Below are 230,686 nucleotides of genomic sequence, written 5' to 3'. Positions count from 1 at the left end.
GAGCGACGTTGGCGGCCGCAGACGACGGAGGCGGACCGGGAGCAGGGCTACGCCCAGTGGAAGAAGGCGGTCGCGCGCACGCTGGACTGGGTGGACGTGTCGTGACCACCGCGTCAGCCCACAGCCACTGCACATCTGTCGCCGCCGCCCATCCGCGGCAGCGGTCCGCGAGCTCGTCCTGGAGGTCTCGATGAACACCACCACATCCCCACTCGGCCCAGCGGCCCGTGTCGAGGCACTGCGTCGGCTGGCCACTGAGGAGCTCGACGTGCTGGTCGTCGGCGCCGGCGTCACCGGCGCCGGCTGCGCGCTGGACGCGGTCACCCGCGGTCTGAAGGTTGGGCTCGTCGATGCCCGGGACTTCGCCGCCGGCACCTCCAGCCGCTCGAGCAAGCTCTTCCACGGCGGCCTCCGCTATCTCGAGCAGCTCAACTTCTCGCTGGTCTTCGAGGCGTTGAAGGAGCGTTCGCTGGCTCTGAACAAGCTCTGCCCGCACCTGGCCCGGCCGGTGCCGTTCATCTACCCGCTGCAGCGTCGCTTCATCGATCGCGGCTACGCCGGCCTCGGCATCGGCGTGTACGACGTGATGGGTGCGGGTCGTGGCGTTCCGCACCACTTGCGCCACCTCAGCCGGAAGCAGACGCTGGAGATGTTCCCGTCGGCCAAGCGGGAGGCCCTCACCGGTGGGATCCGGTTCTACGAGGGGCAGGTGGACGATGCGCGGCACACCATGATGCTGGGTCGGACGGCCGCCCACTACGGCGCGATCTGCGCCATGAGCACCCGCGTGGTCGGCTTCATCCGGGAGAACGACCATGTCGCCGGCGTCCGGGTGAAAGACCTGGAGGGCGGCGGCGAGTTCGAGATCCGGGCACGTCAGACCATCAACGCCGCCGGCGTCTGGATCGATGAGATCCAGGAGATGCTCGGCGGCCGAGGTCAGTTCCGCGTCCGCGCCTCCAAGGGCGTGCATCTGGTGGTGCCCCGCAACCGGATCAACTCGAGCTGTGGGTTGATCACCCGCACCGAGAAGAGCCTGCTGTTCATCATCCCGTGGGGCAGCCACTGGATCATCGGCACCACCGACACCGACTGGGAGCTGGACCTCGCGCACCCGGCGGCCAGCCAGGCGGACATCGACTATCTGCTCGAGCACGCGAACACCCTGCTGGCGGACCCGCTGACCCGAGACGATGTGGTCGGTGTGTACGCCGGTCTGCGGCCGCTGCTTTCCGGCGAGTCCGACTCGACCAGCAAGCTGTCCCGCGAACACGCCGTGGCCAGCCCGGTCAGCGGGCTGACCATGATCGCGGGCGGCAAGTACACGACATACCGGATCATGGCCAAGGACGCCGTCGACAGCGCGGTCCACGGCCTGGAGCAGCGGGTCCCGGACTCCTGCACCGAGGACATCCCGCTGCTAGGGGCCGACGGCTATCGCGGGATGTGGAATTCGCGCGAACGGATCGCCGAGCAGAGCGGACTGCGGGTCTCGTGGATCGAGCATCTGTTGGGCCGCTACGGCTCGCTGCTGCCGGAGCTGCTCGCCATGATCGAGGCCGACCCGGAGCTGGGACAGCCGCTGTCAGGCGCTGGCGAGTACCTGAAGGCCGAGGTGGTCTATGCGGCCTCGCACGAGGGTGCCCTGCACCTGGATGACATCCTGGCCCGCCGGACCCGGATCTCGATCGAGACCTGGGACCGCGGCATCGCTGCAGCGACGGAGGTGGCAGAGCTGGTCGCACCGGTCCTCGGCTGGGGACCCGCCGACATCGAACGTGAGGTCGAGCACTACCACAAGCGGGTCGACGCCGAACGGGAGTCGCAGAGCCAGCCGGACGATCTCTCTGCCGACTCGGCCCGGTTGGGTGCCCCCGACGTACGCATGGGTGGAAGCACGAGCTAGTCCCACCTCGGCGAGACGGGCCTGGCTCGGCCCATGATCGCCGACAACCAGTAATCTGAACTCCAGATTGCAGCTTTCCGAACGCACGCAGCCCGGCAGGTGACGATTGAGCAGGCTCCGGCCGGGCCAGCCCGACAATCTGGAGTGGGAACTATGCCGGTCAACCCTCATGTACGCGCCGCCCGGGACTTCCTGGTCAAGCACCGGGAGGACTACGAGACGGCCGTCAAGGGTTTCAGCTGGCCGGAGCTTCCGCTGTACAACTTCGCCACCGACTGGTTCGACGGGCTGGCCGAGGAACGGCCGGACGACACGGCGCTTTGGGTGATCGACAGCGAGAGGCAGACGAGGCTCAGCTTTGCTGACCTGGCATCCCGCTCGGTCGCTGCCGCGCACTGGCTGTCCAGTTGCGGCCTGCGTCGCGGCGACCGGCTCCTGCTGGTGCTCGGCAACGTCGTCCCGTTGTGGGAGATCATGCTGGCCGCCATTCGGCTCGGCGTGGTCGTGATCCCGGCGACTCCGCAGTTGTCGGCTGCCGACCTGGCGGACCGGGTGGATCGCGGCGGCGTGGCGATGGTGATCGCCGACGCGACCGACGTGGCCAAGTTCGCCCTGATCAGATCTGGCAGCATCCGGGCCGCCGTCGGCGAACCGACCGACGCCGACCTGTCCGCCGGCTGGCTCAGCTATGCCGACTCCGCCGGCCATCTGGGCCGCGACCCGCACTTTCCTGGCGCCAGCAAGGCGCGTGACCCGCTGCTGCTGTACTTCACCTCCGGTACGACGGCACAGCCCAAGCTGGTCGAGCACACCCAGGTGTCGTACCCGATCGGCCACCTGTCAACGATGTACTGGATGGGTCTGAGACCCGGCGACGTCCACCTGAACATCTCGTCGCCCGGCTGGGCCAAACATGCCTGGAGCAACTTCTTCTCTCCCTGGCTGGCGGGGGCCACGGTGCTGGTCTACAACTACGACCGGTTCGACCCGGCAGAGTTGCTGCAGGTGCTGGAACGGGCCGGCGTGACCACGTTCTGTGCACCGCCGACGGTGTGGCGGATGCTCGTCCAGACGGACCTGACCCAGGTCCCGGCCTCGCTGCGAGAGGTTCTGTCGGCCGGCGAACCGCTCAATCCTGAGGTCATCGCCCGGGTGGAGCAGGCCTGGGGTCTGACCATCCGGGACGGGTACGGCCAGACCGAGACCAGTGCCCAGGTCGGCAATCCGCCGGGCGCGCCGATCAAGCCCGGTTCGATGGGCCGCCCGCTGCCCGGCTTCCAGGTGGTGCTTCTGGACCCGGCCACCGGTGCCGAGTCGGAAACCGAGGGCGAGCTGTGCCTGCGGCTCGAACCTCGTCCGCTGCCACTGATGACCGGCTACAAGGAGCGGGCCGAGCAGTTCGACGACGAGAAGAATGGGGCCGCCTTCGCCGGCGATGTCTACCACACCGGCGATGTGGTCTCCCGGGACGCCGAGGGCTATCTCACCTACGTCGGACGCGCCGACGACGTCTTCAAGGCCAGCGACTACCGGATCAGCCCGTTCGAGCTGGAATCGGTGCTGATCGAACATGCCGCAGTGGCTGAGGCGGCCGTCGTACCGGCACCCGACGCGCTGCGCCTGGCCGTACCCAAGGCCTACATCGTGCTGGCGTCCGGCTTCAGTCCCGACTCCGAGACGGCCCGCTCGATCCTGGCCTATGTCCGCGAGCAACTGGCCCCGTACAAGAGGATCAGACGGATCGAGTTCGCGGAGCTGCCCAAGACCGTCAGCGGAAAGATCCGGCGGGTGGAGCTGCGCGCCGGGGAGATGTCACGGGAGCATCGGTCGAGCGCCGAGTTCTGGGACTCCGACTTCGAGTTCTGACCACCGCGACTTCGCGCCGAGGCCGGGAACGGCACCGGCCAACACACCCTGACCACCTGGCTCGAGTTGAAGGGCCGACCAGCGACAATACTGAGGCACGCGACACCCATCGAATGGCAGGACATGGCACGCAAAGCATCGACCACACCGCCTGAGGACGACTTCACCGAGCGGATTGTCGACATCGATGTCTCCTCCGAGATGCAGACGAGCTTCCTGGAGTACGCCTACTCGGTGATCTATGCCCGCGCGCTGCCGGATGCCCGCGACGGGCTGAAACCGGTGCAGCGCCGGATCCTCTACTCGATGAACGAGATGGGCGTGCGGCCGGACCGAGGTCACGTGAAGTGCGCCCGGGTGGTCGGGCAGGTGATGGGTGTCCTGCACCCGCACGGCGACACCGCCATCTATGACGCGCTGGTCCGGACCGCGCAACCCTGGTCGATGCGGCTGCCGCTGATTGACGGCCACGGCAACTTCGGCTCGCCCGATGACGGGCCTGCGGCCATGCGCTACACCGAGTGCCGGATGGCACCCTCGGCGTTGGCGATGACCGACGGGCTGGACGAGGACACCGTCGACTTCAAGCCCAACTATGACGGCCGCGACACCGAGCCGACCGTGCTGCCGGCGGCCTTCCCCAACCTGCTGGTCAACGGAGCCAGTGGCATCGCGGTCGGGATGGCGACCAACTGCCCGCCGCACAACCTGGTGGAGGTGGTGCAGGCGCTCCGGCATCTGCTCAAACACCCCGATGCCGACGTCGAGGCGCTGATGCGGTTCATTCCCGGCCCGGACCTGCCGACCGGCGGCAAGATCATCGGACTGGACGGCATCAAGGATGCTTACGCCACCGGCCGCGGTTCGTTCAAGATCAGGGCCACCGCCCGGGTGGAGCAGGTCACCCCGAGGCGCAAGGGCATCGTCATCACCGAGCTGCCCTACAACATCGGCCCGGAGAAGGTGATCGAGCAGATCAAGTCTCTGGTGGGCAGCAAGAAGCTGCAGGGCATCGCCGACATCAAGGACCTCGCCGACCTGACCAACGGCACCCGGCTGGTGATCGAGGTCAAGAACGGTTTCAACGCCGACGTCCTGCTCGAGCAGCTGTACAAGTCGACCAAGCTCGAGGACTCCTACTCGATCAACGCCGTTGCGCTGGTGGAGGGGCAGCCGCGCACGCTGTCGCTGCGCGAGATGCTCACGGTCTACCTGGAGCACCGGCTTGAGGTCACCCTGCGCCGGACGGAGTTCGCCCGACGGAAGGCCCTCGAACGGCTGCATCTGGTGGAGGGGCTGCTGATCGCCATCGTCGACATCGACGATGTGATCGCCATCATCCGTTCCTCCGATGATGCGGCTGCGGCCCGGGCCCGGCTGATCGAGGCGTTCGACCTGACCGAGACCCAGGCTTCCTACATCCTGGACATGCAGCTGCGCCGGCTGACGAAGTTCTCCAAGATCGAGCTCGACGCCGAGCGGGAGTCCCTGCTGACCAAGATCACCGAGCTGACCGAGATCATCGACAACGAGGACCAGTTGCGGACTCTGGTCGGCAACGACCTGGCCGAGATGGCCAAGAAGCACGGCACACCACGGCGGACCATCCTGCTGGCCGCCAGTGGGGTGGCCGCGACAGCTGCCACGGCGCCGCTGGAGGTCGCCGACGACCCCTGCTGGGTGCTGCTCTCCTCTGCCGGTCTGCTGGCTCGCACCGACCATGCCGATCCCCTGCCGGGCGAGGGCCCCCGCGCCAACCACGACGTTGTCACGTCGATGATCCGGGCGACCGCCCGTGGCGATTTCGGCGTCGTCACCTCGTCGGGCAGGCTGGTCCGCTGCCACGCGCTGGACCTGCCCACCGTGCCCGGCACCGCGAATGCGCCCAACCTGCAAGGCGGCGCCCAGGTCTCCGAGCTCGTGGGTCTGGCTGCGGACGAGCGGGTGCTCTGTCTGACAACGCTCGACCCGGACTCGTTGGGGCTGGCCGTCGGGACGGCCCGCGGGGTGGTCAAGCGCGTCAACCCCGAGGCGCTGAGCCGCGAGTCCTGGGACGTCCTGCGGTTGGAACCCGGCGACCAGCTCGTCGGGGCGGCGGAGCTCACCTCGACCGACGTCGACCTCGTCTTCATCACCAGCGACGCGCAGCTGCTGCACTTCCCGGTCAGCGACGTCCGGCCGCAGGGCCGCTCCGGCGGCGGGGTCGCCGGAATCAAGCTCTCGCCGAACGCACGCGTCGTCTTCTTCGGCACCGCCCCCAGAGCCGATGCGATCGTGGTCACGGTCGCCGGCAGCTCGGCAGCCCTGCCGGGCACCGATGCCGGGACCATCAAGGTGACACCCTTCAGCGAGTACCCGGCGAAGGGCCGTGCGACCGCCGGCATGCGCTGTCACCGCTTTCTGAAGGGCGAGGACGTCCTGCTGCTCGGCTGGGCCGGGGCCGCCCCCGCCCGTGCTGCCGCCGCCAGCGGCGCACCGATCGACCTGCCGGAGGCCACCGGACGACGGGACGGGTCCGGAGCGCCGAACGGGCAGCCGATCGCCGCTGTCGCCTCGTCGCTGGCTCAGAAGGCAGACACCTGACAGTTGTCGATCGCTGGGGCCCTACAGTGTGGGTCGTGGATGAATCTTTCGAAGACCTGCTGCAGGCCAACCGCCGCTTCGCCGACACCTTCGCGCTGAGCGGATTCGACGGGCTGGCTCACGCCGGCGTGGCGATGGTCACCTGCATGGACTCCCGGATCGAGCCGCTCGGCATGATCGGGCTCAAGGTCGGCGACGCCAAGATCATGCGCACCCCCGGTGGACGGGTGACCGAGGACGCCCTGGTCGGGTGCATCCTCGGCGTACACCTGCTGAAGGTGGAGCGGATCCTGATCGTCCCGCACACCCGATGTGCAATGGCTGCCGGCACCGACGCCGAGATCGCCGAGGCCGTTCGCAACGCCACCGGTGCGGAGATCGGCGACCTGCGGCTCGGCGCCTCCCCCGACCAGGACACGAACCTCCTCGCCGACGTCTCCCTGCTCCGCAACCATCCCCTCATCGGGGACCGAGCCACCGTCGGCGGCTTCAAGTACGACGTCGACACCGGCCTGCTGACCCGCCTCATCTGACTCTGCTCTGAGCCCGTCGCGCACGCGTTCTGACTGAACATTTGTGCGTTAGCGGGCCGATCACGCGGGCTGAGCCTGTCGAAGGCCCACCGACCACTGCGTGAGGGTGCGGCAAGGCCCTTCGACAAGCTCAGGGCACGGGGGCAAGCTCAGGGCACGGGGAAGCTCAGGGCACGGGGAAGCTCAGGGCACGGGGACAGTCTCAGGGCACGGGGACGGCCTTAGGCGTCGATAGTCGCGGCGTCCAGCTGGTAGGCACCGTCGACGATGAAGCCCTTGCGGGGGCCGACATCGTTGCCCATCAGAAGGTCGAAGGTCTGCTCGGCGGCCTCGGCGTCGTCGACGGTGATCCGGCGCAAGGTGCGATGGCGTGGACTCATAGTCGTCTCGGACAGCTGGTCGGCGTCCATCTCACCCAGCCCCTTGTAGCGCTGGGGCTCCTTGAAGTTCTGGCCACGCTTGGTCAGCTCCGCCACCTTGCGCTGGTATTCGGCATCGGAATACGTGTACAGGTATTTCTCCATGCCACGCTTGGGGTTGATCAGCTCGAAACGATGCAGCGGCGGCACTGCCGTGTAGACACGGCCGGCCTCCACCAGCGGCCGCATATAGCGGAAGAACAACGTCGCCAGCAGGCACCGGATGTGTGCTCCGTCGGAGTCGGCATCCGCCATGAAGATGATCTTGCCGTAACGTGCCGCGTCCAGGTCGAAGGTGCGCCCGGTGCCCGCACCGACGACCTGGATGATCGAGGCGCACTCGGTGTTCTTCAACATGTCCCCGACCGACGCCTTCTGGACGTTGAGGATCTTGCCGCGGATGGGCAACAGCGCCTGGAACTCCGAGCTGCGGGCCCGCATCGCGGTACCGAGCGCGGAGTCACCCTCGACGATGAAGAGCTCGCACCGATCGACGTCGGTTGACCTGCAGTCCTTGAGCTTGGCCGGCAGGGTCGAGGACTCGAGGGCGTTCTTGCGCCGCTGCGCCTCCTTGTGCGCCCTGGCGGCCACCCGGGTCCGCGACGCGGACACGACCTTCTCCATCACCATCCGAGCCTGGGCCTTGGCCTCACGCTTGGTCGACGTCAGAAAGCTGGTCAGCTCGGCCTCCACGATCTTGCCCACCAGCCGGGACACCGCCGGCGTGCCGAGCACCTCCTTGGTCTGTCCCTCGAACTGTGGTTCGGCCAGCCGCACGGTGACCACCGAGGTCATCCCCTCCAGGATGTCCTCTTTGATGATCTCCTCCCCCGACTTCAACAGCCGGGTGCCCTCCAGAGCCTTGCTGAAGGCCCGCGTCAGGGCACGTTCGAAGCCGGCGACATGCGTGCCGCCCTTGGGGGTGGCGATGATATTCACGTAGCTCTTGGTACGGGACTCGTAGCCGCTGCCCCAGCGGACCGCGATATCCACCTCGAGCTCGCGATCGACATCGGCGGGCTCCATATGTCCCGCGTCGTCCAGCATCGGCACCGTCTCGGTGAACGAATCCCTACCCTGAAGCCGGATGACATCGGTCAGCGGGGCGTCGGTGGCCAGATACTCGCAGTACTCGGTGATGCCGCCATCGTGCTTGAACGTCTCCTGGGTCGTCTCCGGCCCGCGCGCGTCGGTGACGCTGAGAGCCAGGCCTGGGACCAGGAAGCTGGTCTGTCGAGCGCGCGCCTCCAGGTCGGTCAGCGACAGCTGGGCGTCCTTCAGGAAGATCTGCCGGTCGGGCCAGTAGGTGATCCGGGTGCCGGTCACCCCCTTCTTGGCCCGACGCAGCTTCTGCAGGCTGGCGCCCGGGGTGAACTTCGCGATCGGGCCAGGCCCGTCGAACGTTCCCGGGACGCCTCGCCGGAACGACATGCCCCAGGTGGCGGAGTTGCGGTCCACCTCGACGTCGAGGCGGCTGGACAGGGCGTTCACCACCGAGGCCCCCACCCCGTGCAGACCGCCGGTCGCGTTGTAGGAGCCGGCGCCGAACTTGCCACCGGCGTGCAGCTTGGTGAAGACGACCTCGACACCGGACAGCCCGGTACGCGGTTCGACGTCCACCGGAATGCCCCGCCCACGATCATGCACCGTGATGGACCCGTCGGCGGCGAGAATGACCTCGATCGCATCCCCGTACCCGCCGAGGGCCTCGTCCACGGCGTTGTCGATGATCTCCCACAGACAGTGCATCAACCCCCGGGTGTCGGTCGAGCCGATGTACATGGCGGGGCGCTTGCGGACCGCCTCGAGCCCTTCCAGGACCAGCAGATGTCTTGCTTCGTACTCGCGGCCTTCGGCAACGGGCTGATTCATGGGCACCAGCCGAGGATACTTGTCGGCACCCACAGATCGCTGGACCGACCCACGGCAGCCGGCACCCGGGGAGCAAGCGCACAACGCCGTTGCGATGCGCTGACGGGTTCTGCAGTCGGGACCGGGTACGCTCACAAGACGTGACCTGATATGAAGGTCACACGTTTCGTGACCAGACTGATGCGTGACAGGTCCATTCGTTACACGACAGACACGGATCCGAGACGCAGATCGGGAACAATGAGAGCCAGATTGGATGTTGACTAGTAGGAACGGCTGTATCACTGCATCCGTCCCACAACTCACAAGAAGTACGAATGAATGGTTCGGACTCCGAGGAAAGAGAGGCCTATCGTGAGCACCACAGTCATCGAAGGAGCTGCTTTGAATGCGGCCGATCGTTGCGACCGTTGCGGCGCGCAGGCCTATGTTCGGGTGACTCTCGCCGCCGGTGGCGAGCTGTTGTTCTGCGCCCACCACGGCAAGCTGCACGCCGACAAGCTCAAGCAGGTCGCGTTGCAGATCCACGACGAGACGGAGCGCCTCGGCTGAGCCTCGGCGACCACCGCAGACCTGACGAAGCCCTCACCGGGAGACCGGTGAGGGCTTCGTCGTCCTCCGACGTGCTCTGAGACCTTGGAAGGGCACCTCCGCCCTTCACGTGCCCTGAGCCTGCCGAACGGCACCTCCGCCCTTCACGTGCCCTGAGCCTGCCGAACGGCACCTCCGCCCTTCACGTGCCCTGAGCCTGTCGAAGGGCACTTCCGCCCTTCACGTGCCCTGAGCCTGTCGAAGGGCACTTCAGGCAGCCCTTCGACAGGCTCAGGGCGCGTACCAGCCCATACATGTGGCGCTCGCCCTTCGACAGGCTCAGGGCGCGTACCAGCCCATACATGTGGCGCTCGCCCTTCGACAGGCTCAGGGCGCGTACCAGCCCATACACGTGGCGCTCGCCCTTCGACAGGCTCAGGGCACGGGGTGCTCGGCACAGTTGGGGGCGATGGAACTCAGTCCAGGTAGTCGCGGAGGACCTGGCTGCGGGACGGGTGGCGCAGCTTGCTCATCGTCTTGGACTCGATCTGACGGATCCGCTCACGGGTCACGCCATAGACCTTGCCGATCTCGTCCAGCGTCTTCGGCTGGCCATCGGTCAGACCGAAGCGCATCGAGACGACGCCGGCCTCACGCTCGCTGAGGGTGTCCAGCACGTCGTGCAGCTGTTCCTGCAGCAGGGTGAAGCTGACCGCGTCGGCCGGAACGACCGCCTCGGAGTCCTCGATCAGGTCGCCGAACTCGGAGTCGCCGTCCTCACCGAGAGGCGTGTGCAGGGAGATCGGCTCGCGGCCGTACTTCTGGACCTCGACGACCTTCTCCGGGGTCATGTCGAGCTCTTTCGCCAGCTCCTCCGGCGTCGGCTCCCGACCGAGGTCCTGCAGCATCTGCCGCTGCACCCGGGCCAGCTTGTTGATGACCTCGACCATGTGTACGGGAATCCGGATGGTGCGCGCCTGGTCGGCCATCGCCCGCGTGATCGCCTGGCGGATCCACCAGGTGGCATAGGTGGAGAACTTGTAGCCCTTGGTGTAGTCGAACTTCTCGACCGCGCGGATCAGACCGAGGTTGCCCTCCTGGATCAGGTCCAGGAACAGCATGCCGCGGCCGGTGTAGCGCTTGGCCAGGCTGACCACCAGTCGCAGGTTGGCCTCCAGCAGGTGGTTCTTGGCCCGCCGGCCGTCCTCCGCGATCCAGTCGAAGTCCTCGGCCTGGCTCGGCTTGATCTTGAACTTCTCGTCGTTGATCTTCTCGTCAGCGAACAGGCCGGCCTCGATCCGCTTCGCGAGCTCGACCTCCTGCTCGGCGTTCAGCAGCGCGACCTTGCCGATCTGCTTGAGGTAGTCCTTGACCGGATCGGCCGTGGCACCGGCGGCCATCACCTGCTGCTCGGGCTCGTCGGCGTCGTCGGCGTCGGACAGGCTGAAGCCCTCGTCCTCCACCAGCTCCTTCTCCAGGGTGGCTTCCTTGGCGGGCTCGAAGGCGGCCTCGTCCACGTCATCCAGGGTGCGCTTCTTGCCGCCGACGGTGAGGACGACCTCCTCGCCCTCGACCTCAACCAGCACGTCGGCTGTGACGGTGACTTCCTCGGTGCCGGAGGCAGCCTTCTTCGCCGCGGCCTTCTTGGCGGGCGCCTTCTTGGCCGCGGGTTCCTTCTTCGCGGCGGGCGCCTTCTTGGCCGGAGCCTTGGCCGCCTTGGCCCCGGTCCTGGTGGCCGCTGGCTCCGAGGGCGACTCGACAGCCTTCAACGGAGCCTTCTTGGCCGCCGCCTTCTTCGCAGGGGCCTTGTCAGCCGGCGCATGCACCTGACTGGCCTTACTCGTCGCTGCCGCAACAACAGAAAGCGTGGGATCATGGGCGTTTGAGCGGGGCGTCACAAAGAACCTCTCGGCATACCGGATATCGATCAGGGCAGGCAACACCACTTGGAAGTCAATAGGTGTTCCAGTTGTATTCTGACACGGCTTCCCAAATCTGCCGAACGCGGGCGCGCCGAGCGGACGGGAGTCTTTCGGATGCTGGGCCGTGGCCAGCCGTTCGGGACCGGCGTGGGAGCCGGGCAGGTGCTACTTCGGTTCGGCCTTGACGGCAAGCACCGGACACTGGGCGTCCAGGAGCACGCGCTGGGCGTTGCTGCCCAGCAGGAGCTTTCCCACCGGGGAACGACGGCGGAGCCCGATGACGATGAACTCGGCCCCGGAGGTGTCTGCGGCGTTGATGAGCTCCTCCGCGGGGTCCAGGGCGTCGGGCGCCTCACGCACCTCGTACGGCAGGCCCGACTTCTCCAGCTCGAGCTTCAAGGCCGCAACCTCGTCAGTCGGCGAGGTATGCACCACGATCAAACTCGAACGACGCAGGCCCGCCTCGACGATGGCCCGCTCGAGAGCGGCTCGCCCTTCGGCCTTCGATGAGTAGCCCACTACGATCGTCGAACGGCTCTCAGGACTCGCCTCAGCCATTACTCCACCTCCCAGGTGTGTACCGGTTCGTTGCTGTGCATCAGGTCCAGGTAGCTGCCGAGCATGCCACGCAGTGCCTCCCAACGGGAGTCCCCGGCCTGTTCCCGTCTGGCTACCTCCGCAGTTTGCCATGTCGCACCGTTCGCCGCACGCAGGCAGCGCCGCTCGATGATGCCGAGCAGCCGGTCGCTCTCCCCACCGGACACCCCCCACTTGGCCAACCCGGCGGCGGCCATCGGGATCAGCTTCCGGACCACCAGCTCGGTGGCCTTCACCTCCCCCACCTTGGGCCAGTAGACCTCCGAGTGGATGCCGTGCCGCACACCGATGGCGAAGTTGTCCGCGGCCGCGGCGAACGACATCTGTGACCAGATGGGGCGATCCTCGCTGGCCAGCTCCCGTACCAGACCGGCGAAGAAGGCCGCGTTCGCCATCGTGTCGACCACGGTGGGACCGGCCGGCAGCACCCGGTTCTCGACCCGCAGATGGGGAGAGCCATCGCTGATGTCGTACACCGGCCGGTTCCAGCGGTAGACAGTGCCGTTGTGCAGCCGCAGCTCGTCGAGTCGCGGAACGCCGCCGGCGTCGAGCACCGCGACCGGGTCCTCGTCGCTGCTGACCGGCAGCAGCGACGGGAAATACAGCGAGTTCTCCTCGAACAGGTCGAAGATCGACGTGATCCAGCGCTCGCCGAACCACACCCGTGGCCGCACGCCCTGGGCCTTCAGCTCATCACTGCGGGTGTCGGTGCTCTGCTCGAACAGCGGGATGCGTGACTCCGCCACCAACTCCTTGCCGAACAGGTACGGCGAGTTTGCGCAGATCGCGACCTGGATCCCGGCGATCGCCTGGGCCGCGTTCCAGTAACCGGCGAACTCCTCGGGGCTGACCTGCAGATGGACCTGGGTCGAGGTGCAGGCCGCCTCGGGCATGATCGTGTCGGAGATCATCTGCAGCCGTTCGACGCCGTCGATGATGATCTCGAGGTCCTCGCCTCTCGCTGCGAAGATCTGCTGATCGAGCAACGAGTAACGCGGGTTTTCCGAGACGCTGTCGAGGGTGACGTGCTCGGGACGCAGCGTCGGCAGGATGCCGACCATCGCGAGCTGGGCGCCGACCTTCTGGGCCCGGGTGCTCGCCTGGTTCAGGGCGTCGCGGACGGACTGCTCGAACGACGTGAGGCCGCCGTCACCGAGCCGTCGGGCGGGAACGTTGATCTCGATATTGAAGCGGCCCAGCTCGGTCTGGAACTGCGGGTCCGCGATCGCCTCCAGCACCTCGGCGTTGCGCATGGCCGGTTCGCACCGATCGTCGACCAGGTTGAGCTCGATCTCCAGTCCCGCCATCGGGCGCTCGAAGTCGAACCGCGACTCGGTGAGCATCCGTGCCAGTACGTCAAGTCCTTTGCGGACCTTCGCCCGGTGCCGTTTGCGATCCTCGCGCGTGAACTGTGTCGCGTCGACCTCTGCACCCATAGCGCCTATCCTCACGTATGGGAGGGGTCCGTGCGAGCCCTCCCAACCAATTGTCCCCCGCGTCCCACACCCGCCAGCTGCGTGGCATTCGAGCTCGGACCACGAATCCCCGTCCTGCATAGGAGTGCTCATGCCCCTCCCCGGCACCCCGGAAGCGGACGTCACCCTGGATCCGGACTCCGACAGCTTCTACCGGCCGCTGGGCGGGATGCGGTTTCAGCCGACGCTGCACAGCCAGGGTGCCTGGCAGCCGAACGAGCAGCACATGGGACCGGTGTCAGGCCTCATCGTGCACGCGGTCGAGGAGCATGTTCGCCAGCTCCATGTCGATGGAGATGATCTTCAGCTCTGCCGGCTCAGCTACGACATCCTGGGGCTGATCCCGGCGGGCCCGAGCGAGATCACCGTCGAAGTGATCAGACCCGGCCGGACGATCGAGCTACTCAATGCGACCATGATCGCCGGCGGTCGCCCGGTGGTGCTGGCCAGGGCCTGGCGGCTGTCGCGGCAGGACACCACGGAGGTCACGGGCGGTCTGCCTGAACCAATGCCCGCACCCGACACCTGGCCACTGTGGCGTGGCAGCGATGTCTGGCGTGGCGGCTACATCGCCGCGATCGAAATCCGGATCGAGCCTGGCGGTGCGCCGGGCCGGGTGCGGGCCTGGCTGCGAACGGACAAGACGCTGGTCGAGCAGGTCACCTCGAGCGACCTGGCTCGTTTCGTCGGCCTGGTGGACACGGCCAACGGCATCGCCACTCGGGTGCCGCCGGCCGAGTGGATGTTCCCCAACACCGATCTGAGCGTGCATCTCTACCGCACACCGGTCGGCGGTTGGGTGGGACTGGACACCACAGTGACGTTCGGCCGCACCGGTCTCGGGCTGACCTCCTCCACCCTCTACGACGAATCGGGTCCGGTGGGTCGGGCTGAACAGGTGCTCACGGTGCGCCGACTTCATTGATCGATCGCGGGCTGATGTATCGGGGGCTGGCGTATCAGGGGGCGTGGCTGGGGGCTCCTCCCAGTGACAGCCGGGCCGCGCCCGGCGCAGCTTCGTGTGAGGGGCACCGATGGGTCGTCGCAGTCCGATGGTCACGCTCGCCCTGGTCGCGCTGGCCTTCGCCGTCATGTTCCTGGTCAACCTGACCGCAGCCACGGTGCCTTACGCACCGCCCGGTGGACCCGCCTCGCCGGCCGCCTCGAGCTGGCGGCCCTCCGCACCACCACCAACGTCGGGCACCAGCCGGTCAACCGTGCGGGAGCCTCTTCGCCCCGTGAAGCCTCCGGATGTCCTCCGATGACCGGGACCGGTGGAACGCCTCCGCGCCGGGCTGCGGCAGTGAGCGAAGCAGACCATCGAGCTGCGGCGCCGGTCGGCCCCGTCGTGCTGGCGTTCGCGGCCGGGTCCGCGGTGTCGGTTGCGATGGGCGCCTACGCCGGCCTGCACCATCCCACCGGGACGGCGGTCAACCTGGCCGGGTTCTCCAGCCCGTTGGCCGTCAAGAGCTGGTTGGCGAGCATCTCCCTGCTGTTCGCCCTGATCCAGGTTCTGACCGCTCTCGCCATGTACGGCCGGCTGCCGCTCCGCGGACGCTGGGTCGCATTCGTCCATCGGTGGTCCGGCCGGATCGCGGTGCTGGTCGCCGTACCGGTGGCGGTGCACTGCCTCTATGCACTGGGGTTCCAGGGCTATCAGCCGCGCATCCTGCTGCACTCGCTGTTCGGCTGCTTCTTCTTCGGCGCCTTCGTCTGCAAGATGCTGGTGCTGACCCGGTCGAAGTCTCCCGGCTGGGTGGTCCCAGTGGTCGGCGGCGCCCTGGCAGCCGGGCTCACGATGGTGTGGTTGACATCGGCGCTCTGGTTCTTCAGCACCTTCGGGGTGATCCGATGAGTCGCACAGTTGCATTGGGGCCCCTCCCGACCTCCCCAGCCCCACTGCCCAGCCCCAGCCCGTTCCACCGATCTCGTCTCTCGCGCCGGTCGTTCCTGGCCGGCGTCGGAGTCTCCCTCGTCGCGACCGGTCCGCTGAGCGGCTGCACCCTCTACGGCCAGCCCCAGCAGCCGTCGCCCCAAGGGCCGCCAACTCAGCCCAGGCCTTCCGCAGGTGCGCTGGCCCTCGCATCGGCGATCCCGATCGGCGGCGGCGAGGTCTTCGACGGTCCGCAGGTGGTCGTCACTCAACCCACCCAGGGCAGCTTCAAGGCCTTCACCGCCGTCTGCACGCATCAGGGCTGTCTGGTCGGCAGCGTGACCGACACCATCAACTGCCCCTGCCACGGCAGTCGGTTCAGCATTGCTGACGGTTCGGTCGTCGCCGGACCGGCGTTGGCTCCGCTGGCTGCCCGGAAGATCACGGTCGCACACGGGCAGATCGTGCTGGGTTGACCCGGCTGCGGCCAATGCGGAGTCGGCGCACCGACCCAGGCTCACTAGGCTCTGACCATGTCTGCCGATGCGCGTACCACCAGCACGCCCGCCCCTCCGGTTGCCGAGCCGCGGCCCCAGATCCGCAGCCACCACGGTGACGACTTCGTCGACGACTTCGAGTGGCTGCGTGACAAGGAGAACCCGGAGGTGATCGCCTACCTCGAGGCCGAGAACGCCTACACCGAGAGCCGCACCGGACACCTCACCGGGCTGACCGACCAGATCTTCGGCGAGATCAAGGCGCGCACCAAGGAGACCGACCTCACTGTGCCGCTGTACGTCAGCCACGGCGCCAGCGACGACACCGCCAACCGGCGCGGCTACTGGTATTACACCCGGACCGTGGCCGGCGCCGAGTACGCCATCCACTGCCGAGTGGTGGCCGCCGATGCGAAGACCCCGCCCGACGTGGAGGGTGCCATCGCCGGCGAGGAGGTGCTGCTGGACGGCAACATCGAGGCCGAGGGACTCGACTTCTTCTCACTCGGGGCCTTCTCGGTCTCCCCCGATGGGCACCTGCTCGCCTACGCCACCGATACCACCGGTGCGGAGCGGTTCACCCTCAAGGTCAAGGACCTCAGAACGGGGGCGCTGCTGCCCGACCAGATCGAGGACATCGCCTACGGCGTGGCCTGGGCACGGAACAGCCACCTGTTCTACACCCGGGCCGACGACGCGTGGCGCCCGTACGTGGTGCTGCGTCACCGCCTCGGCACCGAGGTGAGCACCGACGTGGCGGTGGCGACTGAGCCCGACGAACGGTTCTGGATCGGGGTCAGCTCCAGTCGGGACGAGAACTGGATCGTGATCGGGGCCGGCAGCAAGCTGACCTCCGACTTCTCGCTGCTCAGCGTCGACGATCCCGAGGGCCGGCCGCGACTGGTCGCTCCGCGGCGACAGGGCGTCGAGTACGACGTCGAGCCCGCCGGCGACCGGCTGCTGATCGTGCACAACGACGGCGCCGAGGACTTCTGTCTCGCCGAGGCGCCCCTGGACGCCACCAGTCACGAGCAGTGGCGAACGGTGCTCCCGCATCAGCAGGGCGTCCGGATCAACTCGGTCGCGGCCTACGCCAGCCATGTCGTCGTCTCGCTGCGCCGGGCCGGTCTCAGCGGTCTGCACGTGATCCCTCGGGGCGCGGACGGCAGCCTCGGTGCCGGCTCCGACATCGCGTTCGACGAGCCGATCTACACCGTCGACTCCTCGGGCGGCCCCGAGTACGAGACGGACACCATCCGGTTGGACTTCGGCTCCCTGGTGACCCCGGCCTCGGTCTACGACTATGACCTCAACACACGCACGATGACGCTGCTGAAGCGCACACCTGTGCTCGACGATCCCATCTTCGGTCCCTACGTCCCGGCCAACTACGTCGAGCGCCGGGAGTGGGCCACCGCAGCCGACGGCACTCGGATCCCCCTCTCGGTGGTGCACCGTGTCGACGTTCCCCGAGACGGCAGCGCACCGGCGCTGATCTACGGCTACGGCTCGTACGAGATCCCGATCGACCCGAGCTTCGCCGTCTCGCGGCTGTCGCTGCTGGACCGCGGGTTCGTCTTCGCGATCGCCCACGTGCGCGGCGGCGGCGAGATGGGCCGCAGCTGGTACGAGAACGGCAAGATGCTCACCAAGAGGAACACGTTCACCGACTTCGTCGCCTGCGCCGAGCACCTGATCAGCAGCGGCTACACCTCCGCGGACCGGCTGGCCGCCCGCGGCGGCAGCGCCGGTGGTCTGCTGATGGGAGCCGTCGCCAACCTGGCGCCGGCCACGTTCCGGGCCATTCATGCACAGGTCCCGTTCGTCGACGCTCTGACCACCATCCTGGACCCGGACCTGCCGCTCACGGTGATCGAGTGGGAGGAGTGGGGAGATCCGCTGCACGACCCTGAGGTGTATCGGTATATGAAGTCCTACACCCCGTACGAGAACGTGCGGCCGGTGATGTATCCCGCCATCCTGGCCACCACCAGCCTGAACGACACCCGCGTGTTCTATGTCGAACCGGCCAAATGGGTGGCGCAGCTGCGCCGGACCGCTCTGAACGGGGCGGACCGGCCGATTCTGCTGAAGACCGAGATGGTGGCCGGGCACGGCGGCGTCAGCGGCCGGTACAAGAGTTGGCGCGAGACGGCCTTCGAGTACGCTTGGATCATCGACCAGGTCACCAGCGGATAAAACCCCAGGGACCATTTCAGGGTTTCTTCAGGGTGATCGAGGAATCCTTCATGCCCTCTCACGCGTTGTCATTGTTGAAGGCAACGAAAGGGGCCATGGTGGTATCAAGCACCGCAACTCGTACCCGAGTATCCGAAGGAATTGACGGCAAGGATGCAGTCGGTCTCTACCTCGACGGCATCGCGAAGACCCCTCTGCTGACGGCCGAGGAAGAGGTTCAGCTTGCCAAGGCCATCGAGATCGGGCTGTACGCCGAGCACATACTCTCTGGTGACGTCACCGCTGCCGAACGCGGCAAGCGTGCCAAGCGCCCCACCAAGGCTGAGCTCGAGTTCCTGGTCGACGAGGGCCGGCGGGCTCAGCAACGGTTCATCACCGCCAACCTGCGGCTGGTCGTCTCTGTGGCACGCAAGTACGGACGCTCGCAGATGCCCCTGCTCGACCTTGTCCAGGAGGGGAACACCGGGCTGATCCGGGCCGTGGAGAAGTTCGACTACACCAAGGGCTTCAAGTTCTCCACCTACGGCACCTGGTGGGTGCGGCAGTCGATCAGCCGTGGCATCGCCCAGCAGGGCCGGATCGTCCGGCTGCCCGTCCACGTGGCCGAGCAGGTCAACCAGGTGGGTGCGGTCCGCCGGACCCTGGAACGCCGTTTCGGTCGCGATCCCGAGCTGTTCGAGATCGCCGACGAGATGGGTCTGGAGACCGAGCGCGTGCTCGACCTGATCCGCTACGGCCGAGACCACGTGTCGCTGGACGCACCGGTCGAGGAGGGTGGCGACACCGCGCTCGGCGACCTGATCGCACGCGAGCCCATGCCGGGCCCGGATGAGGTCTACCTGGATGCCGAGGAGCACGCCCGGCTGGAGGCACTGCTCGACCAGCTCGACGAACGGTCGGCCGACGTCGTCCGACGCCGGTACGGCCTGCTCGACGGTCGGCAGGCCAAGCTCGCCGACATCGGCGCCCTCTGGGGCATCACCGCCGAGCGGGTCCGCCAGATCGAACGGCACGCCATCGCCAAGCTGCGTGGAAAGAGCGTCCTCGCGGCCTAGCCCTGACAGGCTCCCCCCTGGAGAAACACTGATCCGCCCCTCGTCAACCCGAGGGGCGGATCAGTGCTTTCGGGCGAGCTCGAGTTCAGCCCTTTACCGCTCCCGACGTCATCCCGGCGACGATCTGCCGGTTGAAGAACAGGAACATGATCAGCGGCGGAATGGTGATCAGCAGGATGTTCATGAACAGCAGGTTCCACTGGGTGCTGTACTGGCTCTGGAAGTTGTACAGGGTGAGCTGCACGGTGGCGTTCTCGTCGCCGGGCAGGAAGTACAGCGGGTTGGTGAAGTCGTTGAACACGCTGACCGAGGTGACCACGATGATCGTCACGGTCACCGGTCGGAGCAGCGGCAGCACGACCCGGAAGAACAGCGGGAGGCCCGAGCAGCCGTCGATGATGGCAGCCTCATCCAGTTCTTTGGGGATGGTGGAGATGAAGGCCCGGTACAGCAGGATGCAGAACGACATCCCGAACGCCACCTCCACCAGGATCAGCCCCGGCAGCGTCTTGAACAGGTGCATGCCTTGGAGGACCCAGATCGTCGGCACGACGGCCGGCGGGATGATCAGACCGGACAGCACCAGCAGGTTGATGAACCCGGTGAATCTGGTGATCCGACGTTGCAGCACGAAGCCGACCATGGCCGAGAGGACCACCATGATGGCGACGCTGGCCACCGTCAGGATGGTGCTGTTGATGAAGGCGGTGATCAGCATGTAGTCGCGCTTCTCGATCACCTCGGTCAGGTTGTCGATCAGGTGCAGCTCGGTCGGCCAGGAGAACTCCATCTTCGCGGCCTCGCGGCGGTCCTTGAGCGCCGTCACGAGGATGAACGCGAACGGGATGATGAAGACCACCACTGAGATGAAGATGGCGAGGCTGGTCAGCCCGATCTTCTTGAACGTTCTCATCGATCGACCTCATTCCGATTCAGGAACCAGTTCAGCGGGACGGCGATCAGTGCGACTACGGCGAAGAGCACCACGTTGCCTGCGGTCGACAGGCCGTAGAAGCCGGCCTGGTACTGCTTGTAGATGACTGAGGCGATGACGTCCGACGTGAAGCCTGGGCCGCCGCGGGTCATCGCCCAGATCAGCTCGAACGACCGCAGACCACCGATCAGCGACAGGATGATGACGGTCACCGTGGCCGGGCGGGCCAGTGGCAGCGTGATGTTCCAGAAGTTCTGCAGGGAGCTGGCGCCGTCCACCTTCGCCGCCTCGTAGTACTCCTGCGGGATGGAGACGATGCCGGCCATGTAGATGACCGTGGCCAGTCCGACCCCCTTCCAGACGTCCACTCCCGCGATGGACAGCAGCACCAGCTTCGGGTCGGTCAACCAGTACGGCCCGTCGATGCCGAACAGGCCCAGCGTGGTGTTGATCAGACCCTTGGTCGGGTGCATCAGGACGCTGAAGGTGATGCCGACGCCGATGGTGGACACCAGCACCGGGAAGAAGATCACCGACCTCAGATACCCGCGTCCCACGATGGTGGAGGTGAGCAGCACGCCCAGCAACATGCCGATCACCACCTTGGCGCCGGAGGTCACCACCGCGAAGATCAGCGTGTTGGTCAGGCCCTTGACCAGGAACGGCTCCCGGAAGAAGGTCTTGAAGTTCTGCAGCCCGATGAAGTCCCAGTCGAAGATCGTCCAGCGCGTCAGGCTGAAGAAGAACGAGGCGAACGTCGGGACGATGAAGAGGACGAGATAGATGGCCGCTGCCGGCAGGTAGAACCAGGACGAGTAGGGGCTCTTGATCCGTCTGGGGCCCTGTTGCGTCACCTGGCCCTTGTTCTTGCTGGTCGAGGTGGCCGTGGTTGTGGCCATGATGCCTCCCTGGAAGAGCGGAGACCGGCCCTGCCGGCTGGCAGGACCGGTCTCCGAAATGCTGTGGACGGGTAGGGGCTGACTTACCAGCCTTCGAGGCCCAGTTGCTCCGCCTGCTTACGAACGTCCTCGTCGTAGAGCTTGGCGCCCTCTTCTGCCGAACGGATGCCTGAACCCACCTCAACGGTGATCTCGGACAGGGCCGGGCCCTTGATCGGCGAGACGAACTCCAGCGCCGGTGACGTCGCGCCCTCGGTCTGGAAGTACTTCTGGATGTCGGTGACGATCGGCGGCACGTCCGACGGCAGCTCGCAGCCCTTGACCACGTACGGGCCGGTGAGGCCGCCGGCCTTCGACATGGCGGCGCAGCCGTCCGGGCTGGCCACGAAGCCGAGGAACTCCTTGGCCTCCTTGGGATGCTTGCTCGCCTTCGGGATGTAGAGCGCACCCGGGAACCAGACGGTCATGCCGTTACTGGCCGCGTCCTCACCCGGCATGGCGAAGAAGCCGACATCATTGACGTTGTCGGTGTAGGTCGTCTGCAACAGCGCCACCGCCGAGCTCAGCATCGGATAGTGCGCGCCCTCGCCGGTGGCCACCATCCGCACACCGTCGTCATAGGTCGCAGAACCGAAGTCCTTGTTCCAGTACCCGGCCTTGAAGAGCTCCTCCTGCACCTGGAAGCCGCGCAGAGCCGCCGGGGTGGTGGCGTACTTGGCCTGATTCTTGGTGTACTTCTCGGCGAAGTCCGGAACGGCCTTCTGCACGTTGTAGTAGTCGGCGAGCACGAACAGCTGGGCCGTCCAGGAGTCCTTGTAGGTCTGGATCACCGGGGTCTTGCCGGCGTCCTTGATCTTCTTGTTGTTGGCCATGAACTCGTCCCACGACTTGGGCACGCTCAGGCCGAGCTCCTTGTAGATGGGGATGTTGTAGAGCACACCCCCACCGACGGTGGTGCCCCACGGCACGCCGTACTTGTCCTGCCCGGCAGTGACCACCGGATAGAACTTGGAGTCGACGTTGTCCATGTACGACTCGTCGGTGAGCGGGAGCAGGTTCTGCTTCGGGTTGATCGCCTGGAACAGGGATCCGGAGTTGTAGAGGAAGACGTCGGCCATGTCGCCGGTCGACAGTCGGGTCTTGACGATGTTGTCACCCTCGGTGCCACCCGGCCGGCTGTCGATCTTGATCTTCACATTGGGGTTCTTCTTGGCGTAGGCGTCGACCAGCGCCTCTGCCTGTGCCAGTGTCGCCTCGTCATTGCCCACCAGGAAGGACAGCTCGACGGTGTCCCCGCCGCCACCGGCTCCCCCGCCGCCGGAGCTGCAGCCCGTCAGCGCGAGGGAGAGCACCGACGCAGCGGCGATCGCCGCGGTCAGTGTTCGCTTGAGAGTTCGAGTTAGCACCATTACCTCCACATTGAGATGAATGACTGTCCGCGGACTAAGTGAAACGGTTCAATCGTGGGTTAACTTAAACATGCCCCCCTGACTCTGTCAACGATTCGGCGTAACGAATCCGCACCAAGCGGAGGAATGCGCTTTCTCATCGCGCGCTAGGAATACTCCGGCGGCAGCGTGCCGTTCAGCCAGGCCAGCTCGTTGTCCTGGACGAAGGTGGACAGGGACTCGGCCGGCACCCAGGGCCACTCGGTGAACGATTCCATCAGCCGCATCAGCTCGCGGCCGGAGGCCTCGGTCGGTTGAGCCAGCACCAGACGGGCGGCAGCCTCGTACCCGGCCGGCTTGTCGTTCAGTTCGGCGACCTGTGCCGCCAGGTATTTCGGACCGCGGAAGAGCACCCTGTTGTACGCGAGCAGTGCCCTGCCGGCGGCACCAACCAGGTGGACCGCGGCATGGTGACGCAGATAGTCGTTCTGGTCGTCCTTGGCCCCCTGCGGCAGGAAGTATCCGCCGTACAGCCGGAGCTGGGAGAGGAACGAGGCCATTCTGGGCGCCCACACCTCCGACGGGACGGTGCGGATCCGCGCAAGTCGTTCCTCGAGGTCGTCGACCCGGCTCCAGACGACCCGGGCTCCGATGAAGGAGGCCCGCACCGGGTCATCCCCTCGCTCCGCGGCCTGCGTCAGGTAGGGCAGGGTGACCAGCTTGATGTCGAAGTAGCCACCGTCGTAGTCCGCTCCTTCGGTCTCGACATAGCTCAGCCGTCGGTTCCGGCCCGCCGCAGCGAACTCCTCCTCGGTCACCAGCAGGTACAGGTCGACGTCGGAGTCGGGACGCTCCGTGCCGCGGGCCACCGAACCGCCGATCACCACAGCCAGGTTGCTCTCCACCGAGCGGGCACGCTCGACATAGGTCTCCACCGCGCGCTCGTGATGCTGCATGACGACCCCCTACTGCTGTTTCAGCGGTCTGATCAGGCCCTCCTGGGCGACGTTGGCCACCAGCGTCCCGTCCTGGAAGAGCCGACCGGTGGAAAGACCCAGACCCGATGACGCGGACGGCGACACCTGGTCATACAAGAGCCACCGGTCGGCCCGGAAGGGTCGGTGGAACCACATCGCATGGTCGATCGAGGCCGCCTGGACGTTCAGCCCGATCATCACGCCATGCGGCACAGTGCTCGCCGACAGCAGAGTCAGGTCACTTGCGTACGCCAGCACCGCCTGGTGCAGCGGCAGGGAGTCCGGCAGGTCGCCGTCGGCGCGCACCCAGACCCTGGCCTGGGCCGGGCGCACCCCGTCCTCGAGCGATCCGCCGGGCCGGGAGTCACCCACATACCGCACGTCCAGGGCACCCCATTCGTGGTCCCAGAAGTCGGCGGACCGACCGGACAGCCGCGCCATGACCTCGCTGAGCCGCGGGCACTCCGCCGGCCCCGGCACGTCGGGGGGCACCGGGTCAGCGTGCTCGAACCCCTGCTCCTGCCGGTGGAAGGACGCTGACAGATAGAAGATCACCTGACCGCCCTGACGGGCGACAACCCGGCGGGAGGAGAACGACCCGCCGTCCCGGACCGCCTCGACGTCGTACACCATCGGGGTATCAGTGCGTCCCGGCAGCAGAAAATAGCCGTGCAGTGAGTGCGCGTAGCGATCGGCAGGGGCGGTGCGTACGGCGGCGGTGAGGGCCTGCGCCAGCACCTGACCCCCGAACGCGCGCTGCAGCTTGGTGTCGGGCTGACGGCCGCGAAACAGCCCGACCTCGATCTCCTCCAGCTCGAGCAGGTCGGTCAGTTCCTCAATGGACTGGGGCACGCTGCTGACCTTACTGCCAGACCTGCCCTGAGCCTGTCGAAGGGCACCGCAAACCACGCGCCCTGAGCCTGTCGAAGGGCAATTTCCGCATCTGCCCTTCGACAAGCTCAGGGCACGTTTGCCGGCTCAGGGCACGTATGCCAGCTCAGGGCACGTATGCCAGCTCAGGGCACGTATGCCAGCTCAGGGTTCGCCTTGCAGACGCAGGGCGGGGGGCTACTGATCTGGATCGGACTTGTCGTCGCGCTCGGCCAGAAAGCGCTCGAACTCGGCCGCGATCTCGTCAGCGCTGGGCACCCGTTCCGCCCCATCGGCCTGCAGAGCGTCGTACTGCTGCTCCAGCGACCGGACCAGCTCCTGCACCTCCGCGGAGCCGGACACCTCCTCCGCGATGTCTGCCAGGTTCGTGGCCGACGCCTTCTCGAGCGGTTCGAGCGGGACCTTCAGACCGGTCGCCTGACTCAATGTCCGGGTCAACGCCAAGGTCGCCTCCGGGAAGGCGGCCGACGACAGATAGTGCGGTACGTGCGCGGCCAGCCCCATCGCCTTGCGGTCGAGCTGACCGAGCCGGAACTCCAGCAGCCCGGTGAAACTTGCCGGCACCTCGACGCGGTCGATCCAACTGCGGTAGCCCTGCACCAGCTCCGGGTCCGTGGCATGCGCAGTCAAGGTGATCGGTCGGGTGTGCGGAACCGCCATCGGTATTCCATGCACACTGACTACCAACCGGACACCCAGCTGCTCGATGAGGCCGATCACGGCCGCGGCGAGCCGCTCCCACTGCACGTCTGGCTCCGGCCCGGACAGCAACAGAAAGACCTCGCCCTGCTCGTCCACCATCCGGTACAGACGCAGGTGGATGTCGGCGTACGACTTCCACTGGTTGGTGTCGAAGACCATCGCCGGCCGCCGGCTGCGATAGTCGTGCAGCTGATCATGGTCGAAAACGGCCAGCACCTCGTGGTCGAGATGCTCGAGCAGATGCGCCGACAGCAGCCGACCGGCCTGGCCGGCGTCGACGAAGCCATCGAGCTGATGGACCAGCACGGGCCGGTGCTCGGCCAACGAGGCCGCCACCTCCTCGTCCAGCGAATAGAGCAGTCGCGGATCCATCATGGCTCCAATCTACCTGCGGGGCCCGAGACCGCTGCGCGCCTGGCTGATGGCGGACTGCAGCCGTTTCGCCGACACCGGGAACCTCGTTCCCAGGCTCTGAGCGAACAGGCTCACCCGCAGCTCCTCCAGCATCCAGCCGATCGCCGCCACGTCGGCGGGCAGCGGACCCGGCGGGATCTCCCCACAGAGCTCGGCATAGGCGTCCTCGGCCGCGCTGATGGTGGCCAGGCCCGCGGCGTCACGCGCCGGCGCAACCTTCAGAGTGGCGATCCGCAGCTCGATCGCCCGGAGGTAGCGCACCAGGTCGGTCAGTTGAGCCTGCCTGGTTGCGGCCAGGAAGCCGGTGAAGACCAGGTTGTCGAGCTGCAGCGTCATGTCACCAACAGCCGCTTCGCTGATCCGCTGTACGGCAGGCAGCTCCAACCGGATCGCCCGGTCGCGCCGCAGGATCTCGGCGGCGGTGTTGACGATGTCGCGCATCAGGTCGGCGTTGTCGCCTCTGACCTGGTCGCAGAGCCGGCTGAACGCTGTCTCGGTGCGGACCTGCTGATCACCCGGCCGCTGCTCCCCCACCGTCCGTCGGACCAGCTCGCCGACCGAAGCCAACCGCGCGTCGGCGAGCAGCGCGGGGACCGACGGGTACGGGCTATGACCCAGCGCCAACTTGTCGGCGTTGCCAAGATGCCCGACGACCCACTTGGTGGGGTCCGGCGTGTTCAGCAGCACCAGCCGACGCAGGCCGGAACGGTGGCTGGCGGCCTGCCGCTCGGGGTTGTCGCTGACCACCAGCCCGACAGTCGTGCCCTCGTCCACGAGCGCCGGGTAGCCGACCACGCGGTGACCGCCACGCTGCAGCTCCACCTCCGCCGGGATCTCACCGAAGATCCAGCTGGTCGCTCCACTGCGTCGAAGCTCGGCACCGGCGCTGTTCAGCGTGGCCGCAAGCTTGGGCTCCAGCATCCGGCGTAGAGCCGCCAGGTCCTTGCCCTCGGCCTGTACCCCGGAGGCGTCGGTGATGACGAAGGTGATCCTGACATGATCAGGAAGCCGCTCCAGATCCCAGTCGCCCTCGGAGATCACCTCGCCGGTGAGCGCACGCAGCGCGCGGCTCAGCGCGCCAGCGAAGGCTTCCTCCGGCACCCGCTGCTGGCCGCGCAACCACTCGACCGCCCGGGCGGCGAAGTCGGGGGCCGGCACCAGCATCCGACGGACGCTCTTCGGCAGCGACCTGATCATCTCCGTGGCGAGCTCCACCCGCAGACCGGGCACCTGCCAACTGAACGTGGCTCCGTTGATCTGGTTGAGCAACGAGAGCGGGACCTCCACGCTGACCCCGTCTCGCGGCGAGCCGGGGTCGAAGCTGTAGCTGATCTTGAACGACAGATCACCGAGGTCCCAGTGGTCGGGGAAGGCCGAGCTGTCCAGCTCGGACCGGCCCGTCACAAGATCGTCAAGGCTCATCGTCAGCAGGTCAGGGTGCTCGGCCCGGCTCGTCTTCCACCAGCGGTCGAAGTGGGCCGCAGACACGACGTCGGCCGGGATCCGTTGGTCGTAGAACTCGAAGATGGCCTGGTCGTCGACGACGATGTCGCGGCGCCGGGTGCGTTCCTCCAGGTCGGCCGCCTCGGCACGCAACCGCTCGTTGTCGGCGAAGAACCGGTGCCTGGTCCGCCACTGCCCTTCGACCAGGGCTGCCCTGATGAAGATCTCCCTGGACAGCACCGGGTCCACCCTGCCGTACGAGACGCGCCGACGGCTGATCACGGGTACGCCGTAGAGACTCACCGTCTCGTAGGCCATCACCGAGCCACTCTTGGACGACCAGTGCGGCTCGGAGTAGTTGCGCTTCAGCAGGTGACCGCCGACCTCCTCGACCCAGGCTGCGTCGATGCCGGCCACGGTCCGCGCCCACAGCCGGGTGGTCTCCACCAGCTCAGCCGCCATCACCAGCGGCGGCTGGGTCTTGGCGACGCTGGATCCCGGGTTGATGGCGAACCGCGCCCCGCGCGCGCCGAGGTACTCCCGAGGTCCCGGGCGGCCACGCCGGGCCCCGGGCGTGCCGGGTTTGGGCTCGTCGCGCAGGTCGGCGAGGCCGACGTGGGACAGCAGGCCGGTCAGGATGGCGGTGTGAATCCGATCCGCCGGTGCGGGTTCGTGGTTGCGCTCCAGCTTGAGCTCGCGGGTGATGTCTCGGAGCTGGGCATGCAGGTCCTGCCACTCCCGTACCCGCAGGAAATGCAGGAACTCGTCTCGGCACATCCGTCGGAACGCGTTGCCCGAAAGGGACTTCTGCGATGTCTTGAGGTGGTCCCAGAGTCGAAGCAGCGCCATGAAGTCACTGCCGTCAGTCGCCTGAGTCGTCTGCGCCTTGGCGCCGTCGCGCTGCTGTCGACGTGGCCCGTTGCTCTTCGTCGTCTCCTCGGCCTTCTGTTCGGGCCCCTCGAGGGCGGCCCAGAACCGACGATGCAGCGCATCAGCCTGCTCGCGCTTCTCCGCCGGCCGTTCCCGTGGGTCCTGGATGGAGAGTCCGGAGACGATGATCAACATCTCGCGGAGGCAGCCCAGCCGCTCGCCGGCCAAGATCATCCGCCCCATTCGGGGGTCGAGCGGGATGGCCGCGAGTCGTCGACCGATCCCGGTGAGCTCTGGGCCGCCGTTGCGGTTGACCTGTCGCCCTCGACCACGTGATCGCTGCTGACCCTGGTTCGTCGCCAACGCACCGAGCTCGTCCAGCAGCCGGAGCCCGTCGGTGATCTGGGCGGAGTCCGGCGCCTCGACGAACGGGAAGGCAGCGATGTCGCCCAGGTCTGCAGCGGCCATCTGCAAGATCACCGACGCAAGGTTGGTGCGCAGGATCTCCGGCTCGGTGAACTCGGGTCTGCCCGCGAAGTCGTCCTCGCTGTAGAGCCGGATGCACACGCCGGGGGCCACCCGGCCGCAGCGACCGGCACGCTGGTTGGCCGATGCCTGTGACACCGGTTCGATCGGGAGACGCTGCACCTTCGTCCGGGCCGAGTACCGCGAGATCCGGGCGGTGCCGGCGTCGATGACGTACCGGATGCCAGGAACGGTCAGTGAGGTCTCGGCGACGTTGGTGGCCAGCACGACCCGGCGGCCGGTGTGCGCACTGAAGACCCGGTGCTGCTCGGCCGAGGACAGTCGGGCATACAGCGGCAGCACCTCGGTGAACCGGAGCTTCAGGGCCTCGACGGCCTCGGCGGTGTCCCGGATCTCGCGCTCGCCTGAGAGGAACACCAGGATGTCGCCCGTACCCAGGGCCGAGAGCTCCTTGACCGCATCACAGATGCCCTCGATCTGGTCCCGGTTCGGGTCGGTCGCGGTGCCGCTGTCCTGACCATCGTCATAGATGGGGCGGTAACGCAGCTCGACCGGGTAGGTGCGCCCGGACACCTCGATGATCGGGGCGCCGTCGAAGTGCTCGGAGAAGCGCGCCGTGTCGATCGTGGCCGAGGTGACGATCACCTTGAGGTCGCGCCTGCGCGCCAGCAGCTGCTTGAGGTAGCCGAGCAGGAAGTCGATGTTGAGGCTGCGCTCGTGGGCCTCGTCGATGATGATCGTGTCGTAGTGGCGCAGGTCGCGGTCGTGACCGATCTCGGCCAACAGAACGCCGTCGGTCATCACCTTCAGCTTGGTCGCGGCCGACGCCTTGCGGGTGAACCGGACCTGGTAACCGACCAGGTCGCCGAGTGGCGTCCGGAGCTCCTCGGCGATCCGCTCCGCGACGCTGCGAGCCGCGATCCGGCGCGGCTGCGTGTGAGCGATGGTCCTGCGGCCGAGCTGGAGGCAGATCTTCGGCAGTTGGGTGGTCTTGCCCGACCCGGTCTCGCCGGCTACGACGACCACCTGGTGGTGCTGGATGGCCTCGGCGATCCTGTCGCGCCACGCAGTGATCGGCAGATCCTCGTCGAAGGTGATCTGCGGCTCGAGGGTCGGTATGGACATCGCCGACCATCGTAGTGCGGTCCGCCCAGCGCCCCCGTCCGCGTACTCCGTGCCGGCCGAAGAACGCGTGTCGAAGAGCGGCCACGCGCACCCCACACCGACCCACAGCGCCAAGACTCATCAGACGGCGACAGTTCGCGCCCCGGAGCCGCTCCCCAGCCGCAGAACTCATCAGGCCGCGACGCTTCGCGCCTCAGAGGCCGCGACGCAATGACCAGACTCCTCCCTGACCGACTCCTTTGAGAGCACGCCATCGACAGTGAGGGCGGTGGACCGCTGTGGGGTGTCAGCCATGCAAGAAATCGACCGGTGATCGGTCCCAGCCCACGAACGCTCAGCCCTATCGCGCTGCAGCATCCACCGTGAGTGGTCGATTCCTTGCATGGCCCGCCGCGGACACGCCCGCAACCGTGGCCTACGGGCAGAGGCACGGGAACGAGGCTTGAAGGGCGGGTCAGAGGGGCAGCGGTACGGACCAGTTGAAGGTGGTGCCGTCGTTGTCGGGGCGACGGGTCACCTCGGCATGGCCCCCGGCCGCCTGAGCGCGGGACTCGGTGTTGCGCAGGCCGCCGCCGGGGGTCACGGCGTCAGGGATCCCGACTCCGTCGTCCTCGACCCGGATCCGCAGGGTCTTGGAGGCGGTGTCGACCCCGACGAGCACAGTGACCTCCCGGGCCTTCGCGTGCCGGGCGACGTTGGACAGCGACTCACGGACGACGGCCAGTACGTCGTCGTAGAGGTAGGTCGGGATGACACTGTCGATCGGACCCGCAAGCGTCACCCTGGGCTCGAACCCGAGCGCTGGCGAGACGTCGGCGATCACCGCCAGTACGTCGCTGCGCAGGCTGCCTGACTCGGTCCCCACCTCGTGGTGCAGGGAGAAGATGGTCGCTCGGATGTCGGCGATCGTGGCATCGAGATCGCCGACATAGCGGCTGACCCGATGGGCCACCTTCTGGTCCGGCAGTCGCCGGACGACGCTCTGCAGGCCCAGTCCGACGGCGAAGATCCGTTGGATCACGTGATCATGCAGGTCACGCGCGATCCGGTCCCGGTCGGAATAGACCGCCAGGCGGCGCCGATTCTGCTCGGTTTGCGCATGGGCCATCCCCAGCGACAGCTGATTCGCGAAGGCGCCGATGGCCAGCAGCTCACCTGGGGTCCAGTCAAGCGGACGGGCCCGGCTCAACACGAGCAGGCCCAGCCGGCTCTCCGCCGCCCGCAGCGGCACGACGAGAGTCGCGTAGGCGCGGTCGTCGCCGCCGAACGGGTCGCGGTCGGTGACCGACACCAGAGCGTCTCCGATTTCACCCAGCAGGTCCTCGAAGTCGCTGAGCGGCCGGCCGAGCAGCTGTTCGGCCCGCGGACCGGCGGCCCCGTCGACCACCAGGTCCCGCAGCTCGACATGGCCGCCCACCAGGACCGGCTCATCCTCGTCGGTGCTGACCGGCAGCGCGACCAGTACGTCATCGCAGCCACCCGCTTCGAGGGCCGCAGCCGCGATCACCTGCGGGGACCGCGACAGGTCGCTGGACACCCGAGTGGTGGTCTCGGCCGCGGCGGTCAGCCACCGGGCCCGGCGCTGTGCGTCGTCGAAGAGCCTGGCATTCTCGATCGCCACACCTGCCGCAGCGGCCAACCCGATCACCGTGCGCTCGTCCTGCTCGGTGAACTCCGGTGCACTGCGCTTCTGGGACAGGTACAGGTTGCCGAACACCGCTCCCCTGACCCGGACCGGGACGCCGAGGAAGGAGTGCATCGGAGGATGGTGCGGCGGAAAGCCGACAGAGGCCGGATGGTCGGTGATCTCCGGCAGCCGCAGCGGGCGAGGGTCCTTGATCAACACCCCGAGAACGCCGTGGCCGCCCGGCAGGCGGCCGATCTTCCGGTGCTCCTCGGCCGTGATTCCGGTGTAGTGGAACTCGGCCAGCGGCCGCTCGGGCTGAGCCGACACGTTCGGCTCCAGAACGCCCAACGCTGCATATCTGGCCTGCGTGAGCTCGCAGGCCGACTTCACGATCCGGTCGAGGACGTCGGCCAGCTCCAGGTTGCTCGCCATGGCGACCACGGCGTCGAGCAGGGCCTGTTGCTGAGCCTCGATGCCGACGGACTCGCGGTCCGCCGACCTGGGCTCCAGAGCACCGTTCTGCGCGTCTGCCATGGGCCTATCTTGCCTGCACGCGCTGCATCTTTCTCCGTCGCCGCCAACTTTTCGCCGCCCCGGGCGTGTAAGGACCACCCGACCGAGCATCAGCTCGACCGGGTGGCCCCGGATCGCCGGTTCAGCCCCGGTCGCTGGCCCCGACCTCCTCCCGACGGCGACGTCGAGAGGAACTCGGCCCCCTTCGAACCAAGGAGACGGGGCACGATGCACCGGCGAGCACACCCCGGGCGACGCTGCCCAGAGCAAGTCCGGGAACGCCTCCGGCGCCGCGTACCCCGACGTAGAGCAGGTCGAGGTGCTCAGACTCCGACAACAGCGCCCTGATCGGGTGCTCCCGCTTGAACACCCGCTCGACGTGCACTCCCGGGTAGTCCTGCTGCCATCCGGCCAGGCTCTCGGCGACCGCGAGCTCGGCGTCCAGAGCCCACCGGCTCACCGCTTCGGCGTACTCGCTGTCGTCGCTCAAGAACGGTGCGTGCGGCTCCCAGGCGTGGATCACTCGCAATGTCGCCCCGCGAGCATCGGCCTCCTCGAAGGCCCACTCGAGGGCGGGTTCGGACCGGGCCGAGCCATCGATGCCGACCCCGATGGTCAGCAGGTCGAGGGGTGCCCAGCCGGGCGGCACCACGATCACCGGGCAGTGCGCCCGAGCGCCGACCGACACGCAGGTCGAGCCGGCGAACAGCCGTTCGAAGCCACTCAGGTCTCGGCGGCCAAGGACCACCAGGCTCGCCTCCTGCGACATCGAGCACAGCACGGCTCCCACGTTGCCCATGGCCACTTCGCCGCGGACGCGATCCGACGGGAAGCCGGTGGCCCGGACCCGTCTGACCGCGGCATCCACGGCTTCCTCGCCGGCCCGCTTCAGCACATCGGCGCCATACATCATCGCCGGTGCGCCCAGCAGCGGGCTGAGATCGATCACATGCGCGACTACCAGCTCGGCCTTGCGTATGCCGGCCTCGCGGACTGCGTAGTCCACAGCCCGAAGGCCGTCGTCGCCGCCGTCCACTCCCACCACGATGGTGGCTGGGTGCCTTCCTGTCGTTGACATTTCAGTCTCCGCTCAGATCGCTCGCGCTAGTGTCGGTTGGGTTTCTGCACTCAGCGCAGGACCGGGTGCTTGTCCACGATGTCGAGCTGGGACCAGATCCTGCCCAGACCCCAGGTGTCACCGGCGAAGGTGGCAGCCAGCACGGCCAGGGTGATCAGACCAGTCAGGTGATCATCGAGGAACGGGTTGGTGACCGGGGGCAGCGCGACGCTCCACATCATGAGGTACAGCAGGCCGCCGGCGACGGCGGTGATCCGCAGACCGATGCCGAGGATCAGGCTGACACCGATGGCAAGCAGGGCCAGCATGAACAGCGGGGTTACCCAGAAGTCACCAGCAAGGGAGTTGTAGAAGCCCTTGAACGGACCCGCGGGCGAGTTGGCCAGGAAACCGTACGTGGGGTCTCCACCTCGAATCCAGGCCTTGGCCGCCGGCGTGGCGAAACCGAAGCCGAACAGCTTGTCCACAAATGCCCACAGGAACATGAAGCCGAAGGCGAGCCGCAGCACGGCGAGCGCCTTGCGCGCGAAGGAGGACAAACCTGCCTGTGAATCAGTTGTCCTGGTAGTGGTAGTTGGAGCATGACGCTCAACGGTGGACATGAAGAACTCCTTATGGATGGATGTCGACCTCTGCCGACATCTCGATTCTTTCGGAGTTCTCAGGCCATGCTCAGAGTCTTCGGTCGCGACTGCGCGGGACCAAGGTCCCCACGCCAGCAAGCAAGAACAGGCCTGCAACCGGGCATCACCAGGCTAATGAGTTGATCATGCTCGGAGCAGCTTCGAGGCGAGCACCGCCGCCTGGGTACGCCGTTCCAGTCCCAACTTCGACAACAGCGACGAGACGTAGTTCTTGACGGTCTTCTCCGCGATGAACAACCGTTCGCCGATCTGTCGGTTGGTCATTCCCTCGGCGATCAAGGTCAGAATCTCCCGCTCGCGCTCGGTCAGCTGGCGAAGCTCGTCGGGTCCGTCGTCGACGCCATCACGCAGCCGAGCCAGCACCCGCTGGGTGGCGGCCGGGTCGAGCAGCGACTGGCCGGCAGCGACGGTGCGGACGGCATTGAGCAGGTCGTTTCCGCGGACCTGCTTCAGAACGTAGCCCGCCGCACCGGCCATGATCGCGGAGAACAGGGCGTCCTCGTCGTCATAGGAAGTGAGGATCAACGCGTTGATGCTCGGGTCGGCCGACCGGACCGTGCGGCAGACGTCGATTCCGCTGCCGTCGGGCAGCCGCGCGTCGAGCACCGCCACGTCCGGTCGCAGTGCGGGGATGATCCGGGCTGCTTCCGCAGCCGAGCCGCTCTCGCCGACCACGACCAGGTCTTCCTCGGCCTCGAAGAGGTCCCGCAACCCGCGCCGGACGACCTCATGATCGTCGAGCAGGAACAGCCGGATCGGTCCGGTCGGGTCAGTCATGGCGCTCTCGTTTCGTCGTCGGTGCGGTGCCCCTCAGGTCGAATGTGCGGCCACGACCCGTCCGGTCACCTTGCGTGGTGTGATCGTGATGACCAGATTACGGCTACCGGCCGCCCATGGCTCGGGTCCACTCCCCGAACGCAGTTCGATCAGCTCGTCCGGACGGGTGACCGCCCTGGCCTTGCCACGCACGAGCACGCTCCAGCCAGAGCGCTCCACCGGGTCGAACTCATCGATCTCGAAGGCTACCTCCCGGGGGTCCTTCAGATCGGCCAACGGGCCGTAGGCCGAGGTACGGAACACGATGTGCTCCTTGTGCACGGCGTAGTTGACCGGGAGCAGCTCGGGCCCGTCCACGGTGTTCCAACAGACCCGGCCGATAATCCCTGCCCGCAACCGGTCCCAGCAGGCCTCCACCGCCATCTCGTCGAGCCGGCCGTGCCGCTCCACCATCTCTGTGCCTCCTACTCCTCCGGATGCTGCCCGTTGCGTTGGCTGACCCAGTCGCGGATCTCGGGCAGGTCTTCCAGGTTCTCCACCACATAGTCGTTGTGCTCGGCGATCTTGCTTCGGCACCAGGCCAGCAGCTCGGTCGCCCCAGCCGGTGTCCGGGTCGAGTTGTTGAGGGCATCCATCACCAGATGGAAACGCGACGCCTGGTTGCGGACGGTCATGTCGAACGGGGTGGTGGTGGTGCCCTGCTCGATGAACCCTCGAACGTGGAAGCGGTCGGCGTCGGGACGGCCGTGGACGAGCTGGTGGATAGCGCCAGGGAACCCGTGGAAGGAGAAGATGACGTGCGCCCGGTCGGTGAAAAGCTCCCTGAAATAGGTCTCCGACATCCCGTGCGGATGGTCCTTGGGCCGCGGCAGCGTCATCAGGTCGACGACGTTGACGACCCGTACCCGGAAGTCGGGCAGTCGCTCGTTGAGGATCTGAGCGGCCGCGACCGTCTCCATCGTGACCACGTCGCCGGCGCAGGCCAGCACGATATCCGGGTCACGGTCGGGGTTCTCGTTCCCGGCCCATGGCCAGACGCCGGCACCGCGCGCGCAGTGGGCGATGGCTGAGTCGATGTCCAGCCACTGCGGCTGCGGCTGCTTGTCGATCACGATCAGGTTGACATAGGACTTCGACCGCAGGCAGTGGTCACCCACCGACAGCAGGCAGTTGGCGTCCGGTGGCAGATAGATCCTTACCACCTCACCCCGGTGGGTCAGCATGGTCTGGATCAGCCCCGGCCCCTGATGGGAGAAACCGTTGTGGTCGTTGCGCCAGCAGGTCGAGGTGAGCAGGACGTTGAGGCTCGGGATCTTCGCTCGCCAGGATAGCCGTCCGGCCTCCTCCAGCCATTTGCCGTGCTGCACTGTCTGCGAGGCACTCACCATCGCGAACGCCTCGTAGGTTGCGAACAGGCCGTGCCGGCCGGTCAGGGTGTAGCCCTCCAGCCAGCCGTGACAGTTGTGCTCCGACAGCACCTCCATCACGCGACCATCGGCGGAGATCTGGACGTCATCTGGACCGACGCGTTCCATGAAGGCCCGGTCGGACACCTCGAAAACGGCACCGAGCCGGTTGCTGTTGGTCTCGTCCGGACAGAACAACCGGAAGTTGTCACCCATGCGGCGGTAGACCTCGGCCAGCAGCTCCCCCCAGCGCCGAGTCGACTCGGCCAACTCGGCTCCTGGCCGGTCCACTTCCATGGCGAACTCCCGGAAGTCCGGCAGCGCGAGACTGTGCGTCAGCAGGCCACCGTTGGCGTGCGGGGAGGCACTCATCCGCAGGTCCCCCTCAGGGTGGGCCGCGGCGATGCTCTCCACCGGCCGGCCGTGGGTGTCGAACAGCTCCTCCGGTCGGTAGGAACGCAGCCACTCCTCCAGTAGCTGCAGATGCTCCGGGTTCTCCCGGACTCCGGAGAGCGGCACCTGGTGCGAACGGAAGGTACCGGTCACCTTGACCCCGTCGACGGTGGCCGGGCCGGTCCACCCCTTGGGGCTGCGCAGCACGATCATGGGCCAGTGCGGACGCTCCCCGGACCAGTGATTGGAGCGGGCGGACTGCTGGATGGCGTTGATGTCGGCGAACGCGTCGGCCAGCGCAGCAGCGAAGCGGTGGTGCATGCCCGGAAGATCGTCGCCGGTGACCTCGATCACCCGGTAACCGTGCCCGGTCAACAGCGAACGGACCTCGTCGGGATCCTTACGACCGAGCACGGTCGGACCGCCGATCTTGGCGTCGTTGAGGTGCAGGATCGGCAGCACTGCTCCGTCCCGAGCCGGGTTGATGAAGGAGATTCCCTTCCAGGAACCCTCCAGCGGGCCGGTCTCGGCCTCGCCGTCGCCGACCACAGCGATGGACAACAGATCAGGGTTGTCCATCACCGACCCGAAGGCGTGCACCAGGACGTAGCCCAGCTCACCGCCCTCGTGAATGGAGCCGGGCGTGGTCACGGATACGTGGCTGGGGATGCCTCCAGGGGCGGAGAACTGCCGGAACAGCCGGTGGATGCCCGCTTCGTCCTGAGACACGTCGGGATAGATCTCGCTGTACGTGCCCTCAAGCCAGCCCGCCGCGACCAACGCCGGCCCGCCGTGCCCGGGGCCGGTGAGGTAGATGGTCTGCTGGCCGGTGAGCGTGATGAGCCTCGAGACGTGGGCGTAGATGAAGGACAGGCCCGGACTGGTGCCCCAGTGGCCCAACAACCGGGGCTTGATGTCGTCGCGGGTCAGCGGCCGCTTGAGCAGGGCGTTGTCCTTGAGGTAGATCTGACCGATCGTCAGGTAGTTGCACGCTCGCCACCAGGCGTCGAGCGTCGCCACCTCCTCATCGGTGGGACTGCCGAGCCCGCTCAGGATCTGTTCCAACTGGCCGCTGGTCGTTGACGCAGGGGTCACACTCACTCCTCCGGAAGGGGTCCTGGAGGGCCAGTCTTGCCTCTACCGGCACGGAACGGAAGAGGCCTAGGTCCCGACCAACAGGCCGCTCTCAGGCCACCGGGCCGTCGTCGTCGAAGGTGGTGCGACCGTGCAGCTTGGCCGCCAGTTCATCGTCGATGCCGTCGGCGACGTCGGACATGATCCGCACCGCCTGCTGCAGGTGAGCCGGGACGAACGGTCGGGCGGGCACCGACAACGTGACGAACACCCGGTCGCGGATCAGCTGGAACTTCACCCACCGCGCGTCGACGTTGAGGTCGTTGAGCACCTCGGTCGCGCGCGAACGGCCCTCCACGTCATGCACCACAGTGGCGAAGATGATGATCTCCCGGGCATCGGAGGCGGTGCGCAGGAACAGCATGGTGGAGCCGACCCGGATCGCCACATCACCCTCGGTGTCCCTGATCGGCCGGTGTCCGAACATCTCGGACAGCTCCTCGTCGACCAGGGAATTCAGGTGCTCCTGGCTGCCGGGCACGGTTGCCAGTGCATCGCAGGCCGCCAGGTCGGACGCGTCGGTCAACGGGTCGGGCTTCGGCTGCAGAATCTCCGCCAACTGGTCCGGGGCCAGGAAGACCGGGTGCTGCACGCCGTAGACGTCACGCAGAGCAGCCACGGCTAGCTCACTGATGCGGTCGGAGTCCTCCTGGGCATGCTCGACCCAGAAGTTGGCGCTCGGCCGGGCGCCCTCGCTGGTCGGTGGGCACCAGCCGAGCTGTTCCATGCTCTGCAACTGCGCGGGGGTGAGCTGGAAGCTCTCGCCGAGCGCCGCGTTGCTGGCAGCCTCACTCCGGATCAGGTCCCGCTCGGGCGAGCTGAAGGTCACGAACGGGCCGGCATCGTTGCTCTCGGACTCGGTGCCGATCACGAGATCACCCGAGTCGTCGATCACCGAGATCACCTCGCTCAACCGACGCTGGAACTCGTTCCAGGCTTCGGCGGTGCTCCGGTCGATGTCGAAGTCTTCGTAGTCGGCCATCGGCCTCCTCTCCCTGATCGTCCGACGAACTGGTCCTCCGACGAACCTAGCGCACCGGCAGGGACCGGACGGAGGGCCTTCAGAGGCCCTGCGGGCGCCCCAGTGCGGCCACCACCCGCGAGGGCGCCGGTCGTCCGAGCTGGTCGGCCATCCAGACGCTGGTCCGCAGTAGGAGGTCCAGGTCGACGCCGGTGGCGATCCCCAACCCGTGCAGCATCCAGACCAGATCCTCGGTGGCCAGGTTGCCGGTCGCCGACTTGGCGTACGGGCAGCCGCCCAGACCACCGGCAGAGGAGTCGAACTCGGTCACCCCTGCCTGCAGCCCGGCGAGAACGTTGGCCAGCGCCTGACCGTAGGTGTCATGGAAGTGCAGGGCCACCCGGTCCAGCCCAACGCCCTGGTCACGCACCGCGTGGAGAACCGCGTGGACGTGTCCCGGGGTGGCGACCCCGATCGTGTCTCCGAGACTGACGGTCCGACAGCCCAGCTCGACCAGCCGGGCGGCCACGCCGGCCGGCACCGCAGCGTCCACCCGGCCCTCCCAGGGGTCACCGAAGCACATCGAGACATAGCCCCGGACACCGAGGCCGGCAGCCCCGGCCTGCTGCACGACCCCGGCAGCCGTCCGTACCGCCTCGTCGAGGGTGCTGGCCAGGTTGGCCCTGGCGAACGCCTCGGTAGCGCTGACAAACACTGCGATCTCCTCGGCGCCGGCGGCGACGGCTCGCTCCAGCCCGCGCAGGTTGGGGACGAGCACCGGATAGCGGACGCCCGGGTGTCGCTCCAGGCCTGTGAGCACGTCCGCCGCGTCTGCCAGCTGGGGCACCCAGCTAGGTGAGACGAAGCTGGTCGCCTCGATGGCCCGCAGCCCGGCGCGCTCCAACCGCTGGATGAACTCGATCTTGGTCGCGGTGGCGACGACGGCACTCTCCGCCTGCAGCCCATCGCGGGCGCCGACCTCGTAGACGCTCACCCGATCCGGCAGGCCGTCGAGGCCGTGAGGATCGGGGAACGTCGCCATGCCCCTGACTGTAGTCCCCACCCGTTGCGGATACGGCCGTCTTCGTGGCCGGCACCAGGTGGTCCGCTAGGGTCGGATGCCGTGACCTTGATCGCCCCGTCCGCCGGCCAGCTGGCCTGGCAACAGCTCGAGCTCGGCTTCTTCTGCCACTTCGGCCTCAACACCTTCCATGGCCTGGAGTGGAGCGACGGCACCCTGCCCGCATCATCGTTCGACCCAGTGGAGCTGGACGCCCGGCAGTGGGTACGCACCGCACGCGAGGCGGGAGCGCGCTATTTCATCCTGACGGCCAAGCATCACGACGGCTTCTGCCTGTGGCCGACCGCCACCACCGACTACTCGGTCGCCTCGTCGCCCTGGCGAGACGGCCAAGGCGACGTCGTGCGCGAGGTCGCCGAGGCCTGTGCCGCCGAGCAGCTCCCGCTGGGCCTCTACCTGTCGCCCTGGGACCGCAACGCGGAGTGCTACCCGGACGCCGAGGCGTACGACCGGTTCTATCTGGCCCAGCTGCGCGAGCTCTGCAGCAACTACGGACCACTCGTCGAGCTGTGGTTCGACGGCGCCGGGTCCCAGGGCCGCGAGTACGACTGGTCGGCGATCTCGGCGCTCATCGACGAGCTGCAACCACAGGCAATGGTGTTCAACATGGGTCGGCCCACGATCCGCTGGGTGGGCAACGAGGATGGACTCGCGGCTGACCCGGTCCGCTACGTGGTCGACCGGACGGACTTCAGCCAGTACACCGTCGAGACCGTGAGCCTGGATACCGCCCTCTACCTGCCGCCCGAGTGTGACGTATCACTGCGACGCGGTTGGTTCTGGGCCGAGCACGACGAGCCCAAGGAGCTGGACCACCTGCTGTCGATCTACTACCACTCGGTCGGGATGGGCGCCAACCTGCTGCTCAATGCTCCCCCGGACAACCGCGGCCTGATCCCCAACGAGGACGTGGCGCGGCTGCACGAGTGGCGGGCTGAGCTGGACCGACGCTTCTCCGACCCGATGGAGGCCACCGTCACGCCGGACGGCGATGCCTGGCTGGTCGACTTCGGCAGACCGGTCAGGCTGGACCATCTCGAGCTCGCGGAGGACCACTCCGGCGGCCAGCGGGTGAGTGGCCATCGGGTGTTGACCGACCGGACCACCCTGTGCTCGGGAATGACCATCGGACACCGCAGGCTGCACGTCTTCGCCCCGCTGGAGACCCAGTTCCTCCGGGTCGAGCTCGACGGTGATCAGCCACTGCTCAGTTCCGTCCGTGGCTACCTCACCGGAGTCTCTGAGATCGGCGAGGCGGCCTACCTCGCGCCGACGGAGGCGCCGGACCCGACCAGCTGAACGTCTCTGCAGACTTCTCCTGGACGTCTGCTCCGAGGGGGCGGCTGAGGTGTGACCTCCGCTGGGATCGCTCCGGAGCGTCAGGCCAGCAACGCTGCAATGACGACCAACACCGGGACAGACAGGATCGTCGAGACGAAGACGGCGTCGCGGGCCAGGATGATGCCCGTCTGGTAGCGGTTGGCGTGTACGAACACGTTCTGGGCTGTCGGCAGCGCGGCGATCACGGTGACGGCCAGGACGCCGGCCGGGTCCAGCCCCAGCGCGTACCTGGCAAGCAGGAATGCGGCCAACGGCTGGATCACCAGCTTGAGGAGGACGATGTAGCCGACCTGGATCTTCGGCTCACCGCGGCCGGGCCGCGGGCCGAGGCGGAGCGAGATCCCGTAGGCGATCAGCATCGCCGGGATCGCCATCCCGCCGACCAGCGCGAGCGGGTCGTGCACGGCGGGCGGCAGCTGAACGTGGAAGATCGACAGCAGCAGGCCGAGCACCGATCCCAGCATGAGCGGGTTTCTCAGCGGTCTGCTGAGGATCCGGGCCCAGGACTGATGTTCGCGGGCGATGGTGATGTCCAGCACGGTGAGGCCGAGCGGCTGAAGCAGGATCAGCTGGGTCAGCAGCATCGGCGCGATCAGTGAGGCGTCACCCAGCACGTACCCGGCGATCGGCAGCCCCAGGTTGCCGGCGTTGACGTACGCCGAGGAGAACGTCCCGATGACGGTGTCGGGGGCGTTGCGCTTGAACACGAGCCGAGCGACGAGGATGTAGAGACCCGCGGCCACGACGACACTGCCGATGGAGGCGACCAGGTTGGCCGAGAAGATGGCCGAGACGTCGGTCCGGCTCAGCACCGTGATCATCAGCGCCGGGCTGGCCACGAAGAAGGCGAGCCGGGAGAGCACCAGTTGGCTGTTGGTGTCGAGGATCTTCAGGTGGGCCAGCAGCATGCCGACCACAATGATCGAGCCGATGGTGACGAAGCCCGTCAGGACTCCATCCACGATCGGCTCCGCTCTTTTCGCCTCTGTCGGCTTCGTCTGTCCCGGCTCAACCCGGTCGGCCTGACCCTGGTCTTGGGGCTGCGGGAATAGGTTTTCACGGCTGGTCCCCGGCGCGAACGCCGGCCCGCATAGTGGGCTCGGAACGGGTGGCGGCCCCTAGGCTGGCAGCATGACCGCCCCGCCGGTGATCCCGCAGCCAACCGCGATTCCCCGCCCGCGGCAGCGACACTCGGCGCTGTTCTTCATAAGCACCGTCGTGCTCGGCCTGGGCGCCTTGGCTGTGGCCACGTTGATCGTCTGGTCCGGTGGCCCGATCGCGGCGGCGATCGCCTATCTGCTGGCTGCTGTGCCGCTGCCGCTGCTGATCCTGCTCTGCCTGTGGTTGGACCGCTACCAGCCCGAGCCCGTGCGGTATCTGATGGCGGCGATCGCCTGGGGGGCGGTGGCGGCCGTGGGCATCGGGCTGGGCCTCAGTCTCGCTGCCTCTGCCTTGACCGGGGGCAATGACACGCTCAACAGCGTCTTCTGGGCACCGGTGACGGAGGAGTTCGGCAAGGGCGTGTTCCTGATCGTGGTCATGGTGATGCGTCGGGACCAGCTGCACGGCGTGCTCGACGGAATCGTCTACGGCGGCCTGGTCGGGGTCGGTTTCACCTTCACCGAGGATGCGCTCTACTACCTCAACAGCCTGTCCGAGGGCGGCATCGGCGCCACGACCGCCCTGTTCATCGTCCGCGGCGTCGCCGGCGCGTTCGGACACTCCTTGTATGCGGCTGTGTTCGGCATCGGCCTCGGCATCGCGATCGGCACCCGCTCCCGCGTGCTCCGGGTGGTGGCGCCCATCCTCGGTTACGTCGGTGCCGTGCTGTTGCACGCCACCTGGAACGGTAGCGCCACCTTCGGCGGGTTCCGTGGGTTTGTGACCGCCTACCTGGTGGCCATCCTGCCGGCTCTGGTCGCCCTGCTGACGATCGGCGCCTGGGTCCGCCGGCGCGAGGGCCAGGTGCTGCGGACGGCGTTGACCGACTGCGCCCGGCGGGGCTGGGTGCACCCGGGTGAGGTCGCCTGGGTCGCGCTGCTGCCTCAGCGGGCGGCAGCACGGAAGTACGCCGCAGCCCGCGGTGGGCGGCAGGCATCCCGGCTGTTGCGCGACTACCAGCAGACCCTCACCGAGATGGCGTTTCTGCACCACCGGGTGATGCAAGGGCGGGCACCCAAGAACGCCGATGCGCAGATGGCAGCCATCCTGAATCGGGCGGCCGCCTACCGTCCCTTCCTGATCCTGCCGCCGCCGATGACGATGCCACCCTCACTCGAGCGCCCCCACCACGTCGCCTGATCGACGTGACCTGAGCCAGTCGAAGGACCCACGCCCCCTGAACGTGTCCGGAGCCAGTCGAAGGACCCACGCGGCGTGAACGCGTCCTGAGCCTGTCGAAGGACCCCACGCCCCCTGAACGCGTCCTGAGCCTGTCGAAGGACCCACTCGCCTGAGCTCGTCGAAGGGGCCGAACGGTCAACTGGGCAGCAGCTCGATGATGTCGGAGACGGGGCGCCGCGGCGTGGGCGGCAGCGGTTCGCCGGCCGGCGCCCAGCCGAACCGGAACACGATCTCGGGCGACAAGGTGCCACCGAGGACCTGGTCCTGCAGGATCTTGCGGGTGGCGCCGATCTCCAGCGGCTGGCTGAGCGGGCAGCCGGCCAGGCCGAGCTGGGTGGCCTGGAGCAGCACGGCGCTCATCGCCTCGCCTGCGCGCAGCTGGGACAGCGGATCGTCCGAGGTGCTGCCCAGCACCATCAGCGTGGCGTCCTCCGGGCGCTCCTCGATCGTCGTCTCGATGTCCCCCACGCCGAACGCCCGCGACGACTCCACCGGAGCTGGCATGGTCCGGAGCAGGTTGGCCCGCGGAATCCCGTCGTCCCCTTCGCGACCGGTCCAGCTCTCCAGTTCGGAGCGGTACCCAGGCACCTGGTCCTGGGCTGTCGCCGCCTGGTGGATCGCTGCCACTAGTACTCCCCTCGCCCAGGCGTCGGTGATCACGCGCAACAGCCCGCCCTGCTCGGAGGCCCGCTCGGTCAGCTGGCGCTGGAACGCCTCCGGAATCGGCCAGTGGCTGAAGGGCCGACGGTCACTGCGCCGGTCGGGGATGGCTGTAGCCAGCTCCCGTTGGGCGTCCAACGCGGTGCTGGTGTCCAGCTCGACTGTGGCCAGATGCTTGGGATCGTTGGGGTCCGGCAGCCGGTGCACGGTGGTGTGTACCCCGGCAACCGCAAGGGCGATCCGCAGATGGTGCAGCGCAGCGCCGCAGCTCAACAGGAGATCGCGCTGGTCGGTGTCGGTCGACGGCAGCCACCGCCTGTGGTCGGCGTACAACTCCACCTGCCTCGGCCCGAGCCGAAACAGCCACGGCTGGCTGTTGTGGAGGGAGGGTGCACGACCGGCAAGCTCGATGGCCTGCTGGAGTGTGCCGAGTCTGGATTCCTCCGTGATCATGTCTGACCCCACTGTCCTGTCCTGTAGCGAACCGTGGCGCAACGTCTCGGTGGCGTGGCGTCCGCGAGTGCCTCTCATCGATCGTCGCCGTGGTGTACTCAACTGCACAACGGTCAGTGGTCCCGTACGCCAGGGACCTTAGGCACTTCTGTCCGGGAATTCTGCTGGGCTTCCTCGGCCGCCGTCTCCAGCCGTCGACGATACGTTGCCCACTCGTCGGCCGTCTGGTCGGGAAGGCTGCCGTCGTTGTTCCCGGCCGCACCGTCCAGCAGCTCACGGATGATGTCGGCGTGACCCGCGTGCCGGGCCGTCTCGACGCACATGTGGACCAGAATCTGATGCAGCGTCACGTGCTGCCGCTCCCCCGCCCACCAGGGCACGAGCCCACGCGCGTCAAGGTCCAGAGCCTCGATGGTGGCATCGGCGTGCACCGCCGCGATGTGGTGCAGCTCGACGATCTCGGCACGACTCTCGTCCGCCGTGGCCCACATATCCGCGTTGACCTCCGCGCCTTCATCGAACCACGGCAGGCGATGGCTGGATGGCCGACCGAAGACCTCCCCGAAATAGCCGAGCTCGACGCTTGCCGTGTGCTTCACCAGTCCGAGCAGGTTGGTGCCGGTCGGCGTCATGGGCCAGCGCACCTCCCGTTCGCCCAACCCGTCGAGCTTCGCCAGCAGCGAGGCGCGTTCGCGGCGAAGGTAACGATGCAGCGTCTGTTTCATCTGAGTGGCTCCCTTCCGGACGGCCTCTTCCGAGTCACTCAGTGACCCTAACCGGAGGCACTGACACCCGGTTGAGCAGCGAGAACGGAAGGGGACCTTGGTCCCTCGTCAGCGGGGACAACTCCTCTGACGTCGCCCGAGCGGCTGTGGGCAGGGTGAGGACAGGTGAAGGGAGCTCGACATGAGAATCGTTGCGGGCGCACGCGCTCGGAGACCACAGTGACCATCACAGCGACGACCAGGTTCGTCCGTGACTTCAGCAGCCTGAGCAGGAGCGAGGTAGGCGTCGCCGGCGGCAAGGGCGCCAACCTGGGTGAGCTGACCCGTGCCGGCCTGCCGGTACCACCAGGGTTTGTGCTGACCGCCGGGGCCTACCTGGAGTCGATGGACGCCGCGGGCGCACGCGACCAGCTGAAGCAACTGCTCCGCGACGCACTGCGCGACGCCGGCGACACGGCCCGCCTGGGCGAGGTGTGTGCGTCGATGCAAGCGCTCGTCCGCCAAGCGGGGATTGACGCGCTGGTCCGGGAGGAGCTGGTCAGTGCCTATCTGGAGCTCGGCGACCAGGTGACCGTGGCCGTACGGTCGTCGGCCACGTCGGAGGATGCGGCGGACACCTCGTTTGCCGGCATGAATGCGACCTACACCAACATCACCGGCGAGCAGGCCCTCGTGGACTCGGTGCTGAGCTGCTGGGTCTCGCTGTTTAGCCCCCGCGTCATCGCCTACCGCGCCAGCAGCGGGATGGACGAGGAACCGGCGATGGCTGTCGTGGTGCAGCAGATGGTGAACTCCGATTGCTCGGGAGTGGCGTTCACCGCGGATCCCACCACCGGCGACACCGGTCATCTGGTGCTGGAGGCTGCCATCGGCCTGGGCGAGGTGGTGGTCAGCGGCGCGGTGGAACCGGACACCTACGTCCTGGCGAAGAAGGGCCCCCGTCTGATCCAGCTGCGAGTGGGACACCAGACGCACAAGATCATCCGAGGACCCGACGGCAGGGACCTGCGGGTGGATCTCGACGACGTCGACGCCGACCGTCGAGTGCTGACCGACGACCAGGCGATCGAGCTCGCCCGGCTGGCCCTGCGCACCGAGGAGTACTACGGGTCGCCGCAGGACCTCGAGTGGGCGGTCGCCGACGGGAAGACGTGGCTGGTGCAGTCACGTCCCATTACAACCTTGTCCCGCCGCGCCGACGCGTCGGGGGCGCCGGTGCTGGTGCAGGGTTTGGCGGCCTCACCCGGGACCGGTTCAGGCTCGGTCCGGGTGCTGCTGTCGCCGACAGAGGGTGCGCAGCTGTTGGAGGGCGAGATCCTGGTCGCGCCGATGACCAACCCAGACTGGGTGCCGGCGATCCGCCGCGCAGCTGCGCTGGTCACCGACGGTGGTGGCATGACCTGTCATGCGGCGATCGTCGCCCGAGAGCTCGGCGTGCCGTGCGTCGTCGGCGCCCGGGACGCGACCAAGAGACTGCACCTCGGTCAGCAGGTGACGGTCGACGGCACCTCCGGCCGGGTGCTGGCCGGAACCCCTGCAATCCACCACGAGGTCTCGGTCAGCGAGCCGGCATCGTCGACCACGGTGCAGACCGCACAGCTGGGCACCCGGCTGTACGTCAACCTCGCCATGCCGGAGACGGCCGAACGGGTGGCTGCGATGCCCGTCGACGGCGTCGGGCTGCTGCGGGCTGAGTTCATGATCACCGAGGCGCTCCACGGGGAGCACCCGAACCATCTGCTGGCAGCCGGCGGCCGGGAGGCGTTCGTGACGACGATGCAGCAGGCGTTGCTGACCGTGACCAGGGCCTTCGCGCCCCGACCGGTGGTCTACCGGGCGACCGACTTCCGCACCAACGAGTTCCGCAACCTGACCGGGGGTGCCGAGCACGAGCCGGTTGAGGCGAACCCGATGATCGGCTACCGCGGCTGCTTCCGCTACATCCACGAGCCGGAGCTGTTCGCCGCCGAGCTGGAGACGCTCGCCCGGGTACGAGAGGAGTCCCCCAACCTGCATCTGATGATCCCGTTCGTCCGTACCCGATGGGAGCTCGAGGCCTGTCTCGAGGCCATCGATGCCAGCCCGCTGGGCCATCAGCGCGGGCTGCATCGCTGGGTGATGGCCGAGGTCCCCTCGGTGATGTACTGGTTGCCGCAGTACATCACCCTCGGAGTGGACGGTGTGTCGATCGGCAGCAACGATCTGACCCAGCTGATGCTCGGAGTCGACCGCGACTCCGAGGTCTGCTCGGAGCTCTTCGACGAGGCCGACGAGGCTGTGCTGGACGCGATCAGCCGGATCATCACCGCCGCCCGGCGAGGTGGCATCACCTCGTCGCTGTGCGGGCAGGCGCCCTCGAACCGGCCGGAGTTCGCCGAGCATCTCGTCCGGCTCGGGATCACCTCGATCTCGGTCAACTCCGACGCAGTCCCAGCCGCCCGGGCCAGCATCGCCGCTGCCGAACAGCGGATCCTGCTCGAAAGCGCCCGACACGACGCGCCCTGAGCCTGTCCACGCGCCCTGAGCCTGCCCACGTGCCCTGAGCCTGTCCACGTGCCCTGAGCCTGTCCACGTGCCCTGAGCCTGTCGAAGGGCGCGCCAACGCAACCCCAGGAAGCTCTTCGACAGGCTCAGAGCGCCTAGCCGTGTACGTGCCCTGAGCCTGTCGAAGGGCGCCGAAGCAACCCCAGGAAGCTCCTCGACAAGCTCAGAGCGCATCAACAGCTCTTCGACATGCTCAGAGCCTTCACTCAGTGCAGGGTGATCTCCACCGCACCGAAGGGTGGCACCTCAAGATCAACGACGCCGGGGGCAAGATCACGATCAAGATCGTTGTGGTCACCGAGCACATCGACGGTCGAGGCCACTCGAGCACCGGCCGCACCGATCCGGAGCACCAGCCGGTCGGCCGGAGTGGCGTTGATCACCGTCACCTGGCCAGTTCCGAGCGGCGTCAGATCCACCACCAGATGGGCGTAGACGCCGACCACGTGCTGGTCGCCCAGGCTGCTGCGCACCAGCGGGTACCCCAGCTCCGCTGCCTCCACCGACAGCGTCCCCTCCAGCAGTACCGGTCGCAGCCGTCGCCAGAGTGCCAGCCCGGCGGCCAAGGCGGTCGACTGGTCGGTGGAGAGGTGCTCGAGCCTCATCGAGATCTGTGGAACGGCGAACCACCCGCCGTACAGCTGCTGGGCCACTGCAGCCGGTCCACCGGCTGGACTCCACATCATGGGATCGGCGTGGATGACCTGACCGGTCGCGAGCAGTCGCGCATCCAGCGTGGAGCGGCGGTTCACCACGGCGTCAGCCGGGCAGTCGCCGGCGCGCAGGATGTTGCCGTACGAGGCAATCGCGGGGCTCACGTAGGGCTGCCGGAACTCGATCATGGTCTCGGCATGGCCGGCTTGGGCGAGGCGATCGCGGATCTGGCCGAGCATGGTCTGCATCGCCACCCCGACATCCTGCATGTCGCCCTCGGCCGGCTGGCCCTGATAGACCATCGCCTGCTCGAGAAAGTCGATCTTGAGACCATCGATGCCGTAGTCCTCGACCAGCCGCAGGCAGGTCGAGGCGAGATGCTCCCGCACCTCCGGGAATCGGGGGTCGAGCACCCGGCAGCGGGAGGCGAAGTCAGCGCTCGGTGCGAACCGGGACCAGGCGGCGAAGGCCGTACTCCGCTCGCCCAGCAGGACCGGGGCGATCCAGACGACCACCTTGAGCCCGAGCTCGTGCAGCCGTTCAACGTGGCCGGCGAAGTCGGCGAACTTGGCCGGGTCGGGCAGCCAGTCGCCGCAGCCCGCGTACCCACGGCCGTGTGCCTCCAGCTGCCAGCCGTCGTCGATGAAGACAGACCCGTAGCCGAGCTGCGCTGCCAGCGTCGCCTCGGCTTCGACCAGGTCGGCGTTGATGTCCTGGGTGAAGGTGTACCAGGTGGAGTAGACCGGCTCCTTGGCGGTGGCCGGTGACGGCAGTGCCGCGACCGGACGCACCGATTCCATCCAGGCGGCGAGGCGCCGCAGCGTTTCGGTGAGGGATCCCGCCGAGGTCAGCAACAGCCGTAGCGGCCGATCGTCGCGGGTGGTGACCTCGAGAGCAAAGTTCTTCCGCTCCTCCGAGACGCCGTAGGCGACATCGACCTCAGCCACCAGCTCGTCCGCCGCCCAGCCGAGCAGCGCCCTGCCCGCAGCGTCGTAGAGGCAGCCCGCCGGCACATCGTTCACCAGGCTGGTCGTCGCCTTCCCCGACCAGTCGGCCGCTAACGTGCGCGACGCGCCCTGACCGGCGTGCCAGTAGCCGACCGCACGGTCGAGGACCAGCTCCATCCGCACGACGACTCCGTTCGTCGCCGGGGTGACCAGGAGCTCGACTACTCCGTCCGCCGCCCTGACCTCGACGTCGCCCGCACTGGTCGCGACAGACACGGCGCGTGCCACGTCTTCGGGAAGGTGGACCGCCTCGAGCGCAGAGAACTCCATCACGAGGCGGAACAGTAGCAGCCCTCTCGAACCGGCTATCGGCTGTCGGCACGAAGGCGACCGTGACTCCGCTTGGGGGCATCCCGTTCACGATCTCGATGTACTGATCGCGGTCGATCACGCCCTCGGTTGGCGCCGCCGCTCGGGAGTCAGAAGATGCGGTCGAGTTCGACTCCAGCCTTGTCCAGAGCATCCTCGTGCTTGCCTGCCCGGCGCCACTGTCAGCGAGCTAGACGACCTTGGCCGCCCACCTCTTCGACCTGTATTTCGTAGACGTGAGCGTTGGGGAGTCCGGGCGCGATCTGGTGGTCGAGGTCGGTCTTGGCAGTCGCGAGTCGGATGTGCGTTGGCAGGAGGACCCTGCCGGCGGGTCCTTCGGAGAGCACGGCCCGACAGATACTGAGAATGCTGCGGCGCATATGCTCACCGCGCAGAGCAGTGGCGCAATGCGGGTTTGTGGCACGCCAGGAGATCCACTGGTCCAGCCCGGTGAGTGCTTGCACGCCTGCAGTGCGGGTGGGGCGCCACCTGGCGTGCACGCCCGGTAGCGGGTCAGAGCCGTACGGCAGTGACCACGTTGGTGGGTCAGAGCCGTACGGTAGTGACCAGGTTGTTGCCGTAGATGGCTTCCTCACGGTCCGTCTCGGTGAATCCGACCTTCGCCAGCACCCGGCGAGAAGCGGTGTTCCAGTCCCAGACGGAGGCCCACAGCCGCTTGTAGCCGGACGATCTCGCCCAGTCCAGCACAGCCCACGATGCCTCGGTCGCGTATCCCTGTCCCCAGAACCGACGGAGGAACTCGAACGCCAGTTCCGGTTCTTGCTCGCCATGTCGACCGTCGACCAGGCCGCAATAGCCGATGGCGTCGCCACCGGCCTTCCGCTCGACCGCCAGCAACCCGACTGACGATGGCTTGTTGGCGCGGATCGCCTCCTCGAAATCCGCGACCGTGGGGTGTCCGTCCGCGTCGATGCGGCGGTGCGGCGGCACCCGTGGATCTCGTTCGCTCCACATCTCACGCTGGATGGCGGCCTCGCCTACCCGCCATGGCCTGAGCAGCAGGCGATCCGTTTCAAGCACGACCTCCCGGCCCCGAGCCGCTCCACCTGCCATGGCAACAACGTTCTCACGAGCGAACGCACGCACAGGCCGCGGTCCGGGCGCACACACGTGGTGATCGGTCGTCGCGGAGAGGAGCGGGGTCAGGAGACCGGCGGCGACCAGATGACGCGCCCGTCCGCCGCACGCGTGCAAAGAGGGGCCGGAACCAGAGTTCCAGCCCCTCTTGCTCTGCCGTCACCGCCCGGCCGACGTGGCAATCAGCCGGCAGAGCGTCGCGTCTTCATGGCAATCAGTCTCACTATGGTGGCGAAACTGTCGCTACGAAGTTGCACCTGTCATCAGCTGCAGCCGCTGGTCGAGCCGCAGCCCTCGCACACGTAGCAGCTACCGCTCGGGCGCATCTTGGTCCCGCAGATGAAGCACAGCGGGGCGTCGACGCTGGTGCCGGAGATGGCCTCCATCAGCTCGGCTGTGGTGTGCGCCGTGATCGGGGCCGCGCGCACCGCCGCACTCTTCTCGGGCCGCAGCTCGGAGTCGGTGTCGACCGTGTCACCGGCATCGGAGCGGAGCGCCTGGGCCTCGCTCACCTCGTCGTCACTGTCATCCGGCAGATACGACCCGGTCTCGACCTGGCGGGCCCGCTCGGTGGCGGTGTAGATGCCCAGTTCGGAGCGCTCATCGAAGGACAGGTAGTCCAACGCCAGCCGACGGAAGATGTAGTCCATGATCGACTGCGCCATCCGCACGTCCGGGTCGTCGGTGAGACCGGCCGGCTCGAACTTCAGGTTGGTGAACTTCTGCACGAAGGTCTCCAGCGGCACGCCGTACTGCAGGCCGATCGACACGGCGATCGAGAACGCATCCATCACACCGGCCAGGGTCGAGCCCTGCTTGCCGAGCTTGAGGAAGACCTCGCCCAGACCGTCGTCAGGATAGGAGCCGGAGGTCATGTATCCCTCTGCCCCACCCACTGAGAACGAGGTGGTCCGGCTCGGCCGAGTCTTCGGCAGCCGCTTGCGGATGGGGCGGTACTCGATCTGCTTCGGCGTCTCCTCGACCACCTTGCCCCCCTTCCCGTCGCCGGCCTTGCCGTCGCTGAGCGGTTGACCGACCTTGCAGTTGTCCCGGTAGACCGCCAGCGCCTTCAGGCCCAGCTTCCACCCCTGCAGATAGACGTCGGCGATCTCCTCCACCGTAGCCGTCTCGGGCAGGTTGACCGTCTTCGAGATCGCACCCGACAGGAACGGCTGGGCCGCTGCCATCATCCGCACGTGGCCCATCGGCTTGATCGCCCGCTGCCCCATCGCGGTGTCGAACACCTCGTAGTGCTCCGGCTTCAGACCGGGCGCGTCGATGACGTGGCCCTTCTCGGCGATGTACTCGATGATCGCCTCGGCGGTCTCGTTCGCATAGCCGAGCTTGCGCAGCGCCCGCGGGATGGTCTGGTTGACGATCTGCATCGAGCCGCCACCAACCAGCTTCTTGAACTTCACCAGCGAGAAGTCCGGCTCGATGCCGGTGGTGTCGCAGTCCATCATGAAGCCGATGGTCCCGGTCGGGGCCAGCACCGACGCCTGGGCGTTGCGGTAGCCGTTGGTCTCCCCCAGCTTGACGACCTGGTCCCAGGCCTGGGTGGCCAGCTTGTGCACCGTCGCATCCAGCGACCCGACGGTCCGCAGCGAGTCGTTGGCCGCCTGGTGCTTGCGCATGACCCGCTTGTGCGCATCAGCGTTGCGGGCGTAGCCCTCGTACGGACCGACCACGGCGGCCAGCTCGGCGGAGCGCCGGTAGGACGTGCCGGTCATCAGCGAGGTGATGGCGGCCGCCAGGGCGCGGCCCCCGTCGGAGTCGTAGCCATGCCCGGTCGCCATCAGCAGCGCACCCAGGTTGGCGTACCCGATGCCCAGCTGGCGGTAGTCGCGGGTGGTCTGGCCGATCGACTCGGTCGGGAAGTCGGCGAAGCAGATCGAGATGTCCATCGCCGTGATGATCAACTCGACGGCCTTGGCGAACAGCTCGGCGTCGAAGGTGTCGTCGTCTCGGAGGAACTTGAGCAGGTTGAGGCTGGCCAGGTTGCAGGACGAGTTGTCCAGGCTCATGTACTCCGAGCACGGGTTGGACGCGGTGATCCGGCCGGTCTCGGGGTTGGTGTGCCAGTCGTTGATCGTGTCGTCGTACTGGATGCCCGGGTCGGCACACTCCCAGGCGGCCTTGGCCATCTTCTGGAAAAGGGTCCGAGCGTCGACGGTCTCGATCACCGAGTTGTCGGTGCGGGCCCGCAGCCCGAACTCGGTGCCGTTCTCGACCGCCCGCATGAACTCGTCGGTCACCCGGACGGAGTTGTTGGCGTTCTGGTACTGCACCGAGGTGATGTCGCGGCCGCCCAGGTCCATGTCGAAGCCGGCATCGCGGAGCGCGCGAATCTTGTCCTCCTCGCGCGCCTTGGTCTCGATGAACTCCTCGATGTCGGGGTGGTCCACATCGAGCACGACCATCTTGGCCGCACGCCGGGTGGCACCGCCGGACTTGATCGTGCCCGCACTGGCATCGGCACCGCGCATGAACGAGACCGGGCCGGAGGCAGTTCCGCCCGAGCTCAGCAGCTCCTTGGAGGAGCGGATGCGCGACAGGTTCAAGCCGGCCCCCGAGCCGCCCTTGAAGATGAAGCCTTCCTCCTTGTACCAGTTCAGGATCGAGTCCATCGAGTCGTCGACCGAGAGGATGAAGCAGGCGCTGACCTGCTGAGGCGACTGGGTGCCGACGTTGAACCAGACCGGAGAGTTGAAGCTGAAGTACTGGTGCAGCAGCATCCAGGTCAGCTCGTGCTCGAAGACCTCGGCATCCTTCTCGGTGGCGAAGTACCCGAAGTCCTCGCCCGCCTTGGCGTACGTCTTCACCACCCGGTCGATCAGCTGACGCAGACCCTGCTCCCGCGCCGGAGTGCCCAGCGCCCCCCGGAAGTACTTGGTCGTGACGATGGTGGAGGCGTTCACGCTCCAGAAGTCCGGGAACTCGACGTTCTTCTGCTCGAAGACCGCCTCGCCTGTCTTCCAGTTCGTCTGGACGACGTCGCGACGCTCCCAGGTCACCTGGTCGTAGGGGTGCGCCCCCTCAGTGGTGAAGACGCGCTCGATCGTGAGACCGGCGGACTTGCCGCGGGCGGTCTTCTTCTGATCTGAGCGCCCGTTCGCCTGACGGGTTGTTTCGGTCATGGTCTGCCTCTCGTGATCCACTCGGGGGGTGGTGTGGTGCCAGTCGTCTGATGGGTCGTGCTGGCTGGTGATCGTTCGTGGAGATGTCTCAATGAAGTTGTGGGGGTGGAGCCGGGGCAGAGTCCACGCGAGCCTTCCCCAGCTACGCGAACCCTGCCCCGGGGCTAGGGGGTGCCTCGGCCCGAACTGAGCTTGTGCGGACCGTTCTTGTTCACTTTGCCGTTGCCCACCTCGTGCGGGATCAGCGGCTCGAGTCCGAGCGGAGCCTGCTCCATCCGCAGCAGCGCGATCTCCGCTTCGAAGTCGTCGACCGAGGCGTACTGGCGGTAGACGCTGGCGAATCGCAGGTAGGCCACCTGGTCGAGTTCGCGCAGCGGTCCGAGAATGGCCACCCCGACCTCGTCCGCCGGCACCTCGGGCTGGCCGGAGGCCCGCAACGAGTCCTCGACCAGCTGGCCCAGCTTGGCCAGCTGGTCCTCGTCGACCGGTCGGCCCTTGCACGCCTTCCGAACGCCGCTGACAACCTTCTCCCGATTGAACGGCTCAACGACTCCGCTGCGCTTCACCACCACGAGCTGCATCTGCTCAATCGTGGTGAACCGGCGCTCGCACTTGGTGCACTGACGGCGACGGCGAATGCTGCTGCCGTCCTCGGCGGCGCGGGAGTCCAGCACCCTGGAGTCGGTGTGACGGCAGTAAGGGCAGTGCACGGTCCTTCTCCTTTCCTCGTGCGCGGGGCGCCGATGTGGCCCGGACGACGGCTTCCGCCGCCTGCCTGGGGATAAGTCTGTGGGCTAGTGTGTGGACATCCTGTGGACACTGACCACAACTTGTGGACGAATCACAGGTGTGTAACTACTAGATATAGATACCGTACGTCTTCAGACCATTGTCCGCAAGGGGGCTGACAAAAACGGGGTGTCGTCATACGTCCGGGCTCCCGCCACCGGCAGCAGCCGGCTGCTGGGCCTCGGGTAGAGCTGGCGGCGGTCGGTGCCGGAGGCGTTTAGGCGGTCCTCTCCATCTGGTTCGGGTCCCGTGGGTCGTGCCTTCGCGAAAGCTCACCACAACGCCAGAATTGGACGGCCATTCGGCCTTCCAGCGGCGCAGAAGTCGTCAGGGGTGGACTTTTGTGGGCGTACCGGCGGCTGGGGCTGTGAAAAGTCGTCACGTGACGAGTTCTGTGCTCGGACCGCGAGGGGCTGGAGCTGCGATAAGTCGTCACGCGACGAGTTCTGTGCTCGGACCATAGTGGCTGGGAGCTGCGACAAGTGGTCGCGTGACGACTTGTCGTCTCGTACGAGGGGACAGGCGGCTCAGACGAGGGATCGGAGTCTCGTACGAGGAACGGTCGGTGTGAAAAGTCGCGTTCTGATGACTTCTGGAGGTGGAGAAGGCCCCGAAGCTCCCCAGAAGTCGCGTTCTGACGAGTTCTGCACGAGATTGGACCCGAAACCCCGAGAAAACTCGCGTTCTGATGAGTTTTGGCACAAGGAGAGGGCGACCGGGCCCGGCAGATCGGGCCGCCACCCTGACCCCTGCCGGCGCAGTCACCCTAGACCAGGTTGCGGGCGAGGGTGTAGACGACGGCCACCGCCAGTCCGATCAACGACCAGCGGGTGGGATGGACGCGCTTCAGCCTGGCGCCAAGCGCGGCCGGCGGCCGGACCTTCGGCCCACCCAGCACCTCGACCGTCCACAGCACTCCGAGAACCCCGAGCAGCACGAGCGCGACCAGCGCGAGCGGGTTGTACCGGAAGGCCGAGACCAGGTCGAGCTCAAGCAGGGACCTGCCCATTCGGGTGCCGCCGCACAGCGGGCAGTTCCAGCCGGTCAGGCTTCGAAAGGGACACGGCACTCCGACCCCCGTCGTGGCGTACAGCGCACTCATGGCCAACCCGTAACCGAACAGCCCACCAAGCGCCTTCAGCCCGCTGACCGGGTTGAAGTCCTTCGCGACGTAGCCGTTCATGGTGGCGGCGTTCGTGGTGGGACTGTTCGTGATCGGCACTCCCCCATTCTCCATCAGTTAGGGCCACGGCCGACCCCGCTCCCCTAGACTCGTCTCGCCCGCCCGCTCCACCACCCACCGAAAGAGCCTTCAGATGAGTGATCAGAACCCCTCTGGCTGGCCGAGCCCTGCTGGCCCAGCCAGCAGCGGGTCCGCCTCCGACCACGGAACGCAGGGCCAGCCCCAGCCGAACTACCAGCAAGGGACCGGCTACGGGACGTCCAACTCAGACCCGGCGGCCCAGCAGGGCTACGGGCAACAGGGCTACGGGCAACACGGATACGCGCAGCAACAGGGCTACGGGCAAGAGGGCTACGGGAACCAGCAGGGCTACGGGAGCCAGCCCTCGTACGATCAGCGGCAGTACGGCCAGTACCCGCAGCAGGCGTACCCGCCGCAGCAGGCGTACCCCTACGGTCAGGTCGCCGCGCTGCGGTCGGACTACGCCTCGTGGGGCAAGCGCGTCGGGGCCTTCCTGATCGACGGCATTCCCAGCTACATCGCCTACATCCCCTTCACGATCGGCTATGTGCTGATGATGTCCGCGACCTTCCAGACCTCCTCCCAGCCGAACGTCGCACCCAACCTCAGCGGAGCGCTCGTCTTCATGGGCGTCGGCATGCTGCTGACGCTGGCAGCACTGGGCTGGCAGATCTACAACCGCTGGATCGTCGGTGGCCGCACCGGTCAGTCGCTCGGCAAGCGGATGCTCAAGATCAAGTTGATCAGCGAGGACACCCTGCAGCCGGTCGGCGCCGGCAATGCGTTCCTGCGCGACCTGTGCCACATCCTGGACGGCTTGGCCTATGTCGGCTACCTCTGGCCGTTGTGGGACGAGAAGCGGCAGACGTTTGCCGACAAGATCGTCAAGACGATCGTGATTGATGCCCCGCCACTCCCCGGTTCGGCCGGGCAGCCGGGACACGCCTGAGCCGATGAGCACGATTGCCGTCACTGGGGTGACCGGGCAGGTCGGCGGGGCGGTGGCCCGCCAGCTGTCGGCTGCGGGAGTGGGGCTGCGGCTGATCGGTCGTGCCCCGGAGCGCCTGCCGCACCTGCCAGGTGCTGAGCCCGGCCCGCCGGCGCACTACGGCGACCAGAGCTCGATGGAGGCCGCCCTGACCGGTTGCGCCACGGTGTTCATGGTGAGTGCCCGGGAGGATGCCGACCGGCAGACCCTGCACCGCAACGTGGTCGAGGCCGCGGTACGGGCCCGGGTGGAGCGGATCGTCTATCTCTCCTTCCAGGGAGCGGCCGCGAACTGCACGTTCACCTTCGGTCGCGACCACTGGTACACCGAGCAACTGATCCGCGGCTCCGGACTGGGCTACACGTTTCTGCGGGACAGCTTCTATCTGGCGATGCTGCCCGCGCTGGCCGGGGCGGACGGCGTGATCAGGGGGCCGGCTGGCACCGGCCGGGTCGCCGCCGTCGCCCACCGCGACGTCGCGGACGTGGCAGTGACCGTGCTGACCGGACGTGGTCACGACGGGCAGTCCTACGACGTCACCGGGCCTGAGGCCATCACCCTGGCCGACGCGGCGCAAACCATCAGCCGGGTCAGCGGCCTGACGGTCCGGTACGAGGAGGAGACCCTCGAGGAGGCCTACGCATCTCGGGCCCAGTTCGGCGCTCCGAGGTTCGAGGTGGACGGCTGGGTCACGTCCTACCTCGCCATCGCCCACGGTGAAGTGTCTGCCGTCTCGGACTGGGTCCCCCGACTGACCGGGCATCCGGCTCAGGGGCTGGAGGACTTCCTGCGGGACAACCCGCAGAGCTACGCCCATCTGCACAACTGACACTGGTCACCCAGCGGCTCAGTCCTGGACCGCCTTGGCGATGGTCACGTTGTTGGTGACCCACTCGGCCGTCTCGGCGGCGGCAGGTCGACCGTTGGCGCGTTCGGCCATCGACCACAACACGTTGACCACCACCCGCACGATCACCCAGGCGCGGGCGCGGTCCTCATCCAGGCCGGCGGCATCCACGATGGTGTGGAACCGCTCCCGGATGGCCCACCGGACGTTTCCCGAGGCGGCGATCTCGTCCCACCGGTTCCACAGCAGCGGTGCCACCTCGACGTGCGGGTCCCCGGACAGCGGCTTCGGGTCGATCACCAGCCAGCCCCCGCCCGGCCGGGCGGACTCCAGCACGTTGAAGTAGTGCAGGTCGGTATGCACGATCAGCCCGTCGGTGTCCGGGTCGGCAGCGAAGTCGGTGGCCAACGAGATGGCCTGCTCGACGTAGCGGTGCGGCACCGGGGCGTCGTGTCCGAGCGAGCCCAGCTCGACGGACCACCTCCGGGCAAGCGACGAGAGGGTGCGCAACTGCGGCACCGCCGGTCGGTGCAGCAGCGGGTAGAGCGCCGCCACCGTCTCGCAGGCCTCAATGGCGGGAACTGTGGTGAGGTCGCGCAGCTGAGCGCGTTCCAGCAGCAGCACGGAGCGGCGGGGGTCGGCACGCAGCAGCCTGACCGCTCCTCGACCACCCCACTCCCGCAGGGCGAGATGCTCGTGCTCAGCCTCCTCGTGCGGCCATCCGACCTTGACCACCGCTGGTTCCCGCGCCCCGGTCAGCACCGGCAACACCACAGCCGCCGAACCGTGTCCCAACTCACCGACTGCCGTCAGGCCCCAGTCGTCGACGACATCGCGGATCAACCGCGGGAGCTGGTCCAACCACTGCCGCCACTCCGGGCTGTTGTCGGCGTTCTTGGCGAAGGCCGCCGGGATCTCGAAGTCACTCATCGCCCACCAGCATGGCAGACCGGGCAACCCACCAGCTGGGTCAGCTCTTGATCCCGGTCAGGGTCACCCCTTCGACGAAGTAGCGCTGCAGCAGGAAGAACAGCAGGATGATCGGCAGGATGACGACCGTGGATGCCGCCATCAGATAGCCCCACTGCGCGGTGTAGTTGCTCTGGAAGGACGCCAGTCCCAGTGCGAGGGTGAACTTGTCCTGGTCACCCAGATAGAGCAGCGGGCCGAGGAAGTCGTTCCAGACTCCGATGAAGGTGAAGATCACCACCACCACCAGGACGGGCTTGGACAGCGGCATGATGATCATCCAGAACACCCGCCACGGCGTCGCACCGTCGATGTAGGCCGCCTCGTCCAGCTCGAACGGGATGGTCAGGAAGAACTGGCGCATCAGGAAGATGTTGAACACCCCGCCGCCGGCTCCGGCGAACCAGGCTGGCACGGTCAGCGGGAGAAATGTGTTCAGGGCCTCCATCTCGCTCCACATGACGAACGTGGGGATGAGCGTCACCGCGTACGGGAGCATCACGCTCGTCAACAGCAGGGCGAACACGACATTTCTCCCCCGCCAGCGCAGGCGCGCGAAGCTGAAGGCGCTGATGGCACAGGTGAGCACGGTGCCGGAGACCACGAAGAACTCGATGATCATGGTGTTGAGGAGATAGAGCCCGAACGGCTGTGCGGTCAGCGACTCGGTGAAGTTGTTCCAGGCGAACGGCTTGGGCCACCATTCAGGCGGGGCGACGAAGATCTGGTTGTCCGTCATCAACGCACTGCGCACCAACCAGACGAACGGCACCAGCATCACCGCAGCGCCCAAAGTGAGCACCAGTGCAAGGGCGCCCCGGCCGACGAGCCCGGCGCCCCGGCGGCCTGGTCGCCGACGCAGCCCGCCGGTCGGGGCCACCCTGCCACCGCGTCGCTGCGTGTCGGAACGCTCGTCGACTGTTGTCGTCACGGTCGAGTTCATCGGGCCCCACCCATCTCGTAGTACACCCAGCGCCGGGCGTTGCGGAACAGCAGCACAGTGATCACCAGGACGATCACAAACAGCACCCAGGCGAGGGCTGCTGCGTACCCCATCGCGCCCTCCGTGAAGGCGGTCCGGTAGAGGTAGTAGATGTAGAACAGGGTCGCATTGTTGGGCCCGCCCTGAGTCATCACGTACGCCTGGTTGAACACCTGGAAGGTGCCGATGACACCGGTGACGAGGTTGTAGAAGATCGTCGGCGTCATGAACGGCAGCGTGACGTGGCGGAACCGTGCCCAGGCACCCCCACCGTCGATGGAGGCCGCCTCGAGCAGGTTGCGCGGGATGCCCTGCAAACCTGCGAGGAAGATCACCATCGCGTTCCCGAAGCCCCAGGTGCTCATCATGATCAACGACGGGATGGCCGCCTTCTCGCTGTAGATCCACTGGGAGGTGGGCAGACCCGCCTGCCGCAGCAGCGAGTTGAGCAGGCCGAAGTCGGGGTTGTAGATCCAGATCCATAACACCGCACTGGCAATGGCCGGCACCAGTGTCGGCAGGTAGTACACCGTCCGCCAGAACGAGAGCCCCTTGATCTTCTGGTTCAGCAGCAACGCGGCGACGAACCCCACCAACAGCACCAGCGGCACCGAGCCGATGGTGTAGTAGGTGGTCACTGTGAGCGACTTCCAGAACAGCTCGTCGTGGCCGAGCCGGACGTAGTTGTCCATCCCGGTGAAGTTCGGCTTCGACCCGATCGACCAGTCGGTGAGGCTGAAGACCGCCGAGGCGATCATCGGCCCGATGGTGAAGATCAGGAACCCGAGCATCGCCGGCAGGGCGAAGATCCAGCCCCAGCGACGCTCCAGCCGGACCTGACCCGCGGCGCGGACCCGGCCCGGCCGTGCCGACGCGCGCGGCTGGGTCACAGCTGCTGGGCCGGGTAGCGGCCCTTGAGCAGTCCGTTGAGCTTCTTGGCCAGCGGCTTGAGCACCTCCGCCGCAGGCTTCTTGCCCTGATCGATCTGCTGGATCGCCGGCGCCATCACCTTGTTGATCGCATCCATGTTCTTCATGCCCTGGCTGAACAGCGGCAGGGAGTTGTTCAGCGTGTAGTCGACCGCTGCGGTGCGGTACTCGGCCGGGTGCACGTCGTTCTTGGTCCAGGAGTCGATCGCCGCCTGGTCGGTGTAGGACTTCTTGTCCAGCGGCATCCACAGGCCACTGGCAAACAGGTCCACCTTGTCGACGTCGTTGTGGTACATGTACAGCTCCATGGCTTCATCAGGGTGCTTGCTGCCTGAGAACATCACCGTGGCGCCACCGAGCGACGTGGTGATCGGCTTGCCATACTTCGGCAGCACCCCGAGCGAGAAGTCCAGGTTGCTCTCCCCCAGGTCCAGCAGCGTCCACTGCCCGTCGACCGCCATGGCGATCCGCTTCGTCTGCAGCTGCACCGTCGTCGACGGCGCGTTGTTGCCGAGCTGCACCGAGGTCGGCGCAACATGGTGCTTGTAGGACAGGTCCGCCACGTTCTGGAACACCTCGATCGCCTCGGGGGTGTCCAGCAGACAGGTGGTTCCCTTGTCATCGAAGAAACTGACTCCGCGACTCTCCAGCATCGCCTGCATCTGCCCGTTGCTCATCCCGAACGAGCACCCGAACTGCCTGATCTTCTTCGGGTCGAACCCGTTCTCGTCCGGTCGCTTGCCGTTCTGGTCCAGAGTCAGCTTGTAGGCGTTGGCGACAAAGTCGTCCCAGCTCCAGGCCTTGGCCGCCTCGGCCGGCGGGACAGCCACACCCGCGTCGGAGAAGGTCTGCTTGTTGTACCAGAGCACGTAGATCTCGTTGGCGGTCTGGGTGCCGAGCAGCTTGTCCTCCCCGTACCAGAAGTACGTGCCCGGCAGCCGCTCCGCGAGGGCGGGATACTTGTCCAGGTAGTCGTAGAAGTTGACCAGCTTGCCGCTCTCGGCCAGCCGGAACGCCGTCGAGTCTCCCATGTAGGCCACATCCGGGGCGCGGTTGCTGGCCACCAGGGTGTTCAGCTTGGTCTCGTAGTCACTGGGAGTGAAGAGTGGCTTGACCTTGACGCCCGGATGATCGGACTCGAAGTCGGACAGCATCTTGTTGACCGCCTTCTGTTCGAAGGTCGAGCCCCAGTACATGAACTGCAGCTGCTTGGTCCCGCCGCCCCCTCCTCCGGTGGCGCTGTCACCGCCGCACGAGGCCAGCCCCGGTACGGCGGCACCCAGGGCAGAGAGAGCGCCGAGTCGCAGCACGTCACGACGACTGGGTTTCCAGAGAGGATGGGACATGGCTGTTCTCCTTTGAACGAAGGGGGTTGGGCGTCAGGCTGAGGTGGCAGGCAGCCAGACCCGCATTGCGCCGATCTCACGGTTGGCCCATGCGTAGTACGGGATGGCGACCAGTTCGACGTCCCTGCCAGTGAGGTCGCCGGGTTGGGCCGGGTACGGCCAACCCTTCATCTTGGGCGCTGACGGAGCCTTGCCCGCAGCGGTGATGACGGTGACCCCGTCGAGAAGGTCTGCGCGATGCTCGCTGTGCGAGTCTGCGGTGCTGACGAGCTGAGCCAGGTCGAGGTCGACCCCGTCCGGCTGGTCGACCTGTTCGACGGCGTAGACCAGCGGGCCGCGCTCGAGAGCCATGCAGCCGCGGATGGCGTCGATCCGCGGGTCGGCGAACGTGTGCCGGACGGCGAGCGGCAGGTCGAGCTCGACGCGGTCGCCGACCGACCAGACTCGTTCGACCACCGCGTACTCGCCTGCGGTCACCGGTTCGGCATCGCCGTCGACGCTCAGGGTCGCGCCATCGGCCCAGCCGGGGACCCGGAGACTGAGTGCGGTCGGCTGCGGGCTAGCCGCAGTGACAGTGATCGCGACCCTGCCTTGCCAGGGGTACTCGGTGGCCACCTCGACCGACAGCGCCGGGGAGGTCAGCTGTGCCGGCGCGAACTGGTGGATCTGCAGCCCGCCCGCATCGGAGCTGGCGAGGTAGCCGTCCAGGCTCGCCAACGTGCGCATCAGGTTGGGCGGGCAGCAGGCGCAGGAGAACCAGCCTCGACGGCCGTGCGCAGGTGACCGGTCGCCGTCGGGGTGCGCCTCACCGCGCACCTGCAAGGGGTTGACGTAGAAGTACTGGGTCCCGCTGAGCGAGACACCGGACAGAAAACCGTTGAACAGCATTCGTTCGATGGCGTCGGCATAATGCGCTTCTCCGGTGGCCAGCAGCATCCGCCAGGCCCATTGGATGCCGCCGATGGCGGCGCAGGTCTCCGCATAGCCGCGGTCCGACGGGAGCTCGTACGGGTCACCGAACGCCTCACCCTCCCACCGGGCTCCCAGCCCCCCGGTGAGAAAGGTCTTGGTGGACCACATGTGGTCGAACTGTCCGGCCAGCGCCTCCAACAGTGACTGGTCACCCGTCTCGATGGCCAGATCGGCAGCACCGGCGGCAAGGTAGACCGCACGGACCGCGTGCCCCTCAACGCTGCTGGCCTCCCGCACGGGCACCCGATCGGAGAAGTACGTCGGTTCCTTGCCGTAGGACTCCATCAGCCCGTGGCCGCGGGCGTCCACAAAGTAGCGCGCCAGCTCGAGGTAGTCGGCGTTACCGGTCTCGCGATAGAGCTCGACCAGACCCATCTCGATCACCGGATGCCCGTCGACGTCATGCCGCTTGTCCTCGCCGAACGTGCTGACCAGGTGGTCCGCGAGCCGTGTCGCCACTCCCAGCAACTCCCGGTCGCCTGTGCAGCGCACCTGGGCCACCGCCGCCTGCATCAGGTGACCGGCGCAGTAGTGCTCGTGACTCCAGGGCAGGTCGAAGTAGCGGCCACGGTCGGCGTGCCGGAGGGTCACCACCGTGTCGAGGTAGCCGTCCTCGCACTGGGCCGCCGCCACCAGAGCCGTCACCTCACGCTGCATCTGCAGCAGGGCCGGATCCGGGTTGCGGCCGTACTCCCACGCCACCGCCTCCAGCCACTTGTAGACGTCCGAGTCGGCGAAGATGGGCCCGATCGGCTCGCCCTCGCCCTGCCCGGCAGCGATGCGGAAGTTCTGCAGGTTGCCCGCGTCCTCAAGCCGCTCGCGCCCGGACAGGATCGCCTTCGCCGCGTTGGCCTCCTGCCGCGGCGCCCAGAAGCCGCCGGTGATCCGGGCGGTGTCCAGGCCCAGCGGACGCCAGGTGGTCACGGCCTGAGGCCCGGGACGGGCGGGTGCCTGCCCGGAGCTGAGGGTTTCGTTCGGGTTGGCGGCAGCGGTCGACATGGGTGATCTCCCTGGGGATGGCCTGCGGAAAAATAGGAACACGTTTTCTGTGTAGAACCTAGGACCGCACCAGATCGCTGTCAAGCCCCAGAACCCTTGAATGGTGCGGATCCTCAGCCGTCGCGGCTGACCGATCGTGGTTCGTCACAGAGCAGGTAGGATCGGTCCGGAAAGGTGTTTCACTGACGAGGCAGGTGCAGATGGAGATCCAGTCGAGCGCTCGGGTTCCCGCCGGGGTCGTGCGGATCACCGATGTCGCCGCCCTGGCCGGGGTGTCCCCCGGCACCGCATCCAAAGCGCTGAATAACACCGGTCAGTTGCGCGACGCGACCCGCCAGCGGGTATTACAGGCGGCAGAGCAGCTCGGCTTTACTCCGGACAGCCGGGGCCGCGCCCTGTCCTCTGGTCGCAGCTACACCGTCGGCCTGGTCACGACCGACAGCTCGGGCCGGTTCTCGATCCCGATCATGCAGGGCGCTGAGGATGCGCTCAGTGCCGGCGAGATGGCCCTGCTGCTGTGCGACACCCGAGACGACCCACTACGCGAGCAGCACTACATCCGCACCCTGCTCGCCCGCCGGGTGGACGGCATCATCCTGACCGGTCGGAGGACCGAGGCGCGACCGCCGATCAGGGTGCCGGTCCCCACCGTCTATGCCTTCAACCCCTCCACAGACCCCGCTGACGCTTCTGTGGTGGTCGACGATGCCGGCGGGGCGCGCCAGCTCGCCGATCATCTGCTGTCGCTCGGCCGCGAACGGGTGGCGCATGTGACCGGACCCGAGCGGCATCGGAGTGCGGTGGAACGCGCCACCGCTGCGGTCGCGGTGTTGGGTGACCGGTTGGTGGGTCCGCCGCTGTATGGAGAATGGACCGAACGCTGGGGACGGCACGCCGTGGACGTCCTGCTGCGCAGGCACGCGGACGTCGATGCGATCACCTGCGGCAGTGACCAGATCGCCCGCGGGGTGTGCGACCGCCTGCGCGAGCTCGGCCGGGCCGTCCCCACCGACTTGGCAGTAACGGGCTTCGATAACTGGGAGGTCATGGCTCTGGCCAGCCGCCCACCGCTCACCACCATGGATCTGGAGCTGGAGGCTCTGGGGCGTCGAGCGGCCCAGTTGCTGCTCGATGCCATCGCCGGCAACCCTCGCCACGGCCTGCTCGAGCTCCCGCCCAGACTGGTCACCCGCGAGTCGACGCTCGGAGACTGAGCCATCCGGTCGGAGCCAGAGGTCAGCGGTGAAGCCGGCTCAAAGCTCGCCGGATCCCATCGGCGCGACCTGATGGGAGACAGTGGTGGGACGGAAGTTCTCCCCGGTGACCCGCAGCGCGGTGGCACTCACCACCACCAGGGCAGCCATGACCACCATCAGGCCGACCACCAGCACGACGGCGATGCCGCGTTCAGTCAGTCGCACACCCGGCCCGGGTGCGGCGCAGGCGCGCGGGACGGCTCGCCCGAGCGGGTTCAGCTGGGGGGCTGCGACGTTCGTGCGCGGCCTGGCAGACGGCGCCGTGCCGCGGCCGGTCCCTCGCGACGGACGGCCGGGGCGGACCGCTGGGTGCTGGGGCCTGGGCTGCTGGGGCCGGGCGTGCTGGGGCTGGGCGTGCTGGGCCTGGGCATGTGGGCTCTGGCTGGGCACCGAGGCGCGCCGGGTCGCGTCGTCACGGCCTGGCACGGTGACCGGGTGGCTCGCGAGTGCCGGGATCGTCATTGCGCTCATGGTTACTCCTCGGGAAGTGATCGAACGGCTGTTCGAAAAACTGTCTGGCACCTGTCTAACGCATCGGACCGACAATTCCAACGCTATTCGTACACGCGTTCGATGTGTGTCGTCCGATATCGCCAGTCAAGCCGAGGGTGGTGACACTTTTGCAGCGTCGCGGCGGGCAAAGACACGCATCGAACAGGTGTTTGATTTTGTCAGTGCCAGTCTCTAGTTTTGCCTCATGGCAGAACATGACGAGCCCAGCACCGGGCGCCCCACCCCAGCGAAGAAGCGCGGTCGCCCCAGCGCCAAGGATGTCGCCGCCCAGCTCGGCGAGATCGGCAGCAATGTCAGCGCGCTGCCTGATGGCCCCACCGATGCCGATGGCCTGACTCCCCGTCAGCGTCGGATCCTGGAGGTCATTCGGGACGCGGTCGACCAGCGCGGCTATCCGCCGAGCATCCGGGAGATGGGGCAGGCGGTGGGGCTGGCGAGCTCCTCAAGTGTCGCCCACCAGCTGAAGATGTTGGAGAGCAAAGGATTCCTCCGCCGCGACCCCAACCGGCCGCGCGCTCTTGAGGTGCTGCTCCCCGGCGAGTCCGGAACCCGTCCGGCTGCCGGCGTCGAGAGCGGACCCGACCAGACGGGTATCGGCGACGCCTATCCCGAGCCGGTGCACGTCCCGGTGCTCGGCCGGATCGCCGCCGGTGGGCCGATCCTGGCCGAAGAGCGGATCGAGGACGTGTTTGCGCTCCCCCGCCAGCTCGTCGGCGAGGGCACCATGTTCCTGCTCCAGGTGAGCGGTGACTCGATGATTGACGCGGCGATCTGCGACGGTGACTGGGTGGTCGTCCGGCAGCAGCAGACGGCCGACAACGGTGACATCGTGGCCGCCCTGCTGGACACCGAAGCCACCGTCAAGACCTTCAAACGAACGGACGGGCAGGTCTGGCTGATGCCCCACAACCCTGCGTATGACCCGATCGACGGCAACCATGCTTCCATTCTGGGCAAGGTGGTTGCGGTCCTTCGCCGGATCTGATCATGGACCAGGCTCAGCGGCGGGGTGGCATTGAGCAGCAGTCAAGCGGCAAGCTACGTTGATCATCTTCGCTCCATGATCATCGTCACAGAGTGCTTGGCTCGGAGATGATCATCTCGTTGGTGAATCGGGCGACGGCGCGCAGCTTGTTGGCTACGTCGAGAGCCGCCACCTTGTATGCCTCGGACAGTGTCGGGTAGTTCAACACGGTGTCCACCAGGTAGTCGACCGTGCCGCCACACCCCATGATCGCCTGACCGATGTGCACCAGCTCTGTCGCGTTGGTGCCGAAAACGTGCACGCCGAGGATGCTGCGGTTCTCGGAATGCACGATCAGCTTCAACATCCCGTACGAGTCACCAATGATCTGCCCCCGAGCCAGCTCTCGATAGCGCGAGATCCCCACCTCGAAAGGCACCGACTCACCCGTCAGCTCAGCCTCGGTCTTGCCGCAGTAGGAGATCTCAGGAATCGTGTAGATCCCGATCGGCTGCAGTCCGTGCAGTTCGTTGGCGGGCTCCCCGAAGGCGTGCGAGGCCGCTAGCCGGCCCTGGTCCATCGACGTAGCCGCCAGCGCCGGAAAGCCGATCACGTCGCCGACCGCGTAGATGTGCTCCATCGCCGTCCGATAGTTGCTGTCCACCACCAGTCGGCCGCGCGCGTCGGCAGTCAGCCCGGCGAGGTCGAGGTTGAGCTGCGCAGTGTTGCCCTGACGGCCGGCCGAGTACATCACCACTTCGGCGGCGATCTTCTTGCCCGACCCGAGGGTGGTGATGGTCCCTCGCCCAGAGCTCTCGACCGAGGCGACCTCCTCGCCGAAACGAAAGCTCATGGCGTGGTCGCGCAGGTGGAACTTCAGCGACTCGACAATCTCAGGGTCACAGAAGTCCAGCATCTGCGGCCGTTTCTCGACGAGGGTTACCCTGGTTCCGAGAGCGGCGAAGATGGAGGCGTACTCCACCCCGATCACACCGGCGCCGACCACCACCATCGAGTCCGGCACCTTGTCCAGCGCGAGGATCTGGTCCGAGTCAAGAATGCGTACGCCGTCGAACTTGATGTGTTTGGGCCGAGCCGGCGTCGTGCCGGTGGCGATGACCACCTTCTCCGCGGTCAAGGTGCGGTGCTCGAACGTGCTGTCCGACTCGACCGCAAGCGTGTGCGGGTCCAGGAAGGAGGCCATCCCGGGCAGCAGCTCGATGTGGTTGCGAATCAGCTGAGCGCGGATCACCTCGGTCTCCCGTCCGACGACATGCTGCAGCCTGCTCAGCAGGTCCGAGATGGTGATCTCGTCCTTCACCCGATAGCTGGCGCCGTAGATGTCGCGCAACTGCATGCCGGTGAGATAGAGCACGGCCTCACGCAGCGTCTTGGACGGGATCGTTCCGGTGTTGACACAGACCCCACCCACCATGCGCTGGCTGTCGATGACACAGACCTTGTGCCCGAGCTTGGCGGCCATGATGGCCGCCTTCTGACCGCCCGGTCCTGATCCGATCACGGCTAGGTCGAAGTCGTAACTGTGCTCCATAGCCGCAAGAGTGCCAGACAGCCCTTCACGCCGCTAGGGACCGGCGTGACGGTTGAGCTACGTGGCCGCCGGCTCGGACAGCCGCCGGAGAGCTCCGACGGCGACCTCGCGGTCGATCGTCTCCCACATGTCCGGCATCGAAGCCTTCAAGAAGGAGCCGTACCGGGCGGTCACCAGCCGCGGATCCAGCACCGCAACCACCCCACGGTCGCTGACCCTTCGGATCAGCCGTCCCGAGCCCTGGGCGAGCAGCAAGGCAGCGTGGGTTGCCGCTACGGCCATGAAACCGTTGCCACCCGCCTCAGCGACTGCGCGCTGCCTGGCCAGCATCAGCGGCTCATCCGGACGAGGAAAGGGGATCCGGTCAATGATGACGAGCTGGCAGGTCGCTCCGGGAACGTCCACGCCCTGCCACAACGAGAGCGTGCCGAACAGGCTTGCCTGCTCGTCAGCGATGAAGCGCCGAGTCAGTTCCGACAGTTGAGCATCACCCTGGCAAAGGATGGTCATCTTGGGTAACTGTCGCCGTACGTGGATCGCCGCCGCCTCCGCCGCCCGCCGTGAAGAGAACAACCCGAGGGTCCGACCCCCCGCTGCCCAGACCAGCTCGGCGATCTCAGTCATGGCGACATCGGAAAGACCGTCTCGGCCGGGCGGCGGCATCGTCCGGGCGACATAGAGGATCCCCTGGCGGCGGTAGTCGAACGGCGATCCGACATCGAGCCCGCGCCACGGGATGCGTTGGTCGTCGGAGCTCTCGTGCCCGTCTTCGACCGGGCTGGTGTCGTCGCGCTCGGCCGCCCTCAGTCCGACCGAGGCGGCCACGGTGTTGAAGTCGCCCCCCAGCTGGAGTGTGGCAGAGGTCAGGACGGTGGTCCGTTCGGCGAAGACCCGGTCGCGCATCAGCCCGGCCACCGAGAGCGGAGCCACCTTGGCCTCCCGCCCGAAACGTTCCCGCTCGACCACCCAGGTGACGTCGTGCGGTTTCAGTGCCGCCATCCGCTCGGCGACGTCGAAGATCTCCTTCACCGCTGCAGCTGCCTGGCGCCGTTCGGGATCCTCGCCCTGGCCCTCTTTGCCCATCTCGCTGACGGCCTGCCTGGTCGCGTTCCGCATCGACTCGAACGCCTGGACCACGGCGGAGTCAGCGTCCTCGATCCGCTCCAGCGGCGCCTGGTCGAGGGCCCCGCGGAGTGCCTCGGCCGACTCGAGCAGCTCGAGCGCAGTCTCGTCGTCGAGGTGGGCCATGGCTCGCCGCCCTACCCGTTCGACCAGTTGTGGACTGAGCTCCGCCGAGGCCGCGCCGGTGATCCGGGAGACCAGCTCGTGTGCCTCGTCGATGATCACCATCGTGTGCTCCGGCAGCGCCGTACCGCCGTGCAGGGCGTCGATGGCCAGCAGGGCATGGTTCGTCACCACCAGGTCGGCGGCGCGGGCCTTTTCCCGCGACTTCTCGACGAAGCAGCTGTCGCCGTACGGGCAACGCTGGACTCCGAGGCACTCGCGGACCGGGATTGACACCTGCTGCCAGCCCCGCTCGGTGTGCGACGGCGCGTCGTCACGGTCGGCCATTCCTCCGGAGGCGTCCTGCTGCTCTGCCCACTGGCGCAGGGCCAGCACCTCCGCGCCGAGCGCGGACTCCGCTGACTGCGGCGCGCTGCGGATGGTCTCGACCAGCTCGTCAGCCCCGATCAGCGTTGCCTGGTCTTCGCCGACTCCGTCATGGACCCGCAGTTGGCAGGCGTAGTTGGTGCGACCCTTGAGGATGGCGTGGCTGGGCCGGCGGCCGGTCACCTTCTGTACGGCGTCCAGGGCCGCCGGGATGTCGTTGGTCGCGAGCTGGCTCTGCAGGGCCAGTGTCGCGGTGGCGATCACAATCCGGTCGCGCGGGCGGCGGGTCAGGTGCACCAATGCCGGGGCCAGGTAGCCCAGTGACTTCCCGGTGCCGGTGCCCGCCTGGACCAGCAGGTGCCGGCCGGTCTCGAACGACTCTGCGATGGCATCGGCCATCTGGATCTGACCGGGGCGCTCGGCGCCGCCGATCTCCTCGACCGCCGCAGCCAGCACCTCTCGGTGGCCCGGCTTATGCTCCGCCTTGGCACCCGCGGGCGCTGTTGCGGTCGGTTGCGGGCTCACCGAACAACGATAGCGCCGGGGCTACCAGAGACCCAGCCGACACGTTGGGGTTGTGGATCCCCGGTGGCGGCCCCATTGTGATCCGCCTGAACTCGGAGCCAGTGGAAGAGCATCCCACCATCCACCACGCGCTCTGAGCCTGTCGAAGAGCAACCAGTGCCCTTCGACAGGCTCAGGCGCGTGGGCCCTTCGACAGGCTCAGGGCGCGTGGGCAGGCTCAGGGCGCGAGGGCCCTTCGACAAGCTCAGGGCGCGTGGGCAGGCTCAGGGCGCGTAGGCAGGCTCAGGGCGCGCAGTCAGGCTGTGGCAGGGGCGGGCTCGGGGACGAGGAAGCGGGCGAGCTCACCGGCAAGGTCGGGATGCACCCGGGCGACGATCAGTGAGCCGTCGGCGGTGTGCTCCAGGGTCAGGAACTCACCACTCTGATGGATGCGGTTGACCAGGTCACCACGCTCATACGGGATGAGCGCCTTGATCTCGACCTCCGGCTTGGGCAGTCGGGACTCGACGGTGGAGCGCAACGACGAGATGCCCTGGCCGGTCCGGGCTGAGACGATGGCCGCGTCCGGATACTGCGTCCGCAGCATCGTCAGTGCCTCCGGGCTGGCGGCGTCGGCCTTGTTGATCACGATCAGCTCAGGCACTCCCGCTGCCCCGATGTCGGACAGCACTGCCCGCACGGCCGTGATCTGCCCGTTAGGGTCGGGATCTGAGCCATCCACGACATGGACGAGCAGGTCCGCCTGCGCGGACTCCTCCAGGGTCGACGCGAACGCCTCGACCAGGTCGTGCGGCAGGTGCCGGACGAAGCCGACCGTGTCAGTCAGGGTGAAGACGCGGCCATCGGTGGTCTGGCTGCGCCTGGTGGTCGGGTCCAGGGTCGCGAACAGCGCATCCTCCACCAGCACCCCAGCGCCAGTCAGCCGGTTCAGCAGGCTGGACTTGCCCGCGTTGGTGTAGCCCACGATGGCCACCGACGGGATCCGGTGCCGACGACGTTCGGCCCGCTTGGTCTCCCGGGTGCCGTCCATCTCGCGTAGTGCGCTCCGCAGCTTGGCGATCCGACTGTTGATCCGACGACGGTCCGTCTCGAGCTTGGTCTCACCGGGACCTCGTCCGCCGATGCCGCCTCCTGCTGCGCCGACCCGACCGCCGGCCTGGCGAGACAGGTTCCCACCCCAACCGCGCAGTCGCTGCTTGAGATACTGCAGCTGCGCCAGCTCCACCTGCGCCTTGCCCTCCGCGCTCTTGGCGTGTTGGGCGAAGATGTCCAGGATGAGGGCGGTGCGGTCGATCACCTTGACCTTGATCCGGTCCTCGAGGTTACGGAGCTGGGCCGGAGCGAGCTCACCGTCACAGATCACCGTGTCGGCGCCGGTCGCAAGGACGACCTCGCGAAGCTCCTCCACCTTGCCGCTGCCGATGTAGGTGGCCGGGTCCGGCCGGCTACGCCGCTGGATCAGGCCCTCCAGGACCTGCGAACCCGCGGTCTCGGCGAGCAGCTTGAGCTCGACCATGGCGTTCTCTGCGTCCTCCTCGGTGCCGCTGGTCCACACGCTGACCAGCACGACACGCTCCAGCAGGAGCCGGCGGTATTCCACCTCGGAGATATCAGACAGCTCGGTCGACATCCCGGCGACGCGGCGCAGCGAGATCCGGTCGGCCAGATCCTGCTGGTCGCCGTTATCGAGGGCGCGGTAGTCGGTGTCGTCGCTGGGCTTGAAGTCCTCGACCACGAGCTCGTCGGCGTCGTGGTCGGCATCCTGAGGGGCAAGGTCTCTTTGCGGCAATGTCATCTTGTGACCAAGAATCTCACGAGCGACCAAACAGGTCGAGTCTTTTTGCCTTCCGATACCCGGTCGTTCGCCAGACGGGTCCAGCGCGGGCGTCAGAACAGGCTGTAACCGCCGTCGACGACCATCACCTCACCGGTCATGAACGACGACGCCTGCGACGCCAGGAAGACGACACTCGGTCCCAGCTCGACGGGCAACCCGAACCGCTGCATCGGCGCGTCCTCGATCCAGTACCGCCGGAACTCTGGCGCGTCAACGGGGCTCATCTCGGTCTTGATGTACCCGGGCGCCAGAGCGTTCACCCGTACGCCCGCGGGCGCCCACTCGGCGGCCAACGACCGGGTCAGGTGGTGTACGGCCGCCTTGGACGCGTTGTAGGCCGGCTGCCACTGCGGCCGGTTGACGATGTTGGCTGACATCGACCCTATGTTGACGATCGACCCATGCCCCTGCGCCACCATCACCCGGCCAAACGACTGGGCGCAGTTCCAGACCCCGTTGACGTTGACGTCCATCACCGTCCGCCACTCATCCTCGGTCACCTCGAGCGCGGGGCGGTGAATGCACGCGCCCGCGTTGTTCACCAGTACGTCCACCCGCCCGAGCTGTGCAATGGCGGCGTCAACCGCCGCCTGCACCTCCCGGGCATCGGTGACGTCCGCGGTGACGACGGCCGTGCGCACTCCGAGCGGCTCGAGCTCGGCCAGCACCGCGGCACAGTTGGCGACGTCTCGGACCAGCAGAACGACATCACTGCCTGCCTCGGCCAGGGCCACCACCAGCGCGCGGCCGATGCCTCGGTTGGCGCCGGTCACCACTGACACCCTGCCGGCCAGCGAGAACGTGTCCAGAACACCCATCACAGCTCCTCGGGAAGAATCAGCTCGCCGTTCGCAATGATCACCGCGGGCCCGGTCAGAAAGGCCTGGCCCTCGGTCAGCTCGACCTCGACCGTACCGCCGGGGACATCGACGCGGTAGCTCACCGGAAGCGGCTCGGCCGCGGCCGCCGCGGCCGCAGCGGCCGCGGCGACGGTTCCGGTGCCGCAGGACCGGGTCTCCCCCACGCCGCGTTCGTAGACGCGCATGGCCACATGCCGCTCGCCGACCCGCCGGACGAACTCGAGGTTGACTCCGTTGGGGAAAGCCTCCGGCGGAGACCAGGTCGGCGCCGTGAACAGCTGCAGCGCCTGAAGGTCATCGACGAAGCTGACCGCGTGCGGGTTGCCGACACTCACGGTCCGGGCGCGGTGTTTCACCCCACCCACGGTCACGGTGACCTCGCCGCCCAGCGTGACCGGACCCATCGCCACCCGGATGCTGGTGTCTGGGTATACGGTCGCCTCCCTCAGGCCAGCCCGGGTGGCGACCTGGACCACCGGCCCAGTGGCCAGATCCTGCTCGAGCAGAAACCGGACGAACACGCGGATGCCGTTGCCGCACATCTCGGCGACCGAGCCGTCGGCGTTGCGGTAGTCCATGAACCAGAGGTCCGGGTTGCCCTCCCACTCGGGGATGTGTGCGGCCCGGACAGCGCGCAACAGGCCATCGGCCCCGATGCCGGAGTGCCGGTGGCAGATGAACCTGACCTCGGCCTCGCCCGGGTTGAGCATGGACTCCCGGTCCTGCAAGAGGACGAAGTCGTTCTGGGTGCCGTGCCCCTTGGAGAAGGTCCATCTGCGCATGGCTTCAGTGTTCCATTCCGGCCTGTGCCGGCAGCTCGGGCCCGTTCTCGCCCACCACCCGCCAGACCTGGTCGAGAAGGTCGGGGGCGAGTCCCGACACCCACCGGATCCTTGGGTCGCGCCGGAACCAGCCGCCCTGCTTGCGCGAGAACCGCCTGGTCCCCGCAACCGTACGCATCCGTGCCTCGTCCTCGGTTGTGGAGCCGGACAGGAAGTCCAGGATCTGCCGGTAGCCCAGCGCGCGGGAGGCGGTGACCCCCGACCGCAGCCCCCGGCGCTCGAGCTCGATCACCTCGGTCACGAAACCTTCCCCCCACATCCGGTCGACCCGGTCACTGATGCGCTGGTCGACCAGGTCACGCTCGATATCGAGACCGATCTGGAGCACGTCCGGCAACTGGTAGCGGTAGCCCGGCAGGCCGACACTGAACGCCCTGCCCGTGAGGGCGATCACCTCGAGCGCCCGGACGATCCGTCGGCCGTTGCCGGGCAGGATCGCCGCTGCTGCGGCCGGGTCCTGCTGCTGCAGCCGGGCGTGCAGCCTGTGCGGCCCGTCGGCGGCCAGGTCCGCCTCGAGGGCGGCCCGGACGGCCGGGTCGGTACCGGGAAACTCGAAGGCGTCGACGATGGCCCGGACGTAGAGAGCCGACCCGCCGACCACGATCGGCCGCACGCCCCGCCGCCGACAGTCCGCGATGGCGGCACGGGCGAGGGCCTGGAACTCGGCCACGGTCGCCGTCTGGGTGATGTCGAGGATGTCGATCAGGTGATGAGGCACTCCGTCGCGTTCGGCGGCGGTGGGCTTGGCGGTGCCGATGTCCATCCCGCGGTAGACCAGCATCGAGTCGGCATTGACGATCTCCGCCTCGATCTGCTCCTGACCGAGTCGGCGCGCCAGAGCTACGGCGAGAGAGGACTTCCCTGCCGCGGTGGGCCCCACCAAGACGATCGTCACCGGACCATTCTGCCGGACTCACCCTCACGCTCCGAAAGGTCCGGCCTGATAGAAAGACACCAATGATCCGCACCTCCCGACAGGAAGGCATGTGATGGGAATCTTCGACAAGGCCAAGGATGCGTTCGAGGCGCACAAGGACAAGATCGACCCGGATCTGGTCGATAGCGGCATCGACAAGGCGGGGGACCTGGTCGACGACCGGACCGGGGACAAGTACGTGAGCCAGGTGGACAAGGCCCAGGGCTTCGCCCAGGACCGGGCGGACGGTCTGCTCGGTGCGGACCACCCGGAGCCGGGCGGCCCGCCCACGGGCGGCCACTGAGCGCGTCGGCCCGGTCGGCGGGCGCGAGCACCGCTGTCGTCAGCGCCGACAGCCGGCACAGGACAGCTAGTTGGCTCGCCGCCCGCTGCCGGCGGTGGCGGGTGCCGTCGAATCGGTGCGCTCGGTCTCATGCTCGCGCTGCACGTAGTCCTCGACCACCTCGGGCTTGTCGCCGGCGCGGGTGACCACGGTGGCGAGCGCACTCATTGTGGCGACGTGCTCGACCTGTTCCTTGATGAACCATTGCATGAACTGGTCGGAGGCGAAGTCGTTCTCCTCCCGCGCGATCCGGGTGAGCTCGTTGATCTGGGCGGTGACCCGCCGCTCCTGCTCGAGTGCCAGTCGGACCGGCGCGGCGGGATCCTCGAAACCGCAGTCCGGTGCGTCCACCCCGGGAATGGTGACCGGTGCGTCCTGGTCGATCAGGTAGCGCACCATCATCATGGCGTGGTCACGCTCCCCGAGTGCCTGCCGGTAGAAGAAGCCGGCCGTCCGCGGCATGGTGGCCGCATCGTAGAAGGCGGCGCAGGCCAGGTACTGCTGATGGGCAGCGAACTCATGGCCGATCTGCATGTTGAGTTGTTCGACGAACCGCTCTGCGGGCATCGGGTGGCTCCTTCTGCTCTTCCTGGTGGGCGTCTGGTCGAGGCTCCGAAGGGTGTCCATCCTCGCATTCACGACTCCCGCTGGCCAGGAACCCCCTCTGACCCTGCTCAGCCGGTCGAGCAGCCCATGGCCGGGGCCAACGGTGCGGGAACGCCGAGCTGCGGCATCCCCAGGCCAACAGGGGCCGGTGCGGCGGCGCGCTCCTGCCGGGCCTGCCACGCGTCTCCGCCCGGGGTCCGCCGGAGCCCGCTGATGCCGGAGTCGGCATTGAGGTGATGGGGTGCGGCATAGCTGATCACCGTCTCGGCGATGTCCCCGGGCCGCGGTCGGAGCTGCTCCTCTGCCGGGACGGCGACATGGACCAGGCGGTTGTCGCGAGCGCGACCCGACATCCGGGCGGTGGCGGCGTCCTTGCGGCCCTCCCCGGCGGCGAACAGCACCTCGACCCGTTCGCCCACCAGCTTGCTGTTCTCCTGCCAGGCGATGTCGTTGACGGCGGCGACCAACCGCTCGTACCGCTCCTGCACCACCTTCTTGGGGATCTGGTCGGGCATGGTAGCGGCCGGGGTGCCGGGGCGGATCGAGTACTGGAAGGTGAACGCTGCTGCGAACCTCGCCTGTTCGACGACCTCCAACGTGTGTTGGAAGTCCTGCTCCGTCTCGCCGGGAAAGCCCACGATGATGTCGGTCGTGATAGCGGCCGCCGGCATCGCCGCTCGAACCGTGTCGATGATCTTGAGGTAGCGGTCCCGGCGATAGGACCGGCGCATCGCCCGTAGGACGGTGTCGGAGCCCGACTGCAGCGGCATGTGCAGCTGCGGCATCACGTTCGGTGTCTCGGCCATCGCCTGGATCACGTCATCGGTGAAGTCCTTGGGATGCGGTGAGGTGAACCGGACCCGCTCAAGCCCCTCGACCTGGCCGCATGCTCGCAGCAGCCGGGCGAAGGCGCCCCGGTCGCCGAACTCGACACCGTAGGCGTTGACGTTCTGGCCCAGCAGGGTGATCTCCTGCACGCCTTCGGACACCAGGGCTTCGATCTCGGCCAGAATGTCACCGGGCCTGCGGTCCGTCTCCTTGCCCCGCAGTGCCGGCACGATGCAGAAGGTGCAGGTGTTGTTGCAGCCGACACTGATGGAGACCCAGGCCGAGTAGGCCGAGTCACGCCGGGTCGGCAGCGTCGACGGGAAACGCTCCAGAGACTCCGCGATCTCCACCTGCGCCTCGGCCTCGATCCGGGCGCGCTCCAGCAGCACCGGGAGCGCCCCGATGTTGTGGGTGCCGAAGACGACGTCGACCCAGGGTGCCTTCTTGACGATCAGATCCTGGTCCTTCTGCGCCAGGCAGCCACCGACGGCGATCTGCATCCCGGGCCGAGCCTGCTTGGTGGGCAGCAGATGGCCGAGGCTGCCGTACAGCTTGTTGTCGGCGTTCTCGCGGACCGCGCAGGTGTTGAACACGACCACATCCGCCGCCCCGTCGGCGCCTGCGTGACGATAGCCCGCCTCCTCCAGCAGACCGGCCAGGCGCTCGGAGTCGTGAACGTTCATCTGGCAGCCGTGGGTGCGGATCTGGTAGGTGCGGGTTTCGGACGTGCGCTCAGACATGATGGCGCCCAGCCTAATCCGAAATGCCCCCCTGACCCGAATGAGCGCGCTGCCACTACAGTCACAGCCATGACCACACCCACCGGCGAGCAGTACGAGATCCGCAGCGGCAACAAGGTCGCGGTCGTCACCGAGGTTGGCGCGACGCTCCGCAGCTTCACCGTGGATGGCCATGAGGTGGTCCGCGGATTCTCCGAGAACGAGATGGTTCACATGGGTCGCGGCCAGCAGCTGCTGCCCTGGCCGAACCGGATTCGGGACGGGGTCTACACCTTCGCCGGCGAACAGCACCAGCTCGCGCTGTCCGAGCCCGAACGCCACAACGCCATCCACGGTCTGGTCCGCTGGGTGCCGTGGACCCTGGTCTCGAGAAGCGAGAGCTCGGTGACGCAGCAGGTCCGGGTCTACCCGCAGCAGGGCTGGCCGGGGATCGTTGAGGCGACCATCACCCACTCGGTCGATGAGGCCGGCCTTCGGGTCGACGTCCAGGCCAGCAACCTCGGGACGGAGCCGACACCTTTCGGCTACGCAGCGCATCCGTATCTCACTGCCGGAGAGAGCACGGTCGACGAGCTCGCCGTCCGGCTGCCGGCCGACCGCTACCTGGAGGTGGATGAGCGGCTGCTCCCGATCGCCATCCATCCGGTGGACGGGACCGTCTTCGACCTCCGGGCCGGCGACCCGCTCGGTCAGCTGAACCTCGACACCGCGTTCACCGGCCTGCAGGCCGACGACGGCCGGTGGCGGGTGACCCTGTCCCTGGGTCAGCGGACCACCACCTTGTGGGCCGACGAGGCGTACACCTGGTTGCAGGTGTTCACCGGTGGTGACTCCCGGCAGATGTCCGTCGCGGTGGAGCCGATGACCTGCGGACCGGATGCGTTCAACGAGGGCCCGACCGCAGACGGGGTCATCGTGCTCGCGCCAGGGCAGTCGTTCGCCGCCAGCTGGGGCATCCAGGGCTGACGCCGTTCGGGCCAAGACGTAACCGAATCTCAACCCGAATTTCCCACTGTCCCCGCATGGTCTCTACTAGGGTCACTTCATGACGGAAACCCCTGGTCCGCCCCCTGGTGGCATGTCCGAGAACGCAGACAGCGCCACAGCGACCACCGGTGCGATACGCAACCACGTCGGTGAGCCGCTGGTGGTGCTCACGGACGTCGAGAAGTTCTTCGGTGAGCTGCATGTGCTGCAGAACATCAATCTCACCATCGGCAAGGGCGAGGTCGTTGTCGTCATCGGACCGTCCGGTTCGGGCAAGTCGACGCTGTGCCGCTCGATCAACCGGCTGGAGACCATCCAGTCCGGGACCATCAGCATCGACGGGGTGCCGCTGCCCTCTGAGGGCAACGGACTGGCCAAGCTGCGCGCCGATGTCGGCATGGTCTTCCAGTCGTTCAACCTGTTCGCCCACAAGACGATCCTGGACAATGTCACGCTCGGTCCGATCAAGGTCCGCAAGCTGTCCAATGCTGAGGCACGCAAGCGTGGGATGGAGCTGCTCACTCGGGTCGGCGTGCAGGACCAGGCGGAGAAATACCCCGCCCAGCTGTCCGGCGGCCAGCAGCAGCGCGTCGCCATCGCTCGTGCGCTGGCCATGAACCCCAAGGTGATCCTCTTCGACGAGCCGACCTCGGCGTTGGACCCGGAGATGGTCAACGAGGTGCTGGACGTGATGGTCGACCTCGCCCGGCAGGGCATGACCATGGTCGTGGTGACCCACGAGATGGGGTTCGCCCGCAAGGCCGCTAACCGGGTGGTCTTCATGGCCGACGGTCAGATCGTTGAGGAAGCCGATCCCGACACCTTCTTCACCGCGCCGAAGAGTGCGCGGGCCAAAGATTTCCTGAGCAAGATCCTGACCCACTAGCTCAGGTGCGCCCCCGGCGCAGGCAGTACACACAAGGGCGTGTGGTCGGCCCACTCAAGACGAACTCGTTCCTGACTCTCCGGAGGATGACATGAAGAAGATCACAAAGATCGGCGCCATCGCCGCCAGTGCGGCGTTGGCACTCACCCTGGCCGCCTGCGGTGGCGGCGGCAGTGGCGGCGGAGGTGGCGGTGGCGGCGGCGGCGGCGGCGACTCGATCACCATCGGGATCAAGTTCGACCAGCCGGGCCTCGGCCAGCAGGAGGGCAACAAGTTCACCGGCTTCGATGTCGAGGTGGCCAAGTATGTGGCCAAGCAGCTCGGTTACGCCGAGGACAAGATCACCTTCAAGGAGTCTCCCTCGGCCCAGCGTGAGACGCTCATCTCGAGCGGACAGGTGAAGCTGATCTTCGCGACCTACTCGATCACCGACGACCGCAAGCAGAAGGTGTCCTTCGCCGGACCATACTTCATCGCCGGCCAGGACCTCCTGGTGCGGGCGGACAACACCGACATCACCGGACCCGACACGCTGAACGGCAAGAAGCTCTGCTCCGTCACCGGGTCCACCTCGGCGAAGAAGATCAAGGACAACTACGCCTCCGGGGTGCAGCTGCAGGAGTACGACACGTACTCCAAGTGTGTGGAGGCGCTCAACTCCGGTGCCATCGACGCTGTGACCACCGACAACGTGATCCTGGCCGGCTTCGCCGCCCAGTCGCAGTACCAGGGCAAGCTCAAGCTCGTCGGCAAGCCGTTCTCTGAGGAGCGTTACGGGGTCGGCCTGAAGAAGGGCGACACGGAGCTCTGCGGCAAGGTGAACACCGCACTCGAGAAGATGGTGTCGGACGGTTCCTGGCAGAAGGCCCTCGACGACACCGTCGGGCCCTCGGGCTTCAAGCCAGACAGCACCAAGAACCCGCCGAAGCCGGACACCTGTTCCTGATTCCCATCTCGAGGGTGCGCTCCGAACCCGGTTCGGGTCGCACCCTCGAGCAGGGAGCGATCCTCGGATGGAGACGATGTGACCTGCCATGATTGAGCTGCTCCAGAAGTACGACGTCCTCGCGGCATTCTGGATGACCATCAAGCTGACCTTCTTCTCCGCCATCGGGGCACTGATCATCGGTACCGTCGTCGCGGTGTTGCGGGTCTCACCGGTCAACGTCTTCCGTGCCTTCGGCACCGCCTTCGTCACCGTCGTCCGCAACACGCCGCTCACCCTGATCGTGTTCTTCTGCGCGTTCGGTCTCTACAACACCCTCGGGATGCGGCTCGCATCGAGCGACTCCCCGACGTCGATCGTCGACAACAACTTCCGGTTCGGCGTCATCGCCCTGGCCGTCTACCACGCGTCGTTCGTCGCGGAAGCGCTGCGCAGCGGCATCAACACCGTTCCGCAGGGGCAGGCTGAGGCGGCGCGCGCGATCGGCCTGGGCTTCGGCCCCACCCTGACCCAGGTGGTGCTGCCCCAGGCCTTCCGAGGCGCGATCGCGCCACTCGGGAACGTCATGATCGCGCTCACCAAGAACACCACGGTCGTCGCGACAGTGGGCGTCGCAGAAGCCTCCTACCTGATGAAGAGCATGCTCGAGTTCGACTCCTCCCTGCTCTATGCGATCTTTGCGATCATGGCGACCGGCTTTGTGATCTTGACCCTGCCGATGGGCGTGCTCTTCACCACGCTGTCCCGGCGGCTGTCGGTGAAGCGATGAGCGCCCAGACGAGCGTCCTCTTCGACGTTCCCGGGCCTCGCGCCAAGCGGCGGCACGTCGTCCTCGGCGTGATCGGGGTGCTGGCGCTGGCGGGTGTGCTGCTGTTCGTCCTGCGTGCCCTGGCGAACCCGGAGAACAACCAGCTGACGGCGGAGAAGTGGCTGCCGTTCATCAGCGCCGAGGCGTGGACGGCCTACTTCCTCCCTGGTCTCCGGGCCACGGTGACGGCTGCCGCCATCGCCGTCGTCCTCTCCAGCATCTTCGGCATCCTGCTGGGGATGGGTCGGCTGTCCGGGTTGGCTCCGGTGCGCTGGGTCTGCGGCATCTTCGTCGAGTTCTTCCGCTCCGTACCGGTGCTGATGATGATGTTGTTCTCGTACTACTTCGCCCTGTACGCCCTGCAGATGACCGGCGACGTGTTGTCACTCTTCGGCGTCGTCGCGGGTCTGACGTTCTACAACTCCTGCGTGATCGCCGAGCTGATCCGATCCGGGGTGAACTCGCTGCCCAAGGGCCAGGGCGAGGCCGGGTTGGCCATCGGCCTGACCCCCACCCAGACGCTGACCTCGATCCTGCTGCCTCAGGCGATCACCGCCATGCTGCCCTCGATCATCAGCCAACTGGTGGTGATCTTGAAGGACTCGGCGCTCGGCTACATCATCTCCTATTCCGAGCTGATCCGGGCCGGACAGAACTTCGCCAGTTCGAAGGGCAACCTGATCCCCACCTTCATCGTGCTGGCCGTCCTGTTCATCGTGATGAACTACGCGTTGACCAGGCTTGCCCGGCTGCTCGAGGGGCGGATGCAGGCGCGCCGGCGGGGTGGCGGGCCTGCGGGCTCGGCTCCGGACCCGCAGCTGCAGGTCGGAGCGGCCACCACGCTCATCGCCCGCGACGGCGGGAACGCCTGAGCTGCCGTCCGCCCGCTGAGCTGACGCTCCTCATAACCACGGAACATTCCCGACCACGACGTCATCGCCGAAGGTGGTGAAGGCGGTCAGGGCCCGGACGAGTTCGGTCCGCGTCTCCGCGGGCATCCGGCGCACGATGTTGCTGATCTCGGAACGCCGCTTGTCCGTTACCTGCGCAACGACCCGTTCGCCTTTGGTGGTGAGACTGATCAACAACTCGCGTCGCGAGTCGGGGTTGGCTCGCCGGTCGACCAGGTCGGCGCTGACCAGGCGGTCCAGCATCCGAGTCGCTGTCGACGGGTTGACGTCGAGATGGTCGGCCAAAGTGCTCGACTTCAGCGGACCGTGCATCTGCAACACCACCAGCAGCCTGAACTGCGCAATGGTGATGGTCTCGTCCACCGAGGCGATCGACCGAGCCGACACCGCCACCAGCAGCCGTGAGGCATTCAGCACAGCATCGGTGACCGCGTCGACATCCTCAATCGCCGTCGACTTCCTGTTGTGTTCATGGCTCACCAATCCAGTTCTATCAAACTTCGAATAGACGCGCTCTCTGCAAATGTTGCATACTGCAATATATGTCATCTAGCAGTCGTCCGTGTCAGCCCCGACCGGTCGCCCTTCCGGTGCCGGCACATCAGCCACTACACCGGTGGCTGCGGGAAAGCTCGACGGGCCTGGTTGTGCTGGCGATCACCATTGGAGCCGGTGCCGGCCTGGGCGCCATCGCCTTCCGCTGGCTGATCAACGGATTCACTCTGCTGTTCAGTGGACACGCTGACTATTCGGCCGCAGCGGGCGAGCCCCATCGATGGTTCCCGGGACTCGGTTCCTGGTTCCTGCTGATCGCCCCCGTCGTGGCCGGTCTGATCTACGGGCCGCTGGTGCATCGGTTCGCCCCTGAGGCACGGGGCCACGGAGTGCCGGAGGTGATGTACGCGGTGGCGGAGCGGGGCGGCCGCATCCCCGCTCAGGTCAGCGTGGTCAAGGCAGTTGCCTCGGCCCTCTGCATCGGTTCGGGAGGCTCGGTCGGCCGCGAAGGCCCCATCGTCCAGATCGGCTCCGCCCTAGGATCCACTGTCGGTCGGATCGCCAGGCTGCCGGAGGGTCGGCTCCGGATGCTCGTCGCCTGTGGCGCTGCCGGTGGCATCGCGGCCACCTTCAACGCCCCGTTGGCCGGGCCGATGTTCGCCATGGAGCTGATCCTCCGCAACTTCGCTGTGGAGTCCTTCGGGGCTGTGGTGCTGTCCAGCGTGACGGCGAGTGTGGTCAGCCGCGCCGTGCTCGGTGACGAGGCCTTCCTGTCGCTGCCGGCCTTCACCCTCCGGAGCCCCGTCGAGTACCTGCTGTTCATCCTGCTGGGGTTGGTGGTCGGCGCGATCGGCGTACTGTTCAGCCGGGTCCTCTACCTCATCGAGGACGTCTGCGACTGGGCTTGGCGCGGACCCGAGTGGCTTCGCCCAGCCGCGGGAGGTCTGCTGCTGGGGGTGGTGCTGCTCGTGCTGCCGGAGATGTACGGTGTCGGCTATCCCGTGCTGGAGAACGCCGTCGAAGGCCGCTACCTGCTCGGGTTCCTCCTGCTCCTGATGGCCGGGAAAATGCTGGCGACGAGTCTCACGATCGGTATCGGGGGCTCCGGTGGCGTCTTTGCACCCTCGCTCTTCATCGGGGCGACGGCCGGCACGGCGTTCGGAACCGTTGCGCACGCCTGGTTGCCTCATCTGACCGCCGCTCCAGGTGTCTACGGTCTGATCGGGATGGGCGCGGCCTTCGCCGGAGCGGCCCGCGCCCCCATCACTGCCGTGATCGTGCTGTTCGAGCTCACCGGGGAGTACACCATCATTCTGCCGATGCTGACCGCGATCGTGATCGCTACCCTGACCAGCCGCGCACTCACCCCGGACACCATCTACACCCGCAAGCTTCGGCGCCGCGGCATCGATCTGGACCGACCGGCCTCACCGGACCAGCCGTCGTCGATGCCGGTGTCGTCGGTTCTGGAGCGGCTCCCCCAGCCGTTGGGCGAGGACGACGACCTCGCGAGTGCGGCGCGGGCCCTGGCCCGGTCAGATCATGGGATGCTGCCGGTGGTCGGCACGGACGGCAGCTATCACGGATGTGTCACGGCGCGGGCGGTGGCGGAGGCCTTCGACGATGAGACGTCCGCCGGAAGGCGGGTCGCAGACCTCACCGAGCTGCCGCCTCTGGTGACCACCACCTCCACCGTCTCGGACGCCCTCTCGGCCCTGGTGGCCGAACAGGGCAGCGGGCTGCCCGTCCTCGACCCCGACGACCACGCACTGGTGGGCTGGATCACCCATCAAGGGATTCTCACCGCACTGCATACCCCGGCTCCGCGGGAGTCGAGAGCATGAGTCGAAACCGACGCTCCGGGGGGATCCTGAACCGCAGACCCAGAGGACCGCTGCTCTGGGCCTTCCGACTCCCCGTGGTGCTCTTCCGGATGGGTGCGGGCGCCGTATTCGGCCGAAGGCTCATCTACCTCGTCCATCTCGGACGGCACACTGGCCGACGGCGGGACACCGTGCTCGAGGTGGTGGACTATGACCCGACCGGACCGGAGGTCTTCGTCGTCTCGGCCCGCGGCCCGCAGAGCGACTGGTTCCTCAACCTACAGTCATCCGGCGCGCTCGAAGTCCGCCTGGGAAGCCAGCATTGGTCGCGCCCCGAACACCGCGTGTTGCCCCCGGATGAGACGCTCCGGCTGCTGCAACGGTATCGCAGGCGACATCCGTTCCTCTGGCAGGCGTTGTCGCCGCTGTTGACTGCCCCACGCCATCCCGATGCGGACGCCTGGACCGCGTTGGCCAACCGACTGACGGCTGTCGCTCTCCGACCGGTCAGCCCGCCAGCTCGGTGAGTGCCGAGACGAGCCGGTCGACGTCGTCGGCGTTGGAGTAGGGCGCCAGTCCCACCCGAACTGCACCACCATCGCCCAGGCCCAGGTGCCTGGAGGCCTCGAGGGCATAGAAGCTGCCGGCCGGTGCGTTGAGCCCACGCTCGGCCAGCCGGTCCGACACCTCGCCCGGCGTCATCCCGGCTACGGAGAACAGCACGGTCGAGGTGCGGCTGGCGGCACGGCTGTACACAGTGACCCGGTCGAGCTCGGCCAGTGCGCCCTCCAGCCGGCTCAGCAGGGCGGACTCGTGGGCATCCAGCAGTCGGTACGCCCGGGTGAGGCGCTGTCGACGGTCGGCGCCACCGGCCAGCCCGGCGAGGTAGTCGACCGCGGCTGTGGTCCCGGCCAGCAGCTCGTACGGCAGCGTGCCCAGCTCGAACCGCTCCGGCACCGCGTTGCTGGACGGCAACAGCTTGTCCGGTCGCAGTGTGTCCAGCAACGCCGGTGGTGCCGCGAGCACACCGAGGTGCGGGCCGAGGAACTTGTACGGTGAGCAGACCAGGAAGTCGGCCCGCAGGGCGGCCAGGTCGACCAGTGCATGGGCGGCGAGATGTACCCCATCGACGTAGAGCAGCGCACCGGCGGCGTGCACAAGATCGGCGATAGCGGGGATGTCTGGCCTGGTGCCGATCAGGTTGCTTGCACCGGTGACGGCCACCAGCCTCGTCCGCTCAGACAACAGGTCGGCGACCGCCCGGGTCGGCAGCTCCCCGGTGGCCGGGTCGAACTCCGCCCAGCGGACCACAAGGCCGCCGCGCTCGGCGGCCAGCAGCCAGGGCCGGATGTTGGAGTCATGATCCAACCGGCTGACCACGATCTCGTCGCCGCGCCGCCACTCAGACGTGCCGTCCGTGCCCGAGCGGCCGGCGGCCAGCATCCGGGAGACGTCGAACGTCAGCGCCGTGGCGCTGCGGCCGAAGACGACGCCGCCGGGCTGGGCGTTCAGCAGGTCTGCCATCGCCGTCCGGGCGGCCCGCACGATCGAGTCTGCGTTGCGCTCTGCGGGGGTCCGGGTCCCCCGGTTGGCCAGAGGCGCACGCAATGCATCGGCGATCGCCTCGATGACCGGTGTGGGTGTCTGGGTCCCTCCCGGTGAGTCGAAATGGGCGGTACCGAAGGCCAGTGACGGGAAGTCCGTGCGGACGCGTTCTGGATCGAGCGGCGCGATGTCGAGGGCGGCCTCGTCGATCGAGGCCCGATCGGGGACGGTCACGACGTCAGCGCGCCGTCTCAGTCGCCCGCGACTCCCGGACGACGACGATGCGGATCTGGCCCGGGTAGGTCAGCTCCTCCTCCACCTGCTTGGCGATGTCACGCGCCAGCACCTGCGCCTCGATGTCGTCCACCACGTCCGGTGCCACCATCACCCGGATCTCCCGGCCGGCCTGCATGGCGAACACCTTCTCCACGCCCTCGCGAGCGGCGGCGATCTCCTCGAGCCGCTCCAGCCGCTGCACGTAGGCCTCGATGCTCTCCCTGCGGGCACCTGGCCGGCTGCCGCTGATGGCGTCGGCCGCCTGGGTCAGCACCGCCTCCACGGTGCGCACCTCGACCTCGTTGTGGTGTGCCTCGATGGCGTGCACGACGTCGGGGTTCTCACCGTACTTGCGGGCCAGGTCGGCCCCGATCAGCGCGTGCGACCCCTCGACCTCGTGCGTGAGCGCCTTGCCGATGTCGTGCAGGAACGCCGCGCGCTTGCACTGCTCGACGTCGAGCCTGAGCTCGGCTGCCATCAACCCGGCGATGTGGGCGCACTCGACCAGGTGCTTGAGGACGTTCTGGCCGTACGACGTGCGGTAGCGCAGGGCACCGAGGATCGGCACCAGCTCCGGGTGCAGATCCGAGATGCCGACCTCGGCCATCGCGTCCTCCGCAGCCCGCAGGCACTGCGCCTCGATCTGGTGCTTGCTGCGCTCGTGGACCTCCTCGATCCGGGCCGGGTGGATCCGCCCGTCCTTCACCAGCTCCGCCAGCGTGATGCGGGCGGTCTCTCGGCGGACGGGGTCGAAGCAGGACAGCAGCACGCTCTCCGGGGTGTCGTCGATCATCACGTTGACACCGGTCACCTGCTCGAAGGATCTGATGTTGCGACCCTCGCGACCGATGATCCGGCCCTTCATGTCGTCGCCGGGCAGGTGGACGGCCGACACGACCGACTCCGAAGTCTGGTCCGAGGCGACGCGCTGGATCGCTCCGACGATGATGCTGCGGGCTCTGGTCTCGCCGTCGCGGATGGCCTGCCGCTCGATGTCGCGCTCGACGATGACCGCACGCCGTTTCGCCTCGTGTTCCACTGCGGCGACCAGTTCGGCCTTGGCCTGCTCGGCAGTGAGTCCGGCCACCCGCTCCAGCGCCTGCTGATGCTCCACCTCAGCCTCACCCAGAGACTTACGCTGCACCTTCAAGTCGGCCTTGAGCTCGTCCAGGGTCCGGGCCCGTTCCTCGAGTGCCCGGATCTCCGCATCCAGCCGCTCCTCGCGTTCGGCCAGCCGCTGCTCGCGTCGTTCCAGGTCGAGACGCTGCTCGCGCATCTCGCCACGCTGAGCCCTGATCTCGTCGTCGGCGTCGTGCCTGGAGCTCTGGGCCTCTCTGAGCAGAGCGTCGGCCCTGGCTCTGGCGTCACGGTGGTAGGCGTCCGCCTCGGAGCGGATCTCGGCCGCCTCCTCCTCGAGCAGGGCACGTCGTTCTGACTCCGCCGGATCCGGGGCCAGGACGGCCGCAGACGGCTGGGGCGCAGTCTCGGTGTTCGCCGGTGGCGAAGGCGGGACGGCCCGCTGCTGACGGAAGAAGACGACCGCAATCGAGGCGAGGACGATCAGAACGACCAGGCCGCCCAGAATTAGAAGCTCGAAAACTCCAATGCCCATGTCGCGCTCCCATCTTCACGCTCCCGCGTGTGCTCGCCGATGGGTTACAACGCCAGTGACTGGCCGTTCACGCCCTCGCGCCGATGGCAGGTGCAACGGTTGAAGGAAAGCGCTATCTGGACTCGCCATCGGCTAGCCCTGATCAGGAAAAATGTCTGTCGTCAATCCAAGTCCCCTGCGAAGACCTGGTACTCAATTCATATAGTCAGTCGTGCGGTGAAACCCTCGTTCTTGCAGACTAGGTCCGGCGACCGGGCGGGTCAAGCATCGCGACGTTGCGACTCAGGTCCGCGGGCCGGGCAGGCCCCACAGCGTGTCGGCTGCCGAGCCACCAGGTCAGCTCCGGGGCTCACCCAGCCTCAGCCCCACTGATCGCTCTCGGGTTCGGCGTTCAGCACCTCGTTCAGCACGCCAGAGACGATGCCCGGGCCGAAACCACGCCGCCCGAGGGCGCCAGCCAGCCTGCGGTACTGCACCTGGCGGTCCAGCCCGCTCATGCTGCGCAGCTTCTTCTCCGCCAGCGCCAGTGCGGCTGCCCGCTCGTCCTCGCTGTCGACCTGGTCGAGGGCCTCGTCGATCTGGTCCCGGTCGACACCTTTGGTGACCAGCTCGCGGCGCAGGGCGGTCTTGGACAGGTGCCGCCGGCCCTGCCGGGACGAGACCCAGGATCGGGCGAACTCGGCGTCGTCGACCAGGCCGACCTCTTCCATCCGATCGAGCACCTTCTCCGACACGTCCTCCGGCACCTTGCGGGTCTTGAGGGCCTTGGCCAGTTCGTCCCGGGTCCGCGCCTGAGCGGTGAGCTTGCGCAGGACGATCGTGCGCGCCAGCGCCTCAGGGTCGGCGTCAGGCTCAGCCGGTTCTGTGGGTGGGGCTGACCGGGCGGCACGACCACCCGCGGAACGTTCGGCACTGCTGCGACCGGAGCGGGACCCCGGACGGCGGCCTCGCCGGCTGGGACCCGACTCGCCCGCTGCTCCGGACCGCATCGAGCCTGTGGCTACGTCAGGGGCGACAGCCACGTCCTGCCCGTCGACCGGCAACCTAGAACTCCACCTCACCGGTCACCGGGTCGATGCCGGCCGGCGTGTCCACCTGCGGGCCGATGCCCAGCTTCTCCTTGATCTTCTTCTCCAGCTCGTTGGCCAGATCAGGGTTGTTCAGCAGGTAGCCACGGGCGTTCTCCCGGCCTTGGCCCAGCTGGTCGGCCTCGTAGGTGAACCAGGCTCCCGCCTTGCGGATGATGCCGGTCTCCACGCCCATGTCGATCAGGCCACCCTCACGGCTGATTCCCTTGCCGTACAGGATGTCAAACTCCGCCTGCTTGAACGGCGGCGCCACCTTGTTCTTGACCACCTTGACCCGGGTCCGGTTGCCGACCATCTCCTGGCCGTCCTTCAGCGTCTCGATCCGGCGGACGTCCAGGCGGACCGAGGAGTAGAACTTCAGCGCCTTGCCACCGGTAGTGGTCTCCGGAGAGCCGAACATCACCCCGATCTTTTCGCGGAGCTGGTTGATGAAGATGCAGGTGGTGCCGGCTCCACTCAGTGCGCCGGTCATCTTGCGCAGGGCCTGGCTCATCAGCCTGGCCTGCAGACCGACGTGGCTGTCACCCATCTCGCCCTCGATCTCAGCCCGGGGCGTCAGAGCCGCCACGGAGTCGATCACGATCAGGTCCAGCGCGCCGGAGCGGACCAGCATGTCCGCGATCTCGAGTGCCTGCTCGCCGTTGTCGGGCTGGCTGACCAGCAGCGCGTCAGTGTCGACACCGAGCCGTTGGGCGTAGTCGGGGTCGAGGGCGTGCTCGGCGTCGATGAAGGCACAGATCCCGCCACCCGCCTGGGCGTTCGCGATGGCGTGCAACGCGACCGTCGTCTTGCCGCTGGACTCCGGTCCATAGATCTCGACCACGCGCCCGCGCGGCAGGCCGCCGATGCCGAGGGCGATGTCCAGCGCGATCGCGCCGGTCGGGATGACCTCGATGGGGGCCCGGGTCTCCTCACCGAGGCGCATCACCGACCCCTTGCCGTGCTGCTTCTCGATCTGGGCGAGCGCAGTCTCGAGCGCCTTGTTGCGATCTGCAACGGCCATGATGGATCCTTCCTCGCACCCGGGCAGGTGCTGTGTTCTCGCGAACGAACGGTTTTGATGTGGTGTTGTTCTGACCTTAAGGACAGCGTCCGACAAAAATCCGCGGGACGTTGAAGCTGTGGACAGCGGTGTCGTGCTCATCGCTGTAGTGGATAACTTACCGAACACCTGTTCGAAGCGTGACCGACACGCCGCATCGGCCGCAGAAACCCAGTGCATCCGTGGCGCCCACCCCGAGACTGCGTCGAATGGCAGCCTACGGTGGCTGACGCGCCCCAGCTTGCGCCGCATGCTGCCACTCGGAGACCCTCGGGTCAGCGCTCCCGGTCGGGCAGGGCCAGGGCTTCCCAGACGGCCCGCCAGATCGTCTTGCACGGGATGCCGTCCGCCAACGCCTGCTGGACCGTCTTGCCTCGCAACGACGCCAGGCTGTACTCGGCGGCCCAGACACCGGCATAGGCCACCCCGAGGTGCGTCTGCATCCGGGACCACAGCTCCGTTTCCTTCACCCGGCCATTGTCCTCACCGCTCCAACTCGATGCCATCCACCCTGGCGGAGCGGGCGGCTGGACCGCGAGGCGACCAGGGTTACCTGCGGGTAACTTACACTTGGATGAGGAGGGAACATGAGCACACTGAGCCCGCAGACGGCGACTCTGCACGGTCACTCGCTGTCCTACCTGGACAGCGGGGATGGCTCTGCTGTGCTCTTCGTCCACGGGCTACTCGGCTCCCACCGGAACTGGGCGCACCTGATCGACCGGCTGGACGACACCCATCGGGTGGTCGTGCCGGACCTCTTCGGCCACGGCGCATCGGCGAAGCCGATGGGCGACTACTCACTCGGCGCCCACGCCGCGACGCTGCGGGATCTGCTGGACCGGCTGGGGATCGACCGCGTCACCCTGGTGGGCCACTCGCTGGGCGGCGGCATCTCACTGGAGTTCTGCTATCTCTTTCCTGAGCGGGTGCGACGCCTGATCCTCGTCGGCAGCGGCGGCCTCGGCCGGGAGGTCAGCCCGCTGCTCCGATCCGCCACCCTGCCGGGCGCCGAACTAGTGCTGAGCGTGGTGGCCTCCAACTGGGTACGCGGCCGCGCCGAGTCCGTCGGGCGGGTCCTGTCGAAGGCCGGCTGGCGGCCAGGGTCGGACCTGACCGCGCTCTGGCAGGGCTACGCCTCGCTGGGCGACGCGGACAGCCGGCGCGCGTTCCTGGCCACCACCCGCGCCGTGGTCGACCCGGGCGGGCAGAGCGTCAGCGCTCGCGCCCTGCTGCCGGAGATCGCCAAGATCCCCCTCCTTGTCGTCTGGGGCACGCGGGACCGGATGATCCCGCCGTGGCACGCCACCGCCGCGCAGGCAGCTGTTCCGGGTTGCCGGGTCGAGCTCTTCGAGGGATCGGGCCACTTCCCGCATCTCGATGAGCCCGACCGCTTCGCCGAGGTAGTGCGCGACTTCATCACCGAGACCGAGGTGTCCCCCGGCTAGTCCACGGGCCCGGTGGCGCTGCACGCTTCGGTGGGCGCGGCGGCACCGTCCGTCAGAGCAAGGGCGGATGGTCGTCTGCTCAGCAGTCCCTGGGACACCGCAACACCCGCCAGTACGATCCCGGCGCCGACCGGCTGGTACCAGGTGAGGTGCTCGTCCAGCACCAGTACGCCGACCAGCACAGCGAACACCGGAATGATGTAGGTCACCATGGAGGCGGTGCTGGCGCCCACCAGCCGGATGTTGCGCATGTTCACGATGAAGGCGAACCCGGTGCCGACCGCGCCGAGCAGCAGCACCGAGGCCACCACCTGCCAGGGCAGGGCGTCCGGGTGCGGCACCGTGCCGGTGATCAGCGGTGCCGCAACGGCCAGCACCACCGAGGCCACCAGCAGCTGACAGGTCGACATCACCAGCCCGGACTCGGGTCGCGGCGCGATGAACCTCTTCGTGTAAGGGATCGCGACGCCGTAGCAGCAGGCAGCGGCCAGACACATCAGCTGGCCGGCGACGGAGGTGCCGTCGGCGCCGTGCCAGATGCCCAGGATGACCAACGCCCCCACGAAACCGAGCGTCAGGCCGACCGTCCGACGCACCGTCAGGTGTTCAGTCCTGAAGACAAGCACCGCCATCGGCAGCACGATCAGGGGTGTGGTGGAGTTCCAGATGCCGGCCAGCAACGAGTCGATGTGCCGCTCCCCGAAGGCGAACAGGCTGAACGGCAGCACCGTGCCGACAACGCCGATGAACGCGTTGTGGAGCCAGAGGACCCGGTCACGGGGCAGTCCCTGGCGCAGCACGGCCAGAACCAGGAGCAGGGCTACCGCGCCGCTGGCCACCCGGCCGAAAGCGACATAGAGCGGGTGCAGTGCCGAGACGCCGACCTTGATGAACAGGAAGCTCGAGCCCCAGATGGCGGCCAGGCCGAGCATCCCGGGCAGCCAGCGGGAGACCGGCACAGCGTGCGGTCCAGCAGGGGTCGACGAAGGAGCAGCCACGTCGGCCAACGTACCGGCTGCCGCCGACAGACGGCACCCCGATTACTGCCAGGCGGGCCAAGGATCCCGCCGTCGCCCGAGCCGGAACGGTCCTGTCAGGTGCAGCAGGCAAGATAGAACTGTGACTTCCCAGGCTGCCGTCGACCGCGATCCGCTGGATTCGTTCGCGTCTGCGACCCGTACCTGGTTCCGGGAGGTCTTCGCCGCACCGACAACGGCCCAGGCGGGTGCCTGGCAGTCGATCTCGGCCGGGCAGAACGCGCTGGTGATCGCCCCCACCGGATCGGGCAAGACGCTGGCCGCGTTCCTCTGGGCGCTGGACGGGTTGACCCGCAGCGCGACTCCCCCCGCCAAGCAGCGCTGCCGGGTGCTTTACGTCTCGCCGCTGAAGGCACTGGCGGTCGACGTCGAGCGCAACCTGAGGGCACCACTGGCCGGCATCACCCAGACCAGCCTGCGACTCGGCGGCCCGGCACCGGACGTCCGCGTCGGGGTCCGTTCGGGCGACACCTCCGCTGCCGACCGCCGTACGTTGGTCAGCCGGCCACCGGACATCCTGATCACCACGCCCGAGTCCCTGTTCCTGATGTTGACCTCGGCCGCCCGGGACACGCTGCGCTCGGTGGAGACGGTCATCGTCGACGAGGTGCACGCTCTGGCCGGCACCAAGCGCGGTGCCCATCTGGCCCTGTCACTCGAGCGGCTGGACGCGCTGGCCGCCGAGGAGCATGACGGGCCGGGCCGGGACCGGCCGGTGCAACGGATCGGACTTTCGGCAACCGTGCGGCCGCCGGAGCGGGTGGCACGCTACCTGGGCGGCCCGCATCCGGTGGAGATCGTGGCACCGCCGGCGGAGAAGAACTGGGACCTGAGGATCGTGGTCCCGGTCGAGGACATGAGCGACCTGGGTGCCGCCGGCGGGCAGCCCGAGCCTGCGCCGGGCGACCCGCTCGCCCAGCCGAGGCGCCCGTCCATCTGGCCGCATGTGGAGAACCAGATCCTCGACCTGATCTGCGCCCACCGTTCGACCATCGTCTTCGCCAACTCGCGCCGGCTCGCCGAGCGGCTGACCGCCCATCTGAACGAGCTGCAGGCGGAGCGGCTCGGGCTGGCCGAGGGTGGCGACATCGCCCCACCGGCTCAGCTGATGGCCCAGTCGGGTGCCTCTGCCGGCGCCGACGAGTCCCGGCTGTCGGTGATCGCCCGCGCTCACCACGGCTCGGTCAGCAAGGAGCAGCGGGCCCGGATCGAGGAGGACCTCAAGTCCGGGGCACTGCCATGCGTGGTGGCCACCTCCTCGCTCGAGCTGGGGATCGACATGGGCGCGGTCGACGTGGTCGTCCAGGTCGAGTCGCCACCGTCGGTGGCGAGCGGACTGCAGCGGGTGGGTCGTGCTGGTCACCAGGTCGGCGCGGTCTCACGTGGGGTGTTCTTCCCCAATCATCGGGGTGACCTGATCGAGTCGGCGGTCGTCGTCGAGCGGATGCGGGTCGGCGCCATCGAGGAGGTGGCCGAGCTGCGCAACCCGTTGGACGTGCTCGCCCAGCAGATCGTGGCCATGGTCGCTGCCGAGGACCAGCAGGTCGACCAGCTGTTCGCGCTGGTCCGCCGAGCCGCCAACTTCGCCGACCTGCCGCACAGTGCCTACGAAGCCGTGCTGGACATGCTCAGCGGCCGCTACCCGTCGGAGGACTTCGCCGAGCTCCGGCCCAGGTTGGTGTGGCACCGCGACACCGGCCGGTTGACGGCCCGTCCCGGTGCCCAACGACTGGCGGTCACCTCCGGCGGCACCATCCCCGACCGCGGGCTGTTCGGAGTGTTCCTGGTCGGTGAGGGCAACGCCTCCGGGCGACACTCCCCCGGTCGACGCGTGGGCGAGCTCGACGAGGAGATGGTCTACGAGTCGAGGGTGGGTGACGTCTTCACGCTGGGCACCACCAGCTGGCGGATCGAGCAGATCACCCACGACCAGGTGCAGGTGTCGCCGGCGCCGGGGGCCCCCGGCCGGTTGCCGTTCTGGAAGGGCGACTCACCGGCTCGTCCGGCGGAGCTCGGACGTGCCTTCGGTGCCTTCGTCCGCGAGGTCGGCGCAATGCCTCCGGACGAGGCCGCCACCCGGATGGCCGCGGCCGGCCTGGATCCATGGGCCACCCAGAATCTGATCGCCTACCTGAACGAGCAGCAGCAGGCGACCCGGGCCCTGCCGACCGACCAGACGATCGTCTTCGAGCGTTTCCGCGACGAGCTGGGCGACTGGCGGGTCTGCATCCACTCCCCGCTCGGCTCCGCGGTGCATGCGCCGTGGGCGCTGGCGATCGAGCACTCGGCGCGGGAGCGCTACGGAATGGAGGTGCAGGCGACGGCGACCAACGACGGCATCGTGCTGCGGATCCCCGACACCGAGACCGACCCGCCGAGCGCCGACCTGATCCTGTGTGACCCGGAGACACTGGAGTCGGTCGTCACCGACGAGGTGGGCTCGTCGGCGCTGTTCGCGTCCCGGTTCCGCGAGTGCGCAGCCCGGGCGCTGCTATTGCCCCGACGTGACCCGCGGGCACGGTCTCCGTTGTGGCAGCAGCGGATGCGCTCTGCGCAGCTGCTGTCGGTGGCAGCGCGCTACCAGGAGTTCCCGATCGTGCTGGAGACGATGCGTGAGTGCCTGACCGATGTCTTCGACCTGGCCAGCCTGCTGACGCTGCAGCGTCGATTGGCCTCCCGCAACATCCGGATCGTCGAGGTGGAGACACCCGAGCCCTCGCCGTTCGCTCGCTCGCTGCTGTTCGGCTATGTCGGCGCCTTCGTCTACGAGGGCGACGTACCGCTGGCGGAGAAGAAGGCCGCTGCACTCTCGCTGGACGCGACCCTGTTGGCCGAGCTGCTCGGCAAGGACGGGCTCAAGCAGCTGCTCGACCGTGACGTGATCGCCAGCACCGAGGCCGACCTGCAGGGACTGAGCGAGTCGCGTCAGTGCCGTACCACTGAGCAGCTCTTCGACCTGGTCCGGACCGCCGGTCCCTTCACAGCGGCGGAGCTCGCGCTCCGGTGCGCCGACGGCTTAGACCCCGGCGACGCGTTGTCCGAGCTCGAGGCCGACCGCCGGATCGTCGCGGTACGGATCACGGGGGCCGAGTTCTTCGCTGTCGTCGAGGACGTTCCCCGGCTTCGGGACGGGCTCGGCATCCCGGTCCCGCCGGGGATCGCCGCCACCTTCGCACCGTCCGAGTCGCCGATCGAGGACCTGGTGCTGCGCTGGGCGAGGACGCACGGGCCCTTCCTGGCCCAGGACATCGCGGTCCGTTACGGTCTCGGCCCGGCCGTCGTCAAGGCGGCTCTCGAGGCGCTACGTGCGCCCGGCACCTTGGTCGCCGGCTCGTTCATCGACGACCCCGACGCGGCCGAGCATGATCATCACGAGACCCGACAGTACTGTCACAGCCAGGTGTTGGCCCTGATCAAACGGCGGACCCTGGCCGTGCTGCGCAAGGGGGTCGAGCCGGTCGAGCAGGTGGCGTTCGCCCGTTTCCTGCCCGAGTGGCAGGGCGTGGGCTCGGAGGCGCGCGGTGCAGACGGGCTGCTCTCGGTGATCGAGCAGCTGGCGGGCTATCCGATTCCCGCCAGCGCAGTGGAGACGGTGGTGTTCCCCGCCCGGATCTCCGACTACACCCCCGCGTTGCTGGACGAACTCACCACCGCCGGAGAGGTGTTCTGGGTCGGCGACGGCTCGCTCGGTGAGTCTGACGGCTGGGTGCGCTTCTTTCCGGCTGATCTTGCACCGGCTCCGCTCGAAACGGAGATCGACCGCTCCAACGCGCTCGCCGGTCAGCTGCTGGATCGGCTGTCAGGGGGCGGGGCCCACTTCTTCGACGCGCTGCTGCCGCCGGACTCCGCCGGACAACGCCAGGACTTCGTCACGGCACTGTGGGATCTGGTCTGGGCCGGGCTGGTGGCCGGCGACACCTTCGCGCCGGTCCGGGCCTTCTCGGCCAGCGGCACGCTGAAGAGTCCACGGCGGCCGCGGCCACGGTTGCACGGCTCCCGGCTGCAGAGCGCACGGCTCAACCGGCCGCGGATGGCCCCACGGGTCTCCTCCCCCACCACGGCCGGCCGGTGGTCGCTGGTGCCACGCAGCAGCGCGAACGCACGCGAACAGCTGGCTGGCGACATCTTTGCCCAACTGGACCGCTACGGAGTGCTCACCCGCGGGAGTGTGCTGACCGAGAACACCGACGGTGGCTTCGGCACCGCCTACCGCGCACTGAGCATGCTCGAGGAGTCCGGTGAGTGTCGTCGCGGTTACTTCGTGGACGGGCTCGGCGCGGCCCAGTTCGCTCTGCCGGGCGCCGTCGACCGGCTGCGAGCCCAGATGGACGAGCCGCGCGAACAACGGGCCATGGTGCTGGCCGCCTGCGACCCCGCCAATCCTTACGGCGCAGCGCTGCCGTGGCCGGAGCGGGAGGGACATCGGCCAGGCCGGAAGGCCGGTGCGTTGGTGGTGCTCGTGAACGGGCGATTGGTCTTCTATGTGGAGCGCGGCGGGAAGACACTGCTCTCCTTCAGCGAGGATCCGCAGCAACTGGGTCCCGCTGCCCAGTCGCTCGCTCGTTCAGTGACCCGTGGCCTGCTGGGCCGGTTGACGGTGGAGCGGGCGGACGGAGCGCATGTCTTCACCTCGACCGTCGTCAGCGAGGCGTTGCAGCAGGCCGGTTTCAAGATGACCCCACAAGGCCTGCGGCTGCGGCCAGGAAGTTGAGCGAAAGGCGGTCAGGCCGCGGCTTGGGCGACCGGACGGATCGGCAGCGGGGTCACCTTCTCGTAGGTGGCCATCTTTTCGCTGACGACGTTCAACATGATCGACAGCGGCACGTCCAACGCCCCGCAGATCGAGGCCAGCAACTCGCTGGAGGCCTCCTTCTGGCCACGTTCCACTTCGGACAGATAGCCGAGGCTGACCCGCGCCGAGGTGGAGATCTCGCGCAGGGTCTTCCCCTGCGCCACCCGCTCCTCGCGCAAGGACTCACCGATCAGCTCACGCACGAGCACCGGCTTCATCGGCTCCACCTGATTCATAGAGGAAACTGTACCCACCCGCACCCACAGGGCGTATGCACCTCTCACATAACGTCCGGGATCGACCGGCACATTCCCACACTGCGCTCCAGCAGACTGAGCGCTTCGACCGCTGCCGCCCGCCTGATCTCGGCTCTGCTGCCGGACAGCGACAGGCGTTCCACCCACACCTGGTCGTCACCCCCGGCCGGGTGTGCGGCTGCCACGAAGACGGTCCCCACCGGCTGCCCGTCCTGACGGTCCGGGCCGGCGACCCCGGTGGCGGCGATGCCCCAGTCGGCCCGGCAGCGCTGTGCGGCGCCGTAGGCCAGCTCGGCCGCCGTGTCCTCGGCCACCGGGCCATGAGCCGTCAGGGTCTGCGGGCTGACGCCGGCCAGCACCGTCTTCAGCTCGGTGGCGTAGGTGATCACGCCACCCCGATAGACCGTGGACGCCCCCGGTACGGAGGTGATCAGGTCACCGATCAGTCCGCCGGTCAGCGACTCGGCGGTTGCCAGCGTCTCGGCCCGCTCCTTCAGCAGCGTCAACACACGCGCGGCGACGTCGTAGGACCCGCCCATCCACGGTTGGCTCATCTCGAGTCCGCGGTCGCGTCCCGCCGCAGCTTGAGGGCCTCGCGTACGTAGTCGACGCCGGTCACCATCGTGACCAGGAACGCCAACGCCATCACCACCCAGGCCACGCCGAGCGACCATCCGGGCAGCGGCAGCAGGAACAGGATCAGGGCGATCGACTGCAGCACGGTCTTGACCTTGCCGCCCCGCCCGGCGGCCATCACCCCGTAGCGGAGCACCACGAAGCGCATCACGGTGATGCCCCACTCCCGGACCAGGATCAGGATCGTCACCCACCACCACAGTTCACCGACGATGCTGAGACCGATGAACGCCATCCCGGTCAGCGCCTTGTCAGCGATCGGGTCAGCCAGCTTGCCGAACTTGGTGATGATGTTGTGCCTGCGCGCCAGATGACCGTCCAGACTGTCGGTCAGGATGGCCAGGGTGAAGACAGCCGCAGTCGCCAGCCGCCAGCCTGCGTCCTCCGGGTGGGCCAGCAGCATCCACGCGAACACCGGCACCAGCAGGATGCGGAACGCGGTCAGCGCGTTCGGGATGTTCCACGGCGTGGTCTCCGGAGCGGGCTGGTCGACTGCGCCACCACCGAGCGCACCGCCGGCGGTGCGGTCAGCCATGGCGCACTTCGCGCAGCTCGGCCACCAGGTCGGCGCCCTGGGAGCCGACAGCCTCGGCCAGGACCAGTGCGCCCACGCCAGGTAGTTCGGCATCCGGGCAGCTGATCTCGACGCTCCCGTCCACCTCGGGGCCCTGGTGCTCGGCCCGGCCGACGACGATGCCCTGCTCGAGGTCGACCTCCTCGACCAGCACCGTGAGCCGCTCCCCGATCCGTTCCTCGGCGCGTTGCCCGACCAGCTCGTCGGCCAGGTCCGCCAACTGGGCCCGGCGCGCCTCGATCTCATCCGGCGGCAGCTGTCCGGGCAGGGTCGCCGCCTCGGTGCCGTCCTCGTCGGAGTAGCCGAAGACGCCGATCGCGTCCAGTCCGGCGTCCGTCAGGAACTGGGTCAGGATGTCGACATCGTGTTCGCTCTCGCCCGGGAAACCGCAGATGACGTTGCTCCGGATGCCGGCGGTCGGTGCCAGCGCCCGGATCGACGCGATCAGGGTGAGGAACGACTCGGCGTCACCGAAGCGGCGCATCCGCCGCAGGACCGGACCGGACGCGTGCTGGAAGGACAGGTCGAAGTACGGCACCACCTTGGCTGTGCCGGCGATGGCTTCGACCAGTGACGGGCGCATTTCCGCCGGCTGCAGGTAGGAGACCCGTACCCAGTCCAGACCATCCACCTCGGCGAGCTGGCCGAGCACCTTCTCCAGCAGCCGGATGTCGCCGAGGTCCTTGCCGTAGGAAGATGAGTTCTCGCTCACCAGGAAGGCCTCGCGGACCCCCTGACCAGCGAGCCAGTGTGCCTCGGCCACCACGTCCGCCGGCGGTCGCGAGACGTACGCACCCCGGAAGGTCGGGATGGCGCAGAAGGAGCAGCGGCGGTCACAGCCGGAGGCCAGCTTCAGCGGCGCGCTCGGGCCACCGTCCAGCCGCCTCCGGGTCGCACGTGGGCCGCTGGCCGGGCCCAACCCGGTGGGCAGGTCCGGCGCACTGGCGTGACCGGGTACCGCACCAGCGGCGGCGGCTCGGTCGATCGGCGACAGCGGCAGCAGTCGACGTCGGTCACGCGGCACGTGGGCTGTGTGCTGTTCGCCGGCCAGAATCGACTGCAGCCGCTCGGCCACCGAGGTGTAGTCGTCGAAGCTGAGCACCGCATCCGCCTCCGGCAACGACTCAGCCAGCTCGTTGCCGTACCGCTCGGCCAGGCACCCCACGGCGACAACGGCCCGTGGGCCGCCCCCGGGCTTCGGATTCGCCGACTTCAGGTCGGCCGCAGCGAGCAGCGTGTCGACCGAGTCCTTCTTGGCCGCCTCCACGAAGCCGCAGGTGTTCACCATCACCGCGTCGGCAGTCTCCGGGTCGTCGACCAGCCGGAAGCCGCCGAGCTCCAGCCGTGCAGCGAGCTCCTCGGAGTCGACCTCGTTGCGGGCGCAGCCGAGGGTGACCAGATGGACCGACAACAGATCGGCGGGGGCGGTGGTGTGTGCAGTCATGGCGCCCCTACTCTACTGACCCTCGCGCGCCGAGGCAGCGCTGCGCACGACAGACCGGTCAGCCGGCCCGCAGGTTGGACAGCACATCCTCCAGCTCGTCGGCCTTCACCAGCACCTCGCGCGGCTTCGAGCCCTCCGACGGACCCACGATCCCACGGGTCTCCAGGATGTCCATCAGCCGGCCGGCCTTGGCAAAGCCCACCCGGAGCTTGCGTTGGAGCATGGAGGTGGACCCCAGCTGCAGGGTGACGACCAGCTCCACCGCCTGCAGCACCAGGTCGAGGTCGTCGCCGATGTCCTCGGCGACCTTGGTGGACGACTCGGCAGGTGCGACCAGGTCCTCCCGGTACATCGGCTTGAGCTGTTGGGTGACGTGGGACACGACGGTGCGGACCTCGTTCTCGGTCACCCAGGCGCCCTGGATCCGGATCGCCTTGCCGGCGCCCATCGGCAGGAACAGCCCGTCACCTTGGCCGACGAGCTTCTCGGCTCCGGGCTGGTCCAGGATCACCCGGGAGTCGGTCATCGACGAGGTGGCGAAGGCGAGCCGGCTGGGCACGTTGGCCTTGATCAGACCGGTTACCACGTCGGTGCTGGGACGCTGGGTGGCCAGCACCAGATGGATGCCGGCCGCCCGCGCCAGCTGGGTGATCCGGACGATGGAGTCCTCCACGTCCCGAGGCGCCACCATCATCAGGTCGGCGAGCTCGTCGATGATCACCAGCAGGTACGGGTAGGGCACGAGTACCCGTTCCGACCCCTCCGGCGGTTTCACCGAACCGGCCCGGACAGCCTTGTTGAAGTCATCGACATGCCGGAAGCCGAACGCCGCCAGGTCGTCGTAGCGCATGTCCATCTCGCGCACCACCCACTGCAGCGCCTCGGCGGCCTTCTTCGGGGCGGTGATGATGGGCGTGACCAGGTGCGGGATGCCCTCGTACGCGGTCAGCTCCACCCGCTTCGGGTCGACCAGCAGCATCCGCACCTCGTCGGGGGTGGCCCGCATCATGATCGAGGTGATCATGGAGTTCACGAAGACGGACTTGCCGGAACCGGTGGCACCGGCCACCAGCAGGTGCGGCATCTTGGCCAGGTTGGCCACCACGAAACCGCCCTCGACGTCCTTGCCCAGGCCCACGGTCATCGGGTGGTGGTCGTTGCGGGCCTTGCTGGAGCGCAGCACGTCGCCGAGTGAGACCACCTCCTTGTCCGTGTTGGGGATCTCGATCCCGATCGCGGACTTGCCCGGGATCGGTGACAGGATCCGAACCTCGTTGCTGGCCACGGCGTAGGAGATGTTCTTGCTGAGCGCGGTCACCTTCTCGACCTTGACGGCCGGACCCAGCTCGACCTCGTAGCGGGTGACGGTGGGGCCACGGCTGTAGCCGGTCACGGTGGCGTCGATCTCGAACTGCTCGAGCACGCCGGTGAGTCGGTGCACCACCGCGTCGGAGGCCTCGGTACGTGCCTTGTGGACGGTGCCTTCCTTGAGCTGCAGGGCGTCCGGCAGCGTGTACTGGACATCGCCCGACAGCTGGAGCTGCTCGACCCGTTGCGGGATGGGTGTGTGCATCGGCGCTTCGAGCGGCTCGTTCTCGCCGTGAACAGTGACCCCCGGCGGCAGCCCGGCCGTGATCGGCTTGCGCGGACCACCGACCTCGCTGTCCGCGTCGAGGTCGGCGTCCCCGCCGGCGCTGTCGAACGGCGTCAGCTCGGCGGCGTCAGTGTCGGCCGGATCGGTGGGGGTCTGCTCTGCCGGCTCAACATCTACGCTGCCGCTGGGCAGGCTCTTGCGCCTGCGTCGTGGCTTGTCCTCCACCACCGGGGTGTCGTAGGCCTCGTCGACGCCGTACTCGAGCTCGTTGACGACCTCGCCCTCGATCACCAGGTGCCGGCGCGGCAACCGGTCACGGAACGCATGGAACCGCTCCGGCATCTCGTGCAGCGGTATCCCGACGACGACCAGCAGACCGAACAGCAGGATCAGCACCAGCAGCGGCACCGCGACCCAGCGCGACAGCAGGTCCACCAGCAGGCTGGAGGAGATGAAGCCGAGCACTCCACCGGCGCTGCGCAGCTGCTCGGGAGCGTCGGGGCGCGGCAGCCCGTGGGCGATGTTGACCAGTCCGAGCAGCCCGAGCGCGACCGCCGTCCAGCCGATCGCCTGCCGGCCGCCCGGACCGTTGCGGTCGGGGTGACGCAGGGTCCGCCAGGCCATCCCGCCGAGGAAGATCGGGGCGGCGAACGCGAGGGTGCCGATCACGCTGGTGACACCGATATGGATGGCCGGCCCGACCGGCGCCGGCAGACCCCACCAGAACTCGGCCGCGACGACGATGGCGGCCCCGACCAGAAACAGCCCGGCCCCGTCCCGGCGCAGTGCCGGGTCGAGGTCGCGGGCTCCGCTGCCGATCCCACGGATGGCGGCACCCACAGCATGAGCGATTCCCAGCCAGACCGCGACCAGGCCACGGCCGAGCGAGGACAGTACCGACGGTCGCTGCTGCCTGACCGGCTGCCGCTTCCGGGGTTGAGCCTTCCCGCGCGACTGGGGGCGCCGCTGCTGGCCCGAACGAGGCGCAGCGGCACGGGTGTTCTGGGATGTCTTGTTGCTTCCGGACGACCGCGGATTCGAACCGGTACGTGAGGTACTGGAAGTGGTTCGGGTCCGCGGTGGGGAAGACGCGCGGGTCGCCATGCTGGTGAGGTTACGCCATCGGCTTCGGCCACGGGTCCGGCACACGCCGCCGCCGACGGCATTCCTGCACCGAGCGGCACACCCCAATCAGCGCGTCATTGACGACCCGTCGGCTCGTCACCACGCCCCCAGGGGACGACGGCCAGCCGCGGCAGGCATCACTCGCCGATTATTCTGTTCAGCCAGCGGGACCGGCGGTCTCGGAGCCTGGTGCCGGACCGGCCGCCTCGGGACCTCCCAGCTCGGTGTCCGTCTGGCGCCGGGCGAGCTCCTGCTCGCGGCGCATCCGCAGGCCGAGCACGATGAACTCCCCCAGCACCACCAGGCCGAGGCCGGTCATGGCCAGCGCGAAGCCCTGACCGGCACGGACATAGTCGCCGGGTCTGGCCCCCGGCGGCACCGAACGACCGGCGAGCTGGGCCGCCACCATCCGGCTCAGCTCGAGGTGGACGAGCAGCTGGGAGATGTTGAGCGCGACCACGGTGGCCACACCGAGCGCCGCCACCGTCACGTTGCGGAGTTCAGGCCGCCGGATCACCAGCGAGCAGACCAAGGCGGCCAGCAGCAGGGCCAGACCCACCACGGCGACCGGCTGCACCCCGATGAGGTCGCTGGTGCCCTTGCCCGGTGGCAGCAGCTGGCTTGCCGAGCGTTCCGGCTCGCCACCGAAGACCAGGTCGAAGCCGCTGTAGGAGGTGGTGCCGCCGGCGTCGACGCGGCCGAACCCGCCGGGGGTGTCACAGGAGACGGTGACGAACGGCAGGAAGAAGGAGAGCAGCACCAACCCCAGCAGAGAGGGCCGAAGCCATTTCGTCTGTGGCCAGATCCGCTGCCAGAGGGACTGCTCCGCTCCCTCCCCTACCGGCTCGCTCATGGCGTCGAATCTAATACACCCGGCCCGGAAATCCGGTCAGGCATCGCCGACCCACTGGCCGGAGCGGCCTGAGCGTCAGCCGTGTCGCTGGCGCCAGAAATGGTCCACCGGACCGATCCCGGAGCCCAGCGCGAAGCCGGCCGCGATCGCACCGGTGATGTAGTCCTTTGCGGCTGCCGTGGCCGACACCACGTCAAGGCCGAGTGCAAGCTGGCAGGCCAGCGCCGAGGCCAGGGTGCAGCCGGTCCCGTGGGTATGCCTGTTGTCGGCGCGCGGAGCGGCGAACGCATGCTGCTCGACACCGTCGGTGAGGTGGTCGACCGGGTCGCCGACGCTGTGTCCCCCCTTGACCAGGACCCAGCTGGAGCCGAACGCCAACAGCCGGGCGGCCAGCTCTGGTGGCGGGGTCTCCATCCCGGTGCCGGTGAGCAGGGCGGCCTCGCCGAGGTTGGGGGTGACGACGGTGGCCACCGGCAGCAGCCGCGACCGCAGCGCCGCGACCGCATCCTCATCGATCAGCGGGTCGCCGTGCTTGCTGGCGCAGACCGGGTCCACGACGATGGGGATGGCGGGGTCCAGTCCGGCGAGCAGGCCCGCGACGCATTCGACCATCTCGCGACTGCCGAGCATGCCGGTCTTCACCGCATCGACGCCGATGTCGTCGACGACGCTGCGGAACTGCGCCTCGACCGCCTCGGTGGGCAGCGACCAGATCCCCTGCACCCCGACCGAGTTTTGCGCGGTGACGGCCGTGATCGCGCTCATCCCGTGTACGCCATGGGCGAGCATCGTCTTCAGGTCTGCCTGGATGCCCGCACCGCCACCGGAGTCGGAGCCGGCGATGGTGAGCACCCGGGCGGTCGGCAGTGCGACCTTGGTCAGTCCGGTCCCAGCGGACATCTCAGGACCTCCGTCCGAAGTGGTCGAACCCCGTCTCGCCCTCCCAGGTGGCACCGTCGACCAGGACGACCGGGTCACCGCCTGCGGGCAGTTCGCGGACCGTGCCGATGACCTGCCAGCCGTCGGGCAGTGTGCGGTCGGAGTCGAAGGTGGCGGCCAGGGCATGGTCCTCGCCGCCGGTGAGGATGAGCCGCAGCGGATCGGAGCCGGTGGCGGCCGCCACCGCCTGCAGCGGGTCGGGCACGGCGAAGCGGGACGAGTCGACGTCGATCACCACCCCGGACGCCCGGGCCACATGGCCGAGGTCGCCGAGCAGCCCGTCGGACACGTCGATCATCGCGCTGGCGCCCGCACCGGCGGCGACGGCTCCCTGGCCGTACGGGACCTGAGGGACGCGCTGCGCCTCGACCACTGCCCGTGGCGAGCGGAACCCGCGGCCGAGTACCGCGACCCCGGCCGCGGCCCAACCGAGCCGGCCGCAGATCGCGACCAGCTGACCGGGCCGGGCGCCGTCACGACGGACCGGCGGACGCCCGTCGAGCACCCCGATGACCGTGACCGAGACGGTGATGTCACGGGCGCGGGTGACATCGCCACCCAGCAGGGCCACTCCGGCGGTGGTGGCCTCGTCCCGCAGACCCCGGGCGAACTCGAGGGCCCAGCGCAGCGGCGTGTCGGCCGGGGCGGAGAAGCCGACCACGACCCCGACCGCCCGGCCGCCCATGGCCTCGATGTCGGCGACGTTGACAGCGATCGCCTTGCGGCCCACGTCATATGGCTCCGACCAGTCGCGACGGAAATGCACCCCCTCGACCAGCACATCGACGGTCGTCAGCACCGGTCCGTCGACGGCCAGCACGGCCGCATCGTCGCCGGGGCCGAGCAGCACCTCGTCAACCGCCGGAAGACCGCGGGTGATCTCGGCGATCAGGGCGAACTCACCCAGCTCGCCCAGAGTCTGGGGAGCCGCGCCCGGCGCGGGAGGTCTGGCAGAGCTCAAGGTCACAGAAGCCTTCCATTCAGGTGCGGGCCTGCCGAAAGCCAAGGCGACCCTGTAGCGTGACGCACAACCGCGAGCGTACGCGGTCGAGTTCTCGTGCGTCGCGGTACTGCCGGGACACGACGAGCCCAAGGCGAGGCATCGCCGCCAGCGTCACTGAGTTGGAGGAAACGTTCCATGGTCGTACAGGCATACATCTTGGTCCAGACGAACGTCGGCAAGGCCGCTGAGGTGGCTGCCGCCATCGGCGCGATCCAAGGGGTCACGCTGGCTGAAGATGTCACCGGCCCATACGACGTGATCGTCCGCGCGGAGGCCTCCAGTGTCGACGAGCTCGGCCAGCTGGTGGTGGCCCGGGTCCAGTCGGTGGCCGGCATCACCCGCACCGTGACCTGCCCGGTCGTGCACATCTGAGCAGAACGCAGCCGAGGCCGGCCCGGTTGCGGGCCGCTGCGCTGATGCCGGCGTTCGCGCTGGTGCTGGCCGGCTGTGCTGGACCGGTGAAGGTGGACGAGCCTGACCCGTCAGCCCAGGTACGCCGGATCTGCGCCGGTCTCGTGGCCGACCTCCCCGGACAGGTCCTGGACGCGAGCCGCCGGGAGACCAACCCCGGTGTGCTCAGCGCCGCCTGGGGCGACCCGCCGATCGTGCTCCGCTGCGGCGTGCCGCAGCCGGCAGCCATGACCCAGGCCAGCCAGTGCTTCGAGGTCAACGGGGTCGGCTGGCTCGCCGAGGAGGGCAAGGGTGGCTTCCTGTTCACCACCATCGGTCGTCCGGCCCTGGTCGAGCTGGGTGTCCCCGACGCCTATGCACCGGAGGCCAACGCCCTGGTTGACGTCGCGGCGGCGATCCAGGCCCACGACCCGGTGCAGCAACCCTGCGCCTGACGGCCCTGAAACGGCAGTGCTCTTCGACAAGCTCAGAGTGCGGCCGCTGCACTGAGCCTGGTTAAGCCCCGCCAGACCGAAAACTCAACAGAACGCGACATTTCGAGGCGGATCGGGCCGATCGGAGCCGAAAACTCAACAGAACGCAACATTTCGACCGCATCGGGCCGATCGCGGCCGAAAACTCAACAGAACGCAACATTTCGACCGATCGGGCCGATCGCGGCCGAAAACTTAACAGAACGCGACATTTCGACCCGGATCCGGCCGACCGGGGCCGAAAACTCAACAGAACGCGACTATTGGGGAAGCGCCCTGTGCAATGAAGCAAGCGTGCCTGAACCGGGCGAAGGGCTCTTCGACAAGCTCAGAGCGCGGATGCGCGAGGCTCTTTCGACAAGCTCAGAGCGCGGACGGGCTCCGAGCGCGGATGCGCGAGGCTCTTCGACAAGCCCAGAGCGCGGATGCGACAAGCTCAGAGCGCGGACGGCCGTTTCAGCGCCACCACGGCTAGCGCAGGCCCACCGGGCGGCGGAGGGCCAGCTGGATCAGTCGGTCGACCAGCTGCGGGTACGGCAGTCCGCTGTGCGCCCACATCCGCGGGAACATCGAGTGCTCGGTGAAGCCGGGCATCGTGTTGATCTCATTGACCACGACCCTGTTGTCGTGGGTCACGAAGACATCCACCCGGGCCAGGCCTTCGCAGCCGATGGCCTCGAACGTACGTCGCGCCAGGTCCTGCACCTCGGCGGCGATCTCCGGTTCGATGTCGGCCGGCACATCCAGGTCGACCTGCTCCTCCGGCAGGTACTTGGCCTCGAAGTCGTAGAAGCCGGACTCGGTGTGCACCCGGATCTCGGCCACCTCGCTGGTGTCCGGCGGGCCGCCGTCGAGCGACTCCAGCACCCCGCACTCCACCTCCCGGGCGTCGGTGAACCCGGCCTCGACGATCACCTTCGGGTCGAAGCCCTGGGCGTACTCCACCGCAGCCTCGAGCTTGGAGACGTCCTCGACCCGGGTGATTCCCATACTCGAGCCGCCGCGGGCGGGCTTGACGTACAACGGGTAGTGCAGCGAGTTGGCGGCGTCCAGGCAGGCGACCCGGTCGCGAACCCAGTCCTGGGGTCTGATCACCGTGAACGCCCCCACCGGCAGACCCGAGGCTGCCAGCACCATCTTCATGAAGTGCTTGTCCATCCCGACCGCGCTCGCCAGCACACCGGCACCGACGTAGCGGGTGCCCATCATCTCGAACAGGCCCTGGATGGTGCCGTCCTCGCCGAACGGTCCATGCAGCAGCGAGAAGGCGACATCAAGGTGCCCGATCGCCGACAGCTCAGCGGACTCGCGGCGTGCGACGGAGGTACCGGTCTCGGCCCGGAGCAGCACCGCGTCCAGGGCCTCCTCAGTGAGCTGCGGAAGTCGGCCGTCGACGACGCCGAGCTGGTCCAGCACCTGAGGCTCCACCAGCACCCAACGCCCACTGGGGGTGATGCCGATGCCGACCACGTCATAGCGGTCCCGGTCGATGGCGCTGAGCACACCGGCCGCCGTGAGGCAGGAGACGCCGTGCTCGCTGCTGGTGCCACCGAAGACCACCGCAACCCGCGGCCTGCCGTTTGGCGGGGTCGCCGGCTGGTCACCGCGCTGCTGCCCGGCGCCGCTGCCGCTGGCCAGTTCCGTCATGCCACCACTCTCCGCCTCACACGACTCTGTGCCTCACGCGACCCCCTTGGGTCGCCTCATCCGACCTCCGACCCTACCCGGGCGGGTGCGTGCCGTCGGTGTCGACGCGCGACACTGGAGCACATGAGCCCAGACCCCGTCCCACCGATCCAGCCGCACAGGTCGGAGCGGCCTCAGACGACGGCGGTCACCGCCGGACGTCCGGAGCGGGCGCCGGACGCCCCGCTGAACCAGCCGCCGGTGCTCGCCTCCACCTACGTGGGCGGCGGCGACACCGGCTACGGACGCTACGGCAACCCGAGCTGGACGGCCCTCGAGTCGACCGTCGGAGCGCTGGAGGGTGGCAGGGCCATCAGCTTCGCCTCCGGGATGGCCGCCGTGCACGCCATCCTCGAGCTTGTTCCACCGGGTGGGACTGTGGTGCTGCCCCGACACTGTTACCTGGGCGTGGCCGCTCTGGCCGGCCAGCTGCAAGACCGGGGGGCGCTGACGGTGCGGGTGGTGGACCTGACCAGTCCGGCCGCGGTGCTGGAGGCCGGTGCTGGCGCCGACATGGTGTGGCTCGAGTCGCCGACCAACCCGATGATGGAGATCGCGGACCTGGCTACCATCGGCGCCGGGCTGCGCGGCACCGGTTGCACCTTCGTCGTGGACAACACCTTCGCCACCCCGCTGCTGCAGCGGCCGTTCGGCTTCGGCGCGGACGTGGTGCTGCACTCGGCGACCAAGTTCCTGTCCGGCCACTCGGACGCCCTGCTGGGGGTGGCGGTGGTGCATGACACCGACACCGACCGCCTCAGCCGACTGGATACCACCCGGCGGCTGCACGGCGCCACCCCGGGCGCGCTGGAGTCCTATCTCGTGCTGCGCGGCATCCGCACCCTGCATGTCCGGCTGCAGCAGGCGCAGGCCACCGCGAGCGAGCTGGCCCACCGGCTGCAGCGCCATCCATCGGTCGTGGCTGTGCACTACCCCGGTCTGGACACCGACCCCGGGCACCAGGTCGCAGCCGCCCAGATGACGGGGTTCGGGTCGCTGCTGTCGATCGATCTCGGCTCGGCCGACGCTGCGGACGCCTTCGTGGCCGCCGCCAGGCTCTGGGTCCATGCGACCAGCCTCGGCGGAGTCGAGTCCACCTTCGAGCGGCGACGCCGATGGCCGTCCGAGCTGGTGACGGTGCCGCCCGGCCTGGTCCGGATGTCCGTCGGCATCGAGCATCTCGAGGACCTGTGGCAGGACCTCGAGCAGGCGCTCACTGCATCAAGGACGCCAGCCGCCTGACCGCCGGCTCGTACGGTGGCTCCTAGTAGCGTTCCGGCTTGGCGGACCGGGACAGCAGTGCGGTGATCATCTCCGTCGGCGTCATCTTCTCGGCGATCACTGCAGCCACCGCGTCGACGATCGGCATCTCCACCCCGTGCGCCGCCGCCAGCGCCTGGATCGACGCACAGGACTTGACCCCCTCGGCGACCTGCCGGGTGGAGGCGGTGATCTCAGACACCGTTCTGCCCTTGCCGAGCTGCTCGCCGAACGTCCGGTTCCGCGACAGCGGTGACGAGCAGGTGGCGACCAGGTCCCCCAGCCCGGCCAGCCCGGAAAAGGTGTACGGGTCGGCACCCAGCGCCTGACCGAGCCTGGTGATCTCCGCCAGACCACGGGTGATCACCGAGGCCGTTGCGTTGTCACCAAGACCGATCCCGATCGCCATCCCGACAGCGAGGGCGATCACGTTCTTGGTGGCCCCGCCCAGTTCGCAGCCGATCACGTCGGTGTTGGTGTACGGACGGAAGCTGCGGGTATGGCAGATCGCCTGCAGCGCCTCCGCAGTCTCGATCGAGGTGCTCGCGACGACGCTGGCCGACGGCTTGCGTTCGGCGATCTCCCTGGCCAGGTTGGGCCCGGTGACCACGGCGATCCTCGAGGGCGGGATGCCCGCGACCTCGGCTATCACCTGACTCATCCGCAGACCGGTACCCAGCTCGATCCCCTTCGCCAGGCTGACGACGACCGCGTTCTCGGGGATCCTCCAGACCCGGAGGTTCTCTCGCAGCGACTGTGAGGGCACCGCCAGCACGACGAAGTCGGCCCCCGACATCGCCTCCTGGGGGTCGGTGACCGCTCTCAACGAGGGTGGCAGCTCGATGGTCGGAAAGTAGTCCACGTTGCGGTGCTGGGTGTTGATCGCGTCGCACAGCTCAGCCCGCCGGGCCCACATGGTCACCTCGTTGCCGGCGTCGCACAGAGTCAGGGCGAACCCGGTCCCCCATGATCCGGAGCCCATCACGGCGACCTTGCTCATCGGTCCTGTCCTTTCGTCCGGCGCTGGCGGCGGGCGTCGAAACGGACCGGTGGTGGTTCCTCGCCGCGCAGTTCGGCGACGATTGCGGTGATCGCATTCATGATGCGGTCGGTGGCCTCGTCGAGCACGGCGGTGCTGAGCTGCTGCTCGCGCAGGTCGTCGAGGTCGACCGGATCGCCCGCCTTCAAGATCAACGTCTTGCGAGGCAGCAGCTTGGGGAAGTGGATCTGCTTGCCGTACATGATCTCCTGCGATCCCCACTGCCCCACCGGAATCACCGGACAGCCGGTGGCGAAGGCGATCCGGGCGGCACCATGCCGCCCAGTCATCGGCCACAGATCCGGATCGAGCGTGATCGTGCCTTCTGGATAGATCGAGACGCACTTGCCGGCGAGCACCGCCACGACCGCCTGCTGCAGTGCCACAGCGGCGTTGCGGGTGTCCCGTTCGACCGGAATCTGCCCGCAGGCGGTGATGATACGGCCGATGACCGGGATCCTGAACAGCGACGCCTTCCCGAGGAAACGCGGCCAGCGGCCGGCGTAGACGAGGTACTGCCCGAAGACGACCGGGTCGATGTTGGAGACGTGGTTGACGACCAGCACCGCGCCACCAGTCTTCGGGATCTTCTCCTGATTGCGCCAGTCCCGCAGAGTGAACCTCTTCAGACCCTCGTTGAGGAGCCAGACAACCCAGAACAGCGTCGGTTCTGCCGGCTCGCTGATGACCTTCCGCAGCGGCCGCAGCCGCACGTTTTTGCGGCGGTCGACGGGCCGGCTGGTCCGGCCCGGGGTGGGATCACCGGTTGCTGGGTCGTCGGACATCTCCGCCTCACACGTCGTCAACAGTTCACGCCCCGATGGACGAGGTGGCTTCACCCTAAGCCCTCATGACAGCATCGGTAGCGATGAACAGCGAACAGGCCGCACCCCGGACCGACCCGACCGCACCACACCGAGACCGGGTCGGGGCAGTGCTGGCATTGAAACCCTTGGTCTTCGCCAAATCCCGGGTGGACACCGTCCCTGCGCCGCTGCGCCGCAGACTGGCCTGGTCGATGGCCCTGGACACCCTGGCCAGCCTGGCAGCAGTCGTTGATCATGTCGTCGTCGTCAGTGACCAGCCGTCGTTGCAGACCACCCTGAACCGGTACGGGCTGCAGCTGCAGGTGCTGGCTGAGTCCCGCCGGGCCGGCCTCAACCCGGCGCTGCAGCATGGTGCAGTCGAGCTGCAGCGGCAGGGCTACCGGAGGGTGGTGGCCTGCGTCGGTGATCTGCCGGCCCTGCGTCCCTCGTCCCTGCGGCTCATTCTCGCGGCGAGCACGGCACCTCGGTCCTTCGTCGCCGACGCCTCCGGAATCGGGACCACGATGGTGATCGCGAACGGAGGGGACCTGGATCCGCGGTTCCAGGGCCGTTCAGCCGCCGCCCACCACTCCTCCGGTGCCCTCTCCCTCACCGACGAGCTGATCGGAACTCCTGTGCCAGATGCTCGGCGCGACGTCGACACCGAGGTGGACCTGAGTGCGGCCTGCGCGCTCGGCCTCGGACGCTACTCGAGCTCCCTGGTCGACCCAGCGACTGGATTGCTGGCCAGGTACACGACGATCACCGTTGCACTGGACCGGGGCGACGACGGCTGGATAGTGATCAGCTCCAGCGGCCACCGGATGTCGATGGCCGGCACCGCACTCACCGAGTCGCTGCGCGTCCTGCACCCCGGCCAGCGCCTGCATGCGGTACTGGCCGGCGGACAGGTGCTCTCCGCCTGGCTCTGAGGCGTTCGCGGCAAGAAGAATGAGCAGGGCCCGGACACCTCGACCGTGTCCGGGCCCTGCTCTGGTGCCGCCCGAGTTGCGGCGGCACCACCTCGTGCGCGTGCCGTGATCAGCGCTTGGCTGCAGCCTTCTTGGTGGCGGTCTTCTTCGCCGCTGGAGCCTTCTTGGCCACGGTCTTCTTGGCCGCGACCGTTTTGGCGGGTGCCACCTTCTTCGCCGGAGCCTTCTTGGCCGTCGTCTTCTTGGCAACAACCTTGGCCGGAGCCTTAGTGGCAGTCGCCCTCTTGGCCGGAGCAGCCTTGCTCGTGCTGGCCTTCTTCGTGGCGGCGACCTTGGTGGCCGCAGCCTTAGTCGGAGCCTTGGCGACGATCTTCTTGGCCGGTGCCGCCTTGGCGGCGGACTTGGTGGCAGCGGACTTGGTGGCGGCGGACTTGGTCGCAGAGGCCTTGGCCGCGGCCGCCTTCTTGGTCGCCTTGGGCACCTTCTTGGCGCCGGACACGTAGGCCTTCAGATCCGAGCCAGCACGAAACCTCGGGACGGCCGTGGCCTTGGCTCGCTTACGCTCACCCGTACGAGGGTTGCGCACCATACGCGCGGAACGGTGGACCTTCTCAAAGACACCGAACCCGGTGATCGAGACCTTTTCCCCCTGTGCGGTCTTGTACGTGATGGTCTCCACCACCGCATTGAGCGCCCTGGATGCTTCCGCTTTACTGCCGTCGTAGTGCACCGACAGTGCCTCAATCAACTCAGCCTTGTTCACAGCTTCCCTTCTCCGAACATTTCCTCAGCCTCAAGGGCTCCCAGCAACCGCACTGTACGACTGCAGAGTCAACGCTAGGGAAAGTATGGGCTGCAGACAATTACCTGCAGCCCATTCTCCGCGTGTCGTAAGGAAAAAGGGAAAAGCTGGTGCTAAACGCCAACTCTCAGCGGTTCGACTCCACCTTCGCCGGCAGGGTTCGCGGCAGGAACCCCGGGCGCTTCGCCTCGTAGGCATCGATGGCGTCGACGTGCCGCAGGGTGAGGCCGATGTCGTCCAAGCCCTCAAGCAGTCGCCACTGGGTGTAGTCGTCGATCTGGAACGGAATGTCGATCTTGCCCGGTGCCGTGATCCTCTTCGCTCTCAGATCGACGGTGAGCTCGGTGTCTGGCGACGCCTCGACCAGGTCCCAGAGTCGTTCGACGGATTCCTGGTCCACAACAGCGATCAACAGGCCCGCCTTGCCCGAGTTGCTGCGGAAGATGTCACCGAACCGGGAGCCGATCACCACCCGGAAGCCATAGTTCTCCAGGGCCCACACCGCGTGCTCTCGAGATGAGCCGGTGCCGAAATCAGGACCGGGGATCAAGATCGTCGCCGAGTCATACTCCGGCTTGTTCAGAACAAAATCCGGGTCGTTGCGCCAGGCGGCAAACAGTCCGTCCTCGAAACCTGTCTTTGTCACCCGCTTGAGGTAGACCGCCGGGATGATCTGGTCGGTGTCGACGTTGCTGCGACGCAGGGGCACCGCGGTGCCGGTGTGGGTGCTGAACTTCTCCATGGCTCTTTCTCTCCTCACAGATCCGCGGGCGCGCTGAGCTTGCCCACGACGGCGGTTGCGGCGGCGACCGGGGGTGAGACCAGGTGGGTCCTGCCACCCTTGCCCTGCCGGCCCTCGAAGTTGCGGTTGGACGTGGAGGCTGCCCGTTCCCCCGGGGCCAGCTGGTCCGGGTTCATGCCGAGGCACATCGAGCACCCTGCAGCACGCCATTCGGCACCCGCCTCCTTGAACACGACGTCGAGCCCTTCGCTCTCCGCCTGCAGCCGGACCCGGGCCGAGCCGGGAACCACCAGCATCCGGACGTTCTCCGCCACGTGGCGGCCCTTGATCACATCGGCCGCGGCCCGCAGGTCCTCGATCCGCCCGTTCGTGCAGGAGCCGAGAAACACTGTGTCTACGGCGATATCGCGCATCTTCTGGCCCGGCGTCAGAGCCATGTAGTCGAGCGCCTTGGCCGCCGCCGTACGGTCCTGCTCAGCAGCGAACTCAGCCGGGTCGGGCACCGAGCCGGCCAACGGGACGCCTTGACCGGGGTTGGTCCCCCAGGTGACGAACGGCGTCAGCTCGGCCGCCTCAAGATCAACTTCGGCATCGAAGACAGCGTCCGGGTCGGACTTGAGCGTCTTCCAGTACTCCACCGCTGCATCCCAGTCGGCACCCTGCGGTGCGTGTGGACGGCCCTGGACGTAGTCGAAGGTCGTCTGGTCCGGAGCGATCAGGCCGGCCTTGGCGCCCCACTCGATGCTCATATTGCAGATGGTCATCCGGCCTTCCATCGACAGGGCCTCGATGGCGGAGCCGCGGTATTCCACGATGTAGCCCTGCCCTCCGCCGGTGCCGACCTTGGCGATCAGGGCCAGCACCAGATCCTTGGCGGTGACGCCCGGCGGAAGGTCGCCGTTGACGTTGACTGCCATCGTCTTCGGCTTTGCCTGCGGCAGCGTCTGGGTGGCCAGCACGTGCTCGACCTCAGAGGTGCCGATGCCGAAGGCGATCGCCCCGAAGGCACCGTGGGTGGAGGTGTGCGAGTCGCCGCAGACGACGGTCATGCCGGGCTGGGTCAGGCCGAGCTGGGGGCCGATGATGTGCACGACACCCTGGTCAAGATCACCGAGACTGTGGATCCGGACGCCGAACTCCCTGGCGTTGTTGCGCAGGGTGTCGACCTGCGTACGAGACACCGGGTCGGCGATCGGCTGGTCGATGTTGAGGGTCGGGGTGTTGTGGTCCTCGGTCGCCAACGTCAGGTCAGTGCGCCGCACGCGACGGCCCGACTGACGCAGACCATCGAAGGCCTGCGGGCTGGTGACCTCGTGAACCAGGTGAAGGTCGATGAAGAGCAGGTCCGGCTCGGATTCCGCCGATCGAACGACGTGAGCGTCCCACACCTTCTCACTCAATGTCTTGCCCATGACCCACTCTTTCCCTAGCGTGATTTCCCGTTCTCAGGTTTTTCCTATGATTGCCGCATTCTGACTTGCCTTCCAGCATCCGAGACGGCAGTATCAAGGCATGGACAACTCTAGCGGTGTTGGCGTTCTCGACAAAGCCGCCCTCGTTCTGGGGGCCCTGGAGACGGGACCGACCACACTGGCCGGGCTGGTGGCTGCCACCGGGCTGGCCCGGCCGACGGCCCACCGGCTGGCTGTGGCGCTCGAACATCATCGCCTGGTCAGCCGCGACCTGCAGGGCCGCTTCATCCTCGGCCCCCGACTGGGCGAGCTCGCCTCGGCCGCCGGTGAGGACCGGCTGCTCGCCACTGCGGGACCCGTTTTGGCACGGCTGCGTGACATCACTGGGGAGTCGGCGCAGATGTTCCGGCGTCAAGGTGACTATCGGATCTGTGTGGCCACCGCAGAGCGCATGTCCGGCCTGCGCGACACCGTCCCGGTCGGGACCCAGCTGACCATGAGCGCAGGGTCTGCCGCGCAGATTCTGCTCGCCTGGGAGGAACCCGACCGGATGCAGCGCGGGCTGCGCGGCTCCCGTTACTCCGCAGTCGCGCTGGCCGCTGTCAGGAGGCGTGGCTGGGCACATTCGGTGGGTGAGCGCGAGGCTGGAGTGGCCTCGGTCTCGGCGCCGGTCCGCTCCCCCTCCGGCAAGGTGATCGCGGCGGTCAGCGTCTCCGGGCCGATCGAGCGGCTGTCCCGCCAACCTGGTCGGCTGCACGCCCCAGCCGTGATCGCGGCCGCCGAACGGCTCAGCGAGGTGCTGCGGCGGACCGGCTCGGAGTAGACCGCCGCCGGCGCGGCTGCCCCACAACGGTCAACCGAGCTGGGGCACACCCTTGCCGGTCGGGTCGTCCAGGAACTCGACCCTGGAACCCTTGAGGTACTGGTCCTTCTCGGTCAGGAAAAGGCTGGTGTGCTCATAGCTCTGGTGCTTGGCGTGCGCGTCGCGGTCCTCGTACACCTCGTAGAAGATCCGCGACAGGGGCGCGTCCTCAACGCTGTGCGTCAGGTAGACAAGGGTGCCGGGCTCTGCGGTGATCTTGGGCAGCGCCTCGGCAAGCAGCGCATCGAAAGCCCGCGCAGCGGACTCGTCCAGCAGGTCAAAGCGCACTACGAGAGCGAACATTCGTCGGCTCCTTTAGATCGAGATCGGTTGTCTTCGTACGCCGAGGCGGTCGACGTGCAGCCGGTGTGCGCCAGGCCTTGGGAAGCCCAGCGTAAGGCTACCGATACCTTCTGACCATCATTACCCGGATACCGAGTGCCATTGGAGCATCCCATGTCAACGAGTCGAGTCTTCGAACTTCGCACCTACCAAGCCGCACCCGGAATGGGGTCGCGGATGCATACCCGGTTTCGTGACCACACCCTGCGCATCTTCAGGAAGCACAACATGGAGCCGCTTGCGTTCTTCTCACCTACCGATGGCGCGAACACCGAGGACACCCTCATCTATCTTCTCGGCTTCGAGAGCCGGGAGGCGGCAGAAGCAGCCTGGACCGCGTTCCGCGCGGACCCGGAGTGGCAGCAGGTCAAGGCTGCCTCGGAGGCGAACGGAACCGTGGTCGAGAAGACCGAGTCGGTTTTTCTGACGGCTGCGCCGTATTCCCCGATGAGCTGAATCCTCCCCAGCCGTCCTACACACCGGCGGGGAATCCGGTGAGGCCCTGCAAGGAGCCCCGGGTGGTTTGGGTGCGTGCGGGAGCAGCGGGAGCGACCGTGTCAGGAGATGGGGCAGGGAAGGTACGCGCGCACTCCGACCTCCGGGGCGGCGATGACGCCCTACCCCTTCGGCCGTCGACCCCTGATCTAGGGGCCGTCGTCAGGCAGCCGCCGTCAGCGTCCTCCAGACGCTGGTTGGCGCGACCATCATCGCGCTGACTCAAGTGCTCGCCGTTTGATCATCCTCAAATCGCTCCACCAGTCGCAGCGATGTCTTAAGTCCCAGTGCCCACGTGCCGGCGGCGCGCCACGGTGACTCGTTCCACCGTCAGCCGACGTGAGGTCCGCACACTGCCGCCGATGCAGCTCGGCATCCCGCTTCACTGGCCCGATCGGATCACAGGGGGACTTTCGCCTCTGCCACCGCGCCGCGCGGGGGTTGGATGCTCGCGGCAGGAGTTCCCTTCTCAGGGGATGAGGTGATGCAGCGACCAAGTTCACGACTTCGATCCACCCAGGACGGCCGCAACCCAGCCCATGAGATCGAGAAGCCAGGCCCATACCAAGGAGTAGATCAATGAACGCTGACCGGATCAGCAGCCGCGATGACCCGAAGGTCAACGTGAAGGTGGTGCTCAGCGGCTTGTGGGTCTCGATGCTCTTCGTCTTCGCCTACGTTGACATCTTCGGCTTCTGGCGCGCCGACGTGATCTATGGCGCCCTGCACGGAAGGGTCCCAGGTGGTGTTGAGATCAGCCAGGTGTTCCTCACACTCACGACGCTTTACATCCTCGTCCCGAGCATCATGGTGACGTTCTCGCTGATGGCACCGGCGCGGATCAACAGGCCGATCAATGTGATCGTCAGCCTCTTGTACGCCGTGTCAGTGGTCGCCGCCGTAATCGGCGAGACCTGGGCCTACTACGTCATCGGCAGCGTCGTCGAGGTTCTGCTGCTGCTGACCATCGCCGCTGCCGCCTGGTTCTGGCATTCCTCACCGACTCGGATCGACGCCGCCGAGCCGACAGAACCAGCGCACATCGAGCCTGCTGATCTGCCGAAGAGTCGGCAGTGATCGCACCGGCGAGCAGATGGCGCGGTTCAAGCCCGACTTCCGCGACGAACCAGCAAGCAGTCACCCCGTCGCCGCCCGCCGACAAACCGCGCAAGGTGACGAGATCAATAAGCGTCTGGAGACCGACCGTCCTGCTGGCCCTTCCGGGGGCGGCCGCGTTCTGGGTGGTCAACTTCGCCATCTCCTTGACTCCCCTCGCTGCTGAGTACCGGGCTGCGCTGTCGATCGCATATGCACCCATGTTGGTTGAGGCTGCAGTCGGGGGCTTGTTCATCGCTGTCTTCGTGAGCTGGGTCATGATGCTTTCCCCTGGCTGGATTGCCACCAGAAACCCGCTAGCGAAGTCTCTGGTGATCAGTTTCGTCGTCCTCCTGACCCTGACAGCGGTGATCGATATCCCAGCGAAGTTCTTCACGTCGTCGGTGAACGACCCTTGGCGCTACTTCCTCATCGCTATCGCCTTCAACGCGCTCAGGATCCTGGCCCTGGGAGTTGCCGTCGGTTACGGGTGGAGCCGCCACATCAAGGGTGCACGACAGTGAGGACCACGTCGAGTGTTCGTGAAGGGACTTCCCGAAGTCGACGCGTGACCGAGGAGCAGTGAAACCGTGTCGTCACGCAGCGAGAGGATTGCCCCGGACAAGCTGGCCAGGCTAGCGGGCGGGTTCTACCTGGGCTTCATCCTGTCCTCAGTGCTCGCGGACGCCCTAGGACACATCGGCATGGGCTCAGTGGATGATGTCTATCGAGCCATCCTCGTGAACAACCCGTCGTTCCGGCTGGGCCTTGTCATCGCCTTCGGCTCCGCCTGGCTCTTCCTTCTGGCCGCCTGGAGCCTCTATGTCCTGCTCCGCACCGTCGCCGATAGCCTGGCGCTGCTCTTCCTACTGCTCAACACCGTGGGCGTCGCGCTCCAGTGCGCGAGCATGCTCCCCCTGATCGCCGCGATGCTGCTCGGAGCCAGCCCCGACAACCTCCCGGGATACTCCGGGGAGCAGGTGGAGGGGATGGCGCACCTGTTCATCACCGTCTACAAGACCGGCTTCGTCGCCGCCCAGCTGTTCTTCAGCACCTGGTTGTTCCCGCTCGGCTACGTGGTCTACAAGTCAGGCTTCCTTCCGCGGTTCCTGGGCGTCCTGCTGGCCCTTGACGGCGTCGCCGACCTGATCTGGTTCCTCCAGGGCCTGCTGCTGCCCGACCAGCACGCCATCACCTATCCGGGCCTGGCTGTCAGCTTCGTCGCCGAAGTCGGCCTGGCGCTCTGGCTTCTCATCGGAGGCGTCAAGCACGCCGGAGCCAGCACCGCAAGCAAGTCAAAGCGTTCGTACGGCGAGTGACCTTCGCCCCTACCCACCAACCGCAGCTGCGTGCCAACGTGAACCAGTCGTCCTGCTTCGTGAAGGCAAGGCCTTGCATCCTGAACGGACAGGCGAACGGGCGGTATTCAGAACGGGAGATCGAAACCATGAAAACCTACCGAGGAAACGCGACTGCGGTTGGAGTGCTGCTCATCGCCTGCACCGTGAGCAGTGTGCTCAGCGCGGCCCCGCTGGGCTCACTGCTGGATGGTCCCGACTACCTGAACAAGCTGGCGGGAAACAGCAATCGCGTCGTGCTGACGGCGCTCATCGAGTTCGTCTGGGCTGCGACCGGCGCCGGCATCGCGATCGGGCTGTATCCGGTCCTTAGAAGGCACAACCGCGCTCTGGCGCTGGGATCTGTCGCCGGCAGGGTGGCCGAGGGGGTGGTGATCCTGGCCGGGACCCTCAGCCTGCTGGTGCTGCTGACCGTGAGCCAGGGCGCGCTGGCAGCAGGAACTGCAGTTCCTGCGTTCACCAGGGAAGCGTTGCTTGCCACACGCGATTGGGTGCATGGGTTTGTCGGGCTGCTCGCCTTTCTCACCGGCGCCTCGATGTACTACTACGTGCTCTACAGCGCCAGACTCCTCCCCCGGTGGCTCTCGGGCTGGGGTCTTGCCGCCGTAGCCTTGGCCTTGGGCGCCACCCTCTACTCCGGTTTCACCCAGGACTTCGGCTTCTCAACCGTCAACACTGTGCTCAACATCCCGATCGGTCTGCAAGAGATGGTCATGGCGGTGTGGTTGCTCGTCAAAGGGTTCAACCCGGTGACGCTCGATGCCGATGATCAGCGGAGCGACCAAGCCACTCTGATCAAGACCTGACTCGGTGATGTCGCCGGAGTCCGTGCAACGGCGGCGGTCCTTGGCAGGGGGTCCATCCATGGTCGTGGACGCCGAGGCTCGGTCGTGGGTGCCGACGATGATCAGGTAGCCCATCATCCATATCTCGCCGATGGCCGCGGGGACAGGCGGTAGAACGCCACTGCGGTCAACGCCTGAGCCAGCACGATGCCCAGCTCCAAGGCGATGCCGACCTGTGCCAGCGTCTCGTTCCCCATCAGGTTGGACGACGTGCTTCGGGGGTCCTGGGCAGTGAAGAGCTGGGCGGACCACCATGGAGCTGCGATGCATAGAGTCCTCGGCCTTACTGGAGTGTCTCGTCTGCCACACTTCCCATAGCAACCAGAACGGCGAAACACGAGCAAAATAGGCCATTCGGCCCGGGCCGCACCGCGGCCTTCGCCCCTAGCATCGAGGCATGTCCCCATGGTCAGTGCCGCCGCCCAACAGCTGGAGGGTTCTGTACCGTACTGGTGGCATATCGGCGCTCCTCTTCGTACTCTCGGGGATGGCGGCCCTTGTTCTCTACGCAGCGGACCCGCCGCCCGTGTCGGGGGGTGAGGCGACGTTGCGCTTCATCGCGGCTCACAGGATGACCTACATCGCACAGCAGCTGCTGTGGCTCGTCCCGTCGCTGTTCGGGCTGATCGTCTTCACCGCCCTCCTGGTGGCCCTGTTGCCCGACAGCCCCACCCTCACTGTGCTCGGCTTCGTCGTCGGCGGGGCCTCCTGGACAGCACTGCTCGCTGTGCCCGTCACCAGCGAGGGAACGCTCTCCCTCGTCTATCTCAGCGACCGGTACGCCGCCGCGACCGAGGCCGTCCGCCCCTCGTTCGTCGCCGCCGCCGAGGCATTCGTGGCCGAGAACAACACCGTCTCCCTCGCCGGAGCCCTTACTCCGCTGGGCATCCTGCTGATCTCGCTGCCCCTCCTCCGAGGCCCTCTCCCGCACTGGGTTGGCTGGCTGGGCCTCGCGACCGGGGCCCTCGGCCTCGTCAGCGAAGCCATGCGGTTTGCCGCCCCCACGCTCTATGCCGCCTACGGGCCGTTGCTGTGGGTCTGGTTCGGAGCCGTCGGCATCTCACTCCTCCGGCTCCCGCGACCCTCTCGTCCGGGCGTCGCACCACCGCTGGCGTCCATCGAGAAGACAACGCTGTGACCACGTCATCAGTAGTGAAGCTCCTCTGGGGCACCCTGCTGGGACAGGGGCAGCACGTGTCCCGCTGAAGGCGACCCTCCGTTTCTCGAAGGGACACCCATGACTGATCAAAGATCCGCAGGCTCACCCCTTCCGGCGACAGCAACCACGGCATGCCTGAACTGCTGGGGAAAGCTTCCTTCCAGCGAGGACGGATCCTCACGGACCAGATGCCAAGCAAGGCCGTCGCTAACGGTGAGGCGACCCTGAGCTGTCGCCGAGGGGACTGCCCGCCCTTGTTTGATGCCCGACCAACGTGCGCCGCAGGCGGGAGGTCACAGCCAGTCCTTGCGCTTGAAGGTGAGGTAGAGGGTCCCCGACATCAGCGCGATGAGCACCGACGACACGATGAAGCCCGACTCGTGGGCGAAGCCTGGGTAGGGCACGTTCTGCCCGTAGAAGCCGGTGATCGCGGTCGGTACCGCGATGATTGCCGCCCAGCTGGTGACCTTCTTGGTGATGATGTTGAGCCGGTTTCCCTGGATCGTCAGGTTCGTCTCAAGGATGGTAGTGACAAGGTCGCGCAAGCTCTCGGTCCACTCCGTGGCGCGGAGGACGTGGTCGTAGACGTCTTGGAAGTGCGGCATCAACTGCTCGGGGACCAAGCCGACGTCGCGGCGCATCATCGAGTTCACGACCTCGCGCATCGGCAGCACGACTCGGCGAAGAAGTACGAGGCTCTTCCGCAGCTCGAAGCTGCGGCGTTCCACATCGCGGTCGTGCGGCCGAGTGTCGAAAAGTAGATCCTCGAGCAGCTCGATTTGATCGTCGAGGGACTCCACGGCCTCGAAGTGTCCGTCGACGATGAAGTCCAACAGACCGTGCACGAGGGCACCAACGCCGTGCTTGTTGATGTCCGCCTTGTCGTCCCAGCGGGCCACCAACCCGTCCACCTGAAACTCGTCGTCCTTGCGGACCGTGACCAGGGCGTTCGAGGTGATGAACGCGGCGATCTCGCCGGTCACCAGTTCACCGGTGGTTACGTCAAGGCGGACCACATAGGCGGTGAGGAAGTCGTGGCCGGGAAAACGGTCAAACTTCGGTCGCTGGCGGCCGCTCGCTGCGGCCTCCACCGCGAGCGTATGGAGCTGGAGCTCATCGGCAAGGACCTGAAGCTCCTCGGGCTTTGGTGCGCACAGGTCCACCCAGACGACTGCGGACTCGTCTTCCAGATGCTCGGACACGTCGGCGAGCGAGAACCCCTCGTCGGTGAGGACCCCCTCGCGGTAACAGCGGCTCCGCGTCATCTGACAAGTATCCACTGCCGAAGGCAGCCCTGATCAGCGCTGTCGAAGGCAGCCCTGATCAGCCCGCAACCGCACTACTCCCCTATGGCGGGTGCGAATGGTGTCCAGTCCCCCTGGACAATGGCTGCGCCCTGATTCCCCACCCCTTTCGCTCGTCGCCAGCCACGCCGAGCCTCGGGAATTGAGTCCGTTCGCTGGCGCATGAGGCACAGTGGACGCCATGAACTTGTCCGATCTGCTGACTCCGGTGCTGGTGCTCCTCGGCGTCCTGTCCCTGCTGGGGGTGGCCGTGATCGGATTCCTCATGTGGCGATACCGCATGCCGCCGCGCGGGCTGATCGCCATGATCGGGGCCCTGGTCTACCTGGCGAGCCCGGTCGACGTGCTACCTGAGGTGGTGCTGGGACCGATCGGCCTCCTCGACGATGCGGGTGCAGCCACGGCCGCTGCGGTCTTCGTCTACAAGCTCGTGACGGTCAAGAAGCGACTCGAGGCTGCAGGTGTGAAAGGCCGGCGCAAGCCAGACCCGCTGGAGTGATCGCGATGCTCCGGGACAACGGCTGTTACCTGAGTGTCGCTTCGGTGCAAGCCTGACGAGGTGTTCCAACCCGACGCTCAGGAGAATTCTTCCTCGGGCCGGTCTTGGGAGGGACCTACTCGCCCGAGTTCCCATTGGACTGCGGCACACGCGGCTCGGTCCGCAGGTGCGTGAGCGGGGCGGAGAAGCGCACCAGCGGCACGGGACCGCCCCGTTCGAGCAGCGCTTCCCGGCCGTCGCGCACCATCCCGAGCGAGCTGTAGAACGCGTTGGTCGGCGCCGCATCCCGCAGCGTCCAGAGCACCAGGTGAGTCCATCGCCCCGGGTCCAAATGGTCGATCAGCGCTGTCAGCAGCCGGCGCCCGATCCCGGTGCGCCAGCGATCGGGGTCCACGTAGCAGGCCCGGACCTGGTAGGCCCCGGGCCCGAGATCGTCCTCGTGCGCCGAGCCGCCTGCGACCCAGCCGACAATCTCCTCCCCGTCGACGGCCACCAGCTGGAGGTCGTCATCTGCGGGTTCGGCCAGCGTTCGGTGGCGCAATTCGGGGAGCCCGTCGTAGCCCGTCAGGTAGGCGTCGCTGATCAAGCCGCGGAACCCGGCGCGCCACCCCGCCGCGTTGAGGGCGGCGATCCGCTCGGCGTCACCGACCACCGCCGCTCGCACCTTCACAGGAGCATCCTCGCAGGTGGGTCGTGATCATGAGGCGTTCCGCACAGAACGTGGTCGCGATCAAGTCGAGCGGCCACTCGATGCAGCCGTCAGCCTCAGTTCACTGAACCGAGATAGTTCGGCAAAGAGCCTGATCTGCTGGCCGGTGACCGGTACGATCACCATTGCGGACATCGATGGTCGATCAGGGGGTTCCAATGATGGATGCGAACGCGGTCAGACTTCGAGGTCGCCACGGTTTTGCGTTGTCTCGTCAAGGTGAGGCAGTGATCAGATGACCGCGTTGCGCTACTCAGCGATGCTGGCCGTCACGGTCGCACTGATGCTCGCCCCGATGAGCGCTGCCGCTGACACGACCGTGAAAGGTACGTTGCTGGAACAGAACCACAGCGGCGCCACTGGTACGGCGACCCTGACGGCACTCAGCAACGGTGGCCTTCGGGTGGTCATTCATTCGCAGGGTCTGGTGCCGAACCAGCCTCACGCCCAGCACCTTCACGGGTCCGCGGAGGGCGGGCACTTCGGCTGTCCCACACTGAAGATGAACGACAAGAACCATGACGGCATCCTGACCAACGAGGAGGCGATGGGTGAGTACGGGACCATCTTCTTCGCGTTGACGACCAGCGGCGGCGTGACCCCGCACGACGGGCTCGACGTCAAACGCATGCCGGTCGCCGACTCGAAGGGCCGAATCAACTACGACCGAGCCTTCCCCGCCGCCATGATTCCCCCTGGTCTGCGCGAGCACCTGTCGGCATTGCACGTCGTGCAGCACGGCATCGACGTCAACCACAACGGCAAGTACGACGTGGCAGCCCTCGGAGTCTCGACTTTCGCGGAGCGCCTCGGACTGCATGGCATACCGGAGGAGGCAACTGACCCGGCAAGCTGCGGCGTGGTGACTGGGGCCGGTGCTGCCGAGCCGGCCCGGCACGGAGCCGAGACCGGCGGTGCCCCGCCGCTCGGCGCGAACGGACCGACTGCCGCGGTCGGAGGTGCGCTCTTGCTCCTATCTGCGGCTGTCGCGCGTCCCTGGCGAAGGCGTCGCCGATCACCGGTGCGGTCCGATGACAGCTAGGCGGCACCGCCGCGGCACTATCTCTTCTGGAGGGCACGATCTGGGAGGCCCTGCCATGCTTCAGGAGAGGCCGGTCCAGTCCGCTGCCCCGGAGTCACGCGGAGGCTGATGCTCAGGCCATCGCCCGTGGACCGCAGCCGACTCATAAGGGCCTGCATCGCCCTCGGGTTGGCCATCGTCGGCGTGCTGTTGATCTGGGGAGCGGTCGGACGACAGTCCCCTGCTGAGCCAGCGCTCGCCGCGTCGGCGGACAGGCAGGGTGCACCGTCAGCAACCTCGACGAGGCCGAAACCCCCGGTGGAACGAGCCAGCACGCACAGGGACCAACCCGACGTGCGTGATCGGATCACGGGACCGGTCCTCCCCGAGTCAGATCCCGTGTCGGTCGCGATACCGCGGCTCGGTGTCCGCACCACACTGGTCCGCTTGGGTCTCGATGCGCGTGGAGAACTTGAGGTACCCCACGACCCGGCCCAGCCCGGCTGGTTCATCGGAGGGGCCGCTCCAGGTGCGCTCGGGCCGGCCATCATAGCCGGGCACGTGACCTGGAACCGTGCTCCAGCCGTGTTCTACCGACTAGGCAGTCTGCGGCGCGGTGATCACGTGAGTGTCAGGCGGAGTGATGGCAAGACGGCCGTCTTCACCGTCGTCCGGGTGTCCCGATTCGCGAAGGCCCGCTTCCCCACAAAGGCGGTCTACGGACCAATCGATCATGCCGGGCTACGACTGATCACCTGTGGGGGAACCTACGATTCGTCTCGGCACCGCTACTTGGACAACGTCGTCGTCTTTGCCAGGCTTTCGACGGTTCGTTGACCTCGTGACCGTACGGTCAAACCTCGCTAGCCCTTGATCACGAGAACAAACGGTCGTGACGCGGCGCCCGACGCAGGATCCAGCACTCGTAGCGAATAACGTCCGGGCTTACCCAGCTCCACGTAGGTTGCGAAGTGGCCTGATTCGTCGGTCACTGTGGGCACCGGGAAGGACACCCACCTCCCCCGATCCATGCGCTGGACCTGGAGAACGGTGTTGGTCCCACCCAGGTGTACGCCACGAATCGGAACGACTTGGAAGGGCTTCGCCGAGTCGACCGGATCCGTCAACTGGAAGGACGCTGCCCCCGTCGAGACGGGGTCTCCCGAGGCGTTGCCGCCGTCGGAGGTCGTCCGCGCAGTCGCCGACCTTGGAGCTTCGGCAGTGCCCGCAATCGGGGCCGAGACACCGGTTGACGCCGGCCGGCTGATCAGCCAGACGACGGCCAGCGAAATGATGACGAGGAGCACGGCCGCAGCCAGCGCAAAAATGCCACCAGGACTCTTTGCCTTCCGTTGCCGCGAATCGGCCAGGGCTTGCGCATGGCGAGGTCGCAGATCACGCACCGCCAGCGCTTCGACAGGGCGAGTGGCGCGCTCCGAAATCGCCGCGTGCCTGGCTACCGGATGCTCCATCGCCCACCTCCCTCAACCTCTTGGGTGAGGGCGAACATCGGCGCTCGGTGCCCAGCATCCAGAACGCTGTGCTGCCATGTGGATGGGCTCCTGAAGCGCCTGACTGCGCAACAAAAGTACGTGCTGACCGCCTCCCCCGAACAGTGGCAGGTTTCGACACCTGTCACGCTGACACGTACAGCCTAAACCGCAGCCATCCGAACCGGGCGAAATGCGAAAAATGCCGGGCGAAGTGCCCACGACCTGTCCCGCCTTCGTGCCCGCAAGGAGTATTGCGGCGGAAGGGATGGTCGTCCAGCCATCCTTCTCCAGCGTGAGCCGGTCGGGGGTGGACCTGCTGTGATCTGTTGATGCTCGGGTCGGACTAGCCGTCCGGGGTAGGCATCTCCTCGCCACTCATCAGGCCGCCGAGTTGGCCTTGACTCTTGACCAAAGCACGACGCAGCCTACAACCGCTCTGAGCTTCAGGATCCTGCAATCGGTGCCACTTCCAGGAGTCCCTGGTGGGATACGGATGGGTGGGAATTGACCGGCCCATGCCGTGTGGTCAGAGCACCGTTCACGCGGCAGCCTTTCCAAATCCCCAAGAGCCATGAGAGGTCTGAAGTCGCCATATCCAGGGACTTAGGTCTCTGCCTCAGTCATTCATTTTCTGGTTATTTTGTCTTCGTAACCTCATGTATCGGCGAGTTGTGCACCAACCGAGGGAAGAACGATGAGCGATAAGCGGAGTACTCAGGTTGCTGTGACGAATCATTTTGGCGGCCGAGCGAACATCACCCTGCATCACAGGTTCGGAGACGAACCGCCGGAGGTCAAGACTTGGGAGGGCTTGACGGGCGGGCAGAGTGGTGAGCCTCTTACGGTCCACTACGAAACCGGATTGTTCACCGGATTCGATCGATGGAGCGTGCGCGTCGAGGTCGTGGAGGGACCGCAGAAAGGCGTCTACGAAACCGCCGACGCGAAGCGCTGCTACCTGACGGAAGACGACCAGGGAACGGTGCTCACCTTCGATGTCAGTGCCGAGGCTGGCTTCAAGATCAATCTCATCTCGTCCAGCTGTCAGGCGGATTTGGTCAAGTCGGCCTGATGGCCGAGAAGATGAGGCGGGTTGGAGAGCACCATGGATGGTTCCGCCAAGGGGTGTGAACTTGGCCCAGGGGATGTGCCTCGGACGGCGGCGGGACCGGAGGACCTGGGCGCTGACCCGTCGGTGAATGCGGCCGATCCATTTGCGGTCACCGCGTCGGCGCCCGAAATCTTGTTGGGGCCGAATCGACGAGGTGAGGCAGCTTTCACCGTGACCAACCTGACCGGTCGCCCAGTACGAGTCCGGATGATGCCGCGGGGACGAGACGGCGCCAAAGATGACTGGATGTCGGTCCTGGTCGGTACAGCCGAGGTACCGATGGCAGAGGTGCCGATGGGGATGGGCGCCACGGCGACCGTCAATGTCAGAATCGCCGTCCCCACGGACATCGGAGCCGGACCGTACACGCTGGTGCTCGAGGTTGTGGCTGAAGACGACACCGAGAGGCCGGTGATCGGGCAATCCGTGGCCTTCACCGTCCCCGCCGACAGCGGCCCAAGGAATGCGCACCACCTTCCGTGGGCGATCATGGCGATTGGTGCTGGGGCACTCATTCTCACTGGACTGGCGATCGCCTTGGCGTTGGGTCTGCGCCATCCCAACCAGCCACCGACGGCCCACCTCGTCGTATCGGCGACATCACTGACGGTGGGCGAGACTCTGACAGCCGATGGATCGGCTTCGACTGACGACACAGCCATCCGGACCTACACCATCGACTGGGGCGACCAACAACCTGCTGCGCATGAGCCAAAAGCCACCCACACCTACGCACACCCGGGCTCCTACACCGTCACCCTCACCGTGGGCGACGGGAAACTCCGAGCAACGGCGGCACATCAAGTGAGTGTCACCTTGCCGCCACCGGCTGTGACGGGCAGCGAGGACTTCACCGTCTCTGCCCATGCCGATGCGGGCTCGGGGGGCCACTGTGTCACGATCCTGAACGAGCATCGCTTGCAGCCCGGTTGGCAGATCGACCGCGACAAGGGTGATCCGGGGCACGCCGGCGTAACGCAGATCTCACTGGAAATGAATCGCCAGGCCGAGAGGAGTCTCATGGCCTACGACTACCAGCCCGACGGCGACAATGCGGTGAAGGTCACGGGTTGGATCTGCAGTAATGGCCTGTGGGGTTCCGAGGCGATCTTCAATGCCAGGTACCGGGTATGGACGATCAAGTCCTGATTACAGTGGGCCATTGCGTCTCGGTGTCAGAGCCAAGGCAGTTGTACCTCGGCCGCGGAGTCGTCCCAGAGCTGGATGCGGTTTCCGCGGCCGACGAGTGCCCTGGCCCGTTCAGATCGATTCCCAGCGTCCCCGGAAGTTGCAGAAGTGGATGCGGGCCACACTGGCAGGACGACGGAGGGCCATGTCGTCGGCATCTGCTGAAGAGGACGGTCCCCGCGCAGTCGGCCTGCTGGATGTGTTGCTGCGATCGGACGAACCATCGATCCGACTGCAGGTTCGCGCCGGGGTGCAGGGTGCCGAAGGGGCTGAAGTTGCCGGGCTCCAGGAGCTGGTTCGCGCCTCGCCACGCGTCGCCACCCTGTTATCAGAGCGACGCGCGGACGGCACCATCGACGCCCACCCTTACCGGGCGAAGTGGTACGGGGCTCACTGGACGCTGGTCACGCTGGCCGAGTTGGGCTACCCCGCCGGCGATGACAGCCTGACCCCACTGCGCGAACAGACCCTTCAATGGCTGTTCTCTGCCGAGTACCTCGACAGCCTAGGCAAGATCCACGGCCTGCCTCGCCTGCACGGGTCAATTGAAGGAAACGCCGTGTGGGCCCTTCTGACATTGGGATTGGCCGACGAACGCGTGGAGACACTCGTCGAGCGACTGCGTCAGGCGCAGTGGCCCGACGGCGGATGGAACTGCGACCGGAATGCAAGCGGCCGGTGCTCCTCGTTCACCGAGTCGCTCATCCCGCTCCGGGCGCTGTCCCTGCACAACCGAACGCGGTCCGATCCGCGATCGTTGGCGGTGGTGGAGCGGGCACTAGCCATGTTTCTGCGGCGACGGCTGTACCGCCGCATTGGCGACGGTGCGATCATCCACCCGTCATTTGTCGAACTTCACTACCCCTGCTACTGGCACTACGACATCTTGTTCGCGCTCGTCGTGGTCGCTGAGGCGGGTCGGGTCCGGGATGATCGGTGCAGCGAGGCCCTTGAGCTGTTGGAGAGCAAGCGCCTCCCCGACGGCGGCTTTCCGGCCGAGCACCGCTACTACAGGGCAACGCGAGCCATGGTGCCGAGCCAGCGGTCGTTGGTGGACTGGGCGGTGTCAGCCGTCGACGGATGAACCCATGGATCAGCGCTCGGGCGGCCGTTGTGCTGAGCGCCGCCGGCCGGTCCATCGACGCCCAGCCGTAGGCAGAACCGCGAACCATGGCCGTCACGATCCGCGACCTCGGGCCGGGCGCTCGCGGCCCCGAGACCGTGACCTGGACGCGTCATGGCACTCGGATCGGCGGACAGTCCTATCGTCGATCATGGGTTGAGGATGTCGGCATCGTTGAACCAGCGCCGAAGGCGGCAACCGACATCGGTACCAGCGCGAACCAGCGCATCATGGTGTACGCCGCCCTGCGCGCCCATGTCGCAAGCCGCCGGCTCAGTACCTTCGCCGCTAGAGCCAGATCGAGAACCACCGCCATTGCAGCCAAGACCGGATGTCCAGCAATTCCGCCCGGTTGAAGCGTGTCTGAAGTGGAGCAGTCACAGTCCGCGGCACGATGTCGCGGCCAGACAATCACCGGCATTCTCGCTCTGGGACCTTTGGCCCCTGGGAACGCGGGAAGAAACTCGCCAGCATCGGTACAGACTTCGATGAGTCGCCCTCCCTTGAGGCCCAACGAATGATCAGGTGGATCGCTCCAAAGTGCTACCTACAGGAAGAAACGTCGGCATCCGGAACCCGACGGGTGCAGGGATCGGCTACGCCGGCCACTGGTGACGCGAAGGGGATAGGGAAAGGCAGGTTCGCAGCCATGGTGACAAGGACTTATCGATCCGTGCGTGCCTTCATTCAGAGGCATACAGTGCTGACCTTCTACGTTCTGGTGTTGGCTCTGCTCACACTCGTCCCCGTGCCGATTGCCCTGCTGGGCAGCGGCAGTGGCGCCCAGGTGACCTCCCCGGCAGAGATGGGTCCCATCATGTATGTGACCAACGTCCTGGCCGGTCCAGTCTGCTACGCCCTGGCCGGCATCGTGGTGATCGCCGTCGCCCTCGGAAAGGCGGGCCTGCGCGACCTCCGATCGCGGTCGTTCCGGTGGCGGGTGGGCCTTCGCTGGTATGCCGTGGCACTACTGACCGCCCCCCTTCTGCAGACGGCGATCCTCTTGCCGTTCTGGCTCACCACAGAGGCCTTCCTTCCCGACATCCTTACAGCGCAGGACAAGGCGAGCCTGCTGATGGCCGCTCTCCTGGCGGGAATTGTCGCCGCCTTCTTCGAAGAGATTGGCTGGACGGGGTTCGCCACTCATGAACACCGCGAGCGGCATGGACTGCTAGCCACTGGACTCCTCGTCGGGCTGCCATGGTGCCTGCTGCACTCACCGATCTACCTGGCAACCGACCGGGGCGCTATCCCGCTGGCGCTCTACCTGCCCGTCATGACCTTCTCGATTCTGCTGCCCTACCGGGTGCTCATGGTCTGGGTCTACGACCGTACCCAAAGCGTGCTGATGGCAATGCTGATGCACCTACCGATCACCACCAGCGCCCTGCTTGCCAGCTCCTCGGCGATGGTGGGGGTACCCGATTTGATCTTCAACCTGGTCTTCGGGGCCACGCTGTGGGTCCTCGTGGCCGCGGTCGCAGCGGCCAATCCCAGAGGGCGCTCACGATCCGGGTTCGATCACCTCAGGATGCGGGCTCGGGTCAGCCGATGAGCACCAGAGCGTCGCGAGCTCCGTTGTGAAACGGCCTTCGGCTGCGCCGCCCGGAATGTTGTGGACAGCGTCGATGAGACCCAACCCACGGAGGCGTCCTAGCGTCGAATCCTGTGGGCGCTTCCTAGCACGTCTTGGCGCGCGTGGTACTCGTCGGCGGCCCCGACACGACAACACCACCTACATCTGTTGGTCGCATCCCCGGACGGGAGATTTGACTGGGCGGCGACGCGAAGTGCAATCCAGGCAGCACTGACCGCCGCAGGCGCCACCACGATGCGGGTCGAAGTCAGCGCCGTCGACATGATTCCGACCGGTGCCGCAGGCAAACGCACAGTCGTGGTCGCGCTGTCACCATCCCAGCGCCCAGCCTCAGGCCCCGGCCCGGCAGTTGATTGGGGCCCTTCCAGCCGCCGATGAATTTCCGGTCCCTGATGATGAAATCGCGGAGGGAGCTGAAAGTGCAACCGGGACGGCTCGAGGTCATGATCTCGAGCCAGAGCTCTGCAAGGTTCAGCCAGCGTCCGGGGTGATCTCAAGCGCGGACCTGTGCGATACCGGCTCTTCATCCCTGACAAGGGCAGTAGCGACGTTCTGCTGGGCGACCCCAGGCAGACCGCAGGTCGGGGGGTCGTGCGTGCGGGTCCGAGTATCGGAATCAAGGGTGACTCCGAAGTTGGCCAAATCAGACACTGAGCGTTCCTCATGGCACCGAACCGGTGAGTGGCCAGGGGTAGCCCTTCCTCAGCAGGGCATCCCGTCCCAGTCTGAGAGTCCTTGGTGCATTCCGGGGTTGTGGGATCCACTCATGCCCAGTGTCTGGGCACAGCCGGCGACGTGGTGACCGAAGTCCCGGCCGGTCTGCTCAGCTTGGGCAGTGGCCGCAGGTGACGCCAACAGCACCAGGGCGGCGGTGGCCCTCACAACGACCGTCGAGAGGACTGTGGGCTTGTTCATGATCACTCCTGGCTGCTTGGTGGTTGTTTGAGGAACTGTGTTCCTCAGGATGCAGGTCCAGATGCGCATCTCGGGAGGGACGAAGGTCCTGCCTAAGCTGGGACGGTGCTGCCATCGATGAAGCGGTCGGGGTGACACACGGTTGGCGACCGTCGGGCCCGGTTTTCCTGGTGACGTCAACCTCGAAGTGACAGGACCGCTGAAGCCGAGTTTGCCCGCTAAAGCGAGCGCCCGCACCGATGGTATCTTCGCACGCATGCCGGCTAACGAGCTCACCCAGGCCATGACCGACGAACAGCGATTCCTGTTCGATCTCAACGGCTTTATTGTCGTCCGATCCGCCCTGACAGCCGAGGAGGTGGCTCGCTACCGCGACGGAATCTACCGACTTGCCCGGCAAGATCTTCCCGCCGAACGCTGGACCAGCGACGGTGAGCCGCTCGATCAGATCCGCGTGCAGGCGATCAACCGCGACCCAATGTTTCTCGAGCTCGTCGACCATCCGGTCAGCCTTCCGCTGGTGCAGGAAATTGTCGGCGAGCCGGGCATCCTCATCGACAACGACGTCGAACTCACGCCTCGCAACAACAAGGTGCAAGGCTGGCACCGTGGGATCGGCACCTACGGTTATGCGCTCGACGCTGCCGGCTTTCACTGCACCATGGTCAAGTGCATTTGGTACTTGACCGACTGCGGGCCCGGCGACGGCCCCACTCGCATCGTCCCAGGCAGCCACAAGTCTCTGATCGAGCCGCCGAGCTACAGCGAGCAAGCCGGGCCACCAGGAACGCAGGAGGTGATCGTCGAGGCAGGTGATCTGCTCGTGTTCAGCGAAGCCTGCCTGCACGCCGGCAACCTCAACCAGAGCGGACGAGTCCGGGCCAACATGTACTTCAACTACGGTCCCAGCTGGGTGCAGCCGTGGGAGGGGTACCGGCCGGCCGCGGAGCTCGTCGAGCGGGCAACCGGCGACCGTCGGCAACTGCTCGGCGGCGGTCGTATCTGGGAGGGATAACGCTCGGCAGGCGAATGAACCTGCAAGCAGCCAAACCGGCAGCTGACAGTTCTCGCGCCCCACTGACGGGCTGCCCGGGGCCGACTTGACCGGCTGGACCGTGATCCCACGCCGCTACGGCCGGCTGTACTCAGGCGGGCCAGACGTCCTCACCTGCGTCCCCTGCAACCATCAGGCTCAGGCCGAGACTCGCCCTATTGCGAGGGCTTGTCGCGCGCGGTGTTCTCGTCCGGTGGGCGCATTGCCCACTCAAGCGGCAGCGCCGCGAACCACATCACGTCATGGCGCTGGCCCTGCCAGACGCTCTGGGCCCGCATCGTTCCTTCATACACAAACCCGGCTCGGCGAGCCACAGCCACTGAACTCTGATTGCCGGCGACGACCGTTAAGAAGACGCGAGCTGCTCCCCGCTCGAACAACCAGCGCGTAAGGAGGATGGCCGCACGAGTCGCGTAGCCGCGTCCTCTCGCACTTGGTGCGATCCAGTAGCCGAACTGTGCTACATCCTCTGCGGTCCAGTCGTCGACGCCGCAGGCGCCGAGCAATTCGCCAGATCCCGTGTCCTGGATTGCGAACGCAACGGAGGGTGTCCCAGTCGCAGCGAACGCCTGCCAACTCAACACGAGTTGGTCGATGATGATCTCCGCGTCTTTGATCGTCATCTGCGGAGTCGGGTATCCAAGTCGGTCGTGGCTACCGTTGTAGCGTTGGATTGCCGGGTCCGCGTGGGCTTCCGCCATGAACCAGGCGTCGTCTCTCGACCAAGGCCGCAGTGTGACCACGCCATCGGAAAGCGTCACGCCTGGAGTCTCATCAGGCATTCGACCAGTCTGTCACAGTCCTATCTAGACGCATGGGCCCGAGATCAACTAGGTACTGCTCCCCCACTCACGCACATCTCAAGGCGAGATCGCCGGGCGGACTCTTCTCCATTAAGCGGCGCTTCGCCCCGACCGCCGCTCAGAGAACTGCAGCTTTCGCCACTGTTCTCTGTGACTGGCTCTTATGCGGACTCTATTAGCGGCCCGACACGTCCATGCGTGGAGTAGGTCGTCTGATTCGGGACATCGGGCCGTATCCACCTGATGCGAGTCGATCATCAGGAGGATCTGGGCCCCGTAACAGCGACCTGGAGGATGAGCCGCTGATGCGGCTCAGCACAGTCTTAAGAGTCCGTTGAACCGACAGCCCGCGCCGCACATCGGGACGGTCGCCGGAGCGCTGCGAGACACGGTCACAGAGCGCCCTTTAGCGCCACATGCTGATGCTCCACCACACGCAGCAAGGACATGATTCAGTGACGCCTACGCGGGGGCCTCGTTGGAGGTGTCGAGGACGAATACGGGGTGCGACCCGGGGTCGGGCATCGCGCGAAAGAGACGATCTACGGTAAGCCCCGCCTTGCGCCGGTAGGCCTCGATGACGGCCGCTCGCTCTTCTAAGGGCACCTCATGAGCACGAAAGGACGCACGACCATGAGGACTAGTGAGCTCGCCCTCGCCGCACGCCCGCAGGTTGCGCACCCAGTCGCTCTCGCCGTACGGCGCGACCAGGTAGCGCCGAATGCCGATCTGCACCGGGAGAACAGGCACTCGATGCGCGCGGCCGGTCCGGCGTCCCCTCACAGTGAGGGTCTCCACTCCCCGCGGATGCAGACGGCTCACGAGCGGATTGACCAGACGCCGGGTGAGGACCGGTGGCTTCCGATAGACCATCGCCGATCTCCCTTCTCAACCCAGCCTGCTGCGACAGCAGCCAGTCGGACAGGGTCGAAAGTCCCGGCGCGGGCATCAACGCGAAGTCGCCAGCGCCCGCTTTCTCGATGGGGTGACGACGATGATCTGGCCGAGCCGTCACCGGCCTCATCGTGAACGTCCTCCGCATCGGCCGGCATCGACTGGTCATCATGCGGCTCGTGTACTGAGGTTCAGCGTGACGTCGGTCTACCGCCTCTGATCGTCTCGGCGCGCCTGGCCAAGCGAATCAACACGCCACCGTGCAGGGTCATGATCGCCCGACGGCCCCCACAGGACACCCGACGAACGGGATCGCGCCAGCCAGCAGCCACGCCAACACTGAGCGTCACACTACGGTCGAGATACCTGCCATGCCCCACCCCCTGGCTGAAAGTTCAATCCTGCGAGTCACAACGACGAAGTCCTCGTGCGTGACCGTGAGCGAGGAGGGATTCGGCTCATCGACCTGACGCGCCAACGCATCTCCTGCTACACACCTGAACCGGCGTCGGCGGACGTGCCATGATCTGTCGAAAGTATCCGCTTCTCGTCCCGCGGATCGCGGGGACTACACGCCTGGTCGCCCTCGATAACGACGACGGTGACGTACGGGTTCAGCACATCCTTGGGCACGGTGATCACCAGCTCACCGACCGGATCGGGGACCCGCTGCTCGAGGATAGGCAGTCGAACACCCCACGCCAGCTCCCGGCCAGACGCCAGTTCCGTGACTGAACTGACCTTGCTGGTACGCACTCCGCGGACCGTCACCTTGTCCACAGGATGCATCACAAGAAACGCGTACGTCTTCGAGCCCGACTGCGTTGAGGGACCATAGAACTGCCACGGCTGCAGCCCCGGCCTGACGTCACGGACTGACTCCCCGTTGCTGGACATCCACTCAGCGACCGCCGTCATTCGCTCCACTTGTTCACTGGGCAGCGAACCGTCCCCCGTCGGGCTGAGATTGAGCAGCAGGTTGCCCCCGCGCGACCGGGTTTCGACCAGGGTTCTCAGGATCTCGGCAACGGACTTGTAGTCGGTATCGGTGGGGTTATAGCCCCAGGACTCATTCATGGTCATGCACGTCTCCCATCGTCCGTCCAACGGCACGCTCGGGACGAACTGTTCGGGGGTTGCATAGTCGCCGTGAAGGGGCAGGCGATCGTTCACCAGGATGTTCGGCTGTAACTGGCGAATTATGGCATTGAGGCCATCCACATCCCACTCCTCCGGCGTCCGCTCCCACTGACCGTCGAACCACAGCAGGTCGATCTGGCCGTAGTTTGACAACAGCTCGCGGACTTGACCGTGCATAAAGGTCCGGTAGCGGCGCCAGGCCTCGGGATCAGGACGGGGCGGTGATTCACCCAAAACGTAGGGCCGCATGTCGTCCCGCCAGGCTGGATAGTCAGGGTGGTGCCAGTCGGACAAGGAGAAGTAGAGCCCGACACGGAGACCCTCGGCGCGGAGTGCCTCGACGAACTCCCGAACGATGTCACGGCCGTATGGCGCCTGCATGATGGAATGGTCGGACAGTCGCGTGTCGAAAAGGGCGAAGCCGTTGTGATGCTTAGCCGTCAACACCGCATACCCTGCCCCCCACTCCACCAGCAGCCGAGCAACTGCACGGGCGTCCCATCTCTCTGGGGAGAACGTCCTGCTCAGCGCGTGGTACTCCTCGGCGCCGACCTGCTGACCATTGGGCAACGAGAACACGCCACCGACCATGGGCCAAGAGATCTCCCACCCGGCCTGGCTGGCCGCGTCCCAGTGGAGGAACACTCCCAGACCTGCCGAATCGAACCAATGAGCTTGCTGCTGCACCATGGCCAGTCCCCTCCTGAGAAAGCTAACGAAAGTGTGTCAAGGATCGCATCAGCACGCCACTCCCCCACCGCGAGAGAAGTGTCAGATCAACGGTGGGGTTGACATCCCATCTCTCTGGATGCCCGCGATCAGTCACGGGATCGGGCCGCTCGGCGGAGCCGATTGAGGTCAGGATTCCGTTGTGTGCCAGAGACTCCCCGACCTCATTGACGAAGATCATGATCCGTCGTCGCCGTGGTGAATCAGTCGTTCGCCGATTGGGTGGCCCTGGACCAGCCGGTCGATCATGGTCGCTGCGACGGCCCAGCCGAGGATGCGCTGGGAGAACACGTCGGCCACGAGGGAGAAGGTGTAGCACCATGCCATCGCGACCTTCCCATTCGGTGATGTCCGGAACGGTAGCGGGTGCCGCTGTCGGTCACGATCCGGTGAAGGTGGGTGATGCCGTGGACGGCGAACGAGACCTTCACCCGGGGCCCAGGAGCGCCGCGGCTTTGGTTTCCTTCTCGTCGGGCAGGGTTCGGTGTAGGCGTGCCGGGAGAAGTCGACAACGATCGAGTGCAGGTGGACGTAGCCGCGCCGGACGCCGCCGTTCTTGGCGCGGTTTGCTGCCGGTGTTGGCTGGAGGCGCGGCCGTGGCCCTGCCAGCCGCCGCCATCGGCGATCCGCCCCACCTTCGTCCGGTCAGGTGGGCATGTGGCCGGGCCAGCGGGCGGTGATGTGGCCCCGTCTGCGGTTGGGATCCCGCACCGGTCGAGGAACCGGTGCTGCGACAGGCCGAGACGGTGCAGCCGCCCGGGTCACGGTGCGTCCTCTTACAGCGTCCGCAGCTTCCTTCCGGCGGCGATGGCCCGGTGCCCGTGGACGTCGGTGGTCCACCGCGTCACGCACCATGTGGGCACGCGGCGTCACCTGCGCATCCACCTTCCTGCCTCCAGATCGACGGTCACCCTCACCGTTTTCGCCCATCGGAACTCAATTTCCAAAATTGCTTGACAGGGCGGTCCTGGCGGCGAAGACTATTGAAGACAAAGAGGCGGCCAGAGGCCCCGATGAGGGATTGGGACAGAGAAGCGCTGGTCAGCCGGCGTGAACCGTCGTTGAACCTTCGCCAGGTCCCCCCGCGACATCAAGAGCCAAAGGAGCCATCAGCATGACGTCTGGTTTGCACTTTCCGCGCCGACGACTTTTGCAGGGCGGTCTAGGAATCGCCGCCGGCGTCCTCGGCGGCGGATTGTCCGCCTGCGGTTCGAGCTCCTCCGCTCAGACGCCCAAGGGTTTTACTGAGGTGACGTTCAGCTCTATCGGCGACACGACCGCACAGAAGATGTTCAAGGACATGATCGCGGCCGCGCAGAAGGAGAGCCTGGACGAGCAGAAGATCAAGATCGTCTGGAAGCCGGCTCCCGGCGACGACTGGGCCAGCGTCATGCTGCAGTTCGCCTCCGGCACGACGTCGGACATCCAGCGGATCGACGATGACCGGGTCTACGACCTAGCGACAAGCGGGAAGATCCTGCAGCTGGACAAGATGATGCTCGACCCGAGCCTGGGCTTCGACCTCTCAAAGTACAGTCCGAGCTTCGCCACCAAGGTTGCCGTCGAGGGATACCAATTCTCCGTCACCCCGGCTATGAGCGCCAACGTTCTTTACTACAACAAGAAGCTGTTCAATGACGCGGGCCTCACCGCGCCGACGTCGTGGAGCGAGGCGTGGAGCTGGGACGAGTTCGACGCCGCGGTCAAGAAGCTCACCAAGAAGTCCGGCAACCGGACCGATGTCTACGGTGTGCAGTTCGCGGTAAACACGATCCAGGCCACGGCCTACGGTGCCGGCGACGTCGCGCTCAATGCCGAGCAGACCGAGTGCGGCTACTCGAAGCCCGAGACCCTGGAGGCGATCGATAAGCAGGTTTCCTACATCCGTGAGGGCTACGCCCCCACGGTGGATGTGGACTTCCTGCCGCTGTTCAATGCGGGGAAGCTGGCCATGACCTGGCAGGGGATGGATCTGGGAGCGAAGATCAGCAAGAGCGTCGAATGGGACATTATGCCTTGGCCCAAGACGCCGCTGTTCGCGATGACCAAGAACTATGCCCGCACCTGGGTTATCCCCAAGACGGCCAAGGATCCGCAGGCCGCCTTCCTCGCCCTGAAGGCACTCAGCGGTAAGGCCGCCTCCGAGGTCATGGCCAAAGCTCAGTTCGCCGTGCCGGCCCTGACCGAGGTCGCCAAGGGTTCGGCTTTCACCGACCATCCCTACCCCACCACGCCGAGCGTCTGGGCGGAGACGCTGGGCAACGTCAAGGACCGTTCGGTCGACATCCCGTTCCCGCGCGGCCCGATCGGCACAGCGCTGGCGGACTCGTTTGTGGAGGGTGTGAACGCTAACGGTTTGATGAGCGGCAAGCTGTCGACTGCCGACTACATCAAGATCGGTCGGGCTGCGGTGAACGCGGAGATCAAGAAGCGCAATTGGGACGTCAGCCAGGGAAAGACGCTGCTGGAAAAGGGGGGATCGCTCACCGATCCGGACACGAAAGTGCTCAAGTGATCGCTGAGGGCATGCAGGGCGAGGTGGCATCGTCGGCCAGTCCTGGTCCGCGCCCACGTCGCGGCAAGTCGCGGCGAAACCTCCGAGGGTGGATGTTCATCGGCCCGGTCGTGCTGGGCACCCTGCTGTTCAACGTGATTCCCATCATTCCCACCCTGGTGGCAAGCTTCGCGGACTGGAACGGCCTGACCGCTCCGAGCTTCATCGGGCTGGACAACTACCGGGAGATGTTCAGCGGGGCCGATCCGCTCTTCTCGCGCAGCCTGGTGAACACCATCATCTACACCGCCGGCTACGTGCCCATCGGCATCATTGTGGGCATCGGACTGGCGGTCCTCGTGAACAACCGGCTTCGTGGAATGGCCGTCTTCCGGGCGCTGATCTTCCTCCCGTACGTGACGTCGCTCGTGGCCGTGGGCATCGTGGGCCGGTGGGTGTTTAGTGACCAGTACGGCGTGATCAACGGGGTGCTCGGGCAACTGGGCGTCACCGGTCCACACTGGTTGGGCGAGCGGTCATGGGCGATGGCAGCCGTCATCATCACGGCCATCTGGGCCAACATGGGCTTCAACATGATCGTCATCCTGGCTGGATTGCAGAGCGTACCCGAGTCGCTCGTCGAGGCGGCCACACTCGACGGCGCGGGCCCACTCGCTCGGTTCCTGCACGTGACGGTCCCGTTCCTCACTCCCACGATCTTCCTGCTCACCATCCTGCAGACGATCGGCTCGTTCCAGGTCTTCGCCCTCATCCTCGTCATGACCAGCGGTGGACCGGGAGACGGTACCTACGTTTACATCTACCACCTCTGGTACGAGGCCTTCACACTGCGCAAGATGGGGTACGCCTCGGCGATGGCTGTCGTCCTTCTGGCCATGCTGGTGCTGATCACGATGATCCAGAACCGGCTCTCCAAGAGATGGGTGTTCTACCAGTGACAGCTCAAGGGACCATCGCGAGGACCGAGCACGACGGGTCGGAAGCAGCAGATCCCGCCGGCTCGCAGGAGGACACCCTCCGCAGGCGCCCAAGCAAGATTGCGGCATCCACCGCCACCTACCTCGGCTGCGTCGTGATGGCAGCGATCGCTATCGGACCCTTCATCTGGATGGTGTCGAGCTCGTTCAAGCTGCCCGAGGACGTGATCAGCTTGACCCCGCGGCTGATACCGCAGCCCTTCACCCTGGAGAACTACGCCTATCTGTTCAACAACGGGATCCTGCCGTTCGTCCGGTTCTTCGGCAACAGCGCCTACATCACGATTCTCGTCATCATCGGTCGGCTCTTCGTCTGCGCCCTGGGCGCCTACGGCTTTGCCAGGTTGGAGTTCCGGGGTCGCGACTTCGCCTTCGCCCTATTGCTCGGCTCCCTGATGATCCCCGACATGCTGATGGTGCTGCCGCTGTATTCGGCCTACGTCAAGCTCGGCCTGATCAACACACACTTCCCGCTCATCATCCCGCCCATCGTCGCGAACACCTTCGGCACGTTCCTGCTGCGGCAGTTCTTCATGTCCATCCCGAAGGAGTACGACGAGGCGGCCCTCGTCGACGGGGCCAGCCACTTCCGCATCTTCGCCAGCATCATCCTGCCCCTGTCGAAACCGGCCCTCGCCACACTGGGCGTGCTCACCTTCGTCAACGTGTGGAACGACTTCTTCGGTCCGCTGATCTACCTCAACGATCTCGACAAGTTCACCGTCCCCGTCGGTCTTGCCTTCTTTCAGACCTCCGATAGCACGCAGTACGGCCCATTGATGGCCGGCGCGACGCTGGCCATCATCCCGACGGTCGTGGTCTTCGTGTTCGCGCAGAAGTACTTCACTCGCGGCATCGCGATGACGGGGATCAAGTAGCCATGGCGGACCAGTCGGCAGAGCCGTTCGTCGGCGTGCAGCTGGGTTCGCACAGCGTCTTCGATGAGGGTGTGGAGCATGTGCTAGACACCCTGCAGGAGACAGCACATGTCAATGCCGTGTTCGTCTACAGCCACGCCTATCAGAACTTCATGAAGAACCGTCCCGCGGAAGGCCTGGTTGACCACGGTCAGGGCGTCGGAAACAAGGACCGGGAACTCGGCTACCGCTGGGTGCCGGCGCACGAGGAGTACTACCGGGCGACCGTGCTGCGGCACGCCGACAACTCTGGCACCGTCTACGCCGATCGCGACATCTTCGACGAGCTGGCCGAGCCTGCTCGGGAACGGGGTGTGGCCGTGTTCGGGCGGATGCTTGAGGGACACGAGGAGTTCCTCGCCCGGGCCATCATCAACTGGCCTCAGATTCTGGTGGTCGACGTGTACGGACGTCGGGGGGACGTCCCCTGCTGGAACAACCCCGACTACCGAAGCTGGATGACCGCCACCGTCACCGACGTTTTCGCCACCCACCAACTAGCGGGCTTCAAGTACGGTGCGGAGCGCAGCGGGCCGCTCTCGCAAATGTTCCTCAACCTCAAGGCGCCTGGCTGCTTTTGCGAGCATTGCCAGACGCTAGCGGTCACCCGCGGCATCTCGGTCGACCGGGCCATGCAGGGCTTTCGGGCTGTACACGAGCTCTGCGAACGGTGTGCCCGCGGCGACCGACCCGCGGACGGGGCCTTCGTGTCGCTGGTCCGGCTGCTGCTGCGGTATCCCGAAGTCTTCGCCTGGGAGCAGCTGTGGCACGAGGCGATGGACTCCGGCGCCCAGGAGATGTACGGGACGATCAAGGCCGTGCAGCCGGCCGCCCGGGTCGGCTGGCACGTTTGGCACGGAGTCACCTTCGATCCCTTCTATCAGGCCGAGATGGACTACGCGCGGATGGCGACGTATTCCGACTGGGTCAAGCCCGTCGTCTACCACGACATCGCCGGGGTCCGAATTCAGATCGTCTGCGACCAGCTGGCCCGAACGGTCTTCTCCGACCTGACGCCGCCGGCGGTGCGCACCCTGTTATTCGAGGTGCTCGGCTACGACCCTGACCGGGAGGCGTCCTATCAGGACCTGCCGACCAGCGGCATGTCGGCCAACTATGTCTGGCGCGAGGTCCGCCGCTGTGTCCACAGCTTGGGTGGGAGCACCCCGGTGTACGCGGGGGTGGGGTTCGACGTGCCGACCAACGGCAACCCGATTCGCAGCACGCCCGAGGGGGTGTCCCAGGCCGTCTATCGCGCGTTCGAGGCGGGTGCCGCTGGTCTCCTGGTGTCCCGCGAGTACGACGAGATGCGGCTGGAGAACTTGTGCGCCGTCGGGGCCGCCATCGACCGGGCCGCGCGGGACGGCCTGATCGCGCCGGGAGGAGGACAGTGATGCCGCGGACGCTGGTTGGCATCCACGCCCCGCGCGTCGAGATCGGCAAGGGTGGGCTGGGAGCGACCCTCGACCGTTGGCGGGAGGACGGCGGGGTCGACACGGTGTTCGTCACCACTTGGTCGACGGTCGGCTATGCCGCCACCCCACACTCGCGTTACTACGCGAACACACTGCTCGGCCCACCCGTGGGCCGCGGTGACGCCCTGCAACAGTGGCTGCGAGAGGCGGCAGTGCGCGAGATGGCGGTCTATTCGGCCCTCAGCGAGACGACCGGCCCCGACCAGGCCCGACGGGTCCCCGGCTGGGTCAACGTGCTCGAGGTCGACGTGTTCGGTCGCCGCGGCGATGACCCCTGCTTCCGCAACCCCGACTACCGCAACCTGTGGCTGAGCATCGCCGAGGACCAGGTCAAGAACTACCCCGTAGCCGGCATCTGCTTCGCGCTGGACCGCGCCACCCCACTCACCCACTTCCTGAGTGCTGTGGCCGTCGGCGACCCAGCTCGGCACTGCACGCCCTCGTGTTTCTGCCCGTTCTGCCAGGCCCAGGCCGACCGGCAGGGCATCGACGTCGATCGGGCCCGCGAGGGCTACCGCCAGCTGCTCGACCCCGCCGGGCCGACGGCCGCGGCAGTGGCCGGTGGGGAGAACCCGGCCGTGGTGGTGTTCCGGATCCTGCTGCGCTTCCCCGAGATTGCTGCTTGGGAACAGTTGTGGATGCAGGGCTACCTCGGCCTGCAGCAGCAGCTGTTCGGCACGGTGAAGGCGGTGGCCCCGCAGGTGTCGGTGGGCTGGCTGCTCTCGGAGCAGTATGCGTCGTCGCCGCTCCGCCGCGCTCTGGACCCGCTCGTGGAGCGGTCGCGCTTCACCGACTTCCTGTGCCACGCCACGGTCCGGCGGAATCCGGTCACACGGCCCGTGCTGGGCCTCACGGCTCGCACCGCCGACGCTTTCGCCTCCGACGCACTCGGCGCCACCGTTGCGGGCTTGAGCCCGGCCGAGCCGCAGGAGGGCCGGGGAGGTCCGCCGTGGACCTATGTCCACGTTGGCAGTCCTGCTGACGTCGAGTTGGCACAGGCGGCCGGCGCCGATGGAGTCGTCTATACCGAGGAACTCGCGCCGAGCGAGGCGAGGACACAGATGAAGGCGGTCAGCAAGACCGTCCGGAGAAGAGGAGACAAACCTTGACCAAGTATGTGGTGGCCACCGTGGACGAGATCCCACCGGGCCAGCGGAAGGTGGTCCAGATCGCCCAGCGCTCAGTGGGCGTGTTCAACGTCAAGGGGAAGTACTACGCGATCCGCAACCAGTGCCCGCACGCCGGGGGGCCGATGTGCGAAGGTGTGACCTCGGGCCTGGTGCGCTCCGACAGCCCCGGCACGTATGACTACATCATGCGCGGGGAAATCATCCGCTGCCCCTGGCACGGCTGGGAGTTCGAGATCGCGACTGGCCAGTCCTGGTTCGATCCGGCGAAGACGAAGGTCCGCGCCTACCCGACTGCGGTCGAGTCGGGCGAGAGTCTGGCCCGCAACCCCGAGTTGACGGCCGCTGGGTACGAGCCTGGCCCCTATGCGAGTGAGACGTATCAGGTCGAGGTCGACCGCGACTACGTCATCGTCAACCTCTGACGTCCGGGAGCAGTCATGCATGGAGAGTGCACCACGCCGCTGACGGTGACGTCGTTGCGCTCTGTCGCCGCAGGAATCACCGAGCTCGTCCTGGAGAACGTCGAGGGAGGACCCCTGCCCAGTTGGCAGGCGGGCAGCCACATCGACCTCCAGCTGGGCCCTGACCTGGTCCGCCAGTACTCACTGTGTGGATCGACCGACGACCGGGGCCGCTGGCGGATCGCGGTGCTCCGCGAGCCACAGAGCCGCGGAGGTTCGGCTGCCCTGTGCGAGCGGGTGCAGGTCGGTGACGTCCTGCTGGCCACGGGCCCGCGTAACCACTTCGAGCTGCAGCCGTCGCCGCGTTACCTCTTCATCGCCGGAGGCATCGGCATCACCCCGATCATCCCGATGATCGCGCTAGCTCGGGCGGCAGGTGCCGACTGGCGGCTGGTCTACGGGGGGCGGACGGAGGCGTCGATGGCCTACCGAACGGAGCTCCGGAGCGCCGACCCGGATCGGGTGCTGGAGTGGCCCCAGGACCGGTGCGGGCTGATCGATCTGGACGGTCTGCTGGGGCGCCCAGAGCCGGACACCCTGATCTATTGCTGCGGACCGGAGCCGCTGATCGCCGCGGTGGAGGCCAAGAGCCGCCACTGGCCACCGGGCACGCTGCACGTCGAGCGGTTCGCGCCACGTCCCGCCACCGGCCCGGTCCTGAACGGACCGTTCGAGATCGAGCTGGTCGACAGCGATGCCGTCCTGATGGTGCCGCCGGACATGTCCATCCTCGAGGTGGTCGACCAAGCGGGAATCTACGTCCTGTCCAACTGCGAGGAGGGTACGTGCGGGACCTGCCAGACCACGGTGCTCGGCGGGCTGCCAGATCACCGCGATTCGATCCTGGACGAGGACGAGCGGGCGTCGAACGACACGATGATGATCTGTGTCTCCCGTTCGTTGACCCCGAGGCTGGTGCTCGACCTGTGACAGCGCAACGCGGCCCGGCCGGTACACCCTTCTCAGCACACCGAACCCCAGAACGACACGAGCCGGCGTGGCTCGTGATAGCGACGAAAGTGAGAAGCAGCCATGGACACACTCGCACTGCGTAACTACGCCCGCCCTGCCGAGTGGGACGGTGCGCCGCTGGTGGACACCGACGTGCACCTCAACCTAGACAGCCTCTCCACGCTGTTCCCCTACCTCGAGCTGCGCTGGCGCGACTACATCGTCGAGTCAGGGATGGGTGGGTTGGCGTCCGACCTCTACCCCGCCAACGTACCTAACCTTTATCTAGAGGGGTCACGGCCGGAAAAGGGGCCGGCCGGTTCCAACCTCGACCTGCTCCGCAGCCAGCTCCTCGACCCCTGGAAGCTGCAGTACGCCGTCCTGAACTGCACTTACGGCGTCGACTCGGTGCACAACGACGACCTGGCTGCGGCACTGGCCCGGGCGATCAACCGGTGGCAGCTCGAGGAGTGGCTGCAGCAGGACTCCCGGCTTCGCGGATCGGCGGTTCTCCCGCTGCAGAACCCGCACATGGCCGCCGCCGAGGTGGAGTGGGCCTCCCAATTCAGCGAGTTCGTCCAGGTGACAGTGCCCTCGCGCTCCCGTGAACCACTGGGCCGGCGAGGTTTCTGGCCCATCTATCGGGCTGCGCAGGCGGCAGGGCTGGTCGTCGGGATCCAGGCGGGTGGGATCAGCGGCAACCCCCTCACCCCGGTGGGCTGGCCGACCTACTTCATCGAGGACTACGTCGACGTGCCGCTGGCCTTCCAGGCCCAGTTGCTCAGCCTCGTCGCCGAGGGTGTTTTCGTCGAGTTCCCTGAGTTGAAGGTGGCCACGATCGAGGGCGGCTTCGCCTGGCTGCCGCCGCTGATGTGGCGGTTCGATAAGGACTGGAAGGGTCTGCGGCGTGAAGTCCCCTGGGTGAGCCGCCCACCATCGGAGGTGATCCGCGACCACGTCCGGATGACCATCCAGCCACTGGACGACCCCGAAACACCGGAGTTCCTGGTTGACGTCATCGACCAGCTGCTCTGCGACGAGATGCTGATGTTCTCGACCGACTACCCCCACGCGCACTTCGACGAGCCGGTCGAGTCCATGCCACGAGGGCTCTCGGCCGAGCTGCAGAGCAAGATCATGGCAGGCAATGCGCTCGCCACCTACCGGTTCAAGTGACGGACACCATGACCAACACCGTGCTGGACGAGGGACGTGCCAAGGACCGCACCCCGCGGTTCCCCATCATCGACTGCGACATCCACAACGTGATCTCCCCCGGGTCCCTGGATCCGTACCTGTCCAACCGGTGGCTGCAGCACCACCGCACCTACGGCAGCCGCCAGCACACGGGGGCCATGTATCCCAAGGGCTCACCGGGGGCCGCCCGTGCGGACGCGTCGCCGCCGTCAGGGCTGGCGGCCGGCGCTGACCTCGGGTTCATGCAACAGCAGCACCTGGACCCGATGGGCGTCGAGTTCGGCGTCCTGAACTGCCTCGGGGCCGCCTCGGGCCAGCTGAACGTGGAGTACGGGGCGGCCCTGGCGAGCGCCACCAACGACTGGCAGGTCGACGAGTGGATGGACCAGGACGACCGCCTGCGCGGCGGGATCGTGGTGCCCATGGAGGACGGCGACCTGGCCGCTCGCGAGATCGAGCGCCGGGCCGACAATCCCGCCTTCATCCAGGTCCTGCTGGTCGCCCGGACCTCCGCTCCGCTGGGTGATCGGAGGTATTGGAAGATCTACGAGGCGGCGTCCCGTCACGACCTACCGGTCGGCGTGCACTTCGGTGGCGGGGCCCGAGGAGTGCCGGTGACCGCTGCCGGCTGGCCGTCGTACTACCTGGAGGACCACGCGGTGATGTCCACGGCTTTCCAGGCCCACGTCACCAGCCTGGTGCTGTCGGGGATCTTCGATCGGCTGCCCAACCTGAGGATCGCCCTGATCGAGGGCGGCTTCGCGTGGCTCCCGTCCTTGACCTGGCGGCTGGACAAGCAGTGGAAGCGGCTCCGTTCAGAAGTCCCCGCCCTGAGGCGCCGCCCCAGCGATTACATCGGTGATCATTTCTGGTTCACCACCCAGCCCATCGAGGAGCCGCACCGGCGCGGTGACCTGGCCAAGGTGTTCGAGCACATGGGCGGCGTCGACAAGGTGATGTTCTCCACCGACTACCCGCACTGGGACTTCGACTCACCCACCCACGCCTTCCAGGAGCGGATCCCCACAGCGCAGAAGGAGCAGATCTACTCCGAGAACGCACGCGCCTTCTACCGGTTGCCGGCACGGAAGCCGGCGTAGGTGTGGCCAGGCGTCCGCCCCCTGGGCTCAGCAGCGGAGGAGTTGCCGTGCTGACTGGCCCACGCGCATCAACGAGCAGTGCAAAGGAGACCAAACAATGACTGACACGATCATGGAACCCAGGGCCAAGGCCGGCCCGCGCGTCAAGCAGATGATCATCGACTGTGACATCCACAACGTGATGTCACCAAAGTCGCTCGACCCGTTCCTGCCCAACCGATGGCTGCAGCACCAACGCGCCTTCGGGTCCCGTCAGCACTCAGGGTCGGTGTACCCCAAGGGTTCGCCGGCCCGGTGGGACGCGTTCCCTCCATCCGGGCTGGCGCCGGGCGCCGATCTGAGCTTCATGCAGCAGCAGCACTTGGATGCGCTCAACGTCGAGTTCGGGATCCTCGGCTGCCTCAGTCCGGCCGGCAGCCAGCTCGACCCGGACTACGCCGCCGCGTTGTCGGCAGCGACGAACGACTGGCAGATCGCGGAATGGCTGGAGCCCGAACCCCGGCTGCGGGCGGGGCTGATCGTCCCCGCCGAGCACAGCGAGCAGGCTGTCGCGGAGATCGAGCGGCTGGCCGGCCACCCCGGCTTCGTACAGGTGCTGCTGGTCGCCAGAAGCTCGGCGCCGCTCGGCGACCGAAAATACTGGAAGCTGTACGAGGCGGCGACCCGACACAACCTTCCGGTCGGCATCCACTACGGCGGAGGTGTCCGCGGCGTTCCCATAAGCTCCGCGGGCTGGCCCTCGTATTACATCGAGGACCACACGGGGATGTCGGCTGCCTTCCAGGCGCATGTGGCCAGCATGGTGTTCGGGGGCGTGTTCGAGCACATCCCCGACCTTCGGATCGCCCTGATCGAGGGGGGCTTCGCCTGGCTGCCGTCCCTGGCGTGGCGGATGGACAAGCAGTGGCATCGCTTCAAGTCCGAGGTCCCACACCTGCGGCGGAAGCCATCCGAATACATCCGCGACCACTTCTGGGTGACCACGCAGCCAATCGAGGAGCCACACCGGAGCGCGGACCTGCACAAGGTCTTCGAGCATCTGGGTGGTGTGGACAAGGTCATGTTCTCCACGGACTACCCGCACTGGGACTTCGACCACCCGGCCCACGCGTTCCAGGTCAGGCTGCCAGCGGGGCACCGCGACAAGATCTACACCGAGAACGCCAGAGCCTTCTACGGTCTGCCCGCGCGGGCCGCGTGAGCCTACCCATGCGAGGTGACGCCGGAGGCCAGCCATGACCAAGATCGTGTCCATTGAGACGTTCTCGGGTCACGGCTGCATCGTGCGGGTGTGCACCGACGACGGCTTGGAGGGCTACGGTCAGACTGCACACTCCGAGGCGCAGATCACCGCCATGGTGCTGCACAGACTGGTCGCCCGCAACTACCTCGGCCGCGATCCGTTCGACGTCATGACGCTGGCTGCGGAGTGCGCCCGGGCCGAGTACAAGGTGTTGGGCAGCTTTCTGTTCCGGGCCCTGGCCGGGGTCGACACGGCCCTGTGGGATCTGGTCGGCAAGGCGAAGGGCCAGCCCGTCTACCAGCTGCTCGGAGGCAAGGCGCGGACGTTGGTACCGCTGTACGGCTCCAGCATGCGCCGCGACACGACGCCGGAGCAGGAGGTGGACCGGATGGTGAAGGCGGTGGCCGAGCACGGCTTCCGCGCAGTCAAGATCAAGATCGGCGAGCGCAACGGCCGCGATTCCGAACCTAGCAACGGACGCACGTCGAAACTAGTGCCCCTGCTCCGCCAAGAGCTCGGCGACGACATCGAGCTGAGCGCCGACGGCAACGGCGCCTACTCTCCCGGCCAGGCGGTCCGGGTGGGTCGCATGCTGGAGCACCAGGACTACCTGCACTTCGAAGAGCCCGTGCCCTTCTGGGAGCACGACAACGCCAAGCGAGTGACCGACACCCTCGACATCCTCGTTGGAGTCGGAGAGCAGGAGTTCTCCCTCGAGAACATGCGCCGACTGGTCAACGACGGCGCGGTCGACATCATCCAGCCGGACGTCGGCTACATCGGGGGTATCACCCGCGCACGGCAGGTTGCCGAGATGGCCGATCTGGCCGGGATCCCGTGCGTACCCCACTCCTCGGGACGGTCGCTGACTGCGATCTTCACCGCCCACCTGGTGACGGCGATGCCAGCGTGCAGCCTCTTCCACGAGTGGACCATCGAGGACGCATCGGACATGCACGTCTACGAGCCGTTCCCGGTGGCCCGCGACGGCGAGTTCGTCCTGTCCGACGCGCCCGGATGGGGTGTCGAGGTCCAAAGCTCGATCCTGCAGCAGTGGGAGCGGCAGACGTCCTTCCTCTAGGTGACGAAGGCGGTCCAGCGGCGGCACACCAACCGTCCGGAGGACCCGACTGGGCTCCAGGCGATCGCGCGGCAGCCGCTGCTCACTGCGACTTCCGGCGGTGAGCTCTCAGCCGCTGGAGATGGACGCTTTGTATTCGCGTCGGCGCCGATGGAGGATGGGTTCGGTGTAACCGTTCGGCTGCCGAGTGCCCTCGATGATCAACTCACGCGCGGTGTTGAACGCAATGTTCGAACCTGGATCGTCGCTCATCGACCGGTAGTTCGGATCGCCGGCGTTCTGCCGGTCGACGACCCCAGCCATCTTGTGCAGGCTGTGGGTGACCTGCTCCTCGCTGACCACCCCGTGGCGTAGCCAGTTGGCCACCATCTGGCTGGAGATACGTAGCGTGGCGCGGTCCTCCATGAGGGCGATGTCGTCGATGTCGGGAACTTTGGAGCAGCCGACGCCCTGATCTATCCAACGGACGACGTAGCCCAAAATCGACTGGATGTTATTGTCCAGTTCCTTCTGTTTCTCCGAAGTGGACCAATCGGTGGAGGGGGCCAAAGGGATGGTCAGGAGGTCGCCGAGGGAGCTTCTGCGTCGTCCAGCCAGCTCGTTCTGACGCTCGCGGACGTCCACCTGGTGATAGTGCAACGCATGCAGCACGGCGGCGGTCGGCGAGGGCACCCAGGCGGTGCTGGCACCGGCCAGGGGGTGCGCGATCTTCTGCTCGAGCATATCGGCCATCAGGTCCGGCATGGCCCACATGCCCTTGCCGATCTGGGCGCGGCCGTGCATGCCGGCGCCGAGTCCCGTGTCGACGTTGTTGTCCTCGTAGCCTTGATCCAGGGCTGGTTCTTCATTTCGGCCTTGCGGACCATCACCCCGGCTTCCATCGACGTGTGGATCTCGTCGCCCGTCCGGTCGAGGAAGATGGGCTGCGGTATGCCGCGGTCGGATCGGCCACTACCGCGGTTCTTCGCCCGCGCCCACGCCCCGTCGAAGTTGGGTTTGTTCCTGCGAACGTTCACGTTTGGGTGCGGCAGCTCGACGCGTTGGCGCCGTTGCTCTCCATCAATCTGGGGCGGATATCCCGGTGCTCACCTGGAATTCGGACAATCTCGTATCGCGGCCAAGGGCGTGCTCACCAAACAGATGCCGCGGCAGATCCTCGAACTGCACAAACAGCGCGGCCGAGCCGGCACGACGACCTCGTCATCACCATGGTCTTGGACACCCCCGACGCCAGGACTCTGGTCTCGCGAAGGGCGGAAGCTACGCTCACGCTCGGCGCCGAACCAGCCCTATCGACATGCCGGTTCGGGTCAGAGGCTGGCCGAGGCGACAACCGCCTCAGCCACGGCCGGAGCGACCCGCGGGTCGAAGACGCTGGGCACGATGTAACTGGCGTTGAGCTCGTCGGCGCTGACACAAGCCGCGATCGCCTCGGCGGCCGCCACGAGCATGGGGGTGGTGATGTCACGTGCGGCGGCGTCGAGAAGCCCGCGGAACAGGCCGGGAAAGGCCAGCACGTTGTTGATCTGGTTGGGAAAGTCACTACGCCCGGTGGCCACCACTACGGCGTGCTTCGCTGCCTCAAGGGGGTGGATCTCGGGATCTGGGTTGGCCAGGGCCAGAACGATCGCGCCCGCCGCCATCGTCGCAACGTGCTCGGCGCCGAGGATGTTTGGCCCGGAGACACCGATGAACACGTCAGCGGCGACCAGCACATCGTGGAGGTTGCCGTCCTGCCGCGCCGGGTTAGTGTTGTCCGCGATCCACTGGCGGTGCTCGTCGGCGTAGGTGGCACCGCGGTGTAGCGCGCCCGAGCGGTCACAGGCCACGATGTTCGCCGCACCCTGGGCGTGCAGCAGGCGGATGATCGCGTGCCCAGCCGCTCCTGCCCCATTGACAACAATCTTCACCGAATGCATGTTCTTGCATACGACGCGAAGCGCGTTGATCAATGCCGCAAGGACCACGATGGCGGTGCCGTGCTGGTCGTCGTGGAAGACAGGGATGTCGAGTTCTGCACGCAGCCGCCGCTCAATCTCGAAACAGCGCGGTGCGGCGATATCTTCCAGGTTGATCCCGCCGTAGACCGGGGCTAGCGCCTTGACGATCATGATGATCTCCTCGGTATCGGTGGTGTCGAGGCAGACCGGCCACGCGTCGACGTCGGCGAATCGTTTGAACAAGGCGGCCTTGCCCTCCATCACCGGGAGCGCGGCCTCGGGACCTATGTCACCCAGCCCGAGGACCGCGGTCCCGTCGGTCACCACAGCCACCGTGTTCCGCTTGATCGTCAGCCGACGGGCGTCAGCCGGATTTGCCGCGATCGCCAGGCAGACCCGGGCCACCCCGGGGGTGTAGGCCCGGGAAAGGTCGTCGCGGTTGCGGAGCTCTACCTTCGACTCCACCGATAGCTTTCCGCCCAGGTGCATCAGGAACGTCCGGTCGCTGAGCTTGCGCACCTCAAAGCCGTCCAGCGCGTCCACGGAAGCAGAGACCCGACCGGCGTGCTCTTCCCCGGAGGTGTTGAAGGTGATGTCCACCACCAGGTTCTGATGGGTGGACTCGATCACGTCGAGGGCGGTGATCTCGGCGCCCGCTGAGGCAGCAGCTGCAGTCAATTCTGAAGTGGCGCTGAACCCCGCGGGGGCTGCCACCCTCATGGTGATGGCGTGACCTGGGGTGGGACGTGACATGAAGTTCCTCTCGATCTTAAGCTGCTTCCGTGTAGTGGATACTAGATTCTGCTTTCTGGAATAACAAGAGGTTTCCTCCTTGATGAGAGCGGTTATGCTTTCCGCATGATGGAAGCAAAAGCCGATAAGCTCCGAAGCCCCGAGCGCGTGCAGTCCGTCGACCGCGTCCTCACCCTGTTCGAACGGCTCGCTGACGCTGACGGTCCGCTGTCGCTTTCCGAACTTGCCCAACTCACCGACGTGCCGTCCCACCATCCACAGGCTGCTGCGCTTCTTGATGAGCGAGGGCTATGTACGCCAGGAACCCTCTAAGCGTTATGCCCTCGGGCTGCGGATGATCCGCTTTGGACAGTCCGCCAGCCGCGGACTTGGCTCGTGGGCGACACCGTACCTGGCGAGCCCGGTCGAGGAGTTCGGCGAGACGACCAACATGGCGATGCTCGAGGGTGACTCCTGCATCTATGTGGCGCAAGTCCCCTCCCCGCAGTCCATGCGCATGTTCACGGAAGTCGGCCGCGTCGTGATGCCGCACTGCACCGGCGTCGGCAAAGCCATCCTGTCCATGCTCAGCGACGAGCAGGCGGCGCGCCTGCTGGCTCGAACGGGGATGCCACCGCGGACCGAGAACACCCTCGTGAGCATCGACGCCATGCTCACCGAGCTCGCGCAGGCCCGAGACCTCGGCTACGCCCTGGACGACGGCGAGCAGGAATTGGGGGTCCGCTGCGTCGCCGTACCCCTCACCGGCCTACCCTTCCTCGCAGCCATCTCAGTCTCCGGTCCCAGCGGTCGACTCACCATGGAAGACGTACCCCGCATCGCCCCCTTTCTCCAGTCCGTCGCAGCCCAGATCAGAGACAACTTCCGGCTCCCCCTCTGACACTCAGGGCCTCTGACAGCTGTTGACAGGTGATCGGGGCGGAGTGGGGCCGCTGCACCCCCGCCCGGTCGGTGTCTGCGGCACTTCCGAGCGCCTGAAGGGTTCCCGGACCGGTGACCTCGACGAACACGACACGGTCCGTTGCCGTGGCGACGTGGCCGTCCTCGTCCTGAAGTTCGACGGCGACGAAGGCACCATCACCGCATCGGCATCGAGCAGCTGCCGATCCGTCTGAGCTGCCAGCCTCCCATCGCCCGCTGTCGTCAGCGACGTCCACGCCTGTTCCACCCCACCGCAGTAGCCGACAGCTGTCAGCGTCCCCGGTTGGTACGGCGCCTCAAAGTGTGCTCTGAAGGGCTGTCCAGCCCCAACTGCCAGATGATGTCGATGTTCCCGCAGGTTGGCTGGTCTCGGTGCCCAGCACCACCCGGTGGGGAAGCCATCGGTCATCCGAGAGGTCGCGCTGCTCGGCGTAGTTGAGCCCGGCGACGTCCGCGTGTGACTCCGCGGTCCGCTCTGTCACCAGGTCGGAAGTCAGGACTTTCAGCCCTGCTGCGACGTCAGCTGTCCGCATAGCGTGGCGTGAAGAAGCAGAGCTGGTGGGGGTAGGTGTGGTCGTGACTGGCAAGCATAGGCAGATGGCAGTCCTGATGGGTGTGCTCGTGGCCCTGCTCTGGGGCTTTCTCGGTCTCGGGCACCCGAGCCAGGCGGCGGCCGTCGGGGTCGCCAACCTGACCGCGAAGACGCGCACCCCGTACAGCACCTTGAACCTGCGGTCCTGCGCGTCAACAAGCTGCACGGTGCTCAGGAGCGTCCCGCACGGTACGCTGCTGACCCTGACCGCGGCCTCCGGTGACTGGTTCAAGACGAGCTACCGGGGCGCGACCGGCTGGGTGCACTCGCGCTACACCGTGCTGCAGGGGACCCCGTCAAAGACGCTCCGCCGGGGCAACACGAGCCGGAAGATGGTCGCCTACACCTTCGACGCGGGCTCCGACCTCGGCAACACCGGGAAGATCCTCGACTTCCTCAAGAACCGCAACATCAAAGCCGGCTTCGGCCTGACCGGGACGTGGGCAGCGGCCCACCCCACCTACGTGAAACGGATATTCGGCGAAGGCCACCTCATCTTCGACCACACCTGGGACCACAAATCCTTCACCGGTTTCTCCACTGGGAAGGCGGCCCTGACCCCAGCGCGGCGGACCGAGGAGCTGATCCGGGCGAACAACAAGATCCGCGGCCTGACCGGGCACACCACCAGGCCGTACTTCCGTCCGCCCTACGGCGACTACAACAGCGGGGTCCTGCGCGACGCCGGGGCGAACCGGTTCAGCCGCACCACCCTGTGGACCCTGGACTCGTGGGGCTGGAAGGGCTTGACCGCGGCCCAGATCTGCGACCGCGTCGTCGACTCGATGAGCGCGGCGAGCAACGGCGGCAACGGCTACATCCTGCTGTTCCACGTGGGCTCCCAGTCCCGGGACGCCAACGCCCTCCCCTGCATCACCGACACGCTGAAAAAACGCGGTTTCAAGTTCGGCACGATCCCCCAGGTCACCGCTCCCTAACCACCGTGCTGCGCGGCGCACTGGCCCCGGCGTCACAAGAGAGGCGTCACACCCATAGAGACCAGACAGCGTTCAGCCGCTCAGGCCTTCCCAGAGGCACGCAGCACTGATCTTTCTACGTCCAACACCCACACCCACAAGCGGCGAAGGAGCGCCCGCATCGTTTCCGCGCAATATGGCGACCGTCGATGAAGCTGCACAGTATCGACGGCTCCGACGACCCGCACCTGGCGCCGCCGATGGGCTAGCCGCTGGTCGTGGCCGTTCCAGCAGCGAGGTAGTCCAAGAAATCCTCGGCGAACCTCGTCACGCCATCCCACTCGGTGTACACGTAGTCGCGTGAAAGGTCTGTCCCGAGGTGGCCTGGCTTGTTCCGAGCGATCCTCTTCATCATGTGGCGTTTGACGAACCCGTAATGGGTGTAAAGGAGGGCACCACCGAACAGACCGACCCTCGCCGGACGCCACGCCGTCTCCTCCTCCAGGTGCTCGACGTACCCCTCAGCCTCCTCGGTGTCGCCGTGAGCGGCGAGGCTGACGGAGAAGAACGCCGACGGGAGCCGCTGGAGGGTGTCGCGGTTCTTCTGCACGAATTCCACCACGCGCTTGTTGTGTTCGCCCATGTGGATGGAGGCCCCGACGATCACGCCGTCGTAACCGTCCGGTATCCGATCCGGCGACTCGTTGAGGTCTGCCAGTTCCGCCTCATGGCCGTAATGGCGGATCACGTCGGCGATGTAGTCGGCAATCTTGGCGGTTTGCCCTTCGGTGGTCCCGTAAGGGATGAAGATCTTGGCCATCATCTACTCCTCCCAGATAGTTTGCGACCTGAGACGCCGTAGGGCCGCTCAAAGGGCAGCGCAGACGCCCTCCTGAGAATCTGTCAGCCCCGAACGGTTCGTTGCAGGGGCGAAAGTCACCTCGCCCGTCCAGTAGCCGCGCCGGTCCGGTGCCGTCGCGGATGCCCGTTCATATCGATGATCACTCGTCACCTACCTGTCGCCTCGCGGGTGTAACGCCCCACTTGCTCGTCCACACGGTCACCATGACGCCGCCTAAACGGTAAGGATCGTCGATCAGGACACGTTGACCCTCGCTCAGGACCCGCGTCGCTTTCGGTGTTCCACGATCCACCCGTTAAGCGGTCTCTTGCTGGCGGAGTCCGCCCGACCTCCACCTAACAATAGGGCGGGGAGCCCGACTGTTCGCCGCTCCAGGCGCTTGAATGCCCAAACGCCGAAGGACAGTGGCGTGCTCCGCGGACCTGGCGTCACTAACCCCGCCGGCCTTGACTATTCCCCGGCGAGGGGGTCATCCCGGCCGCTCAACAGCCCGAACGCAGTCTCCCTGTCCTTGACCCGCAGCTTGCGCAGCACGGCAGAGACGTGAACTCGGACCGTGGTGGGTGAGACGAACAGCCGACCCGCCGCTTCCTCGGTCGAGTGACCCTGGCTCAACATCTCCATCACCTCCCATTCCCGCGCGCTGAGCTTGTCCGCCGCCGCAGACTTCCGCAGGAAGCGCCGACGGGACGGCCCGCGGAACTCCTGCAGGATCCGCGTCACCAGCCGGGGCGGCATGGCTGCCTCACCGGCAAGGACGCCCCGCAGCGCAGCAGGCAGAGTCGCCGGGTCGGCGTCCTTCAGCAGATAACCGGAGGCCCCCGCACGAAGGGAGTCGAAGAGGTCGTCATCCTCGTTCGACTGAGTCAGCATCACGATGGCGGTCTGCGGCAGGCTGCGGCTGATCTGCTGGGCGGCCCGAATCCCGTTGCCCGGCATGTGGATGTCCAGGAGCACGACCTCGGGCCGATGCTGCATCACGAGCGCGATTGCCTCCTCCGCATTGGCCCCCTCCGCACAGACCTCGCAGCCACCTGCCTCGAGCGCCAGACGGATCTGGCCCCGGACCCGGGCGTTGTCGTCGGCCATCACCAGCCGTATCGGCTTCCCCGTCACCACGTCACCGTCACAAGACTTCCCCCTCCACCTTGGCCGTCGACGTCGAAGGTCCCCGGTAGATTCCGGGCCCGGTCCCGCATGCTGACGAGGCCATATCCGGCGCTCGTCACCGCACACCCGACATCAAAGCCCTGCCCGTTGTCCTGGATGAGAAGGCGCCGGCAGTCGCCTGTTCGGCTGAGTGTGACGTGAACCCGCCCCGCCTTGCCGTGGCGGACTGCATTCGAAACCGCTTCGCGGGTGATGCGCATCAAGGCGTGCTGCTGATCGGGTTGGACGCTGATGGAGTCGTCGACCTCCACTTCGAGGTCAACTTGGTAGCGCTCGGCTAACTCCCGCGCCGCCCGGTGAAGCACGAAGCCCAGCGGTTCGTCCGCGGGGCGGCCCAGGGCCTGGACCGCCGCCCTCGCCTCGTCCAACCCGCGATCGCAAGCGGCGATGATGCGATCACCCGCCGGCAGGTCGGCCGGCAGCGCGAAGCTCTCCGCACGGATGAAGCCGATCTCCTGAATCACCCCGTCGTGCAACTCACGGGCCAGCCGGCGCCGGTCCTCGAGCACGGCGGCCCGCGACTGAGACGTCCAGTACGCCTTGAGTTCACGGCCGGCCCCAACCAGGAGCAGCAGGTAGCAGCCGGTGCGCAGCAGGTCGCCCGTGTACAACCAGTCGGTATAGAGCGAGGGAAAGAGCAGATAGTTGACGCGGGCGAAGCCCACGAGGGCGAAGGCCGGACCGAGCCAGCGCAGCAACTCGTCGTCGCGGCGGGCCGACTGAAAGGTGAAGGCGATAGAAGCGATGAGGAAACAAGCGGCGGAGAAGGCCTGCGCCACCAGCAGCGCCGGATGCGCGGTCAGCAGCGGATGCCCGGCAGAGCCCTGGATCGAGGCGCTGTCGAATGCCACCGGAAGATTGGACCGGACGCTCCACAGGACCGAGGACGCCAGCAGGACGATGGCCGACGGCAGCAGCCACGCATGCCGGTGTGCGAGGGGATGGCGTATCCGCCGATCGGCGACGAGCGCCGCCACGAGGATGAGGAGAGCGCCCGAAAGCCGGACCGCGAGCGGGAGCCAGATGTCGAGCGTTCCTCCCCGCACCCCAGGCAGGGCCTCGGTGGCGGTTCCCAGACCGAAGCCGGCCACGGCGAGCAGGACAAGACCCTGCGCGAGCAAGCCGTCCTGCCAGCAGTAGCGGCGGGCGAAGCGTGCGTGCACCAGATAAGCGACGAGCAGGGCGATGCAGGCGTCAGCCGTGTCGAGCATCAGGTGCAGCGACGGGCTGCGAAAGCCCGACGACAGGTACGGGCTCCACAGGATCATCGCCGTGACGATCAGACCCACCACCCAGCCCGCCGCCGTCACCCAGACGCCGGGGCGGGCCAGCCGCAGGCGTGCCCGTGCTCCTCCGGACACCTCCTCGGGGCACATGCCCGTCATCCTATAAGGGCCAAGGCGTACGCATAGCCAGGACGGGTGTGCCCGCAGCACAGCCGCCGACCCGACACAGGTGTTCCGGGATTCGAACGCGGAGGGGCCGCCTCAACGGGGCAGTGAACCGCTCGTCGCGCCAGAGACCACGGTGACCGCCGGGGCGAACATTGTGACCGAAACATCGCAGCTTCATCGCGTCGACGCCGCCGAAGGTCCGTCTGGTCGAGTGAGACCTTGCCCGGTTCTTCCAACAACTGTCGGATTAGGGGGCACGAGCCTCACCGGCCACAGCCACGCCGGCGCTCCGCACCCAGGACCCGCAAAGCCCCGCACCTGACGGGGTGCGGGGCTTCGTGGTCACAAGTTCGTTCAGCGCAGACCGATGTTCACGTAGTAGATCTGGCCGTCGTCGAGCTTCACCCCGATCTGGTAGTAGTTACCACCCGTGCTCGGGGTCTTCCAGTTGTAGATGTACTGACCCGAGTCGTACCGGAAGGTCGAGCCGGTGTCCGCCGACACGGTGACCGCCGTCTCGTCGACCGGCATGGTCATCTTGGCGCCGAGCACCGGGCTCAGCCACACCGGCGCGGTGGCCGACTCAACGATCGTGCCAGCAGAGTTCCTCAGCTGGAACTTCACCGGGATGGTGCTTCCGGCCTTGAACACGCTCGTGGTCAGCCCGGTCTGGTGCGCGGTGTCGTTGATCGGCTGCAGGAACCCGTCGAACCGGTAGGTCACCTTGTAGGTTCCGGTCTGGGTGCTCGTGTTGCCGGCCTTGTCGATCGCCGCCGCGGTCCAGGTGAAGGTCCCGACCCCGTTGGCCGTACCACCGGTCACGGTCACCTTGCAGGTGTCGAGGCCGGAGAAGCTGTCGGTCGCGGTGCAGGTCGCCGCTGGAGCGGCACCGGCCTTGTAGAAGCCGCCGGCGACGTTGACGTTGGTGATGGTCGGGTTCTCGTTGTCGATGTTGATGCCGGAGACCGAAGCCGTGCCGACGTTGTCAGCGAGGTCCTTGGCCGAGCCGTTGGCCGACTGAGCCGCCCCGTTGGTCGACACGGTGACGTCGTCTTGGCAGGAGGCGAGACCGGACAGCGTGTCGGAGCAGGTGAAGTGGGTCTTCACGGGGCTGACGTACCAGCCGTTCCTGCCCAGGGTGCCACCGGTGATGGCTCCGTTGATGGTCGGCTTGGTCTTGTCGAGCTTGATCGTCACTGAGTCGCTGCCGGTGTTGCCCGCTGCGTCCTTCGCCGAGCCGTTCACCACAAGGCCCTTGGCGCTGGTCTCGGTGCTGATCACCTGGTCAGGGGTGGCGCTGCCGGCTACAACCCCGGAGCCAGGGTCGGTGTCCTTGGCGTCGAAGTGCACCGTGGTGTCGCTGTTGTTCCAGTCCGACGCGTTCGCCTTCGGGTTGACCGTGTGAGTCACCGTCGGGGCGATGTTGTCGTACGTGAGCGCGACCTGGTTGGCCGGCTCCGTATTGCCGGCCACGTCGACCGCGTAGTACTTCACAGTCGCCGTACCGGTGCCGGACAGCGGGACGCTGACCGACTTGCTAGCGCCCGCCGCAACCTGCTCCGTGCCGCCGTTGATGGTGTAGCGGATCTCCTGGACACCGGACGGGCCGACGTCGGTCGCGTTCAGCACGACCGTGGCGGTGCCGCCGGTGCAGAAGCCGTTGGTGTTCGTGCACTGGTTGTCTGCGGTGGTCTGCGGCTCGTGGCCGTCGATGTTGATGCCGGTCACGGTCTTGGTGCTGGTGTTGCCCGCCACATCCTTCGCCTCGCTGCTGCTGACGCTCTGGTTGGCGCCGTCGCCCGAGAGCACTGCGTCGGAGGGGCAGCTGCCCACGCCGGAGCCAGCGCTCCCGTCGGCCAGGGCCGGGTCGGTGCAGGTGAAGCCGACGGTCACGGCGCCGCGGTACCAGCCGACGGCATTCTTGCCGGCGGGCAACTGGGCGGTGATGCCCAGCGGGGTGCGGTCGATGTTGATACCGGCATACGAACTGGTGCCGGTGTTGCCGGCCTTGTCCTTGATGCTGGCTGAGGCGCCCAAGTTGCGGCCCTCGCCGTTGACCGTGCTGTTGGCCGGCTGGGTGGCCAGGTCGATACCCGAAAGGACGTCATCACCGCTCCACGCGATCGAGACATCGCCGCGGTACCACTCGCCACCGTTGGAGTCACCCGTGGGGGCGCCCGTCAGGAAGGGGGCGGTCTTGTCGATGCTGATCTTGTCGACCGTTACCGAGCTCTTGTTGCCGGCGACGTCTTGGGTGTCGCCTTGGACGGACTGGTCCAGGCCCTCGCTGGCGACCGTCTGGTCGGGGCCGCAGCCCGCGATCCCGTCGGTGACGTCGCTTGGGATGCCGGAGTCGGCGTCGGTGCAGGTGAAGGCCACCTTGACGTCGGTGCGGTTCCAGCCGAACGAGTTGGCCGCCGGCATGCGGGTGGCGTCGATCGTCGGGGCGAGCGTGTCGACCTTCACCTCGATGGTGTTCGTGGTGGCGTGAGCCTCCTCGTTACCGGCGAGGTCGACGCTCCAGTAGACGACCGTGTGCTCGCCGGTCGACAGGTCCGCGGTGAACGGCTCGCCGTAGGTCTGCCGGGCGCCACCGTCGACCGTGTAGTAGGTGGCCTTGATCCCGGAGGTGGCGTCGTTCGCGTCGAACGCGAACGGGATGCCGCTCGAGACGAACCAGCCGCTGGCGGGCGAGATCGGGTTGATGACCGTCGTGGTCGGCGCGGTCTTGTCGATGCTCAAGGTGATCGGCGCACCGGCGGTCTCGACGTTGCCAGCGCCGTCCGTGCTCCAGAAGGAGATCTTGTGCGTGCCCTCGGTCCCGAAGGAGAAGGTGCGGCTGTAATCCTGGGCAGCCCCACCGTCGACCGAGTACATGGTGGCAGCGATCCCGGACAGGTTATCCGAGCCAATGAGGTTGACCTGGACGGCGTCGCCGTACCAGCCGTCGCCGTTCGGATCCGCGACCTTCGCCTGCGTGGTGGGGTCCGTGCGGTCGATCTTGATGCCGCCCACGGTCTTGTTCGTCGCATTGCCGGCCAGGTCGCTCACCGAGGCGCTGGCGCCCAGGTTCTCGCCCTCACCGGTGATCGTGCTGTCGGCAGGGCAAGTGCCGTCGACGCCGGACGTGGCATCGGAGCAGGTCCAGCCGACGACTACGTCGCCGGTGTTCCAGCCATTGGTGCCATCAGGAGCGGTCTTGGCTGCTCCGGTCAGCGTCGGCGGCGTCTTGTCCAGCTTCAGCGTGACGCTGTTGCCGGTCGTGTTCTCGATGTTGCCGGCGACATCGGTGCTCCAGTAGGTGAAGGTGTGGGTGCCGTCCTCGGTGATGGAGACGGTCGCGGAGTAGACCTCAGCGGCGCCGCCGTCGACGGAGTAGTACGTCTTGTCGACACCCGAGAGGTTGTCGCTGGGGCTCAGCCTGACCGTCGTCCCCTTGCTGTACCAGCCGTTGTTGGTCTCACCGGTCACGGTGACGCCGGTGGCCGGATCGGTGCGGTCGATCTTGATGCCGTCCACCGTCTTGGTTGAGGTGTTGCCGGCCTTGTCGGTGCAGGTGGCGGTTGAGGACAGGTCGTCGCCCTCACCGGTCACCGTGTCGTCGGCCGGTTGTGCAGCCGGGCCGGACAGGGCGTCGGTGCAGGACCAGTGCACGGTCACGTCGCCGGTGTGCCAGCCGTCCGAGAAGGTGCCGCTGAGCACCGGGTTGGTCTTGTCGACGTTGATCCCGGTCACGCCGGCGCTCGCGGTGTTCCCGGCTTCGTCGGTGACGGTGGCGCTGGCGCTCTGGTTGGCGCCCTCACTCAGGACGCCGCTGGCCAGGGTGCCGCTGACTCCGGAGAGCGCGTCGGTGGCCGTATAGCTGACGGTGACGTCGTTGTTGTACCAGTCGTCAGCGTTGGCCGCCCGGTCGGCTTTCGCGGTGATCGTCGGCTTGGTGGTGTCGATCCGGACGCTCGCGCTGTCGGTGGCGGAGTTGCCGGCCCCGTCGGTCGCGGTGCCGGTGACGGTGTGCTCTCCCTCAGCGCTCTTGGTGACCGGCTCGGTGCAGCTCGCAACGCCAGAGCCGCCCTGGTCGGCGCAGGTAAACGTCACAGTGACGTCCTTGTTGGTCCAGGCGCCGTTCTTGTAGGCCAGCGGCGTGAAAGCGTGGCTGATCGTCGGCGCCGTCTTGTCGATCTTGACCTGCGCGGTCTGCACGGCCTCAACGTTGCCGGCGGTGTCCGTGCTGCGGAAGGTGACGGTGTGGTCGCCCTCGGTCGACAGCGTGAAGCTCGTGCCGCTCTGGGCTGCTCCGCCGTCGACGGTGTAGCTGGTCGAGTCGACGCCGGACAGGTTGTCCGCAGCGCTGAGGGTGACGGTGACCTCGCCGTTGGCCCAGTCGTTGGAGGTGCCGCTGATCCCGGTGGTCGGGTTGGTGCGGTCGATCTGGATGCCGCTGACCGTCTTGGTGGTCGTGTTGCCGGCCTTGTCGGTACAGGTGGCGGTGGCGGACAGGTTGGCGCCCTCGCCGGTCACCTTGGTGTCGGCCGGCTGGGTGGCCGGGCCGGACAGCGTGTCAATGCAGTTCCAAGCCACGGTCACGTCACCCGTGTGCCAGCCGGACGAGAACGAGCCGCTCAGCGACGGCGCCGTCTTGTCGACGTTGACACCGGTAACCGAGGCGGTTGCGCTGTTGCCGGCGGCGTCGGTGACCGTGCCGCTCGCGCTCTGATCGGCCCCTTCCGTGAGGACCTTGTCGCCGGTGGTACTGGCCACCCCCGAAGCTGTGTCGGTGCCGGCGAAGCTGACCGTGACGTTGGTGTTGTTCCAGCCGGCGGCGTTGGCTGCCGGGGCGCGGGTCGCGGCAGCGGTCGGCGCGGTCTTGTCAAGCTTGACCGTCACCGAGTCCCTAGCGGTGTTGCCCTCGTTGTCAGTGGCGGTGCCACCGACCAGAGTGCCGTTGGTCTCGATGCTGACCGTCTTCGAAGCCACCGTGGTGCCGTCGGCGAGACAGGTCTTGATGCCCGAACCGCCGGTCTCGTCGGCGCAGGTGAAGGTCACTGTGGCGTCGGTCTTGTTCCAGCCGGCCGCGTTGGCGGCCGGCGATACGGCGTGGGTGATGGTCGGCGCGGTGGCGTCAGCCGGAGGAGTGGTGGAGGTCGCGGTGGTCGTATTGCCGGCGACGTCGATTGCCGTGCCGGTTACCGTGACATTCGGACCGACTGTCTTGGAGCTGCTCGCCGGGCTGGTGGCGTCGGCAACGCAACTGGCGATGCCCGAACCGCCACCGTCGGCGCAGTTGAAGGTCACCGTTGTGGTGCCGTCGGCATTCTTGGTCTGCGCCGCTGTGATGCTCGGCTTGGCCTTGTCCACGCGAACGGTGACGGAGCCAGCCGCGCCGGTGTTGCCCAGGCGGTCTGTTTGCGCCGGCGCGGTCAGGGTCACGATGCCGTTCGCGTTCACAGAGTCGGTCTTGAACGGCTGCGCGGCCGTGACGCCGGAGCCGGCGTCCGTCGCAGTCCACTTGACGGTCGTGTCGGTGTTGCTCCAGCCGGCTGCGTTCGCGGCCGGGGTCAGCGCAGAGGTCACGACCGGGCCGGTGTTGTCCAATGTGTAGGAGCCTTGAAGGGACCCGGAAGAGCCCGAGCAAACGTTGTTGCTGTTGAACTTGACGGAGGCGATGGCCGTGACGGCTTGCGCCCCGTTGCCGGCTGGCGCCGTGGTGGTGAATGTCCAGGAGGACTTCGGTGTGGCGGACTGCTGATGCCCAGTGATGGCGCCCGCCACGTCCACACATTCAGTGTCGCTGCTGGTGTTGACGGTCAGCGTCACCGCGGCACCCTGCTTGGCGTACAACGTCCCACCTACGGTCGCCGTGCCCGTGCCACCAGTGAGGACGACAGAGGCCACGCTGGAGGCCATGGCGGGTGGCGCGTTAACTGGGCCGATAGCGGTGACCACGGCTGCGAGCAGCGCCACCTTGCGGAAAGTCCTCGAGGCGCGCGTGGCCCCCCGTGTCTGCTTCTTTGATCCGATCACGATGTCTCGTGCCCCCCGGTACGACCGTGAGCCCCCCGTTGAGCTCCCCCGCCGAGAACCATATGGGCCACGGACGCACCCAAAGACCGTTCAGCGTTCAAATAGGCAAACGGGGCCCTGAAAGGCCCCAACCGTTTAGATATTTGAACGCCAGGTAGCCAGCCCCGGCGCGGCAGCGCGGACGATACGGTCAGCTTGAGGGCCCGTCTGGGGTGCCTCCTTCGACTTGAGCGACGGGAAAGACCCGATGGCGCGAACTGGCAGGTTGCCGACAGCGCTCCCTAACGGGAGCGCTATTGGGAGCAGTCTCACGCCCGCCGCTCCCCACGGCGTTCAGCACGGCGAGGAGGACGGGAACTGTCGCCGGCGAGTTCCAAGCCCTGTTGTTCTCGGCGTGAAAGTCCACACTCTCGTTCGTCGTGCCGTAGTCGTTGAAGGCCACCCGCGGCCCACGGTGACGTCGTTGACGGTCGCTGGCGATTCATCGGTGACGTCAAGTACAAGCGGGACAGAAATCGGCGATGGGTTCAAAGCCGACCTCTACCAGCTGCTCGACTACCACCGCCGCAGATCTCCCCGACGCCAGGCTCATCTACACAGAGGGACCAGCGATAGCGCCCTCCCACAGAGTCCGTCACACAACCACGACGCTTCAGATCCATCACCTCGACCTAGAGCAGCCACCCGTCGCGGTGTTCCGCCACCTCAGCCAGATCGCCTCCGAAATCGACGCAAACCGTCTGTAGATCCGGCGAGCCTGAGCCAGGGAGACGTCAGCCGCACCTCCACGCGGTAGCGGACGACCGTGCCCAGCGATTCCACTTGTCAGAGAACGTTCCTGCTCAGTCATAGCTGGAGAGGCGGGCGCAGCAGAGAGCACCTGATCATGGATTTCCTGCGGCCCTGAGGCGCCCACAGAGGGTCCAAAGAAAGGCGACTAGAAATTCTAGGCGGGCTTTCGCCCTGGTCAAGCGCACATTACTGAGAGGTAGCCCCGACGGGATTCGAACCCGCGCCACCGCCTTGAGAGGGCAATCCAGCGGGGTTTGCGTTGTCTCGCGACATTCACTAGCGACCCTCGAAACCTGCTGTGGCTAGGCTCGATGCTGACCAACGCGTTCACCAACGTCCGTCGTCGTACGCCATCCTTTCTCGATCTTCTGCGCCCCTGAGGCGCCCCCTAACGCGGATCTGACACTTCGCTTCTCAGATTCCCGGAACATATTCGAGAAGAGGTCCGGTGACTCCGACGGATGACGGCCTTGGTGAAGCCCCTTGGAGTGAGAACAGCCGACGAGAATCCCCGGCTGCTCCAAGGGGAATAGGCCCGCAGTCGTCATGGGAGGCTGCACGTCAGTTGTGCACACAATCCCCCGGCTAGGGTCGTCTTGATAACAAAACGGAGTCGCCAGCGAGTTTGAAGCCGATATTGGTCTTTCCACCGGGAGAGTGTGTGCGTGCTGTTCCTGCTTGACAGCAACATAGCGATCAAGAGCGACCCGCTGAGTTCCGAACTAGAGGCGGGCGCGCACGTTGCGATGCAGTTTCACCAACTCGCGACTCGGCACCACCACGACCTTCGCGTACACCCGTCCTCCATCACCGACTTCAACCGCATCGACGACAGCAAGAAGCGCCAGGCACGTTTGCAGGTGTTCGACCGGTATCCGATGCTGGAGAATCCGCCTAAGGTATCCGCGCAGCAATTGGCAGCGCTGGGTGCGACCAAACCGTGGTCCAACGATGCGGTCGACCACGATCTGTTGGCAGCGGTAGTCGGCGATGCGGCCGACTATCTGGTCACTGAAGACCAAGGTCTTCACAGGCATGCCCGGAAGCTGGGGATGGCCGATTCCGTCATTCACCTGGTCGAGGCTCTAGAGCTTCTTCGTGCCCTTCACGCGCCGCTGCCGAGCCCTCCTCCTGCTGTTCGTCGCGTCAAGGTTCATGAACTTACGTGTAGCGACCCACTCTTCGATACTTTGAAGGCTGATTACCCCGGATTCGAGAACTGGTTCCGCAAAGCGTCACGCGGCCAGCGGGATGCACTAGTTGTCGATGGCGCGCACGGGCTTGCCGCTGTGTGTCTGCTCAAGCAGGAACCGACCGGCGAGTTCGGGCTGCCGGGTCCGCAGCTTAAGCTGGCCACCTTCAAGGTCGGTTCTGAGTACAGCGGCCAGAAGTACGGCGAGTTGCTTCTAAAGACGGTTTTCGAACAGGCGCACCTCGAACACGCCCGCGGCATCTACTTGACCGTCTTCTCACGTCATGTCCAGCTCATCGCCCTCCTCGAGGACTTTGGATTCAACGCGCTCGACTTGAAGACTGAGGCTGGTGAACTCGTCTATGCCAAACCGCTGTTCCCGACCAGTCAGTTGTCATCGCTAACACCGTTGGAGCACCACGTCCGATACGGCCCTCCGGCACTGATGTGGGAACCAGTCAGAACGCACGTCGTGCCGATCGAACCACGCTGGCACCGAGCGCTCTTCCCCGACGCAGAGCCACCCGACGAAGATGCCCTCCTCCCAGCCTCTGCGGGTCTCAGCAGCCGACCCTTCGGCAACGCACTACGCAAGGCGTACTTGTGCAACTCGCCCAGCCGTCTTCTCCAACCCGGAGATCCGCTCCTGTTCTACCGAAGCCGAGACGCGAAGGCGGTGTTCGTCATCGGAATCTGCGAGTCGACGTTCGTAAGCCACGACGCGGGAGAGTTAGCCGCTAGGGTCGGAAGAAGAACGGTGTACACCGTCAACGAGATCGAAGAACTGGTCAAGCGAGGCCCCGTGCTGGTCATCATGTTCCGTCAAGACCGCGTCCTGCGCGACGACCCCATCACCCTTCAAGACCTCACAGAGCAGCGGCTACTCCGCTCATGGCCCCAGTCCATCACCCAGGTCGGGACGGAGGGAATGGCATGGCTCAAAGCGACAGTGGCCGAGTAGCCCTGTTCTCCATCCACCCCACATATGCCGAGGCCATCCTGGACGGCCGCAAACAGGTCGAGTTCCGTCGAACACGCTTGCCGGCTGACGTCACTCACATGGTCATCTACGCAACCGCGCCCGTCCAGCGTGTCGTCGGGATCGTCGAGGTCGAGGAGACCGAAAGCTCAAGCCCCCGGAGGGTCTGGGCGGCGTTCGGGACGGTCGGCGCCATCGCCCGGAAAGCCTTCGACTCGTACTACGCCGGCGCGGCAACCGCCCACGCCATCAAGGTCAGGAATCCACGCAGACTGATTGAGCCTGTCCGACTCGCTCACCTCGACCCCAACTTACGACCGCCACAGTCCTTCCAGTACCTCAGCCGCGAGCTGTTGTCGGCCACCATGGGCGAGCTCACGTCGTCCACCGTTTCGCGGCCAAGTGATCGGACAAACAACTCGGCGGTATGAACGCTTCGTGTCGGTGGGGCCGCAGCTCGCTTCCTAGAAGCCGGGCCAATCCTCTGCATGGGTGAACAAGATATGTATCAGGCGACAAGCGGTGCACCGAATACGCCACCCGAGTCATCGTTCGGGGGATGGCCCAACTTGAGTGCGAACCAGATCTCGCAGCGGCGGGTGCTCAGCCCTCCAGTGTCACCATAGGCGACGATGATCGCGCCGTCGCCGTCGGGACTAGGCGGAATACCTTCGAAGGGGGCGCCCATGATCAGATCATCGAAAGCTCGTCCTGAGAAGTCGTTCCCGAAGTTAGCCGCCGCTAACGCCGTGCCTAGGCGATCCTGCTCCTCCGGCTGGCCGGGCACCCCAGGTGTTGCCTGGGTAAGCACGCGACTGTGCGCACCGCGGACACCTGAGGGAGACCCATAGATGACGGTGACCGAACCGGCCTCCCACGCGCGTCCAACCGATTCCAAAGGCACCCCAATGGCCAAGTCCGCATAGGCACGGCCTTCAACGTTCCGACCGAAGTTGCCGATGGCCAGTCCGGAGCCGAAACCATCGTTGGCCTCTGGAACACCAGGAACACCGCGGCTGGATTGACTCCAGAACTGGTTGCCTACAGCTCTCAGTCCATTCGAGGAGCCGTAAACAACGTTGACCGCGCCCGCATTCGCCCTGCCGTCGATCCCCTCGCCGGGGACACCGATCGCCAAAGCGTCAGACACTTTGCCGTCCAGGCTTCCGGCCGCTAGCGATCCCCCAAATCCGTCACCAGCCTCGGGGGTCCCCGCGATACCCGGGCTGGCTTGGCTCCACAGTTGGTTCCCTGTGGCTGTCAAGCCGGCGGCAGAGCCATAGATGACGTTCACCGCGCCGGCCCCACTCGCCTCTGCGACGCCCTCGCCGGGGACGCCAATGGCGAGATCGGCATACACACGTCCGGCGAAGTGACCGGCGACCAGCGAAGAACCGAATTCGTCTTCCAACTCAGTCTTGCCCGCAATTCCAGCACTATTCTGGCTCCACAGTTGGTAGCCGGCAGAGGCGAGACCCGCCGCACCGCCGTAGAGAACCGCCACCGGCTCCCCGTTAGCGCCACCCACGGCGAGATCGTCCTGACGACCCTTGCCGAAATTGCCCGCTGCCAACGCGCTGCCGAAGCGCCTGCCCAAGTCGGCGTCTCCCGTCATCCTGCCGTAGTTCCACAGCTGGCTCCGCGCCTTCGTCAGTCCCCGCGCAGACCCGTATACGATACGCAGCAGCCCACGATCACTTCCCTCATCACCGAAGGGCGGCTCGAGCTCGGCCTGCGGAATACCGATTGCAAGATCGGTGAAGTGGTCGCCATCGAAGTCACCCGTCGCCAGAGATCCCCCGAAGTAGTCCCATCGGTGCGCCTCCCCGCCGAGATCGTCCTCGGTCCAATATTGCGATCCCTTCGAGGTCAGTCCGTCGACAGACCCGTACATGACACGCACGGCACCCCCGACACCGGCGAACACCTCCGCGATCGCCGCATCGGCGAAACCGTCCCCGTTGAAGTCGGCATGGGTCCCGCCAACGCCTGACCACTCGGTACGCAACGAGCCGGCACGGGAGGCCAGCGCCGATTCTGGCGCGATCACAAGACACAACAAGACGGACATCCACACCACTCGTGCAAGTCCACCTCGGCTCGCCCAAACCCCCCGGCGCATAGAACCACACAAGCACTGACCGGCGGCACGAGCAATAGGAAGCCTCAACCGATATGCAGCCCCTCAGCACAGGAGAAAAGCACTGCAACGGTGCCGATGCACGTACCCTCCACCGCGCTCTTCTCGACGAACACGAACGAGCGCCTGAACACCAGTACCGTCCCGCGGTCAAGGCGCGCAGCGCCTTCCCCACCCAACAAGCCTCGTGGAAGTGTCGGGACTGTCCCCTTGCAGGTGTTTGCGGCCTGACACGCTGACCTGACTCCACGGGACCGAGCCGAGACGCCCGAGTCGCAGCTGGTCGTTAAAGGAACAACGCCGCCTAACGGGCTGCCCGCGATGATCATCAGCCTCTAAGCCAAGGGATGGCTCCGGACGCTCAGTCCCCTGGTGAGACCACTCGGTCGACGCATGCAGCGCAAGCTTTGGACCGAAATCAAGCGCAGACTCAAGGCCGAGTCGGGGCCTCGCAACACCTCGTGACCAAACACGAGCAGCGCGGGCGCTGTGGAGATGACCGTTCTGGCCACGATATGACTTTGCTTTTCTGACGTTGTGCTACCGCCCCTGCAGGGCGTTAGCGCCATGCCCTGTCGACAACCAAAATCCCTGGTCAGAGCCATACTGGCGAACGACTCCGCGGGGCCAGGCCAAACCTGGGGCGCAGCGGGGCTCAGAATCTTGCTCCCTCGTGCGCCCCTGATGAGCCCCGCAACGGCACAACTCGCCTCTCGCCGGTGCTGATGGTGTGCATTTCCCCTAGTGGGAAGCATTTTGAGAAGTAGCCCCGACGGGATTCGAACCCGCGCTACCGCCTTGAGAGGGCATTCAAGCCGGGTTTGTGCTGTCTCTCAACGTTCATTGGCGGCCCTCGAAACCTAGTGTGGCTAGGCTCGATGCTGTCCATCGCGTTCACCAACGTTTGTCGTCGTATGCCATCTTTTCCCGTCCCCGTGCGCCCCTGACGCGCCCTCGACCACGATCAGACATCGCGCTTCTCAGATTCAGCCTAATCTCCCGCCCGCGGCCCCACGAGCAGCCTTTGGGCTTGCTTGTGGCGTGTCGGCGACGCTCGAAAATGGGGCCGATCCGACGCTCGAGGACGAGGCCATCACTCGCTAGTTTCTAGTCTGCCGTGTCTTGGGGTTCCGATGATGGGAAGGGTGTCGATCCCGCGGACACGTTTCGATTCGCCAGACTGCATTGCTCAACAAGGCAATTCAGCCCTTCGGCGGTTGCCGGCCAGCTTCGATGGCCTTGCCCTTACCCAAACGGAACCGGCGGCGGTATGCCTCGATGAAGTCTGCGCTTGGTCTGTCGGTCGGCGTTCAAGCTGTCCCAGGAGCCGTGCTCAGCGGAGGGACTGGCGAACCACAGCTCGACACGATGGTCGGACGCGGCCAGATCCTCTGCCGACTTCACAACCTCGGAGGGTGCCAGCAGTCGCAGTCTCGTCAGCGCTGCCTTCTGCTGCCTAAAGCATTGACAAGGCGTGATCGGTACGAGTTGACTCGTGCCGACGAGATGCCTAGATCGTCGATTCGATCAGAACTCAACCACAAGCCAGGTTGACCCCAGGCCGGGCTCCACCCCAGCGCGATAATGGCTAGGCAGCTTCGATCATGAGGCCGCCTCTCAGAAGGGACCGCCACCGTGGCCGACTTGGAGCGCAGTGGCATTTTCATCAATTATCGCAGGAAGGACACCGCTGCGTATGCAGGTCGGCTGTATGACAGCCTGCTTCAACAATTCGACCAAGAGCGCATCTTCTTGGACATCGATACTATCGGAGCAGGCGCCAGCTTTATAGTGGCGATCGAACAAGCCGTCAGGTCATGTGGAGTTCTTTTAGCACTGATCGGACCACAATGGTTGACGGCTACTGACTTAGAAGGGCAGCGACTTCTGGAGAATCCCCACGACCTCGTGCGAATCCAACTTGAAGCAGCCCGGAGATACGGCACTTCCGTTTTTCCTATTCTGGTAGACGAAGCCACTTTTCCGTCCCGCGCGCAGTTGCCCAAAGATCTAGCATGGTTGTCATCTACACAAGCATTCTACCTTAGGAACTCTACATTCCGAGATGATGTCGATAGGCTAATCCATATACTCAAGAATATCTTGGTAAGGGGCCGGCAGTCCACACCACCATATGCAAGATCGTCAATCGAGCGCACTTTTGTCGTACCGCGGAATCAGATATTTGTGAGCTATAGCCACCAGGATCAGTATTGGTTGGATCGATTGCTTATACATATGCGGCCCCTTGAGAGAGTCGGAAGAGTTGAGTTGTGGAATGATAGGCAGATCCGCGCTGGGGACCAATGGAGCGATGAGATCGAGAACGCGATTCAATCGTGTGACGCTGCCATTCTTCTCGTAAGTGCAGATTTCATGGCATCCGAGTTTATTCATAATAACGAGTTGGCTCCGCTGCTAGAGAGCGCCAAGGGCAGAGGTGTGAGAATAGTTCCAATTCTAGTCAGCTCGTCCCACTATGAAGACTCTGACCTGAACCGCTTTCAGGCTATAAATCCTCCGTCAGAGCCTCTCGACATGTTGAGTAAGGGGCAACAGGAGGCATATTTTGCTAAGGTATACAGAGTTGTCAAGGACGCTCTCTAACCCCTGGTGAGCGGTGAACTGACCTCCACCTCGGGGCGCAAGGCCGCCGCGCAAGCACCAAAAGAGCAGGTCAGGCATACCACCTCGTAGTTCGTACACATCCGCGTACGTCTCGAACGTATCAGAGCCGGTCGTCTGGATTCGTCGCCGAGCGAGATGGTTGCCATCAGCCCAGGAGGGATTGTGCAGCTACGCGGTCGAGAGGCGTCAGCGCGAAGCCCCGAGCATGTCGACCAGCAGAGGAACGGCTGGGCTCGACCGCCGACGCGGTCACGCGCCGCCCTGGCGTCAACGACAGACCTCTCGACCCCGAGCAGTCCCTCTGTCCGTGGCCATGAGAAAGTCCCCGTAGTGGCCAGTTGATTGTCTCCGGTTCTGGCCAGTGAAAGTCGCCACTCTCGTTCTCCGTGCCGTGTCGTTGAAGGCCTCCCGCGGCCGACGGTGATGTCGCTGACGGTCGCTGGCGATTCATCGATGACGTCAGTACAGGCGGGACAGCAACACCGGCGGTAAGTTCAACGCCGACCTCTACCAGTCGCTCGCCTATGACATAGCCGCAGATCTCCCCGATGCCACCCCTATCTACGCAGACGGACCAGCGATGGCGCCTGCAGGATCCGATCACACAATTACGACGCTTCACATCCATCACCTCGACCTAGAGCAGCCACCAGTCGCGGCGCTCCGCAACCTCAGCCAGTTCCCTTCCGACATCGTCGCGGACCGTCTGTGATCCGACGAGCTCGAGCCAAGACGCTAGCCGTCCCTTCAAGGCGGTAGCGTAACTCGCGAGGGTGACGAATCCCCTAGTCAGAGGCACATTTCCGCCCGAGACGCCCAGCAGACTGCTCTTGAGGCCTCAGCAGGGAGCAGATGATCATGGATTTCGTGCGCCCCTGACGCGCCCTCAGAGGGGCTGAGGGCGAGCAACTGAGATATTCTTTGCGGGACATTCGGAGCATTCGCCCTAGTCAACCGCACATTACTGAGAAGTAGCCCCGACGGGATTCGAACCCGCGCTACCGCCTTGAGAGGGCGGCGTGCTAGGCCGCTACACAACGGGGCCCTAGCTGGTCGGGCACCCGTTCGATGAACAGGAACCGACCGCGGAAGCCTACCAACTGACCCGCCCAAACAGCCAATCGAGCGGCTGCTCCAGCGAATCGTGACTTCCGTTCGCTGGGGTACTAGGACTCGAACCTAGACTAACTGAACCAGAATCAGCCGGGCTGCCAATTACCCCATACCCCATCGCGCCCCGGTACCCCGGGCACGAGGGAAGACTTTACTGTAGAGGTGCGCCTTCGCCCAAACCGGGGCCGGCCGGGCGCGCCTCAGACCGCCCCCTGCACCTGCGTCCGCATCCGCATCCGCACGGCCAGCAGGTAGGCGAGCAACGCGAACAGGGCGAAGCCACCGACGTCGAAGGCAGCATCGGCCCAGGAGATGGTGGTGATCTGCTTGACCGCGGCGATTGAGGTGGTCAGCCCGGCGATGGTGAAGGCGAAGACGTTGTTGATCACGTGGGCGGCGATGCCCGCCTCCAGGCCGCCGGTCTTCAGCACCAGCACCGCGGCCAGCAGACCGAAGGCCAGCCGGTCGGCGAACAGCGGCAGGTTCTGCGCGCCGTGCAGCAGCGCGAAGACCACCGAGGACATCACCACCCCGAACCACGGGTTTGCGACCAGGCTGCCGAACGCCTGCATCAGGTAGCCGCGGAAGAAGTACTCCTCGGCCGCCGCCTGCAGCGGCGACGTCAGGATGATCACCACCAGGAAGCCCCAGAAGCCGGGCTGTGGCCCGAGATGCATAGGCGGCCCAGCCAGTGTGGAGAGCAGCAGCACCGCGTTCAGCGCGACAGTCGCCACCGCGAGACTGAGCAGCAGGTAGCGCCAGCGCAGCCGTGGACCGACCGACGACAGCCAACGCGGCTTGACCTGATGCACCAGCGCCATCAGCAGCCAGGAGATCGGGATCAGTGTGGCGATCCCGAGGTTGGTGGCGAGCATCCCCACCGGCAGCTCGAAGTTCAGCGCCGCCGTGGCGTACGGGGCGAAGGCCCGGTCGGCGGAGGTGAGGGCCCAGCTGATGAAGACGACCGCCTGGGAGATGACCGACGTCATCAGCAGGAACAGCGACAACCCGAGCACCACCCCCAGCAGCGAACGCCACCAGACGTAGGTCTCGCCGCGCAGGATCTGCGGATAGCTGGCCCCCGGCGGCGGCAGTGCCTCATAACCCGGTGTGTGCGGGGCCGGCGGAGTGCTCGGTCCCGTCCGACCGCGGACCAGGCCCCCCGACGGCTGACCGGAGGGCTGGCCGGAGGCGGGTCGGGCCACCGGCCGGCGCTGGCCGGGGCGACCGGTGGGGCGACGTCCCCTGCTCTTGGGCGCCATCCGCTAGGCCTCCGAACCCTCAGCCATCGAGGGATGCCCGAGCCGCGGCGACCCGGGTCAGGGCCGACTCGCGCCCCAGCAGCTCTAGGGACTCGAACAGCGGGGGCGAGATCTTCCGTCCGGTGATCGCCACGCGCACCGGCCCGAAGGCCACCTTGGGCTTCAGCCCCAGACCCTCGATCAGGGCCGCCCGGAGGGCCGCCTCGATCGAGGCGTGGTCGAAGCTCTCCACGGTGCGCAGCGCCTCGGCTGCGGCAGCGAGGACCGGTCCGGCGTCCGGCTTCAGCCCTGCCGCGGGATCGATCTCGATCTGGTCGTCGGGCAGGAACAGGAACCCCAGCATCGGCGTAACCTCGGACAGCGTGTTGATCCGCTCCTGGATCAGCGGCGTCGCCCTGGCCAAAAGTTCGCGGTCTTCGGCGGACGGCGGCTCGGAGAGCACCTCGTCGCGCACCAGGAACGGCACCAGCCGATCGGCGAGCTCGGCCGGCTCGAGCAGCCGGATATGCGAGGCGTTGATCGCTTCACACTTCTTCGGGTCAAACCTGGCCGGGTTGGCGTTGACTCGACGGATGTCGAACGCGTCGACCATCTCGCTCAGCCGGAACACGTCCCGGTCGTCGGCGATCGCCCAGCCCAGCAGCGCCAGATAGTTCAGCACCGCCTCGGGCAGGAACCCCCGCTCCTGATACTCCGCCAGCCCCGCACCGGGATCCCTCTTGCGCAGCCGCTTGTTGCCCTCCCCCATCACGATGGGCAGGTGCCCGAAAATGGGCGTCCGGCCGCTGCCGACGCCGATCTCGGCCAGCGCGTGGTAAAGCACGATCTGGCGCGGGGTGGAGGGCAGCAGGTCCTCGCCGCGGAGCACGTGGGTGATCCGCATCAGCGAGTCGTCGACCGGGTTCACCAGGGTGTAGAGCGGCTCCCCGTTGGCCCGCACGATGACATAGTCCGGGACGTGCTCGGCCGCGAACCGCACCTCGCCGCGGACCAGGTCGTTGAACGCGATGTCCGCGTCGGGCACCCGCACCCGCACCACCGAGGGGACAGCCTGCGCCTCCTTCTCGGCGATCTCGGCCGCGGTCAGATCGCGGCAGAAGCCGTCGTAGCCCGACGGTGATCCCTTGGGCTTGGCCGCCTCACGCTCCTCCTGCTCCTCGCGGGTGCAGAAGCAGCGGTAGGCCAGTTTCGCGGCAAGCAGCCGGGCCACCACGTCGCGGTAGATGGCGCCGCGCTCGGACTGCACGTACGGGCCGTAGTCGCCGCCCTTCTCCGGCCCCTCGTCCCAGTCGAGCCCCAGCCAGGTGAGGGAGTCCAGCACGTTGCGGACCGACTCCTCGGTGTTGCGGGCGGCGTCGGTGTCCTCCAGCCGGAGCACGAAGGTGCCGCCGAAATGCCGCGCGAAGACCCAGTTGAAGAGTGCGCTGCGGACGTTGCCGACATGCAGGTTGCCGGTCGGTGACGGTGGGAACCTGACCCGTACGTCCTGCGGGGCGATGTCACCAAGGACGTCTGCCAACTCACTCACTTCGCTGCCTCTCCCGTTCCGTCGGCCCGGCTCGTTCCCGACACCCGGTTGGTCAGGGTGCCGATCCCTTCGATCTCGATACTGACCTGCTGCCCGGGGTGCATCTCCCCCACCCCGGCCGGCGTACCGGTGAGGATCACGTCACCGGGCAGCAGCGTGGTGTACGAGGAGATGTAGTGCACCAGCGCGGGAATGTCGAAGACCATCAGGTTGGTGGAGCCCGACTGCTTCAGCTCGCCGTCAAGGGTGGTGGTGATCTGCAGGTCGGCGGCCTCCTCGACCCGAAGGTGGGTGACCATCCACGGCCCCAGCGGACAGAACGTGTCGGACCCCTTCGCCCGGGCCCACTGGCCGTCGGACTTCTGCAGGTCACGGGCGGTCACGTCGTTGGCGACGGTGTAGCCGAAGATCACCTCGGGCACCCGCTCCAGCGGCACCTCCTTGCAGATCCGGCCGATCACGACGGCAAGCTCGCCTTCGAAGCTCAGCTGGTGGGTTGCCTCCGGATAGATGATCGCCTCGTCCGGCCCGATCACCGAGGTGTTCGGCTTGAAGAAGGTGAGCGGGGTTCCGGGCACCTCGTTGCCGAGCTCAGCCGCATGCGCGGCGTAGTTGCGGCCGACGCCGACCACCTTGCTGCGCGGGATCACCGGCGCCAGCAGCCGGACATCGGCCAGCGGCCGCCGCTCACCGGTCAGCTGGACCGGGGTGGCGATGGGGTCGCCGGTCAGGGCGGACACGGTGTCGGGATGCTCTCCGCCGTCGGCGGCGAGCTCCACGATGCCGTACTGGGGATCTCCGCCGGCGGAGAATCGGGCGATGCGCATTGGGCAAGACTATCGGCCGGGCCGGATTGCCTGGGCACGCCCGTCGGCCGCAGAGGTCGGCAGCTTTCGGGCATACTCGCAGCCATGACGGCGCAACTCGGTGGTCCGGTGGACCCGGCGAGGTTCAATGCGGTCGAGCTGATCAAGGTCAAGCGCGACGGTGGCACACTCACCCCCGAGCAGGTGGACTGGCTGATCGGCGCCTACACCTCGGGAGTGATCGCCGAGGAGCAGATGTCGGCGCTCGCCATGGCGATCTTCTTCCGCGGCCTCAGCCCGGCCGAGCTGAACCGGTGGACGGCGGCGATGATCGCCTCCGGTGAACGCCTCGACTTCTCCACCCTGTCTCGACCGACCGCCGACAAGCACTCCACCGGCGGCGTCGGAGACAAGATCACGCTGCCGCTGGTGCCACTGGTGGCCGCCTGCGGCGTGGCCGTACCCCAGCTCTCCGGTCGAGGCCTGGGCCACACCGGCGGAACGCTCGACAAGCTGGAGGCCATCCCCGGCTGGCGGGCCGCACTGACCAACGCCGAGATGCTGCACCAGCTGGAGGAGGTCGGCGCGGTCATCTGTGCCGCCGGCAGCGGACTGGCCCCGGCCGACAAGAAGCTCTATGCCCTGCGCGACGTCACCGCGACCGTGGAGTCCATCCCGCTGATCGCGTCGTCGATCATGAGCAAGAAGATCGCCGAGGGCACCGGGGCACTGGTGCTGGACGTCAAGGTGGGCTCGGGGGCGTTCATGAAGACCGCCGAGCAGGCGGCCGAGCTGGCCCGGACCATGGTCGCACTGGGCCGCGACGCCGGGGTCACCACGGTGGCCCTGCTGACCGGGATGGACACCCCGCTCGGGCTGACCGCGGGCAACGCCCTGGAGGTCAGGGAGTCGGTCGAGGTGCTGGCCGGCGGTGGACCCTCCGACGTTGTCGAGCTGACCCTGACGCTGGCCCGCGAGATGCTGGCCGCGGCGGGTCGGACCGACCGCGACCCGGCCGACCTGCTCAGCTCGGGTGCGGCGATGGACGTGTGGCGCCGGATGATCGCAGCCCAGGGCGGGGACCCCGACGCCGAGTTGCCGCGGGCCCGGGAGACCGACGTGATCGTCGCCCCGACCGACGGCGTACTGACCAGCCTGGATGCGATGGCGGTAGGCGTCGCCGCCTGGCGGTTGGGGGCCGGCCGGGCCCGCAAGGAGGACCCGGTACAGGCCGGCGCCGGGGTCGAGCTGCACGCCAAGCCCGGCCACCGGGTCGCGGCCGGCCAGCCCCTGCTTACGCTGCACACCGACGACCCCAGCCGGTTCGCCGGCGCCCGCGAGTCGTTGGCGGCGGCGTACACCATCGGCGAGTCGGCGCCGGCCCAGCGATCGATCGTCCTGGACCGGATCGACCACTAGCCTCCGGCTGCCTGGCGGCCGGGGTCAGACGCCGGCCGGGACCGGCGCGGCCGGCTCCTCGACGTCGGCCTCCGGGCTCGCCTGCGAGTGGATCAGTCCGAACAGGTAGGCCTCGAAGAGCGCCTCCCAGGAGGCCTCGATGAGGTTCTGCCCGACGCCGACGGTGGTCCACGTTCGCCTGCCGTCGGTGGTCTGGATCAGCACCCGTACGGTGGCGTCGGTGCCGTGCCCCTGGTCGAGGATCCGCACCCGGTAGTCGATCAGCTCAAACCGGTCGACCACCGGATAGGCCGGCGCCAGCGCGTTCCGTACGGCATGATCCAGGGCGTTCACCGGCCCGTTGCCCTCCCCCACGACGCGCTGGCCGACACCCTTGGCGGTCAGCTTGACCGTCGCCTCGGTGTCGATCTCGTCGCCGTGGTGCGACTGGGTGAACACCCGCCACGAGTGCACCGCGAACAGCTCGGGCAGCTGACCGAGCTCGCGGCGCAGTAGCAGCTCGAAGCTCGCGTCGGCCGCCTCGTAGGTGTAACCGGCCGCCTCCGCCTCCTTCACCTGGTCGGTGATCTTGGCCGCCAGATCGCGATCGGAGAGGTCGAAGCCCAGCTCCTCCCCCTTGATCTGGATGTTGGCCCGGCCCGCCATGTCGGACACGAGCATCCGCATGTCATTCCCCACCAGGGCCGGGTCGATGTGTTGGTAGAGGTTGGGGTCTACCTTGATCGCACTCGCATGCAGTCCTGCCTTGTGGGCGAACGCTGAGAGTCCGACATAGGGCTGACGACCGCTCGGTGGAACGTTCGTCACCTCGGCGATCGCATGGGATAGTCGCGTCGCCTCGGCCAGTGCCCCGGCTGGCAGTACCGGCCAGCCGTACTTCAATTCGAGGTTGGCCACCACCGACACCAGGTCGGCGTTGCCCGTCCTCTCCCCGTAGCCGTTGATGGTGCCCTGTACGTGCATGGCACCGGCGTCAACGGCTGCAAGCGTGTTCGCTACCGCGCAACCGGTGTCGTTGTGGCAGTGGATGCCCAGCGGTACGCCGATCTCGCCGGCGGCGGCGACCACGTCACCGATCCAGTTGGGCAGCATCCCACCGTTGGTGTCGCAGAGCACCACGACCTCCGCGCCCGCCTCGGCCGCGGTCCGCACCACCTCGAGGGCGTAAGCGGCGTTGTCCCGGTAGCCGTCGAAGAAGTGCTCACAGTCGACGAAGACCCGCTGACCCTCGGCCCGCAGGTGCGTCACCGTGTCGGTGATCATGGCCAGGTTCTCGGCCAGGGTGGTGCGCAGCGCCTGCTCCACGTGCCGGTCGTGGCTCTTGGCCACCAGGCAGGCCACCGGTGCACCGGAGTCGCGGACAGCGGCGGTCAGCGGATCGTCGGCGGCCCTCATGCCGACCCGGCGGGTGAACCCGAAGGCCGCCAGGGTCGCATTCTGCAGCCGGAACTGGCCGTCCGGCCCGCCGCTCTTCAGGGACTCGAAGAAGGCGGTGTCGTTGGGGTTGGCCCCGGGCCAGCCGCCCTCGATGAAACCGACGCCCAGCTCATCCAGGAAACCGGCAATGGCCAGCTTGTCGATGACTGACAGCCGCAGCCCCTCCTGCTGCGCTCCATCGCGCAGCGTGGTGTCGTAGACGTGAAACTCTGCCGGCTTGACTGGTGCTGTTCCGGTCATCGGAAACCTCGGTCCTCGTGCGTCCTACTTTGTCTGACAACGAAAAAACCTCCCGTTCAAGGACAGGAGGTTTGGCGCGCTGAGTGTCTCAGCGCGCTAGGAAATGATGAGCTGCATCAGATGCATGTCCTCAGTGTCACCCAGCGTGGTCGCTGCGAACGCCACGATCCCACTGGTTGAGACAACTCGTCCAGATGCGGGCATCCGGCGCTAGCTCGTACGCCTCGCTGGAGCCCTGACAAAGCCCGGGAAACTGTCACTGAGCGGGGCAGATTTCCCTGGCTTCGTGACAGTTTCCCAAGTCGACTTGGGAAACCGACACAGGCGCAAGGGTCCAAACGGGCGTCAGACGACGCGGCGAAGCCAGCCGTGGGTGTCCTCGGACCGGCCGTACTGGATGTCCAGCAGGGCAGCGCGGATCGCGGCAGTGGTCTCCCCACCCTCACCGGAGCCGACGGTCACCTCGGTGTCGGGCGTCCTCAGACTGCCGATCGGCGTCACGACGGCCGCGGTGCCGCAGGCGAAGACCTCGGTGATCGAGCCCGCCCGCAGGCCGTCCAGCAGCTCCTCGATGGAGATCCGCCGCTCGACCGGGGTCAGCCCGTGCTCGCCGGCCAGCGTCAGGATGGAGTCACGGGTGACACCCTCGAGGATCGAGCCGTTCAGCTGCGGGGTGACCAGCTCGTTGTCGGTGTTGATCAGGTAGACGTTCATGCCGCCGAGCTCCTCCAGCCACTTGTGCTCGGCCGCGTCGGCGAACATCACCTGCTCGCAGCCGTTGGCGGCCGCCTCCTGCTGGGCGACCAGACTGGCGGCGTAGTTGCCACCACACTTCGCGGCCCCGGTGCCGCCCGGGGCGGCCCGAGCATAGGTGGTGCTCAGCCAGATCTTGACCGGGTGCACTCCTGAGGAGAAGTAGGCGCCGGCCGGGCTGGCGATGCAGCAGTAGGTGACCTTCTGCGCCGGCCGTACGCCCAGGAAGACCTCGTTGGCGAACATGAACGGCCGCAGGTACAGGCTCTGCTCCGGCGCCGTGGGCACCCACTCCACGTCCGCGGCGATCAGCGCCTCGATGCTGCCGAGGAAGTCCTCGGTGCTCAGCTGCGGCAGTGCCAGCCGCTCGGCCGAGCGGGCGAACCGGGCCGCGTTGGCCTCGGGCCGGAACAGCCACACGCTGCCGTCCGCGTGCCGGTAGGCCTTCAGCCCCTCGAAGATCTCCTGCGCGTAGTGCAGCACCGCGCTGGCCGGGTCGAGGGTGAACGGTCCGTACGGGACGATGCCGGAGTCGTACCAGCCGTCTGCGCGGCTCCAGGTGGCCACCGCCATATGGTCGGTGAAGTTCAGGCCGAACCCCGGGTCGGCCAGGATCGCCGCTCGGTCCGCAGCGGTGCGGGGGCTCGGGTTGCGGCGCAGGTCGAACGGCAAGGTCATGCGAGAAAACTAACATTCACCCCTGCCGGTCTGCGCGGTGAGACGGCACGGTCGCGGCCGGTGCGGTGTCGATACGATGCGCCGGTGGCTGACGCACAGAACCTGGCAATCATCGGTGGCGACGGGATCGGACCCGAGGTGGTCGCGGAGGGCTTGAAGGTCCTCGAGGCGGTCGCCGGTGCCCACCGGTTCAACACCACCGCCTATGACCTCGGCGCGACCCGGTGGCAGCGGACCGGAGAGGTGCTGCCCGACTCGGTGCTGGCCGAGTTGGCGCAGGCCGACGCCATCGTGCTCGGAGCGGTCGGCGCGGCACCCGGCGCGACCGACGTCCCCAGCGGCCTGCTGGAACGCGGTCTGCTGCTGAAGCTGCGGTTCGCCTTCGACCACTACGTCAACCTGCGCCCCAGCCGGCTGTTCCCCGGCGTGCCGACCCCCCTTGCCGAGAGCGTCACCGCCGGCAAGGAGGTGGACTTCGTCGTCGTCCGCGAGGGCACCGAGGGGCTCTACTGCGGCAACGGCGGCGTCGTCCGGCAGGGCACTCCGGCGGAGATCGCCACCGAGGTCAGCGTGAACACCGCGTACGGGGTGGAGCGGGTCGTGCGGGACGCGTTCGAACGGGCCACCCGGCGCCGCAACAAGATCACCCTGGTGCACAAGCACAACGTGCTGGTGAACGCCGGCGGGCTGTGGCGCCGCATCTTCGAGTCCGTGGCCACGGAGTACCCGGGTGTCACCACCGACTACCTGCACGTGGACGCGGCGACCATCTTCCTGGCCACCGATCCGGCGCGGTTTGACGTGGTCGTCACCGACAACCTGTTCGGCGACATCATCACCGACCTGGCCGCGGCAGTGACCGGCGGCATCGGACTGGCGGCCAGCGGCAACATCAACCCGGACCGCACCTTCCCGTCGATGTTCGAACCGGTGCACGGCTCGGCGCCGGACATCGCCGGTCAGGGCATCGCGGACCCGACGGCGACCATCCTGTCGATGTCGCTGCTGCTGGACCACCTCGGTCTGGCCGAGGAGGCAGCCCGGGTGGAGAAGGCAGTGATCGCCGACATCGCCGGTCGGACCGCAGGTCAGCGCCGGAGCACTACCGAGATCGGCGACGCCATCGCCGCAGCCGTATAGACGGCGACCAAACGCGGGGCTTTCTCAGGGCAGCCTTCTCAACCTGGATGGGCTCGGCTCCGCAAGCAGCAGGCGGCTCCGGCGATGGCCAGGGCTGCGGACCTCGAGTTGGTCCCCGCCCTGCCGGTGGTGAGCCAGCCTTCTCTCGGCTAGCGCTCCTCGAGCGTGCGCGCGATGACCGGAGGGGTGACCGAGTGTTCCTTGCGGGCCCGACGCCGAGGACGGTCGGTGGAGACCACCGACTGCTGGCGAGTCGGCAGGCCTTCTGCTCTCGTGTCGTCGCTCGTCTTCCAAGCGTCCGGATACATCTCGTACATGACCTAGATACTAGGACACCCAAGTATTTTTCTGACACTATGTGGGCGACGGCGTCTCGCATACCGGACAAGCCACCTCGCCAGCGCCGACCTGTCAGACTTTGAGGGTGAGTGCTCCTCCACAACTCCCTGAGCTGGTCATCCGCGCCTTGCGGATGTCGCTCGAGCGCGGCTACGTCCAGGCATCGCGATCTGAGACCGGCCGGCTGCTCGCGACACTGGCCGCCACCCGGACGGGCACCATTGCCGAGTGCGGCACAGGTTGCGGGGTCGGCGCCGCCTGGTTGCGGACCGGGGCGCCCAAGCAGACCCGAGTCATCACCGCCGAGCTCGACCCCGAGCTGGCCCACGGGGTGATGGACATGTTCGCCCACGACGACATCGACGTGATGCACGCCGACTGGACCAGCCTGGCCGAGCATGCCCCGTTCTCGCTGCTGTTCCTGGACGCCGGCAGCGCGAAGGGCGCGCCCCGCGAGGACATCATCGAGCTGGTTGAGGAAGGCGGCATGATCGTCCTCGACGACTTCACCCCCTGCCCCAGCTGGCCACCTCTCGATCAAGGCCGGGTCGATCGGGTCCGTCAGGAGTGGCTGTCCGACGAGCGCTTTGTCAGCGTCGATGTGATGGTTGCCGAGGACACCTCGGTCATCATTGCCGTTCGGCGCTGAACCCACAGCAGGCCGCCCCTGACCGGGCAGAGTCGGACCGTTCATCCACTCCACCAATGGCCCGGCCTGGGTCGGTGCACGAAGACAGGATCGGAGACGCGGGAGGCGACAGGGCTCTTCTGCCACGGCCTTGCGCGAAAAGTCGCGATGTGTCGAGTTCTCGAGCCCCATACGGCCGAACGGGCGCGAAGAGTCGCGTTCTGCCGAGTTCTCTAGCCCCACACGCCCGAACGGGCGCGAAAAGTCGCGTTCTGCCGAGTTCTCGAGCCCCACCCCCCGAACGGGCCCGAAAAGTCGCGATCTGCCGAGTTCTCGAGCCCCACACGGCCGAACAGACGCCAGAAGTCGCGTTCTGCCGAGTTTTCGAGCCCATGCCCGCGAACGGGGGCGAAAAGTCGCGTTCTGCCGAGTTTTCGAGCCCCCACCCCCAGAACGCGGCGCGAAAAGTCGCGTTCTGCTGAGTTTTCGACGTCCGGTTGGCATTGCGGCGCGGGTCAGGCATCCTGTGGCAGTGGCCCATCGCAGACACCAGGCGCTCCGTGTGATCGCCGGCATTGTGCTGATGGCGGCCTTCGTGATCATCGCGTTCGCCGTGCTGGCGCGCTATGCGGGCGGGTGGGGCGTGCCGTACTTCTCGTTCCAGACCGAGCGCGGCAGCACCTGCCGGAACACCCTCACCGGCTACCGCTGCGATGCCCTCACCCTGGCGGACCTGGAGTGGTACGCCGACGTGGACCTGCCGGACGCCACCCGGATCAACCACGCCCGCTACGTCGCTACTCATGACTACGTGGTGGACGCGGCAGTGGAGTTCCCGAAGGCCTCGGCGGCTGCCGGTCTGAAGGCGCTGCAGGCCGCGTACGGACACTGCCTGCCCGACCACTTCACCGATCTCGACACTTCCGGCCTGACCCATGTCTGCGTGATGGCCAACGATGCGGTCACCGAAGGCGGCACCCCGAGCAGCAAGCTGTTCAACGTCGGGACCGGACTGCGCAAGGACGGCGTCCGGGTCGCCTCCCTGGAGATCAAGTCCCGCTGACCTCCGCGGACCCCGAACGACGACAGCCCGCCCGTCTCCGGCAGGAGACGGGCGGCCCGAGGTGCGACTGAGTCGGGCCGAGATCAGCGCGCGGCGGTGCCCTCGACGTAGTCGTCGTCGTGGCTCTTCACCCAGGCCATCAGACCGCGCAGCGTGCGCCCGGTCTCCTCGATCGGGTGCTTCTCCCCCGCCTCGCGGAACTTCTTGAACTCCGGCGCACCGGCATCCTGGTCGTCGATGAACCGCTTGGCGAAGGTGCCGTCCTGGATGTCGGCCAGCACGCCCTTCATGCTCTCCTTGACGTGCGCGTCGATGACGCGTGGCCCGGAGACGTAGTCGCCGTACTCAGCGGTGTCAGAGATGCTCCAGCGCTGCTTGGCGATGCCGCCCTCGTACATCAGGTCGACGATCAGCTTCAGCTCGTGCAGGCACTCGAAGTACGCCACCTCGGGCTGGTAGCCGGCCTCGATCAGCGTCTCGAAGCCAGCCTGGATCAGTGCGCTGGCGCCACCGCAGAGGACGGCCTGCTCACCGAACAGGTCGGTCTCGGTCTCCTCGGTGAAGGTGGTCTTGATGCCGCCGGCACGCAGACCGCCGATCGCCTTGGCGTACGACAGGGCCAGGTCCCAGGCCTTGCCGGTGGCGTCCTGCTCCACCGCGACCAGCACCGGCACGCCCCGACCCTCGGAGTACTCACGCCGCACCAGGTGCCCGGGGCCCTTGGGTGCCACCATGGCGACGTCGACGCCCTCCGGCGGGGTGATGTAGCCGTAGCGGATGTTGAAGCCGTGGCTGAAGAAGATCGCGTCGCCGGGGACCAGGTTGGGCGCCACCGCCTCGGCATAGACCTTGCGCTGGACCGGGTCCGGGGTCAAGATCATGATCAGGTCGGCCTCTTCGCAGGCCTCGTACGGCGTCAGCACCCTCAGGCCCTGGGCCTCAGCCTTGGCACGGCTCTTGCTGCCCTCCTGGAGGCCGACGCGGACGTCGACGCCGGAGTCGCGCAGGGACAGCGCGTGAGCGTGGCCCTGGCTGCCGAAGCCGAGGATGGCGACATTGCGCCCCTGGATGAGGGACAGGTCGGCGTCCTTGTCGTAAAACATCTCTGCTGGCACTGAAGTGTTCTCCTTGATACGAAAGTGATCTTGAACGGAAAATGATGTTGCTGGGGAGTTGACGGGCAGGGTGACTATCTCAGACGGCTCTCACCGACTTCGGCCGATCCGGACGCAGTGCCCGGTCGGTGATCGAACGGCTCCCCCGGCCGATGGCGACCAGCCCGGACTGGACCAGCTCGCGAATGCCGAACGGCTCCAGCAGCCGCAGCAGGGCCTCGAGCTTCTCCGGACTCCCGGTCGCCTCGATGGTGATCGCGTCCGAGGCCACGTCGACGGCCTTGGCCCGGAAGAGCTGGACGATCTCCAGCACCTGGCCACGGACCTCGGGATCGGCCCGGACCTTGACCAGGATGAGCTCACGCCGCACCGAGCCCGGGTCCAGCTCGACGATCTTGAGCACCTCGATCAGCTTGTTCAGCTGCTTGGTGAGCTGTTCCAGCACGATCTCGTCGACGGTGACAACCAGAGTGATCCGGGACATCTCGGGGTGCTCGGTCGGCCCGACCGCCAGCGACTCGATGTTGAACCCGCGGCGGGAGATGAGGCCGGACACCCGGGCCAGGACGCCGGGCTTGTTCTCGACCAGGACGCTCAGGGTGTGGGTGTTCACTCAGATCTCCTCGTCCCATTTCGGTGCCATGTCACGGGCGACCTTGATCTCGTCGTTGCTGGTCCCAGCGGCCACCATCGGCCAGACCATGGCGTCCTTGTGCACCACGAATTCCACCACGACAGGCATGTCGTTGATCGACAGGGCCTTCTCGATCACCGCGTCGACCTCCTCCGGAGTCTCGGCGCGCAGCCCGACGCAGCCCATCGCCTCGGCCAGCTTCTGGAAGTCCGGCACCCGGTTGGTCTTCAGGTCGGTGTTGGAGTATCGGCCCTGGTAGAACAGGGTCTGCCACTGTCGCACCATGCCGAGGCTCTGGTTGTTGATCACCGCGATCTTGACCGGGATCCCTTCCAGGGCACAGGTCACCAGCTCCTGGTTGGTCATCTGGAAGCAGCCGTCGCCGTCGATCCCCCAGACCACCGAGTCGGGTACACCCACCTTGGCGCCCATCGCGGCGGGCACGCAGTAACCCATCGTCCCGAGGCCACCGGAGTTGAGCCAGCGGCCGGGCCGTTCGAACGGCAGGTAGTGCGCTGCCCACATCTGGTGCTGGCCGACGCCGGCGGCGTAGTAGGCGTCCGGGCCGGTGAGCTCACCGATCCGCTGGATCACGTACTGCGGCGACAGGCTGCCGTCCTCGGGCAGGTCGTAGCCGGTCGGGTAGCGCCGCTTGAGATCCTGCAGATAGCTGCTCCACTCCGACAGCCGCGGCAGCTGGTCCGGGGACGCCTTGAGCAGGCTGATCAGCTCGGTGATCACCTCTTTGCAGTCACCCACGATCGGCACGTCGGCGACCCGGTTCTTGGAGATCTCGGCCGGGTCGATGTCGGCATGAATCACCTTGGCCAGCGGCGCGAACGACGACAGCTGTCCGGTCACCCGGTCGTCGAAGCGGGCCCCGAGCGAGATCAACAGGTCGCTGCGCTGAAGGGCCCCGACCGCGGCCACCGTCCCGTGCATCCCCGGCATGCCCAGGTTCTGCTGGTGGCTGTCGGGGAAGACTCCGCGCGCCATCAGTGTCGTCACGACCGGGATCCCGGTCAGCTCGGCGAGCTCCTTCAGCTCGGCCGACGCGCCGGCCTTGACCACCCCGCCCCCGACGTAGAGCACCGGGCGGGTGGCGGCACTGATCAGCTTCGCCGCCTCCCGGACCTGTTTGCCGTGCGGTTTGGTGACCGGACGGTAGCCGGGCAGGTCCACCTGCTGGGGCCAGTGGAACGGCGCGGTGGCCTGCAGCGCGTCCTTGGTGATGTCGACGAGCACCGGGCCGGGACGGCCGGTGCTGGCGATGTGGAACGCAGCCTGGATGGCGCCAGGGATGTCCTCGGCGCGTCGGACCAGGAAGTTGTGCTTGGTGATCGGCATCGTGATGCCGGTGATGTCGGCCTCCTGGAAGGCGTCGGTGCCGATCGACGGGCCGGCGACCTGGCCGGTGATGGCGACGATCGGGACGGAGTCCATGTAGGCGTCGGCGATCGGGGTGACGAGGTTGGTCGCGCCCGGGCCGGAGGTGGCCATGCACACACCCACCTTGCCGGTCACCATCGCATAGCCCTGGGCGGCGTGTCCGGCACCCTGCTCGTGCCGCACCAGGATGTGCCGGACGAACTTGGAGTCGTAGAGGGGGTCGTACGCCGGCAGGATGGCGCCACCGGGGATACCGAAGACGACGTCGGCACCGACCTGCTCGAGCGACTTCACGAGTGATTGTGCGCCGGTCAGCACTTCTGCTCCCTGGCGCGGTTGGTCGTCGCTGTCAGCCATCGGCTCTCCTTGTTGTGCCCGGCGCTTCCGGGGGCCGCGCCGGTCTGTCTAGTGTGGATGTTACGCCTGGGGTCCTGGACCCTCGTACCAAGAAAAAACCCCCGGCCGCCGGATGGCAGACGAGGGAGCGTGTCGGTGGCTGAGGTGGCTCAGTCGACACGCTGGCTAACTACGAGAATCTGGGTTGCAGGTTGCACATACTCACGATCGCCCATCCTGACAGGAGTGTCAACCAGCGATATGCCGGGTCTCGGAATCTGGTCCCGCCGTTGACGCCGGGACCAAGGTCCCGGCAGACGGGGACCGGCGCCTGATGCCATCCGAGCCTGTTTGACGATAGAACAGAAGAACAGAGCCCCGCTGGAAGACGGAGGAGACATGGCAGCACACCTGGTGGTCGGGATCGACGGCTCGAGCGAGAGCGGCATCGCCCTGCGCTGGGCGGCGGCCGAGGCCGAACGACGCGGCCTGGCGCTCCGGCTCATCCATGCCCTCAACGTGCCGATCGTCGCCGACCCGTACGGCAGCCCGGTCGCGCTGCCCCGGGTCAACGAGCTGGAGAAGTACGCCGAGAACCTGCTCACCGTCGCCGCCCGCAAGGCGCACACTCCCGGCTCGGAGGTGGAGATCACCACGAAGTTCGAGATGGGCTCCCCCGCCGCGGTGTTGCTGAAGGCCTCCCACGACGCGGCCGGTCTGGTGGTCGGCAGCCGAGGGCTCGGGTCGATCGGGGCGGCCCTGATCGGCTCCGTTAGCGTCCGGCTGGCCGGCAAGGCCGCCTGCCCCGTGTTCATCATCCCGCCCGAGGTGGCGACGGCCGGGCCTATAACCGGGCCGGTCGTGGTGGGCGTCGACGGATCCATCTTCAGCGATGCGGCGCTGCGGGTCGCCCTCGACGAGGCGGCGCTGCTCGGCACCTCGTTGCGCGCCGTCAGTGCCTATCACCTGCCCTGGCTGGCGATGCCGACCGAACCGCGGCTGATCTCCGAGTTCGACGAGGCCGAACGCGAGTACGCCACCAAGGTCGTGCACGAGGCGCTGGAGCGGGTCCGCACCGACGCCGACGCAGCCATCCCGGTCGAGGTCCGGGTGGTTCGGGGCCAGCCGGCCGAGGCCATCATCGACGCCAGCCGGGACGCCGCCCTGACCGTGGTCGGTTCTCGCGGTCACGGCGCGATGAAGCGGATGCTGCTCGGGTCGATCAGCCGGGCGGTGCTGCAGGAGGCCACCCGGCCGCTCGCCATCGTGCACGTGCACAAGAAGGACTCCCCGCGCGAACGCTGATCGGGCGCCGGCGGGCGGGGCTCAGCTGCAGATCGCTCCCACGTTGGCGGACTGGACCAGCTTGGCGTACTTGGCCAGCACGCCCCGCCGCACCGGTCGCGGTGCCGGGGTCCAGCTGGCCCGTCGCCGCTCCAGCTCGTCCGGGTCGACGTCCACGTCGAGGGTGCCCTCGGCCACGTTCAAGGTGATCACGTCGCCGTCGTTCACCAGCGCGATCGGTCCGCCCTCGGTCGCCTCCGGGGCGATGTGGCCCACGCACAGGCCGGTGGTACCGCCGGAGAACCGACCGTCGGTGATCAGCATGACGTCCTTGCCCAGCCCGGCACCCTTGATGGCACCGGTGATCGCCAGCATCTCGCGCATCCCCGGTCCGCCCTTGGGACCCTCGTAACGGATCACCACCACATCACCGGCGGAGATGGTGCCGTCCTCCAGCGCGTCCATCGCGGCCCGCTCGCCGTCGAAGACCCGGGCGGTGCCGCTGATCACGTCGGTGTCGAACCCGGCGCTCTTCACCACCGCACCCTCCGGCGCGAGCGACCCGCGCAGGATGGTGATGCCCCCGGTCGGGTGCATCGGGTTGTCCAGCGCCCGGATGATGGTGCCGTCGATGTCCGGCGGGGCGATGTCGGCCAGGTTCTCCGCCATCGTCTTGCCCGTCACGGTCAGGCAGTCGCCGTGCATCAGACCGGCGTCCAGCAGGGCCTTCATCACGACCGGCACGCCGCCCACCCGGTCCACGTCGTTCATCACATAGCGCCCGAAGGGCTTCAGGTCGCCCAGGTGCGGGATCGACTTGCCCACCCGGACGAAGTCGTCAAGGCTCAGGTCGACCTCGGCCTCGTTGGCGATGGCGAGCAGGTGCAGCACCGCGTTGGTGGAGCCGCCGAAGGCCATCACGACGGCGATGGCGTTCTCGAAGGCTTCCTTGGTGAGGATCTGCCGGGCGGTGATGCCGCGACGCAGCAGCCCGACCACCGCCTCGCCGCTCTTGCGGGCGAACCCGTCGCGGCGACGGTCCACCGCCGGCGGCGCGGACGAGCCCGGCAGCGCCATCCCGAGAGCCTCGGCGGCGCTGGCCATGGTGTTGGCGGTGTACATCCCGCCGCAGGCGCCCTCGCCCGGACAGATCGCCTTCTCGATCTCGGTCACCTGCTCCCGGCTGATCAGGCCGCGTACGCAGGCGCCGACCGCCTCGAAGGCGTCGATGATGGTGACGTCCTTGTCCCCCACCCGGCCGGGCATGATCGAGCCGGCGTAGAGGAACACCGAGGACAGGTCGAGCCGGGCCGCGGCCATCAGCATGCCGGGCAGCGACTTGTCACAGCCGGCCAGCAGCACCGAACCGTCCAGCCGCTCGGCCTCCATCACCGTCTCCACGGAGTCGGCGATGATCTCCCGGCTGACCAGGGAGTAGTGCATCCCTTCATGGCCCATCGAGATGCCGTCCGACACCGAGATGGTGCCGAACTCCAGCGGGTAGCCGCCGGCCGCGTGCACGCCGTCCTTCACCGCCTTGGCCAGCCGGTCCAGCGACAGGTTGCAGGGGGTGATCTCGTTCCAGCTGGACGCGACCCCGATCTGCGGCTTGGCGAAGTCGTCGTCGCCCATCCCGACCGCACGGAGCATGCCCCGGGCTGCGGTCGCCTCCAGCCCGTCGGTGACGGTCCGGGAGCGGGGCTTGATGTCCGGGCCGGTGCTGGTGGTGGTCTCTTCGGGGGCTGAGGTGTCGGCGGTCATGGGGGCAAATCTAGCCGGACGCCACGGGCGCCGAGACAGCAGATCTGGATACCGAGACCAGCTGCCAGGCCAACCCGGCCACCAGCAGCACGCCGAGGGCAGGCCCCAGGTTGGCGATCAGCTGCTGGCCGAAGCTGAAGTGCCGTTCCCGGCCACCGCCGTACGGCAGCGCCGCCAGCGGCAGGCAGACACACACCCACAGCACCCAGAACGCGGCGACGCCGCGGGCCCACCTCGGCAGCGGGTGCCGACCGACCCGCGGAAGCACCACGGCCACCGCCATCGGCAGGATCCAGACATAGTGGTGGGTCCACGACAGCGGGGAGGCCAGGCAGGTGGCCAGCCCGACCAGGGCGACGGCGAACACCTGCTGGCCGCGCCGCCACCAGTGCGCCGCGACCAGCACGCTCACCAGGGCCACCGCCGCCGAGAACGCGAGCCCGGCCAGGGTGGTGACCTTGGAGGTGTCCCCCAGCCGGAAGAACACCCCGAGCAGCGACTGGTTGCCGGTGTACAGCGGCGAGGCGGTCCGGGTGTTGCCGCCCGACAGACCGCCCCAGAAGGCCAGCGTCTCCTTGAACAGCAGCATCGCACCGACGGCCGTGAAGGCCAGGAAGGAGACGATCGCCGTAACGGCCGTCCGCCGCCTGCCGATCAGGAACGCGAAGACGACGAAGAGCGCCGGCGTCAGCTTGATCGCCGCGGCCAGACCGATCAGGGTGCCACGCGGGATGCGTCGGCGCTCCCCGGGCACGTCCGGCAGCAGGTCCGCCACCACCAGCGCCATCAGCAGGGTGTTGACCTGGCCGTAGCCGAGGGTGGTGCGGATCGGCTCCACCGCCAGCACCACCGCCACCCCGACCAGTGCCAGCTTCCAGCCGCGCGGCACCCCGCAGCGCCGGAGCACCGACTGCTGGGCCCAGACCAGCCCACCGGTCCAGATGACCTGCCACATCGCGTACGGCCCGAAGGCGAGCGGCCACATCAGGATGGCCGCGATCGGCGGGTAGATGAAGTACAGGTTCCAGAACGGCGTGGTGGTGGCGAAGATGTCCTTGCCCGCCAGCATGTCCTTGACCGCGTAGACGTACACCTGCAGGTCGATGGTGGACGGATGCCAGGGCCAGAACCTGCCGTAGGCGATGATCACCGGCAGCAGCACCAGGGCGACGACGAACGGCGGCACCAGCTCGACCAGGGTCCGGCTCACCCGGTCGCCGGTGCCGGGCCTCGGGCGGGCGACCGGCAGGGCGTCCTGGCGGCTGCTCATCGGCCACCGGTGATCTGCGCCAGAACCTGGTCCAACTCGGCGTCCGACGTCTGCCGGGGACCGATCATCGACCGGATTCCCGGCGCGTCGGCGTAGCGCGGGATCAGGTGCACGTGCAGGTGGAAGACCTCCTGCCCGGCGACGGCTCGCGACGACGACAGCAGGTTGAGACCGTCGGCCTGCAGGGAGTCCACCAGCAGCCGGGAGCAGGTCTCGATCGCCGGCGCGATCTCGGTCAGCGCCGGTGGCTGGTCGAGGAGGTCGCTGACGTGCCGCTTCGGGACCACCAGGGTGTGGCCCCGGTGCCAGGGACCGATGTCGAGGAACGCGTAGGCATGATCGTCCTCGTACACCCGGCGGGACGGGATCTGCCGGGCGACGATCCCGCAGAACAGGCAGCCCCGATCGGCGCTCATCAGCCGTCCTCCCAGTCGATCTGGTTGGCCAGCGGCTCACCGGCGGCGAACCGGCGCAGCTGGGCCGCGACCAGACGGTCGGCTCGCGGAAAGAAGGCGGTGCTCGGGCCACCCACGTGCGGCGAGATCAGCACCCCCGGCGTGGTCCAGAGCGGGTGCTCGGGCGGCAGCGGCTCCGGATCCGTGACATCCAACGCCGCCCGCAGCCGGCCGCCGGCCGTCTCGGCGAGCAGGGCGTCGGTGTCGACCAGACCGCCGCGGGCCACGTTCACCACCAGCGCGCCGTCCGGCAGCCGGGCCAGCAGCTCCGCGTTCAACAGCCCCTGCGTCTGGGGGGTGAGCGGAGCGACAACCACCAGGACGTCCACCTCGGGCAGCAGGTCGGGCAGCTCGGACACCTTGTGCACGACCGGATCCTCGCGGGCATGCCGGGCCACCCGGGTGAGGGAGGCCAGTTCGAAGCCGGCCAGCCGTCGCTCGATGGCTGCCCCGATCCGGCCGTAGCCGAGGATCAGCACCCGCCGGTCGGCGAGCGCGATCCCGAGGCTCGGCGCCCAGCGCCCCACCGACTGGTTGCGGGCGTAGTCGTCCAGGTGCCGGCCACTGGCGAGTGTCAGGGCCACCGCGAGCTCCGCGGTGCTCGCGTCGTGGACGCCGGCGGCGTTGCACAGTGTCACCCCGGCGGGTAGCAGCGGGACGAAGTTCTCGTAGCCGGCGGTCAGCGTCTGCACCACGCGCAGGCTCTTCATCTCGGCCGCCCGCTCCAGCACCACCTGGGCGTCCTTCATGTAGGGCAGGACGTACAGCTCCACGTCGGCGATGGACGCCGGCATGGGCTCCCCTTGGGCGGTGAACAAGGCCACCTCGACCCCGTCCGGGATGCCGCCGAGGCGCCGTTCGGCCTCCTCGAGGCTGTCATAGGGCAGCCAGACACGCATACAAGACCTCTCTAGCTCGTGACCGGGAGACGCACGGGATAACCGGCCGCCTCCAGGGCGGCCTTCACCTCGCCGATCCGCAAGGTACCAAAGTGAAAGACACTGGCGGCCAGCACGGCGTCAGCACCGGCCGCCACTGCCGGCGGGAAGTCGTCGGCCCGGCCGGCGCCACCGGAGGCGATCAGCGGGACGTCCACCACGGCACGGACGGCGCGGATCATCTCCAGGTCGAACCCGCCGGTGGTGCCGTCAGCGTCCATCGAGTTGAGCAGGATCTCCCCCACCCCGAGCTCGACGCCGCGGCGGGCCCACTCGAGCGCATCCAGCCCTGCGGTCGTGCGGCCGCCGTGGGTGGTGACCCCGAATCCGGACGGCTGGCCATGCTCGCGCCGGGCGTCGACGGACAGCACCAGCACCTGGTTGCCGAACCGCTGGGTGATGTCGGCGATCACCTGCGGACGGCGGATGGCTCCGGTGTTGATGGCTACCTTGTCCGCGCCGGCCCGCAGCAGCACGTCCACGTCGTCGACGGTGCTGACCCCACCCCCGACGGTGAGCGGGATGAAGACCGACTCGGCGGTCCGCCGGACCACCTCCAGGGTCGTCTCGCGACCCTCCACCGAGGCGGAGATGTCCAGGAAGGTGAGCTCGTCGGCACCCTCGCGGTCATACACCGCGGCCAGCTCCACCGGGTCGCCGGCATCCCGCAGGTCGGTGAAGTTGACCCCCTTGACGACCCGCCCACCGTGGACGTCAAGGCAGGGGATCACGCGTACGGCCACCGTCATGCCCCAACCCTAGAGGACCACTCCGCAGGGGCCGAAAACGCCGTCTCCCGCCCTCACCGGCAGCCGTGCGGAGTGTACGGACGCGGCTAGTGCTGGTGGTGCGGGTGCCGGCGCCAGGTCATCGACACCTCGATCCGGCCCTCGTCGAAGACGGCCGAGAGACCATGCTTCGCCAGCAGTTCCAGCACCGTGGCCAGCTCCGGGTCGGCGGCGACCACGTTGGACGTGTCGGGATGCCAGACCTTGAGCTCGAGCATCCCCTCGGTGATGGCGTGGAAGACGTCAGTTTCGGTGAAGAAGACCACCCCCACCACGTCCTCCGGGTTCGCCTTGAGCGCCCGGGAGGCGTCGAAATGGTCCTGGCAGTTCTCCAGGGTCAGGAAGCGTCGGTGCCGCAGCTCACGCAGCACCTCGCCGAGGGCGTCGTTGTCGGTGCGCTCCGGCCAGTGGCGCAGCTCCTCGTTGAGCTCGCTCTCGGCCTCGGCCACGAACTGCTCGGCGAGCCTCTCGGCCTGCGCCGGATCGTCGACCTCGGCCCGGATGAAGTTGCCGACCTCCACCAGCATCCGGCTGCGGTGCAGATAGGCCGCACGCACCACCAGTCGGGCATAGTCGGCGAGCTCCTGCAGAGTGCGGTCATGCCTCAGCGCCATGGCTCCATCCTACGGCGGAGCGGCCACGCGGAGCGGGCCTCGGGACTAGCGCGAGTCCAGGTCCTGCTCGTGTACGAACTCCCCCGGCTCGTCGTCGGCGAACTCGTCCGGTTCCTCCGGGACGAAGGCGACCACTCCACGGCGCATCGACTGGACCACCTGCCGAGCCGTGTCGCGCAGGGGTCCGGGGCCGCTGGCGGTGCCGACCTGGTCGGCGAGGTCGAGGACCTGGCGCACCCAGCGGACGAAGTCGCCGGCGGTCAGCTGGCTCTCGTTCAGCACCGCTGCCAACGGCCGACCGGCCGCCCAGGCATACGCGGCCTGGCTGAAGCCGATGTCGAGCTCGGGTCCGCGCTCCAGCCGGGCGTCGCGTTCGACCAGCGACACCTCCCGCCAGATCCGGCGGAGCTGCTGCATCGCGGTCTCGCTCACCCGGTCCGGCATCCGCGGGGGGCGGGCCGAACCGTCGCTTCGGCGCGACTCGTAGACCAGCGAGGCCAGTACCGCGGCCAGCTGAGGCGCGGTCAGGTCGTCGAAGACACCGCCGCGGATGCACTCGGCCGCCACCAGGTCGAGCTCGTTGTAGATCCGGGCCAGCATCCGCCCGTCCGGGGTCACCTCGGTGCCGCCGTCGCCGCCGAGATAGCCGAGCGACTCCAGCACCAGGCAGATCTTGTCGAAGTGGTTGGCGATGGTGTTGGTGCGCGAGCGGACCCGGTTCTGCGTCTTCTCGTTCTCCCGCTGCAGCCGGAGCGCCCGTTCGGCCCAGCGGGCGTGGGTCTCGCGGTCCGGGCAGCCGTGACAGGGATGCGCCTGCACCTGGGCGCGCAGCTCGGCGATCTTGGCCGTCGTCTCCCCGTCGGCCTGGTCGCGATGGAACCGGCCCGGGTCGAGGTCGACGGTGGCCAGCTTCGAGCGGAACGCAGCCGCCAGGTTGCGCCTGGAGGCCGGCTCCTTGGGGTTGAAGTGCTTGGGCACCTTCATCCGCCCCACCGCGGCGACCGGCCTGGGGAAATCCACCAGGCTGAGTCGGCGGACCTGCCGGTCCTCCGTCATGACCAGCGGCCGCGGCCCGTCCCGGTCGCTCCGGACGCCTGGGTCGATCACCACGACCCAGCCGGCGCTCTTGCCAGCCGGCACCCTGATGATGTCGCCGATCTTCAGACCCAGCAGCGACTCCAGCGCCTCGGCCCGCCGGTCCGCCTTCCGCTCGCGGGCCGCCTCGGCCTCCAGGGCGGAGATGTCGTCCCGCAGCCGGGCGTACTCGAGGAAGTCGCCCAGCTCGCACCGGGTCTGTTCCAGATACCCCTCGATCGCCTCGGAGTTGCGAGCCAGGGTTCGGGCCAGCCCGACCACGGACCGGTCCGACTGGTACTGGGCGAACGACTGCTCCAGCAGCGTCCGGGCCCGTTCGCGGCCGACACTGCTCACCAGGTTCACCGCCATGTTGTACGTCGGCGTGAAGGAGGACCGGAGCGGGTAGGTGCGGCGCGAGGCCAGACCGGCAACGGCCCGCGGGTCCAGGCCGGGCTGCCACAGCACCACCGCATGACCCTCGATGTCGATCCCGCGCCGGCCGGCCCGTCCGGTCAGCTGGGTGTACTCCCCCGGCGTGATGTCGGCATGCACCTCGCCGTTGTACTTCACCAGCTTTTCCAGCACCACGCTCCGGGCCGGCATGTTGATGCCCAGCGCGAGCGTCTCGGTGGCGAACACCACCTTGATCAGACCCTTGACGAACGCCTCTTCCACGCACTCCTTGAAGGCCGGCAGCATGCCGGCATGGTGTGCCGCGATGCCGCGCTCCAGCGCCTCCAGGAACAGGTCGTAGTTGAGCGCCCGCAGGTCGGCGCCGCTGAGTCCGGCGGTGTGCCGCTCGGCGATCTCGGTGATCTCGGTCCGCTCAGCAGCGCTGGTCAGCCGGATCCCGGAGGACAGCAGCTGTCGGGCGGCCGCGTCGCAGCCGACCCGGGAGAAGATGAACACGATCGCTGGCAGCAGCGCGTCTTGGTCCAGGGCCTCGACCATGTCTGCTCGCGACGGCACCGACGACCGCTGCCCGTTCTGCGGTCCCCGGCCGCGGGCCGCCGCACCGCCGTAGGCGCCGCTGCCGTAGGCCACCGTCCGCTTACCCTTGCCGTTGCGCCCGCGCGGGCGGCGGGAGTCGTCACGCACCGAGCGGGACTCGTCCCGTGCGATCCGGGTCAGGGCCGGGTTGACCTCCGCCTTCTTGCCGGTCGGTGCCTCGACCGCCGTCGGCGCGTCGTCGGCGAACAGGTCGTAGAGCTTCTTGCCCACCATCACGTGCTGGAACAGCGGCACCGGTCGTCGCTCCGAGACCACTACCGCCATCTCGCCGCGCACCTCGGAGAGCCAGTCGCCGAACTCCTCGGCGTTGCTCACCGTCGCCGACAGCGCGACCACCTGGATCGACTCGGCCAGCCCGATGATCACCTCTTCCCAGACGGCACCGCGGAACCGGTCGGCCAGGTAGTGCACCTCGTCCATGACCACGAAGCCGAGGTTGTCCAGCGTCCTGGAGTTCGCGTAGATCATGTTGCGCAGCACCTCGGTGGTCATCACCACCACCGGTGCCTCGGAGTTGATCGAGGAGTCGCCGGTGAGCAGCCCCACCGCGGCGGAGCCGTGTCGGCGGACCAGGTCTGCGTACTTCTGGTTCGACAGCGCCTTGATCGGGGTGGTGTAGAAGCACTTGCGGCCCTGGCTCAGCGCCAGGTAGACAGCGAACTCACCGACGATGGTCTTGCCGGCCCCGGTGGGCGCGGCGACCAGCACGCCCGAGCCGGCTTCCACCTGGGCGCACGCCTGGCGTTGGTAGTCGTCGAATTCGAAGCCGTACGCGTCGGCGAACAGCGACAACGTCGGGCTCATCTGGGTGTGGCGGAATCGCGCGTAGGCCGCTGCTGGGCTGGTCGACTCCGAAGGGCTGAGTTCCATAACGTCTGCCAACGTACTAGCCACCCACGCCCGAGCGTGCAGATGGGAGCGGTCCGGCCCCGACCTGGCAGGGCCCCACTACGGCGGGCCCCAGTGCGGCACACCCGGCAAGGGGGTGCCAGAGGTGTCAGGCACCAGCACCGTGATCGCCGCCGGCACCGACGTGACCGTCAGCGGCGCGGCCCCGATCAGCTCGCCGTCACCGAACCCGACCAGCCCCGGCCCCTCCACCCGGACCTGACGCGCCCGCAACTGCTCAACGCAGGCATCCCTGGCGAACCGGCCGGAGTACATCGACGGCAGCAACCTGAGCAGCTTCAGCCTGCCGACCGGGTGGATGATGGTGACGTCCAGCAACCCGTCGGTCGGATCGGCCCGGGGACAGATCTGCATCCCGCCCCCGTAGCAGCTGGTGTTGCCGACAGCGACCAGCATGGCCTCCAGTTCACGCACCGTGTCGTCGATCACCAGTCGGTACGACAGCGGCGAGAACACCCGCAGCTCGGCCAGGGTGGCCAGCGGGTAGCGCAGTGAGCCCTTCGGCCAGGGCATCTGGTTGGCCCTGCGGTTCACCAGGGCGTCGAAGCCGGTCGCGACGACGGTGCCGATGAAGCGGTCCGCCACCTGGGCCAGGTCGATGCGTCTGCTCCGGCCGGCGGCGATCACCCTCGCCGCGGCGACCGGGTCGCGCGGGTCAAGCCCGACCCCGCGGGCCAGGTCGTTACCGGTCCCGGCCGGGATCAGCCCGAGAGCGGTCGAGGGATGCCCGGCGCAGGCGTTGATGCCGAGATGCATGATCCCGTCGCCGCCCATCACCGCCAGCACGTCCTCGCCCGCCTCGGCGACCTCGCGGGTCATCTGCCTAGCCTCGTCGAAGTCCCGGCTGAGCAGAATCCCCACCTGATGGCCGGAGTCGCGCAGGATCGCTGCGACCTGCGGGAGGAGGGCCTGTGCACGCCCCTTGCCGGCGGAGGGGTTGACCACGAGCTGGATCTTCACCGATCGGTCCCGCTCACCGATCAGACTCGCTCGCCGGTCGTCCCCTCTTCATCGGCCGATCGGGGCCGGATGGACCCACCCTCAGCCCTGCTCGTCGATCTTCTTCTTGAACCCCATCGCGTCGGCCATGCTGTCGCCGGCGGCGGCCCCATTCACCTTGGCGCTGGAATTGCCGTTGACCTGGGTGTCATCGCTCTCGGACAGCTTCTGCAGAGCGACGTCGTCGTCCACACTGCCGCGCAGCACCAGCTCACCGTCGGAGTCGACCGCGCGGCGGGCCTTGCGCCGGTCCAGGATGTGCGCGATCACCTCGCTCAGGATGAACAGCACCGTCATCGGTAAGGCCAGCAGCAGCATCGACACCGGGTCCACCGACGGCGTGGCCACGGCCGCGAAGACGAACACGCCGAAGATGACGTAGGAGCGGTACTTGGACAGTTGCACCGCCTTGACGACGCCCATGATGTTGAGCATCAGCACGAACAGCGGGATCTCGAAGGCCAGGCCGAACACGAGCATCACGCGGATCAGGAAGGTCAGGAACTCCGACACGTCCTGCAGGTTCGTGATCGCAGCGCCGGCCGGGGTGAAGCCGATCATCACCGCGATGCCCTTGGGCATCACGTAGTAGCCCAGCGCGATGCCAGCGGCGAACAGCGGGCTGGCGATGCCGACGAAGATCAGCGTCCACTTCTTCTCCTTGGCCAGCAGGCCAGGGACGATGAACGCCCACAGCTGGTAGAGCCAGACCGGCCCGGACAGCACCAGACCGGCGATCAGTGACACCTTCAGGGAGAGGGTGAACGGTTTGGACACGCTGCCGATGACGATCGAGGCGTTGATGTCCGGTCGCTTCTCCTTGATCAGCGCAATGGCGGTGCTGTACGGCTCCAGCAGCAGTTGGAACAGCCACTCGTAGAAGACGAAGCCGATGATGGTGCCGACCAGGATGGCGAGCGAGGCGACGACCAGCCGATAGCGCAGTTCGCGCAGATGCTCGAACAGCGTCATATTGCCGTCGGGCGGCAGCGGCGGCGGCTTGAGCCACTTCAGACTGAAGTGGATCGGCCGCCCCCTCAGTGTCAGAGGCACGGAATGGAAGGGCTACTCAGACGTCTTTGCGGACGTCGCTCGTGGAGGGGTCCTGCGCCTTGGTCTGGGGACCCTCGACCCATTCGGCGTCGATCGGCTCACCCTTGACCTGGCGGGTCTCCCGGGTTTCAGCAGGCCGACCGTCGGTCACGGTCTGGTCGTTCTGCTCCTTGGTGAGGCCCTTGGTCTCCTCCTTGAACTCCTTCAGGGCTCGGCCGGTGCTCTTGCCCAGGCCGGCCAGTCGGGAACCACCGAAGAGCAGCAGCACCACGGCGAGAATGATCAAGAGTTCGGGCACGCCAAGTCCAAACATGGCCAGCGGAGTCATAGTTTCCTCATTTCCAGCGTGACGATCGCCACGCTGCTCTCATCCTACGTCGTCGACAACCGATCCACGTCCATGGTCGGGCTGGGAAACGCCGGCCAGGGAGTGATCCTCCGGCATCTCGATCTGGGCCAGCAGGTCGGCCAGCTGGCCGCCGCGCTCGGCCAGCACCGTGACCTCGGAGAACAGATCGGACGCCTTGTGCGCGAGCCACACCGCATAGCAGATCACCATCACCAGACCGGCCAGGGCGATCCCGCAGAAGATAAAGACCCACATCACCCGCGCAGCCTACCTGCGTCCGGCTGCCGTCATCCACCGCCCGCGTACTACCGGCCGTCGAACAGCACGGCGTACTGCGCCAGCGCCTCTTCGGCAGCCTCCACCGCCGAGTCCCCAGCACCCTCAGGTGCAAGCACCCGGGCTCCATCGCCGAGCCTGAGCAGCAGTCCGCGCAACCAGGCGGGGTCGGTGACGTGCAGAGAGACGGTCAGGCCGCCGGCGCCGTCCGGCGTCGCCTGCTCGGTCGGGTAATACTCGGCCACCCAGGTGGACCCGGGCTTGAGCGCCAAGGTGACCAGCGGGGCATCCTTGAGCGCGTCGAACCATCCTGTGGACAGGTCCTTGAGCTGGACCTGATGCGGTTCGGTCGGCGTGTCGGTGATGTCGACAGCAGCGATCCGGTCCAGCCGGAAGGTGCGCAGGCCGTGTGCGGAGTAGCACCAGGCCTCCAGGTAGCCGTAGCCTTCCAGGACGAAGACCCGCAGCGGGTCGACCATCCGCCGGGTGGTCTCGGCCCTGCTCGCCACGTCGTACGTCAGATCGAGCCGACGCCCCTCCCGCAGTCCCCGATTCACCCGCTCGGTGATCTCGTCTCGGGCCGCGGTGACACTGACCGAGGCCTGGTCGGCCGCCGCGAGGTTGCCGGCCGCGGCGCTGAGCTTGACCAGAGCCCGGTCGATCGCCGCCCGGTCGCCGGGGCTGGCCACTTCCCGCAACGTGCGCAACGCCAGCACCAACGCCAGCGCCTCGTCGGCCGACAGCCGCAGTGGGCGGGTGAGGTAGTCGGCGTTGCTGAGATGGATGACGCCCTCCCCCTCCACGGCGTCCATGTCGATGTCGATCAGGTCACCGGGGGTGAGGCCCGGCATGCCGCACATCCACAGCACGTTGAGGTCCTCGCGCAGGGTCTTCTCGGAGATGCCGAAGGCCTTGGCCACCTCCGACATCGAGGCGCCGTCGTGCTCGGTCAGGTAGGGCACGAGGCTAAGCAGCCGGCGCACCTGGGACTGTGAGGTCATCGGGCCCCCTGCGATCCGGCGGGCTGCGCAGCACGGGCGGCGTCGACCACCGAGCGCAGCTGGCGGATCACACCCTCACGGAGCTCGGGCGGTTCGATCACCACCACATCGGCCGCGTAGCGGGCGACCTCCTCGGCGAAGGTCCTGGCATCGCTGTAGCCGACGCTGACCACCTCGAATCCGCTCAGCTCGCCCCTTCCTCGGTCGACACCGCCTCGGTTCGCGGGCTCGACGGCGCTGCCCCGGCGCCGCAGGCTCGGCGCCTTCCCGGTGCGGATCGCCAGGATGGCTGCTGCGGTGGGCTCATCCGGCCCCAAGGCCCGCGCCAGTGAACGCAGATCCAGATCGTCCGGGACCTCGAACGCACCGGCCTTCGAGGCCCGCTTCGGCAGGTCGACGATCCGGGACAGCTTGAACATCCGGGTCGCGTCCCGGTCGACGTCGCGGCCGATCACATACCAGCGTCCCTTGGACGAGGTGATCCCCCACGGCTCGAGGGTGCGCTTCTGCCCTCCCCGGTAGGTGAACGACATCCGGGTGCGCTCGATCACCGCAGTCCAGAGCGGTTCGAACGCCGGCTCGGTCGCCGACACCGACGGCTCCAGTGTGGTGAGGTGCGAGGCGTCCGGCTCGACGCCGGCCGCACGCAGCTTGGCGATGGCACTCCGGGTCGACTCGGCCATGCTCGCGTGCTGCCAGACCCGTGCTGCGACGCCGACCACGGCCGCCTCCTCGGCGTCCAGGTCGATGGGGGGCAGCTCGAACTCCGACGGCAGGATCCGATAGCCGGCCTCGTCGTCGAAGAACGCATCAAAGCCCCCGACCTCGATCGGCACTCCCAGACTGCGCAGCTCGTCCTTGTCCCGCTCGAAGGTACGCTCGAACGCGGCGTCGGTCAGGTCGTGGTAGCCCTCGACGGCCTCGCGAATGCGACTCTTCGGCACGAACTTTCCGCCCGTCACCAACAGGCAGATGGTGAGGTTGAGGATCCGCTCGGTCTTGCGGGGTGCCATGCTGAGCTTCGCTTCCTGAATTTCCGGATGGGGCCAAACGTATGTTCGATGACGGGTTCAGTGGAACGTTATCAGCCAAGGAGAACGAAGATCGTGAACGGCGCCGGACGATACGCACCCAGTCCGACCGGCGAGCTGCACCTGGGCAACCTGCGCACAGCGCTGCTCGCCTGGCTGTTCGCCCGCTCCACCGGCCGCCGGTTCCTGCTCCGGTTCGAGGACCTCGACCCGGAGCGGTCGGACCGGGCCCACGCCGATCGCCAACTGGCGGACCTGACCGCCCTGGGCCTCGACTTCGACGGCGAACCACAGACCCAGTCCGACCGGTGGGCGAGCTATGCCGAGGCCGTCGATCGGCTGGCCGGGCGCACCTACGAGTGCTACTGCAGCCGCCGCGAGATCGCCGAGGCCCCCTCCGCTCCTCATCGTCAGCCCGGCTCGCTCCGGACCTACCCGGGCACCTGTCGGGACCTGAGCAACGAACAACGGGCCGACCGGCTCGCCGAGGGTCGCCGTCCCGCCCTGCGGTTACGCGCCGGCGGCGCCAGTGAGACCGTTCAGGACCTGCTGCACGGTGAGGTCACCCGGATGGTGGACGACTTCGTACTGCGCCGCAACGACGGCGTCTGGTCCTACAACCTTGCTGTCGTCGTCGACGACGCCGCGATGGGCGTCGACCAGGTTGTCCGCGGGGACGACCTGCTCTCCTCGGCTCCCGGACAGGCCTATCTGGCCGCGCTGCTCGGCGTTCCCGCGCCGATGTACGCCCATGTGCCGCTGGCGGTGAACGCCTCCGGGCAGCGGCTGGCCAAGCGCGACGGCGCGGTCACGCTGGCCCGGTTGGCCAGACAGGGCGTCAGCGCCGGCGAGGTGCTCACCCTGATCGCGGTGTCGCTGGACCTGGCTGGACCCACCGAACGGGTCACGCCGGCGCTGCTGCTGGAGCGCTTCGACCCCGCCGCCCTCCCCCGGCGGCCGTGGGCCGTCCCGGGCAGTCCGGCCGGTAGCCTCAGGGCGTGATCATCTGGGCGGAGGCCACCGTGGCCGAGATCAGCCGTAGCTGGGCCGGGGCCGTGGAGCTGACCGCTCGCCGTGACGACGGGACCGACTGCCGGGCGCTGGCGTACACCTCGCTGATGGCGGTGCCGGAGCCGGGCGACCGACTGCTGCTCAACGTCGCTGCACTGGAACGCGGCCTGGGCACCGGCGGTTACGCGTTGGTGATCGCCGTCCTCGCCCCGGACGGTCACCTGAAGGGTCAGCCGCCGGCGCCGGCGGGGCACCTGGTGAAGGCGCGCTATCTGCCGTTGCAGGCGATGGTGGCCGGGGCGGACGAGCAGGGCTCAGCCTTCCACGACCTGCTCGCCGAAGCGGACGACATCGACGGACTGCCGGTGCTGGTCGCCGACCTGCACTCGGCGCTGGCACCGATCCTGGCCGCCGTCCACCACGACCGGCCCGGGGCCCGGGTGGTGTATCTGATGAGCGACCACGGTGCGCTCCCGCTGGCGTTCTCCAGGACTGTGGCCGAGCTCAAGGAGGCGGGCGTGCTGGCGGCCACCGTGACCGTCGGCCAGGCGTTCGGCGGCGACCTGGAGGCGGTCAACGTGCACTCCGGCCTGCTCGCGGCCCGCTGGGCTCTCGATGCCGACCTGGTCGTCCTCACCCAGGGCCCCGGCAATCTCGGCACCGGCACCCGCTGGGGGTTCTCCGGGGTGGCGTGCGGCGAGGCGATCAACGCCGTGGCGGTGCTCGGCGGGCGGCCGGTCGGGTCGCTGCGGATCTCCGGCGCCGACCCGCGGGAGCGTCACCGCGGCGTCTCCCATCACAGCCTGACCGCGTACGGCCGGGTCGCCACCGCCGCAGCGGACATCGTGCTGCCGCAGTTCGCCCAGGCCACCTCGTTGCAGGGCATCGCCGGGCTGGAGCAGGTGGCCGAGATGTCCGACGAGGTCAGCGCCGCAGCCGGCCGGCTCAGCCGACACCGGCTGGTGCCCGTCGGTCTCACCGGTCTGGACCGGGCCCTGCTCGCCTCGCCGGTCCGGCTGTCCACCATGGGTCGTGGGCTGGACGACGACCCGGCCTACTTCCTGGCCCAGGCTGCGGCCGGCCGGCACGCGGCTGCCCTGATCGACGTGCCGGCCGCCCAATAAGTCACTGGCAGAAACGGACCACTCATCACCCCACGCCGCACCGGCCCAGCCTGGGTCGGGAACGCCTCACCCGACGGGTGGTCGTTTTCTTGCAGGGAAGGTGCGCACCGGGCAAGCCAGCCGGCTACTGACCCTGCTGGGCGAACAGCAGGTCGACGACCAGGACTAGCGTCTCGCCCTTGCCGATCTTCGGCTTCTCGTTGCCGTCGGGATAGCCGTCCGCCGGCGGCACCACCAGCAGCACCCGGCTGCCGACGGTCTGGTTCACCAGACCCTTCTGCATCCCGGGCAGCAGGCCGTTCAGCGGGTAGGTGGCCGGGGCGGCACCGTAGTTCTGCTCGACGACCTTGCCGTCACTCCAGGTCAGCCACTGGTAGCGGAAGGTGATCTGGTCCGAGGCCGCCACCTTCTTCCCGGTGCCCTTGATCAGCGGCTGGATCTGCAGGCTCGCCGGTGGATCACCCTTGGGGATGCTCACCTTCGGTGTGCCCTTCTCGTCGGTCACCGTCGGCAGACCCTTCTTCGGCTCGACCTTCTTGCCCTCCGGGCCGTCCAGGGTGACAGCGACGATGTCGACCACGAAGATCAGCGTGTCGCCCACCTGGACGTTGATCTGCGGGTTGCCGCCCTGGGAGTCATACCCGTCCTTGCCCGGCATCGCGATCAGCACCCGGCTGCCCTGGCGCTGGCCGACCAGACCCTTGCCGAAGCCCGGCACCACCTGGTCCAACGAGAACGCCACCGGCTTGCCGGCGCTGTACGACTCGTCGAACGCGACTCCGGTCCGGCCGTTCAACCCGACGTAGTTCACCTCCACCGAGGTGCCCTTCCTGATCTTGGCGCCGTTGGAGTCCTTCAGCACCTTCGTCCGGGTCTTGTCGATCGCCCAGGGCTTCTTCACCGTGACCTTGGGCTGCTTGCCGAAGTCGCCCTTCACCGTGACCTTGTCGAAGTTGCTCGACGGCGTCACCTTGGCTGCACTGGGCGACGGCGACGCTGACGCGCTGGCACTGGCTGCCGGTGTGCTGGGCGTGGACGCCTTGTCGGTCTTGTCGGAGCAGGCGCCCAGCACCAGCAGCGAGGCAGCCAGGCCGACGGAGACCAGGGTCTTGGAGAGCTGAGAGGAACGCACCCGGGAACGATACCCGCCGAGCGGAAATCCGCCGCTATCCGGCTGCGCTCAGTGGCTGCGCCGCATCGTGGAGATCAGCCGTTCCACCCGCCCGTCCACGGCGGAGAACGGGTCCTTGCACAGGACTGTACGCTGCGCCTGGTCGTTGAGCTTCAGGTGCACCCAGTCCACGGTGTAGTCGGCCCGGGCATCCTGGGCGGCGCGGATGAAGTCGCCGCGCAGCTTGGCGCGGGTACTCTGCGGCGGGACGGACTTGGCCCGGAAGACGGCCGGGTCGCTGGTCACTCGGGCGACGGTGCCACGGCGCTCCATCAAGGTGAACAGCCCGCGCGCCCGCCGGATGTCATGGTAGGCCAGGTCGAGCTGGGCGATCCGCGGGTCGGCAAGCGTCATGTTGTGCTTGGCGGAGTAGCGGTCCAGCAGCTTGAACTTGATGGCCCAGTCGATCTCGGTGTCGATCAGCGCCAGCTTGTCCTCCGACACGGCCCGCAGGGTCCGTTCCCACAGGTCCAGCACCCGCGCGTTCACCGGGGTGTCCAGGCCGTTGCCGTGGACGTACTCGGCCACCTTGTCGAAGTACTCGGTCTGGATCTCCAGCGCGGACATCCGTTTCCCGTTGGCCAACGAGACCTTCGTCCGGCCGGTTCGGTCCCGGGAGATGTCACGGATGGCCCGGATCGGGTTCTCCAGGGTGAGGTCCCGCATTCCGACACCGGCCTCGATCAGCTGCAGCACCAGCTCGGCACTGCCGACCTTCAGCAACGTGGTGGTCTCGCTCATGTTGGAGTCGCCGACGATGACGTGCAGCCGGCGGTACCGTTCCGGGTCCGCGTGCGGCTCGTCGCGGGTGTTGATGATCGGGCGACTGCGGGTGGTGGCCGAGGAGACGCTCTCCCAGATGTGCTCGGCCCGCTGGCTGATGCAGTACTCGGCGCCGCGCGGGGTGTGCATCACCTTCCCCGCACCGCAGATCAGCTGCCGCGAGACCAGGAACGGCACCAATACATCGGTGATCTTGGCGAAGTCGCCGATCCGCGAGATGAGGTAGTTCTCGTGACAGCCGTAGGAGTTGCCGTGGCTGTCGGTGTTGTTCTTGAACAGGTAGATGTCGCCCTGGATGCCTTCGGCCAGCAGTCGCTGCTCGGCGTCGACGATGAGGTCCTCGAGAATGCGCTCGCCCGCCCGGTCGTGGGCGATCAGCTGTCCGAGGTCGTCACACTCCGCGGTGGCGTACTCCGGGTGGGATCCCACGTCCAGATAGATCCGCGACCCGTTCCGCAGGAACACGTTGCTCGACCGACCCCAGGTCACCACCCGGCGGAACAGATACCTGGCCACCTCGTCGGGAGTGAGCCGGCGACTGCCACCGGAGGTGCAAGCCACCCCGTACTCGGTCTCGAGACCGTAGATCCTCCGGTCCACTGTGCTCCTCGTCATCGACTGGATCCAAGCGTAACCACTCGTGGAAAGGAAACGTGGCCATTCACCGGATCGAGTCCGACTAGTCGCTGATGAGATCCAGCAGGCCGCCGAGCTCGTCACGGGTCAGGTCGCGCAGGGTGCCGACCTTGAGGCTGCCCAACCGGACCGGCCCGATGCCGGTCCGCGACAACCGGCGCACCGGATGCCCGACCGCCTCGAGGGTGCGACGGACCAGCCGGTTGCGTCCCTCGTGCAAGGTGATCCGCACCAGCGTCCGGTCGCCGCTGGTGGAGACGATCTTGACCTGGTCGGGCTTGACCGGGCCGTCCTCGAGGGTGATCCCGGCCTTCAGCCGCTTCAGCGTCTGTGGCGACACCAGCCCGGTCACCTCGGCCAGGTAGGTCTTGGGCACCTCGTACGACGGGTGCGCCAGCTTGTGGGCGAAGTCGCCGTCGTTGGTCAAGATCAACAGGCCCTCGGTGTCGGTGTCCAGCCGGCCGACGTGGAACAGCCGCTCCTTGCGGGTCTGCAGGTATTCGGTCAACGTCGGTCGCCCCTCGGGGTCATCCATGGTGGACACCACCCCCCGCGGCTTGTTGAAGACGACGTAGACGTGGTGGCGCGGGGGCGGGATCCGTGATCCGTCGACGCGGACCACGTCACGCTCGGGGTCGATCCTCAGTCCCTGCTCGGTGACGATGCGGCCGTTCACCTCGACCCGGCCCTCGCTGATCATGATCTCGCTGGCTCGTCTGGAGGCGATGCCGGCCGCGGCCAGCACCTTCTGCAGTCGAACGCCTGTCTCTTGGCTCACTGGTCGTCTCCGGATCGGCTGGGCGTCGGGTCGTCGGGGTGGTCACTAGAAGTGGTGGCATGAGCAGCATCATCGGTGTCGGCCGGTTGTGGGACGGCCGCCAGCTGGCCCAGCTCCGCCTCCAGCTCCTCGACGTCGGGGAGGTGGGGGGCGAGCTCGGGCAGCTCGTCCAGCGACCGCATCCCCATCCGTTCGAGGAAATAGCTGGTGGTGCGGAAGACCATCGCGCCGGTCTCCTGGTCGGGGCCGGCCTCCTCGAGCAGTCCGCGGGAGAGCAGGGTGCGGATCACGCCGTCGACGTTGACCCCGCGTACGGCAGAGATGCGACCCCGTGAGATCGGCTGCTGGTAGGCGACCACGGCCAGCGTCTCCAGAGCCGCCTGCGACAGCCGGGACTGCTGTCCCTCCAGCACGGAGGCTGCCACGACGTCGGCGTGCTCGGCCCGGGTGTAGTAGCGCCAGCCCTCGCCCACCCTGCGCAGCTCGAAGCCCCGGCCGGTCTGGTCGTAGAACTGCACCAGCTCGGCCAGGCAGTCGGCGACGACACTGACCGGCACGTTGAGCGTCGTCGCCAGGCTGGTCTCGGTCACCGGCTCCTCGGCGAGCAGCAGCAGCGCCTCGACCGGTCCGCTGATGTCCGCCGCCGTCCGGGGGGCCGCCTGCTCGGCAGTCTCGTCGGAGGGGTCCAGCTCGTTGTCGTCAGCCACCGGCGTCCTCCTGGTTCGATGTCACGTCGTTCTCCTCCGAGGCAGGGCCGGTCGAGGTCGGGTGGGCGGAGTCCCCGCTGGCCGCGTCGGGACCGGGGGGCTTCGCCTGGGTGTCGTCGTCGCCGGGGCCGGCGGCGACGTCGAACTCGTCAGAGATCTGCAGGTCGCCGTCGTCGGCGCCGGTCCAGCGGATCGTCAGCTCGCCGAGCGGGGTGAGCTGCTCGAACGCGACCGCTCCTTCGCGGAACAGCTCGAGCAGGGACAGGAACCGGCAGACGGTGGTCACCCGGTCGGGCGAGTCGCCGGTCAGAGCCCGGAAGGTGAGTGCGCGGGCACGGCGAAGCCGGTCTACCACGATCTGTGCCTGCTCGCGAACCGAGACTGTCGGGGCGTGCAGGTGGGCCAGCGACACCACGTCCGCTTCCTTGGGCGTCATCGCCTTGACCGCAAGCGCAGCGAACCTGTCCAGGGTGATGGTGATGGTCACCTCGGGAAGCAGATGGGCGAACTGCGGCTCGAGTCCAACGGTCCGCGGGTACCGCCGCCCCTGCGACTCCAGCGTCCCGGCAAGGAAGGCGGCGATCTGCTTGAAGGCGCGGTACTGCAGCAGGCGGGCGAACAGTAGGTCACGCGCCTCCAGCAGGGCCAGGTCCTCCGGGTCGTCCACCTCGCCGGACGGGATCAGCCGGGCGGCTTTGAGGTCCAGCAGGGTGGCCGCGACCAGCACGAACTGGCTGGTCTGCTCGAGATCCCACTGCGGTCCGGCGGCCCTGATGTGGGCGATGAACTCATCGGTCACCCGGGAGAGCGCCACCTCGGTGATGTCCATCTTGTGCCGCGAGATCAGCTGCAGCAGCAGGTCGAAGGGGCCCTCGAAGTTCGCGAGGTGCACCTGGAACTTGCCACCGGACGAGTCGGGCTCGGTCGGCAGGGACGTCACGCTCACGACTGCGACAGCCTGCGGACCAGCTCGGAGTCGGAGCCCCGTTCGGCCAGCTCGGCGATCACGGCCGCGATCGCCTCCCGGACGATCCGGCCGCGATCCACCGCCATCCCGTGCTCGGCGCGCAGCGTCAGCCTGGCCTGCTCGAGTGCGAGCAGCTCGTCGCCGCTGACGTACACCGTGATCTTCTCGTCGTGCCGGACCCGGCCGGACCCTCGTCGCCCGGCACGGGAAACAGGCGCCGGCGACTCCGCCGGGGCTGCCGACGGAGCCGGTCGGGGCGGGGACTCCTCCGCTGGCCTGTGCTGCTGCGGCGGCGCCTTGGGCCTCTCGCCCCCGGTTCTGTCGTCGCCCGTCCGGTCGCTGCCAGTCTGGTCCCGATCGCTCGGGTGCGTGCTGCGGAAGAGCTCGGCCGCACCCGGCAGGCTCACTCGACGAGGCACCGTGCCAGCACCTCACGCGCCAGGGAACGGTAGGCCGCGGCGCCCGGCGAGCTGGTGGCGTAGGTGGTGATCGGCTCACCGGCCACCGTCGTCTCGGGGAACTTCACCGTACGCCGGATGACGGTGTGGAAGACGGTCTCGCCGAACGCCTGCACCACTCGTTCCAGCACCTCGCGGCTGTGCAGCGTGCGGGGGTCGTACATGGTCCCGAGGATGCCCAGGATCTCCAGCTGCGGGTTGAGCCGGTCCTGCACCTTGGAGATGGTGTCGGTCAGCAGCGCGATGCCGCGGAGGGCGAAGAACTCGCACTCCAGCGGCATGATCACCTTGTCGGCCGCCGTCAGCGCGTTCACCGTCAGCAGGCCGAGCGACGGGGCGCAGTCGATCAGGATGACGTCGTAGCGGTCCCTGATCCGCTCCAGCACCCGCAGCAGGGTCTGCTCACGGGCGACCTCGGAGACCAGCTGCACCTCGGCTGCGGACAGGTCGATGTTGCTCGGCAGAATGTCGAGCCCCTCGACGTTGGTCTCGGCGATGACGTCGTCGATATCGGTGTCCCGGCCGAGCAGCAGGTTGTAGATGCTCAGCTCCAGCGTGTGCGGGTTGACACCGAGACCCACCGACAGCGAACCCTGCGGGTCGAAGTCGACCAGCAGCACCTTGCGGCCGGTCTCCACCAGCGCAGCGCCAAGGTTGATGGTGGTGGTCGTCTTGCCGACGCCGCCCTTCTGGTTGCACATCGCCACGATCATCGCTGGACCATGCCCCGAGACCGGTGTCGGTTCGGGGATGTCCGGCCAGGGCCGCCCGGTCGGGCCGAGTTCCGGTCCGGTCGACCCGGCGGTCGCGGCAGGCGGCGACGCCGCAGAGCCGGCGTGGAAACCGGGGAACAGCCCGTCGGCCTCGTCGGCCTCCTCCTCGCCGCTACGGTCGACGGCGGGCTCGAGAACTGGCTCGTCCTGGTCCGGTTGCGGCTCGGTGGCAACCGGCGGGTTCGGCACCACGAACTGCTCGTGCACGGAGGCGTTCTCGCTCGGGTCGTAGAGCTCCTCCAGCGCCTCGGGGACGTCGCTGTGGGCGACCTCCGTGGACGGCCCGTTCTGAGCAGCCGTTGGATCGTCGTCGTGGTGGCCCTGATGGCCATTGGAGGTGGGGAATCCGTTGGTATGGGGCTGGTGCTGCGGCTGGTGCTCAGCATCCCCCGCCGGCCGGAAGGCCGTCTCGGTCGGCTCGTGGGATCTCTCCACGGGTTTTCCTCCTCGCATCACCATCTCGGTGAGTTGTTTCGGCTCACCCTAGTACGCACGTGGGTGAGAAGTGAGATAGACCTCGCGCAAATGGTCCACCGTGACCAGGGTGTAGATCTGCGTCGTGGTCACGGAGGCGTGGCCGAGTAGCTCCTGCACCACCCTGACATCGGCGCCGCCGTCCAGCAGATGGGTGGCAAACGAGTGTCGCAGGGTGTGCGGCGACACGGTGGCCTCGATGCCGGCCCGCTCAGCGACGCTCTTCAGCACGCTCCAGGCGCTCTGCCGTGAGAGCCGGCCGCCGCGGGCGTTCAGGAACAGCGCCGGCGTGCCGCGGCCGGCCGCGGCGAGGACCGGGCGAGCCCGGACGAGGTAGGCCTCCAGCGCCCGGCGGGCGTAGGAGCCCAGCGGCACGATCCGTTCCTTGCTCCCCTTGCCGAACAGCCGCAGCCCGACGTGGTCCTCGGCAGCGGCCGCGACCAACCGGGACACGTCGTCGACGTCCAGCTCGACCACCTCGGAGATGCGCGCTCCGGTCCCGTACAGCAGCTCGAGCAGGGCCAGGTCACGGGTACCGAGCGGGGTGTCAGTGCCGACCGCATTCAGCATCCGCTGGATCTGGTCGAGGCTGAGGGCCTTCGGCAGCCGCTGGCCGGGCTTGGGCGGCTGCACCGTCCGGGCAGGGTCGTCGGTCGCCAGCCCCTCCTCGACGGCGAACCGGTGCAGGCTGCGGACGGCGACGACGGCTCGCGCGATGCTGGTCCGAGCCAGCGCCGGTCGGTCCTCCCCCGGCTCGGCGAGACTCATCGCATAGTCGGAGATCAGATTGGGGGTGACCTGGTCGACGTCCTGGATGCCACGCTCGGCCACCCACTCGGCATATCTGTGCAGGTCGCGGCGATAGGCGCTGGAGGTGTGCCGGGACACCCCCCGCTCGACCGTCAGGTGGTCGAGGTAGGCGCCGATCAGGGTGGTCAGGGTGGTCACAGTCAGGACAGGATCTCACTCAGCCTGGTCTGCGGCAGGTCATGGGCCGTCGCCACCGGAGCGTAGGTGACCTGGCCGTCGTGGGTGTTCACGCCCATCGCCAGCGCCGGGTTGGCGCGGCAGGCCTGCTGCCAGCCGTGGTCGGCCAGGGCCAGGGCGTACGGGAGGGTGACATTGGTCAGGGCATGGGTGGAGGTGTTCGGCACCGCCCCGGGCATGTTGGCGACGCAGTAGAAGACCGACCCGTGCACGAGGAACGTCGGCTCGGCATGGGTGGTGGGCCGGGAGTCCTCGAAACAGCCACCCTGGTCGATGGCGACGTCGACCAGCACACTGCCGGGGCGCATCCGCCTCACCAGCTCGTTGCTGATCAGCATCGGCGCCCGGGCTCCGGGCACCAGCACCGAGCCGATCACCAGGTCGGCGTCCAGCACCGCCCGCTCGATCTCCAGGCTGGTAGAGGCGACGGTCTGCAGGTGGCCCTGATAGATCCGGTCCGCCTGTCGCAGCTTGTCGATGTTGGTGTCCAGCAGCAGCACCTCGGCCTGCATGCCGAGGGCGATTGCGGCCGCGTTCATGCCGGCCACGCCCGCCCCCAGCACGACCACCTTGGCCGCGTACACCCCGGAGACCCCACCCAGCAGTACGCCGCGACCGCCGCCCTGGCGCATCAGGTGGTAGGCACCGGCCTGCGGGGCGAGCCGGCCCGCCACTTCGCTCATCGGTGCCAGCAACGGCAGCGACCCGTCGCTCAGCTGCACCGTCTCGTAGGCGATCCCGGTGACGCGGCGGTCCAGCAGAGCCTTGGTGCACTCCCGGCTGGCCGCCAGGTGCAGGTAGGTGAACAGCACCTGCCCTGGGCGCATCCGCTCGTACTCGATCTCGATCGGCTCCTTCACCTTCAAGATCAACTCGGCATCGCCCCACACCGCTTCATGATCATCGACGATAGCTGCGCCGGCCGCGGCGTATTCCTCGTCGGAGATCGAGGAACCCACTCCGGCGCCGGACTGGACGATCACCCGATGCCCGGCACGGGTGAGCTCCTGCGCGCCCGACGGCGTGAGGGCGACCCGGTACTCGCTGTTCTTGACCTCGGTCGGCACTCCCACCAGCATCTGGACACCTCATCCGTCGTCCCGCAGCCATCAAGGCTCCACTGACGCGAGCATAGACCTGCCATGCCTTCCCAACCTGGCGTACGCCACGCGCTCTGACCCAACACGACGCGCCCTGATCTGAGGCTGTCGAAGAGCGAAGTGGTGCTGCCCTTCGACCGTGACGAGGTGTGAGTCTGCGGGTCGGCCGGCGTCACCTGCTGAACGAGGGCAGCACACAGAATGGCGCGTCATCGCTGGCCGCCGGTTCCCCTCATCGTGGGGCTTGCAGCGTCCCGCACTGACATGCCGATGCGTGTGTTCACCCCGTGCCCGGGTTGCCGCCCACCCTGAACGTGGTCGAAAACTCAACAGAACGCGACTTTTCCAGCCCCCAGACGCCGATCAGGTCGAAAACTCGACAGAACGCGACTTCTCCAGCCCCAGACGCCGATCCCGACCAAAAACTCAACAGAACGCGACCTTTCCAGCCCCCAGACGCCGATCAGGTCGAAAACTCGACAGAACGCGACTTCTCCAGCCCCAGACGCCGATCCCGACCAAAAACTCAACAGAACGCGACCTTTCCAGCCCCCAGACGCCGTTCAGGGTCGAAATCTCGACAGAACGCGACTTCTGGCACCTATATGGTCGGCCAAAGGTTCCCGTCCCTGGATCCAGCGCCAGCGGGCGACCACTTGACGCTGATGGAAGCGACGGGCTCAGAGCACCTCGGTGGTTCAGGCCCTCGCCCAGGCTCAGGCCGGGCCGTGAGAGCCCTTCGACACGCTCCGGCGGCCTATGCCTCAGGGCAGTGAACGGAGGAGGTCCTCGCGGGCGGGCCAGGGGGCGTCGGCGGGGCGGAGGGTGTCGAAGCCGCCTCGACTGCGCGCGACTGCCGCGGCCAGGATGCCCATCACCAGCACCGGATTGTGCAGGTCGCCGGCGAGCACGGCGTCAACGAGGTCGTCCAGGGACGCCCAGACCGTGTCCATGTGCGCCTCCTCGTGGTTCCGGCTGAAGTCCTCCGGAGCGTCGGCGGCGTGCAGGCCGCGGGCGAGGTAGATCCGCAGCGACTCGGCAGCCATCCCGGGGGAGGTGAAGATGTCCACCAGCACCCGCCAGTCGGTGGCGCCGAGGTCGACCTCCTCCGCCAGCTCCCGCCTGGCCCCGACGAGGTAGTCCTCACCGTCCACGTCCAGCAGCCCGGCCGGTGGCTCGATCAGCCGGTGCCGGACCGGGTGCCGGTACTGCCGGACCAATGCCACCCGGTCGTCCTCGTCCAGGGCGATCACCCCGACGGCACCCGGATGACGCAGATACTGCCGTCGCATCCGCTCGCCGTCCGGCGTCAGCACCGCATCCTCGATGTAGGTGGTGACCTGGCCCTCGGCCAGTACGTCGGTGGACTGGACCTGCCAGGCGGTCGCGGCGTCGACCAGGTCAGCCCGGCTCAGAATGATCATCAGCGCCGGTCCACGCCGGGCAGCCGGGCCGACAGCTTCCGCTCGAGCGCCGCCTCGACGAGCCCGACGAACAGCGGGTGCGGCCGGGTCGGGCGCGACTTGAGCTCCGGGTGGGCCTGGGTGGCGACGAAGAACGGGTGCACCTCGGTCGGCAGCTCGATGAACTCCACCAGGGTGGAGTCGGGCGACGTGCCGCTGATCACCAGCCCAGCCTCCTCGAGGCGTTCCCGATAGCTGTTGTTGACCTCGTAGCGGTGCCGGTGCCGCTCGCTGACCTGGGTCTGGCCGTACAGCTTGGCCACCACAGAGCCGGGCAGCAGGTCGGCCGGGTAGGCCCCCAGCCGCATCGAGCCACCCAGGTCGCCCTCGCCGGAGACGATCGCGACCTGCTCCGCCATGGTGGCGATCACCGGGTCAGCGGTGCTGGGAGTGAACTCCGACGAGTCCGCGTCGGGCAGCCCGGCCAGGTGCCGTGCGACGTCGATCACCATGCACTGCAGACCGAGGCAGAGTCCGAGAATGGGGATGTCGTTCTCCCGGGCATACCGCACCGCCTCGACCTTGCCCTCCACACCCCGGATGCCGAATCCTCCCGGGATGCAGATGCCGTCCACCTCGTGCAGCTCGTGCGCCGCGCCCTCCGGAGTCTCGCAGGCGTCCGACGGCACCCAGCGCACGTGGACCCGGGCGCGGTTGGCGAACCCGCCGGCGCGCAGGGCCTCGACGACCGACAGATAGGCGTCCGGCAGGTCGATGTACTTGCCGACCAGGGCGATGGTCACCTCCTCGTCCGGGTTGTGCACCCGGTCCAGCAGGTCGTTCCAGCGGGTCCAGTCGACGTCGCGGAACGGCAGGTCCAGCCGCCGCACCAGATAGGCGTCCAGTCCCTCGGTGTGCACCACCTTCGGGATGTCGTAGATGCTCGGCGCGTCGATGGCGGCCACCACCGCCTCCTCGTCGACATCGCACATCAGCGAGATCTTCCGCTTCACCGAGTCAGGAATCTCGCGGTCGGCGCGGCAGACCACCGCATCGGGCTGGATGCCGACCTGGCGCAGCGCCGCCACCGAGTGCTGCGTCGGCTTGGTCTTGAGCTCGCCGCTCGGACCGATGTACGGCACCAGTGAGACATGCAGGAAGAAGACGTTGCTCCGGCCGACGTCGTGGCGCACCTGGCGCGCCGCCTCCAGGAACGGCAGCGACTCGATGTCGCCGACGGTGCCGCCGATCTCGTGGATGACCACGTCGATGTCGGGCCCGCCCATGCCCAGCATCAGTTCCTTGATCTCGTTGGTGATGTGCGGGATGACCTGGACCGTGTCGCCCAGATAGTCACCGCGACGCTCCTTGGCGATCACCGACGAGTACACCTTGCCGGTCGTCACATTGGCGTGGGCGGCCAGGTTCACGTCCAGGAAGCGTTCGTAGTGGCCGATGTCGAGGTCGGTCTCGGCCCCGTCCTCGGTGACGAACACCTCGCCGTGCTGGAACGGGTTCATCGTGCCCGGGTCGACGTTGAGGTACGGATCCAGCTTCTGCATGGTGACTCTGAGTCCCCGGGCGATCAGCAGGGTGCCGAGGCTGGAGGCGGTCAACCCCTTGCCGAGCGAGGAGGCGACGCCTCCGGTGACGAAGACATGCTTGGTAGCTTTTGCAAGAGGTCCCACGGGATTCCAGCCTATAGGCCGCAGCCCGAACTTCCACCATCGGCCCTCTGGTGCACGTCAACGACCCGAGGTCGACCCGTCCAACACCTCGGCGTAGGCCGCCAGCACGTCGGCTGCCACGTCGTCCTCGTCCGGCCAGCCGGCTGCCCGAACCCGCCCGGCCGCTGCCAGCTGCGCCCGTCGGGCCGGATCGTCGGCGAGCTCCGCGACCGCCGCCGCCGCCTGGGCGGCGTCGTCGGGTCGGACCAGCACAGCGGCGTCGCCGACCAGCTCCTCGATGCCGCCGACCCGGGTGCTGACCAGGGGTACGCCGAACTGCAGCGCCTCCTGGGCCACCAGGGCGCGGGCCTCCCACCACGAGGTCAGCAGGGCCAGGTCCGCGGCTGTCAGCAGATCGGCGATATCGTCCCGTCGTCCCAACAGGGTCACCCTGCTGTGGTCGGCCGCGATCCGGCTGGCCAGGGAGTCGCGCAGCGGGCCGTCGCCGACGACCAGGAACCGAAGGTCCTGGCGGGAGCGCAGCCGCCGGGCGACGTCCAGCAGCAGGCCCAGGTTCTTCTGTGGCGCCAACCGGCTGACGGTGAGGACCAGCAGCTCTCCCGCTTCGAGCCCGAGGTCGGCCCGCAGCCGTGTCGGCTCCTTGACGGCCGGTGGCAGCAGTGGGGCCGCCACCGGGCCCAGCCGGGCCTGCCGGGCACCGAGGTCCAGCGCGGTCTCCACCAGGTCGCTGCTGGCGCCGAGGGTCAGGTCGGCTGCCCGCGCCGTCAGCCGCTGCAGGGCCCGGCCGAGCAGAGCGGACCGGCCGCGGCCGAGGATCGCGTTGTGCCAGGTGACCACCAGGGGTGGGCCACCGAGGCGCGTCGGCACTGCCGCCAGGGCGCCGGCCTTGTAGCCGTGGGCGTGGACCACGTCGGCCCGGCGCGCCAGTCGCAGGCCGCGGAGCGGCAACAGCCGGGCGCCCGTGTCGGCCAGCTCATGGGCACGCATGGTCTCCGTCGGACAGAAGATGCAGACCCGGTGTCCGGCGGCCACGAACCGCACGGCGAGGCTCGCCGCGTGCCGGCCGATGCCGCCGGTGCTGGCACTCAGCACCAGCGCGATGTCGAGCGTCACGTCTCTCCTCCCGCTCGGGCGACCCGGTCGGTCCGCAGCATCCGTACGATGCCGGGCAGCAGCCGGCGGTCGAGCAGGTGGACCACCGAGATGAACAGGGCGGCACAGCCCAGTGCGCAGCCGACGGCACCCAGCACCGCGGCCAAGCCGCCGGCGTCGGCCAACCCGCGGGACAGGAACCAGACACCGACCCCGGAGACCAGCGCCGCGGGCACCGCGACGGCCAAGGAACGCAGCAAGCCTGAGCTCGGGCCGTTCCTCGGCGCCGGCTCCGAGGCGCTGCCTGCCCTGATCAGCAGCAGCCAGCCCACCAGGCCGCCGGTGACCATCCCCACCGACATTGCGGCGCTGATGCCCGTCACCACCCACGCGCTCGGCAGCGTCAGGTGGACCAGCAACACGGCCAGTATCGTGGCGCCCCAGCCGGCCACGGTCGTCATCCCGGCCGATCGCGCCAGGTGCTGGGCCAGCAGCGTGCGGGACGCGAGCCCGAGCATTCCGAAGCCGAGCACGGCGGGGGCCGTGGCCATGATCGGGAACGCCAGCGCCCCGGTCCGGCCCGATCCGGGGCCGAGGACGAAGACGCGAGCCACCGGCACCGACGTCGCCACCAGCAGTGCCCCGCCCAGGCTGGCCAGGACGACGACGGCAGGGGCGACCCTCACCAGCACGGCCAGCACGGCGGGCGGTCCGGTCTCGGCAGCCGCACTGAGCCTGGGAAAGGCCAGCTGCAACATGGGAGCGACCAGCACAGCGAACGGCAGCAGATAGATGGCGTTGGCCCAGGTCGTCCGGGTCACCGCCCCGGGGTCCATCGTCTGCTTCGCCGTCCAGATGATCAGCAGCACGCAGACCTGCTGGGTGATGAGACCGGCCACACTGGCCAGCCCGATCCGGGTGATCACCTTCGTGTCGCCGGGCGCGAACCGCAGTCGGGGACGGATCATGATCCCCAGCCGCGCCAGCGGGACCAACGTCATCAGCGCAAGCACCGCAACCCCGGCGGTGGTCCCCCACCCCAGCACCGCAACAGCTGTCGGGCCCAGCCTTCGGAGATCATCCAGGGCCGCCGGGCCGGCCAGCTGGGCGAAGATCAGATAGCTGCTGATCACCACCACGCTGGAGGCGAGTGGCGCGGCGGCGGCAGCCAGGAAACGCTGGTGCGCCTGCAGGATGCCGGCGCTGACCACGGCCAGGCCGTAGAGCCAGATCTGCGGGACGAACACGGTCAACAGGCGCGCACCCAGGTCGACGCCACCACCGCAGCCGGCGGAGACGAAGGTCCGGGCGTAGAGATCGGCACCGAGGAAGGCCGCCAGGGCGGCTGGGGTCAGCACCAGCAGCGTCCAGGTGAGCAGGGCTGAGACGGTGGCTGCAGTGGCGTCGTTGCGGCGCGCCCCGACGTGCCGGGCGACCACCGGGATCACCACTCCGGCCAGCACACCGCCGGCCACCACCTCGAACAGCACGTTGGGCAGCTGGTTGGCGGCGTTGTACACGTCACCGAGGCAGGTGTCGCCGACGGTCTTGGAGAAGATCAGCCAGCGGCCGAACCCCACCACCCGGCTGGCCAGGGTCAGCGCCGCGACGCTGAGCACGACTGAGCCGAGACCTCCGGCCTTCACTCCCGTTCCTGCCGCCCAGCGGTCGGATGACGTCCCCAGTCGTCGAACCGCCGCAGCAACGGACTGCGGTCGATGACCGCAGTGAAGCTGACCTTCTCGCTGGCCAGATTCAGACCCACCACCCCGGCCAGCGTCAGCGCCCGGGCCCATCGGGGCAGCCGGGTGGCGGCCGCACTGCCGAGACCCGCACCGAGCGCGTTGGCGCCACAGTCTCCGAGCATGGACCGCGCTGCCAGATCGGTGGGCAGCGAGCCGAGCGCGGCACCCACGACGGGTGCCGACCCGGAGCCGGCCAGACCGGCGCCCAGCAGGGTCACCACCTTCGCTGCCCGGCCCGGTCGGAGGTCCAGCAGGTTGACCAGGTTGGCCGTACCGGCGATCAGGGCCGTGTTGAGCACGACATCGGTCGGGCTGGTGGACCGGAGGCTGCGGGCATGCAGCACACTGGACAGCAGAGCGCTGGCGCCCACGCCGACGATCTTGATCAGCCCGCTGGTGACGCGACCCTGCGCGAGGGCACCCAGATGGCCCCTGAACCCTTTGGCCTGAGCCGAACCGTGGAGATCATCGACAGCCCCGACGAGTCCTGATCCGGCCACCGCCACCATCCTCGGCAGCCGCGGATGATCATGGTCGAGCGCGAGCCCGGCCAGTGTCGCGAGCACGGCCGCCGGTCCCTCGAGCAGGGTCACCTGATCACCGGCGTGGTTGGTACGGTGCCAGCGCCGCGTCACCGACTGCACCGACGGGCTGGTCGCGACCCGATTCGCCAGCGCCGCTGTGGCCCCGGCCAGCAGGCCGGACGCGGCCGACCCAGCTGCCCCCACGTTCACTGCACCGGGATCTTGGGTGCGACGTCGTCACGGCTGGGCGCCGCCCCGTAGTGGCCCTGCCGACCCAGCAGCTGCTCCTTGGCCGCCAGCACCACAGTGGTCACGCCGCTGGGCAGGTCGGCGACGTCGACGGTGCTGAGCGCCTCGGTGGCGATGGCGTCAGCCCGGACGCTGGCCACGTCGGTCCCCTCCACATCCTCGCTGTTGGGTCCGGCCACCACCGCTGCCACGGCACCGGCGGTCTCACCCTTCAGAGCAACCTCGAGCTGGACGTGCGCCGCCAGCACCTCCGCCTCCGGCCGAGGATCCAGGGCCGGCGCGGTGACGACCACTACCACCCGTGCCCGCAGGTTGCCGTCGGTGTTGGTGGAGACCAGCTTGCCGTCGGCCAGCCCCTTGATGATGTCGTCGGCCACCGGGTCGCGGGTGAGTGGCTCATGGGCCAGCAGGGCACGGGCGATCAGTCGGCCGACCTTCGTGGCCGTCGTATCGTTCGGCTGGAACGTCACCCGGTCAGCGAACGCCTTCACGACCGCATCGGTGTCCGCGGCGCGGTCGGGGTCGAAGGTGTTGCTTCGCACCTCGGCTGTGGCTGTCACCACGCCACCGGCATCGGTGACTGCGGCAGAGACCGAGTTGACCACCGACCGAGGCGCTCCCGGCATGGTCACGATGGCGACCGTCTGGTCGCGCAGCAGCTGGTCGCTGATCGGCTTGGCCACCTTCTCGGCGTAGTCGTTCTGGTATTTCAGCAGGTCGTTCAGCCGAAGCACCTCGGCACGTTGGAGCTGCAGCTCCTTGCGGTCCTGCGCCGCCTGAGCCACGATCCCCTCGTTGATCCGGTCACCCAGGATGGTTGCGCCGACCACGATCCCGATCGCCAGGGCCATGAACACCGCCACCAGCGAGACGATGTGATAGCGAAAGTTGATCAAGAGAAGAGTCCTCGTATCCAGTAGACGATGTCGTTCCACCGACCGAGCAGCAGGTTACCCAGGGCTGACCCGTAGTCGGTGAAGGCCAGCGAGACGCCGAGCGCGAACAGGCCGGACAGCACCAGCAGCACCAGCTGCCAGGACTTCACATGGCTGCGATAGATCCTCGACACCCCCTTGGCGTCGACGAGCTTGGGCCCCACCCGCAGCCGGGTCAGGAAGGTGGAGGCCATCCCGGCCCGGCCCTTGTCCAGGAACTCGACCAGCGAGGCGTGGGTACCCACCGCCACCAGCAGCTCGGCACCGAAGGAGTCGGCCAGCAGCATCGCTGCATCCTCGCTGGTGCCGAGCGCGGGGAAGACCACCGCTTCGAGCCCGAGCTCCTGCAGGCGCTCGATCCCCGGCGCCCGGCCGTCGCGGTAGGCGTGCACGACCAGCTCGGCACCACACCTGAGCGTGGAGTCGGAGCAGGAGTCCATGTCACCGATGATCATGTCGGGCTTGAAGCCTGCCTCGATCAGTGCATCGGCACCACCGTCGACGCCCACCAGCAGAGGTTTGTACTCCGAGATGTACGGGCGGAGCGCGTCGAGATCGGATCGGTAGTCGTAGCCGCGGACGACGATCAACACGTGCCGCCCTTCGAACTGGGTGCGCACCTCCGGTACACCGACGCCCTCCAGCAGAAGCTCCTTCTCCTCCCGCAGGTATTCCATCGTGTTTTCGGCGAAGGCGTCGATCTGGTCCGAGAGCCCGGCGCGCGCGTCCTCCATCAACTGTTCGAGCAGGTCGACGGTCATCAGTGTGCCCTCGGCCAGCACCTCGCCGTCGGTATTGAGCAGATTGCCCCCGTCCAGGCGGATCCGGTCGTTCTCGTGCAGGGTCTCGAAGATCTGTGGCCCGACGTTGTCGATCAGGACGATCCCGGCGTTCAGCAGGATGCCGGGACCCAGGTTGGGATAACGGCCGGACACCGACGGTACGGCGTTGACGACGACGCTCACGTGAGCCTCGACCAGCGCCTCGGCGCTGACCCGGTCCAGGTCGCTGTGATGGATCACGGCGATCTCACCCGGGTTCAGCCGCTTCGTCAGGTTCTTGGTACGTCGATCCAGCCGAACCACACCGCCGATCTCGGTAGGTTCGCTGCGCCGGCGTAACACTGGGAGTCTCATCGTGGTCAATCCTCCCACGGGCCCTCGCTGGGGCGGGCCATCGACAGCCCACACCGCCCTGTCCCGACGGGTGTTCTGGGGTCAGGCCCGCGTCGTCGTCGTCAGCCGCTGCGCGGTCTGCTGCTTCATGCTCGGGGTCTTCTCGGATCGGGTCGACCGCCGGTGGCTCTCGGCCACCTGGACCAGTTCCTCCGCGTGGGCCAGAGCGTGGGACGTCGTCTCCAGCCCGGCCATCATCCGGGCCAGCTCCTCGGCCCGGTCGGCATCCTGCACCTCGGCCACGCCGCTGGTGGTGACCTGGCCGTCGTCGGCCTTGACCACGACGAAGTGCCGGTCGGCGAAGGCAGCGACCTGCGCGAGGTGGGTGACGACGATGACCTGGGCCCGGCGCGCCAGGGTGGCGAGCCTCTTGCCGATCTCGACCGCCACCTTGCCGCCGACGCCCGCGTCGACCTCGTCGAAGACGAAGGTGCCGCCGACGGAGTCTCCGGCGAGGATCACCTCGAGGGCCAGCCTGACCCGCGACAGCTCTCCGCCGGAGGCGACCTTGGCCAGGCTGCGTGGCTCGGACCCCGGGTTCGCACTGAACAGAAGCTCGATCACATCAGCCCCATGCGGGCCCAGCTCGGCCGCCCGGGTGATGTCGAACAGCAGCCGGGCGTGCGGCATCGCCAACGCCGACAGCTCGCTCTTGACCGCCTCCCCGAGGTCGGCGGCCCCCTTGACCCTCTGATCGGTGATCCGCCCGGCCAGCTCGTTGAGCTGACCGTCGAGCAGCTTCACCCGGTCCTGCAGCTCGACGATGCGCGCGTCGCTGGACTCCAGCCCGGCCATCCGCTGTGCCGACGTCCGAGCCCACTCGAGCACCTCATCGCAGCTGTCGCCGTACTTGCGGGTCAGCGTGGCCAGCACCGAGCGTCGTTCCGCGATCTGCTCGAGCCGTCCGGGCTCGGCTTCCAGGGTCTCCAGATAGCGCGCGACGTCACTGGTCAGATCGGCCAGCAGATAGCCCAGCTCGGCGGACCGGGTGGCCAGCTCACCGGCCTGCACATCCTGCTCGGCAGCCTCCTCGACCGCCTTTCGCGCGACGGCTAGCGAGCCGAGCGCCCCCAGGGCGGTCGCACCGGAGGCGTCGGAGTCGTCACCGGCCAGTGCCATCATCGCCAGCTGGGCGGCGTTGCGGAGGTCGTCCATCGACTGCAGCCGGTGGGCCTCGGCGGCCAGCGCCACATCCTCGCCCGGCTGGGGCGCAACGCGCTCGATCTCGTCCAGCCCGAACTGGATCAGGTCGACCTCGCGGGCCCTGGTCTGCGCATCGGAACGGAGCTGCTCCAGCTCGGCGACCAGCGCACGCCGCTCCACGTAGAGCTGGCGGTACTCGGTCAGGAGCGACAGCAGCGGTGCTCCCACGAACCTGTCCAGGATGCTGCGCTGCCTCTCCTCGCGGCCGAGCGCGATCTGCTCGGACTGCCCGTACACCGTCACCAGATCGGAGGCGATGTCCGCGCAGACGGCGGCGGGCACCTGGGCGCCACCGACCCAGGCCCGGGAACGGCCGGCGGCCGTGATCTGCCTGGCGATCAGCAGCTCACCGTCCTCGACCTGGCCGCCGGCGTCCTCGATCCGCCCCTGCAGCACCGGGTCGGTCAGCATGAAGAGCCCTTCGACCCGGGCGCGCTCCGCTCCACTGCGGACGGACCGAGGGTCGGCCCGTTCACCCAGCAGCAGGCCGATGCCGGACACGATCATGGTCTTGCCGGCACCGGTCTCCCCGGTGACGACCGTCAGCCCCGGATCCAGCGTGAGTATCGCGTCGTCGATCACGCCGAGGTCGGCAATCCGCAGCTCCGAGATCATCGGGTCACTCCGACGCGTGCCGCTGCTCGGCCGCACCACGCCAGCCCTCCGACCGGAGGCCGAACTTGTTGACCAGCCGGTCAGTGAATGGTGCTCTGGACAACCGGGCCAACCGCAGTCGCCGGGCCCCCTGCGTGACAGCGACCTCCATGCCTCCGCGCAGGGTGGTGTAGCGGCGCCCGTCGCACCAGACCACACCCTCGGTCTGGGCCGAGTCGACCAACTCGATCAGCACCCGGGAGTACGGGCTGAGCACCAGCGGCCGGGCGAACAGGGCGTGCGCACTGAGCGGAACGAGCAGCAACGCCTCGACATCGGGCCAGATCACCGGCCCGCCGGCGGAGAAGGCGTAGGCGGTGGATCCGGTCGGGGTGGACACCAGCACCCCGTCGCAGCTCCACCGGGACAACGGTCGGCCGTCGATGTCGACGACGATCTCCAGCATCCGCTCGCGGGCGGCCTTCTCGATCGAGACCTCGTTGACGGCGAACGACGACCAGACCACGTCGTTGTTCTCGTCGCAGATGTTGACGTCGATGGTGAAGCGCTCCTCCACCGTGTACGACCGGTCGATCACATGGTCGACGATGCTGTCGATCTCCGACGACTCAGCCTCCGCCAGGAACCCGACATGGCCGAGGTTGACGCCCAGCAGCGCGACCTCGGTGTCGATCACCCAGTCTGCCGCCCTCAGGATGGTGCCGTCTCCCCCGAGTACGACCACCAGCTCGCACCCGTCGACGTGGTGTCCGCCCACGCCGTTGGGCATCAGCGGCACCACCCGGGCGTCGCCGATCTGGCTCTGCATGATCTCGAGATCCTCGGCCGGCATCGCCGACTCGATCCCGGCGGCGCTCAGCCCGGACACCAGCCTGGCGGCTGCCTTCACCGCCTCCGGCCGACCGGTGTGGGTCAGCACGGCCACGCAGCGCCCCGGCCGCGTCTGCTCAGGTTGTCCGGTCACCTGCCACAGCATAGGCGGCTCCGGTGACCGATCCGATGTCGACGCGACATCGCGGCTCGGCACGCCGGAACAACACGAAGAACTCGACGTTGCCGGCCGGGCCGGGCAGCCGGCTGCGGACCACCGCCTGCGGATGCCAGCCGACCTCCTCGGCTGCGGCGACCACCTGAGCCACGGCGTCGCGGTGGAGCTGCTCGGAGCGCACCACACCACCCTTGCCGAGCCGGTCGCGGCCCACCTCGAACTGTGGCTTGACCATCAGCAGCAGTGACCCCGCGGGTGAGAGCACCGAGGTGAGCGGACGTACCAGCAACGTCAGGGAGATGAACGAGACGTCGGCCACCACCAGGTCCACCTGTCGATGGTCGACATGATGCAGCGTCAGGTCGCGCAGGTTGGTACGCTCCCAGACCACGACCCGAGAGTCGCCCCTGATCCGGTCGTCCAGCTGACCGTGCCCGACGTCGACGGCGACGACCTCGTCGCAGCCCCGCTCCAGCAGCACCTGGGTGAATCCGCCGGTCGAGGCTCCGGCGTCGAGCGCCCGGCCGCACACCCTCAGCTCCAGGTCGTCCAGTGCGCCCAGCAGCTTCAGGGCTGCCCGCGACACATAGCCGCGGGACGAAGCGTCGTCATCGCTGACCTCCAGCCGGTCCTCCGCCCGGACCGGCTCGGCGACCCGGCGAGCCGGTCGCCCGTTGATGCTGACCTGGCCGGAGATGATCATGCTCCGGGCCTGGTTGCGCGACCTGGCCAGGTCGCGGTCGAGCAGCGCCCGGTCCAGGCGGGTGGTGCCGTCAGCGGTCGGGATGGAGGGCTCCGTGCAGCACCTCGTGGACGTGTGCCAGCCGGGCATGGTGGTTCGCTACGGGCTCACCGTCCAGGTCCTGGAGGGAGCTGAGCGCCTCGTCGATGGTCGGGTCGCCGGTGCGCGCGGGCGGCTCTTGCTGCGGTTCGTGCTCTGCCGTGGTCATCGCTCAGTCCCTGTCAGCCCTGCTCGGCGGCGACGGTCGCCTTCTTGGCCGCCGCCTTCCTGGCCGGAGCCTTCTTGGCAGCGGACTGCTTGGCGGGAGCCTTCTTTGCGGGTGCCGCCTTCTTGGCCGCCGCCTTCTTGGCCGGTGCAGCCTTCTTGGCCGGTGCAGCCTTCTTGGCCGTCGTTCTCGTCGGCGATGCGGCCTGTCGAGCGGCTGCTGCCTGCCCTGCCTGGTGGGCCAGTGCCAACCTCAGCTCGGCGACCTCGGCCCGGACGTCGTCCAACTGTTCGGCTCGGACAAACCCCCATTTGGCGGCCGCTTTGTCGATCTCCGATCCGACCAGCTTTTCGAGCAGCTCACGGTTCGACCTGCTGGCAGTGATGATCTCCTCGGCCAGCTTGCTGACCCGCTCACCGGCATCGCTGGCGACATCGTCCAGTCCGGACTGCGCCAGCGCCGCCTTGGCCGTTGCGAGTGCCTTGGATCGGGTCGCCTTGGTGACGCCGCTGATCATGTTGATGTAGTTCTGCCACGCCTCGACGGCCATGTCCTAGCCTTCCTCTACTGGGGTCTCCGGATGCAGTGCACCGCCCTCACCGTAACGCCTCCAGCACCTTCAGCGAAGGCTCCGGATCGAGATCATGACCGGAATCCCGGGCCCGCCAGGCCAGCTGGGCCAGCGCCCACAGCGCGTCCACCGACTGGGCTCGGTCGGTGGGCGGCTCGGTGATCACCAGCCGCCCGTCGTCGACGGTGACCTCCATCATCCCGCAGCGGGCACGGTTGTCAGCCAACTCGACCGATCGCGCCGGCTGCCCGAGGGCCGACAGGTCGGCACCGATGTGGGTTGGCCTGGAACGAGCGTCCGCCGCCAGCAGGTCGACCGGACCGTGGGCACCGCTCAGTACCCAGAGGCTGTCCAGCCCGGCCTCGGTAGCGCCGGAGATGTCGGTGTCCATCCGGTCACCGACGAAGATCGGCCGCCGGCAACCGAGCCGCCGCACCACCTCGTCGATCAACGGACGGAAGGGCTTGCCGACGACCTCGGGCTCGACGGCCACCGCTGTCCGTACGGCATCCACTGCAGCACCATTGCCGGGGACGATGCCCCGGTCGGTCGGTCGGGTGGCATCGGTGTTCGTCGCCAGCCAGTGGGCGCCGCGCTGGATGGCGATGGCCGCCTCATTCAACTGGTTCCAGGTGAGGTCGGGCGACCAGCCCTGCATCACGGCGACCGGGTCGTCGTCGGCGGTGGCCACCGGCACCAGGCCCTCCTCCTCGAGGGCCGCGACGACGCCCTCGCCGCCAACCACCAGCACCTTGGCGCCGCAACCGAACCGCTGCGCCAGCGCGTGGGCGCCGGCCTGGGATGAGGTGACGACGTCGTCGTCGTCCAGCTCGATGCCCAGCTCACGCAGATGCCCGGCCACCGCCTCAGGAGTTCTGGCAGCGTTGTTGGTGACGTAGCCGAGCCGGGCTCCGCGACCCCGCAGCTCAGCTATCCCCTCAACGGCACCAGGGACGGCGACCGGTCCGAGGTAGACGACACCATCGAGGTCGAAGAGGGCTGCGTCGTAGCCGCCCATCAGGACGCCGTCGAAAGCCGCGGTCACGACGGCTGGTCCATTGCATCCGTCTCTGAGCTCTCAGTCGGCTCCGCCAGCTCGTCCTCCGACTCGTCGAAGTCGATCTGCAGCCCGTCGAGTGCGTCCAGCCGGGACTGAGCGTCGGTCTCGCCCTCCGGGTCGAGCTGAGCCGCAGCAGAGAACCATGACCGCGCCTCGGACTCGCGGCCCTGCTCGAGCAGCTGGTCGGCGAAGGCGTACCGCAGACGCGCGCGTGAGGATCGCAGCCCCGGGTTGCGGTCGCTGTACCTCTCGATGGCCGACTTCAGTACGCGGAGGGCCTCCGCCTGCTGCCCAAGATCGCTTCGGGCTCCAGCCTCGACCATCACCATTTCGATCTGCTGAGCCGGGTCCAGGCCGAACTGTCGAGAGTCCTTGGCCAGTTTGAGGGCGGCGTCCGGGCGGCCGAGGGCACGCTCGCAGTCAGCCATCACCGGCAGATAGTCGTGGGTGCCCGTCATCCGTCGCAGCGCCCGGAACTCGCTCAGGGCGACGTCGAAGTGGCCCGCGGCATAGGCGGTCTCGGCGGCCGCCTCCCGGACGATGGGCAGCCGGGCTGCCCGGCGACGGGCCGCGTCGGCATGGGCGTACGCGAGCTCCGGATCCTCGTCGATGAGACGGCCGGCGACCACGAGATGGGCGGCCACGATCTCGGCGAGGTCTTTGGGCAGCCCGCGCAGCTCCGCGCGAACCGACCGGTGCAGCTCACGGGTGTCGACATCCTCCGGGACGGGTGGCTCGCCGGGTTTGGCGGCGAGGCCGGGTCGGGGCGGTTCGCGGTCCTCTCGGCGCTGGCTTCTGCGCTCGTCGCCGGCGCGGTCATCCCACGGGCGCGTCCGGTCCGGAGTGTCGCCGCCACTGCGGCCGCGCCCACGGGTCCGGTCGGCGCCGCTACGAGTCCGGTCGGCCCCGCCACGAGGCCGCTCATCGCGACTGCGTTCGTCGCGGCTGCCGCTGCTCGGGCGACTGTCCCGGCTCCCGCCGCTCGGGCGACTGTCCCGGCTCCCGCCGCTCGGGCGACTGTCCCGACCGCCGCTGCTCGGCCGGCTGTCCCGGCTCCCGCTGCTCGGGCGACTGTCCCGACCACCCGCACTGCTCGGACGACTGTCGCGACCACCCGCACTGCTCGGGCGACTGTCCCGGCTCCCGCTGCTCGGGCGACTGTCCCGACCACCCGCACTGCTCGGACGACTGTCGCGACCACCCGCACTGCTCGGACGACTGTCCCGACCACCGCTGCTCGGCCGGCTGTCCCGGCTCCCGCCGCTTGGACGACTGTCGCGACCACCCGCACTGCTTGGGCGACTGTCGCGGCTGCCTCCGCCGTCCCGACGTGGACCGCGTCTGTCGTCGTCTCGGCCACCGCCACCGCGTCGCTCCCGCGGGCCGTCGTTCCCATCCGGTCTTCTGTTGTCAGCCACCTGACAATCCTCGCGGCAAACCGCGCCCACACCAAACCCTTGAGTCCCCATCCGTGTCGTTACTCAGCCTTCGAAGATGATTCCGGCGCTCTGGACGGGTCGGCAGCCACCCAGCGCGAGACATCCAGCGCCAAGATGATGCATCCGGAGCAGCGATCAACCGCCCCCGCCCGCTCGGAAACACGGGCACTCTGAGACACGGGCACGCTGAGACACGGGCACGCTGAGACACGGCCACTCTGAGAGGCGGGCACTCTGAGAGGCGGGGAGTCTGAGATGCGGGGACTCTGCCAGACTTGGGCTCGTCAGTGGTTGTCGACGACGAGGTTGACCCTGAGGAGGGCACAGTGACGGACGACTCGATGGCTCAGCCGGCGGGACGCCTGGTGGCGGGGATCGACTCCTCGACCCAGTCCTGCAAGATCGTGGTCTGCGAGCTGGACACCGGCCGAGTGGTGCGTACGGCTCGAGCGTCGCATCCTGACGGTACCGAAGTCTCGGCCACCGCCTGGCTGTCGGCGTACCGCGAGGCTGCCGCTACGCCAGGGCTGCTGGACGATGTCGCGGCCCTTGCCGTCGGCGGCCAGCAGCATGGCATGGTCACTCTGGACGACGCGGGCGAGCTGGTTCGCGATGCTCTGCTCTGGAACGACAACCGGTCGGCTCAGGACGCGGTGGACCTCATCGACGAGCTCGGCGGTGGCCGGGCCTGGGCCGAGGCGGTCGGATCGGTACCAGTCGCCTCGATGACCGTCGCCAAGATCCGCTGGCTGAACCGCTGCGAGCCGGACAACGCTGCCCGCACCGCCTCAGTCGTCCTCCCGCACGACTGGCTGACCTGGCAGATCGGCGGCCGATCGTTCGCACCGACCACCGACCGCGGAGACGCCTCCGGCACTCTGTACTTCGACGCCACCGCCAACGAGTACCGGCACGATCTGGTCAATCGCGCGATCGGACACGATCTCGACCTGCCGCGGGTGGCCGCGCCAGACGAAATCGTGGGCCACACGCCGGAGGGTGTTGCCATCGCCCCCGGCACGGGGGACAACATGGCTGCCGGGCTGGGCCTCGATGTCCGCACCGGCGAGGCGGTCGTCTCCCTCGGCACCAGTGGCACGGCCTTCACCCTGAGCAAGACGCAGACCCACGAACCCACCGGTACGGTTGCCGGCTTCGCCGATGCCACCGGCGCCTTCCTGCCGCTCGTCTGCACCCTGAACGGCGCCCGCAACCTCGTCGCCACAGCACGCGTCCTCGGACTCTCGCTGGAGGCGATGAGCGAGTTGGCGCTCACCGCACCGGCCGGGAGCGGGGGCCTTACCTTCGTGCCCTATCTCGAGGGCGAGCGCACACCACCCCTGCCGGACGCCCGTGGGGAGTTGACCGGGCTGACCCTGGCCAACATGACCCCGGCCAACATCGCGCGGGCCACGATCGAGGGCGTCCTGTGGAGTCTCGCCTACGGCGTGCAGGTGCTGCAGCAACAGACCGGAGACATCAAGCGGATCACGCTCACCGGCGGAGCGGCACAGTCCGAGGCCGTGCGTCGGATCGCACCTGCGGTGTTCGGTTGCCCGATCGCCGTCACGGAGACGTTCGAGAGCGTCGCCGTCGGCGCCGCCAAGCAGGCCGCCTGGGCGCTCAGCGGGTCAATGCCTACCTGGCCGGTGCCGTATGTCAGAGAGATCGAGCCGAGCGCGGCCGACCTGGCCGCGGCTCAAGGGATCAACTCACGGTACGCGGCGGTGCTCGGCGCCCACTTCACGTCCTGACCGCGTTATCCTGCCCGACGCGCTTCACGTCGCGCCGGGCCGCAGCTCCTGGTTAACCGCCGGCCGGTGCGGGCGCCCAGAACGCAAAAACACCTCTTGGGTAGC

At 67.4% G+C, this 230,686-nt stretch carries 198 protein-coding genes and 2 tRNA genes (1 of these 200 cut by a window edge); 73 read left to right on the top strand and 127 right to left on the bottom strand.

Features of this window, described 5'->3' with window-relative positions:
- The 5 genes from glpK to JOE57_RS17930 form a co-directional block, all read left to right on the top strand.
- Window positions 1-105, top strand: the 3' portion of a protein-coding gene (gene glpK / locus JOE57_RS17950) for a glycerol kinase GlpK (protein ID WP_204920007.1). The gene continues 1,413 nt to the left of window position 1, outside the view; the window shows 105 of its 1,518 coding nt (coding positions 1,414-1,518); its start codon lies off the left edge, out of view; its stop codon occupies window positions 103-105.
- Window positions 106-190: 85 nt separating this feature from the next.
- On the top strand, window positions 191-1,906 hold the full coding sequence (locus JOE57_RS17945) for a glycerol-3-phosphate dehydrogenase/oxidase (protein ID WP_204920006.1): 1,716 nt from the start codon (window positions 191-193) through the stop codon (window positions 1,904-1,906).
- A gap of 153 nt (window positions 1,907-2,059) precedes the next feature.
- A complete protein-coding gene (locus JOE57_RS17940) occupies window positions 2,060-3,772 on the top strand; it encodes an AMP-binding protein (protein WP_204920005.1) in 1,713 nt (570 codons plus the stop codon).
- Between the two features lie 123 nt (window positions 3,773-3,895).
- A complete protein-coding gene (locus JOE57_RS17935) occupies window positions 3,896-6,355 on the top strand; it encodes a DNA gyrase/topoisomerase IV subunit A (protein WP_204920004.1) in 2,460 nt (819 codons plus the stop codon).
- Window positions 6,356-6,390: 35 nt separating this feature from the next.
- Complete coding sequence (locus JOE57_RS17930; RefSeq protein WP_338041377.1) at window positions 6,391-6,888, top strand: beta-class carbonic anhydrase; 498 nt, start codon at window positions 6,391-6,393, stop codon at window positions 6,886-6,888.
- Window positions 6,889-7,109: 221 nt separating this feature from the next.
- On the opposite strand, the gene JOE57_RS17925 is transcribed toward JOE57_RS17930, so the two are convergent.
- Window positions 7,110-9,179 carry a DNA gyrase/topoisomerase IV subunit B gene (locus JOE57_RS17925; protein ID WP_204920570.1) on the bottom strand — a complete coding sequence of 690 codons (2,070 nt, stop codon included), beginning with the start codon at window positions 9,177-9,179 and terminating at the stop codon, window positions 7,110-7,112.
- 321 nt (window positions 9,180-9,500) lie between these two features.
- On the opposite strand from JOE57_RS17925, the gene JOE57_RS17920 reads away from it, so the two are divergent.
- Window positions 9,501-9,731 (top strand): DUF7455 domain-containing protein, encoded by a 231-nt coding sequence (locus JOE57_RS17920; RefSeq protein ID WP_204920002.1) that lies wholly within the window; start codon window positions 9,501-9,503, stop codon window positions 9,729-9,731.
- 455 nt (window positions 9,732-10,186) lie between these two features.
- Here JOE57_RS17920 and JOE57_RS17915 read toward each other — a convergent pair whose 3' ends face one another.
- From JOE57_RS17915 to JOE57_RS17905, 3 genes are all read right to left on the bottom strand, one after another.
- Complete coding sequence (locus JOE57_RS17915) at window positions 10,187-11,608, bottom strand: RNA polymerase sigma factor (RefSeq protein WP_204920001.1); 1,422 nt, start codon at window positions 11,606-11,608, stop codon at window positions 10,187-10,189.
- A 189-nt stretch (window positions 11,609-11,797) separates the two neighbouring features.
- The gene (locus tag JOE57_RS17910) at window positions 11,798-12,190 is read right to left on the bottom strand and encodes a universal stress protein (RefSeq protein WP_204920000.1); all 393 of its coding nucleotides are present in this window, start codon (window positions 12,188-12,190) and stop codon (window positions 11,798-11,800) included.
- Window positions 12,190-13,665 (bottom strand): glutamate-cysteine ligase family protein, encoded by a 1,476-nt coding sequence (locus tag JOE57_RS17905; protein ID WP_204919999.1) that lies wholly within the window; start codon window positions 13,663-13,665, stop codon window positions 12,190-12,192. Before JOE57_RS17905 ends, JOE57_RS17910 begins: the two co-directional genes overlap by 1 nt.
- Before the next feature lie 130 nt (window positions 13,666-13,795).
- On the opposite strand from JOE57_RS17905, the gene JOE57_RS17900 reads away from it, so the two are divergent.
- From JOE57_RS17900 to JOE57_RS17880, 5 genes are all read left to right on the top strand, one after another.
- A complete protein-coding gene (locus JOE57_RS17900; RefSeq protein WP_204919998.1) occupies window positions 13,796-14,629 on the top strand; it encodes a thioesterase family protein in 834 nt (277 codons plus the stop codon).
- Window positions 14,630-15,007: 378 nt separating this feature from the next.
- Window positions 15,008-15,559, top strand: a complete 552-nt coding sequence (locus tag JOE57_RS17895) for a DUF6529 family protein (protein WP_204919997.1) — start codon at window positions 15,008-15,010, stop codon at window positions 15,557-15,559.
- On the top strand, window positions 15,556-16,053 hold the full coding sequence (locus JOE57_RS17890; RefSeq protein ID WP_204919996.1) for a Rieske (2Fe-2S) protein: 498 nt from the start codon (window positions 15,556-15,558) through the stop codon (window positions 16,051-16,053). The genes JOE57_RS17895 and JOE57_RS17890 overlap by 4 nt, the downstream gene beginning before the upstream one ends.
- A gap of 57 nt (window positions 16,054-16,110) precedes the next feature.
- Window positions 16,111-18,273, top strand: a complete 2,163-nt coding sequence (locus JOE57_RS17885) for a S9 family peptidase (protein ID WP_204919995.1) — start codon at window positions 16,111-16,113, stop codon at window positions 18,271-18,273.
- A 95-nt stretch (window positions 18,274-18,368) separates the two neighbouring features.
- Entirely contained in the window at window positions 18,369-19,328 is a 960-nt protein-coding gene (locus tag JOE57_RS17880; RefSeq protein WP_204919994.1) for a sigma-70 family RNA polymerase sigma factor, read from the top strand.
- Window positions 19,329-19,413: 85 nt separating this feature from the next.
- Here the strand turns inward: JOE57_RS17880 and JOE57_RS17875 are convergent, their stop codons facing one another.
- The 15 genes from JOE57_RS17875 to JOE57_RS17805 all read right to left on the bottom strand — a co-directional run bounded on the left by JOE57_RS17875 (window position 19,414) and on the right by JOE57_RS17805 (window position 39,032).
- Entirely contained in the window at window positions 19,414-20,241 is an 828-nt protein-coding gene (locus JOE57_RS17875) for a carbohydrate ABC transporter permease (protein ID WP_204919993.1), read from the bottom strand.
- Window positions 20,238-21,161, bottom strand: coding sequence for a carbohydrate ABC transporter permease (locus JOE57_RS17870; protein ID WP_204919992.1), 924 nt, complete (start codon window positions 21,159-21,161; stop codon window positions 20,238-20,240). The genes JOE57_RS17875 and JOE57_RS17870 overlap by 4 nt, the downstream gene beginning before the upstream one ends.
- Before the next feature lie 83 nt (window positions 21,162-21,244).
- Window positions 21,245-22,570 (bottom strand): ABC transporter substrate-binding protein, encoded by a 1,326-nt coding sequence (locus JOE57_RS17865; protein ID WP_204919991.1) that lies wholly within the window; start codon window positions 22,568-22,570, stop codon window positions 21,245-21,247.
- 146 nt (window positions 22,571-22,716) lie between these two features.
- The gene (locus JOE57_RS17860; RefSeq protein ID WP_204919990.1) at window positions 22,717-23,505 is read right to left on the bottom strand and encodes a nucleotidyltransferase domain-containing protein; all 789 of its coding nucleotides are present in this window, start codon (window positions 23,503-23,505) and stop codon (window positions 22,717-22,719) included.
- Window positions 23,506-23,514: 9 nt separating this feature from the next.
- On the bottom strand, window positions 23,515-24,378 hold the full coding sequence (locus JOE57_RS17855) for an acyl-CoA thioesterase domain-containing protein (RefSeq protein ID WP_204919989.1): 864 nt from the start codon (window positions 24,376-24,378) through the stop codon (window positions 23,515-23,517).
- Window positions 24,379-24,594: 216 nt separating this feature from the next.
- The gene (locus JOE57_RS17850; RefSeq protein ID WP_204919988.1) at window positions 24,595-25,494 is read right to left on the bottom strand and encodes a proteasome assembly chaperone family protein; all 900 of its coding nucleotides are present in this window, start codon (window positions 25,492-25,494) and stop codon (window positions 24,595-24,597) included.
- A 9-nt stretch (window positions 25,495-25,503) separates the two neighbouring features.
- Window positions 25,504-29,457 carry an ATP-dependent RNA helicase HrpA gene (hrpA, locus tag JOE57_RS17845; protein ID WP_204919987.1) on the bottom strand — a complete coding sequence of 1,318 codons (3,954 nt, stop codon included), beginning with the start codon at window positions 29,455-29,457 and terminating at the stop codon, window positions 25,504-25,506.
- A gap of 454 nt (window positions 29,458-29,911) precedes the next feature.
- Window positions 29,912-31,618: a sensor histidine kinase gene (locus tag JOE57_RS17840; RefSeq protein WP_204919986.1), complete on the bottom strand. Its 1,707-nt coding sequence runs from the start codon at window positions 31,616-31,618 to the stop codon at window positions 29,912-29,914.
- 121 nt (window positions 31,619-31,739) lie between these two features.
- Window positions 31,740-32,675, bottom strand: a complete 936-nt coding sequence (locus JOE57_RS17835; RefSeq protein WP_204919985.1) for a universal stress protein — start codon at window positions 32,673-32,675, stop codon at window positions 31,740-31,742.
- Between the two features lie 50 nt (window positions 32,676-32,725).
- Window positions 32,726-33,214: a hypothetical protein gene (locus JOE57_RS17830; protein ID WP_239578989.1), complete on the bottom strand. Its 489-nt coding sequence runs from the start codon at window positions 33,212-33,214 to the stop codon at window positions 32,726-32,728.
- Window positions 33,215-33,442: 228 nt separating this feature from the next.
- Window positions 33,443-34,096 carry a response regulator gene (locus JOE57_RS17825; protein ID WP_204919984.1) on the bottom strand — a complete coding sequence of 218 codons (654 nt, stop codon included), beginning with the start codon at window positions 34,094-34,096 and terminating at the stop codon, window positions 33,443-33,445.
- Between the two features lie 33 nt (window positions 34,097-34,129).
- Window positions 34,130-34,549, bottom strand: a complete 420-nt coding sequence (locus tag JOE57_RS17820; RefSeq protein WP_204919983.1) for a pyridoxamine 5'-phosphate oxidase family protein — start codon at window positions 34,547-34,549, stop codon at window positions 34,130-34,132.
- Between the two features lie 11 nt (window positions 34,550-34,560).
- Entirely contained in the window at window positions 34,561-36,990 is a 2,430-nt protein-coding gene (locus JOE57_RS17815; protein ID WP_338041376.1) for a phosphoketolase family protein, read from the bottom strand.
- 91 nt (window positions 36,991-37,081) lie between these two features.
- Window positions 37,082-38,011 carry a T3SS (YopN, CesT) and YbjN peptide-binding chaperone 1 gene (locus JOE57_RS17810; RefSeq protein WP_204919982.1) on the bottom strand — a complete coding sequence of 310 codons (930 nt, stop codon included), beginning with the start codon at window positions 38,009-38,011 and terminating at the stop codon, window positions 37,082-37,084.
- Between the two features lie 79 nt (window positions 38,012-38,090).
- The gene (locus tag JOE57_RS17805) at window positions 38,091-39,032 is read right to left on the bottom strand and encodes a hydroxymethylglutaryl-CoA lyase (protein ID WP_204919981.1); all 942 of its coding nucleotides are present in this window, start codon (window positions 39,030-39,032) and stop codon (window positions 38,091-38,093) included.
- Window positions 39,033-39,113: 81 nt separating this feature from the next.
- On the opposite strand from JOE57_RS17805, the gene JOE57_RS17800 reads away from it, so the two are divergent.
- The gene (locus JOE57_RS17800) at window positions 39,114-40,370 is read left to right on the top strand and encodes an alpha-L-fucosidase (protein WP_204919980.1); all 1,257 of its coding nucleotides are present in this window, start codon (window positions 39,114-39,116) and stop codon (window positions 40,368-40,370) included.
- An 80-nt stretch (window positions 40,371-40,450) separates the two neighbouring features.
- Here the strand turns inward: JOE57_RS17800 and JOE57_RS17795 are convergent, their stop codons facing one another.
- Window positions 40,451-41,374 carry an AEC family transporter gene (locus tag JOE57_RS17795; protein ID WP_204919979.1) on the bottom strand — a complete coding sequence of 308 codons (924 nt, stop codon included), beginning with the start codon at window positions 41,372-41,374 and terminating at the stop codon, window positions 40,451-40,453.
- A 169-nt stretch (window positions 41,375-41,543) separates the two neighbouring features.
- On the opposite strand from JOE57_RS17795, the gene JOE57_RS17790 reads away from it, so the two are divergent.
- Window positions 41,544-42,713 carry a PrsW family intramembrane metalloprotease gene (locus JOE57_RS17790; RefSeq protein WP_204919978.1) on the top strand — a complete coding sequence of 390 codons (1,170 nt, stop codon included), beginning with the start codon at window positions 41,544-41,546 and terminating at the stop codon, window positions 42,711-42,713.
- Window positions 42,714-42,890: 177 nt separating this feature from the next.
- On the opposite strand, the gene JOE57_RS17785 is transcribed toward JOE57_RS17790, so the two are convergent.
- Window positions 42,891-43,868, bottom strand: coding sequence for an Acg family FMN-binding oxidoreductase (locus tag JOE57_RS17785; protein WP_204919977.1), 978 nt, complete (start codon window positions 43,866-43,868; stop codon window positions 42,891-42,893).
- Between the two features lie 113 nt (window positions 43,869-43,981).
- Window positions 43,982-44,593, bottom strand: a complete 612-nt coding sequence (locus JOE57_RS17780; protein WP_204919976.1) for a DinB family protein — start codon at window positions 44,591-44,593, stop codon at window positions 43,982-43,984.
- Window positions 44,594-44,812: 219 nt separating this feature from the next.
- Here JOE57_RS17780 and ppsA point away from each other — a divergent pair, with 219 nt between their 5' ends.
- Window positions 44,813-47,098 (top strand): phosphoenolpyruvate synthase, encoded by a 2,286-nt coding sequence (ppsA, locus tag JOE57_RS17775; protein ID WP_204919975.1) that lies wholly within the window; start codon window positions 44,813-44,815, stop codon window positions 47,096-47,098.
- 245 nt (window positions 47,099-47,343) lie between these two features.
- Here the strand turns inward: ppsA and JOE57_RS17770 are convergent, their stop codons facing one another.
- The 5 genes from JOE57_RS17770 to JOE57_RS18830 all read right to left on the bottom strand — a co-directional run bounded on the left by JOE57_RS17770 (window position 47,344) and on the right by JOE57_RS18830 (window position 55,353).
- A complete protein-coding gene (locus tag JOE57_RS17770) occupies window positions 47,344-49,068 on the bottom strand; it encodes an alpha-galactosidase (RefSeq protein ID WP_239580161.1) in 1,725 nt (574 codons plus the stop codon).
- A 585-nt stretch (window positions 49,069-49,653) separates the two neighbouring features.
- Entirely contained in the window at window positions 49,654-50,181 is a 528-nt protein-coding gene (locus JOE57_RS17765; RefSeq protein WP_204919973.1) for a GNAT family N-acetyltransferase, read from the bottom strand.
- Between the two features lie 287 nt (window positions 50,182-50,468).
- Window positions 50,469-53,342, bottom strand: coding sequence for a vitamin B12-dependent ribonucleotide reductase (locus JOE57_RS17760; protein WP_204919972.1), 2,874 nt, complete (start codon window positions 53,340-53,342; stop codon window positions 50,469-50,471).
- A gap of 164 nt (window positions 53,343-53,506) precedes the next feature.
- Window positions 53,507-54,052, bottom strand: a complete 546-nt coding sequence (gene nrdR, locus JOE57_RS17755) for a transcriptional regulator NrdR (RefSeq protein WP_204919971.1) — start codon at window positions 54,050-54,052, stop codon at window positions 53,507-53,509.
- Window positions 54,053-54,897: 845 nt separating this feature from the next.
- Window positions 54,898-55,353 (bottom strand): DUF2752 domain-containing protein, encoded by a 456-nt coding sequence (locus JOE57_RS18830; RefSeq protein WP_204919969.1) that lies wholly within the window; start codon window positions 55,351-55,353, stop codon window positions 54,898-54,900.
- A 94-nt stretch (window positions 55,354-55,447) separates the two neighbouring features.
- Here JOE57_RS18830 and JOE57_RS17745 point away from each other — a divergent pair, with 94 nt between their 5' ends.
- Both JOE57_RS17745 and JOE57_RS17740 read left to right on the top strand, forming a co-directional pair.
- Window positions 55,448-56,284: an RDD family protein gene (locus tag JOE57_RS17745; protein ID WP_204919967.1), complete on the top strand. Its 837-nt coding sequence runs from the start codon at window positions 55,448-55,450 to the stop codon at window positions 56,282-56,284.
- A gap of 4 nt (window positions 56,285-56,288) precedes the next feature.
- Window positions 56,289-57,152: an SDR family oxidoreductase gene (locus JOE57_RS17740; RefSeq protein ID WP_204919966.1), complete on the top strand. Its 864-nt coding sequence runs from the start codon at window positions 56,289-56,291 to the stop codon at window positions 57,150-57,152.
- Window positions 57,153-57,170: 18 nt separating this feature from the next.
- Here the strand turns inward: JOE57_RS17740 and JOE57_RS17735 are convergent, their stop codons facing one another.
- From JOE57_RS17735 to JOE57_RS17715, 5 genes are read right to left on the bottom strand one after another with little or no spacing between them, the layout of a single operon-like run.
- Window positions 57,171-58,100 carry an aminoglycoside phosphotransferase family protein gene (locus tag JOE57_RS17735; protein WP_204919965.1) on the bottom strand — a complete coding sequence of 310 codons (930 nt, stop codon included), beginning with the start codon at window positions 58,098-58,100 and terminating at the stop codon, window positions 57,171-57,173.
- A gap of 40 nt (window positions 58,101-58,140) precedes the next feature.
- Window positions 58,141-59,070: a carbohydrate ABC transporter permease gene (locus tag JOE57_RS17730; protein ID WP_338041375.1), complete on the bottom strand. Its 930-nt coding sequence runs from the start codon at window positions 59,068-59,070 to the stop codon at window positions 58,141-58,143.
- An 8-nt stretch (window positions 59,071-59,078) separates the two neighbouring features.
- Window positions 59,079-60,011: a carbohydrate ABC transporter permease gene (locus tag JOE57_RS17725; protein ID WP_338041374.1), complete on the bottom strand. Its 933-nt coding sequence runs from the start codon at window positions 60,009-60,011 to the stop codon at window positions 59,079-59,081.
- The gene (locus tag JOE57_RS17720) at window positions 60,008-61,396 is read right to left on the bottom strand and encodes an ABC transporter substrate-binding protein (protein ID WP_204919963.1); all 1,389 of its coding nucleotides are present in this window, start codon (window positions 61,394-61,396) and stop codon (window positions 60,008-60,010) included. The genes JOE57_RS17725 and JOE57_RS17720 overlap by 4 nt, the downstream gene beginning before the upstream one ends.
- Before the next feature lie 33 nt (window positions 61,397-61,429).
- On the bottom strand, window positions 61,430-63,367 hold the full coding sequence (locus JOE57_RS17715; RefSeq protein WP_204919962.1) for a glycoside hydrolase family 127 protein: 1,938 nt from the start codon (window positions 63,365-63,367) through the stop codon (window positions 61,430-61,432).
- Window positions 63,368-63,567: 200 nt separating this feature from the next.
- On the opposite strand from JOE57_RS17715, the gene JOE57_RS17710 reads away from it, so the two are divergent.
- Window positions 63,568-64,581 carry a LacI family DNA-binding transcriptional regulator gene (locus JOE57_RS17710; protein WP_204919961.1) on the top strand — a complete coding sequence of 338 codons (1,014 nt, stop codon included), beginning with the start codon at window positions 63,568-63,570 and terminating at the stop codon, window positions 64,579-64,581.
- Between the two features lie 39 nt (window positions 64,582-64,620).
- On the opposite strand, the gene JOE57_RS17705 is transcribed toward JOE57_RS17710, so the two are convergent.
- On the bottom strand, window positions 64,621-65,094 hold the full coding sequence (locus JOE57_RS17705; protein WP_204919960.1) for a hypothetical protein: 474 nt from the start codon (window positions 65,092-65,094) through the stop codon (window positions 64,621-64,623).
- A 226-nt stretch (window positions 65,095-65,320) separates the two neighbouring features.
- On the opposite strand from JOE57_RS17705, the gene lexA reads away from it, so the two are divergent.
- Window positions 65,321-66,121: a transcriptional repressor LexA gene (gene lexA / locus JOE57_RS17700; protein ID WP_204919959.1), complete on the top strand. Its 801-nt coding sequence runs from the start codon at window positions 65,321-65,323 to the stop codon at window positions 66,119-66,121.
- An 85-nt stretch (window positions 66,122-66,206) separates the two neighbouring features.
- Here lexA and sthA read toward each other — a convergent pair whose 3' ends face one another.
- From sthA to miaA, 6 genes are all read right to left on the bottom strand, one after another.
- A complete protein-coding gene (sthA, locus tag JOE57_RS17695) occupies window positions 66,207-67,652 on the bottom strand; it encodes a Si-specific NAD(P)(+) transhydrogenase (protein WP_204919958.1) in 1,446 nt (481 codons plus the stop codon).
- A gap of 57 nt (window positions 67,653-67,709) precedes the next feature.
- A complete protein-coding gene (locus JOE57_RS17690; RefSeq protein ID WP_204920563.1) occupies window positions 67,710-69,662 on the bottom strand; it encodes an ATP-dependent DNA helicase in 1,953 nt (650 codons plus the stop codon).
- Window positions 69,663-70,083: 421 nt separating this feature from the next.
- Entirely contained in the window at window positions 70,084-71,583 is a 1,500-nt protein-coding gene (gene hflX / locus JOE57_RS17685) for a GTPase HflX (RefSeq protein WP_204919957.1), read from the bottom strand.
- A 92-nt stretch (window positions 71,584-71,675) separates the two neighbouring features.
- A complete protein-coding gene (locus tag JOE57_RS17680; protein WP_204919956.1) occupies window positions 71,676-72,443 on the bottom strand; it encodes an SDR family oxidoreductase in 768 nt (255 codons plus the stop codon).
- On the bottom strand, window positions 72,443-73,267 hold the full coding sequence (gene dapF, locus JOE57_RS17675) for a diaminopimelate epimerase (protein ID WP_204919955.1): 825 nt from the start codon (window positions 73,265-73,267) through the stop codon (window positions 72,443-72,445). Before dapF ends, JOE57_RS17680 begins: the two co-directional genes overlap by 1 nt.
- A 4-nt stretch (window positions 73,268-73,271) precedes the next feature.
- On the bottom strand, window positions 73,272-74,222 hold the full coding sequence (gene miaA / locus JOE57_RS17670; RefSeq protein ID WP_204919954.1) for a tRNA (adenosine(37)-N6)-dimethylallyltransferase MiaA: 951 nt from the start codon (window positions 74,220-74,222) through the stop codon (window positions 73,272-73,274).
- 94 nt (window positions 74,223-74,316) lie between these two features.
- Between miaA and JOE57_RS17665 the strand changes: the two genes are divergently transcribed.
- Window positions 74,317-74,547 (top strand): antitoxin, encoded by a 231-nt coding sequence (locus tag JOE57_RS17665; RefSeq protein WP_204919953.1) that lies wholly within the window; start codon window positions 74,317-74,319, stop codon window positions 74,545-74,547.
- A 66-nt stretch (window positions 74,548-74,613) separates the two neighbouring features.
- Here the strand turns inward: JOE57_RS17665 and JOE57_RS17660 are convergent, their stop codons facing one another.
- Together JOE57_RS17660 and miaB are read right to left on the bottom strand one after the other, a co-directional pair.
- Window positions 74,614-75,153: a ferritin gene (locus JOE57_RS17660; protein WP_204919952.1), complete on the bottom strand. Its 540-nt coding sequence runs from the start codon at window positions 75,151-75,153 to the stop codon at window positions 74,614-74,616.
- A 107-nt stretch (window positions 75,154-75,260) separates the two neighbouring features.
- Window positions 75,261-76,760 carry a tRNA (N6-isopentenyl adenosine(37)-C2)-methylthiotransferase MiaB gene (gene miaB / locus JOE57_RS17655; RefSeq protein ID WP_204919951.1) on the bottom strand — a complete coding sequence of 500 codons (1,500 nt, stop codon included), beginning with the start codon at window positions 76,758-76,760 and terminating at the stop codon, window positions 75,261-75,263.
- A gap of 69 nt (window positions 76,761-76,829) precedes the next feature.
- On the opposite strand from miaB, the gene JOE57_RS17650 reads away from it, so the two are divergent.
- The 5 genes from JOE57_RS17650 (at window position 76,830) to JOE57_RS17630 (ending at window position 81,259) form a co-directional block, all read left to right on the top strand.
- Window positions 76,830-77,726, top strand: a complete 897-nt coding sequence (locus JOE57_RS17650) for an aldose 1-epimerase family protein (RefSeq protein WP_204919950.1) — start codon at window positions 76,830-76,832, stop codon at window positions 77,724-77,726.
- Window positions 77,727-77,838: 112 nt separating this feature from the next.
- Window positions 77,839-78,633, top strand: a complete 795-nt coding sequence (locus JOE57_RS17645; protein WP_420827693.1) for an amino acid ABC transporter ATP-binding protein — start codon at window positions 77,839-77,841, stop codon at window positions 78,631-78,633.
- Window positions 78,634-78,724: 91 nt separating this feature from the next.
- Window positions 78,725-79,579 carry a glutamate ABC transporter substrate-binding protein gene (locus JOE57_RS17640; RefSeq protein WP_204919949.1) on the top strand — a complete coding sequence of 285 codons (855 nt, stop codon included), beginning with the start codon at window positions 78,725-78,727 and terminating at the stop codon, window positions 79,577-79,579.
- Window positions 79,580-79,667: 88 nt separating this feature from the next.
- Window positions 79,668-80,348 carry an amino acid ABC transporter permease gene (locus tag JOE57_RS17635; protein WP_204919948.1) on the top strand — a complete coding sequence of 227 codons (681 nt, stop codon included), beginning with the start codon at window positions 79,668-79,670 and terminating at the stop codon, window positions 80,346-80,348.
- Window positions 80,345-81,259, top strand: a complete 915-nt coding sequence (locus JOE57_RS17630; protein ID WP_204919947.1) for an amino acid ABC transporter permease — start codon at window positions 80,345-80,347, stop codon at window positions 81,257-81,259. Before JOE57_RS17635 ends, JOE57_RS17630 begins: the two co-directional genes overlap by 4 nt.
- A 30-nt stretch (window positions 81,260-81,289) precedes the next feature.
- Here the strand turns inward: JOE57_RS17630 and JOE57_RS19035 are convergent, their stop codons facing one another.
- Window positions 81,290-81,778, bottom strand: a complete 489-nt coding sequence (locus JOE57_RS19035; RefSeq protein ID WP_204919946.1) for a MarR family transcriptional regulator — start codon at window positions 81,776-81,778, stop codon at window positions 81,290-81,292.
- 62 nt (window positions 81,779-81,840) lie between these two features.
- Between JOE57_RS19035 and JOE57_RS17620 the strand changes: the two genes are divergently transcribed.
- Both JOE57_RS17620 and JOE57_RS17615 read left to right on the top strand, forming a co-directional pair.
- On the top strand, window positions 81,841-83,637 hold the full coding sequence (locus JOE57_RS17620; RefSeq protein ID WP_204919945.1) for a chloride channel protein: 1,797 nt from the start codon (window positions 81,841-81,843) through the stop codon (window positions 83,635-83,637).
- A complete protein-coding gene (locus tag JOE57_RS17615; protein ID WP_204919944.1) occupies window positions 83,634-84,143 on the top strand; it encodes a nitroreductase family deazaflavin-dependent oxidoreductase in 510 nt (169 codons plus the stop codon). Before JOE57_RS17620 ends, JOE57_RS17615 begins: the two co-directional genes overlap by 4 nt.
- On the opposite strand, the gene JOE57_RS17610 is transcribed toward JOE57_RS17615, so the two are convergent.
- The 5 genes from JOE57_RS17610 to JOE57_RS17590 form a co-directional block, all read right to left on the bottom strand.
- Window positions 84,124-85,395 carry a cysteine desulfurase-like protein gene (locus JOE57_RS17610; protein ID WP_338041373.1) on the bottom strand — a complete coding sequence of 424 codons (1,272 nt, stop codon included), beginning with the start codon at window positions 85,393-85,395 and terminating at the stop codon, window positions 84,124-84,126. The genes JOE57_RS17615 and JOE57_RS17610 overlap by 20 nt on opposite strands.
- A gap of 4 nt (window positions 85,396-85,399) precedes the next feature.
- Window positions 85,400-87,049 carry a ribonuclease Y gene (rny, locus tag JOE57_RS17605; RefSeq protein ID WP_204919943.1) on the bottom strand — a complete coding sequence of 550 codons (1,650 nt, stop codon included), beginning with the start codon at window positions 87,047-87,049 and terminating at the stop codon, window positions 85,400-85,402.
- 359 nt (window positions 87,050-87,408) lie between these two features.
- Window positions 87,409-88,071, bottom strand: a complete 663-nt coding sequence (locus JOE57_RS19030; protein WP_204919942.1) for a RecX family transcriptional regulator — start codon at window positions 88,069-88,071, stop codon at window positions 87,409-87,411.
- Between the two features lie 22 nt (window positions 88,072-88,093).
- Window positions 88,094-89,140, bottom strand: a complete 1,047-nt coding sequence (recA, locus tag JOE57_RS17595; RefSeq protein ID WP_204919940.1) for a recombinase RecA — start codon at window positions 89,138-89,140, stop codon at window positions 88,094-88,096.
- A 314-nt stretch (window positions 89,141-89,454) separates the two neighbouring features.
- Window positions 89,455-89,649, bottom strand: a complete 195-nt coding sequence (locus tag JOE57_RS17590) for a DUF3046 domain-containing protein (protein WP_204919938.1) — start codon at window positions 89,647-89,649, stop codon at window positions 89,455-89,457.
- A 117-nt stretch (window positions 89,650-89,766) separates the two neighbouring features.
- Here JOE57_RS17590 and JOE57_RS17585 point away from each other — a divergent pair, with 117 nt between their 5' ends.
- The gene (locus JOE57_RS17585; protein WP_204919936.1) at window positions 89,767-90,627 is read left to right on the top strand and encodes an alpha/beta fold hydrolase; all 861 of its coding nucleotides are present in this window, start codon (window positions 89,767-89,769) and stop codon (window positions 90,625-90,627) included.
- Here the strand turns inward: JOE57_RS17585 and JOE57_RS17580 are convergent.
- Window positions 90,624-91,625 carry a DMT family transporter gene (locus JOE57_RS17580; protein ID WP_338041372.1) on the bottom strand — a complete coding sequence of 334 codons (1,002 nt, stop codon included), beginning with the start codon at window positions 91,623-91,625 and terminating at the stop codon, window positions 90,624-90,626. The two genes, JOE57_RS17585 and JOE57_RS17580, sit on opposite strands and share 4 nt — an antisense overlap.
- A gap of 121 nt (window positions 91,626-91,746) precedes the next feature.
- Here JOE57_RS17580 and JOE57_RS17575 point away from each other — a divergent pair, with 121 nt between their 5' ends.
- Window positions 91,747-96,375, top strand: a complete 4,629-nt coding sequence (locus JOE57_RS17575; protein ID WP_338041371.1) for an ATP-dependent helicase — start codon at window positions 91,747-91,749, stop codon at window positions 96,373-96,375.
- Between the two features lie 11 nt (window positions 96,376-96,386).
- Here the strand turns inward: JOE57_RS17575 and JOE57_RS17570 are convergent, their stop codons facing one another.
- From JOE57_RS17570 to JOE57_RS17535, 8 genes are all read right to left on the bottom strand, one after another.
- Window positions 96,387-96,674 carry a helix-turn-helix domain-containing protein gene (locus JOE57_RS17570; RefSeq protein WP_204920559.1) on the bottom strand — a complete coding sequence of 96 codons (288 nt, stop codon included), beginning with the start codon at window positions 96,672-96,674 and terminating at the stop codon, window positions 96,387-96,389.
- A 62-nt stretch (window positions 96,675-96,736) separates the two neighbouring features.
- Window positions 96,737-97,267, bottom strand: coding sequence for a CinA family protein (locus tag JOE57_RS17565; protein ID WP_239578986.1), 531 nt, complete (start codon window positions 97,265-97,267; stop codon window positions 96,737-96,739).
- Window positions 97,264-97,884, bottom strand: a complete 621-nt coding sequence (gene pgsA / locus JOE57_RS17560) for a CDP-diacylglycerol--glycerol-3-phosphate 3-phosphatidyltransferase (protein WP_204919932.1) — start codon at window positions 97,882-97,884, stop codon at window positions 97,264-97,266. The genes JOE57_RS17565 and pgsA overlap by 4 nt, the downstream gene beginning before the upstream one ends.
- A complete protein-coding gene (gene rimO, locus JOE57_RS17555) occupies window positions 97,877-99,334 on the bottom strand; it encodes a 30S ribosomal protein S12 methylthiotransferase RimO (RefSeq protein ID WP_204920557.1) in 1,458 nt (485 codons plus the stop codon). Before rimO ends, pgsA begins: the two co-directional genes overlap by 8 nt.
- A 91-nt stretch (window positions 99,335-99,425) precedes the next feature.
- Window positions 99,426-102,065 (bottom strand): FtsK/SpoIIIE family DNA translocase, encoded by a 2,640-nt coding sequence (locus JOE57_RS17550; protein WP_204919930.1) that lies wholly within the window; start codon window positions 102,063-102,065, stop codon window positions 99,426-99,428.
- Between the two features lie 178 nt (window positions 102,066-102,243).
- Window positions 102,244-102,939 (bottom strand): hypothetical protein, encoded by a 696-nt coding sequence (locus JOE57_RS17545; RefSeq protein ID WP_204919928.1) that lies wholly within the window; start codon window positions 102,937-102,939, stop codon window positions 102,244-102,246.
- Between the two features lie 75 nt (window positions 102,940-103,014).
- Window positions 103,015-103,839, bottom strand: a complete 825-nt coding sequence (gene thiD, locus JOE57_RS17540) for a bifunctional hydroxymethylpyrimidine kinase/phosphomethylpyrimidine kinase (RefSeq protein WP_204919926.1) — start codon at window positions 103,837-103,839, stop codon at window positions 103,015-103,017.
- Between the two features lies 1 nt (window position 103,840).
- Complete coding sequence (locus JOE57_RS17535) at window positions 103,841-104,839, bottom strand: thiamine-phosphate kinase (RefSeq protein WP_204919924.1); 999 nt, start codon at window positions 104,837-104,839, stop codon at window positions 103,841-103,843.
- Between the two features lie 177 nt (window positions 104,840-105,016).
- Between JOE57_RS17535 and JOE57_RS17530 the strand changes: the two genes are divergently transcribed.
- Together JOE57_RS17530 and JOE57_RS17525 are read left to right on the top strand one after the other, a co-directional pair.
- Window positions 105,017-105,253: an Lrp/AsnC ligand binding domain-containing protein gene (locus JOE57_RS17530; protein ID WP_204919922.1), complete on the top strand. Its 237-nt coding sequence runs from the start codon at window positions 105,017-105,019 to the stop codon at window positions 105,251-105,253.
- A 44-nt stretch (window positions 105,254-105,297) separates the two neighbouring features.
- Window positions 105,298-105,726, top strand: a complete 429-nt coding sequence (locus JOE57_RS17525; protein WP_204919921.1) for a DUF3515 domain-containing protein — start codon at window positions 105,298-105,300, stop codon at window positions 105,724-105,726.
- A 510-nt stretch (window positions 105,727-106,236) separates the two neighbouring features.
- On the opposite strand, the gene JOE57_RS17520 is transcribed toward JOE57_RS17525, so the two are convergent.
- Window positions 106,237-107,412 carry a D-alanine--D-alanine ligase family protein gene (locus JOE57_RS17520; protein WP_204919919.1) on the bottom strand — a complete coding sequence of 392 codons (1,176 nt, stop codon included), beginning with the start codon at window positions 107,410-107,412 and terminating at the stop codon, window positions 106,237-106,239.
- Between the two features lie 123 nt (window positions 107,413-107,535).
- Between JOE57_RS17520 and JOE57_RS17515 the strand changes: the two genes are divergently transcribed.
- The gene (locus tag JOE57_RS17515; protein WP_204919918.1) at window positions 107,536-108,693 is read left to right on the top strand and encodes a trans-sulfuration enzyme family protein; all 1,158 of its coding nucleotides are present in this window, start codon (window positions 107,536-107,538) and stop codon (window positions 108,691-108,693) included.
- 22 nt (window positions 108,694-108,715) lie between these two features.
- Here JOE57_RS17515 and JOE57_RS17510 read toward each other — a convergent pair whose 3' ends face one another.
- Both JOE57_RS17510 and JOE57_RS17505 read right to left on the bottom strand, forming a co-directional pair.
- The gene (locus tag JOE57_RS17510; RefSeq protein WP_204919916.1) at window positions 108,716-109,711 is read right to left on the bottom strand and encodes an NAD(P)H-dependent glycerol-3-phosphate dehydrogenase; all 996 of its coding nucleotides are present in this window, start codon (window positions 109,709-109,711) and stop codon (window positions 108,716-108,718) included.
- Complete coding sequence (locus tag JOE57_RS17505; protein ID WP_204919914.1) at window positions 109,708-110,535, bottom strand: lysophospholipid acyltransferase family protein; 828 nt, start codon at window positions 110,533-110,535, stop codon at window positions 109,708-109,710. The genes JOE57_RS17510 and JOE57_RS17505 overlap by 4 nt, the downstream gene beginning before the upstream one ends.
- A gap of 83 nt (window positions 110,536-110,618) precedes the next feature.
- On the opposite strand from JOE57_RS17505, the gene cofC reads away from it, so the two are divergent.
- Entirely contained in the window at window positions 110,619-111,488 is an 870-nt protein-coding gene (cofC, locus tag JOE57_RS17500) for a 2-phospho-L-lactate guanylyltransferase (RefSeq protein ID WP_204919912.1), read from the top strand.
- Between the two features lie 109 nt (window positions 111,489-111,597).
- On the opposite strand, the gene JOE57_RS17495 is transcribed toward cofC, so the two are convergent.
- The 3 genes from JOE57_RS17495 to leuC all read right to left on the bottom strand — a co-directional run bounded on the left by JOE57_RS17495 (window position 111,598) and on the right by leuC (window position 114,444).
- Window positions 111,598-112,251 (bottom strand): HU family DNA-binding protein, encoded by a 654-nt coding sequence (locus JOE57_RS17495; RefSeq protein WP_204919910.1) that lies wholly within the window; start codon window positions 112,249-112,251, stop codon window positions 111,598-111,600.
- A 166-nt stretch (window positions 112,252-112,417) separates the two neighbouring features.
- Entirely contained in the window at window positions 112,418-113,032 is a 615-nt protein-coding gene (leuD, locus tag JOE57_RS17490; RefSeq protein ID WP_204919908.1) for a 3-isopropylmalate dehydratase small subunit, read from the bottom strand.
- A gap of 14 nt (window positions 113,033-113,046) precedes the next feature.
- The gene (leuC, locus tag JOE57_RS17485) at window positions 113,047-114,444 is read right to left on the bottom strand and encodes a 3-isopropylmalate dehydratase large subunit (RefSeq protein WP_204919906.1); all 1,398 of its coding nucleotides are present in this window, start codon (window positions 114,442-114,444) and stop codon (window positions 113,047-113,049) included.
- Window positions 114,445-114,544: 100 nt separating this feature from the next.
- Between leuC and JOE57_RS17480 the strand changes: the two genes are divergently transcribed.
- Window positions 114,545-115,267: an IclR family transcriptional regulator gene (locus JOE57_RS17480; protein WP_204919905.1), complete on the top strand. Its 723-nt coding sequence runs from the start codon at window positions 114,545-114,547 to the stop codon at window positions 115,265-115,267.
- Between the two features lie 30 nt (window positions 115,268-115,297).
- Here JOE57_RS17480 and JOE57_RS17475 read toward each other — a convergent pair whose 3' ends face one another.
- Window positions 115,298-115,609, bottom strand: a complete 312-nt coding sequence (locus JOE57_RS17475; RefSeq protein WP_204919904.1) for a putative quinol monooxygenase — start codon at window positions 115,607-115,609, stop codon at window positions 115,298-115,300.
- A 153-nt stretch (window positions 115,610-115,762) separates the two neighbouring features.
- Here JOE57_RS17475 and JOE57_RS17470 point away from each other — a divergent pair, with 153 nt between their 5' ends.
- The 5 genes from JOE57_RS17470 to JOE57_RS17450 all read left to right on the top strand — a co-directional run bounded on the left by JOE57_RS17470 (window position 115,763) and on the right by JOE57_RS17450 (window position 119,402).
- Window positions 115,763-116,104: an NIPSNAP family protein gene (locus JOE57_RS17470; protein WP_204919903.1), complete on the top strand. Its 342-nt coding sequence runs from the start codon at window positions 115,763-115,765 to the stop codon at window positions 116,102-116,104.
- Window positions 116,105-116,722: 618 nt separating this feature from the next.
- Window positions 116,723-117,220: a DUF6326 family protein gene (locus JOE57_RS17465; RefSeq protein ID WP_204919902.1), complete on the top strand. Its 498-nt coding sequence runs from the start codon at window positions 116,723-116,725 to the stop codon at window positions 117,218-117,220.
- Window positions 117,217-117,762, top strand: coding sequence for a hypothetical protein (locus JOE57_RS17460; protein WP_204919901.1), 546 nt, complete (start codon window positions 117,217-117,219; stop codon window positions 117,760-117,762). Before JOE57_RS17465 ends, JOE57_RS17460 begins: the two co-directional genes overlap by 4 nt.
- Window positions 117,763-117,828: 66 nt before the next feature.
- Window positions 117,829-118,557, top strand: a complete 729-nt coding sequence (locus JOE57_RS17455) for a DUF4386 family protein (protein WP_204919900.1) — start codon at window positions 117,829-117,831, stop codon at window positions 118,555-118,557.
- 38 nt (window positions 118,558-118,595) lie between these two features.
- Window positions 118,596-119,402 (top strand): DUF4386 family protein, encoded by an 807-nt coding sequence (locus JOE57_RS17450; RefSeq protein ID WP_204919898.1) that lies wholly within the window; start codon window positions 118,596-118,598, stop codon window positions 119,400-119,402.
- A gap of 113 nt (window positions 119,403-119,515) precedes the next feature.
- Here the strand turns inward: JOE57_RS17450 and JOE57_RS19025 are convergent, their stop codons facing one another.
- Entirely contained in the window at window positions 119,516-119,848 is a 333-nt protein-coding gene (locus JOE57_RS19025) for a DUF4386 family protein (RefSeq protein ID WP_275588367.1), read from the bottom strand.
- Between the two features lie 164 nt (window positions 119,849-120,012).
- On the opposite strand from JOE57_RS19025, the gene JOE57_RS17445 reads away from it, so the two are divergent.
- On the top strand, window positions 120,013-120,579 hold the full coding sequence (locus JOE57_RS17445; protein ID WP_420827692.1) for a hypothetical protein: 567 nt from the start codon (window positions 120,013-120,015) through the stop codon (window positions 120,577-120,579).
- Window positions 120,580-120,893: 314 nt separating this feature from the next.
- Here JOE57_RS17445 and JOE57_RS17440 read toward each other — a convergent pair whose 3' ends face one another.
- The gene (locus JOE57_RS17440) at window positions 120,894-121,865 is read right to left on the bottom strand and encodes a magnesium transporter CorA family protein (protein WP_204919896.1); all 972 of its coding nucleotides are present in this window, start codon (window positions 121,863-121,865) and stop codon (window positions 120,894-120,896) included.
- Window positions 121,866-122,085: 220 nt separating this feature from the next.
- On the opposite strand from JOE57_RS17440, the gene JOE57_RS17435 reads away from it, so the two are divergent.
- Entirely contained in the window at window positions 122,086-122,403 is a 318-nt protein-coding gene (locus JOE57_RS17435; protein WP_204919895.1) for a DUF1232 domain-containing protein, read from the top strand.
- A 115-nt stretch (window positions 122,404-122,518) separates the two neighbouring features.
- Here JOE57_RS17435 and JOE57_RS17430 read toward each other — a convergent pair whose 3' ends face one another.
- Window positions 122,519-123,073, bottom strand: a complete 555-nt coding sequence (locus JOE57_RS17430; protein WP_204919894.1) for a GNAT family N-acetyltransferase — start codon at window positions 123,071-123,073, stop codon at window positions 122,519-122,521.
- 274 nt (window positions 123,074-123,347) lie between these two features.
- Here JOE57_RS17430 and JOE57_RS17425 point away from each other — a divergent pair, with 274 nt between their 5' ends.
- A complete protein-coding gene (locus tag JOE57_RS17425; RefSeq protein WP_204919893.1) occupies window positions 123,348-124,154 on the top strand; it encodes a hypothetical protein in 807 nt (268 codons plus the stop codon).
- Between the two features lie 108 nt (window positions 124,155-124,262).
- The gene (locus JOE57_RS19365) at window positions 124,263-124,970 is read left to right on the top strand and encodes a class F sortase (protein ID WP_420827691.1); all 708 of its coding nucleotides are present in this window, start codon (window positions 124,263-124,265) and stop codon (window positions 124,968-124,970) included.
- Window positions 124,971-124,996: 26 nt separating this feature from the next.
- Here JOE57_RS19365 and JOE57_RS17415 read toward each other — a convergent pair whose 3' ends face one another.
- Window positions 124,997-125,605 (bottom strand): hypothetical protein, encoded by a 609-nt coding sequence (locus tag JOE57_RS17415; RefSeq protein ID WP_204919890.1) that lies wholly within the window; start codon window positions 125,603-125,605, stop codon window positions 124,997-124,999.
- A 715-nt stretch (window positions 125,606-126,320) separates the two neighbouring features.
- On the opposite strand from JOE57_RS17415, the gene JOE57_RS17410 reads away from it, so the two are divergent.
- The 5 genes from JOE57_RS17410 to JOE57_RS19265 all read left to right on the top strand — a co-directional run bounded on the left by JOE57_RS17410 (window position 126,321) and on the right by JOE57_RS19265 (window position 130,603).
- Complete coding sequence (locus JOE57_RS17410; protein WP_204919888.1) at window positions 126,321-126,698, top strand: hypothetical protein; 378 nt, start codon at window positions 126,321-126,323, stop codon at window positions 126,696-126,698.
- A gap of 285 nt (window positions 126,699-126,983) precedes the next feature.
- Entirely contained in the window at window positions 126,984-127,886 is a 903-nt protein-coding gene (locus JOE57_RS17405) for a PKD domain-containing protein (RefSeq protein WP_204919886.1), read from the top strand.
- 184 nt (window positions 127,887-128,070) lie between these two features.
- On the top strand, window positions 128,071-129,009 hold the full coding sequence (locus JOE57_RS17400; RefSeq protein ID WP_204919884.1) for a hypothetical protein: 939 nt from the start codon (window positions 128,071-128,073) through the stop codon (window positions 129,007-129,009).
- Window positions 129,010-129,095: 86 nt separating this feature from the next.
- Window positions 129,096-129,404, top strand: coding sequence for a hypothetical protein (locus tag JOE57_RS17395; protein ID WP_204919882.1), 309 nt, complete (start codon window positions 129,096-129,098; stop codon window positions 129,402-129,404).
- 392 nt (window positions 129,405-129,796) lie between these two features.
- Entirely contained in the window at window positions 129,797-130,603 is an 807-nt protein-coding gene (locus tag JOE57_RS19265) for a CPBP family glutamic-type intramembrane protease (RefSeq protein WP_204919880.1), read from the top strand.
- 744 nt (window positions 130,604-131,347) lie between these two features.
- Here JOE57_RS19265 and JOE57_RS17385 read toward each other — a convergent pair.
- The gene (locus JOE57_RS17385) at window positions 131,348-131,560 is read right to left on the bottom strand and encodes a hypothetical protein (RefSeq protein WP_204919878.1); all 213 of its coding nucleotides are present in this window, start codon (window positions 131,558-131,560) and stop codon (window positions 131,348-131,350) included.
- 256 nt (window positions 131,561-131,816) lie between these two features.
- Here JOE57_RS17385 and JOE57_RS17380 point away from each other — a divergent pair, with 256 nt between their 5' ends.
- Entirely contained in the window at window positions 131,817-132,575 is a 759-nt protein-coding gene (locus JOE57_RS17380) for a phytanoyl-CoA dioxygenase family protein (RefSeq protein ID WP_204919876.1), read from the top strand.
- Between the two features lie 194 nt (window positions 132,576-132,769).
- Here the strand turns inward: JOE57_RS17380 and JOE57_RS17375 are convergent, their stop codons facing one another.
- The 4 genes from JOE57_RS17375 to JOE57_RS17360 form a co-directional block, all read right to left on the bottom strand.
- Window positions 132,770-133,375, bottom strand: coding sequence for a GNAT family N-acetyltransferase (locus JOE57_RS17375; RefSeq protein WP_204919874.1), 606 nt, complete (start codon window positions 133,373-133,375; stop codon window positions 132,770-132,772).
- Window positions 133,376-133,879: 504 nt separating this feature from the next.
- Complete coding sequence (locus JOE57_RS17370; RefSeq protein ID WP_204919872.1) at window positions 133,880-134,290, bottom strand: nitroreductase/quinone reductase family protein; 411 nt, start codon at window positions 134,288-134,290, stop codon at window positions 133,880-133,882.
- A gap of 510 nt (window positions 134,291-134,800) precedes the next feature.
- Complete coding sequence (locus tag JOE57_RS17365; protein WP_204919870.1) at window positions 134,801-136,141, bottom strand: alpha-L-fucosidase; 1,341 nt, start codon at window positions 136,139-136,141, stop codon at window positions 134,801-134,803.
- A gap of 216 nt (window positions 136,142-136,357) precedes the next feature.
- Window positions 136,358-136,507: a hypothetical protein gene (locus tag JOE57_RS17360; protein ID WP_204919868.1), complete on the bottom strand. Its 150-nt coding sequence runs from the start codon at window positions 136,505-136,507 to the stop codon at window positions 136,358-136,360.
- Between the two features lie 799 nt (window positions 136,508-137,306).
- On the opposite strand from JOE57_RS17360, the gene JOE57_RS17355 reads away from it, so the two are divergent.
- The 11 genes from JOE57_RS17355 (at window position 137,307) to JOE57_RS17305 (ending at window position 149,227) form a co-directional block, all read left to right on the top strand.
- Window positions 137,307-138,695, top strand: coding sequence for an extracellular solute-binding protein (locus tag JOE57_RS17355; protein ID WP_204919865.1), 1,389 nt, complete (start codon window positions 137,307-137,309; stop codon window positions 138,693-138,695).
- 92 nt (window positions 138,696-138,787) lie between these two features.
- Window positions 138,788-139,633, top strand: a complete 846-nt coding sequence (locus JOE57_RS17350; RefSeq protein WP_204919864.1) for a carbohydrate ABC transporter permease — start codon at window positions 138,788-138,790, stop codon at window positions 139,631-139,633.
- A complete protein-coding gene (locus tag JOE57_RS17345; protein ID WP_204919862.1) occupies window positions 139,615-140,550 on the top strand; it encodes a carbohydrate ABC transporter permease in 936 nt (311 codons plus the stop codon). Before JOE57_RS17350 ends, JOE57_RS17345 begins: the two co-directional genes overlap by 19 nt.
- Before the next feature lie 2 nt (window positions 140,551-140,552).
- Window positions 140,553-141,983: a hypothetical protein gene (locus JOE57_RS17340; RefSeq protein WP_204919860.1), complete on the top strand. Its 1,431-nt coding sequence runs from the start codon at window positions 140,553-140,555 to the stop codon at window positions 141,981-141,983.
- Entirely contained in the window at window positions 141,983-143,173 is a 1,191-nt protein-coding gene (locus tag JOE57_RS17335; RefSeq protein WP_204919858.1) for a glycoside hydrolase family protein, read from the top strand. The genes JOE57_RS17340 and JOE57_RS17335 overlap by 1 nt, the downstream gene beginning before the upstream one ends.
- Entirely contained in the window at window positions 143,170-143,616 is a 447-nt protein-coding gene (locus JOE57_RS17330; RefSeq protein ID WP_204919856.1) for a Rieske (2Fe-2S) protein, read from the top strand. Before JOE57_RS17335 ends, JOE57_RS17330 begins: the two co-directional genes overlap by 4 nt.
- Window positions 143,617-143,631: 15 nt before the next feature.
- The gene (locus tag JOE57_RS17325) at window positions 143,632-144,585 is read left to right on the top strand and encodes a PDR/VanB family oxidoreductase (RefSeq protein WP_204919854.1); all 954 of its coding nucleotides are present in this window, start codon (window positions 143,632-143,634) and stop codon (window positions 144,583-144,585) included.
- Window positions 144,586-144,687: 102 nt separating this feature from the next.
- Window positions 144,688-145,782 (top strand): amidohydrolase family protein, encoded by a 1,095-nt coding sequence (locus tag JOE57_RS17320; RefSeq protein ID WP_204919852.1) that lies wholly within the window; start codon window positions 144,688-144,690, stop codon window positions 145,780-145,782.
- Window positions 145,783-145,790: 8 nt separating this feature from the next.
- Window positions 145,791-146,903, top strand: a complete 1,113-nt coding sequence (locus tag JOE57_RS17315) for an amidohydrolase family protein (RefSeq protein WP_204919851.1) — start codon at window positions 145,791-145,793, stop codon at window positions 146,901-146,903.
- 97 nt (window positions 146,904-147,000) lie between these two features.
- Window positions 147,001-148,104 carry an amidohydrolase family protein gene (locus JOE57_RS17310; RefSeq protein ID WP_239578984.1) on the top strand — a complete coding sequence of 368 codons (1,104 nt, stop codon included), beginning with the start codon at window positions 147,001-147,003 and terminating at the stop codon, window positions 148,102-148,104.
- A 34-nt stretch (window positions 148,105-148,138) separates the two neighbouring features.
- Window positions 148,139-149,227, top strand: coding sequence for a mandelate racemase/muconate lactonizing enzyme family protein (locus JOE57_RS17305; protein WP_204919849.1), 1,089 nt, complete (start codon window positions 148,139-148,141; stop codon window positions 149,225-149,227).
- Window positions 149,228-149,335: 108 nt separating this feature from the next.
- On the opposite strand, the gene JOE57_RS17300 is transcribed toward JOE57_RS17305, so the two are convergent.
- Together JOE57_RS17300 and JOE57_RS17295 are read right to left on the bottom strand one after the other, a co-directional pair.
- Window positions 149,336-150,061 (bottom strand): aldolase/citrate lyase/malate synthase family protein, encoded by a 726-nt coding sequence (locus JOE57_RS17300; RefSeq protein WP_338041411.1) that lies wholly within the window; start codon window positions 150,059-150,061, stop codon window positions 149,336-149,338.
- Between the two features lie 476 nt (window positions 150,062-150,537).
- Window positions 150,538-151,920: an NAD-dependent malic enzyme gene (locus JOE57_RS17295; protein ID WP_204919847.1), complete on the bottom strand. Its 1,383-nt coding sequence runs from the start codon at window positions 151,918-151,920 to the stop codon at window positions 150,538-150,540.
- 105 nt (window positions 151,921-152,025) lie between these two features.
- Between JOE57_RS17295 and JOE57_RS19360 the strand changes: the two genes are divergently transcribed.
- Window positions 152,026-152,232, top strand: coding sequence for a helix-turn-helix domain-containing protein (locus tag JOE57_RS19360; RefSeq protein WP_420827690.1), 207 nt, complete (start codon window positions 152,026-152,028; stop codon window positions 152,230-152,232).
- Window positions 152,198-152,800 carry an IclR family transcriptional regulator gene (locus JOE57_RS17290; protein WP_239578983.1) on the top strand — a complete coding sequence of 201 codons (603 nt, stop codon included), beginning with the start codon at window positions 152,198-152,200 and terminating at the stop codon, window positions 152,798-152,800. Before JOE57_RS19360 ends, JOE57_RS17290 begins: the two co-directional genes overlap by 35 nt.
- On the opposite strand, the gene JOE57_RS19355 is transcribed toward JOE57_RS17290, so the two are convergent.
- A complete protein-coding gene (locus tag JOE57_RS19355) occupies window positions 152,772-153,077 on the bottom strand; it encodes a hypothetical protein (RefSeq protein WP_204919845.1) in 306 nt (101 codons plus the stop codon). The two genes, JOE57_RS17290 and JOE57_RS19355, sit on opposite strands and share 29 nt — an antisense overlap.
- 361 nt (window positions 153,078-153,438) lie before the next feature.
- Between JOE57_RS19355 and JOE57_RS17280 the strand changes: the two genes are divergently transcribed.
- The gene (locus JOE57_RS17280; protein WP_204919843.1) at window positions 153,439-154,371 is read left to right on the top strand and encodes a polysaccharide deacetylase family protein; all 933 of its coding nucleotides are present in this window, start codon (window positions 153,439-153,441) and stop codon (window positions 154,369-154,371) included.
- A 244-nt stretch (window positions 154,372-154,615) separates the two neighbouring features.
- Here the strand turns inward: JOE57_RS17280 and JOE57_RS17275 are convergent, their stop codons facing one another.
- The 4 genes from JOE57_RS17275 to JOE57_RS17260 all read right to left on the bottom strand — a co-directional run bounded on the left by JOE57_RS17275 (window position 154,616) and on the right by JOE57_RS17260 (window position 163,737).
- Entirely contained in the window at window positions 154,616-155,173 is a 558-nt protein-coding gene (locus tag JOE57_RS17275) for a flavodoxin domain-containing protein (protein ID WP_204919841.1), read from the bottom strand.
- A gap of 489 nt (window positions 155,174-155,662) precedes the next feature.
- Window positions 155,663-156,328, bottom strand: coding sequence for a response regulator (locus JOE57_RS17270; protein ID WP_204919840.1), 666 nt, complete (start codon window positions 156,326-156,328; stop codon window positions 155,663-155,665).
- Window positions 156,325-157,758, bottom strand: a complete 1,434-nt coding sequence (locus JOE57_RS17265; RefSeq protein ID WP_204919838.1) for a sensor histidine kinase — start codon at window positions 157,756-157,758, stop codon at window positions 156,325-156,327. The genes JOE57_RS17270 and JOE57_RS17265 overlap by 4 nt, the downstream gene beginning before the upstream one ends.
- Window positions 157,759-158,130: 372 nt before the next feature.
- Complete coding sequence (locus JOE57_RS17260; RefSeq protein ID WP_204919837.1) at window positions 158,131-163,737, bottom strand: OmpL47-type beta-barrel domain-containing protein; 5,607 nt, start codon at window positions 163,735-163,737, stop codon at window positions 158,131-158,133.
- Window positions 163,738-165,254: 1,517 nt separating this feature from the next.
- On the opposite strand from JOE57_RS17260, the gene JOE57_RS17255 reads away from it, so the two are divergent.
- Together JOE57_RS17255 and JOE57_RS17250 are read left to right on the top strand one after the other, a co-directional pair.
- A complete protein-coding gene (locus tag JOE57_RS17255) occupies window positions 165,255-166,742 on the top strand; it encodes a GNAT family N-acetyltransferase (protein ID WP_204919835.1) in 1,488 nt (495 codons plus the stop codon).
- The gene (locus JOE57_RS17250) at window positions 166,673-167,191 is read left to right on the top strand and encodes an ASCH domain-containing protein (RefSeq protein ID WP_338041370.1); all 519 of its coding nucleotides are present in this window, start codon (window positions 166,673-166,675) and stop codon (window positions 167,189-167,191) included. The genes JOE57_RS17255 and JOE57_RS17250 overlap by 70 nt, the downstream gene beginning before the upstream one ends.
- A gap of 77 nt (window positions 167,192-167,268) precedes the next feature.
- Here JOE57_RS17250 and JOE57_RS17245 read toward each other — a convergent pair whose 3' ends face one another.
- Window positions 167,269-168,831, bottom strand: a complete 1,563-nt coding sequence (locus JOE57_RS17245; RefSeq protein WP_204919831.1) for an FG-GAP repeat domain-containing protein — start codon at window positions 168,829-168,831, stop codon at window positions 167,269-167,271.
- 1,704 nt (window positions 168,832-170,535) lie between these two features.
- Here JOE57_RS17245 and JOE57_RS19350 point away from each other — a divergent pair.
- Entirely contained in the window at window positions 170,536-171,507 is a 972-nt protein-coding gene (locus JOE57_RS19350) for a toll/interleukin-1 receptor domain-containing protein (protein ID WP_204919829.1), read from the top strand.
- Window positions 171,508-172,500: 993 nt separating this feature from the next.
- On the opposite strand, the gene JOE57_RS17235 is transcribed toward JOE57_RS19350, so the two are convergent.
- The 5 genes from JOE57_RS17235 to JOE57_RS17215 form a co-directional block, all read right to left on the bottom strand.
- Window positions 172,501-172,573 (bottom strand) — tRNA-Glu (locus tag JOE57_RS17235).
- A 113-nt stretch (window positions 172,574-172,686) separates the two neighbouring features.
- Window positions 172,687-172,758, bottom strand: a tRNA-Gln gene (locus tag JOE57_RS17230).
- An 83-nt stretch (window positions 172,759-172,841) separates the two neighbouring features.
- Complete coding sequence (locus JOE57_RS17225; RefSeq protein ID WP_204919827.1) at window positions 172,842-173,903, bottom strand: CPBP family intramembrane glutamic endopeptidase; 1,062 nt, start codon at window positions 173,901-173,903, stop codon at window positions 172,842-172,844.
- A gap of 19 nt (window positions 173,904-173,922) precedes the next feature.
- Window positions 173,923-175,431, bottom strand: coding sequence for a glutamate--tRNA ligase (gene gltX, locus JOE57_RS17220; protein ID WP_204919825.1), 1,509 nt, complete (start codon window positions 175,429-175,431; stop codon window positions 173,923-173,925).
- Window positions 175,428-176,258 carry a fumarylacetoacetate hydrolase family protein gene (locus JOE57_RS17215; RefSeq protein ID WP_204919823.1) on the bottom strand — a complete coding sequence of 277 codons (831 nt, stop codon included), beginning with the start codon at window positions 176,256-176,258 and terminating at the stop codon, window positions 175,428-175,430. Before JOE57_RS17215 ends, gltX begins: the two co-directional genes overlap by 4 nt.
- An 84-nt stretch (window positions 176,259-176,342) precedes the next feature.
- Here JOE57_RS17215 and JOE57_RS17210 point away from each other — a divergent pair, with 84 nt between their 5' ends.
- On the top strand, window positions 176,343-177,656 hold the full coding sequence (locus JOE57_RS17210) for a thymidine phosphorylase (RefSeq protein ID WP_204919821.1): 1,314 nt from the start codon (window positions 176,343-176,345) through the stop codon (window positions 177,654-177,656).
- Between the two features lie 24 nt (window positions 177,657-177,680).
- Here the strand turns inward: JOE57_RS17210 and cimA are convergent, their stop codons facing one another.
- A complete protein-coding gene (cimA, locus tag JOE57_RS17205; protein WP_204919820.1) occupies window positions 177,681-179,333 on the bottom strand; it encodes a citramalate synthase in 1,653 nt (550 codons plus the stop codon).
- Between the two features lie 345 nt (window positions 179,334-179,678).
- Window positions 179,679-180,764 carry a branched-chain amino acid aminotransferase gene (locus JOE57_RS17200; RefSeq protein WP_204919818.1) on the bottom strand — a complete coding sequence of 362 codons (1,086 nt, stop codon included), beginning with the start codon at window positions 180,762-180,764 and terminating at the stop codon, window positions 179,679-179,681.
- Window positions 180,765-180,848: 84 nt separating this feature from the next.
- On the opposite strand from JOE57_RS17200, the gene JOE57_RS17195 reads away from it, so the two are divergent.
- Complete coding sequence (locus JOE57_RS17195; protein WP_204919817.1) at window positions 180,849-181,904, top strand: 3-isopropylmalate dehydrogenase; 1,056 nt, start codon at window positions 180,849-180,851, stop codon at window positions 181,902-181,904.
- A gap of 149 nt (window positions 181,905-182,053) precedes the next feature.
- Here the strand turns inward: JOE57_RS17195 and JOE57_RS17190 are convergent, their stop codons facing one another.
- Window positions 182,054-182,221 (bottom strand): hypothetical protein, encoded by a 168-nt coding sequence (locus JOE57_RS17190; protein WP_204919816.1) that lies wholly within the window; start codon window positions 182,219-182,221, stop codon window positions 182,054-182,056.
- Between the two features lie 107 nt (window positions 182,222-182,328).
- Between JOE57_RS17190 and JOE57_RS17185 the strand changes: the two genes are divergently transcribed.
- Window positions 182,329-182,892, top strand: a complete 564-nt coding sequence (locus JOE57_RS17185; protein WP_204919815.1) for an O-methyltransferase — start codon at window positions 182,329-182,331, stop codon at window positions 182,890-182,892.
- 511 nt (window positions 182,893-183,403) lie between these two features.
- Window positions 183,404-183,934 (top strand): hypothetical protein, encoded by a 531-nt coding sequence (locus tag JOE57_RS17180; RefSeq protein WP_204919814.1) that lies wholly within the window; start codon window positions 183,404-183,406, stop codon window positions 183,932-183,934.
- A gap of 83 nt (window positions 183,935-184,017) precedes the next feature.
- Here JOE57_RS17180 and ilvC read toward each other — a convergent pair whose 3' ends face one another.
- The 3 genes from ilvC to JOE57_RS17165 all read right to left on the bottom strand — a co-directional run bounded on the left by ilvC (window position 184,018) and on the right by JOE57_RS17165 (window position 187,429).
- The gene (gene ilvC, locus JOE57_RS17175; RefSeq protein ID WP_204920555.1) at window positions 184,018-185,037 is read right to left on the bottom strand and encodes a ketol-acid reductoisomerase; all 1,020 of its coding nucleotides are present in this window, start codon (window positions 185,035-185,037) and stop codon (window positions 184,018-184,020) included.
- A 91-nt stretch (window positions 185,038-185,128) separates the two neighbouring features.
- Window positions 185,129-185,662 carry an acetolactate synthase small subunit gene (gene ilvN, locus JOE57_RS17170; protein WP_204919813.1) on the bottom strand — a complete coding sequence of 178 codons (534 nt, stop codon included), beginning with the start codon at window positions 185,660-185,662 and terminating at the stop codon, window positions 185,129-185,131.
- Window positions 185,663-187,429 (bottom strand): acetolactate synthase large subunit, encoded by a 1,767-nt coding sequence (locus tag JOE57_RS17165; RefSeq protein ID WP_204919812.1) that lies wholly within the window; start codon window positions 187,427-187,429, stop codon window positions 185,663-185,665. It lies immediately after the preceding gene.
- Window positions 187,430-187,807: 378 nt separating this feature from the next.
- On the opposite strand from JOE57_RS17165, the gene JOE57_RS17160 reads away from it, so the two are divergent.
- Complete coding sequence (locus tag JOE57_RS17160) at window positions 187,808-188,713, top strand: universal stress protein (RefSeq protein WP_204919811.1); 906 nt, start codon at window positions 187,808-187,810, stop codon at window positions 188,711-188,713.
- Between the two features lie 21 nt (window positions 188,714-188,734).
- Here JOE57_RS17160 and ilvD read toward each other — a convergent pair whose 3' ends face one another.
- The 13 genes from ilvD to JOE57_RS17095 form a co-directional block, all read right to left on the bottom strand.
- Entirely contained in the window at window positions 188,735-190,453 is a 1,719-nt protein-coding gene (gene ilvD, locus JOE57_RS17155; RefSeq protein ID WP_204919809.1) for a dihydroxy-acid dehydratase, read from the bottom strand.
- 10 nt (window positions 190,454-190,463) lie between these two features.
- Window positions 190,464-191,723, bottom strand: coding sequence for a glycosyltransferase family 87 protein (locus tag JOE57_RS17150; RefSeq protein WP_204919807.1), 1,260 nt, complete (start codon window positions 191,721-191,723; stop codon window positions 190,464-190,466).
- Complete coding sequence (locus JOE57_RS17145) at window positions 191,720-192,139, bottom strand: HIT family protein (protein WP_204919805.1); 420 nt, start codon at window positions 192,137-192,139, stop codon at window positions 191,720-191,722. The genes JOE57_RS17150 and JOE57_RS17145 overlap by 4 nt, the downstream gene beginning before the upstream one ends.
- Window positions 192,139-193,077, bottom strand: coding sequence for a 2-hydroxyacid dehydrogenase (locus JOE57_RS17140; RefSeq protein ID WP_204919803.1), 939 nt, complete (start codon window positions 193,075-193,077; stop codon window positions 192,139-192,141). Before JOE57_RS17140 ends, JOE57_RS17145 begins: the two co-directional genes overlap by 1 nt.
- Before the next feature lie 11 nt (window positions 193,078-193,088).
- Window positions 193,089-193,865, bottom strand: a complete 777-nt coding sequence (gene hisF / locus JOE57_RS17135) for an imidazole glycerol phosphate synthase subunit HisF (protein ID WP_204919801.1) — start codon at window positions 193,863-193,865, stop codon at window positions 193,089-193,091.
- Between the two features lie 86 nt (window positions 193,866-193,951).
- The gene (locus JOE57_RS17130) at window positions 193,952-194,518 is read right to left on the bottom strand and encodes a DUF6891 domain-containing protein (RefSeq protein ID WP_204919800.1); all 567 of its coding nucleotides are present in this window, start codon (window positions 194,516-194,518) and stop codon (window positions 193,952-193,954) included.
- Between the two features lie 45 nt (window positions 194,519-194,563).
- On the bottom strand, window positions 194,564-197,410 hold the full coding sequence (locus tag JOE57_RS17125) for a DEAD/DEAH box helicase (protein WP_204920554.1): 2,847 nt from the start codon (window positions 197,408-197,410) through the stop codon (window positions 194,564-194,566).
- A 144-nt stretch (window positions 197,411-197,554) separates the two neighbouring features.
- On the bottom strand, window positions 197,555-198,475 hold the full coding sequence (locus JOE57_RS17120; protein WP_338041369.1) for a diacylglycerol/lipid kinase family protein: 921 nt from the start codon (window positions 198,473-198,475) through the stop codon (window positions 197,555-197,557).
- 81 nt (window positions 198,476-198,556) lie between these two features.
- Window positions 198,557-199,567 carry a twin-arginine translocase subunit TatC gene (gene tatC / locus JOE57_RS17115; protein ID WP_338041368.1) on the bottom strand — a complete coding sequence of 337 codons (1,011 nt, stop codon included), beginning with the start codon at window positions 199,565-199,567 and terminating at the stop codon, window positions 198,557-198,559.
- Window positions 199,568-199,583: 16 nt separating this feature from the next.
- Window positions 199,584-199,895, bottom strand: a complete 312-nt coding sequence (gene tatA, locus JOE57_RS19345; protein WP_420827689.1) for a twin-arginine translocase TatA/TatE family subunit — start codon at window positions 199,893-199,895, stop codon at window positions 199,584-199,586.
- A gap of 39 nt (window positions 199,896-199,934) precedes the next feature.
- The gene (locus tag JOE57_RS17105; protein WP_204919798.1) at window positions 199,935-200,174 is read right to left on the bottom strand and encodes a hypothetical protein; all 240 of its coding nucleotides are present in this window, start codon (window positions 200,172-200,174) and stop codon (window positions 199,935-199,937) included.
- A gap of 47 nt (window positions 200,175-200,221) precedes the next feature.
- On the bottom strand, window positions 200,222-201,193 hold the full coding sequence (locus tag JOE57_RS17100; RefSeq protein ID WP_204919796.1) for a helix-turn-helix transcriptional regulator: 972 nt from the start codon (window positions 201,191-201,193) through the stop codon (window positions 200,222-200,224).
- Window positions 201,190-202,206, bottom strand: a complete 1,017-nt coding sequence (locus tag JOE57_RS17095; RefSeq protein ID WP_204919794.1) for a helix-turn-helix transcriptional regulator — start codon at window positions 202,204-202,206, stop codon at window positions 201,190-201,192. Before JOE57_RS17095 ends, JOE57_RS17100 begins: the two co-directional genes overlap by 4 nt.
- Window positions 202,207-202,299: 93 nt before the next feature.
- Here JOE57_RS17095 and gluQRS point away from each other — a divergent pair, with 93 nt between their 5' ends.
- A complete protein-coding gene (gluQRS, locus tag JOE57_RS17090) occupies window positions 202,300-203,226 on the top strand; it encodes a tRNA glutamyl-Q(34) synthetase GluQRS (RefSeq protein ID WP_338041367.1) in 927 nt (308 codons plus the stop codon).
- Window positions 203,223-204,359 carry a DUF3866 family protein gene (locus tag JOE57_RS17085; RefSeq protein ID WP_204919792.1) on the top strand — a complete coding sequence of 379 codons (1,137 nt, stop codon included), beginning with the start codon at window positions 203,223-203,225 and terminating at the stop codon, window positions 204,357-204,359. The genes gluQRS and JOE57_RS17085 overlap by 4 nt, the downstream gene beginning before the upstream one ends.
- A 124-nt stretch (window positions 204,360-204,483) precedes the next feature.
- Here JOE57_RS17085 and JOE57_RS17080 read toward each other — a convergent pair whose 3' ends face one another.
- The 23 genes from JOE57_RS17080 to JOE57_RS16970 all read right to left on the bottom strand — a co-directional run bounded on the left by JOE57_RS17080 (window position 204,484) and on the right by JOE57_RS16970 (window position 228,032).
- Entirely contained in the window at window positions 204,484-205,491 is a 1,008-nt protein-coding gene (locus JOE57_RS17080; RefSeq protein WP_338041366.1) for an FKBP-type peptidyl-prolyl cis-trans isomerase, read from the bottom strand.
- Window positions 205,492-205,539: 48 nt separating this feature from the next.
- Window positions 205,540-206,928: a Pup--protein ligase gene (gene pafA, locus JOE57_RS17075; protein ID WP_239578982.1), complete on the bottom strand. Its 1,389-nt coding sequence runs from the start codon at window positions 206,926-206,928 to the stop codon at window positions 205,540-205,542.
- A 64-nt stretch (window positions 206,929-206,992) separates the two neighbouring features.
- Window positions 206,993-207,727: a pseudouridine synthase gene (locus JOE57_RS17070; protein ID WP_204919791.1), complete on the bottom strand. Its 735-nt coding sequence runs from the start codon at window positions 207,725-207,727 to the stop codon at window positions 206,993-206,995.
- On the bottom strand, window positions 207,724-208,434 hold the full coding sequence (gene scpB / locus JOE57_RS17065) for an SMC-Scp complex subunit ScpB (protein ID WP_338041365.1): 711 nt from the start codon (window positions 208,432-208,434) through the stop codon (window positions 207,724-207,726). Before scpB ends, JOE57_RS17070 begins: the two co-directional genes overlap by 4 nt.
- Window positions 208,427-209,374, bottom strand: a complete 948-nt coding sequence (locus JOE57_RS17060; RefSeq protein ID WP_204920547.1) for a segregation/condensation protein A — start codon at window positions 209,372-209,374, stop codon at window positions 208,427-208,429. The genes scpB and JOE57_RS17060 overlap by 8 nt, the downstream gene beginning before the upstream one ends.
- Before the next feature lie 2 nt (window positions 209,375-209,376).
- Window positions 209,377-209,820 carry a cobyrinic acid a,c-diamide synthase gene (locus JOE57_RS17055; RefSeq protein WP_204919790.1) on the bottom strand — a complete coding sequence of 148 codons (444 nt, stop codon included), beginning with the start codon at window positions 209,818-209,820 and terminating at the stop codon, window positions 209,377-209,379.
- Window positions 209,805-210,713: a ParA family protein gene (locus tag JOE57_RS17050; RefSeq protein WP_204920546.1), complete on the bottom strand. Its 909-nt coding sequence runs from the start codon at window positions 210,711-210,713 to the stop codon at window positions 209,805-209,807. Before JOE57_RS17050 ends, JOE57_RS17055 begins: the two co-directional genes overlap by 16 nt.
- Window positions 210,714-211,115: 402 nt before the next feature.
- Window positions 211,116-212,054: a site-specific tyrosine recombinase XerD gene (xerD, locus tag JOE57_RS17045; RefSeq protein ID WP_338041364.1), complete on the bottom strand. Its 939-nt coding sequence runs from the start codon at window positions 212,052-212,054 to the stop codon at window positions 211,116-211,118.
- A 2-nt stretch (window positions 212,055-212,056) separates the two neighbouring features.
- Window positions 212,057-213,172, bottom strand: coding sequence for an alanine dehydrogenase (ald, locus tag JOE57_RS17040; protein WP_204919789.1), 1,116 nt, complete (start codon window positions 213,170-213,172; stop codon window positions 212,057-212,059).
- A 785-nt stretch (window positions 213,173-213,957) separates the two neighbouring features.
- Window positions 213,958-214,617, bottom strand: a complete 660-nt coding sequence (locus tag JOE57_RS17035; protein ID WP_204919788.1) for an NUDIX domain-containing protein — start codon at window positions 214,615-214,617, stop codon at window positions 213,958-213,960.
- Complete coding sequence (locus tag JOE57_RS17030; protein WP_204919787.1) at window positions 214,617-216,284, bottom strand: CTP synthase; 1,668 nt, start codon at window positions 216,282-216,284, stop codon at window positions 214,617-214,619. The genes JOE57_RS17035 and JOE57_RS17030 overlap by 1 nt, the downstream gene beginning before the upstream one ends.
- A gap of 57 nt (window positions 216,285-216,341) precedes the next feature.
- Entirely contained in the window at window positions 216,342-217,397 is a 1,056-nt protein-coding gene (locus tag JOE57_RS17025; protein WP_204919786.1) for a glycosyltransferase, read from the bottom strand.
- A complete protein-coding gene (gene murJ, locus JOE57_RS17020; protein WP_204919785.1) occupies window positions 217,394-219,022 on the bottom strand; it encodes a lipid II flippase MurJ in 1,629 nt (542 codons plus the stop codon). The genes JOE57_RS17025 and murJ overlap by 4 nt, the downstream gene beginning before the upstream one ends.
- Window positions 219,019-219,855, bottom strand: a complete 837-nt coding sequence (locus tag JOE57_RS19260) for a hypothetical protein (RefSeq protein WP_204919784.1) — start codon at window positions 219,853-219,855, stop codon at window positions 219,019-219,021. The genes murJ and JOE57_RS19260 overlap by 4 nt, the downstream gene beginning before the upstream one ends.
- A complete protein-coding gene (locus tag JOE57_RS17010) occupies window positions 219,852-220,790 on the bottom strand; it encodes a copper transporter (RefSeq protein WP_204919783.1) in 939 nt (312 codons plus the stop codon). The genes JOE57_RS19260 and JOE57_RS17010 overlap by 4 nt, the downstream gene beginning before the upstream one ends.
- Window positions 220,787-221,965 (bottom strand): putative cytokinetic ring protein SteA, encoded by a 1,179-nt coding sequence (steA, locus tag JOE57_RS17005; RefSeq protein WP_204919782.1) that lies wholly within the window; start codon window positions 221,963-221,965, stop codon window positions 220,787-220,789. Before steA ends, JOE57_RS17010 begins: the two co-directional genes overlap by 4 nt.
- An 81-nt stretch (window positions 221,966-222,046) precedes the next feature.
- On the bottom strand, window positions 222,047-223,822 hold the full coding sequence (gene recN, locus JOE57_RS17000; RefSeq protein ID WP_204919781.1) for a DNA repair protein RecN: 1,776 nt from the start codon (window positions 223,820-223,822) through the stop codon (window positions 222,047-222,049).
- Between the two features lie 4 nt (window positions 223,823-223,826).
- Window positions 223,827-224,795 carry an NAD kinase gene (locus JOE57_RS16995; RefSeq protein WP_420827704.1) on the bottom strand — a complete coding sequence of 323 codons (969 nt, stop codon included), beginning with the start codon at window positions 224,793-224,795 and terminating at the stop codon, window positions 223,827-223,829.
- On the bottom strand, window positions 224,770-225,642 hold the full coding sequence (locus tag JOE57_RS16990) for a TlyA family RNA methyltransferase (RefSeq protein ID WP_204919779.1): 873 nt from the start codon (window positions 225,640-225,642) through the stop codon (window positions 224,770-224,772). The genes JOE57_RS16995 and JOE57_RS16990 overlap by 26 nt, the downstream gene beginning before the upstream one ends.
- Entirely contained in the window at window positions 225,584-225,760 is a 177-nt protein-coding gene (locus tag JOE57_RS16985) for a hypothetical protein (RefSeq protein WP_204919778.1), read from the bottom strand. The genes JOE57_RS16990 and JOE57_RS16985 overlap by 59 nt, the downstream gene beginning before the upstream one ends.
- Window positions 225,761-225,773: 13 nt before the next feature.
- Window positions 225,774-226,307, bottom strand: a complete 534-nt coding sequence (locus tag JOE57_RS16980) for a polyhydroxyalkanoate synthesis protein PhaF (RefSeq protein WP_204919775.1) — start codon at window positions 226,305-226,307, stop codon at window positions 225,774-225,776.
- A 46-nt stretch (window positions 226,308-226,353) separates the two neighbouring features.
- Complete coding sequence (locus tag JOE57_RS16975; RefSeq protein WP_204920544.1) at window positions 226,354-227,346, bottom strand: HAD-IIA family hydrolase; 993 nt, start codon at window positions 227,344-227,346, stop codon at window positions 226,354-226,356.
- Between the two features lie 23 nt (window positions 227,347-227,369).
- A complete protein-coding gene (locus JOE57_RS16970) occupies window positions 227,370-228,032 on the bottom strand; it encodes a tetratricopeptide repeat protein (protein ID WP_338041361.1) in 663 nt (220 codons plus the stop codon).
- Between the two features lie 1,121 nt (window positions 228,033-229,153).
- Between JOE57_RS16970 and xylB the strand changes: the two genes are divergently transcribed.
- Window positions 229,154-230,581, top strand: a complete 1,428-nt coding sequence (xylB, locus tag JOE57_RS16965) for a xylulokinase (RefSeq protein WP_338041360.1) — start codon at window positions 229,154-229,156, stop codon at window positions 230,579-230,581.
- The last annotated feature ends 105 nt before the right edge of the window (window positions 230,582-230,686 follow it).

This window comes from Microlunatus panaciterrae (genome assembly GCF_016907535.1).
GTDB lineage: Bacteria > Actinomycetota > Actinomycetes > Propionibacteriales > Propionibacteriaceae > Microlunatus > Microlunatus panaciterrae.
The sequence above is the reverse complement of the archived record's forward strand: the minus strand, read 5'-3'. Positions and strand labels throughout refer to the sequence as shown.

What these genes read in the sequence shown, in the direction of transcription:
- JOE57_RS17945 (WP_204920006.1), top strand. Translation starts at nt 191, where the DNA reads ATGAACACCACCACATCCCCACTCGGCCCAGCGGCCCGTGTCGAGGCA.
- JOE57_RS17940 (WP_204920005.1), top strand. Translation starts at nt 2,060, where the DNA reads ATGCCGGTCAACCCTCATGTACGCGCCGCCCGGGACTTCCTGGTCAAG.
- JOE57_RS17935 (WP_204920004.1), top strand. Translation starts at nt 3,896, where the DNA reads ATGGCACGCAAAGCATCGACCACACCGCCTGAGGACGACTTCACCGAG.
- JOE57_RS17925 (WP_204920570.1), bottom strand. Translation starts at nt 9,179, where the DNA reads ATGAATCAGCCCGTTGCCGAAGGCCGCGAGTACGAAGCAAGACATCTG.
- JOE57_RS17920 (WP_204920002.1), top strand. Translation starts at nt 9,501, where the DNA reads ATGGTTCGGACTCCGAGGAAAGAGAGGCCTATCGTGAGCACCACAGTC.
- JOE57_RS17910 (WP_204920000.1), bottom strand. Translation starts at nt 12,190, where the DNA reads ATGGCTGAGGCGAGTCCTGAGAGCCGTTCGACGATCGTAGTGGGCTAC.
- JOE57_RS17905 (WP_204919999.1), bottom strand. Translation starts at nt 13,665, where the DNA reads ATGGGTGCAGAGGTCGACGCGACACAGTTCACGCGCGAGGATCGCAAA.
- JOE57_RS17900 (WP_204919998.1), top strand. Translation starts at nt 13,796, where the DNA reads ATGCCCCTCCCCGGCACCCCGGAAGCGGACGTCACCCTGGATCCGGAC.
- JOE57_RS17890 (WP_204919996.1), top strand. Translation starts at nt 15,556, where the DNA reads ATGAGTCGCACAGTTGCATTGGGGCCCCTCCCGACCTCCCCAGCCCCA.
- JOE57_RS17885 (WP_204919995.1), top strand. Translation starts at nt 16,111, where the DNA reads ATGTCTGCCGATGCGCGTACCACCAGCACGCCCGCCCCTCCGGTTGCC.
- JOE57_RS17880 (WP_204919994.1), top strand. Translation starts at nt 18,369, where the DNA reads ATGGTGGTATCAAGCACCGCAACTCGTACCCGAGTATCCGAAGGAATT.
- JOE57_RS17875 (WP_204919993.1), bottom strand. Translation starts at nt 20,241, where the DNA reads ATGAGAACGTTCAAGAAGATCGGGCTGACCAGCCTCGCCATCTTCATC.
- JOE57_RS17870 (WP_204919992.1), bottom strand. Translation starts at nt 21,161, where the DNA reads ATGGCCACAACCACGGCCACCTCGACCAGCAAGAACAAGGGCCAGGTG.
- JOE57_RS17865 (WP_204919991.1), bottom strand. Translation starts at nt 22,570, where the DNA reads ATGGTGCTAACTCGAACTCTCAAGCGAACACTGACCGCGGCGATCGCC.
- JOE57_RS17860 (WP_204919990.1), bottom strand. Translation starts at nt 23,505, where the DNA reads ATGCAGCATCACGAGCGCGCGGTGGAGACCTATGTCGAGCGTGCCCGC.
- JOE57_RS17850 (WP_204919988.1), bottom strand. Translation starts at nt 25,494, where the DNA reads ATGATGGATCCGCGACTGCTCTATTCGCTGGACGAGGAGGTGGCGGCC.
- hrpA (WP_204919987.1), bottom strand. Translation starts at nt 29,457, where the DNA reads ATGTCCATACCGACCCTCGAGCCGCAGATCACCTTCGACGAGGATCTG.
- JOE57_RS17840 (WP_204919986.1), bottom strand. Translation starts at nt 31,618, where the DNA reads ATGGCAGACGCGCAGAACGGTGCTCTGGAGCCCAGGTCGGCGGACCGC.
- JOE57_RS17835 (WP_204919985.1), bottom strand. Translation starts at nt 32,675, where the DNA reads ATGTCAACGACAGGAAGGCACCCAGCCACCATCGTGGTGGGAGTGGAC.
- JOE57_RS17825 (WP_204919984.1), bottom strand. Translation starts at nt 34,096, where the DNA reads ATGACTGACCCGACCGGACCGATCCGGCTGTTCCTGCTCGACGATCAT.
- JOE57_RS17820 (WP_204919983.1), bottom strand. Translation starts at nt 34,549, where the DNA reads ATGGTGGAGCGGCACGGCCGGCTCGACGAGATGGCGGTGGAGGCCTGC.
- JOE57_RS17810 (WP_204919982.1), bottom strand. Translation starts at nt 38,011, where the DNA reads ATGGCCGACTACGAAGACTTCGACATCGACCGGAGCACCGCCGAAGCC.
- JOE57_RS17805 (WP_204919981.1), bottom strand. Translation starts at nt 39,032, where the DNA reads ATGGCGACGTTCCCCGATCCTCACGGCCTCGACGGCCTGCCGGATCGG.
- JOE57_RS17790 (WP_204919978.1), top strand. Translation starts at nt 41,544, where the DNA reads ATGACCGCCCCGCCGGTGATCCCGCAGCCAACCGCGATTCCCCGCCCG.
- JOE57_RS17785 (WP_204919977.1), bottom strand. Translation starts at nt 43,868, where the DNA reads ATGATCACGGAGGAATCCAGACTCGGCACACTCCAGCAGGCCATCGAG.
- JOE57_RS17780 (WP_204919976.1), bottom strand. Translation starts at nt 44,593, where the DNA reads ATGAAACAGACGCTGCATCGTTACCTTCGCCGCGAACGCGCCTCGCTG.
- JOE57_RS17770 (WP_239580161.1), bottom strand. Translation starts at nt 49,068, where the DNA reads ATGGAGTTCTCTGCGCTCGAGGCGGTCCACCTTCCCGAAGACGTGGCA.
- JOE57_RS17765 (WP_204919973.1), bottom strand. Translation starts at nt 50,181, where the DNA reads ATGGCAGGTGGAGCGGCTCGGGGCCGGGAGGTCGTGCTTGAAACGGAT.
- JOE57_RS17760 (WP_204919972.1), bottom strand. Translation starts at nt 53,342, where the DNA reads ATGACCGAAACAACCCGTCAGGCGAACGGGCGCTCAGATCAGAAGAAG.
- JOE57_RS17745 (WP_204919967.1), top strand. Translation starts at nt 55,448, where the DNA reads ATGAGTGATCAGAACCCCTCTGGCTGGCCGAGCCCTGCTGGCCCAGCC.
- JOE57_RS17740 (WP_204919966.1), top strand. Translation starts at nt 56,289, where the DNA reads ATGAGCACGATTGCCGTCACTGGGGTGACCGGGCAGGTCGGCGGGGCG.
- JOE57_RS17735 (WP_204919965.1), bottom strand. Translation starts at nt 58,100, where the DNA reads ATGAGTGACTTCGAGATCCCGGCGGCCTTCGCCAAGAACGCCGACAAC.
- JOE57_RS17720 (WP_204919963.1), bottom strand. Translation starts at nt 61,396, where the DNA reads ATGTCCCATCCTCTCTGGAAACCCAGTCGTCGTGACGTGCTGCGACTC.
- JOE57_RS17715 (WP_204919962.1), bottom strand. Translation starts at nt 63,367, where the DNA reads ATGTCGACCGCTGCCGCCAACCCGAACGAAACCCTCAGCTCCGGGCAG.
- JOE57_RS17710 (WP_204919961.1), top strand. Translation starts at nt 63,568, where the DNA reads ATGGAGATCCAGTCGAGCGCTCGGGTTCCCGCCGGGGTCGTGCGGATC.
- JOE57_RS17705 (WP_204919960.1), bottom strand. Translation starts at nt 65,094, where the DNA reads ATGAGCGCAATGACGATCCCGGCACTCGCGAGCCACCCGGTCACCGTG.
- lexA (WP_204919959.1), top strand. Translation starts at nt 65,321, where the DNA reads ATGGCAGAACATGACGAGCCCAGCACCGGGCGCCCCACCCCAGCGAAG.
- sthA (WP_204919958.1), bottom strand. Translation starts at nt 67,652, where the DNA reads ATGGAGCACAGTTACGACTTCGACCTAGCCGTGATCGGATCAGGACCG.
- JOE57_RS17690 (WP_204920563.1), bottom strand. Translation starts at nt 69,662, where the DNA reads ATGGCCGATGCCATCGCAGAGTCGTTCGAGACCGGCCGGCACCTGCTG.
- hflX (WP_204919957.1), bottom strand. Translation starts at nt 71,583, where the DNA reads ATGACATTGCCGCAAAGAGACCTTGCCCCTCAGGATGCCGACCACGAC.
- JOE57_RS17680 (WP_204919956.1), bottom strand. Translation starts at nt 72,443, where the DNA reads ATGGGTGTTCTGGACACGTTCTCGCTGGCCGGCAGGGTGTCAGTGGTG.
- dapF (WP_204919955.1), bottom strand. Translation starts at nt 73,267, where the DNA reads ATGCGCAGATGGACCTTCTCCAAGGGGCACGGCACCCAGAACGACTTC.
- JOE57_RS17665 (WP_204919953.1), top strand. Translation starts at nt 74,317, where the DNA reads ATGGGAATCTTCGACAAGGCCAAGGATGCGTTCGAGGCGCACAAGGAC.
- JOE57_RS17660 (WP_204919952.1), bottom strand. Translation starts at nt 75,153, where the DNA reads ATGCCCGCAGAGCGGTTCGTCGAACAACTCAACATGCAGATCGGCCAT.
- miaB (WP_204919951.1), bottom strand. Translation starts at nt 76,760, where the DNA reads ATGTCTGAGCGCACGTCCGAAACCCGCACCTACCAGATCCGCACCCAC.
- JOE57_RS17650 (WP_204919950.1), top strand. Translation starts at nt 76,830, where the DNA reads ATGACCACACCCACCGGCGAGCAGTACGAGATCCGCAGCGGCAACAAG.
- JOE57_RS17645 (WP_420827693.1), top strand. Translation starts at nt 77,839, where the DNA reads ATGTCCGAGAACGCAGACAGCGCCACAGCGACCACCGGTGCGATACGC.
- JOE57_RS17640 (WP_204919949.1), top strand. Translation starts at nt 78,725, where the DNA reads ATGAAGAAGATCACAAAGATCGGCGCCATCGCCGCCAGTGCGGCGTTG.
- JOE57_RS17635 (WP_204919948.1), top strand. Translation starts at nt 79,668, where the DNA reads ATGATTGAGCTGCTCCAGAAGTACGACGTCCTCGCGGCATTCTGGATG.
- JOE57_RS17630 (WP_204919947.1), top strand. Translation starts at nt 80,345, where the DNA reads ATGAGCGCCCAGACGAGCGTCCTCTTCGACGTTCCCGGGCCTCGCGCC.
- JOE57_RS17620 (WP_204919945.1), top strand. Translation starts at nt 81,841, where the DNA reads ATGTCATCTAGCAGTCGTCCGTGTCAGCCCCGACCGGTCGCCCTTCCG.
- JOE57_RS17615 (WP_204919944.1), top strand. Translation starts at nt 83,634, where the DNA reads ATGAGTCGAAACCGACGCTCCGGGGGGATCCTGAACCGCAGACCCAGA.
- rny (WP_204919943.1), bottom strand. Translation starts at nt 87,049, where the DNA reads ATGGGCATTGGAGTTTTCGAGCTTCTAATTCTGGGCGGCCTGGTCGTT.
- recA (WP_204919940.1), bottom strand. Translation starts at nt 89,140, where the DNA reads ATGGCCGTTGCAGATCGCAACAAGGCGCTCGAGACTGCGCTCGCCCAG.
- JOE57_RS17585 (WP_204919936.1), top strand. Translation starts at nt 89,767, where the DNA reads ATGAGCACACTGAGCCCGCAGACGGCGACTCTGCACGGTCACTCGCTG.
- JOE57_RS17570 (WP_204920559.1), bottom strand. Translation starts at nt 96,674, where the DNA reads ATGAAGCCGGTGCTCGTGCGTGAGCTGATCGGTGAGTCCTTGCGCGAG.
- JOE57_RS17565 (WP_239578986.1), bottom strand. Translation starts at nt 97,267, where the DNA reads ATGAGCCAACCGTGGATGGGCGGGTCCTACGACGTCGCCGCGCGTGTG.
- pgsA (WP_204919932.1), bottom strand. Translation starts at nt 97,884, where the DNA reads ATGGCTGACCGCACCGCCGGCGGTGCGCTCGGTGGTGGCGCAGTCGAC.
- JOE57_RS17550 (WP_204919930.1), bottom strand. Translation starts at nt 102,065, where the DNA reads ATGGCGACCCGCGCGTCTTCCCCACCGCGGACCCGAACCACTTCCAGT.
- JOE57_RS17545 (WP_204919928.1), bottom strand. Translation starts at nt 102,939, where the DNA reads ATGAGCGAGCCGGTAGGGGAGGGAGCGGAGCAGTCCCTCTGGCAGCGG.
- thiD (WP_204919926.1), bottom strand. Translation starts at nt 103,839, where the DNA reads ATGTCCGCTGGGACCGGACTGACCAAGGTCGCACTGCCGACCGCCCGG.
- JOE57_RS17530 (WP_204919922.1), top strand. Translation starts at nt 105,017, where the DNA reads ATGGTCGTACAGGCATACATCTTGGTCCAGACGAACGTCGGCAAGGCC.
- JOE57_RS17525 (WP_204919921.1), top strand. Translation starts at nt 105,298, where the DNA reads ATGCCGGCGTTCGCGCTGGTGCTGGCCGGCTGTGCTGGACCGGTGAAG.
- JOE57_RS17520 (WP_204919919.1), bottom strand. Translation starts at nt 107,412, where the DNA reads ATGACGGAACTGGCCAGCGGCAGCGGCGCCGGGCAGCAGCGCGGTGAC.
- JOE57_RS17515 (WP_204919918.1), top strand. Translation starts at nt 107,536, where the DNA reads ATGAGCCCAGACCCCGTCCCACCGATCCAGCCGCACAGGTCGGAGCGG.
- JOE57_RS17510 (WP_204919916.1), bottom strand. Translation starts at nt 109,711, where the DNA reads ATGAGCAAGGTCGCCGTGATGGGCTCCGGATCATGGGGGACCGGGTTC.
- JOE57_RS17505 (WP_204919914.1), bottom strand. Translation starts at nt 110,535, where the DNA reads ATGTCCGACGACCCAGCAACCGGTGATCCCACCCCGGGCCGGACCAGC.
- cofC (WP_204919912.1), top strand. Translation starts at nt 110,619, where the DNA reads ATGAACAGCGAACAGGCCGCACCCCGGACCGACCCGACCGCACCACAC.
- leuD (WP_204919908.1), bottom strand. Translation starts at nt 113,032, where the DNA reads ATGGAGAAGTTCAGCACCCACACCGGCACCGCGGTGCCCCTGCGTCGC.
- leuC (WP_204919906.1), bottom strand. Translation starts at nt 114,444, where the DNA reads ATGGGCAAGACATTGAGTGAGAAGGTGTGGGACGCTCACGTCGTTCGA.
- JOE57_RS17480 (WP_204919905.1), top strand. Translation starts at nt 114,545, where the DNA reads ATGGACAACTCTAGCGGTGTTGGCGTTCTCGACAAAGCCGCCCTCGTT.
- JOE57_RS17475 (WP_204919904.1), bottom strand. Translation starts at nt 115,609, where the DNA reads ATGTTCGCTCTCGTAGTGCGCTTTGACCTGCTGGACGAGTCCGCTGCG.
- JOE57_RS17470 (WP_204919903.1), top strand. Translation starts at nt 115,763, where the DNA reads ATGTCAACGAGTCGAGTCTTCGAACTTCGCACCTACCAAGCCGCACCC.
- JOE57_RS17465 (WP_204919902.1), top strand. Translation starts at nt 116,723, where the DNA reads ATGAACGCTGACCGGATCAGCAGCCGCGATGACCCGAAGGTCAACGTG.
- JOE57_RS19025 (WP_275588367.1), bottom strand. Translation starts at nt 119,848, where the DNA reads ATGGGGACATGCCTCGATGCTAGGGGCGAAGGCCGCGGTGCGGCCCGG.
- JOE57_RS17445 (WP_420827692.1), top strand. Translation starts at nt 120,013, where the DNA reads ATGACCTACATCGCACAGCAGCTGCTGTGGCTCGTCCCGTCGCTGTTC.
- JOE57_RS17440 (WP_204919896.1), bottom strand. Translation starts at nt 121,865, where the DNA reads ATGACGCGGAGCCGCTGTTACCGCGAGGGGGTCCTCACCGACGAGGGG.
- JOE57_RS17435 (WP_204919895.1), top strand. Translation starts at nt 122,086, where the DNA reads ATGAACTTGTCCGATCTGCTGACTCCGGTGCTGGTGCTCCTCGGCGTC.
- JOE57_RS17425 (WP_204919893.1), top strand. Translation starts at nt 123,348, where the DNA reads ATGACCGCGTTGCGCTACTCAGCGATGCTGGCCGTCACGGTCGCACTG.
- JOE57_RS19365 (WP_420827691.1), top strand. Translation starts at nt 124,263, where the DNA reads ATGCTCAGGCCATCGCCCGTGGACCGCAGCCGACTCATAAGGGCCTGC.
- JOE57_RS17415 (WP_204919890.1), bottom strand. Translation starts at nt 125,605, where the DNA reads ATGGAGCATCCGGTAGCCAGGCACGCGGCGATTTCGGAGCGCGCCACT.
- JOE57_RS17410 (WP_204919888.1), top strand. Translation starts at nt 126,321, where the DNA reads ATGAGCGATAAGCGGAGTACTCAGGTTGCTGTGACGAATCATTTTGGC.
- JOE57_RS17405 (WP_204919886.1), top strand. Translation starts at nt 126,984, where the DNA reads ATGTCGGTCCTGGTCGGTACAGCCGAGGTACCGATGGCAGAGGTGCCG.
- JOE57_RS17400 (WP_204919884.1), top strand. Translation starts at nt 128,071, where the DNA reads ATGTCGTCGGCATCTGCTGAAGAGGACGGTCCCCGCGCAGTCGGCCTG.
- JOE57_RS17395 (WP_204919882.1), top strand. Translation starts at nt 129,096, where the DNA reads ATGGCCGTCACGATCCGCGACCTCGGGCCGGGCGCTCGCGGCCCCGAG.
- JOE57_RS17385 (WP_204919878.1), bottom strand. Translation starts at nt 131,560, where the DNA reads ATGAACAAGCCCACAGTCCTCTCGACGGTCGTTGTGAGGGCCACCGCC.
- JOE57_RS17380 (WP_204919876.1), top strand. Translation starts at nt 131,817, where the DNA reads ATGCCGGCTAACGAGCTCACCCAGGCCATGACCGACGAACAGCGATTC.
- JOE57_RS17370 (WP_204919872.1), bottom strand. Translation starts at nt 134,290, where the DNA reads ATGGTCTATCGGAAGCCACCGGTCCTCACCCGGCGTCTGGTCAATCCG.
- JOE57_RS17365 (WP_204919870.1), bottom strand. Translation starts at nt 136,141, where the DNA reads ATGGTGCAGCAGCAAGCTCATTGGTTCGATTCGGCAGGTCTGGGAGTG.
- JOE57_RS17360 (WP_204919868.1), bottom strand. Translation starts at nt 136,507, where the DNA reads ATGGCATGGTGCTACACCTTCTCCCTCGTGGCCGACGTGTTCTCCCAG.
- JOE57_RS17350 (WP_204919864.1), top strand. Translation starts at nt 138,788, where the DNA reads ATGTTCATCGGCCCGGTCGTGCTGGGCACCCTGCTGTTCAACGTGATT.
- JOE57_RS17345 (WP_204919862.1), top strand. Translation starts at nt 139,615, where the DNA reads ATGGGTGTTCTACCAGTGACAGCTCAAGGGACCATCGCGAGGACCGAG.
- JOE57_RS17340 (WP_204919860.1), top strand. Translation starts at nt 140,553, where the DNA reads ATGGCGGACCAGTCGGCAGAGCCGTTCGTCGGCGTGCAGCTGGGTTCG.
- JOE57_RS17335 (WP_204919858.1), top strand. Translation starts at nt 141,983, where the DNA reads ATGCCGCGGACGCTGGTTGGCATCCACGCCCCGCGCGTCGAGATCGGC.
- JOE57_RS17325 (WP_204919854.1), top strand. Translation starts at nt 143,632, where the DNA reads ATGCATGGAGAGTGCACCACGCCGCTGACGGTGACGTCGTTGCGCTCT.
- JOE57_RS17320 (WP_204919852.1), top strand. Translation starts at nt 144,688, where the DNA reads ATGGACACACTCGCACTGCGTAACTACGCCCGCCCTGCCGAGTGGGAC.
- JOE57_RS17315 (WP_204919851.1), top strand. Translation starts at nt 145,791, where the DNA reads ATGACCAACACCGTGCTGGACGAGGGACGTGCCAAGGACCGCACCCCG.
- JOE57_RS17310 (WP_239578984.1), top strand. Translation starts at nt 147,001, where the DNA reads ATGACTGACACGATCATGGAACCCAGGGCCAAGGCCGGCCCGCGCGTC.
- JOE57_RS17305 (WP_204919849.1), top strand. Translation starts at nt 148,139, where the DNA reads ATGACCAAGATCGTGTCCATTGAGACGTTCTCGGGTCACGGCTGCATC.
- JOE57_RS17295 (WP_204919847.1), bottom strand. Translation starts at nt 151,920, where the DNA reads ATGTCACGTCCCACCCCAGGTCACGCCATCACCATGAGGGTGGCAGCC.
- JOE57_RS19360 (WP_420827690.1), top strand. Translation starts at nt 152,026, where the DNA reads ATGATGGAAGCAAAAGCCGATAAGCTCCGAAGCCCCGAGCGCGTGCAG.
- JOE57_RS17290 (WP_239578983.1), top strand. Translation starts at nt 152,198, where the DNA reads ATGAGCGAGGGCTATGTACGCCAGGAACCCTCTAAGCGTTATGCCCTC.
- JOE57_RS17280 (WP_204919843.1), top strand. Translation starts at nt 153,439, where the DNA reads ATGGCAGTCCTGATGGGTGTGCTCGTGGCCCTGCTCTGGGGCTTTCTC.
- JOE57_RS17275 (WP_204919841.1), bottom strand. Translation starts at nt 155,173, where the DNA reads ATGATGGCCAAGATCTTCATCCCTTACGGGACCACCGAAGGGCAAACC.
- JOE57_RS17265 (WP_204919838.1), bottom strand. Translation starts at nt 157,758, where the DNA reads ATGTGCCCCGAGGAGGTGTCCGGAGGAGCACGGGCACGCCTGCGGCTG.
- JOE57_RS17250 (WP_338041370.1), top strand. Translation starts at nt 166,673, where the DNA reads ATGGCCCCAGTCCATCACCCAGGTCGGGACGGAGGGAATGGCATGGCT.
- JOE57_RS17245 (WP_204919831.1), bottom strand. Translation starts at nt 168,831, where the DNA reads ATGTCCGTCTTGTTGTGTCTTGTGATCGCGCCAGAATCGGCGCTGGCC.
- JOE57_RS17225 (WP_204919827.1), bottom strand. Translation starts at nt 173,903, where the DNA reads ATGGCGCCCAAGAGCAGGGGACGTCGCCCCACCGGTCGCCCCGGCCAG.
- JOE57_RS17215 (WP_204919823.1), bottom strand. Translation starts at nt 176,258, where the DNA reads ATGCGCATCGCCCGATTCTCCGCCGGCGGAGATCCCCAGTACGGCATC.
- JOE57_RS17210 (WP_204919821.1), top strand. Translation starts at nt 176,343, where the DNA reads ATGACGGCGCAACTCGGTGGTCCGGTGGACCCGGCGAGGTTCAATGCG.
- cimA (WP_204919820.1), bottom strand. Translation starts at nt 179,333, where the DNA reads ATGACCGGAACAGCACCAGTCAAGCCGGCAGAGTTTCACGTCTACGAC.
- JOE57_RS17200 (WP_204919818.1), bottom strand. Translation starts at nt 180,764, where the DNA reads ATGACCTTGCCGTTCGACCTGCGCCGCAACCCGAGCCCCCGCACCGCT.
- JOE57_RS17190 (WP_204919816.1), bottom strand. Translation starts at nt 182,221, where the DNA reads ATGTACGAGATGTATCCGGACGCTTGGAAGACGAGCGACGACACGAGA.
- ilvC (WP_204920555.1), bottom strand. Translation starts at nt 185,037, where the DNA reads ATGTTTTACGACAAGGACGCCGACCTGTCCCTCATCCAGGGGCGCAAT.
- JOE57_RS17165 (WP_204919812.1), bottom strand. Translation starts at nt 187,429, where the DNA reads ATGGCTGACAGCGACGACCAACCGCGCCAGGGAGCAGAAGTGCTGACC.
- JOE57_RS17160 (WP_204919811.1), top strand. Translation starts at nt 187,808, where the DNA reads ATGGCAGCACACCTGGTGGTCGGGATCGACGGCTCGAGCGAGAGCGGC.
- ilvD (WP_204919809.1), bottom strand. Translation starts at nt 190,453, where the DNA reads ATGACCGCCGACACCTCAGCCCCCGAAGAGACCACCACCAGCACCGGC.
- JOE57_RS17150 (WP_204919807.1), bottom strand. Translation starts at nt 191,723, where the DNA reads ATGAGCAGCCGCCAGGACGCCCTGCCGGTCGCCCGCCCGAGGCCCGGC.
- JOE57_RS17145 (WP_204919805.1), bottom strand. Translation starts at nt 192,139, where the DNA reads ATGAGCGCCGATCGGGGCTGCCTGTTCTGCGGGATCGTCGCCCGGCAG.
- JOE57_RS17140 (WP_204919803.1), bottom strand. Translation starts at nt 193,077, where the DNA reads ATGCGTGTCTGGCTGCCCTATGACAGCCTCGAGGAGGCCGAACGGCGC.
- hisF (WP_204919801.1), bottom strand. Translation starts at nt 193,865, where the DNA reads ATGACGGTGGCCGTACGCGTGATCCCCTGCCTTGACGTCCACGGTGGG.
- JOE57_RS17130 (WP_204919800.1), bottom strand. Translation starts at nt 194,518, where the DNA reads ATGGCGCTGAGGCATGACCGCACTCTGCAGGAGCTCGCCGACTATGCC.
- JOE57_RS17125 (WP_204920554.1), bottom strand. Translation starts at nt 197,410, where the DNA reads ATGAGCCCGACGTTGTCGCTGTTCGCCGACGCGTACGGCTTCGAATTC.
- tatA (WP_420827689.1), bottom strand. Translation starts at nt 199,895, where the DNA reads ATGACTCCGCTGGCCATGTTTGGACTTGGCGTGCCCGAACTCTTGATC.
- JOE57_RS17100 (WP_204919796.1), bottom strand. Translation starts at nt 201,193, where the DNA reads ATGACCTCACAGTCCCAGGTGCGCCGGCTGCTTAGCCTCGTGCCCTAC.
- JOE57_RS17095 (WP_204919794.1), bottom strand. Translation starts at nt 202,206, where the DNA reads ATGGCACCCCGCAAGACCGAGCGGATCCTCAACCTCACCATCTGCCTG.
- pafA (WP_239578982.1), bottom strand. Translation starts at nt 206,928, where the DNA reads ATGACGAGGAGCACAGTGGACCGGAGGATCTACGGTCTCGAGACCGAG.
- ald (WP_204919789.1), bottom strand. Translation starts at nt 213,172, where the DNA reads ATGCTGGTGGGAGTGCCGACCGAGGTCAAGAACAGCGAGTACCGGGTC.
- JOE57_RS17035 (WP_204919788.1), bottom strand. Translation starts at nt 214,617, where the DNA reads ATGATCATTCTGAGCCGGGCTGACCTGGTCGACGCCGCGACCGCCTGG.
- steA (WP_204919782.1), bottom strand. Translation starts at nt 221,965, where the DNA reads ATGAGACTCCCAGTGTTACGCCGGCGCAGCGAACCTACCGAGATCGGC.
- recN (WP_204919781.1), bottom strand. Translation starts at nt 223,822, where the DNA reads ATGATCTCGGAGCTGCGGATTGCCGACCTCGGCGTGATCGACGACGCG.
- JOE57_RS16990 (WP_204919779.1), bottom strand. Translation starts at nt 225,642, where the DNA reads ATGCCCGGCTGGCACACGTCCACGAGGTGCTGCACGGAGCCCTCCATC.
- JOE57_RS16985 (WP_204919778.1), bottom strand. Translation starts at nt 225,760, where the DNA reads ATGACCACGGCAGAGCACGAACCGCAGCAAGAGCCGCCCGCGCGCACC.
- JOE57_RS16980 (WP_204919775.1), bottom strand. Translation starts at nt 226,307, where the DNA reads ATGGCCGTCGAGGCGTGGCAGAACTACATCAACATGATCAGCGGCGTC.
- JOE57_RS16975 (WP_204920544.1), bottom strand. Translation starts at nt 227,346, where the DNA reads ATGGGCGGCTACGACGCAGCCCTCTTCGACCTCGATGGTGTCGTCTAC.